The organism is Gordonia rubripertincta (assembly GCF_038024875.1).
Taxonomy (GTDB): Bacteria; Actinomycetota; Actinomycetes; order Mycobacteriales; family Mycobacteriaceae; genus Gordonia; species Gordonia rubripertincta.
This window is the reverse complement of record NZ_CP136136.1, coordinates 748,487-979,172: the sequence shown is the minus strand read 5'-3', so window position 1 is coordinate 979,172 and position 230,686 is coordinate 748,487. Positions and strand designations below refer to the sequence as shown.

Annotated in this window: 190 protein-coding genes, 1 tRNA gene, 20 pseudogenes and 1 riboswitch (2 of these 212 cut by a window edge); of the genes and pseudogenes, 104 read left to right on the top strand and 107 right to left on the bottom strand. The window is 66.4% G+C overall.

Annotated elements, in window-relative coordinates; all coding sequences use genetic code 11:
- Positions 1 to 1,520 carry the 5' portion of a M13 family metallopeptidase gene (locus tag RVF83_RS04340; protein WP_039880151.1) on the bottom strand. Its footprint begins 472 nt before the window's first position, so only the first 1,520 of its 1,992 coding nucleotides appear in the window; its start codon is at positions 1,518 to 1,520; the stop codon falls past the left edge of the window.
- Between the two features lie 85 nt (positions 1,521 to 1,605).
- Between RVF83_RS04340 and RVF83_RS04335 the strand changes: the two genes are divergently transcribed.
- The 3 genes from RVF83_RS04335 to RVF83_RS04325 all read left to right on the top strand — a co-directional run bounded on the left by RVF83_RS04335 (position 1,606) and on the right by RVF83_RS04325 (position 4,659).
- Positions 1,606 to 3,066 carry a dihydrolipoyl dehydrogenase family protein gene (locus RVF83_RS04335; RefSeq protein WP_005196439.1) on the top strand — a complete coding sequence of 487 codons (1,461 nt, stop codon included), beginning with the start codon at positions 1,606 to 1,608 and terminating at the stop codon, positions 3,064 to 3,066.
- Positions 3,067 to 3,199: 133 nt separating this feature from the next.
- Entirely contained in the window at positions 3,200 to 3,943 is a 744-nt protein-coding gene (locus tag RVF83_RS04330) for a FadR/GntR family transcriptional regulator (RefSeq protein WP_005196441.1), read from the top strand.
- The gene (locus RVF83_RS04325) at positions 3,943 to 4,659 is read left to right on the top strand and encodes a sterol desaturase family protein (protein ID WP_005196442.1); all 717 of its coding nucleotides are present in this window, start codon (positions 3,943 to 3,945) and stop codon (positions 4,657 to 4,659) included. Before RVF83_RS04330 ends, RVF83_RS04325 begins: the two co-directional genes overlap by 1 nt.
- Positions 4,660 to 4,668: 9 nt before the next feature.
- On the opposite strand, the gene RVF83_RS04320 is transcribed toward RVF83_RS04325, so the two are convergent.
- Positions 4,669 to 5,421 carry a pirin family protein gene (locus RVF83_RS04320; protein ID WP_005196443.1) on the bottom strand — a complete coding sequence of 251 codons (753 nt, stop codon included), beginning with the start codon at positions 5,419 to 5,421 and terminating at the stop codon, positions 4,669 to 4,671.
- Positions 5,422 to 5,614: 193 nt separating this feature from the next.
- Between RVF83_RS04320 and RVF83_RS04315 the strand changes: the two genes are divergently transcribed.
- Positions 5,615 to 7,252: an NTF2-like N-terminal transpeptidase domain-containing protein gene (locus RVF83_RS04315; RefSeq protein WP_005196444.1), complete on the top strand. Its 1,638-nt coding sequence runs from the start codon at positions 5,615 to 5,617 to the stop codon at positions 7,250 to 7,252.
- Between the two features lie 31 nt (positions 7,253 to 7,283).
- On the opposite strand, the gene RVF83_RS04310 is transcribed toward RVF83_RS04315, so the two are convergent.
- Positions 7,284 to 7,733, bottom strand: coding sequence for a DUF3054 domain-containing protein (locus tag RVF83_RS04310; RefSeq protein ID WP_005196445.1), 450 nt, complete (start codon positions 7,731 to 7,733; stop codon positions 7,284 to 7,286).
- A gap of 6 nt (positions 7,734 to 7,739) precedes the next feature.
- The gene (locus RVF83_RS04305; RefSeq protein ID WP_039880152.1) at positions 7,740 to 8,897 is read right to left on the bottom strand and encodes a lysylphosphatidylglycerol synthase transmembrane domain-containing protein; all 1,158 of its coding nucleotides are present in this window, start codon (positions 8,895 to 8,897) and stop codon (positions 7,740 to 7,742) included.
- 76 nt (positions 8,898 to 8,973) lie between these two features.
- Here RVF83_RS04305 and RVF83_RS04300 point away from each other — a divergent pair, with 76 nt between their 5' ends.
- Genes RVF83_RS04300 through RVF83_RS04290 form a run of 3 tightly spaced genes read left to right on the top strand, consistent with a single transcriptional unit; the run spans position 8,974 to position 12,188 of the window.
- Complete coding sequence (locus RVF83_RS04300) at positions 8,974 to 10,254, top strand: AI-2E family transporter (protein WP_005196447.1); 1,281 nt, start codon at positions 8,974 to 8,976, stop codon at positions 10,252 to 10,254.
- Positions 10,251 to 11,480, top strand: a complete 1,230-nt coding sequence (macS, locus tag RVF83_RS04295) for a MacS family sensor histidine kinase (protein WP_005196448.1) — start codon at positions 10,251 to 10,253, stop codon at positions 11,478 to 11,480. Before RVF83_RS04300 ends, macS begins: the two co-directional genes overlap by 4 nt.
- 12 nt (positions 11,481 to 11,492) lie before the next feature.
- Entirely contained in the window at positions 11,493 to 12,188 is a 696-nt protein-coding gene (locus RVF83_RS04290; protein WP_005196449.1) for a response regulator, read from the top strand.
- 43 nt (positions 12,189 to 12,231) lie between these two features.
- On the opposite strand, the gene RVF83_RS04285 is transcribed toward RVF83_RS04290, so the two are convergent.
- The 4 genes from RVF83_RS04285 to trmB form a co-directional block, all read right to left on the bottom strand.
- Complete coding sequence (locus RVF83_RS04285; RefSeq protein ID WP_005196450.1) at positions 12,232 to 13,578, bottom strand: MFS transporter; 1,347 nt, start codon at positions 13,576 to 13,578, stop codon at positions 12,232 to 12,234.
- 185 nt (positions 13,579 to 13,763) lie between these two features.
- Positions 13,764 to 17,015 (bottom strand): MMPL family transporter, encoded by a 3,252-nt coding sequence (locus RVF83_RS04280; protein ID WP_005196451.1) that lies wholly within the window; start codon positions 17,013 to 17,015, stop codon positions 13,764 to 13,766.
- Positions 17,016 to 17,245: 230 nt separating this feature from the next.
- The gene (locus RVF83_RS04275) at positions 17,246 to 17,932 is read right to left on the bottom strand and encodes an NYN domain-containing protein (RefSeq protein ID WP_005196452.1); all 687 of its coding nucleotides are present in this window, start codon (positions 17,930 to 17,932) and stop codon (positions 17,246 to 17,248) included.
- Complete coding sequence (gene trmB, locus RVF83_RS04270; protein WP_005196453.1) at positions 17,929 to 18,717, bottom strand: tRNA (guanosine(46)-N7)-methyltransferase TrmB; 789 nt, start codon at positions 18,715 to 18,717, stop codon at positions 17,929 to 17,931. The genes RVF83_RS04275 and trmB overlap by 4 nt, the downstream gene beginning before the upstream one ends.
- A 191-nt stretch (positions 18,718 to 18,908) precedes the next feature.
- Between trmB and RVF83_RS04265 the strand changes: the two genes are divergently transcribed.
- The 8 genes from RVF83_RS04265 (at position 18,909) to RVF83_RS04230 (ending at position 29,169) form a co-directional block, all read left to right on the top strand.
- A complete protein-coding gene (locus RVF83_RS04265; RefSeq protein ID WP_244971726.1) occupies positions 18,909 to 19,784 on the top strand; it encodes a hypothetical protein in 876 nt (291 codons plus the stop codon).
- Positions 19,781 to 21,259 (top strand): hypothetical protein, encoded by a 1,479-nt coding sequence (locus RVF83_RS04260; protein ID WP_005196455.1) that lies wholly within the window; start codon positions 19,781 to 19,783, stop codon positions 21,257 to 21,259. Before RVF83_RS04265 ends, RVF83_RS04260 begins: the two co-directional genes overlap by 4 nt.
- Positions 21,256 to 21,702, top strand: a complete 447-nt coding sequence (locus tag RVF83_RS04255) for a DUF6802 family protein (protein ID WP_005196456.1) — start codon at positions 21,256 to 21,258, stop codon at positions 21,700 to 21,702. Before RVF83_RS04260 ends, RVF83_RS04255 begins: the two co-directional genes overlap by 4 nt.
- A gap of 184 nt (positions 21,703 to 21,886) precedes the next feature.
- Positions 21,887 to 23,713: a phosphoenolpyruvate carboxykinase (GTP) gene (locus RVF83_RS04250; protein ID WP_005196457.1), complete on the top strand. Its 1,827-nt coding sequence runs from the start codon at positions 21,887 to 21,889 to the stop codon at positions 23,711 to 23,713.
- A gap of 60 nt (positions 23,714 to 23,773) precedes the next feature.
- A complete protein-coding gene (locus RVF83_RS04245) occupies positions 23,774 to 24,781 on the top strand; it encodes an esterase-like activity of phytase family protein (protein ID WP_039880154.1) in 1,008 nt (335 codons plus the stop codon).
- A 123-nt stretch (positions 24,782 to 24,904) separates the two neighbouring features.
- Positions 24,905 to 25,732, top strand: a complete 828-nt coding sequence (locus RVF83_RS04240) for an ABC transporter ATP-binding protein (RefSeq protein ID WP_005196461.1) — start codon at positions 24,905 to 24,907, stop codon at positions 25,730 to 25,732.
- A 21-nt stretch (positions 25,733 to 25,753) separates the two neighbouring features.
- A complete protein-coding gene (locus RVF83_RS04235) occupies positions 25,754 to 28,300 on the top strand; it encodes an ABC transporter permease (RefSeq protein ID WP_005196463.1) in 2,547 nt (848 codons plus the stop codon).
- A 95-nt stretch (positions 28,301 to 28,395) separates the two neighbouring features.
- Positions 28,396 to 29,169, top strand: coding sequence for a hypothetical protein (locus RVF83_RS04230; RefSeq protein ID WP_005196465.1), 774 nt, complete (start codon positions 28,396 to 28,398; stop codon positions 29,167 to 29,169).
- Between the two features lie 17 nt (positions 29,170 to 29,186).
- Here RVF83_RS04230 and RVF83_RS04225 read toward each other — a convergent pair whose 3' ends face one another.
- The gene (locus RVF83_RS04225; protein ID WP_005196467.1) at positions 29,187 to 29,948 is read right to left on the bottom strand and encodes a class I SAM-dependent methyltransferase; all 762 of its coding nucleotides are present in this window, start codon (positions 29,946 to 29,948) and stop codon (positions 29,187 to 29,189) included.
- Positions 29,949 to 30,016: 68 nt separating this feature from the next.
- Here RVF83_RS04225 and RVF83_RS04220 point away from each other — a divergent pair, with 68 nt between their 5' ends.
- The gene (locus RVF83_RS04220) at positions 30,017 to 31,165 is read left to right on the top strand and encodes a glycosyltransferase family 4 protein (protein WP_005196469.1); all 1,149 of its coding nucleotides are present in this window, start codon (positions 30,017 to 30,019) and stop codon (positions 31,163 to 31,165) included.
- Here RVF83_RS04220 and RVF83_RS04215 read toward each other — a convergent pair.
- Complete coding sequence (locus tag RVF83_RS04215; RefSeq protein ID WP_005196471.1) at positions 31,131 to 32,846, bottom strand: hypothetical protein; 1,716 nt, start codon at positions 32,844 to 32,846, stop codon at positions 31,131 to 31,133. The two genes, RVF83_RS04220 and RVF83_RS04215, sit on opposite strands and share 35 nt — an antisense overlap.
- 15 nt (positions 32,847 to 32,861) lie before the next feature.
- Positions 32,862 to 33,797 (bottom strand): HpcH/HpaI aldolase/citrate lyase family protein, encoded by a 936-nt coding sequence (locus RVF83_RS04210; RefSeq protein ID WP_005196473.1) that lies wholly within the window; start codon positions 33,795 to 33,797, stop codon positions 32,862 to 32,864.
- A 111-nt stretch (positions 33,798 to 33,908) separates the two neighbouring features.
- Here RVF83_RS04210 and RVF83_RS04205 point away from each other — a divergent pair, with 111 nt between their 5' ends.
- Positions 33,909 to 35,099, top strand: coding sequence for a polysaccharide biosynthesis protein (locus RVF83_RS04205; protein WP_039880155.1), 1,191 nt, complete (start codon positions 33,909 to 33,911; stop codon positions 35,097 to 35,099).
- A gap of 57 nt (positions 35,100 to 35,156) precedes the next feature.
- Complete coding sequence (locus RVF83_RS04200) at positions 35,157 to 35,627, top strand: SRPBCC family protein (RefSeq protein ID WP_005196476.1); 471 nt, start codon at positions 35,157 to 35,159, stop codon at positions 35,625 to 35,627.
- Between the two features lie 3 nt (positions 35,628 to 35,630).
- Here RVF83_RS04200 and RVF83_RS04195 read toward each other — a convergent pair whose 3' ends face one another.
- Positions 35,631 to 36,833 (bottom strand): DUF3068 domain-containing protein, encoded by a 1,203-nt coding sequence (locus tag RVF83_RS04195; protein WP_174351877.1) that lies wholly within the window; start codon positions 36,831 to 36,833, stop codon positions 35,631 to 35,633.
- Positions 36,834 to 36,877: 44 nt separating this feature from the next.
- Between RVF83_RS04195 and RVF83_RS04190 the strand changes: the two genes are divergently transcribed.
- Positions 36,878 to 38,221, top strand: a complete 1,344-nt coding sequence (locus RVF83_RS04190; RefSeq protein WP_247602548.1) for an acyltransferase family protein — start codon at positions 36,878 to 36,880, stop codon at positions 38,219 to 38,221.
- Here the strand turns inward: RVF83_RS04190 and RVF83_RS04185 are convergent.
- The 5 genes from RVF83_RS04185 to RVF83_RS04165 all read right to left on the bottom strand — a co-directional run bounded on the left by RVF83_RS04185 (position 38,116) and on the right by RVF83_RS04165 (position 45,180).
- The gene (locus RVF83_RS04185) at positions 38,116 to 42,438 is read right to left on the bottom strand and encodes a DUF3367 domain-containing protein (RefSeq protein ID WP_005196482.1); all 4,323 of its coding nucleotides are present in this window, start codon (positions 42,436 to 42,438) and stop codon (positions 38,116 to 38,118) included. The two genes, RVF83_RS04190 and RVF83_RS04185, sit on opposite strands and share 106 nt — an antisense overlap.
- 111 nt (positions 42,439 to 42,549) lie before the next feature.
- Positions 42,550 to 42,750, bottom strand: a complete 201-nt coding sequence (locus RVF83_RS04180; protein WP_005196483.1) for a DUF2613 domain-containing protein — start codon at positions 42,748 to 42,750, stop codon at positions 42,550 to 42,552.
- Between the two features lie 81 nt (positions 42,751 to 42,831).
- Complete coding sequence (locus tag RVF83_RS04175) at positions 42,832 to 43,554, bottom strand: DJ-1/PfpI family protein (protein ID WP_005196485.1); 723 nt, start codon at positions 43,552 to 43,554, stop codon at positions 42,832 to 42,834.
- Positions 43,551 to 44,555, bottom strand: a complete 1,005-nt coding sequence (locus RVF83_RS04170; RefSeq protein WP_051989265.1) for a GlxA family transcriptional regulator — start codon at positions 44,553 to 44,555, stop codon at positions 43,551 to 43,553. Before RVF83_RS04170 ends, RVF83_RS04175 begins: the two co-directional genes overlap by 4 nt.
- 67 nt (positions 44,556 to 44,622) lie before the next feature.
- The gene (locus RVF83_RS04165; protein ID WP_005196490.1) at positions 44,623 to 45,180 is read right to left on the bottom strand and encodes a universal stress protein; all 558 of its coding nucleotides are present in this window, start codon (positions 45,178 to 45,180) and stop codon (positions 44,623 to 44,625) included.
- 29 nt (positions 45,181 to 45,209) lie between these two features.
- On the opposite strand from RVF83_RS04165, the gene RVF83_RS04160 reads away from it, so the two are divergent.
- Together RVF83_RS04160 and RVF83_RS04155 are read left to right on the top strand one after the other, a co-directional pair.
- A complete protein-coding gene (locus tag RVF83_RS04160) occupies positions 45,210 to 46,409 on the top strand; it encodes a glycoside hydrolase family 3 N-terminal domain-containing protein (protein WP_085950786.1) in 1,200 nt (399 codons plus the stop codon).
- 99 nt (positions 46,410 to 46,508) lie between these two features.
- Positions 46,509 to 47,111 (top strand): TetR/AcrR family transcriptional regulator, encoded by a 603-nt coding sequence (locus RVF83_RS04155; protein WP_039880169.1) that lies wholly within the window; start codon positions 46,509 to 46,511, stop codon positions 47,109 to 47,111.
- 100 nt (positions 47,112 to 47,211) lie between these two features.
- Here RVF83_RS04155 and RVF83_RS04150 read toward each other — a convergent pair whose 3' ends face one another.
- Complete coding sequence (locus RVF83_RS04150; RefSeq protein WP_005196495.1) at positions 47,212 to 48,099, bottom strand: MaoC/PaaZ C-terminal domain-containing protein; 888 nt, start codon at positions 48,097 to 48,099, stop codon at positions 47,212 to 47,214.
- A complete protein-coding gene (locus RVF83_RS04145) occupies positions 48,099 to 49,463 on the bottom strand; it encodes a 3-oxoacyl-ACP reductase (protein WP_005196497.1) in 1,365 nt (454 codons plus the stop codon). Before RVF83_RS04145 ends, RVF83_RS04150 begins: the two co-directional genes overlap by 1 nt.
- An 89-nt stretch (positions 49,464 to 49,552) precedes the next feature.
- Here RVF83_RS04145 and RVF83_RS04140 point away from each other — a divergent pair, with 89 nt between their 5' ends.
- The 3 genes from RVF83_RS04140 to RVF83_RS04130 all read left to right on the top strand — a co-directional run bounded on the left by RVF83_RS04140 (position 49,553) and on the right by RVF83_RS04130 (position 53,681).
- Positions 49,553 to 50,866 carry an acetyl-CoA C-acetyltransferase gene (locus RVF83_RS04140; protein ID WP_005196499.1) on the top strand — a complete coding sequence of 438 codons (1,314 nt, stop codon included), beginning with the start codon at positions 49,553 to 49,555 and terminating at the stop codon, positions 50,864 to 50,866.
- 268 nt (positions 50,867 to 51,134) lie between these two features.
- Positions 51,135 to 52,820, top strand: a complete 1,686-nt coding sequence (locus RVF83_RS04135; protein ID WP_005196500.1) for a VanW family protein — start codon at positions 51,135 to 51,137, stop codon at positions 52,818 to 52,820.
- 81 nt (positions 52,821 to 52,901) lie between these two features.
- Positions 52,902 to 53,681, top strand: a complete 780-nt coding sequence (locus RVF83_RS04130) for an SDR family NAD(P)-dependent oxidoreductase (protein ID WP_006868824.1) — start codon at positions 52,902 to 52,904, stop codon at positions 53,679 to 53,681.
- A 79-nt stretch (positions 53,682 to 53,760) separates the two neighbouring features.
- Here the strand turns inward: RVF83_RS04130 and RVF83_RS04125 are convergent, their stop codons facing one another.
- Complete coding sequence (locus RVF83_RS04125; protein WP_005196503.1) at positions 53,761 to 54,816, bottom strand: zinc-dependent alcohol dehydrogenase family protein; 1,056 nt, start codon at positions 54,814 to 54,816, stop codon at positions 53,761 to 53,763.
- A gap of 237 nt (positions 54,817 to 55,053) precedes the next feature.
- On the opposite strand from RVF83_RS04125, the gene RVF83_RS04120 reads away from it, so the two are divergent.
- Positions 55,054 to 55,764 carry an LppU/SCO3897 family protein gene (locus RVF83_RS04120; protein WP_157226826.1) on the top strand — a complete coding sequence of 237 codons (711 nt, stop codon included), beginning with the start codon at positions 55,054 to 55,056 and terminating at the stop codon, positions 55,762 to 55,764.
- 55 nt (positions 55,765 to 55,819) lie between these two features.
- Here the strand turns inward: RVF83_RS04120 and RVF83_RS04115 are convergent, their stop codons facing one another.
- From RVF83_RS04115 to RVF83_RS04105, 3 genes are all read right to left on the bottom strand, one after another.
- Positions 55,820 to 56,809 (bottom strand): DDE-type integrase/transposase/recombinase, encoded by a 990-nt coding sequence (locus tag RVF83_RS04115; protein ID WP_341262002.1) that lies wholly within the window; start codon positions 56,807 to 56,809, stop codon positions 55,820 to 55,822.
- Positions 56,810 to 56,841: 32 nt separating this feature from the next.
- On the bottom strand, positions 56,842 to 57,306 hold the full coding sequence (locus tag RVF83_RS04110) for a hypothetical protein (protein WP_005194716.1): 465 nt from the start codon (positions 57,304 to 57,306) through the stop codon (positions 56,842 to 56,844).
- Between the two features lie 117 nt (positions 57,307 to 57,423).
- Positions 57,424 to 59,259: an acyl-CoA dehydrogenase gene (locus RVF83_RS04105; RefSeq protein WP_005194721.1), complete on the bottom strand. Its 1,836-nt coding sequence runs from the start codon at positions 59,257 to 59,259 to the stop codon at positions 57,424 to 57,426.
- Between the two features lie 307 nt (positions 59,260 to 59,566).
- On the opposite strand from RVF83_RS04105, the gene RVF83_RS04100 reads away from it, so the two are divergent.
- Positions 59,567 to 60,073, top strand: coding sequence for a hypothetical protein (locus RVF83_RS04100; protein WP_005194723.1), 507 nt, complete (start codon positions 59,567 to 59,569; stop codon positions 60,071 to 60,073).
- Positions 60,074 to 60,077: 4 nt separating this feature from the next.
- Here the strand turns inward: RVF83_RS04100 and RVF83_RS04095 are convergent, their stop codons facing one another.
- Entirely contained in the window at positions 60,078 to 60,848 is a 771-nt protein-coding gene (locus tag RVF83_RS04095) for a deoxyribonuclease IV (RefSeq protein WP_005194725.1), read from the bottom strand.
- Between the two features lie 70 nt (positions 60,849 to 60,918).
- A complete protein-coding gene (locus RVF83_RS04090) occupies positions 60,919 to 61,134 on the bottom strand; it encodes a hypothetical protein (RefSeq protein WP_005194730.1) in 216 nt (71 codons plus the stop codon).
- A 248-nt stretch (positions 61,135 to 61,382) separates the two neighbouring features.
- Between RVF83_RS04090 and RVF83_RS04085 the strand changes: the two genes are divergently transcribed.
- The 3 genes from RVF83_RS04085 to RVF83_RS04075 all read left to right on the top strand — a co-directional run bounded on the left by RVF83_RS04085 (position 61,383) and on the right by RVF83_RS04075 (position 63,888).
- Positions 61,383 to 62,642, top strand: coding sequence for a phosphatase PAP2 family protein (locus tag RVF83_RS04085; RefSeq protein WP_005194733.1), 1,260 nt, complete (start codon positions 61,383 to 61,385; stop codon positions 62,640 to 62,642).
- 94 nt (positions 62,643 to 62,736) lie between these two features.
- Complete coding sequence (locus RVF83_RS04080) at positions 62,737 to 63,093, top strand: hypothetical protein (RefSeq protein WP_005194734.1); 357 nt, start codon at positions 62,737 to 62,739, stop codon at positions 63,091 to 63,093.
- Positions 63,094 to 63,165: 72 nt separating this feature from the next.
- Positions 63,166 to 63,888: a DUF305 domain-containing protein gene (locus RVF83_RS04075; protein ID WP_005194736.1), complete on the top strand. Its 723-nt coding sequence runs from the start codon at positions 63,166 to 63,168 to the stop codon at positions 63,886 to 63,888.
- Between the two features lie 63 nt (positions 63,889 to 63,951).
- Here the strand turns inward: RVF83_RS04075 and RVF83_RS04070 are convergent, their stop codons facing one another.
- Together RVF83_RS04070 and RVF83_RS04065 are read right to left on the bottom strand one after the other, a co-directional pair.
- A complete protein-coding gene (locus tag RVF83_RS04070) occupies positions 63,952 to 65,013 on the bottom strand; it encodes a DUF4185 domain-containing protein (RefSeq protein WP_005194738.1) in 1,062 nt (353 codons plus the stop codon).
- Between the two features lie 67 nt (positions 65,014 to 65,080).
- Entirely contained in the window at positions 65,081 to 65,947 is an 867-nt protein-coding gene (locus RVF83_RS04065; protein ID WP_005194740.1) for an acyl-CoA thioesterase domain-containing protein, read from the bottom strand.
- Between the two features lie 89 nt (positions 65,948 to 66,036).
- Between RVF83_RS04065 and RVF83_RS04060 the strand changes: the two genes are divergently transcribed.
- A complete protein-coding gene (locus RVF83_RS04060; RefSeq protein WP_005194741.1) occupies positions 66,037 to 66,618 on the top strand; it encodes an HdeD family acid-resistance protein in 582 nt (193 codons plus the stop codon).
- A gap of 156 nt (positions 66,619 to 66,774) precedes the next feature.
- Here RVF83_RS04060 and RVF83_RS04055 read toward each other — a convergent pair whose 3' ends face one another.
- Positions 66,775 to 70,647 (bottom strand): Pls/PosA family non-ribosomal peptide synthetase, encoded by a 3,873-nt coding sequence (locus RVF83_RS04055; RefSeq protein ID WP_039879898.1) that lies wholly within the window; start codon positions 70,645 to 70,647, stop codon positions 66,775 to 66,777.
- A 147-nt stretch (positions 70,648 to 70,794) separates the two neighbouring features.
- On the opposite strand from RVF83_RS04055, the gene RVF83_RS04050 reads away from it, so the two are divergent.
- From RVF83_RS04050 to RVF83_RS04040, 3 genes are all read left to right on the top strand, one after another.
- On the top strand, positions 70,795 to 71,769 hold the full coding sequence (locus RVF83_RS04050) for an alpha/beta hydrolase (protein ID WP_005194745.1): 975 nt from the start codon (positions 70,795 to 70,797) through the stop codon (positions 71,767 to 71,769).
- Positions 71,770 to 71,887: 118 nt separating this feature from the next.
- Positions 71,888 to 72,160 (top strand): DUF202 domain-containing protein, encoded by a 273-nt coding sequence (locus RVF83_RS04045; protein ID WP_341262001.1) that lies wholly within the window; start codon positions 71,888 to 71,890, stop codon positions 72,158 to 72,160.
- Between the two features lie 47 nt (positions 72,161 to 72,207).
- Positions 72,208 to 72,489 (top strand): hypothetical protein, encoded by a 282-nt coding sequence (locus RVF83_RS04040; RefSeq protein WP_005194748.1) that lies wholly within the window; start codon positions 72,208 to 72,210, stop codon positions 72,487 to 72,489.
- Positions 72,490 to 72,536: 47 nt separating this feature from the next.
- On the opposite strand, the gene RVF83_RS04035 is transcribed toward RVF83_RS04040, so the two are convergent.
- Entirely contained in the window at positions 72,537 to 74,456 is a 1,920-nt protein-coding gene (locus tag RVF83_RS04035) for an ABC transporter ATP-binding protein (protein ID WP_039879892.1), read from the bottom strand.
- Between the two features lie 182 nt (positions 74,457 to 74,638).
- Between RVF83_RS04035 and fgd the strand changes: the two genes are divergently transcribed.
- Positions 74,639 to 75,649 carry a glucose-6-phosphate dehydrogenase (coenzyme-F420) gene (gene fgd, locus RVF83_RS04030; RefSeq protein ID WP_005194751.1) on the top strand — a complete coding sequence of 337 codons (1,011 nt, stop codon included), beginning with the start codon at positions 74,639 to 74,641 and terminating at the stop codon, positions 75,647 to 75,649.
- 175 nt (positions 75,650 to 75,824) lie between these two features.
- Here fgd and RVF83_RS04025 read toward each other — a convergent pair whose 3' ends face one another.
- Positions 75,825 to 76,721 (bottom strand): LysR family transcriptional regulator, encoded by an 897-nt coding sequence (locus tag RVF83_RS04025; protein WP_005194752.1) that lies wholly within the window; start codon positions 76,719 to 76,721, stop codon positions 75,825 to 75,827.
- An 83-nt stretch (positions 76,722 to 76,804) separates the two neighbouring features.
- On the opposite strand from RVF83_RS04025, the gene RVF83_RS04020 reads away from it, so the two are divergent.
- From RVF83_RS04020 to RVF83_RS04000, 5 genes are all read left to right on the top strand, one after another.
- Positions 76,805 to 77,863, top strand: coding sequence for a DMT family transporter (locus RVF83_RS04020; RefSeq protein WP_039879893.1), 1,059 nt, complete (start codon positions 76,805 to 76,807; stop codon positions 77,861 to 77,863).
- Positions 77,864 to 77,947: 84 nt separating this feature from the next.
- Positions 77,948 to 78,505 carry a TetR/AcrR family transcriptional regulator gene (locus RVF83_RS04015; RefSeq protein ID WP_005194755.1) on the top strand — a complete coding sequence of 186 codons (558 nt, stop codon included), beginning with the start codon at positions 77,948 to 77,950 and terminating at the stop codon, positions 78,503 to 78,505.
- A 7-nt stretch (positions 78,506 to 78,512) separates the two neighbouring features.
- Complete coding sequence (locus RVF83_RS04010) at positions 78,513 to 80,123, top strand: FAD-binding oxidoreductase (RefSeq protein ID WP_005194756.1); 1,611 nt, start codon at positions 78,513 to 78,515, stop codon at positions 80,121 to 80,123.
- A 16-nt stretch (positions 80,124 to 80,139) separates the two neighbouring features.
- Positions 80,140 to 82,320 (top strand): phosphate acetyltransferase, encoded by a 2,181-nt coding sequence (gene pta / locus RVF83_RS04005; RefSeq protein ID WP_005194757.1) that lies wholly within the window; start codon positions 80,140 to 80,142, stop codon positions 82,318 to 82,320.
- The gene (locus RVF83_RS04000; RefSeq protein ID WP_005194758.1) at positions 82,317 to 83,540 is read left to right on the top strand and encodes an acetate kinase; all 1,224 of its coding nucleotides are present in this window, start codon (positions 82,317 to 82,319) and stop codon (positions 83,538 to 83,540) included. The genes pta and RVF83_RS04000 overlap by 4 nt, the downstream gene beginning before the upstream one ends.
- Here the strand turns inward: RVF83_RS04000 and RVF83_RS03995 are convergent.
- Genes RVF83_RS03995 through RVF83_RS03985 form a run of 3 tightly spaced genes read right to left on the bottom strand, consistent with a single transcriptional unit; the run spans position 83,537 to position 88,691 of the window.
- Positions 83,537 to 86,233 (bottom strand): serine/threonine-protein kinase, encoded by a 2,697-nt coding sequence (locus RVF83_RS03995; RefSeq protein ID WP_005194759.1) that lies wholly within the window; start codon positions 86,231 to 86,233, stop codon positions 83,537 to 83,539. The two genes, RVF83_RS04000 and RVF83_RS03995, sit on opposite strands and share 4 nt — an antisense overlap.
- Positions 86,233 to 87,249, bottom strand: coding sequence for a glutamate ABC transporter substrate-binding protein (locus tag RVF83_RS03990; protein WP_005194761.1), 1,017 nt, complete (start codon positions 87,247 to 87,249; stop codon positions 86,233 to 86,235). Before RVF83_RS03990 ends, RVF83_RS03995 begins: the two co-directional genes overlap by 1 nt.
- The gene (locus RVF83_RS03985; protein WP_005194763.1) at positions 87,246 to 88,691 is read right to left on the bottom strand and encodes a hypothetical protein; all 1,446 of its coding nucleotides are present in this window, start codon (positions 88,689 to 88,691) and stop codon (positions 87,246 to 87,248) included. Before RVF83_RS03985 ends, RVF83_RS03990 begins: the two co-directional genes overlap by 4 nt.
- A 274-nt stretch (positions 88,692 to 88,965) precedes the next feature.
- On the opposite strand from RVF83_RS03985, the gene RVF83_RS03980 reads away from it, so the two are divergent.
- On the top strand, positions 88,966 to 89,448 hold the full coding sequence (locus tag RVF83_RS03980) for an NUDIX hydrolase (protein ID WP_005194765.1): 483 nt from the start codon (positions 88,966 to 88,968) through the stop codon (positions 89,446 to 89,448).
- Here the strand turns inward: RVF83_RS03980 and RVF83_RS03975 are convergent.
- Together RVF83_RS03975 and thiE are read right to left on the bottom strand one after the other, a co-directional pair.
- Entirely contained in the window at positions 89,445 to 89,813 is a 369-nt protein-coding gene (locus RVF83_RS03975; RefSeq protein WP_005194766.1) for a hypothetical protein, read from the bottom strand. The two genes, RVF83_RS03980 and RVF83_RS03975, sit on opposite strands and share 4 nt — an antisense overlap.
- Positions 89,814 to 90,182: 369 nt before the next feature.
- Positions 90,183 to 90,854: a thiamine phosphate synthase gene (gene thiE, locus RVF83_RS03970; RefSeq protein ID WP_051989239.1), complete on the bottom strand. Its 672-nt coding sequence runs from the start codon at positions 90,852 to 90,854 to the stop codon at positions 90,183 to 90,185.
- A gap of 47 nt (positions 90,855 to 90,901) precedes the next feature.
- A riboswitch (TPP riboswitch) is annotated at positions 90,902 to 91,011 on the top strand.
- On the opposite strand from thiE, the gene thiO reads away from it, so the two are divergent.
- The 5 genes from thiO (at position 91,005) to RVF83_RS03945 (ending at position 94,883) form a co-directional block, all read left to right on the top strand.
- On the top strand, positions 91,005 to 92,069 hold the full coding sequence (gene thiO, locus RVF83_RS03965; protein ID WP_005194770.1) for a glycine oxidase ThiO: 1,065 nt from the start codon (positions 91,005 to 91,007) through the stop codon (positions 92,067 to 92,069). Its footprint overlaps the riboswitch before it by 7 nt.
- A complete protein-coding gene (thiS, locus tag RVF83_RS03960; RefSeq protein ID WP_005194772.1) occupies positions 92,066 to 92,266 on the top strand; it encodes a sulfur carrier protein ThiS in 201 nt (66 codons plus the stop codon). Before thiO ends, thiS begins: the two co-directional genes overlap by 4 nt.
- The gene (locus RVF83_RS03955; protein WP_005194774.1) at positions 92,259 to 93,080 is read left to right on the top strand and encodes a thiazole synthase; all 822 of its coding nucleotides are present in this window, start codon (positions 92,259 to 92,261) and stop codon (positions 93,078 to 93,080) included. The genes thiS and RVF83_RS03955 overlap by 8 nt, the downstream gene beginning before the upstream one ends.
- A 61-nt stretch (positions 93,081 to 93,141) precedes the next feature.
- On the top strand, positions 93,142 to 94,128 hold the full coding sequence (locus RVF83_RS03950) for an ABC transporter ATP-binding protein (protein ID WP_005194776.1): 987 nt from the start codon (positions 93,142 to 93,144) through the stop codon (positions 94,126 to 94,128).
- Positions 94,125 to 94,883 carry an ABC transporter permease gene (locus tag RVF83_RS03945; protein ID WP_005194778.1) on the top strand — a complete coding sequence of 253 codons (759 nt, stop codon included), beginning with the start codon at positions 94,125 to 94,127 and terminating at the stop codon, positions 94,881 to 94,883. Before RVF83_RS03950 ends, RVF83_RS03945 begins: the two co-directional genes overlap by 4 nt.
- Positions 94,884 to 94,960: 77 nt before the next feature.
- On the opposite strand, the gene RVF83_RS03940 is transcribed toward RVF83_RS03945, so the two are convergent.
- The 4 genes from RVF83_RS03940 to RVF83_RS03925 form a co-directional block, all read right to left on the bottom strand.
- Positions 94,961 to 95,629, bottom strand: coding sequence for a phosphoribosyltransferase (locus RVF83_RS03940; protein ID WP_005194779.1), 669 nt, complete (start codon positions 95,627 to 95,629; stop codon positions 94,961 to 94,963).
- A 9-nt stretch (positions 95,630 to 95,638) separates the two neighbouring features.
- Positions 95,639 to 96,100, bottom strand: coding sequence for a nuclear transport factor 2 family protein (locus tag RVF83_RS03935; RefSeq protein WP_005194781.1), 462 nt, complete (start codon positions 96,098 to 96,100; stop codon positions 95,639 to 95,641).
- The gene (locus RVF83_RS03930) at positions 96,097 to 96,963 is read right to left on the bottom strand and encodes an SCO6745 family protein (RefSeq protein WP_005194782.1); all 867 of its coding nucleotides are present in this window, start codon (positions 96,961 to 96,963) and stop codon (positions 96,097 to 96,099) included. Before RVF83_RS03930 ends, RVF83_RS03935 begins: the two co-directional genes overlap by 4 nt.
- Positions 96,964 to 97,026: 63 nt before the next feature.
- Complete coding sequence (locus RVF83_RS03925; RefSeq protein WP_005194784.1) at positions 97,027 to 98,187, bottom strand: DMT family transporter; 1,161 nt, start codon at positions 98,185 to 98,187, stop codon at positions 97,027 to 97,029.
- A gap of 229 nt (positions 98,188 to 98,416) precedes the next feature.
- Here RVF83_RS03925 and RVF83_RS03920 point away from each other — a divergent pair, with 229 nt between their 5' ends.
- From RVF83_RS03920 to RVF83_RS03905, 4 genes are all read left to right on the top strand, one after another.
- Positions 98,417 to 99,601 carry an ATP-grasp domain-containing protein gene (locus RVF83_RS03920; RefSeq protein ID WP_039879896.1) on the top strand — a complete coding sequence of 395 codons (1,185 nt, stop codon included), beginning with the start codon at positions 98,417 to 98,419 and terminating at the stop codon, positions 99,599 to 99,601.
- A 154-nt stretch (positions 99,602 to 99,755) separates the two neighbouring features.
- Complete coding sequence (locus RVF83_RS03915; RefSeq protein ID WP_005194786.1) at positions 99,756 to 99,944, top strand: hypothetical protein; 189 nt, start codon at positions 99,756 to 99,758, stop codon at positions 99,942 to 99,944.
- Between the two features lie 108 nt (positions 99,945 to 100,052).
- On the top strand, positions 100,053 to 101,633 hold the full coding sequence (locus RVF83_RS03910) for an MFS transporter (RefSeq protein ID WP_005194787.1): 1,581 nt from the start codon (positions 100,053 to 100,055) through the stop codon (positions 101,631 to 101,633).
- Between the two features lie 64 nt (positions 101,634 to 101,697).
- Entirely contained in the window at positions 101,698 to 102,960 is a 1,263-nt protein-coding gene (locus RVF83_RS03905) for an oxygenase MpaB family protein (RefSeq protein WP_005194788.1), read from the top strand.
- On the opposite strand, the pseudogene RVF83_RS03900 reads toward RVF83_RS03905, so the two are convergent.
- The 5 genes and pseudogenes from RVF83_RS03900 to RVF83_RS03880 all read right to left on the bottom strand — a co-directional run.
- Positions 102,912 to 103,560: pseudogene (locus RVF83_RS03900) on the bottom strand (pyridine nucleotide-disulfide oxidoreductase). The gene RVF83_RS03905 and the pseudogene RVF83_RS03900 overlap by 49 nt on opposite strands.
- 187 nt (positions 103,561 to 103,747) lie before the next feature.
- Positions 103,748 to 104,458 carry a TetR/AcrR family transcriptional regulator gene (locus RVF83_RS03895; protein ID WP_005194790.1) on the bottom strand — a complete coding sequence of 237 codons (711 nt, stop codon included), beginning with the start codon at positions 104,456 to 104,458 and terminating at the stop codon, positions 103,748 to 103,750.
- 43 nt (positions 104,459 to 104,501) lie between these two features.
- On the bottom strand, positions 104,502 to 105,248 hold the full coding sequence (locus RVF83_RS03890) for an ABC transporter ATP-binding protein (protein ID WP_005194791.1): 747 nt from the start codon (positions 105,246 to 105,248) through the stop codon (positions 104,502 to 104,504).
- Positions 105,245 to 106,114: an ABC transporter ATP-binding protein gene (locus RVF83_RS03885; RefSeq protein WP_005194793.1), complete on the bottom strand. Its 870-nt coding sequence runs from the start codon at positions 106,112 to 106,114 to the stop codon at positions 105,245 to 105,247. Before RVF83_RS03885 ends, RVF83_RS03890 begins: the two co-directional genes overlap by 4 nt.
- Positions 106,107 to 106,397, bottom strand: a pseudogene (locus RVF83_RS03880) (ABC transporter permease); the annotation flags it as partial. The gene RVF83_RS03885 and the pseudogene RVF83_RS03880, both read right to left, overlap by 8 nt.
- Before the next feature lie 43 nt (positions 106,398 to 106,440).
- Here RVF83_RS03880 and RVF83_RS03875 point away from each other — a divergent pair.
- The gene (locus tag RVF83_RS03875) at positions 106,441 to 107,532 is read left to right on the top strand and encodes an IS630 family transposase (RefSeq protein ID WP_341262000.1); all 1,092 of its coding nucleotides are present in this window, start codon (positions 106,441 to 106,443) and stop codon (positions 107,530 to 107,532) included.
- Here the strand turns inward: RVF83_RS03875 and RVF83_RS03870 are convergent.
- The 9 genes and pseudogenes from RVF83_RS03870 to RVF83_RS03830 all read right to left on the bottom strand — a co-directional run.
- A pseudogene (locus RVF83_RS03870) lies at positions 107,529 to 109,252 on the bottom strand (ABC transporter permease); the annotation flags it as partial. The gene RVF83_RS03875 and the pseudogene RVF83_RS03870 overlap by 4 nt on opposite strands.
- Before the next feature lie 112 nt (positions 109,253 to 109,364).
- Positions 109,365 to 110,633 (bottom strand): annotated as a pseudogene (locus tag RVF83_RS03865) (ABC transporter substrate-binding protein).
- 343 nt (positions 110,634 to 110,976) lie between these two features.
- Positions 110,977 to 112,221 carry a phosphatase PAP2 family protein gene (locus RVF83_RS03860; RefSeq protein WP_005194083.1) on the bottom strand — a complete coding sequence of 415 codons (1,245 nt, stop codon included), beginning with the start codon at positions 112,219 to 112,221 and terminating at the stop codon, positions 110,977 to 110,979.
- Positions 112,222 to 112,289: 68 nt separating this feature from the next.
- Positions 112,290 to 113,573 carry a hypothetical protein gene (locus tag RVF83_RS03855; RefSeq protein WP_005194085.1) on the bottom strand — a complete coding sequence of 428 codons (1,284 nt, stop codon included), beginning with the start codon at positions 113,571 to 113,573 and terminating at the stop codon, positions 112,290 to 112,292.
- Positions 113,574 to 113,794: 221 nt separating this feature from the next.
- Positions 113,795 to 115,489, bottom strand: coding sequence for a transposase (locus RVF83_RS03850; RefSeq protein WP_005194066.1), 1,695 nt, complete (start codon positions 115,487 to 115,489; stop codon positions 113,795 to 113,797).
- 153 nt (positions 115,490 to 115,642) lie between these two features.
- Positions 115,643 to 116,275 (bottom strand): TetR family transcriptional regulator, encoded by a 633-nt coding sequence (locus RVF83_RS03845; RefSeq protein ID WP_005195550.1) that lies wholly within the window; start codon positions 116,273 to 116,275, stop codon positions 115,643 to 115,645.
- Positions 116,276 to 116,277: 2 nt separating this feature from the next.
- On the bottom strand, positions 116,278 to 118,494 hold the full coding sequence (locus RVF83_RS03840) for an MMPL family transporter (RefSeq protein WP_005195544.1): 2,217 nt from the start codon (positions 118,492 to 118,494) through the stop codon (positions 116,278 to 116,280).
- Between the two features lie 290 nt (positions 118,495 to 118,784).
- Positions 118,785 to 120,677: a hypothetical protein gene (locus tag RVF83_RS03835; protein WP_039880031.1), complete on the bottom strand. Its 1,893-nt coding sequence runs from the start codon at positions 120,675 to 120,677 to the stop codon at positions 118,785 to 118,787.
- Positions 120,678 to 120,896: 219 nt separating this feature from the next.
- Positions 120,897 to 121,283 carry a DUF5997 family protein gene (locus RVF83_RS03830; protein ID WP_005195540.1) on the bottom strand — a complete coding sequence of 129 codons (387 nt, stop codon included), beginning with the start codon at positions 121,281 to 121,283 and terminating at the stop codon, positions 120,897 to 120,899.
- A gap of 41 nt (positions 121,284 to 121,324) precedes the next feature.
- On the opposite strand from RVF83_RS03830, the gene RVF83_RS03825 reads away from it, so the two are divergent.
- Complete coding sequence (locus RVF83_RS03825) at positions 121,325 to 122,107, top strand: LysR family substrate-binding domain-containing protein (RefSeq protein ID WP_005195538.1); 783 nt, start codon at positions 121,325 to 121,327, stop codon at positions 122,105 to 122,107.
- A gap of 15 nt (positions 122,108 to 122,122) precedes the next feature.
- Here the strand turns inward: RVF83_RS03825 and RVF83_RS03820 are convergent, their stop codons facing one another.
- The 4 genes from RVF83_RS03820 to RVF83_RS03805 all read right to left on the bottom strand — a co-directional run bounded on the left by RVF83_RS03820 (position 122,123) and on the right by RVF83_RS03805 (position 125,311).
- Complete coding sequence (locus RVF83_RS03820) at positions 122,123 to 122,785, bottom strand: NADPH-dependent F420 reductase (RefSeq protein ID WP_005195535.1); 663 nt, start codon at positions 122,783 to 122,785, stop codon at positions 122,123 to 122,125.
- A 185-nt stretch (positions 122,786 to 122,970) separates the two neighbouring features.
- Positions 122,971 to 124,437, bottom strand: coding sequence for a sodium:solute symporter family protein (locus RVF83_RS03815; protein WP_005195534.1), 1,467 nt, complete (start codon positions 124,435 to 124,437; stop codon positions 122,971 to 122,973).
- Positions 124,434 to 124,565 carry a hypothetical protein gene (locus RVF83_RS03810; RefSeq protein ID WP_255220633.1) on the bottom strand — a complete coding sequence of 44 codons (132 nt, stop codon included), beginning with the start codon at positions 124,563 to 124,565 and terminating at the stop codon, positions 124,434 to 124,436. The genes RVF83_RS03815 and RVF83_RS03810 overlap by 4 nt, the downstream gene beginning before the upstream one ends.
- A gap of 672 nt (positions 124,566 to 125,237) precedes the next feature.
- Positions 125,238 to 125,311, bottom strand: a tRNA-Gly gene (locus RVF83_RS03805).
- A 158-nt stretch (positions 125,312 to 125,469) separates the two neighbouring features.
- Here RVF83_RS03805 and RVF83_RS03800 point away from each other — a divergent pair.
- The 4 genes from RVF83_RS03800 to RVF83_RS03785 all read left to right on the top strand — a co-directional run bounded on the left by RVF83_RS03800 (position 125,470) and on the right by RVF83_RS03785 (position 130,963).
- Entirely contained in the window at positions 125,470 to 126,969 is a 1,500-nt protein-coding gene (locus RVF83_RS03800; RefSeq protein WP_005195528.1) for an HNH endonuclease, read from the top strand.
- Positions 126,970 to 126,989: 20 nt separating this feature from the next.
- Positions 126,990 to 127,562 carry a dCTP deaminase gene (gene dcd / locus RVF83_RS03795; RefSeq protein WP_005195526.1) on the top strand — a complete coding sequence of 191 codons (573 nt, stop codon included), beginning with the start codon at positions 126,990 to 126,992 and terminating at the stop codon, positions 127,560 to 127,562.
- A 75-nt stretch (positions 127,563 to 127,637) separates the two neighbouring features.
- On the top strand, positions 127,638 to 129,074 hold the full coding sequence (locus RVF83_RS03790) for a UDP-glucose dehydrogenase family protein (RefSeq protein ID WP_005195525.1): 1,437 nt from the start codon (positions 127,638 to 127,640) through the stop codon (positions 129,072 to 129,074).
- Positions 129,075 to 129,154: 80 nt separating this feature from the next.
- A complete protein-coding gene (locus RVF83_RS03785; protein ID WP_341261999.1) occupies positions 129,155 to 130,963 on the top strand; it encodes a hypothetical protein in 1,809 nt (602 codons plus the stop codon).
- Here RVF83_RS03785 and RVF83_RS03780 read toward each other — a convergent pair.
- Positions 130,926 to 131,516 (bottom strand): TetR/AcrR family transcriptional regulator, encoded by a 591-nt coding sequence (locus tag RVF83_RS03780; protein ID WP_005195514.1) that lies wholly within the window; start codon positions 131,514 to 131,516, stop codon positions 130,926 to 130,928. The genes RVF83_RS03785 and RVF83_RS03780 overlap by 38 nt on opposite strands.
- A gap of 106 nt (positions 131,517 to 131,622) precedes the next feature.
- Between RVF83_RS03780 and RVF83_RS03775 the strand changes: the two genes are divergently transcribed.
- Positions 131,623 to 133,245 carry a DHA2 family efflux MFS transporter permease subunit gene (locus RVF83_RS03775; RefSeq protein ID WP_005195513.1) on the top strand — a complete coding sequence of 541 codons (1,623 nt, stop codon included), beginning with the start codon at positions 131,623 to 131,625 and terminating at the stop codon, positions 133,243 to 133,245.
- Here the strand turns inward: RVF83_RS03775 and RVF83_RS03770 are convergent.
- From RVF83_RS03770 to RVF83_RS03745, 6 genes and pseudogenes are all read right to left on the bottom strand, one after another.
- Positions 133,207 to 134,334, bottom strand: a complete 1,128-nt coding sequence (locus tag RVF83_RS03770) for a PDR/VanB family oxidoreductase (RefSeq protein WP_005195511.1) — start codon at positions 134,332 to 134,334, stop codon at positions 133,207 to 133,209. The two genes, RVF83_RS03775 and RVF83_RS03770, sit on opposite strands and share 39 nt — an antisense overlap.
- Positions 134,335 to 134,343: 9 nt before the next feature.
- Positions 134,344 to 135,255, bottom strand: a complete 912-nt coding sequence (locus RVF83_RS03765) for a metal-dependent hydrolase (RefSeq protein ID WP_005195509.1) — start codon at positions 135,253 to 135,255, stop codon at positions 134,344 to 134,346.
- Positions 135,252 to 137,034 (bottom strand): annotated as a pseudogene (locus RVF83_RS03760) (SDR family oxidoreductase). The gene RVF83_RS03765 and the pseudogene RVF83_RS03760 overlap by 4 nt, the downstream one beginning before the upstream one ends.
- Positions 137,035 to 137,221: 187 nt before the next feature.
- Positions 137,222 to 138,475 carry a pyridoxal phosphate-dependent aminotransferase gene (locus RVF83_RS03755; protein WP_039880029.1) on the bottom strand — a complete coding sequence of 418 codons (1,254 nt, stop codon included), beginning with the start codon at positions 138,473 to 138,475 and terminating at the stop codon, positions 137,222 to 137,224.
- A gap of 119 nt (positions 138,476 to 138,594) precedes the next feature.
- Positions 138,595 to 142,170, bottom strand: coding sequence for a (Fe-S)-binding protein (locus RVF83_RS03750; RefSeq protein WP_005195505.1), 3,576 nt, complete (start codon positions 142,168 to 142,170; stop codon positions 138,595 to 138,597).
- Positions 142,171 to 142,410: 240 nt separating this feature from the next.
- Positions 142,411 to 143,784 (bottom strand): WS/DGAT/MGAT family O-acyltransferase, encoded by a 1,374-nt coding sequence (locus tag RVF83_RS03745; RefSeq protein ID WP_005195504.1) that lies wholly within the window; start codon positions 143,782 to 143,784, stop codon positions 142,411 to 142,413.
- A 182-nt stretch (positions 143,785 to 143,966) separates the two neighbouring features.
- On the opposite strand from RVF83_RS03745, the gene RVF83_RS03740 reads away from it, so the two are divergent.
- From RVF83_RS03740 to RVF83_RS03725, 4 genes are all read left to right on the top strand, one after another.
- The gene (locus RVF83_RS03740) at positions 143,967 to 144,536 is read left to right on the top strand and encodes a SanA/YdcF family protein (RefSeq protein WP_005195503.1); all 570 of its coding nucleotides are present in this window, start codon (positions 143,967 to 143,969) and stop codon (positions 144,534 to 144,536) included.
- Between the two features lie 131 nt (positions 144,537 to 144,667).
- Positions 144,668 to 145,693 carry an extracellular solute-binding protein gene (locus tag RVF83_RS03735; RefSeq protein ID WP_005195502.1) on the top strand — a complete coding sequence of 342 codons (1,026 nt, stop codon included), beginning with the start codon at positions 144,668 to 144,670 and terminating at the stop codon, positions 145,691 to 145,693.
- Between the two features lie 61 nt (positions 145,694 to 145,754).
- The gene (locus tag RVF83_RS03730; protein WP_051989252.1) at positions 145,755 to 147,248 is read left to right on the top strand and encodes an ABC transporter permease; all 1,494 of its coding nucleotides are present in this window, start codon (positions 145,755 to 145,757) and stop codon (positions 147,246 to 147,248) included.
- Positions 147,245 to 148,333, top strand: a complete 1,089-nt coding sequence (locus RVF83_RS03725) for an ABC transporter ATP-binding protein (protein WP_005195500.1) — start codon at positions 147,245 to 147,247, stop codon at positions 148,331 to 148,333. Before RVF83_RS03730 ends, RVF83_RS03725 begins: the two co-directional genes overlap by 4 nt.
- 21 nt (positions 148,334 to 148,354) lie before the next feature.
- On the opposite strand, the gene RVF83_RS03720 is transcribed toward RVF83_RS03725, so the two are convergent.
- The gene (locus RVF83_RS03720; RefSeq protein WP_005195499.1) at positions 148,355 to 150,559 is read right to left on the bottom strand and encodes an acyltransferase family protein; all 2,205 of its coding nucleotides are present in this window, start codon (positions 150,557 to 150,559) and stop codon (positions 148,355 to 148,357) included.
- Between the two features lie 156 nt (positions 150,560 to 150,715).
- Between RVF83_RS03720 and RVF83_RS03715 the strand changes: the two genes are divergently transcribed.
- The 3 genes from RVF83_RS03715 (at position 150,716) to RVF83_RS03705 (ending at position 153,835) form a co-directional block, all read left to right on the top strand.
- Positions 150,716 to 151,267, top strand: coding sequence for a dihydrofolate reductase family protein (locus RVF83_RS03715; protein ID WP_005195497.1), 552 nt, complete (start codon positions 150,716 to 150,718; stop codon positions 151,265 to 151,267).
- 122 nt (positions 151,268 to 151,389) lie between these two features.
- Complete coding sequence (locus tag RVF83_RS03710) at positions 151,390 to 152,748, top strand: styrene monooxygenase/indole monooxygenase family protein (protein WP_005195495.1); 1,359 nt, start codon at positions 151,390 to 151,392, stop codon at positions 152,746 to 152,748.
- Positions 152,749 to 152,902: 154 nt separating this feature from the next.
- Positions 152,903 to 153,835: an oxidoreductase gene (locus RVF83_RS03705; RefSeq protein ID WP_039880033.1), complete on the top strand. Its 933-nt coding sequence runs from the start codon at positions 152,903 to 152,905 to the stop codon at positions 153,833 to 153,835.
- A gap of 81 nt (positions 153,836 to 153,916) precedes the next feature.
- Here RVF83_RS03705 and RVF83_RS03700 read toward each other — a convergent pair whose 3' ends face one another.
- Together RVF83_RS03700 and RVF83_RS03695 are read right to left on the bottom strand one after the other, a co-directional pair.
- A complete protein-coding gene (locus RVF83_RS03700) occupies positions 153,917 to 155,002 on the bottom strand; it encodes a dihydrodipicolinate reductase (protein ID WP_005195492.1) in 1,086 nt (361 codons plus the stop codon).
- A gap of 37 nt (positions 155,003 to 155,039) precedes the next feature.
- A complete protein-coding gene (locus RVF83_RS03695; protein ID WP_005195485.1) occupies positions 155,040 to 156,119 on the bottom strand; it encodes a Rieske 2Fe-2S domain-containing protein in 1,080 nt (359 codons plus the stop codon).
- 210 nt (positions 156,120 to 156,329) lie between these two features.
- Here RVF83_RS03695 and RVF83_RS03690 point away from each other — a divergent pair, with 210 nt between their 5' ends.
- The 4 genes from RVF83_RS03690 to RVF83_RS03675 are packed head-to-tail and all read left to right on the top strand — an operon-like array spanning position 156,330 to position 158,721.
- Positions 156,330 to 157,373, top strand: a complete 1,044-nt coding sequence (locus RVF83_RS03690; protein ID WP_005195483.1) for an alpha/beta fold hydrolase — start codon at positions 156,330 to 156,332, stop codon at positions 157,371 to 157,373.
- A gap of 33 nt (positions 157,374 to 157,406) precedes the next feature.
- Positions 157,407 to 157,553 carry a hypothetical protein gene (locus tag RVF83_RS03685; protein ID WP_005195481.1) on the top strand — a complete coding sequence of 49 codons (147 nt, stop codon included), beginning with the start codon at positions 157,407 to 157,409 and terminating at the stop codon, positions 157,551 to 157,553.
- Positions 157,554 to 157,574: 21 nt separating this feature from the next.
- Positions 157,575 to 158,054, top strand: coding sequence for an LLM class flavin-dependent oxidoreductase (locus RVF83_RS03680; protein WP_005195479.1), 480 nt, complete (start codon positions 157,575 to 157,577; stop codon positions 158,052 to 158,054).
- A 25-nt stretch (positions 158,055 to 158,079) separates the two neighbouring features.
- Positions 158,080 to 158,721 (top strand): TetR/AcrR family transcriptional regulator, encoded by a 642-nt coding sequence (locus tag RVF83_RS03675; RefSeq protein ID WP_005195477.1) that lies wholly within the window; start codon positions 158,080 to 158,082, stop codon positions 158,719 to 158,721.
- Here the strand turns inward: RVF83_RS03675 and RVF83_RS03670 are convergent.
- Positions 158,718 to 159,056 (bottom strand): hypothetical protein, encoded by a 339-nt coding sequence (locus RVF83_RS03670; protein WP_005195475.1) that lies wholly within the window; start codon positions 159,054 to 159,056, stop codon positions 158,718 to 158,720. The two genes, RVF83_RS03675 and RVF83_RS03670, sit on opposite strands and share 4 nt — an antisense overlap.
- Positions 159,057 to 159,216: 160 nt before the next feature.
- On the opposite strand from RVF83_RS03670, the gene RVF83_RS03665 reads away from it, so the two are divergent.
- The 4 genes from RVF83_RS03665 to RVF83_RS03650 all read left to right on the top strand — a co-directional run bounded on the left by RVF83_RS03665 (position 159,217) and on the right by RVF83_RS03650 (position 163,044).
- Entirely contained in the window at positions 159,217 to 159,990 is a 774-nt protein-coding gene (locus RVF83_RS03665; protein ID WP_005195472.1) for a hydroxyethylthiazole kinase, read from the top strand.
- Between the two features lie 59 nt (positions 159,991 to 160,049).
- On the top strand, positions 160,050 to 161,426 hold the full coding sequence (locus RVF83_RS03660) for an LLM class flavin-dependent oxidoreductase (protein WP_005195471.1): 1,377 nt from the start codon (positions 160,050 to 160,052) through the stop codon (positions 161,424 to 161,426).
- Positions 161,423 to 162,304, top strand: coding sequence for a sulfurtransferase (locus tag RVF83_RS03655; protein ID WP_005195469.1), 882 nt, complete (start codon positions 161,423 to 161,425; stop codon positions 162,302 to 162,304). The genes RVF83_RS03660 and RVF83_RS03655 overlap by 4 nt, the downstream gene beginning before the upstream one ends.
- Positions 162,305 to 162,384: 80 nt before the next feature.
- Complete coding sequence (locus RVF83_RS03650) at positions 162,385 to 163,044, top strand: GntR family transcriptional regulator (RefSeq protein ID WP_005195461.1); 660 nt, start codon at positions 162,385 to 162,387, stop codon at positions 163,042 to 163,044.
- Between the two features lie 28 nt (positions 163,045 to 163,072).
- Here the strand turns inward: RVF83_RS03650 and RVF83_RS03645 are convergent, their stop codons facing one another.
- Complete coding sequence (locus tag RVF83_RS03645; protein ID WP_051989251.1) at positions 163,073 to 163,828, bottom strand: cutinase family protein; 756 nt, start codon at positions 163,826 to 163,828, stop codon at positions 163,073 to 163,075.
- A 121-nt stretch (positions 163,829 to 163,949) separates the two neighbouring features.
- On the opposite strand from RVF83_RS03645, the gene RVF83_RS03640 reads away from it, so the two are divergent.
- From RVF83_RS03640 to RVF83_RS03620, 5 genes and pseudogenes are all read left to right on the top strand, one after another.
- Positions 163,950 to 164,336, top strand: a complete 387-nt coding sequence (locus RVF83_RS03640) for an SRPBCC family protein (protein ID WP_005195457.1) — start codon at positions 163,950 to 163,952, stop codon at positions 164,334 to 164,336.
- Between the two features lie 144 nt (positions 164,337 to 164,480).
- Positions 164,481 to 165,559: pseudogene (locus tag RVF83_RS03635) on the top strand (hypothetical protein); the annotation flags it as partial.
- Positions 165,544 to 166,053 carry a TetR/AcrR family transcriptional regulator gene (locus tag RVF83_RS03630; protein WP_005195451.1) on the top strand — a complete coding sequence of 170 codons (510 nt, stop codon included), beginning with the start codon at positions 165,544 to 165,546 and terminating at the stop codon, positions 166,051 to 166,053. The pseudogene RVF83_RS03635 and the gene RVF83_RS03630, both read left to right, overlap by 16 nt.
- Before the next feature lie 140 nt (positions 166,054 to 166,193).
- The gene (locus RVF83_RS03625) at positions 166,194 to 166,712 is read left to right on the top strand and encodes an alpha/beta hydrolase (protein WP_039880026.1); all 519 of its coding nucleotides are present in this window, start codon (positions 166,194 to 166,196) and stop codon (positions 166,710 to 166,712) included.
- 74 nt (positions 166,713 to 166,786) lie between these two features.
- Positions 166,787 to 168,272: pseudogene (locus tag RVF83_RS03620) on the top strand (DHA2 family efflux MFS transporter permease subunit).
- Positions 168,273 to 168,312: 40 nt separating this feature from the next.
- Here the strand turns inward: RVF83_RS03620 and RVF83_RS03615 are convergent.
- Positions 168,313 to 168,732, bottom strand: a complete 420-nt coding sequence (locus tag RVF83_RS03615) for a DoxX family protein (RefSeq protein ID WP_005195445.1) — start codon at positions 168,730 to 168,732, stop codon at positions 168,313 to 168,315.
- Between the two features lie 284 nt (positions 168,733 to 169,016).
- On the opposite strand from RVF83_RS03615, the gene RVF83_RS03610 reads away from it, so the two are divergent.
- From RVF83_RS03610 to RVF83_RS23695, 3 genes and pseudogenes are all read left to right on the top strand, one after another.
- A complete protein-coding gene (locus RVF83_RS03610) occupies positions 169,017 to 169,163 on the top strand; it encodes a hypothetical protein (RefSeq protein WP_162904513.1) in 147 nt (48 codons plus the stop codon).
- A gap of 70 nt (positions 169,164 to 169,233) precedes the next feature.
- Positions 169,234 to 169,836 (top strand): hypothetical protein, encoded by a 603-nt coding sequence (locus RVF83_RS03605; RefSeq protein ID WP_005195444.1) that lies wholly within the window; start codon positions 169,234 to 169,236, stop codon positions 169,834 to 169,836.
- A gap of 404 nt (positions 169,837 to 170,240) precedes the next feature.
- A pseudogene (locus RVF83_RS23695) lies at positions 170,241 to 172,002 on the top strand (IS481 family transposase).
- Positions 172,003 to 172,023: 21 nt separating this feature from the next.
- Here the strand turns inward: RVF83_RS23695 and RVF83_RS03590 are convergent.
- The 3 genes from RVF83_RS03590 to RVF83_RS03580 form a co-directional block, all read right to left on the bottom strand.
- On the bottom strand, positions 172,024 to 172,350 hold the full coding sequence (locus RVF83_RS03590) for a hypothetical protein (RefSeq protein ID WP_005195047.1): 327 nt from the start codon (positions 172,348 to 172,350) through the stop codon (positions 172,024 to 172,026).
- 330 nt (positions 172,351 to 172,680) lie between these two features.
- The gene (locus RVF83_RS03585) at positions 172,681 to 173,451 is read right to left on the bottom strand and encodes a TIGR02391 family protein (protein WP_244278410.1); all 771 of its coding nucleotides are present in this window, start codon (positions 173,449 to 173,451) and stop codon (positions 172,681 to 172,683) included.
- A gap of 179 nt (positions 173,452 to 173,630) precedes the next feature.
- Positions 173,631 to 173,906, bottom strand: coding sequence for a hypothetical protein (locus RVF83_RS03580; RefSeq protein WP_174351908.1), 276 nt, complete (start codon positions 173,904 to 173,906; stop codon positions 173,631 to 173,633).
- 129 nt (positions 173,907 to 174,035) lie between these two features.
- Between RVF83_RS03580 and RVF83_RS03575 the strand changes: the two genes are divergently transcribed.
- Both RVF83_RS03575 and RVF83_RS03570 read left to right on the top strand, forming a co-directional pair.
- On the top strand, positions 174,036 to 174,326 hold the full coding sequence (locus RVF83_RS03575) for a transposase (RefSeq protein ID WP_005195137.1): 291 nt from the start codon (positions 174,036 to 174,038) through the stop codon (positions 174,324 to 174,326).
- The gene (locus tag RVF83_RS03570; RefSeq protein ID WP_074853410.1) at positions 174,323 to 175,261 is read left to right on the top strand and encodes an IS3 family transposase; all 939 of its coding nucleotides are present in this window, start codon (positions 174,323 to 174,325) and stop codon (positions 175,259 to 175,261) included. Before RVF83_RS03575 ends, RVF83_RS03570 begins: the two co-directional genes overlap by 4 nt.
- On the opposite strand, the gene RVF83_RS03565 is transcribed toward RVF83_RS03570, so the two are convergent.
- The 4 genes from RVF83_RS03565 to RVF83_RS03550 all read right to left on the bottom strand — a co-directional run bounded on the left by RVF83_RS03565 (position 175,222) and on the right by RVF83_RS03550 (position 178,936).
- Positions 175,222 to 175,632, bottom strand: a complete 411-nt coding sequence (locus tag RVF83_RS03565) for a hypothetical protein (RefSeq protein WP_341261998.1) — start codon at positions 175,630 to 175,632, stop codon at positions 175,222 to 175,224. The two genes, RVF83_RS03570 and RVF83_RS03565, sit on opposite strands and share 40 nt — an antisense overlap.
- A 10-nt stretch (positions 175,633 to 175,642) precedes the next feature.
- Complete coding sequence (locus RVF83_RS03560; protein ID WP_157226879.1) at positions 175,643 to 176,809, bottom strand: IS481 family transposase; 1,167 nt, start codon at positions 176,807 to 176,809, stop codon at positions 175,643 to 175,645.
- 512 nt (positions 176,810 to 177,321) lie between these two features.
- Entirely contained in the window at positions 177,322 to 177,705 is a 384-nt protein-coding gene (locus tag RVF83_RS03555) for a hypothetical protein (RefSeq protein ID WP_223372675.1), read from the bottom strand.
- Between the two features lie 214 nt (positions 177,706 to 177,919).
- Positions 177,920 to 178,936, bottom strand: coding sequence for a helix-turn-helix domain-containing protein (locus RVF83_RS03550; RefSeq protein WP_005195135.1), 1,017 nt, complete (start codon positions 178,934 to 178,936; stop codon positions 177,920 to 177,922).
- 100 nt (positions 178,937 to 179,036) lie between these two features.
- On the opposite strand from RVF83_RS03550, the gene RVF83_RS03545 reads away from it, so the two are divergent.
- From RVF83_RS03545 to RVF83_RS03530, 4 genes are read left to right on the top strand one after another with little or no spacing between them, the layout of a single operon-like run.
- Positions 179,037 to 179,357, top strand: coding sequence for a 2Fe-2S iron-sulfur cluster-binding protein (locus RVF83_RS03545; protein WP_005195134.1), 321 nt, complete (start codon positions 179,037 to 179,039; stop codon positions 179,355 to 179,357).
- A 25-nt stretch (positions 179,358 to 179,382) separates the two neighbouring features.
- Positions 179,383 to 180,774, top strand: a complete 1,392-nt coding sequence (locus tag RVF83_RS03540) for a cytochrome P450 (RefSeq protein ID WP_005195133.1) — start codon at positions 179,383 to 179,385, stop codon at positions 180,772 to 180,774.
- Positions 180,771 to 181,970 carry an NAD(P)/FAD-dependent oxidoreductase gene (locus RVF83_RS03535; protein WP_005195132.1) on the top strand — a complete coding sequence of 400 codons (1,200 nt, stop codon included), beginning with the start codon at positions 180,771 to 180,773 and terminating at the stop codon, positions 181,968 to 181,970. Before RVF83_RS03540 ends, RVF83_RS03535 begins: the two co-directional genes overlap by 4 nt.
- Positions 181,967 to 182,641 (top strand): transglutaminase-like domain-containing protein, encoded by a 675-nt coding sequence (locus RVF83_RS03530; protein WP_005195131.1) that lies wholly within the window; start codon positions 181,967 to 181,969, stop codon positions 182,639 to 182,641. Before RVF83_RS03535 ends, RVF83_RS03530 begins: the two co-directional genes overlap by 4 nt.
- A gap of 222 nt (positions 182,642 to 182,863) precedes the next feature.
- Here the strand turns inward: RVF83_RS03530 and RVF83_RS03525 are convergent.
- Both RVF83_RS03525 and RVF83_RS03520 read right to left on the bottom strand, forming a co-directional pair.
- A pseudogene (locus RVF83_RS03525) lies at positions 182,864 to 183,846 on the bottom strand (IS3 family transposase); the annotation flags it as partial.
- A 58-nt stretch (positions 183,847 to 183,904) separates the two neighbouring features.
- A protein-coding gene (locus RVF83_RS03520; protein ID WP_099047927.1) for an IS3 family transposase occupies positions 183,905 to 185,049 on the bottom strand; the annotation gives its coding sequence in 2 pieces (ribosomal slippage) (positions 183,905 to 184,782 and positions 184,782 to 185,049; 1,146 coding nt in all).
- An 86-nt stretch (positions 185,050 to 185,135) separates the two neighbouring features.
- Between RVF83_RS03520 and RVF83_RS03515 the strand changes: the two are divergent.
- Positions 185,136 to 185,807, top strand: a pseudogene (locus tag RVF83_RS03515) (IS256 family transposase); the annotation flags it as partial.
- Between the two features lie 131 nt (positions 185,808 to 185,938).
- Here RVF83_RS03515 and RVF83_RS03510 read toward each other — a convergent pair.
- The 14 genes and pseudogenes from RVF83_RS03510 to RVF83_RS03445 form a co-directional block, all read right to left on the bottom strand.
- Positions 185,939 to 186,100, bottom strand: coding sequence for a hypothetical protein (locus RVF83_RS03510; RefSeq protein ID WP_005195129.1), 162 nt, complete (start codon positions 186,098 to 186,100; stop codon positions 185,939 to 185,941).
- 238 nt (positions 186,101 to 186,338) lie between these two features.
- On the bottom strand, positions 186,339 to 187,979 hold the full coding sequence (locus RVF83_RS03505; RefSeq protein WP_005195128.1) for a long-chain fatty acid--CoA ligase: 1,641 nt from the start codon (positions 187,977 to 187,979) through the stop codon (positions 186,339 to 186,341).
- Positions 187,980 to 188,008: 29 nt separating this feature from the next.
- On the bottom strand, positions 188,009 to 188,698 hold the full coding sequence (locus RVF83_RS03500) for a hypothetical protein (protein ID WP_005195127.1): 690 nt from the start codon (positions 188,696 to 188,698) through the stop codon (positions 188,009 to 188,011).
- A gap of 46 nt (positions 188,699 to 188,744) precedes the next feature.
- A complete protein-coding gene (locus RVF83_RS03495; RefSeq protein WP_005195126.1) occupies positions 188,745 to 189,701 on the bottom strand; it encodes an MlaD family protein in 957 nt (318 codons plus the stop codon).
- Entirely contained in the window at positions 189,698 to 190,285 is a 588-nt protein-coding gene (locus RVF83_RS03490; protein ID WP_341261997.1) for a hypothetical protein, read from the bottom strand. Before RVF83_RS03490 ends, RVF83_RS03495 begins: the two co-directional genes overlap by 4 nt.
- Positions 190,278 to 190,742 (bottom strand): MCE family protein, encoded by a 465-nt coding sequence (locus RVF83_RS03485; RefSeq protein ID WP_341261996.1) that lies wholly within the window; start codon positions 190,740 to 190,742, stop codon positions 190,278 to 190,280. The genes RVF83_RS03490 and RVF83_RS03485 overlap by 8 nt, the downstream gene beginning before the upstream one ends.
- Complete coding sequence (locus tag RVF83_RS03480; protein ID WP_005195124.1) at positions 190,739 to 191,800, bottom strand: MlaD family protein; 1,062 nt, start codon at positions 191,798 to 191,800, stop codon at positions 190,739 to 190,741. Before RVF83_RS03480 ends, RVF83_RS03485 begins: the two co-directional genes overlap by 4 nt.
- Positions 191,794 to 192,789, bottom strand: a complete 996-nt coding sequence (locus RVF83_RS03475; protein ID WP_005195123.1) for an MlaD family protein — start codon at positions 192,787 to 192,789, stop codon at positions 191,794 to 191,796. Before RVF83_RS03475 ends, RVF83_RS03480 begins: the two co-directional genes overlap by 7 nt.
- Entirely contained in the window at positions 192,786 to 193,799 is a 1,014-nt protein-coding gene (locus RVF83_RS03470; protein ID WP_005195122.1) for an MlaD family protein, read from the bottom strand. Before RVF83_RS03470 ends, RVF83_RS03475 begins: the two co-directional genes overlap by 4 nt.
- A complete protein-coding gene (locus RVF83_RS03465; protein WP_005195121.1) occupies positions 193,796 to 194,833 on the bottom strand; it encodes an MlaD family protein in 1,038 nt (345 codons plus the stop codon). Before RVF83_RS03465 ends, RVF83_RS03470 begins: the two co-directional genes overlap by 4 nt.
- 9 nt (positions 194,834 to 194,842) lie before the next feature.
- Positions 194,843 to 195,370: pseudogene (locus RVF83_RS03460) on the bottom strand (ABC transporter permease); the annotation flags it as partial.
- Positions 195,371 to 195,430: 60 nt separating this feature from the next.
- A protein-coding gene (locus tag RVF83_RS03455; protein ID WP_119033501.1) for an IS3 family transposase occupies positions 195,431 to 196,575 on the bottom strand; the annotation gives its coding sequence in 2 pieces (ribosomal slippage) (positions 195,431 to 196,308 and positions 196,308 to 196,575; 1,146 coding nt in all).
- Between the two features lie 37 nt (positions 196,576 to 196,612).
- Complete coding sequence (locus RVF83_RS03450; protein ID WP_423133006.1) at positions 196,613 to 196,996, bottom strand: hypothetical protein; 384 nt, start codon at positions 196,994 to 196,996, stop codon at positions 196,613 to 196,615.
- A 10-nt stretch (positions 196,997 to 197,006) separates the two neighbouring features.
- Positions 197,007 to 197,741: an MlaE family ABC transporter permease gene (locus tag RVF83_RS03445; RefSeq protein WP_005194985.1), complete on the bottom strand. Its 735-nt coding sequence runs from the start codon at positions 197,739 to 197,741 to the stop codon at positions 197,007 to 197,009.
- 256 nt (positions 197,742 to 197,997) lie between these two features.
- Between RVF83_RS03445 and RVF83_RS03440 the strand changes: the two genes are divergently transcribed.
- The 6 genes and pseudogenes from RVF83_RS03440 (at position 197,998) to RVF83_RS03415 (ending at position 202,334) form a co-directional block, all read left to right on the top strand.
- On the top strand, positions 197,998 to 198,474 hold the full coding sequence (locus tag RVF83_RS03440; RefSeq protein WP_005194983.1) for a PaaI family thioesterase: 477 nt from the start codon (positions 197,998 to 198,000) through the stop codon (positions 198,472 to 198,474).
- A 172-nt stretch (positions 198,475 to 198,646) separates the two neighbouring features.
- Positions 198,647 to 199,241: pseudogene (locus tag RVF83_RS03435) on the top strand (IS256 family transposase); the annotation flags it as partial.
- A gap of 82 nt (positions 199,242 to 199,323) precedes the next feature.
- Positions 199,324 to 200,620, top strand: a pseudogene (istA, locus tag RVF83_RS03430) (IS21 family transposase).
- Positions 200,621 to 200,626: 6 nt separating this feature from the next.
- Positions 200,627 to 201,085 (top strand): ATP-binding protein, encoded by a 459-nt coding sequence (locus tag RVF83_RS03425; protein ID WP_391489276.1) that lies wholly within the window; start codon positions 200,627 to 200,629, stop codon positions 201,083 to 201,085.
- A gap of 23 nt (positions 201,086 to 201,108) precedes the next feature.
- On the top strand, positions 201,109 to 201,399 hold the full coding sequence (locus tag RVF83_RS03420; protein ID WP_005195137.1) for a transposase: 291 nt from the start codon (positions 201,109 to 201,111) through the stop codon (positions 201,397 to 201,399).
- Positions 201,396 to 202,334: an IS3 family transposase gene (locus RVF83_RS03415; RefSeq protein WP_020169777.1), complete on the top strand. Its 939-nt coding sequence runs from the start codon at positions 201,396 to 201,398 to the stop codon at positions 202,332 to 202,334. The genes RVF83_RS03420 and RVF83_RS03415 overlap by 4 nt, the downstream gene beginning before the upstream one ends.
- Before the next feature lie 33 nt (positions 202,335 to 202,367).
- On the opposite strand, the pseudogene RVF83_RS03410 reads toward RVF83_RS03415, so the two are convergent.
- The 3 genes and pseudogenes from RVF83_RS03410 to RVF83_RS03400 all read right to left on the bottom strand — a co-directional run.
- Positions 202,368 to 203,333 (bottom strand): annotated as a pseudogene (locus tag RVF83_RS03410) (IS256 family transposase); the annotation flags it as partial.
- Positions 203,334 to 203,415: 82 nt separating this feature from the next.
- A complete protein-coding gene (locus RVF83_RS03405; RefSeq protein WP_020169777.1) occupies positions 203,416 to 204,354 on the bottom strand; it encodes an IS3 family transposase in 939 nt (312 codons plus the stop codon).
- Positions 204,351 to 204,641: a transposase gene (locus tag RVF83_RS03400; RefSeq protein ID WP_005195137.1), complete on the bottom strand. Its 291-nt coding sequence runs from the start codon at positions 204,639 to 204,641 to the stop codon at positions 204,351 to 204,353. Before RVF83_RS03400 ends, RVF83_RS03405 begins: the two co-directional genes overlap by 4 nt.
- Before the next feature lie 309 nt (positions 204,642 to 204,950).
- Here RVF83_RS03400 and RVF83_RS03395 point away from each other — a divergent pair.
- Together RVF83_RS03395 and RVF83_RS03390 are read left to right on the top strand one after the other, a co-directional pair.
- A pseudogene (locus RVF83_RS03395) lies at positions 204,951 to 206,210 on the top strand (IS3 family transposase).
- A gap of 121 nt (positions 206,211 to 206,331) precedes the next feature.
- Entirely contained in the window at positions 206,332 to 207,705 is a 1,374-nt protein-coding gene (locus RVF83_RS03390; RefSeq protein ID WP_423133005.1) for an IS30 family transposase, read from the top strand.
- 293 nt (positions 207,706 to 207,998) lie between these two features.
- On the opposite strand, the gene RVF83_RS03385 is transcribed toward RVF83_RS03390, so the two are convergent.
- From RVF83_RS03385 to RVF83_RS03370, 4 genes and pseudogenes are all read right to left on the bottom strand, one after another.
- A complete protein-coding gene (locus RVF83_RS03385) occupies positions 207,999 to 208,349 on the bottom strand; it encodes an integrase core domain-containing protein (protein ID WP_005194698.1) in 351 nt (116 codons plus the stop codon).
- A 105-nt stretch (positions 208,350 to 208,454) separates the two neighbouring features.
- Positions 208,455 to 209,581, bottom strand: a pseudogene (locus RVF83_RS03380) (IS3 family transposase).
- Positions 209,582 to 209,694: 113 nt separating this feature from the next.
- A pseudogene (locus RVF83_RS03375) lies at positions 209,695 to 212,719 on the bottom strand (RND family transporter).
- Positions 212,720 to 212,810: 91 nt separating this feature from the next.
- The gene (locus RVF83_RS03370) at positions 212,811 to 213,419 is read right to left on the bottom strand and encodes a TetR/AcrR family transcriptional regulator (RefSeq protein ID WP_005194691.1); all 609 of its coding nucleotides are present in this window, start codon (positions 213,417 to 213,419) and stop codon (positions 212,811 to 212,813) included.
- A 108-nt stretch (positions 213,420 to 213,527) separates the two neighbouring features.
- Between RVF83_RS03370 and RVF83_RS03365 the strand changes: the two genes are divergently transcribed.
- The 3 genes and pseudogenes from RVF83_RS03365 to RVF83_RS03355 all read left to right on the top strand — a co-directional run bounded on the left by RVF83_RS03365 (position 213,528) and on the right by RVF83_RS03355 (position 215,600).
- Positions 213,528 to 214,004 carry a PaaI family thioesterase gene (locus RVF83_RS03365; RefSeq protein ID WP_005194688.1) on the top strand — a complete coding sequence of 159 codons (477 nt, stop codon included), beginning with the start codon at positions 213,528 to 213,530 and terminating at the stop codon, positions 214,002 to 214,004.
- 208 nt (positions 214,005 to 214,212) lie between these two features.
- Positions 214,213 to 214,374 (top strand): annotated as a pseudogene (locus tag RVF83_RS03360) (transposase); the annotation flags it as partial.
- Positions 214,375 to 214,455: 81 nt separating this feature from the next.
- A protein-coding gene (locus RVF83_RS03355; RefSeq protein ID WP_099047926.1) for an IS3 family transposase occupies positions 214,456 to 215,600 on the top strand; the annotation gives its coding sequence in 2 pieces (ribosomal slippage) (positions 214,456 to 214,723 and positions 214,723 to 215,600; 1,146 coding nt in all).
- Between the two features lie 65 nt (positions 215,601 to 215,665).
- On the opposite strand, the pseudogene RVF83_RS03350 reads toward RVF83_RS03355, so the two are convergent.
- Positions 215,666 to 215,959 (bottom strand): annotated as a pseudogene (locus RVF83_RS03350) (transposase); the annotation flags it as partial.
- Here RVF83_RS03350 and RVF83_RS03345 point away from each other — a divergent pair.
- Positions 215,952 to 216,122 (top strand): annotated as a pseudogene (locus RVF83_RS03345) (integrase core domain-containing protein); the annotation flags it as partial. The pseudogenes RVF83_RS03350 and RVF83_RS03345 sit on opposite strands and share 8 nt — an antisense overlap.
- A 192-nt stretch (positions 216,123 to 216,314) precedes the next feature.
- Here the strand turns inward: RVF83_RS03345 and RVF83_RS03340 are convergent.
- Together RVF83_RS03340 and RVF83_RS03335 are read right to left on the bottom strand one after the other, a co-directional pair.
- On the bottom strand, positions 216,315 to 219,404 hold the full coding sequence (locus RVF83_RS03340) for an RND family transporter (protein WP_039879980.1): 3,090 nt from the start codon (positions 219,402 to 219,404) through the stop codon (positions 216,315 to 216,317).
- A 79-nt stretch (positions 219,405 to 219,483) separates the two neighbouring features.
- Positions 219,484 to 219,822 carry a DUF4873 domain-containing protein gene (locus RVF83_RS03335; protein ID WP_005195185.1) on the bottom strand — a complete coding sequence of 113 codons (339 nt, stop codon included), beginning with the start codon at positions 219,820 to 219,822 and terminating at the stop codon, positions 219,484 to 219,486.
- Between the two features lie 133 nt (positions 219,823 to 219,955).
- Here RVF83_RS03335 and RVF83_RS03330 point away from each other — a divergent pair, with 133 nt between their 5' ends.
- The 6 genes from RVF83_RS03330 to RVF83_RS03305 all read left to right on the top strand — a co-directional run bounded on the left by RVF83_RS03330 (position 219,956) and on the right by RVF83_RS03305 (position 226,326).
- Complete coding sequence (locus RVF83_RS03330; RefSeq protein ID WP_005195186.1) at positions 219,956 to 220,924, top strand: AurF N-oxygenase family protein; 969 nt, start codon at positions 219,956 to 219,958, stop codon at positions 220,922 to 220,924.
- A gap of 161 nt (positions 220,925 to 221,085) precedes the next feature.
- The gene (locus RVF83_RS03325) at positions 221,086 to 222,606 is read left to right on the top strand and encodes a flavin-containing monooxygenase (protein WP_005195187.1); all 1,521 of its coding nucleotides are present in this window, start codon (positions 221,086 to 221,088) and stop codon (positions 222,604 to 222,606) included.
- Between the two features lie 47 nt (positions 222,607 to 222,653).
- Positions 222,654 to 223,523: an SDR family NAD(P)-dependent oxidoreductase gene (locus RVF83_RS03320; RefSeq protein ID WP_006369629.1), complete on the top strand. Its 870-nt coding sequence runs from the start codon at positions 222,654 to 222,656 to the stop codon at positions 223,521 to 223,523.
- Complete coding sequence (locus RVF83_RS03315; RefSeq protein WP_005195189.1) at positions 223,520 to 224,590, top strand: ferredoxin--NADP reductase; 1,071 nt, start codon at positions 223,520 to 223,522, stop codon at positions 224,588 to 224,590. Before RVF83_RS03320 ends, RVF83_RS03315 begins: the two co-directional genes overlap by 4 nt.
- A complete protein-coding gene (locus RVF83_RS03310) occupies positions 224,580 to 225,485 on the top strand; it encodes an alpha/beta fold hydrolase (RefSeq protein ID WP_005195191.1) in 906 nt (301 codons plus the stop codon). Before RVF83_RS03315 ends, RVF83_RS03310 begins: the two co-directional genes overlap by 11 nt.
- A gap of 91 nt (positions 225,486 to 225,576) precedes the next feature.
- Positions 225,577 to 226,326 (top strand): TetR/AcrR family transcriptional regulator, encoded by a 750-nt coding sequence (locus RVF83_RS03305; RefSeq protein ID WP_026919816.1) that lies wholly within the window; start codon positions 225,577 to 225,579, stop codon positions 226,324 to 226,326.
- 349 nt (positions 226,327 to 226,675) lie between these two features.
- Here RVF83_RS03305 and RVF83_RS03300 read toward each other — a convergent pair whose 3' ends face one another.
- The 4 genes from RVF83_RS03300 to RVF83_RS03285 form a co-directional block, all read right to left on the bottom strand.
- Complete coding sequence (locus tag RVF83_RS03300) at positions 226,676 to 227,698, bottom strand: BtrH N-terminal domain-containing protein (protein WP_020169751.1); 1,023 nt, start codon at positions 227,696 to 227,698, stop codon at positions 226,676 to 226,678.
- 150 nt (positions 227,699 to 227,848) lie between these two features.
- Positions 227,849 to 228,523 (bottom strand): transglutaminase-like domain-containing protein, encoded by a 675-nt coding sequence (locus RVF83_RS03295; protein ID WP_005195131.1) that lies wholly within the window; start codon positions 228,521 to 228,523, stop codon positions 227,849 to 227,851.
- Positions 228,520 to 229,719, bottom strand: coding sequence for an NAD(P)/FAD-dependent oxidoreductase (locus tag RVF83_RS03290; protein WP_005195132.1), 1,200 nt, complete (start codon positions 229,717 to 229,719; stop codon positions 228,520 to 228,522). Before RVF83_RS03290 ends, RVF83_RS03295 begins: the two co-directional genes overlap by 4 nt.
- Positions 229,716 to 230,686, bottom strand: partial view of a cytochrome P450 gene (locus tag RVF83_RS03285; protein WP_005195133.1) — the 3' portion only. 421 nt of this gene lie beyond the right edge of the window; only the last 971 of its 1,392 coding nucleotides appear in the window; its start codon lies beyond the right edge, outside the window; it ends in the stop codon at positions 229,716 to 229,718. Before RVF83_RS03285 ends, RVF83_RS03290 begins: the two co-directional genes overlap by 4 nt.

Genomic DNA, 230,686 nt, shown 5'->3' with positions numbered 1-230,686 from the left:
CCCTGATCGTCGAAGCCGTGCCCGATCTCGTGGCCGATCACGGCGCCGATGCCGCCGTAGTTGACCGCGTCGTCGGCCTCGGGGTCGAAGAACGGCGGCTGCAGGATGGCGGCCGGGAAGACGATCTCGTTCATGCCCGGGTTGTAGTAGGCGTTGACTGTCTGCGGCGTCATGAACCACTCGTCGTGATCGACCGGTCCGCCGATCTTGGCGAACTCGCGGTCCTGCTCGAACGACGATGCGCGCGCGACGTTCCCGATGAGATCACCGCGGTCGACGCTCAGCGCGCTGTAGTCGCGCCATTTCGCCGGGTAGCCGATCTTGGGGGTGAACTTCTCGAGTTTCGCGAGGGCCTTCTCCCGGGTGTCCGGGGTCATCCACGGGAGTTCGGAGATGTTGCGGCGGTAGGCCTTCACCAGGTTGGCGATAAGCTCGTCCATACGCGCCTTCGCCTCCGGCGGGAAGTGCTTGGCGACATAGAGCTTGCCGACCGCGAAGCCCATCGCGCCCTCGACGAACCCGACGCCGCGCTTCCATCGGTCACGGATGGTCTCCGCGCCCGTCAGCGTGCGGCCGTAGAAGTCGAAGCTCTCGTCGACGAAGTCCGACGACAGGTACGACGCCGCGGAGCGGAGCAGTCGCCACGTCAGCCAGGTCTTCCACTCGTCGAGCGGACGAGAGGCGATGAGAGCCGACGCGCCGGACACGAAGGACGGCTGCGCGACGACGACCTCGGCGAAGGTCGGGTCACCGGTGGTGCCCAGACCGCCCAGCCACTCGCTGATCGGAAAACCGTCAGCGGTGGAGGAGAATTCGTCCAGCGTCATCAGGTTGTAGGTGAGTTCGGCGTCGCGGCGCTTGACGACGTCCCAGTGCGCGGCCGCGATCGCGGTCTCGAGATCGAGGATGGTGCCGGCGCGGGCAGCTGCGTCGTCGAAGCCGGCGAGGGCGAACATCCGCTCCACGTGCGCCACATAAGCGGTGCGGGTCTCCGCGTGTTTGTCCTCGCGGTAGTACGACTCGTCGGGCAGGCCGAGACCGGACTGGGTGACGTGCACCAGGTAGCGGTCGGACTTCTTGGCGTCGGTGTCGACGTAGAAGCCGAACAGTCCACCGGCGCCGTGTCGCTGGAGCCGGCCGATACGCCGGGCGAGTGCGTCCACGGAATCGATGGCGGCGATCTTCTCGAGCTCGCCGGTGATCGGGCCGATTCCGAGCGCCTCGATGTGGTCGGTGTCCATGAACGAGGCGTAGAGGTCGCCGATCTTCTGTGCGTCGGAACCGCTCGCCGGGCTCGACTCCGCACACTCGGTGATGATGTCGCGGACGTTCTCCTCGGAGTTGTCGCGCAGCACGTGGAATGCTCCGTCGACCGAACGGTCGTCGGGAATGACGTGCGACTCCAACCACTTGCCGTTGACGTGGGCGAACAGATCGTCCTGGATGCGGACGGAATCGTCGACCCACTCGAGGTCGAGTCCGGACTTGAGATCGGTATTCGAAGCAGTCACGCGCTCCATCCTGTCACCGGATCGCCGATCCGTCAGCAGCGTTCGGTACCGGCGAAATCACGCGGGGGCCCGGTCGGGTCCCTACGGTGGATCCATGGTGGGAGAAACCAGCTACGACGTCGTCGTGATCGGCGGCGGGCCGGTGGGCGAGAATGCCGCCGACTACGCGATACGAGGAAGCGATCGCACCGCGGCGATCGTCGAACACGAACTGATGGGCGGGGAGTGCTCCTACTGGGCCTGCATGCCGTCCAAGGCGCTGCTCGGGCCCGGGAACGCGCTCGGCGAGGCGCGGTCGCTGGCCGGGTCCAGGGAACGGGCGTCGGCGTCGAACCCGGATGCCGACGGCGTGCTCGGCTGGCGGGACACCGTCACCGGACGACTCACCGACGGGGCCGCCACCCACGACGACACCGGTCAGGTGAAGTGGGCCGAGAGTGCCGGGATCGAGGTGATCCGCGGCCACGGCCGGATCGTCGGCGAGAAACAGGTCCGGGTCGGTGACCGGCTCCTGACAGCCCGCGAGGCGGTGGTCGTCGCCACCGGGAGCACCGCATCCGTTCCGCCGATCCCGGGACTGCGCGAGGCGCTGCCGTGGACATCGCGCGACGCGACCAACATCCTCGACATCCCGGAACGGGTGGTGGTGCTCGGCGGCGGGGTCGTGGCCTGCGAGGCCGCGACGTGGCTGCTCGACCTGGGTGTGCGCGGTCTCGTGATGGCGATCCGCGGGGACCGGCTGCTGCCGAAGATGGAACCCTTCGCCGGCGAACGGGTTGCCGACGCGCTGCGGGAACGCGGCGCCGACATCCGCTTCGGGACGACGATCGACTCCGTCGAGAGGCCCGACGCCGCGGACACCGGATACGGGCGACTCCACGGCGGCCCGGCGATCGTCCGGCTCACCGGCGACGGAGCCGACGAGCTCACCGTCGACGAGACCCTGGTCGCGGCCGGAAGGGCGCCCGCGACAACCGATGTGGGACTCGATGCCCTGGGGGTGGAGGCGAAGGGCCCGCTGAGGGTCGACGATCACCTCACCGTGCCGGGGCATCCGTGGCTGTACTCGGTTGGAGATGCCAACGGCCGCAACGCATTGACGCACATGGGCAAGTATCAGGCGCGGGTGGCCGGCGACGTCATCGCCGCACGGGCCGAGGGTCGGGAACTCGACGGCCCGCGGTACGTCGCGAGTTCCGACCATGCTGCGGTGCCACAGGTGGTGTTCACCCGACCGGAGATCTCGTCGGTAGGGCTCACCCGCGAACAGGCGACCGCTGCCGGCATCGACGTGCGCGTCGCCGAGGGCGAGATCGCAGTGGCCGGGTCGTACCTGCTCGGGCCGGACTACTCCGGGTACGCATCGCTGGTCGTCGACGCGGAGAGGGAGATTCTCGTCGGTGCGACCTTCGTCGGGTCGCAGACCGGCGAACTCGTGCACTCGGCGACGGTCGCGATCGTCGGCGAGGTGCCGCTGTCGCGGCTGTGGCACGCGGTCCCGTCGTACCCGACCGTCAGTGAGGTGTGGCTGCGGCTGCTCGATCAGCTTCGCTGACCTGGGCAGAATCGCGACTACGCCGAAAAGGTTCCCTACGTAGAGGTGGCGCCGCCGATCCGAACCAGCGTTGTTGGCGACGGCCTGGTCTGACCACTTGACCACCTGACCCCATGTGGCTACGGTCACAGACATGCCCTTCCAGCCGGTGACCCAGCAGAGTGCGCCCGAGATCGTCTTCGACCAGATCGTCGAAGGCGTGCTGGCCGGCGATCTGGCCGCCGGCGAGGCGCTCCCCAGCGAGCGGGAGCTCGCGCGAATGCTGGGGGTGTCCCGGCCGACCGTGCGCGAGGCGCTCAAGCGGGTCGAGGCGTCGGGACTCGTCACCATCCGGCAGGGCGACGGCGCGCGGGTCCAGGACATCGCCCGGACGGGAGGCCTCGATCTCCTGCCGCGTCTCCTCATCCGCAGCGGTGCGCTCGTGCCGCGCGTCGCGCGGTCGATCATCGAGGCGCGTGCCGCCGTCGGCCCGGAGGTCGCCCGCCTCGCGGCGCGGCGTGCCACCGACAGCGATCTCGTCGCGATCCGAGCGGTCCTCGACCGTCTCGCCGTCGAGCCCGAGCCCGTCGGCCAGCAGGTCGTCGCCCTCGAGTTCTGGAGCGTCGTCGTCGACGCGGCCGACTCGATCGCCTTCCGGCTCATGTACAACTCGCTGCGCGCCGCCTACGAGCCCGCGGTCCCGGCCCTCGCCGGGGTCCTCGAACCCGAGGTCGGGAACATCGATGGCTATCGCGCGGTGGTCGACACCATCGCCGCGCGTGATCCCGGACGAGCCGCGGCGGCTGCTCGAGCTCTGCTCGAACCTGCGACGACGGCGCTGCTCGCACTCTGCGAGGTACTCGAGAACGCAGAAACCACACAGGGGGAGGGGCACTGATGTCCGCCGACGAGATCGACATCACGGCGCGCCGGCAGGTGGCGGCCGAAGAACGGCGTATGAGGTCGAGGCATTCGATGTCGCTGCGCGACGCGTTCGCCGAGTTCCTCCGGCATCCGTCGCCGTGGATCATGGCGGGCTTCCTCGCCACCGCGCTGGTGGCGCGTGTGTGGCTGGGCGGTTGGGGTCTCGCCGACGTGCTCGTCCCCGTCGTCATGGTCGCGAGCTTCCCGCTGGTGGAGTGGCTGGTCCACGTCTTCGTCCTCCATTGGCGCCCGAAGCGACTGGGACCGGTCACCATCGACCCGCTCGTCTCGCGCAAGCACCGGGAGCATCATCGCGACCCCCGCGACATCCCGCTCATCTTCATCCCGTGGCAGGTGCTGATCGTCGTGATCGTCGCCGCCCTCGCCGTCGGACTGCTGCTCTTCACCAGCGTCGAACGGGGACTCACGTTCCTCGTCGTGCTCCCGGCGATCGGACTGGTCTACGAGTGGACGCACTACCTCATCCACTCCGACTACCGGCCGCGACATGCGTTCTACCGCCGGCTCTGGCGCAACCACCGCTTTCACCACTACCGCAACGAGCACTACTGGTTCACGGTCACCACGGCGGGGACCGCCGACAGGTTGCTGCGGACCTACCCCGACCCCGACAGCGTCGAGAAGTCGCCGACCGCGAAGGATCTGCACGCCTTGTCGCGGACGGAGTAGCGGTTCCCGTCAGGCACCCCCGAGCCCAGCCGCCATCGACCAGACCAGGACCTCGGCACCGGCGGCGGAGCTGACCGACATCAGTTCGGCGTCGACGGCGCGCACGGCGTCACCGGCACGCAAGGTTGCGGGCTCCCCGTCGACGGTGGCCTCAGCCTGGCCCCCGACGACGAACAGGAGTGTGAAGCGCGCAGTCGGGATCTCGGCCTTCCCGCCGGGGCTCAGCCGCACGGCGTAGAGGGTGGCGCCGGCGTTGGCGATCGAGATCGCGGCCCCACGGTCGGGGTCCCCGGAGGCGACCGGGACCAGCTCACCGGCCGCCAGCCGGTCGGCGACGTCGGCCTGGTCGTAGGACGGTTCGAGTCCGTGGCGGTCGGGCATCAGCCACATCTGGACGTAGTGCACCGGCTCGGTCCCCGAACCCGCCAGGTCCGGCCACGTGTCGTTGCGCTCGGAGTGTTCGACGCCGGTCCCGGCGCTCATCCGTTGCACGAGACCCGGGTAGAGCACGCCCGAGTGCCCGGCCGAATCCCGGTGCACGAGCGTCCCGGACACCACCCAGGTGACGATCTCGCTCTCCTGGTGATGATGGAGGTCGAAGCCCTCGCCGGGTGCCACCACCTCGTCGTTGAACGCGAGGAGGGCGCCGAAGTGGGTGTTGTCGGGATCGTAGTGGTCGCCGAAGGAGAACCCGTGCCGCGAGGTGAGCCAGTCGGTCGTCGTGACCATGCGATCGTCGCCGGGGATCACCGTGAAAGCCATGAGTTCATCATCGCAGTCCGCCCGACCCTCACCCCTGGCCGGAGTTCGCCCGCGGGTTTCGTGAACGAAACCACACCCGGGCGACGGCTGTGGCGCAGAGATTGCGGGACGAGACGCGTTCGTGACCGGCTTGATTCCCGAATGGAAGCTGAGAGCGTCGATTTCGGGTGTTACAAGAGTGAAAATTGTCGCTATGAAGATCTGGGTCAAGCGTGCAACGTCCGCCGCTTGTGCCGCGGTCACCTGCGCCGTCGTCGTGAGCTCCTGTTCGCTCACCGGAACGTCGAACTCGGGTGCCGTCGCCGCCATCGACGCTTTCGCCACTGCACTGAGCCGCCAGGACGCCGGCGGTGCCGCGCAGTTCACGACTGCGCCTGGTCAAGCCGGTGACAGTCTGACCACGACGCTGAAAGAGATGTCGGCACAACGGATCGACGTCGACATCGAGAAACCCGTCGAATACAGCGATGGCACCGCGACCTTCGCCCTGACCACCAAGTGGAACTGGGACAAGGGGCGCGTCTACGAGGCGAACAGCGAAGGAACCGCGCGGAAGCTGTCGTCGGGCTGGAAGGTCACCTGGGATCCGGCGATCTTGCATCCTGGCCTCGGCGCCGGCGGACACCTGCGCGAGGTCCGCACCGACGCGACGCCCGCGCCGTCGGTACGCAGCCGGTCGGGCAAGGTCTTCATGTACCTCCAACCGGTCAACGAAATCGTCATCGACCCTGCACAGACCCGCGATCTGGCCGCCACGACGCGTGCGCTGGCCGGGGTCATCGCGCCGATCGCCCCGCTGATCACCCCCACGGTCATCGGCGAGAAGTTGGCCGAGACACCGGGCAAGCCGGTGATCGCCGTGACACTGCGCGACCCGGACATGCAGGTTCTCGCCGGCGACCCCGCCCGTGTGCCCGGGGTGAGCGTGAACCGCACCGACCGGCTCGTCATGGCCGACCGCCGCCTGTCGTCGCCCCTCGAGGACGGCCTGACCAACTACTGGCAGGCAATCCGGGACGCCACTGCCGGCTGGCAGGTCGAGATGGTCAACCCCGGCCTCCGGCCCCGTCGCCTCGCCGGTGAGCAGGGGCCGCCCGGACCGGACGTCCTGTCGACCGTCGATCAGGGTGTGCAGCTGACCCTGGGCGACGCCGCGGTCGAGGTCGGGCAGCCCGCCACGATCCTCACACTCGACGCCCAGAGCGGCGCGATCCTCGGTATGGCGCAGAACAGCTACGCCGCCGAACGCAACATCGAGATCGATCGGGCGTACCCGGTCGGCTCGACGCTGAACCCGGTCTTCGACGAGATCGGCCGTATCTCCGGCGCGCAACCCGAGCAGGCGGAGACGCTCCTCGACCGCCTGGGCCTCGGTGTGCAGTTCACGGTTCCCGGTGCCAGCGTCCCGACGCCGGGACAGCCCGGTATCGCGACCATCGGCTTCCGCCCTGGGCAGACCAACATGTCGATGACCAACATGGGTGCGCTCGGTGTCGCGCTGGCACGGGCCGCTGCGGGTCAACCGTCGTCGGTGCCGCCGTTCGTCCTCAAGAACGTGCCCACCAAGGTCACCGGCGGTGAACTCGGAGGCCTCGACCCTGCGTTGGTCGGTCCGCTGCTGCGGGCCATGACCACGACCGCGGCCACCGGCGATGCCAGCGACCTGACCCGGGCCCCCGGCCTGAAGGCGCTGGTCGGAACCAACGGTCCCGAGGGGCCGGGCTGGTTCGTCGGCATCCAGGGTGGACAGGTCGTCGTGATCTACACCGAGGGTCCGAAGTCGGGCACCGCAGCGCTCCAGGTGGCGCAGAAATACTTCACCATCAAGTAGACGCGAAAGACGGCGTAGGCAGCCGCCGAGATCAGCGGGTGACGGCGCGGCGGCCCAGGTAGGCGAAGACCGCGCGCCATCCCAGCAGGAACAGGGCCAGCGTCACGGTCGCGACGATGACGAAGCTGACGGCCACACCCTGGCTGAGGATGAAGCGCAGGATCATCGCGACGGTCACGGTGCAGAACCAGATGACGATCCCGACCGGCACGACGCGGTCGGGCCGGAAATCGTGGCCGAAGAAGTCGCTGGACCGCACGTGCGCGTACACGTAGGTGATCGACCAGCCTGCCGCGCAGCCGACCAGGAACGGCCACAGGGTGTGCAGGAAGGCGGCCGGGGCGTACCCCTCTTCGTGGCTGGCCCGGCCGATCACCACGAAGATCGTGATGGCCACCGCGTCGAACAGGGCGGCCATCGGCCCGGTCGCGGTTCCCCGCACCGGTGAGGTCCCCTCCTCCGTGGGGTTCGGGATCGACATGGTGGATTACCGTACCGGGTCTGGCGGCGGATCACTGTCCGACCCTCGATCGGGTTCCGTGCCGGACGCCTCCTCGCGCTCTGCTGCGTCGACGTCGCGTTCCACCTCGTCGATGAAGGTGTCGTCGCGCCTGATCCGGTTGCGGAACATGAGGGCGATCACGACCCAGCCGACCGCCGCGACGAACACGTAGCTGATGATGCGGTAGATCAGAACGGCGGTGATCGCGTCCGCGGCGGGCATCCCGGCACTGGTCAGGGCCGGGACCAGCACGGCGTCGACGACCCCGATGCCGCCCGGGAGCAGCGGGATCGCCGTACCGACCGCCTTGCCGGCCGCGTAGGCGACCATCAGTCCCGCGATGCTCGGGTGTGCATCGACGGCCCAGCAGGCGAACATCAGGCAGGCGACGTCGGCGACCCAGTTGAAGAGGCTCCACCCGAAGGCGATCGACGTATCCCGTTTGGTGAGCTGGACCGCCCGGAGCTGTTCGAGCAGTTCGAAGAGCTTCTCGGTGCCGTGCTCGTCGGGCTTGTTGCGGAGCTGATTGATCCACCCCAGTACCCGGATGCCGGTGCTCTTCAGCGACTCGGGGTGACTGGCGAGGTACTGCAGGACCACGGCGACGGCGAGCAGCCCGGCCACCGAGAAGACGACCGAGAACGGGCTGGTCTTGGCGCCGGCGAGCATTGCGCCACCGAAGCCGAGAACCGCGAGTCCGACGCCCGCGAGGAGGCCCGACATCACGACCTGCCAGGACGCGACGACCGGGGTCGCTCCCCACTTACGGGTCTCGCGGTAGGTGAACGCCGGCGCCAGCACCTGGCCGCCCGGCATCGTCTGGCTCAGCGAGTTGGCGGCGAGGATGACCGACAGCGACTTCCACTGCGTCACCCGGACACCGGCCGAACGCAACAGCGCACGCTGGACCTGCGCAAAGCTGTCCATCGAGAGCATCGCGGCCACGACACAGGCGAACACCCAGTGCCATTTGATGTCGCCGATGCGTAGCCATGCCTTCTTCAACTCGGGCCAGATCAGCACGATCTCGACTCCGAGGATCACCAGGACGACGGCAAGGAGGACCCAACGCACCCACCAGAAGCGGGGACGGGTGGCGAGGCGGGCGGTCATATCCCGCGGCGAGCCAACATCCTCCGACATAGGTGACACACTAGGCCAGGGGGCGCTCCTGCATGTCCACCACCGTCCGGTGTTCCAACTGTCTACTGTTGCTCTCGTGAGCGAAGCCGAACCGGCCGGTCGGCCGAACGTTGCCCCCGACCTCGCGTCCCTCGACCGGGCCAGGGTCCACCCGCAGGTGCGGGCCGCCGCTGAATGGGCGTGGCGACTGCTCCTGCTCCTCGTCGCCGCCTACGTGGCCGCGAAGCTGTTCGTGGAGTTCGAGGAGGTGCTGGTCCCGGTCGCGCTGGCGATCCTGGTCGCGGCGATGCTCGTGCCCGCGGTCGACGCCCTCGACCGTCGCGGGGTGCCGAGGTCGCTGGCAGTGCTGCTCAATATCCTCCTGGCGCTGGGCTTCATCGCCGGGGTGATGACGTTCGTGGTGCGCGAGTTCATGCGGGGTGTGCCGCAGCTGGTCGAAGAGGTCAACGACACGGTCGAGCGGACCAAGCAGTGGCTGATCGAGGGGCCGCTCGATCTCGATCCGGAGCAGGTGCGGAACGCGGGCTCGGACGTCGTGAACTTTCTGCAGCACAACCAGGATCGCGTCACCAGCGGCGCACTAGCGACCGCCACCACCGCGAGCGAGATCATCACCGGTGCACTGCTGACCCTCTTCCTCCTCATCTTCTTTCTCTATGGCGGGGCGGAGATCTGGCGGTTCTCGACCGGCCTCGTGCCGGCCGGGAGCCGTGATCGGGTGTGGCGAGCGGGGATCGCCGGTTTCGGGACGCTCGTCGGGTACGTGCGGGCGACGATCGCGGTGGCCTTCGTCGACGCCTGCGGTATCGGTGTGGGCCTGGCCATCCTGCAGGTGCCGCTCGCGCTTCCGCTGGCCTCGCTGGTGTTCCTCGGTGCCTTCATCCCGATCGTCGGTGCGCTGCTGACCGGTTCGCTCGCGGTGCTGGTCGCCCTGATCACCCAGGGTTGGATCGCGGCGGTGGTCGCACTCGCGATCGTGGTCGGCGTGATGCAGCTCGAAAGTCATGTGCTGCAGCCGTTCCTGCTCGGCCGATCGGTGCGGTTGCACCCGGTCGCAGTGGTCCTCGGTATCGCCGCGGGCCTGGTCTCGGCCGGGATCATCGGCGGCCTGCTGGCCGTGCCGCTGATCGCCTTCCTCAACACCGCGATACGTCATCTCAAGGGCACGGCCGACGCCGACCACGACACCGCGGTCCACCCCGGCGGCTATGTCGCCGAAGCCAGTGAACCCCTGTGGGACACCGCCGATCCCGACGCGACCGCGGAGGCCGTGGCCGAGGGCGGGGCGATGCCGCACGACACGACCCCACCGAAGCGGGACCCCGAGCCAGGCCCGCAGGACCCCGGGACGGCATGAGCGCGCAGCCGTCGGCGCGGTGGGTCGCGCAGATGCGGGACACCGAGGCGGGGCGACTGGCCCGCGCCGTCGACGTCGATCCGGTCGGCCCGCTGTGGCGGGGGGCGCAGATCTTCCGGCTGCTGTCGTATCTCTACGCGCTCGGCTTCCAACTGGCGATCAACGACGACCTGGAACACCGGGCCGTTGCATGGGCCCTCTTCGGTCTGCTGACCGTCTGGACGGCGGTCAGCGGAGTCGGGTACTTCGTCGGGTTCGCCCGCAATCGCTACTGGGTGACCGCCGAAGTGGCGTTGGTCTGCGGACTGATGCTGTCCACCTCCTATGTGGCCGACGCGGAGTGGGCGTGGAACAACCAGACCTGGCCGACGACGCTGTGGGCCACCAACGCGGTCATCTCGGTCGCGATCCTGGCGGGACCGGTCGCCGGGATCGTCACCGGACTCGTCGTCGGCGGGACGAGCACGTTCGTCAAGGGCGAGCTGAACCTGAACTTCGGGCGCAATGCCACGATCATCGTGATCGTCGCGACCGGCATGGCAGTGGGCCTCGCGGCGGCGAATGCCCGGCGCTCCCACGAGAAGCTCTCGGCCGCAGCACGAATCGCGGCGGCCGCGGAGGAACGCGAACGCCTGTCGCGCGAGGTGCACGACGGGGTGTTGCAGGTGCTCGCACTCATCGCCCGGCGCGGACGTGAGATCGGCGGTCCCACCGCGGAACTGGCCTCGCTGGCCGCCGAACAGGAACGCGCGCTGCGCCGCATGATCTCCGACGCCGGTGACGCGGGCTCCGAGTCCGTGCTCGACGGCGCCGGAGGAACCGTCGAACTCGACCTTGCGGCTGCCTTACGCGTCTTCGCCGACGACCGGACCTCGGTGAGCGCACCCGCCGACCCCGTTCCGGTACCCGCCCACATCGGGCAGGAGATCCGCGCCGCGGTGGTCAACGCCCTGGACAACACCCGCCATCACGCGGGACCCGGTGCGCGCGCCTACGTCCTGGTGGAGGATCTGGGGGACGACGTGGTGGTGAGCGTACGCGACGACGGCATCGGAATCGGTGAGGGTCGGCTGGCGCAGGCGGTGTCGCAGGGACGCCTCGGCGTCGCCAAATCCATTGTCGGACGGATCGAATCACTGGGCGGTAGGGCCGTCCTGGACACCGAGCCCGGTGGCGGGACCGAGTGGGAGTTCACCGTTCCGCGGCGACAGAGCCGGCGGGACTGATGGGAGAAGCGGATGGGCACGGTCGGATCGGAGGGTGAACGCGTGGTGGACGGTGACGCCGGAGGGTTGCGGATCATGGTCGTCGACGATCACCCGATCTGGCGTGACGCGGTCGCCCGCGACCTCGCCGACGAGGGATTCGACGTCGTCGCCACCGCCGACGGGGTGGCCAGCGCGGGGCGACGTGCCGCCGCGGTGACGCCGGACGTCGTGCTGATGGACATGCAGCTCCCCGACGGCTCGGGCGCCGACGCGACCGTCGCGGTGCTCGAGGTCTCGCCGCGGACCCGCATCCTCGTGCTGTCGGCCTCCGGCGAGCGTGACGACGTCCTCAAGGCCGTGAAGGCCGGGGCGAGTGGATATCTCGTGAAGTCGTCGTCGCGGGAGGAGCTGGTGTCCGCGGTTCGCGCCACCGCCGATGGACAGGCGGTCTTCACGCCCGGTCTCGCGGGGCTCGTCCTCGGCGAGTACCGCCGAATGTCGCAACAACCGGATGCCTCGCCGGCGACGCCGGCCCTGACCGAGCGGGAGACCGAGGTGCTGCGGCTCGTGGCGAAAGGGCTGAGCGCCAAGCAGATCGCCCGGCGGTTGTCCCTCAGTCACCGTACGGTCGAGAACCACGTCCAGGCCACGCTCCGGAAGCTGCAGTTGGGCAACCGGGTGGAACTGACCCGCTACGTCATCGAACACGGCCTGGAAGAGGACTGAGTCCTCCTCCAGGCCGTGTGGATGAAAAGCTCGATGCCCGAGACTATTCGGTGGCGGCGAGCGCGGCCGGCGCAACCGGTGTCGAGGTCTCCGGCTTCGGTTCGACGACCATCAGCGTCGCTGCCGCACCGGCCAGCGCGATGCCGGCGAACAGGTAGAACGCCGTGCCCGAGGAGATCCCGGCGCCGATCAGCAGACCGCCGATGACCGGACCGACGATCCCGCCCAGCCGACCGAATCCGGCACACCAGGCGACGCCCGCGCCGCGCGCCTCGGTGGGGTAGAAGTTCGACACGAAACCGTAGATCAGCACCTGGGTTCCGATGGTGCCCGTGCCGGCGACCGCGACCGCGGCGAGCAGGATCGGCAGCGGCAGACCGAAGGTCAGGCACACGAGGGCGAAGGTCGCCAGACAGAACGACGTCGCGACCACCTGCTGCGGGCCGCGGCGATCGGCGAGCCGGGCGGCGATGAGGCCGCCGACGATCGCGCCGCCGTTGAGGACCAGCAGGAACGCCAGCGACCCCTTCGCGTCGAATCCGTTGCCCTTCATGATCTGCGGAAGCCAGGTGTTCAGGCCGTAGGTCAACAGCAGGCCGACGAAACTCATCATGCCCAGAAGCAGTGTGGGGACGGCGAACCGGCGGGTGGCGAGGGCGGCGAAGCCGAGTTTCACGGGTACGGATCCCGGTGCGACGTCGAGGTGGCGTGCGCGCAGGTCCACCGGGATACCGGTCCGCGTGCTGATCTCACGGGCCTCTTCGTACCGTCCGCGTGCCGCGAGCCACTGCGGGGACTCGGGCATCTTCAGCGCGGCGAGCGGGAGCAGCGTGACGAGAGGCAGTGCGCCGATCCAGAACAGGCCGCGCCACCCGAGGTGGTCGGCGAGCAGCATCGCCAGCACCGAGGCGAGGACACCGCCCGCCGGGACCCCGCTGTAGACGATGGCGTTGAACAGGTTTCGCTTGGAGGTCGGCGCGAACTCTGCGACCATCGCGCCCGCGGTCGCGACGAGGCCGCCGATGCCGATGCCGGTGAGGCAGCGCAGGATTCCGAACGACACGAGGTCGGTCGCGAGCGCGGTGGCCGCCATGCCGACCGAGAACCAGACGATGTTGAACAACATCATCCGGCGACGGCCGACCCGGTCGCCGAACGCCCCGGCGACCAGGGCGCCGATCATCACGCCGATGAGGGCGTAGGAACCGAGGGCCCCGGCGGTCGCCGGGGTCAGCTCGCCCAGTTGTCCCGGGTCGTCGAGCAGCGTGGGCAGGACAGTGCCGTAGACGACGAGGTCGTAACCATCGAAGACGATCGCGACGGCGGCGAGGGTGACGATCCAGAGCACGCTGCGGCGATGCTCCGGAGACGTCCAGGTGGAAGAGTTCATGCGGGCTGTACCTCCAGCGTTTGTGGGCTGGAAGCCATCCTGCGCGGAGTGTGTGCGCAATCACATCAGGGTAATGCCCAGTCCTGGCCAGTCCGCGATTGATCCGGCCCGACGCGGAATTCATAACGAGAAACGGCCGGCGGGGCGAACCCCGACCGGCCGTCGACGTGCACCTGTCGGCGCGACTACTTCTCGGAACGACTGCGCTTCAGCAGCTCCTGCACACTGATCTGGGCGTCGTCACCGGTCTCGTCCGAGCGGGCGTGCCGGTCGGACCGTGGGCGGCGACGGCCCGAGTCGGCGTCTGCGGATGGCGGGCCGGCGGGGCCGGTTCCCGGACGGGGAGTGGCCGCCGGGGTGGCGTCCGGACTCAGTCCACGCTCCATCGGAGACGGTCCGGAGGTCCGGCGACCACGGGTCGTCGGCGTCGAGTTCTCCGGCGATACGGACGCAGCCAGCGGTCGGCGCCCGGCGTCGTCAAGGCTCGGGCGTCGTCCCAGCGGGGACCGCGAACCCGCGTCACGCGCAGGTGCTTCGGTCGGCTGGGGCTCACGGACCGGCGCCGCAGCCGGGGGAGTGGTTCCCGTCGGGCGGTCTGCGCGCGGAGCCGGGTCGCCGAGGCGGATACCGCCCTCGCCGAGGCTCCACCCACCGGTGTCCGGGCGATCGCTCTTGGGGAGAGTCGACCGTCGGTACGGCGACGCCGGGCGACGCTCAGGACGGGATGCCTCGGCCGGCGCGCCGGACGGCTGGGCGGCGGGCGGTGCCGACGCACCGACACGGCCGGGGACCGCGCGACCGGGGGCGGGTACCGGGGGGACCGGACCCGGACCGCCGTTACGGACCGGCGGACCAGGCTGGCGCGTCTTCGCCAGCGGTGCGTTGGTCATCGGTGCATTCGGCTGCGGTGCACCGGGCTGGGGCGCATTGCCCTGGGGTGCGCCGGATGCGGGACGGGGAGGAACGGGCCGGCGACCATCCGGTCCCGGGGCCCCGCGGCGCGCGGGTGCGGCTCCGGCGGGCGCGGTGCGCGGCCGGGCCGCGGCCATGACCGAGGTCGGGGCCTCCGCGACCAGCGTGCCCGCACTCATCTTGCGTGCCGCGCGGGAGTCGCGCTGCTCGTCGGGCTCGTCCTCGAGGACGGCCTCGCCGAGACCGATCTTGCGCTGTACGGTCTGCATCCAGCGAGGCGCCCACCAGCAGTCGTCGCCGAGCAGCTTCATCACCGACGGCACGAGCAGCATGCGGATCACGGTGGCGTCGAGGATGAGCGCCGCGATCATGCCGTACGCGATGTACTTCATCATCACGATGTCGGACAGGCTGAACGCGCCCGTCACCACGACCAGGATGGCCGCCGCCGCGGTGATGATCCCGCCGGTGTGGGCGATGCCGCTCCGGATGGACTCGGTGGTGCTGGCGCCCCGTTGTCTGGCCTCTACCATTCTGGAGAGCAGGAACACCTCGTAGTCGGTCGAGAGACCGAAGATGATCGCGATGATCAGGACCAGGATCGCCGCGAACAGCGGACCCGGGGTGAAGTTCGCGAGACCCGCACCGTGGCCGTCGACGAAGATCCAGGTCAGGATGCCCAGCGTCGCGCCGAGACCGAGAGCGGTCATCAACGCCGCCTTGATCGGCAGGACCAGCGACCCGAACTGCAGGAACATCAGCAGGCCGGTGATGAGGACCAGCATGATCGCCATCAGGGGCAGCCGGTTCATCAGCGCGTCGATCGAATCCTGGGTGAGCGCAGGGGTGCCCGTCACGTACATGGTGAGGCCCTGGGTGTCGATCGCCCGGAGCTGGTCGATCGCCTTGGCCGCCTGGGTGCGGTCGACCAGGCCGGCCGAGACCTGGTAGACGCCCACGTTGGGGTACCGCTCGGCGTCGTAGGAACCGAAGCCGGCCTTGTCGGGGTCACTGAACTTGTTGGTGAAACCCGGGACCTGGTCGGCCTGGCGGGCGATGGCCTCGAGTTTGTTCTGATCTTCCTGGTTCGTCTCGTCGTAGACGATGACGAGCTTGACCGCCTCGGTGCGCTCACTGGGGAAGTACTCGTCGAACTTCTCCTGCGCCACACGTGCGGAGTTGTCCGGCGGCAGGAACTTCTCGCTGATGCCGCCGAACTGGATGCTGCCGAACGGGACCGTCAGGGCGAGCAGGAGGAGCACGGTCGGGATCGCCGTCTTCAGCGGGTTCTTCATCACCCACGTCGCGAGGCGGCCCCAGAAGCCGTTCTCGACTTCCTGGCTGGTCTTCATCCGGCCGGAGAAGCGGTTCTCCAGCGCGACGGCGCGCTCCTCGGTCGAGAAGCGGCGGACCAGCGGGATCGCGGTGTACTTGAGGATCGAGCCGATCGACAGCATGTTGACCCGTGGCCCGAGGATGCCCAGGATCGCCGGCAGCACGGTGATGGACAGGATCGCGGCGAGGGAGACCGAGGCGATGGCGCCGTAGGCCACCGACTTGAGGAATCCCTGCGGCATGATCAGCAGGCAGGCCAGCGCGGCGACGATGATGGTCGCCGAGAACACCACGGTCTGGCCCGCGGTCATCACGGTTCTTCGGACCGCGGCCTTCGTGGAATAGCCCTCGCCGAGTTCCTCTCGGAAGCGCGAGACGATGAACAGGCCGTAGTCGATCGCGATGCCGAGACCGATCAGCGTGACCACCGACTGCGCGAAGATGTTGAGCTCGGTGGTCAGCGCGAGGATCTTCATGATGCCCAGCGATCCCGCGATCGTCAGGCCGCCGATCAGGACCGGCAGACACGCCGCGACGACGCCCCCGAAGACGAAGAACAGCATGAGCGCGACGACCGGCAGCGCGATCACCTCGGCGCGCTTGATGTCCTTGTCCATGCCGTCGGCCATCGACCCGGAGACCGGCTGCAGGCCGGCGAGTTCGAAGGTGGCGCCGGGTATGTCGAAGCGTTCGGCGATGTCGTCGAAGAACGGTTCGATGGTGTTGTAGTTGGCCAGCACCGTGGTGTCGTCGTTGCCGGCGACACCGATGCTGATGAAGGCCTGACGTTTGTCCGGGGTGAACAGTCGCTCCTGGACTGCACTCTGTGCGGGCTGGACGAGGAACGGGTCGTAGAGCCCCGGGTCGGCGCGCCCGACGATGTCGGGGTGCGTGGCGATCAGGTCTTCGACGAAGGTCTCCACCTTCTTCCCGAACGCCGGGTCGTCGACCAGTGTGCCCTCCGGTGGTGTGACCAGCAGGATGACATCAGACGTGTGATCGCGGCCCAGGGCCTTGTCGGCGTAGCGGGCACCGAGATCGGATTCCGACGTGGGGTCGAACCAACCGCTCTGACTCAGATGCTTGCTGAGGTCGAGACCGTATAGTCCGAGTCCCGCCATCAGGGCGATCATCACCGCGATGACGAGGAAGCGCATTCGATACACGAATGTGCCGATTACTCGGAACACGCTGATGTCCTTTCTCGTGCGACGTGTCGGGCGCCGGCCGCGATCGGGGGTGTCGGGCCGTCGGTGCGCTCGGACGGGGCGCCGTGCCGGGGGGTGAACGGTGCCGGTCGCGATTCTGTCAGTTCTCCGTGAGATCTTGACAGTGTTGCCTGAGTGATCCCTGAGGTATCGGGGTCGGTGACGCCCTCAGTGAGCACCTCGGCGTCCTGCGACGAGGCACCGCGCGCCGGTCAGCGCAATAGCGCGCTGAGCGGCCGGAACGGTGTGAGCCAAGCGCCTTCGTCCGGGAGGGAATCCAGCCCGATGCGGGGCAATGGCTCCCGGAACACGCCCGGGATGTCCTCGAGGTCGATGAACTCCAGTTCCTCGGTGGTGAGGGCCCAACTGGCGTGTTCACGGAATCCGATGACGGTGACGGGCACCCCGTCGCCGGCCACTTCGAGGAGCGGCTCGCGGAATGCCTGACCGTCGGCGGACGCCACGATCACGCCGGCTAGTCCAACAGTGTGCCTGCGAAGTTCGATGTGGTCGAGCATGTCGGAGTCCACGTCGCTGTCCTCGGACAGCTTCGGCTTGGCGAAAACCGCAAAACCGACGTTGCGCAGGGCATCCACCCAGGGACGCACAACATCGGCGCTACCTGGCGCGATGTTGGTGAAGACGGTCGCCTCGGGCTCGACGCCGCCGACGTTCTCCGTGAGAGCTGACACATCTGCCGTGCGCTGCAGCAGCCAGCGGCCCAACGCGTCGAATCGGGGGCGATGCGCGGCGGTCGGACGGCCGCCGAGCAGGGCGCCGAGGCCCATGTCCATGTTGGGCGCATCCCAGACCAGCAGCATCCGGCGAGTACCGGTCTGGCCCGAGATGGTGTCCGCGAAGCCGGCGGTCGTTCCGGCCGGGGTGGTCTGGTCGGTCATGCCGGGCTCCCGTCAGGGGTGTCGCCGGACGCGGAAGCCGGCGGGATGGGCCGCGTGTACACGAATTCGCTGACGTACCGGCCTTCTCGTTCCGCCCGGCCCTCGAACTTCGTCGTCGGCCGTTCCAGCAGGATCGGGGATTCGCGGGTGAGCTGCACGACGTGGGGGCGGTCGGCGTCCTGGGTGGCGAGCTTCTCGGCGATCCACTCGGCGTAACCCGCGTGGTCGGTGGCGATGTGGAGCACGCCGCCGGGGACGAGACGGTCGGCGATCAGCTCCAGTGTGCCCGTCTGGACGAACCGGCGCTTGTGGTGACGCGACTTGGGCCAGGGGTCCGGGAAGAAGAGTCGGACGCCGGTGAGGCTCGACGACGGGATCAGTTCCCGCAGGACGATCGACGCGTCACCGCGGATCAGGCGCACGTTGGTCAGCCCGTTCCGGTCGACGAGACCGAGCAGCTGCGCCAGGCCCGGCTTGTAGACCTCGACCGCCACCACGTCGACGTCGGGCTCGGCCTCGGCCATCGCCGCGGTCGAGATGCCGGTGCCGCTGCCGATCTCGAGGACCTTCGGGTTGTCCCGGCCGAACATGGCGTTCAGATCGAGTTGAGGCTCGGGAATGCGCTCCGGACCGATCTCCAGGTCGCGACCGAGGACGGGCCAGAGGGTCTCCCAGTTGCGTTGCTGTCCGGTCGTCAAGGTCCCCCGGCGGAATCGGAAGCTCGTCACGCGGGGGTACAACCGTGACCTGTCGGCGCTGTTGTTCACCCGTCCATCGTTGCGCATGGTGGCCTTTCCGCGAAGTCGCGGGTGATCGTGTCCGTCAAGGGGGCGCGGATTCGTGGGGACAGAACGGGTCGTCGGCGGGGATGTGGAGGCCCGGAAGCCCATCGGGGCGAATCCGGATTAGTCTCGGGCCAGCCGCGGAACACGCGGGGTGTCGGGTGGGGAAGGGCTGTTGAGACGTGGGGGCGAACGTGCGGACACCGACAAACCCGCCACCCGGGTGGTGGCCGTCCCGGGATTCCGTCTCGTCGGCCGCTGACCAGGGGGGACTCGCCGACCTCGTCGAAGCGTCGTCGCCGCTGGTCCCAGTGCTCGCCGCGGCCGGACAGCGCTTTCTGCGTCCTCTACATGTGCAGGTGGTCGGCCGGCCGGGCGTCGGGCGCGACACGATGGCGCGCGCTCTGCGCGAGCGGCTCGCGCTGACCGTGACCGGTCCGGGTGAGGATTCCCGCGCTGCCGCCGACGCGGACCTCTGGCTGCACGTGCTGACCGGGCCGCCGCGCCGCGCCGACCGCGAACTGCTGAGCTCGCTGCCCGCCGACCGGGTCATCGTCGTTCTCGGCAAGGCCGACACCCATCCGGACTGGGAGGCCGCGGTCGATGTCGCCAAGCGGTCTTCGACGCAGCTCGGCCTTCCGGTGCACGCCGTCTCCCAGTTGCTCGCCTGTGCCGATCTCGACGCCGCGGAGTTCTCCGCCCTCACCCGGCTGGCCGCCGATCGACCGGAGATGCCGTCGATGGCCGGCCGGTTCCTCGTCGGTGCGCCGGGGTCGGAGGAGCGACTCCTGCGGCAGGGCCTGCTGCGCCGGATCGACGCGTACGGCATCAGTACTGCGCTGCGACTGATCGCGGAGGGATCGCCGGAGGCGGCCGACGCGGACGCTCTCAACCGCGCCCTGCACACCCGCAGCGGGGTTCCGCAGCTCGGCTCGGCGTTCGGTGACCGCGTGGGCCGGGTCCGATTCTGGCGCGAGGTCGAGATCCACGCCGAGCTGGAACGTGCCGCGGCCAGAGGCTGCGATCGGGAGAATGCCGAACGTCTGCTCGCGACCCGAGGTGCCCGATGAGTGTGCGGGTACTCGACGCAGCGCGAGAACTGACCGGATTCGACGCCGCGACCGTCGGGACCGGTTCCGGTGTCCTGGTCGTCGGGACCGAGGGGGTCGGCGTGCGCACCCTCGTCGACGCCGTGCGGGAACTGGCCCCCGATCTCGAAACCCACACCCGGAACATCGAGGCCGAAACCCTGCCCGGGGTCGCTCTGGTCGTCCTCGACCCCTCGTCGTCGGTGGGTGACGAGGAACTCCACCTCGTCGAGCGGGTGCGCGCGACGGTCGGGACCGTCGCGCTGGTCTGCACCAAGATCGACGCCTTCTGGGAATGGCCCCGGATCGTTCGCGCCCATCGCAAGACCCTTGATCCGTTCGCGACGATGCCGCTGTTCGGGGTGTCGGCGGCCGCTGCGCTCGGCGGCGCCGTCGAGGAGTCCGGGGTCGACGCACTGGTCGACTGGATGCGCGAGGCGCTGGAGGCCCCCGCCGCGATGCGCCTCGAGCGTGCCCGTCTCGCTGCGGGCACCGGGGCCGTCGAACATCTGCTGGACGAAGCAGACACCGGAACCGACACATCCGGAGCGCTGGACGAGTTGATGAGCGCGCGGCGACGGCTGCTGGCGTCGCGAGACCGCGGCCGGGCGGATCGACTCGCAGCCGTGCGCGCCGGCCTGACCCGAGCCCGCGCGCAGTCCTCGGCCGAACTCCGGTCGCGTGTCCGTGAACTCGCGGCTCTGGCAGCGGACAACGCGCCGGACAACATTGCCGAGCATGAGTCGTGGCTCCTCAGTCGCTGGGGTGACCTCGCCGACGGCATCCGTCGGGACGCCGACGAGCGCATCGACGAGGTCGCGGCCACCGTGTTGGTCGGCCTCGACCCCGAGCCGTCCCCACCCGAGCCGTGGACGGAGACCCCGCTGCCCGCCGACGGCCCGGGTGATCGGCGGCGGCGCCGGGGCGCCGAAGATGCGCTGCTCGTCGTCATCGGCGCCTCGACCGGGCTGGGCGTCGGGCGACTCGTCGTCGCGCCGATGGCGTCGGTGCAGACCCTGCAGTGGATCAGCATGCCGCTGACCCTGCTGCTGGGGATCGGCGTCGCGGTCTGGGTGATCCGGGTCCGGCGGGGCGCGCTGGAGCGCGCCGATCGCACCGCCCGCAGCACCGAACGTCTCGCGGTCGCCCGCTCCGCACTCGACCATCAGCTCGGTTTGCGGTTCGCCGCGTCCGAGACCCGGATCGCGGGGCAGATCGCCCGAGCCCACGAACGCCGCGCACGTCGCACCGGCGAACAGGTCGCCCAGATCGACGGCGAGATCCGACGCCTGCGCAGCGGCGCGGTGAACCAGGACGAGCGTGTTCGGCGAGACCGCGCGCAAGTCGTGCACCGCGAGCTCCGCGCCCGTTCCGAGCAGTTGTGGGCGGATGGCGACGGCAAGAACGCCCCGAGTGCCAACGATCAGGTCGGCTCCGGCGAGGACGGGACAGGGTGAACGAGATGGATTCGATCTTCGACGGCGAGCACGCAGGGGGCGATCCGTTCGACGCGGGCCGGCCCGACGCGGGGGCCCTGCCGGGCGGGTCGTTCGAGACCGCGGATCTCCCCGACGCCGGCGCCGGATACGACCCGCACGTCGACTCGGTCGCCGCGGTGCACGCCGAATCGGCTTCCGACGATTTGGACGACCACCTGTGGATGCACGAGGACGGCCGTATCTGGGATCTCGGTCCGGCGGAGGTCGACACCGACAACGACGGGGTGAACGACTCGCTCACCCGGAACGGTCCGGACGGGTTCACCGTGTACACCGACAGCGACCGGGACGGCCAGGTCGACAAGATCACCGAGATCGGCGCCGACGGCGGCTTCAGCTCGGCCGTGCTCGACCCGGAGACCGGCGAGTGGATTCCCGGCGGCTCGGGGCGTATCGGCTGAGCAGGCCGAGGATCGGTCAACGGCCGTCTTCCAGGGACTTTGGTCCCTGATCGCCTCGGTGTGGGATAAGCCGCAGTCGCCCACCCCCACACCTAGCGTCCGCTCGGTGCACGTATCCTGGACACCTAGACGACTGACCGGTGACCATTCCAGCAGGTCACACGCTCGCCAGGAGGCCCCAACGATGACCGCAGCCACCATCCCCGGACTGGACCCGAGCAGCGCGCCGACCAACCACCAGGGTCTGTTGGCCTGGGTTACCGAGATCGCGGAACTGACGCAGCCCGATCGGGTCGTGTGGTCCGACGGCAGCGACGAGGAGTGGGAACGCCTCACCGACGACCTGGTGAAGGCCGGCACCCTCGTGAAGCTCAATGAGGAGAAGAAGCCGAACTCTTTCCTCGCCAGCTCCGATCCCGCCGACGTCGCGCGTGTCGAGTCGCGGACCTACATCTGCTCGGAGTCCGAAGAGGACGCCGGCCCGACGAACAACTGGGTCGAGCCCGCCGAGATGCGTGCCACCATGACCGAGCTGTACCGCGGCTCGATGCGCGGCCGCACGATGTTCGTCATCCCGTTCTGCATGGGTCCGCTCGACTCCGACGACCCGAAGCTGGGTGTCGAGATCACCGACTCCGAGTACGTCGTCCTGTCGATGAAGATCATGACCCGCGTCGGCCCGCGCGTCCTCGAGATCCTCGGTGAGGACGGCTTCTTCGTGAAGGCGCTGCACTCGGTGGGTGCGCCGCTCGAGCCGGGTCAGGCCGACGTGCCGTGGCCGTGCAACACCGAGAAGTACATCACCCATTTCCCCGAGACCCGCGAGATCTGGTCCTTCGGTTCGGGTTACGGCGGAAACGCCCTGCTCGGCAAAAAGTGCTATGCCCTCCGTATCGCCTCGGTCATCGCCCGCGACGAGGGCTGGATGGCCGAGCACATGCTGATCCTCAAGCTCACCAGCCCGGCGAACAAGGTCTACTACGTCGCCGCGGCGTTCCCGAGTGCCTGTGGCAAGACGAATCTCGCGATGCTGCAGCCCACCATCCCCGGCTGGAAGGCCGAGACCGTCGGCGACGACATCGCCTGGATGCGCTTCGGCGAGGACGGCCGTCTCTACGCGATCAACCCGGAGTTCGGTTTCTTCGGTGTCGCGCCCGGCACCAGCTACGACTCGAACCCGAACGCGATGAAGACCATCGAGGCCGGAAACACCCTGTACACCAACGTCGCTCGTACCGACGACGGTGACATCTGGTGGGAGGGCATCGACGGCGAGGCCCCCGCTCACCTGACCGACTGGCTCGGCAACGACTGGACTCCCGAGTCCGGAAGCAATGCGGCGCACCCGAACTCGCGTTACTGCACCCCGATCTCGCAGTGCCCGTCGCTGGCCGACGAGTGGGATGACCCGCAGGGTGTGCCGATCTCGGCGATCCTGTTCGGTGGCCGTCGCAAGACCACCGTCCCGCTGGTGACCGAGGCCCGCGACTGGCAGACCGGCGTCTTCATGGGCGCCACCGTCGGCTCGGAGCAGACCGCTGCGGCCGAGGGCAAGGTCGGCACCGTGCGTCGCGACCCGATGGCAATGCTGCCGTTCATGGGCTACCACGTCGGTGACTACCTGCAGCACTGGGTGAACATCGGCAAGAACGCCGACGAGTCCAAGCTGCCGAAGGTGTTCTACGTCAACTGGTTCCGTCGTGGCGACGACAAGCGCTTCCTGTGGCCCGGATTCGGCGAGAACAGCCGCGTGCTGAAGTGGATCATCGGCCGCATCGAGGGTGAGGCCGAGGGTGTCGAGACGCCGATCGGTATCGTTGCCAAGCCGGAGGACATCGACGTGTCCGGCCTCGACGTGCCCGCTGAGGACGTCGCCGAGGCACTGGCGTTCAAGGCCGACGAGTGGCGCGAGGAGATCCCGTCGATCGAGGAGCTCTTCGATTTCATCGGCCCGAAACTGCCGACCTCGCTGCGCGACGAGCTGGAAGGCCTCAAGCAGCGTCTGGCCTGATCCGACCGGTCTGGTAGTTCGGGCTGAGGCTGATGTGACGGTTGAGGTATCGTGCCCCTCATGAAGCTACGTTTGTGGGGGGCCACGATAGCCGGTGCCTGTGTACTCGGGTTGTCCTCTCCACTCGCAGTTCAACCAGCCACGGCCGCACCGGCTTCCGGTGCCGGCGTCAGCGCGTATTACACCGATACGACGACGCTCGGCGACTTCGTCCCGACGTTCAACCGGATCACCGGCCTGGACCGGACCGGCAACGGTCAGTACGCGCTGATCGCCGAGGACGTGCTCCCCGCACGGTTCTTCACCGCTCGGATCGGATACTCCTCGGAGACCGCATCATTCGTGGGTCGTCCGGCACTCGACGGCGGCGGTACCGTTCTCGGACCGTGGTTCGTGCCGCTGCTGCCCGGCGGCGCGCAGTTCGAGGGCATTCGGAAGACCAACGGCGGTTACACCGTCGTCAGCGGTGGCAACAACCAGTTCATCCGCCAGATCGGCCCGCTGGGCCAGTTCACCCGCGACCTCCCGCTGCCGGCCGCCTGGCGTCCGTCGTCCAAGTCGGGCGTCGCCGGCCAGCGTGGGCTCACCGGCCTCGCGGTCGGTCCCCAGGGCCAGGTCTCGGTGCTGACCGCGGGCGGACTCAAGCAAGACGGCCGCATCTCGGCGCGTCTGCTCAACTTCGGCAAACCCAACCGCGAGTTCGTCTATCGCACCGACGCCAACAAGGTCGCGGCCGACGTGCTGGCCATCAACTCCACCGACTTCCTCGTCCTCGAGCGTGGTGCGGGCAAGCTGACCAACATCTTCTGGACCACCGTCCGCGGCGCGACGTCGGTGGCCGGCGTGAAGAAGCTCTCCGGCAAGGAGAAGGCGATGCCGAAGCGTCGCATCTTCTCCACGACCGGCACGCCGCACCTCGTCACCGGCGACATGTCGGGTCTCGCCTGGGGCAACTGGCATCCCGACACCCCGTTCGCCAAGGCGCGCAGTCGCACGCTGCTCGTCGTCTCTCAGAACGCCGGGTCGCCCACCCGCGTCCACTCGTTCGAGGTCCAGCTGCCCAAGTAGCGTCCTCCGCGAACTCGGGGCCACCCGGGGAGCGGATGGGCAGGTGTGACAATTCCCGCCTCAGGGTGGTGTCAGGGGGTTACCTGATAGCCATTCGGCGGCGGATTTGGCACCGTTGAGGGCATGACGACGACTGATGCGGCCGCCCGCGATGCCGGAGCGCCGAAACACGGAGTGGCTGCGGGTGCGGAGAACCTGTCCAAGCGGTACGGCACGGGCGACACCGCCGTCGAGGCATTGAAGAGCGTTTCGATCCAGTTCCGCGAGGGCGAGTTCACCGCCATCATGGGTCCGTCGGGGTCGGGCAAGTCGACGCTGATGCACTGCCTCGCCGGCCTGGACGTCGCGAGCGACGGCCGCGTCCACATCGGCGACACCGATCTCACCGAATTGTCCGACAAGGCGATGACGATGCTCCGCCGCGACCGCATCGGGTTCGTCTTCCAGGCGTTCAACCTGGTGCCGACGCTCACCGCGAAGGAGAACATCACCCTTCCGGTCGACATCGCCGGCCGTACCGTCGACACCGAGTGGTTCGACGCCGTCACCGAACGCCTCGGCATCACCGATCGCCTGGGGCACCTGCCGAGCGAGCTCTCCGGCGGTCAGCAGCAGCGAGTGGCGTGTGCCCGCGCTCTGATCGGCAAGCCGGCCATCATCTTCGGCGACGAGCCCACCGGCAACCTCGACTCGCGGTCCTCGGGTGAGGTCCTGTCGATCCTGCGTGCCGCCACCGACGAGTTCGGCCAGACCGTCGTGATCGTGACCCACGATCCGCGCGCGGCGTCGTACGCCGACCGTGTGGTGTTCCTGGCCGACGGCCAGATCGTGCAGGAACTCGCCCGCCCGAGTGCCGACGACGTCTTCGAGGTGATGAAGAACCTCGATGGGGTCCACCACACCGACGCCTCGTCCCAGTCGGCTCCCGCCGAGACCTCCAAAGCCCTCTGAGCCGTGGCGTCTTCATCGGTGATGCGCCGGGTTTCGCTGCGAAACCTGCGGGCGCACAAGCTACGTCTGTTCCTCACCCTCTTCTCGATCGTCCTCGGCACGTCCTTCGTCGTCGGTTCGATCGTGTTCACCAATTCCGTCTCGAAGGCCTTCACCGACATCTTCGACAATGCCGCGCAGGGCGTGGCGGTCGAGGTGACGCCCGCTGATCGGCAGTCGCCGGGCGTTCCGCTCTGGGTGGTCGACCAGCTGCGTGAGCAGCGCACCGCACTCGGCATCGACAAGCTCGTCGTCAACAACAGCGGGTTGGTCACCGTCGCCGACTCCGACGGCAAGGCCATCCAGACGGGTGGCGCGCCGAGCGTCGGCACCACCTACATCCCGGAGAACGAGGCGCTCGATCCCGACGAGTCCCGGGTTCTGCCAGGTGGTCGCGGGCCGGCCAACGCCGGTGAGATCGCCCTGAACTCCTCGGCGGCCGAGGAGGCCGGGCTGACGGTCGGGTCGAAGACCAAGGTCGTCATCGGCCAGGGCAATTCCACCCCGCTCGACGTCACCGTTGTCGGACTGATCGACCTGCCCGCCTCGACCGGCGGGTACGTCAACGCACAGTTCGACGCGGCGACCGCGTCGAACCTCTTCACCGACGGGCGCCACGTCGGGCTCGTCGACATGTCGGCCGTTGACGGGATGTCCCCGAAGCAATTGCAGGAGCGGGTGCGCACTTTCCTCGGCGCCGACGCCGATCTGTACGAGGTGCGGACCGGCGATCAGGTTCGGGAGGACCAGAAGGAACAGGTCAACGAGTTCCTGCAGATCTTCCAGTACATCCTGCTCGCGTTCGCGGCGATCGGTCTGGTCGTCGGCACGTTCATCATCTACAACACCTTCTCGATGATCGTCGCGCAGCGTAACCGCGAGTTCGCGCTGCTGCGGGCGGTCGGGGCGAGCCAGCGACAGGTATCCCGATCGGTGCTGTTCGAGGCGTTCGTCGTCGGTGTGCTCGGCGGTGCGTTGGGTCTGGGCATCGGTATCGGCCTCGCTGCCGTGCTCAAGGCCGTCATCAGTGCGACGTCGGGACTGCCCGAGGGCGAGCTGACGATCGGGGTGGGTGCGGTGCTCGCGGGCATCCTGGTCGGCGTCGTCGTCACGATGATCAGTGCCTGGGTGCCCGCCGCCCGTGCTGCACGGGTGCCGCCGGTCGAGGCGATGCGCGCGTCGGCGGCCGAGGGATCGGCATCCCTGCGCAATCGCACCATCATCGGCGTGGTCATCGGCCTGGCCTCGATCGTCGCGATCGTGATCGGCGCGACGGACGAGGGCTCCGGGCCGGCACTGACGGTCGGTGCGGGCGCGGCCGGTGCGGTGCTGGCCGCGGTGCTGGTGGGTCCGGCGGCTTCACGTCCGTTCGTGGGGGTGCTCGGCCGCGCGATCGGTGCGCCGTTCGGCACGATCGGACGCCTCGCGCGCACGAATGCTGTTCGTAATCCCCGACGTTCGGCTGCGACGGCATTCGCACTGACGCTCGGACTGATGCTGGTGGCGATCATCGGCACGCTCGGCCAGTCGTTCAAGGGCACGGTCGACGATGCCGTCGACTCCGGTATCACCGCCGACTACATCCTCTCGGGCACCAACCAGGGGCCGCTGCCGCCCACCGTGGGTCCCTCGGTGGAGAAGGTGCCGGGCGTCGGTGAGGTGGTCTCGTTCGGTGTCGTCCAGGCGAAGGTCGACGACCAGCCGGTGCAGGGATTCTCCGCGCTCGGTGGACCGCTGAACGACGTCACGGTGATGGACATGGAGGACGGCGCGTCGTCGGCGCTGCCGGCCGACGGGATGCTGATCAGTCACCGCACCGCCATGACGAAGGGTTGGGAGCGTGGTCAGGTCCTGAATTTCACCTCACCCACCGGTGAGCAGGTCCAGGTCCCGATCGCCGGCATCTATGCCGACAACGAGGCCCTCCAGCCGTGGGTCGTCGGCCCGGCGGTCTACGAGCGCCTGGTCCCGCCCCCGGCGCGTTTCGACGTCACGGTCTTCGTGAAGGCCGAGGCCGGCGCCGACCTGGAGACCCTGCGGACCGGGCTCGAGGACGCGACCGCCGGGTTCCTGACCGTCCAGGTCAAGGACCGCGACCAGTTCAAGGGTCAGATCTCCGCGCAGATCGACCAGATGCTGGCCACGCTCTACGCGATGCTCGGCCTGGCGCTGCTGATCGCGGTGCTCGGCATCATCAACACCTTGGCGTTGTCGGTGGTGGAGCGTAAGCGCGAGATCGGTATGTTGCGTGCGATCGGCATGGTCCGGGGTCAGGTGCGTCGGTCGATCTACCTGGAATCCGTGCTGATCTCGATCTTCGGCGCCGTGGTCGGCGTGATCCTCGGAACGCTGATCGGTGTGGCCCTGGTGCGCACGCTCGCGGCGTGGGGGCTGGGCGCGCCGGTGATTCCGTGGTCGCTGATCGTGATCACGCTGGTCGCCTCGGCGGTGGTCGGCGTGCTCGCGGCGCTGTGGCCGGCGGTCCGTGCCGCCCGGACGGGGCCTCTCGAGGCGATCGCCGACCTCTGATGTCCCGCTCCTGATCTGTGCCGGCGCGGCCCGGGTTGTGCCCGGGCCGCGTGGTCACAGACCGATATCAGGAACCGGATGACAGAATCGTCCGCATGACGCGACCACCCCAGGGCGATCCGAACGATCCGCGGAACGATCCGCCGGAGACCCGACAGTTCGATCCCGACTTCGACCCTTCGGCGCCGCCGTCGCAGGCCTACACCCAGCCGCATGCCGGTGAGCCGTATCCCGGCCCGTACACCGAGCCCCAATACGGCGAACCCCACTACGGTCAGCCCCAGTACGCGGACCCCCAATACACGGGTGGCTCGCCGTACGCGGCGTCGCCATACGGCGCACCCCAGGGTGATGAGCCCCCGCGCGGCGGATCGTCGAAAGGACGCACCATCGGTCTCGCGCTGGTGGCGCTGGCCGCTCTGGTGATCCTCGGATTGGTCGTCGCGCTGGTCTCGAGGTCCGGCGGCGACGACGGCTCCTCCGCGGCGGCGGCCTCGTCGTCGACGACGGCCACCAGCGAGGAGACGACGACCAGTTCGTCCCCGACCACCACCACGACCACGACGGAGGAGACGACGTCGACACCGACCAAGAAGCCGGGTCCGGCGACGGTGGTCTACCAGCTCACCGGCAACGGCGACGTCGTGGCGCTGAGCTTCAGCAAGGGCGGGGGTTCACCGACCGTCATCGCGGCCACCGGGTCGCCCTGGTCGCAGCGGGTGAACGTGAAGGGCGACAAGGCGACCCTGTCGGCCATCGTCGTGCGCGGTCCGGTCACCTGCAGCATCCTCGTCGACGGGCAGCAGCTCGCAACCGCGACGAGCCAGGGCGGCACGCTGAACTGCACCGCGGACCTGTCGGCGGAGTAGCACCCGGGAGTCAGGGACTACCTCTTGCGCAGCACCAGCACGAGGTTGGTGCCCAGCACCTCGCGTAAGCCGGGGACGCGCATGACCCACCACATCCAACGCGGGATGTAGCGGGGGAAGGCGGCCAGGAGCTCGGCCCGATCGGTCGCCGATCCCGCCCAGCGCAGGCCGTCGGTGGCGTGGACGGCGAACAGCGAGGTCCCGAAGAGGTTCTTGGGCGGATGGCCGTGGCGACGGGTGTAGAGACGCGCCGCGCGGTGCCCCCCTAGGTAGTGGGTCAGACCCATCTCGTGGCCGCCGAAGGGACCCCACCACAGCGTGTAGCTGATGATGACGACGCCGCCCGGACGGGTCACGCGCAGCATGTCGTCCGCCATCTCCCACGGGGTCGACGTGTGCTCGACGACGTTCGACGACAACGTCACGTCGATGCAGTCGTCGGCGAAGGGCAGATTCTGGCCCGACCCGCGGACCGACCCGCGATGCTCGAGACCACCGGCATGCATCTCCGTCGGGTCCGGCTCGACCGACATGTAGTGCGCGCCCCGGGCGCGGAAGGCGTCGGCGAAGTAGCCGGGACCACCGCCGACGTCGAGGATGACGCCGCCGTCGAGGTCGGGGACGAACGCCTGCACCATGTCGGCGGTGTCGGTCGCCAGGGCGCCGTAGAAGCGGGCAGGATCGGACTGCTCGTACCGGAAGTCGTTCAGCAGCCCGGCCGCGCGCCGCAGGGTGGCCAGCCGGGCCATACGGTCGCGGCCGGAAGTCGTGGTCGTCATCGTCGGGAAACTCTAATCGACCGGAGTCGTGGCAGTTGACCAGCTACTCGGCGGTAGGCTGTCGTGCGATGCGCGTACCTTCCGACGTCCTGCTGCTGTGCTGGCGGGATACCCGCCACCCTCAGGGCGGTGGCAGTGAGACTTATCTGGAACGCGTCGGCGCCGAACTGGCCCGACGCGGCGCCCGCGTCACCTTCCTGACCTCGGCGTATCCGGGCGCCGCCGAGGAGGAGTACCGCGACGGCATGCGGTTCGTGCGCGCCGGCGGGCGGATCAGCGTCTACCCGCGCATGCTGGCGACGATCCTGGCCGGTCGCCTCGGCTTCGGACCGCTCCGGGACTGTCGGCCGGAGGTCGTCGTCGACACCCAGAACGGGGTGCCGTTCTTCGCGACCGCCGTCGCCTCGGCGCCGACCGTGGTGCTGGTCCACCATTGCCACCGCGAACAATGGCCGGTCGCCGGCCGGTTGCTCGGGCACGTCGGCTGGTTCATCGAGTCACGACTCTCGCCGAGGGTCCATCGCCGGAACCGCTATGTCACGGTGTCCACGCCGTCGAAGACCGAGCTCGTCGCGCTCGGCGTCGACGCGGATCGGATCTCCGTCGTGCGCAACGGCATCGACCCCGTCCCCACCGGTGCAGTGCTCGCCGTGCGGCCGTCTGACGACGCCGGCGAGCCGGTGCGTCTGTGTGTCCTGTCGCGCCTGGTGCCGCACAAGCAGGTCGAGGACGCGCTGACGGTCCTGGCTCAGCTGCGACGTTCCGGAATCGACGTCGAGCTCGATGTCATCGGTGGCGGCTGGTGGTCCGACGAACTGCGCTCGGCGGCCACCGAACTCGAAGTCGCCGACGCGGTCACCTTCCACGGCCACGTCGGTGAGGAACGGAAGCACGAGCTGCTCTCGCAGGCCAGGGTCCACCTCATGCCCTCGCGCAAAGAGGGGTGGGGTCTGGCGGTCGTCGAAGCCGCGCAGCACGGGGTCCCGACCATCGGCTACCGCAGCTCGGTCGGTCTCACCGACTCCATCGACGACGGCAACACCGGTCTGCTCGTCGACGGGGTCGACGAACTGGTCAGCGCCACACGGAAACTCATCGACAACCCGGACGAGGCCCAGCGACTCGGGGACGACGCGCGGGTACGCGCGGGGCGCTACTCCTGGGCGGCCACCTGCGACGGGTTCATCGAGACGTTCGACGTCGTTCTCGCGCGCTGACGACGAGCGCACCCGCGACGCCGGCGACCAGCATCGCCGCCCAGAGAAGGTGTGCGGCGATCGCCAGCGCCCGATCGGTGGCTTCCGCACCATGATGGGCCGGATCGTCTACCCGGTACAGCCGCAGATCGTCCCCGTCGTGGACGAGGCGCGCGTCCGCCGCGAGCCGAGCGGGCGGGGAATCGTTCTCGACGAGAACCCAACCCACACCGAGCGTCGCGAGATCATCGGGGGCGCCGCCGGCTTCGAGCGCCGACGCCACGGCCGCAGCGTGCTCGCTCGGCGGATCGACGACCTCGCCGTCAACGGTCAGTGCGCCCGACTCGATCACCGGGGCCCGCAGCATCCGCGCCGCGGGATCCAGCGAGACGCCGTCTGCGAACCGGTAGTGCCGCACGGTGTCCGCGGGCCACAGGGCCACCGATCCCTGATCGCCGGGCACGATCTCCGCCACCGCGGCCCAGTCGTCGGGGTAGGCCACCGGCCGCACCGAACCACCGGCGCCCCAGGCGAGATCGGGCAGCGGGGCGACGACGAGTAACACGACCCCGACGAACGCGAAGCCCGACGGCACCCGCCGGCAGGCCGCCGCGACCGCACCGGCCACGGCCAGCGCGACCCCGGGGACGAGCAGCGCGGAGAACTTCTGGGTGTCGCGGAGGAGCCCGGCACCGGGGACGTGTTCGACCGCGAACTCCAGCAACCACTCTCCCGGACCGAAGCTGCCGCCGATCAGCAGAACCGCGACGGCGACAGACAGCGCGGCGATTCCTCGCACCAGCGGATCGAGGGTCGTCCGACGACGGAAGAGGTGGACGGCGCCCACCGCGACCACGAGCAGCAGGCACAGCGTCGCGATCGCCGCCCACCAGATGGAGCGACTGGGGGGCACCGCATCAGCGTTCCAGATGCCGCCCAGCGAAAGAACCGTGCCCACCGGTCCCAGGCCCGGCTCCGACCGGAGGCCGAACGCATCGACGCCGGCGGCGGCGGAAGTCGTGGTGGCGTCGCTGATCACGGCCGTCACGACCCACGGCAGCGTGCTGAGGACCCACAGTCCGGCGGCGATGAGGGCGGGGCGCAGGCCGACCGGACGGCAGCCGAGCCCCACGATCAGCACGACCCCGGCGAGTACCGATCCCGTCGGTGTCAACCCTGCAGCGGCCAGCAAACCACCCAGCCGGAGGAACCGCGCCGCGTCGTGGTGATCCCGAAGTTCCGATGCGGCAACGAGAATCCAGCCCAGCGTGGCGTACCCGACCAGCAGACTCCAATGCCCCTGCAGGAGGCGTTCGGCGACATAGGGATTCCAGATCGCCGCGAGAGCGGCGGCCGCCGCGCCCACGCGCCCGGCGCCGGGGACGAGCCGGAATGCCAGTCGGCCGAAGCCGGCGCCGGCGAACACCAAGGCGGCCAGCAGGATCACGGTGACCACCGCGCCACCGTCGACCACTGTCGACGCCATCGCGACGAACCAGTCCTGCGGCACCGCGCGCGGCGGTAGGTCACCGATGCCCAACGTGGTGTCGGTGACATGGGTACGCGGCGTCGACACCGCGTCCCGGTACAGCAGGTAACCGGGTCCGACGCCGATCGATCCGGGGAGCAGCGGCGCCAGGACGGCCACGGCCGCAACGGCACTCACCAGGTAGAGCGTCGGGAGCAACCGTCCGGAGAACACCGCGGCCCGGGTGGCTCAGAAGTGGTGGGTGTCCGACGGCGCGGGTGCGTGCACCGGGTCGTCGTCGAACTCCGACTCGGTGATGCCGTAGGCGCGCGCGAGGTCCAGGATCTTGGTGGCGCGTGCGATGCGGGGGAGGTCCGAACCGTTGCGGATCTCCCCGCCGTCGCGCTCGAACTCCGCGAAGAACTCCCGCGCCCAGGTGATCTCGTCCTGGGACGGCGACAGGCCCTCGTTGACCGGGGCGCACTGCGCGGGCGTCAGGCAGATCTTGCCGGTCATGCCGAACTCCGCACTCACCGCCGTGGCTTCGCTCAGTTTGAGGGCGCTCGAACCGACGGTCGGGCCGTCGATGGCACTGGGAAGGTGAGCGGCCTTGGCGGCGATGGTGAATCGCGACCGGGCGTAGGCGAGGGTCTGCGGGCTGTCGCCGAAGCCGGTGTCCCGGCGGAAGTCACCTATACCGAAGGCGAGGCGGAAGGTGCCCTTGGCGGAGGCGATCTCGCTGATCCGCTCGAGTCCGCGGGCGGTCTCGACGAGAGCGACGATCGGGAGGCCCGGTAGGCGCTTGGCGGTCTCGGTGACGTGGTCGACGGACTCGACCATCGCCAGCATCACGCCGCCGATCGCGGTCTGGGCGAGCGCCTCGAGATCATCGGCCCACCACGGGGTACCGAAGCCGTTGATGCGGACCCATTCACCGGCGCCGGGACCGGAACCGTCCTTGGGGCCGATCCAGCGCACGACGTTGTTCCGCGCCTCGACCTTGTCCTTGGGAGCCACGGCGTCTTCGATGTCGAGCACGACGATGTCGGCGCGCGAGCGAGCCGCCGGCTCGAACTTCGCGTAGTGGGCGCCGTTGACCAGGAGCCAGCTTCGGGCCAGCACCGGATCGATACGCGAACCGACATCGGTCGATTCGGTGTCGTAGGTCGTGTTGTCGTCGTACATCGATATCTCTCGTTCGTAAACTCTGCAGCCTACCCATCGTTGCCTATGGCCGATGACCGGTGCAAAGCACCCTGTGCGCGCGAGCCGGTACCAACTCGGCACACTTGTGCCATGCAGCAGACCCGTCCGACCCGGCGACAAGGGGCCTCGTCGGGAACCGTCGGCGCCGTCGGGTCGGTCGCCGTCGGATCGATGGTCGCCAACATCTGCATGTACGTGGTGCATCTCGCGGCGAGCGCGCGGTACTTGGACGTCAGCGAGTACGGCGAGTTCGCGGTCCTGCTGTCGGCGATGCTCGTGCTGGGTGTGCCCGCACTGGCGCTGCAGAACGTCGTCGCCCGCGAGGTCGTCCTGGGGCGCGACGAGCGGCGCCTCCGCCGGGTGGGCATCCAGACGACGCTGTACGTGGTGGTCCTGGTCGCCGTCGCGACGCCGCTGGTCGCGCTGCTGATGCGCACGGGCGTGGCGACGACGCTGGCCGCCCTCGGCGCGGCACCGTTACTGGCCCTGGTCGCCGCAGGTCAGGGCATCCTGCAGGGGCGCGGCGAGTTCCGGACGCTGTCGTGGGTGCTGGCCGCGGTCGGGATCCTGCGCTCGGTGCCGATCGTCGGCGCCTTCGTGCTGGGCGCCGGTCCTGCGGGTGGGTTGCGGGCCGGGACCATCGGCGCCGCGGTGTCGGCGGTCGTGGTCTGGGCGGTCGTCGGGAAGGTCGGGGAGCGGGTGTCGGACGCGGGCACGGTCGGGGTTCTCAGCGTCGTCCGCGCGTCGCAGGTGCAGCTGGTGCTGATCGTGGCGTCGTCGGTGGATCTCCTGCTGTCGCCCCGGGTTCTCGACGCCGAGTCGGTCGGGGTGTACGCGCTCGGCGCGATCGCCACCAAGGTCGCGTTCTGGCTGCCCCAGGCCATCGGCGTCGTCTTCTACCCACGCCTCGCCGACCCCGCCAGGTCTCGGGTCTCGCTGCGGCAGGCGGTGGCGGTGGTCGCCGGCGTCGGCGTGGTCCTGACCCTGGGCGCCGGGCTCGCGGGCCCATTGGTGCCGATCGTCTTCGGCGACGGTTACGACGAACTCGTCCCGCTCCTGTGGCTCTTCGCCTACATCGGCGCGGCCCTGTCCGTGCTCCAGGTGGTGCTGCTGTCGGCCATCGCCCGCGATCGCACCCGGGTGTCCTTCGTGACCTGGATCGTCGTGGGGCTCGAGGTGGTGGTCATCCTCACCGTCGCCGGTTCGGTGGTCGGGGTGGCGGCCACCGCGGCCGTCGCGGTGACGATCGCGGCCGTCGTCACGTGGGCGCTCACCCGCTGATCGGCGAGTCTCAGCAGGGACGTTGCCGAGCTCCGGATGTTTCGGCAGGGTGGACAGATGAGCGACAACGGAGTCACCAAGGTCACTGTCCAACGAGTCATCGAGGCGCCCGTCGACGCGGTGTTCGACGTCCTCTCCAATCCCGAGAGGCATCAGGCCCTCGACGGTTCGGGGTTCATCCGCGGCGTCGACCACGCCGACCGCATCCAGAACGTCGGCGAAGTGTTCACGATGAACATGGAGGGCGACCACATGGGCGGCGAGTACAAGACCGACAACCACGTCACCGGGTACGCCAAGGACAAGCTGCTGGCGTGGAAGACGACTCCCGCCGGCACCGAGCCTCCCGGGTGGGAGTGGTTGTGGGAGCTGGAATCCCAGGGCCCCGGCGAGACGCTGGTCCGCCACACCTACGACTGGTCGAAGGTCACCGACAAGAAGCTCCTCGAGAAGGTCAAGTTCCCGCTCGTGACCGAGTCCCAGCTCGAGGACACCCTCGGCCGTCTCGCGGCCGAGGCTGCTTCCTGAGTTCTATCCGTCGGTTCCGGCGGTGATATCGCCGCCGGAACGCCGGAACCTCGCGGGCAGCCACGCCGGGTTGATCAGGAGTGCTCCGACAACCAGCGCGGCGGCGCCGAGGACACCGGTCGCGATCGGCACGATGCGGCCCCAGATCGTGATCGGCGTCGCGAGATCCGAAGCCAGGCGCGACATCTGGGACTGCGTGGTGTCGTCGTAGGCGAAGGTCGCCCGCAGGTGCGGCAGCCGGAAGTCCGCGGGCACACCGGGAGTGCCGTCGGGGAAGGCGTAGAACTCGTCGACGGTGATCTTCGCGTCGACGATCGTGCCGGTCCGCGGTTCGACGGCAAGGTCCCATGAACTGCGGTGTCGCAGCGTGGCAGTCAGGTCGCGTCGTGGTCCGTCGATGCCGAACCACGACGCCGGTCGGGTGATGACGACGTCGGTCCCGACCGGCCTGCCGAACGCGGCGCGGGCGAGGTCGGTCTCGGGCACCTCGGCGCGGAACCGGGCGACGTCCTTGCCGACGACCTCGGTGTCGCCGTCGTATCTCAGCGGCACGGTCGTCCGGGTGACGACGTCGAAGAACTCGTGATCGGTCAGGCTGGCGTCGAAGGGCAGCAGGTAGGTGAAACCGCGGCGGTCGGGGACCAGTACCGGCGCCTCGTTGCTGTCGTACTGGATCTCCGACGCCCCGCGCGCCGAGAGCTGGGGTTCGGCGGTCTCCCGGTCGAGCGTCACCCGGTCCTTCACCGCGTTGATCGTCACATCGTTGCAGGCGTCCGGCGAGTCGGCGTCGGCGTCACTGCCCGGTCGCGCGTCCTCCGGTTCGACTGCTCGGTCGTCGATGCGCAGCTTCTCGGCTTGGACCGAGGTGCCGGCCTGCAGCGTCACGCGGTGTTCGTCGGACGGCTGCACCGCGACGACCCGCTGCTGGCGGACCAGGTCGGCGTCGAGGGTTCGTGCCGCAGGCGTCGCGAGCGAGCAGCGGTCGAGGATCGTCGCGTCCTGCGCGGTGGCGACCGTGGTGAAGTCGGTGCTGAGCGGGATCTCGCGGAAGTTGCCGACGAGCAGCGTCGGCAGGGCGATGGTCACCGCGATCAGGAAGCTGCCGATGAAGATGAGCGTCGGTCCGGCGAGGTCCGCGGTCGACCAGCGGTGAGGCGCGGATTGTTCCACCGCGGGTGGGGGCACCGGGGACGGCTCCGAAGACATGGTGGCGAGGGTAGTGGATGCCACCGGGCTACCCTGTCACCAGCATGACCAGCACCGACTCCGCCCGCGACTCTGTCGCCGCATCGAACGCCGATTCTGTCGCCGCATCGAACGCCGACTCTGTCGCCGTATCGAACGCCGACCCGGTCGCAGCTTCGAGCACCGATTCCGGCTCCGGGGCGTCGAATCCCGACGCCGCCGGTCCGGCGGTCACCTCGCGACGCTTCTATCCGCAGCTCGAGGGCATGCGTGCCCTGGCCGCGATCGGCGTTCTGATCACTCACGTGGCGTTCCAGACGCGGGCCGTCGAGATCGCGGTGCTCGGCCCGGTGCTCGGCCGCCTCGACCTCGCCGTCGCGCTGTTCTTCGGCCTCTCCGGGTTCCTGCTGTGGCGGCCATGGGTCGACGCCGCGCATCGAGGTGCCGGCCATCCGTCGATCCCGCGGTATCTCAAGCACCGAGTCGTGCGGATCTGGCCGGCGTACGTGGTGGTGGTCGTGCTGGTGCTGCTCCTCCTGCCGGAGGCGCAGGGGGCCGACTTCGACGTCTGGCTCGCCAACCTCACCCTGACCCAGGTCTTCGTGCCCCTGACCCTGACCGCGGGGCTCACCCAGATGTGGAGCCTGTCGGTCGAGATCGCCTTCTATGCGTTGCTCCCGCTGATCGGTCTCGCCCTGGTGCGGTTGCGGGGCCGATGGGCAGGTGCACGCATCCCGGTGCTCCTGGTGCTCGGCGCGGTCAGCCTCGGCTGGGCCTGGGTCGGCACCTCGCTGCCCGTTGCCGATGGTGTGGAGACCAAGAACTGGGTGTTCGGTCACCTGCCGTGGTTCGTCGCCGGCCTGATCCTCGCGGAGGTCGCGGGCGTGCTCGACACCGCAGGTGCACCACGCGCGCGGTGGATGAACCTGGCGATACGGCTCAGCGCGAACCGGTGGCTGATGCTCGGGGTCCTCGTCGTCGCCTACGGGCTGGCGTGCACCCGCCTCGCCGGCCCGACCGGACTCGGCGACGTCAGCAACATCGAGTTCGTCACCAAAATGGTCCTCGGTGCGCTGTGCGGTTATGCGCTTCTCGCGCCGCTCGTCTGCAACCCGGGGCCGTTCCGTTTTCTCACCTCACGCGTGATGCTCGCGCTGGGACGCTGGTCCTACGGCATCTTCATCTGGCACGTCGCGGTCCTCGCGGTCGTCTTCCCGCTGTTCGGCATCGTGCCGTTCAACGGGAGCACCCTCCTGGTCCTGGTCATCACGCTGGGACTCTCGGTCGGGATCGCTGCGGCGTCCTATGCGTTCATCGAGGAGCCGGCGCGGAACTGGTTGCGCAATCGCGACACACGACGCCGCAACCGGGCGGCTGCCGATTCGTCCCCGGCCCCCGTTGCTCCCTGAGGCGTTGCTCCCTGAGGTGCGAGCGAAGCGAGCCTCGAAGGGTCGGATTCCCCGGCCGACCAGAACACCAGCCAACCGGTCATCAGCACGGCGACCAGCGCGGGCAACTGAACCCACCAGTCCCAGCCGTGGTAGCCGCCGGAGGAGTGCCACGGGCCGGCGGTGAGGCCGACGGTGGCGAGCATCATCATCGCGAAAGTCGTTGTCACCCCGGCCTTCGGTGGGATCGCCGCGGCGACCACACCGACCGCGATCCCGACGGCCAGACCCCACCATCCCGACAGCAGCCACGAGGCGCCGACAATCCCCAGACCGGCGGCCGTGAGCGTGAACCGTCCGGCGGACACGGTTCGCCGTTCGGCGACGGTCTCCCGTCGCGACGACGGCCACCAGGCCGCGACGAGCAGCAGGGCCATCAGCACGAGTCCGATGACGAGCGACCAGCGGTACAGCGAATCGAACCGGTAGGTGAGCTCGACCGTCCCCGCCGCCCCGGCTGGCACGAGCCAACCCTGCTGCCAACCGTTCACGACCACCGGCGACAGCTCCCGGCCGTCGACCCGCGCGATCCAGCCCGGGTTGGTCGACTCGGGGACCACGAGCAGGCGCTCGGGACCGGAATCGAGCTGCACCGCACGACTCGCCGCGGTCCATTCGGAAACGTCCGGTGTGGTTGTCGCAGCCCCGTCCACGGGTGCCCCGACCGTCAGCGACACCGCGTCGACGGTGAACGCCTGACCGGGGTTGACGGACACCTCCTGCTGTCCGGCGGGCAACCGTAGCTCGCCCGGCGCGCAGGCCCGGGCCACCAGGGGTTCCCCGGATCGCAGGGCGGCTGTGGTGGTCCGCGCGGAGATGCCGACCACCTGGCCGGCGGCGGTGATGCCGAGGCCATCGCTGCAACGGATCTCGACGACCCGGTCACCGTCGACCGCTGCGCGCGGCGCCGGGAAGACCTCGACCTCGGCGATGCCCGGGGGTGCGGGCGTGGCGAATCCGAGGCTGTTGACGTCGATCAGGTCGCGCTGTGCGCGGATGGTGATCTCGATGCGGTCGGTGACCGCCGGGTCGAGTCGCAGGACGCCGTCCTTGCCGACCTCACGGATCTGTTCGCCGGTGCCGAGATCGACGGCGACCTCGGTCGGGGTGGCCGGGTAGTCTTCCGGCGCAAGCAGTTTCAGCGATTCGACGCGTTGTTCGGCAGGCAGTCGGACGACCAGCATCGGGGTGGCGTCGTCGGCCGACTCCTCGTCGTCTTCGTGATCCTCGGACTTCTCCTTGTCGGGGATCTGCGGGGCGGTCCATGCGGTGCCGGGGTCACCGTCGACGGCGGCGGCCGGGCCCCCGCGGGGATCGGTGACCGGTCGCGGTCCGGTGGCCGTCACGCCGCCCGGTGTGGCGAGCAGTCGGTCGAGTGCGTCGCCGGGACGTGGCCGGAGAACGACCGACGGGGTGACCGTGGTGTCCTCGGGAACCGACAGGGCGCGGCTGAACACCGAGGACGACTCCGGTGACAGGCCGAGTCCCGGTGCGCAGCGGGTCTTCTCGCGGGCGGGATCGGCGACGCACCAGGCCCGCCCGTTGAGCTCGGAGTACAACAGCCATTGGTCGACCGTGGTGCCCGCCTCGAGTTCGGGCAGGACGACGCGATACCTGATCTGCAGAGGCGTCGAGGTTCGCAGGTTCGACACCCCCACCTCGCCCAGGGCGAACTGGTTTCCGGCCGTGCCGTCCTCGGTGCGCAGCGCGCGGATCTGGATCCAGCGGGTCGGGCCGCTCGGGGCGGTCACCGTCGTCGGCTTGCCAGGTTCGAGCCCCGACGCCACGGTGCTGCCGGCCTCGGTGGTGATCAGGACGCTGGTCACATCCGAGCCGAGGGCCTTCGCGGTGGTCAGCGACAATGCGAGATCCGTCTGGGGAGTGTCGAACCCGATCCGCATCCACCGGCCGACGGCCCCTTCGAGCCCGCCGCTGACCCAGGCGGTCTGCGGGTTGCCGTCGAAGGCCGCCGCGGGGGAGTTCGCGGGGGACGTCTGTCCCGGTTGCACCGCGTCCGAGGCCGAGCCCGACGTCGTCACCTCGACCTCGCCACTCTGGTTGTCCAGCAACCATTCCCCGCGAACGAGTGGCTGATCGTCGACCGGGTAGTCGGCGGCCGCGTTCTGCGTGCGCCGCGGATCGTCGGCCGACCGGATGGCGGAGCTGTGGTCGTCGACCCGGCCGAAGTCGGTTTCGCGGTCGCTCGGGGTGTCGGTGACGATGAGTGGGCCGTCGGCGATCCCGGCGCGTCGGGCATCGGCGTCGAGCAGGACCGGGCCGAGCGGTGGAAGACCCTGTCGGGCACGCACTTCGGCGAGTGCCGCGATGGCCTCCGGACCGCCGGCCACGCGTGGCATGCCCTGCTCGTCGACGAGGAGGGGGCCGGTGCCGTCGAATCCGTCGGCCTCGACCGCGTAGATCTGGACGGCGGGCATGGTGGGTCGCAAACCGTTGTCGCGCTTCACACCCCGGACGCTCGGCGCGCCGACCTGGGGACCGAACTGCGTCACTCGCGTCAATCCGGGGGAGGTGTCGAGTGCCTGCTGTGCGAGGAGTGGTCGCGCCGACCGTGAGGTGTCGGGATTGAGATCGGCGCGCAGCACCACGAAGCCCACGCCCTGCTGGGCGAGGGTCTCGGCCAGGCCGGGTGATCCACGGCCGGCGGCGATCTCACGTTGCACGGAGTCGAGCGCGCGGATCGCTCCGGGCGGGGTCAGCGGGATGGCGTCGCGGACGGCCCACGGCGCGTCGGCGAGCGGTTGCAGGGGCTCGTCACGCGTGAGACCCCACAGCTGGTCGGCGAACGGCGCACCGGGGACGACGAGGGTGCGCGCGGGTGGCGAGCCGTCGGGGCTGGTGCTGTGTTCGGACAACCAGTCCGCGGTTTGCTTCCAGTGGTTGGGGATTGCGGTGTAGGTACCGGCGGGAGCGAGCTGCCCGGTCCAGATGAGCGACCCCGCACCGATGACCGCCACCAGCAGCACGATGGCCGCGGCCACCGGCCGGGATCGCTGGGGGTGTGCGAAGGCGGAGAGCGTCTCCCGGATCGAGACGGTGCCGGGCAACGGAACCCGTGCCAGCAGATGCGCGACGCCGAGCACCAGCGGGATGCGGATGAAGGGCTCGAACTTGTGGATGTTGCGCAGCGGCGCACCGGAACCGTCGAGGAACACCCGGATCTGCTCGGCGACCGGCGACCCGAGACCCCCGGCGAAGCCGACACACATGATCACCAGGCCGATACCCAGGATCGTCACGAGGCGACCGCGGAACGGCATGTGCCGCATGCACAGGCCGGCGAGTCCCGCCGCGGCGATCGTTCCGGTGGCCAGCACCGCGGCCGGCTGGGTGACGAGGACTGCGCCGGCGACGCGTTCGGTGGAGACGAACGGCGTCCACGAACTCGCGCCGCGCAGGACCTCGGTCAGCGACGCCCACTGCGTGGTGACGCGGGCGGACTCGATGTAGTCCAGAAACGGCGGGCTGACCCGGGACAGGATGAGCAGCGGGACGATCCACCACGCGCACGCCAGGACCAACCCCAGCGTGGTCCAGGCGCCGAAGCACCACCAGCGGCGGTCTCGTGGCCTGTGCAGAAGCCACCACACGGCCGCGACGCCGAGGGCGGCGGCCGTCGCCACCGCGTTCACCGCGCCCATCAGGGCGACGGCGGCCGCGGATCGGGCGGCCTCTCGCCAGAGCGGACGGCCCTCGGTGGTGGGGGAATCGAGAGCGCGGATGACCGGCAGCAGGACCCACGGCGCCAGCATCATCGGCAGCGTCTCCGAGGAGATCGAGCCGAGGGTGGTGAGGACGCGCGGACTCAGGACGAAGACGACGCCCGCGATGATCCGTGACGCCGGCGAGCCCAGCCGCAGCGCCTCCGCGACACGCACGATGCCGACGAAGCCGACGGTGAGGAGTAATGCCCACCACAACCGCTGGACGATCCACGGCGGGACCGAGAGCAGATCGCCGAGGGCGAAGAAGGCGCCGTGTGGGAAGAAGTATCCGTAGGCCTGGTTCTGGACCTGCCCCATCGGGGCATTCGGGGTCCACAGGTGTGCCGCCCGCGCGAGGAACCCGAGCGGGTTCGCCGTCAGGTCGAGCTTGGTGTCGGCGGCGATCCGGCCCGGGGACTGCAGCAGGCAGACGATGAGCGCGATCGCGGCAGCCACACCGACCCCACGTGCCGACAGGACACCTGTCGGAGCGGTGGTCGATGTACTACTCAGTTGCTGCTGCCGTCAGAAAGGCCCCGACGCCGTGCACGGCGTCGAGGGCGGGCGTCAGTTGGTCTCGCCCGCGCCGCCGCGCGATCCGTAGTCGACCGAACCCTGGACGAATCCGCTGTTCGGATTGATGTTGTTCAGGTCCGTCGACGGGCTGTTCTCCGAGGCGAGGAACCCGCCGAGGAACACCGCGCCGAGTCCCACCAGGATGCCGGCCACTCCGGCGACGGCGCCGGCCACAAGGCGGTTGTTGGTCATGGCGAAGAAACTACCATCGCGCGGCGTCTCACCCCGGTGTCACCCGGGCATGTCCGGTGGTTCCGTCACAGCGTTTCGTCGTCAGCGGAGCGAGCGGGCCTTCGCCAGCGCTCGATCCCACAGGAGTTGGGTGCTCAGCTTCAGCACCTCCGGCTTGTCGACGTCACGGCTGAGCAGCAGCGTCGACGCCGTGATCGTGCCGGTCGACGCCTTCGACCGGTGACCGGAGTCCAGATGCGGTTGCGGGTCGTACTCGATGGCGAGCTGGATCGCCTCGGCCTTCTTCGTCCCGGCGATCTCGTCGGCGAGCCATAGCGCGAGGTCTATGCCGGCGGAGACGCCGGCCGCGGTCACGATGCGTTCGTCGGGGCCGGCGCGCACGATGCGCTCGTCCGACACCGCGGTCACGCCATAGAGGGACAACGCGGTCAGCGACGACCAGTGGGTGGTCGCGCGGAGACCGTCCAGCAGTCCGGCGGCGGCCAGGACCACCGAGCCGGTGCAGACCGACGTCGTCCATTGCGCGCCCGGGCTGACAGCACGAAGCCAATCCAGGAGCTTGTCGTCCTTCGCCGCGCCGAAACACCCCGCGCCGCCGGGGATGAGGATCAGATCGGGTGATGGCGTCTCGTCGAACGAATGCGTCGCGCCGATGAGGAGAACACCGGAATCGGCGGCGACCGGTCCGGCCTCGTGCGTGACGAACCGGACCTCCGCGTCGGGAAGCAGGCGGAGCACCTCATAGGGGCCGATGAGGTCGAGGGCGGTGAACCGCGGGTAGAGGACGATCGCGATCTGCGTCATGGGTATGCCTGTCTGTTCGGTGATGATGCTGCGGTGTCAGCGAAAGGTCTTGCGATAGTGATCGGGGAAACACCGAGACGTCGGACGAACGTGCGACGCATCGACTCCGAGGAGCCGAACCCGCACCGCGCGGCGATCACCGGCATGGTGTCGGAGGATTCGGTCAATGCACGACGAGCCGCCTCGGTGCGGACCCGCTCGATGTAGTCGCTCGGCGGTTCGCCGGTCTCCTCGGTGAAGACGCGGGAGAAATGGCGAGGACTCATCGCGGCTTCCTGCGCGAGGTCGGGAAGGCGGTGGGGCAGTCCGGGTTCGGCCTCGATGCGTTGCTGCGCCTCGCGGATCACGTCGCGTCGCGCCCGCGGCATCCAGACCGGTGGTGCGAACTGGCTCTGCCCGCCGGGGCGTCGCATGTAGAGGACCAGCCAGCGGGCGACCAGCTGGGCGAGCTCGGTGCCGTGATCTTCTTCGACGACGGCGAGGGCGAGGTCGATGCCCGCGGTGACGCCGGCGGACGTCCAGACGTGATCGGAGCTGCGGACGAACAGTGCCTCGGCGTCGACCTGCACCGTCGGGTATCGCTCGGCGAGGTGCTCGGCCATGGCCCAGTGCGTCGCCGCGCGCCGGCCGTCGAGGAGACCGGCCTCGGCGGCGAGGAAGGCGCCGTTGCAGACGCTGATGACGCGCCGCGCCCGGGTGGCCGCCACCCGGATCCACTCGATGAGGTCGGCGTCGTCGACGGCCCGATGGACGCCTGTGCCGCCGGGCAGCAGCAGGGTGTCGACGGGTTCGGCGGGATCTGGCAGTGGGTGGGCGCCGAATTGCAGTCCGACGCCCGTGTCGATCGGCTGCCCGTGCTGCGACACCAACCGCAGGTCGTACGTGACGGGCGACCCCTGATCACGGAGGGCGATCGACGCCGTGGTGAAGACATCGGCCGGTCCTGTCACGTCGAGCGACTGCACCCAGGGAAACCCTAGGACCAGCACGGTTCGTGTCATGAGCCCATCGTGGCCGACTCGGCTCATGTCGGCCAGGACATGCATCCCACACTTGAGGACATCGGGACTACAGCGTCAGCTCTGGTTCCCGCTCGCACTTGGCCGGGACGATGAACACCGGTCGATGGCAGTGTTTGAGGACGCGTTCGGCGACGCTGGACCGCAGCAATGCCTTGAGGCCCGACGCCCCGCGCGTCCCGGTGACGAGCAGATCGACGTCGAGGGCCTCGGCCGCGGCGACGAGCGCGCCCCACACGGTCGACTCGACCTCGACGAGCGTGCCCCTCGACGACAGTCCGCATTCGCGGGCCAGGGCCAAACCGCGTTCGTTGATCTTCGTGGCCTCGTCCTCGAGTGCGCGGTCGACCCCGGCGTCGAGCTGGGTGTCGACGAACGGCTGCATGCCGCCGGCGAGGGTGGACATCCGGGCGGGGGTCATGCCGCCGGGCTGCCAGGCGGTCACGACGACTGCCGATTCGGCGCGCAGGAAGTGTCCGGCATAACGGATCGCCCGATCGGCGTTCGGTGAGCCGTCGTAGGCGATCATCAACGTCTGTCTGGCGCGGTTGTCACCGCGACCGCTGGGGGCGGTCGCGGACCCGGCCGAGATGGACCCCACGTCCATTTGCTCAGGTTACATGCCAGACTCGAGCCATGGGCCCAACTCGACGACCTCGCTGGATTCGGAACGCGCTGACGACTGCGACGGTCGCGGCATTGGGTCTCGGTCTCGTGGCCTGTGATTCGTCGTCGCCCGAGGCCGCACCGCCCACGCCGTCCGCGTACAGCTCGCCCTCGGCGTCCCCGTCATCGGTCGCCGCGACGACGACCGCCGTCGCAAATCCCTGTGGCGCAGAACAACTCGCGAAGCTCACGCTGCGGCAGAAGCTGGCCCAGCTGATCGTCGTGGGTGTCACCGGTGCCGACGACGCGCAGCAGATCGTCGAGGACGAGGAGATCGGCGGGATCTTCGTCGGGAGCTGGACCGACAAGGCGATCCTGACGAGCGGTGCGGCATCACGGATCTCGCAGAACTCGTCGATCCCGCTGATGGTCACGGTCGATCACGAGGGTGGGCGGGTGTCGCGGTTGTCGGCACTCGGCATCGACAACGCGTCTCCTCGAGAACTGGCGCAGACGAAGACGCCCGAGCAGGTGAAGGAGATCGCCGCCGGCGTCGGTCGTCAGATGAAGAAGCTCGGCATCACCGTCGACTTCGCGCCTGTCGCCGACGTCAGCGACGAATCCGACAACGAGGTCATCGGCGATCGCTCGTTCAGCAACGACCCGGCCGTCGTCACCGAGTACGCGGCCGCCTACGCCGCGGGTCTCGCCGAAGCCGGAATCACGCCGGTGTACAAGCACTTTCCCGGGCACGGCCACGGCTCCGGCGACTCGCACCTCGGTGTCGTGACCGTGCCGTCGCTCGCCGAGCTGCAGAACAGCGACCTGGTGCCTTTCCGCAATCTGCTGCGCGACCCGGGTACCGCGGGCGTCATGGTCGGCCATCTCATCGTGCCCGGGCTGACCGAGGGCCTGCCGTCGTCCATCAGCCGGCCGGCCATCCAGATGCTGCGGACCGGTGAGGGTTACAACGGTCCGCGGTACGACGGGGTGATCTACTCCGACGACCTGTCGGGCATGGCGGCGATCAGCCAGCGCTACCCGATCGAGCAGGCCGTCGAGAAGTTCATCCTCGCCGGCGGCGACGTCGCGCTGTGGCTGTCCACCGACCGCGTCTCGTCGGTCCTGGACAACCTCGAGACCGCAGTGAAGCGCGGCCGCCTGGCACCCGCTCGCCTCGACGCGAAGGTGACCCGCATCCTCCGGTCCAAGGGCGTCATCACCTGCTGAGTAGTCTGTCCGGAGCAACCCGAGCGCTCGTTGAACTTACCGATTGGTAAGTTTGTTGGGTATCGTCGTTCGGACACGACATCGAGGATGGAGGCGGCCATGTCGGGCGGAACCAAGCGCCTGCCGCGTGCAGTGCGTGAGCAGCAGATGCTCGACGCCGCCGTGAAGGTGTTCGCGCAGAACGGTTTCCGCGAGACCTCGATGGATGCCATCGCGTCCGAGGCGCAGATCTCCAAGCCGATGCTGTACCTGTACTACGGCTCCAAGGAGGAGCTGTTCAGCGCCTGCATCGCCCGTGAGTCCGGACTGTTCATCGACGCGATGAGCGTCGGCTTCGACCCGTCACTCACTCAGCGCGAGCAGGCCGTCACCGTCATCCGCGAGTTCCTCCGCTTCGTGCACGAGAACCGGGAGTCCTGGCGTGTGCTGTACCGCGTGGCGATCGGCACCGCGAGCTTCGCCGGCATCGTCTCCGACAGCCGTCAGCGCGTCACCGAGATGGTCGCCGCACTCATCAAGGCCGGTACCACCGTCGAGACCGCCGGTGACATCGACTTCGAACTCACCGCCGTCGCCATCGTCGGCGCCTGCGAGGCGGTTGCCGACCGCATCACCGAGGGCGACGTCGACCTCGAGAAGGCCACCAACATGCTCGTCGGCATCGCCTGGCGCGGCCTGAAGGGTGTCGGTACCGACATCTGAGCGCAGCCCCCGCGAGGCCGCGCTTCTTCCCGCTCGATCGTTTCCTTCCCGCTTATTGAGCGCAATAAGCGGGAAGGAAACGGTTAAGCGGGAGCGAAAATCAGCCCTTCCGTGTGGTCGCGGTGAGGTGCGGGAATCCCTTGCGACGGTCGCGGATCGCTATGTCGAAGTTGCCCTCACCGTCGATGCGGCGGGTGTAGAGGTTCACCTTGGCGGGCAGCAGGATCGGCTTGCCGAACTTGACGTCGTAGGTGACCGCGCCGGGCAGCTGGGCCTCGACGTTCGCGATCGCCGCTGCGGCACTCCACATCCCGTGGGCGATCGCCTTGGGGAACCCGAAGGCCTTGGCCGTCAGGTTCGCCATGTGGATCGGGTTGCGGTCGCCCGACGCCGCGGCGTACTCGCGGATGCGCCCCAAGTCCACGGCCAGAACCGAATCCGGCGGCGGCGGGGTCTTCGACTTCGGCTCGGGACCGCGCGGCTCGTCGGACAGGGTGGTCCGCTGCTGCTTGAGGAAGGTCGCCGTCTGCCTGGTCACCAGTTCGGTGCCGACGCTGATCTCGCTGATGACGTCGACGAGGATGCCCTTGCGATGCTCACGCAGGTTCTCGGCATGGGTCTCGATGGACAGCGGTTCGCCGACCTCGATCGGTCGCTTCCGCTCGATCGTGTTCGTCATGTGGACCGAACCGATTGCGCCGAACGGGAACTCGTCCGACGTCAGCAGCTTCATGACCACCGGGAACTGCAGCACGAACGGGTACGTCACCGGCAGGGTGGCGCCGAAGCGCTGACCGGTCGCGTGGCAATACGCCTGCAGCGCAGCGGGATCGACGCGGACGTCGTCGAGTCGGTAGTGGGTGTCGGGGAGGGGGGCGTCGGCCGGGACGCGGGCGGGCTTGCCGATACCCGGCAGCATCCCGGTGACTGCCTTGCCGTAGAGCTCGCCGGTGCCGGGGGCGCCGGGGAGGGTGATCGTCTTACCCATCACGCACCCAGGAATCCCTGGCCGCAGACACGGACCACGTTGCCGGTGATGGCGGAGCTCGCCGGGTTGGCGAAGTAGGCGACGGTCTCGGCGACGTCGACGGTCTGGCCGCCCTGCTGCAGCGAGCTCATCAGGCGACCAGCCTCGCGGGTGGCCAGCGGGATCGCCGCGGTCATCTTGGTCTCGATGAAGCCGGGGGCGACGGCGTTGATGGTGATGCCCTTCTCGCCCAGGATCGGCGCGTAGGCGTCGACCAGGCCGATGACACCGGCCTTCGATGCGCCGTAGTTGGTCTGGCCGCGGTTACCGGCGATGCCGGCGATCGACGAGACGTCGATGACCGCGCCGCCCTCACGGAGTGCACCCTTCTCCAGCAGCTTCTCGACGAGGGTCTGCGGAGCGATGAGGTTCACCGCGATGACGGCGTCCCAGCGGGCGTCGTCCATGTTGGCGAGCAGCTTGTCGCGGGTGATGCCGGCGTTGTTGACGATGATGTCGATGCCGCCGTGGCGCTCGAGGGCGTGCTCGGCGAGCTTGTCGCCGGCGTCCGGAGCGGTCACATCCAGCGGGAACGCGGTGCCGCCGACCTTGTTGGCCGTCTCCGACAGCGCGTCCCCGGCCTGCGGGACGTCGGCGGCGATGACGTGGGCGCCGTCGCGCGCGAGGACCTCGGCGATGGTCGCGCCGATGCCGCGGGCGGCGCCGGTGACCACGGCGACCTTGCCCTCCAGCGGACGATCCCAGTCCTTCGGGGCGGTCGCGTCGGCCGAACCGACGCGGATGACCTGTGCGTCGACGAAAGCGGACTTGGCCGACAGCACGAAGCGTACGGTCGATTCCAGGCCGCTCAGGCCGGTCTTGGCGTCCGGCGAGACGTACACGAGTTGGACGGTGGAGCCCTTGAGCAGCTCCTTGCCGAGCGAGCGGGTGAAGCCCTCGAGGGCCCGCTGCGCGACACGCTCGGACGGGTCGGTCACCAGCTCCGGCGTGGTGCCGATGACCAGGAAGCGCGCGCACGGCGCGGTCGAGCGCATGGCCGGCTGGAAGAACTCGAACAACTGACGCAGCTCGGCCGGGGAGGTGATGCCGGTGGCGTCGAAGACCAGGCCGCCGTACTTGTCGGCGCTACGGCCGGTCAGGGCGTTCTGGATGAGGTCGTAATCGTCGCCCGAGAGCATCTCCCGGAGCGGTTCGACGAGGCGCCCCGAGCCTCCGAGCAGCACCGGACCCGGCAGCGGCGGCTCCGACGGCTTGTACCGCCGCAGGGGCGGCGGGACGGGGAGGCCGGCCTGCTTGGCGATGAAAGCGCCCGGGCCGGAATGGACGAAGCTCGAGTACAGGCCAGTTGTTCCGTTGGCGGCCATGTTGGATCTCCTCTGACTGTCGTTCGACAACGAACTTACTGTTGAGTAAGAATACGCTATAGATACCGCACACGACCCTGGAGATCGACGTGGCAGACAACAGCACCACCCCGAAGAAGCCCGAGACCCGCACCGAGCGCCCGGTGGCGATCCTCGGCGGCAACCGCATTCCGTTTGCCCGCCAGGACAAGGCATATGCCAAGGTCAGCAACCAGGAGATGTTCACCGCCGCCCTCGACGGCCTGGTGAGCCGCTTCAACCTGCAGGGCGAGCAGCTCGGCATGGTCGCCGGTGGCGCCGTGCTCAAGCACGCCCGTGACTTCAATCTCATCCGCGAATCGGTGCTGGGCTCGGCTCTGTCGCCCTACACCCCCGCCTTCGACATCCAGCAGGCGTGCGGCACCGGTCTGCAGGCCATCACGACCGTCGCCGACGGCATCGCCCGCGGCCGCTACGACGCCGCGATCGGTGGCGGTGTCGACACCACCTCCGACGCCCCGATCGCCGTGGGCGAGGGCCTGCGTCGACAGCTGCTCGAGGTCAACCGTGCCCGCTCGACCAAGGACCAGATCCTCGGCGCCGCGAAACTGCTGACCAAGCTCGGGATCGAGATTCCGCAGAACGGTGAGCCGCGCACCGGGATGTCGATGGGCGAGCACGCCGCCATCACCGCCAAGGAATTCGGCATCAAGCGCGCCGACCAGGACGAGCTCGCCGCACGCAGCCACCAGAACATGGCCGCCGCCTACGACGACGGTTTCTTCGACGACCTGATCACCCCGTTCATGGGCCTGACCCGCGACCAGAATCTGCGCGGCGACTCGACCGCGGAGAAGCTCGCGAAGCTCAAGCCCGTCTTCGGTGTCTCCCTCGGCGACGCGACCATGACCGCCGGCAACTCGACCCCGCTCACCGACGGTGCATCGACCGTGCTGCTCGGCAGTGACGAGTGGGCCGCCGAGCGCGGTCTGCCGGTGCTGGCGTACTTCGTCGACAGCGAGACCGCGGCCGTCGACTACGTGAACGGGCCCGACGGCCTGCTCATGGCCCCGACCTACGCCGTGCCGCGCCTGCTGGCCCGTAACGGTCTCACCCTGCAGGACTTCGACTTCTACGAGATCCACGAGGCGTTCGCGTCGGTCGTGCTCGCGACGCTGCAGGCGTGGGAGTCCGAGGAGTACTGCAAGGAGCGTCTGGGCCTCGACTCGGCGCTCGGACCCATCGACCGGTCCAAGCTCAACGTCAACGGTTCGTCGCTCGCCGCCGGTCACCCGTTCGCCGCGACCGGAGGCCGCATCGTCGCGCAGGCGGCGAAGCAGATCAAGGAGAACGGCGGCGGTCGTGCGCTGATCTCGATCTGCGCCGCCGGCGGCCAGGGCGTCACCGCCATCATCGAGGGCTGACCCCTTCGATAAGGAGACGGATCGGGCGACGAATCGCTCGATCCGTCTCTTTGTCGACCTCGAAATGGGGTCCTTCGTCACATGTTCGGACCAAACGTGGCCCCAGACGTGTCAACGGCCGAAAAGTAGCGTAAACATGAAGACAGCTCCGGCAGAGCTGTCAGACCCCCGACCCGACAGCTCAGCCGGAGCACCTACATTTCTGGGGTATGAGTTCTGCGGCCACCACCCCGACTGGCCCAGGTAGTCAGCCGTGATGGATGGAGTTGTGACCACGAGCGCCCGGCGAGCACGCCACGCGGTACGCGCTGCGGTCGTCGTCGTCGTCATCCTGACGCTCGCCCTCTCCATCGACTTCGTGGTGACCCGCGATCACTCTGCCCGTGGAGCCGTCATCGGCGGGATTCCGGCGAGCAACCGCGACGCCGTCGAGCTCGACCCGGTCATCGAAGAACTGACGACGCGTTCCACGCAGCCGGTCGTCCTGCGAACTCCCGAAGGATCGGCTGAAGTTGCCCCTGCCGAGCTGGGGCTCACCTTCGACGCGGACGCGACCCGTGCACGTCTCCGCGAACAGCCGCGGAACCCGGTGACCCGCTTCCTTTCCCTGTTCGGCCGTGACCTCGACGTCGAGCCCGTCGTGACAATCGATCCCGCCACCATGAACACGGCCCTCGACGCCCATCGCCGCTCGCTGGAGAAGGCCGCGGTCGAAGGTGGCGTGCACTACGACGGCGCCACCCCGGTCGGCGACGAGCCGGCACCGGGTGAGCGCGTCGCCCGCCAGGCCGCCGCGGCCGTGCTCGTCGACCATTGGCTCGACGGCACACCCGTCGACCTGCCGATGGAACCCTTCTCGCCGACCGTCACCTCCGAGGTCGTCGCCGCCACCGTGGCCGGCCCCGCCGACCGCGCGACGTCGGCGCCGGTGAAACTGGTCGACCGCCGCAAGCGCACGGTGGAGGTCCCGGCAGGCGATATCGCGGCAATGTTGACCTTCGGACCGGACGGGCGGGGCGGACTCACGCCGCGCGTCGATGTGACGACGGCGCGTAAATCGCTGGCCTCCGAGCTCGATCCCTCCCAACTCCCCGCTGTCAGTGCACGATTCAGCCTCGCGAGCGGCCGCCCGATCGTCGTGCCGGCAGTCACCGGCGCAAAGATCAACTGGGGCAAGACACTTCAGGCGCTCGCGACGACCGCGACCGCAGACGGCGGCAACCGCACCGCCGATGTGGTCTACGACGACGTCGACCCCAAGCTCACCACCGACGCCGCCCGCAAACTCGGTGTGAACGAACTGATCAGCGAGTACACCACCGACGGTTTCTCGAGCGCCTCCGGGGAGAACATCCGCCTCGTCGCGGCCGAGGTCGACGGTGCGCTGGTCCTGCCGGGCAAGGTCTTCTCGCTCAACGGGCACACCGGTCCGCGAGGTGCGGCCGAGGGATACGTCGACTCGACGATCATCAACAACGGCCGCGCTGCGACGGCCGTGGGCGGCGGCATCTCCCAGTTCGCGACGACCCTCTACAACGCCGCCTACTTCGCGGGACTCGAGGACGTCGACCACACCGAGCACGCGTACTACATCTCGCGCTATCCGGAGGCCCGGGAGGCCACCGTCTTCGAGGGCGCCATCGACCTCAAGTTCCGCAACAACACCCGACACGGTGTGCTCATCGAGACGAGCTGGTCACCGTCTGCGGTGACCGTGAGGTTTTGGGGCACCAAGGCTTTCGAGGTCGAGTCGATCACCGGCGAGCGGACCGACCCCACCGAGCCGGAGCGGATCAAGCTCCCTAAGGGCGACGATTGCATCGCGAGCAGCGGCAGCAAGGGCTTCACGACGTCGAACACGCGGATCGTCCGCGACGCCCGCACCGGACAAGAGGTCAACCGGTACACCCGGACCGTGCGCTACGCGCCGGAGCCGATCGTCAAGTGCATCTGAGCCCGGCTCGTACCGTGAGGTGAATGGAACAGTGCCCCGCATGTGTTCCACATCTCACGAACGTTCGATATATTCCGAGACGTGGATATCAACGGAGCTAGTGCAATCGTCACAGGTGGAGCGTCGGGCATCGGCGCCGCGTCGGCCCGCCAGCTGGCGGCCAAGGGTGCGAAGGTCGTCGTCGCCGACCTGAACGCCGACAAGGGGGAGGAGCTCGCCAAGGAGATCGGCGGTGTCTTCGTCAGTGTGGACGTCACCTCGACCGAACAGATCGAAGCCGCCATCAACGCGGCCACCGAACTCGGCCCGCTGCGTGCCCTGGTCAACTCGGCCGGCATCGGCTGGGCGCAGCGCACCATCGGCCGCGACGGCGAATTCGGTTCGGCGCACAACCTGGACGCCTACAAGAAGGTCATCGCGATCAACCTGATCGGCACCTTCGACTTCATCCGTCTCGCCGCCACCGCGATGAGCCGCAACGAGCCGCTCGACGCCCACGGCGAGCGCGGCGCGATCGTCAACATGGCCAGCGTCGCAGCTTTCGACGGCCAGATCGGCCAGGCGTCGTACTCCTCGTCCAAGGGCGGCGTCGTCGGCATGACCCTGCCGGTCGCCCGCGACCTGGCCGCGGTCGGCATCCGCGTCAACACCATCGCCCCCGGCCTGATCGACACCCCGATCTACGGCGAGGGCGAGGCCGCCGAGGCGTTCAAGGCGAAGCTGGGCGAGTCGGTCCTGTTCCCGCACCGTCTGGGCGCTCCCGACGAGCTGGCCTCGATGGTCGTCGAGCTGGTCACCAACAGCTACATGAACGCCGAGGTGATCCGCGTCGACGGCGGCATCCGGATGCCTCCGAAGTAGTCACCAGCACACATCACCACTCGCCGAACCCACTGCCCCTGCGGGGTGGTGGGTTCGGTCGTGTGCGGCGTCTGCGTGCTCAGGCCTGCAGGACCACCTTGAGCGCCTTGGTCTCCGCGGCCCGGCCGAAGACGTCGTAGGCCTCGATGATGTCGTCGAGGGCGAAACGGTGGCTGATGAACAGGTCGGGGTCGATCCGACGCTGCGCGACCAGCTTGAGCAGGACGCCGAGCGTGTCCGTGTTCACCAGGCCCATCGAGACGTTGATGTTGGAGATCCACAGATCCTGGAGGGCGAACTCCACCGGGGCGCCGTGCACGCCGACGTTGGCGACATGACCTGCGGGCCGGACGACGTCCAGACACATCTGGAAGGTCTGCGGGATGCCCACCGCCTCGATCGCGACGTCGACGCCGAGGCCGTCGGTCATCGCGAGGACCTGGTCCTTCCAGTCGGCATCCGACGACACGACGCCATCGGTCGCGCCGAAGGCCTTGGCCTGTTCGATGCGGTTGGGGTCGATGTCGATCGCGATCACGCGGCTCGGCCCGTACAGTCCCGACGTCGCGATCGTCGCGAGACCCACCGGTCCGGCCCCGACGACGGCCACCACGTCACCGGGTTTGACGTTGCCGTAACGGATACCGATCTCATGCCCGGTCGGCAGGATGTCGCTGAGCACCACGCCCTGCTCCGGCGTGACCCCCGACGGCAGTTTGTAGACCGAGGTCTCGGCGTAGGGCACGCGCACGAACTCGGCCTGGGTGCCGTCGATGAGGTGACCGAAGATCCAGCCGATACCCGACGCGCCCTCGTCGCCGAGGCAGTGCGAGTGCACCCCGTGCTTACAGAAGTCGCACTTGCCGCAGGCCGAGATGCACGACAGGATCACCTGGTCGCCGACCGCGAGAGTCGTTACCGCAGAGCCTATCTCGGTGATCGTTCCGACTCCCTCGTGGCCGAGGATGCGGCCTTTCTCGACCGCGGGGACGTCACCTTTGAGGATGTGCAGGTCGGTGCCGCAGATGGTGGTGGCGTCGATCTTCACGATGACGTCGGTGGGTTGGAGGATCGTCGGATCGGGGACGTCGTCCCAGCTCTTCTCGCCCGGTCCGTGGAAGACGAGTGCCTTCATGACTCTCCTTCGAGTTGTCCCCGGCCCTTCTGGTCCACTTTCCGAGGCTAGGGACGTCGGCGATGACACGCCCGGCCCATCTCGTATTGAGACGCGACCGCAATCGCAAAGCCTCCCCTTTCGGCAAACCCAGCCCCTCGCGACGGGGCGATTCTGCCCAATAGGGGAGGGTTTGTGGGCGTCTGTCAGTTGCCGAGGGTCGGGACGGGTGTGCCGGGTTAGGCTCGCCGGGTGACCATGCCGCCGACAGGACCCGGGTATCCCGGCTACGGGTACCAGGGCCAACCGGGGCCGTATCCGCCGAACCCGGGCCACCCGCCTCAGGGCGCACCCCCGCCGTATCCGCTGCCACCGCAGGGAGGCCGGTATCCGCAGGGACCTTTGGGACCGCCGCCGCCGAAGAAGAGTCACACGGGGCTCTGGATCACGCTCGGCGTCCTCGCGTTTGTCGTCGTGGGTGCGGTGATCGCCGGCGGGGTGGCACTGGTCGGGAACTCCGACGGCTCGATCGTCCACAACGCCGACGACGTCGAGAGCGGGCAGTGTCTCGAGGTGACATCGGGGTCGGACTCGCTGAAGGCCGAGAAGATCTCATGTGACACCACGGACTTCCATTACGTCGTCGCCAGCAAGTCGTTCACCCGATTCGGTTGCGGGCTCAGCTATTCGACGTTCTGGTTCGCCGGCAACGAGAAGGAGGTCTTGTGTCTCGCCCAGGTCTTCCAGGCCGGGAAGTGCTACCACTTGCCCGAATCGTCGGGCGCGGATACGACGTCCCTTGCCCAGGCCCGCGAGATCGACTGTGGTCAGCCGATTCCGGCCGGCGAGGCGACCAACTTCAAGGTCGAGACCAAGGAGTCCCGGGATCCGGATTGCCCGCCGGGACAGGGTAAGTACTACGTGGCCGAACCGAAGCCGACGGGATACTGCGTCTCGCTGCTCGAGTGACCGCTCCGCAAACCCACCACAAATGCGTAAACCCACCGCCTCGCAACGGAATTTCTCAACCTGTCTGAGACAGGGGTTGTTTGGTTGTTCTTCTGTGGTTGATCCCGACGATGGCCGGGATGTCCGGGGCCCGGGGAGGGCGCCGGAAGCGTTGCGGGTGGGCCAGGTATCGGCGGTCGAGCAGTGTTTGGCGGTGCTGCCGCTGGTGAGCGGCGGTGCCGTCAAACACCGATGCCGGGGTGTGCCAGGCCAACCCGCTGTGGCGATGCTTCTCGGCGTAGTCGGCGAGGTATCGCGCTGTCCAGGTACGAGCGTGCTCGATGTCGTCGAACCGGTCGGGGCAGGACAGGTCGTACTTGATGGTTTTGAACAACGATTCGGAGAACGGATTGTCATCACTGACCCGGGGCCGGGAGAACGAGGCTTCGGTGTCGGCGGGTAGCTCGTCGAGCAGATCGCGCGACCGCATGATCGCTCCGTTGTCGGCGTGGAGCACCTGCGGGGCGCCGTGGCGGACGAACGCGGCAGCGAACATGTCCACCGCCATCCTGGTGTCCTCGACGTGCTCGACGCGCCAGGCCACTGGGTAGCGGGAGAACACATCGATCACCAGATACAGCTTGTAGCGCTGCCGTGATGGTCCTTTGAGTTCGGTGACATCCCACGACCACAACTGCCCAGCAGCGGTGGCCACCACCTTCGGCACCTTGCGTGAACACTGGCCACCTCTGTGTCGTCCGCGACGGCGATCACCGGTCATCCGTTCGGCTTTGGCAATCCGATAGAACGTGCTCTGCGAACACGGCACCCGACCGGCATCGAAAGCCCGCCAATAGGTTTGGCACACCGATAGATCGGCGTACTGCTCGTCTTCGAGCACCGCGCATACCTGGGCACGCTCATCGGCGGTCAAGGCCCCCGGCTGCCAACGCTCACGTTGCCCGATCGGATCAGCCACCGGTGTGTAGTGCTGATAGCGGCGGGAGAGGCGATAGAACGTTGCTCGCGGTAGTCCCGCCCACGCACATGCCGCTGCGATCGTCATGCCTGCAACTGCCAGCGCGATGACCGTCTCGACTAGGACAGTCCTTTGCGCTGCAACCACTGCTGATACTGTTCGGCGCTCATCAACGCCGGCGGGATCTGTTCCTCCTCGTCGGTCGAGCTCGCGGTGATCCCGTCCATGAGCTCGATAGCTTTTCCCATGATCTCTTGAATGGCTTCGGCCTGTTCAACCTTTTTACGTAGCCGTTGATTCTCCGCGCGTAACCGCGCTAACTCGGCTCGTTCCTGAGCATCCACCCGTGATCCTTTCGACTTCTGGGCCGCCGACACCATCGACGCCTCAAAGTCTCCCCGACCACGAGCCTGCAGCCAGCCCCGCACCGTCGCCCGGCACAGACCATGCTCCCGGAGCAGCCGCGCACGGCCACCGCGTTCGACCGTCGCCGCGTCCCACAACTGCAGGAACTCGACCTTGAAACCCAACGGATAGGACCGCTGCCCTCGCGGAGTTCGGCCTACCTCGACACTGATCGTCATCACTCATTCCGTCCCCCGCACACCCCGCCAGGTGTCTCACGAACAGCCTGACAGGATGCGGCAAGGCGGTGGGTTTACGTATCAAGGGTGGATCTGCGCGCTGGTGGCGCTTCCGGATCAGAAGGCTGCTTCGTCGAGCTCCATGATCTCGTTGTCGACGTTCTCGACGGTGACGCGGACGGCGGTGAGCAGCGGCAACATGTTCTTGGCGAAGAAACCGGCCACGGCGACCTTGCCCTCGTAGAAGGCCTTGTCGCTGTCCGATGCGCCGTTGTCGAGTGCCTTGAGGGCGATCTCGGCCTGACGCAGCAGCAGCCAGCCGATCATCAGGTCGCCGACGGCCATCAGGAAGCGGACCGAACCGAGGCCGACCTTGTACAGCTCGGCCGAGTTCTCCTGGGCGGCCATGAGGCTGCCGGTCAGGGAGGCGGCCATCGCCTGGACGTCCTCGAGAGCGGTCTTCAGCAGAGCGCGCTCGGTCTTGAGGCGACCGTTGCCGGCCTCGGAGTCGATGAAGCTCTGGATCTGGCCGGCGACGTGTGCCAGGGCCTGGCCCTTGTCGCGGATGATCTTGCGGAAGAAGAAGTCCTGCGCCTGGATGGCAGTGGTGCCCTCGTACAGCGAATCGATCTTCGAGTCACGGATGTACTGCTCGATCGGGTAGTCCTGCAGGAAGCCGGAGCCGCCGAGGGTCTGCAGGGACTCGTGACCGAGAGTGCCGTAGGCACGCTCGGAACCGACACCCTTGACGATGGGAAGCAGCAGGTCGTTGACGCGGTGCGCCATCTCGGCGTCGGCGCCGGAGACGATCTGCGCGGCGGCGGCGTCCTGGTGCGAGGCGGTGTAGAGGTAGACCGCACGCAGACCCTCGGCGTAGGCCTTCTGGGTCATCAGTGAACGACGCACGTCCGGGTGGTGGGTGATCGACACGCGGGGTGCGGCCTTGTCGGTCATCTGGGTCATGTCGGCGCCCTGGATCCGCTCCTTGGCGTACTCGAGGGCGTTCAGGTAGCCGGTCGACAGGGTCGAGATGGCCTTGGTGCCGACCATCATTCGGGCGTGTTCGATGACCTCGAACATCTGCGCGATGCCCTTGTGGACCTCGCCGACGAGCCAACCCTTGGCGGGGACGCCGTGCTGGCCGAAGGTGACCTCACAGGTGGCCGACGCCTTGATGCCCATCTTGTGCTCGACGTTGGTCACGAAGACGCCGTTGCGCTCGCCGAGTTCGCCGGTCTCGAAGTCGAAATGGAACTTCGGCACGAAGAACAGCGACAGACCCTTGGTGCCCGGGCCGGCGCCCTCGGGGCGGGCGAGCACGAGGTGGAAGATGTTCTCGGTCATGTCCTGGTCGGCGGAGGTGATGAAGCGCTTCACACCGTCGATGTGCCAGGAGCCGTCCTCCTGCCGGACGGCCTTGGTGCGGCCGGCGCCCACGTCGGAACCGGCGTCGGGCTCGGTGAGCACCATGGTGGCGCCCCAGCCGCGCTCGGCGCAGATGGCGGCCCACTTCTTCTGCTCGTCGGTGCCGTTGTTGAAGAAGATGTTGGAGAAGCCGGCGCCGGCGGCGTACATGAAGACCGGCGGGTTGGCGCCGAGGATCATCTCGCCGATCGCCCAGTACAGCGAACGCGGGGCGGGCAGGCCGCCGAGTTCCTCGGCGATGCCGATCTTGTCCCAGCCGCCTTCGACGAGGGCGTTGTAGGACTTCTTGAAGCTCTCCGGGATGGTGACGCTGTGGGTCTCGGGGTCGAAGACCGGCGGGTTGCGGTCGGCGTCGACGAAGGATTCGGCGATGGGGCCCTCGGCGAGTGCCTTGACCTCGCGGAGCATGTCGACGGCGGTCTCGTGGTCCAGGTCGCCGAAGTCGCCCGACTCCAGCACCTTGTCGAGCTCGAACAGCTCGAACAGGTTGAACTGCAGGTCGCGCATGTTGCTCTTGTAATGGCCCATGGTGATTCCTTCTCTGGTGTGGCCGTATGCGTGATGACGGTGTTGTTGCCAGGTCCCGGTCCGACCCCATTCGGTTGAAGTGGGTACCGGCCGGGCGTGGTGGAGACTGTTCGAGCTAAGTTACTCGCCGGTAACCGCCAATATAGACCCAAATCGCCAGGGGATCAATCGTCGTCGATGTGATCTGCGCCGATGACGGTGACGAAGCGTGGCGCACGACAAATCCGGAAACAGCTGCAGGTGGCGGGCTCATGCGGTCCAATCGGGCATGCGCACACGACGCGGAACGAGAGCTCCGATCATCCTCATGGTGGCGGCGGTCGTCGCCGGTCTGGCGCCGCTGGTCGGCACGGCGCCGGCGAGCGCCGCGGATCCCGCCTGGAACGGGGGGTACACGCTCAAACGGTTCGCGGCGTCGAAGACGGGCACCAGCCTCGCCGCGCGGCAGTCGGAACCGGACTTCTCCGATGACTACACGTTCACCAGCTCATGCGATGGCGGGACGTGCGTGGCCACTGTGATCGACGGTCCGAAACCCGCCAATCCGACGCTGCCGCAACCGCCGCGCTACACGTGGGAAGCGGGTTCGTGGGTACACCGATACGACTGGGAATGGGACTGCTGGCAGGGTGAGGGAGTACCCAAGGTGTGGCGGCCGGCGACGTCGGTCGCGACCTACACCCCACAGGGCGACGGCACGCTGAAAGGCGTGTGGCGCACCACGATCGACGGCGGGCCGTGCGACGGGACCGTCGACATGAACGTGGCGGCCTACCCCGTCACGCCGCCGGCGCCGGGCTGGAATCTGTCGTGACGGGTCAGAGCGCCGAGCGCAGGTATTCGAGGTCGGCGGGAATGCCCTCGGCGGGCGTCTCGAGGATCACCGGTGCGTCGGCGGCCTTGGCCACGGCGGCGAGTACCTCGGGGTCGATCTGACCCGACGCCAGATTGGCGTGGCGGTCGCGGCCGGAGTCGAACTCGTCGCGGGAATTGTTGAGGTGCACCAGATCGATGCGTCCGGTGATCTCCTTGACGCGCTCGACCAGTCCGACGAGATCCTCGCCGCCTGCCCAGGCATGGCAGGTGTCGAGGCAGAATCCGGCCTGCTCGAAGTCGCCGACCGCTTCCCATAGCCGGTCGATGGACTCGAGGGTGCGTGCCATCGCGTGATCGCCGCCCGCGGTGTTCTCGATCAGGATCGGGACCCCGAAGCCGCCCTTGTCGACCTGGCGGTCGAAGAGCTTGCGCCAGTTGGCGAATCCCTCGGCGGACTCCTCACCGTCCCGCAGATGTCCGCCGTGTACGACCAGGCCGAAGGCCCCGAGCTCGGCGGCGGCGGCGGCCTGCTGTTCGACGGCCTTGCGTGACGGCATGCGCAGCCGGTTGTTCAGGCTCGCGACGTTGATCTGATAGCTGGAGTGCACCACGACGTCGATGTCGGATTCGCGGATCGCGGCCGCGTGCGGATTCGGTTGCGGCTTCTTCCAGCTCTGCGGATCGGTGACGAACATCTGGAAGACGTCGATGCCGAGTTCGGCGGCGGTGACCAACGGGTCGGTGTCTTCGCGAAGGTGTGCTCCGATGCGCATGCGTCAACGATAGAGGCCGGCTCCGGGTGACGCCGCGGTGCCCGGGATCGGCTCGTTCGACGCGCCGGGGTCACTCGCCCGGCGCCGGCTCCGTCTCGATCGTGATCGGCACCCCGGCCGCGATCAGCAGACGGCAGGGGGCCGCACTGTCGTGGTACAGGTTCAGCCACTCATGGCCGCGGGTCCCGTCGGAGTACACCGCATCGAGGGTGCGATTCAGCCGAGCCTCCGCCTCCTTGGTGATGATGTAGCGCTGGTCGCCGTAGCGCAGGTAGCGATTGGGCACCGAGACCTCCTCTGGGATGGAGCATTGCAGGTCTCCAGTGTGATCCACGACACGCCCAAGAGGCGTGAATCCGTCGAAACGGGTCGTCGGCGCGGGTGATCGCCGTGGTCGCGACGACTGGCGCACACGTGCTGCGCAGCGGTGGCTCACCAACCGGACATGGCCACTACACTGACGGCAGGTTACGAGCGTGGGTGCCCTGAGGGGTGTGACGGGCGGGATTGTGTCGGGTGAGTGTTGACGAGTCGGTGGGCTTCCCGCGGCCGGGTAAGTCCTCGGAGCGCAGTGAGGGCCAGAAGCCCGATGACACGACCTCGGCGGATGGAAGCCTGTCGACGTCCGGCCGGTCAGGATCGGACGTCGACCCGCCGGAGATGGCGCCGGTCTTCGACGACCTGGCCGCCGCTGCCGAGATGGAGGCCCATCCGGAGAACCGCCGCGACCTGACCATGGTCCGCCGGATCGCGGTCACGGCCTGGTTCCTGGTGATGGCAGTGCACATCTACCTCGAGGGCCTGGCGTGGGACCGCACGCGGCTCATCATCCTGCTGTGCCTCGGCTTGGCGGCGGCGAGCATCGGGCGCCGCAGGTTCATAACGATCATCCTCGACTGGGCGCCGTTCGCGCTGATCCTGATCCTCTACGACTGGACGCGCAACATCGCCCAGATCGTCGGCATGCCGACCCACTGGCACCTGGCGATCGACTTCGACAAATGGCTCATGGGTGGTGACGTCACCCCGACCGCGTGGCTACAGGAACAGCTCAAACAGGCGAGTCCTCCGTGGTGGGAAGTCATCGTCAGCGTCGTCTACATGTCGTACTTCATCGTCCCGTACGCGGTGGCGGCATGGCTGTGGCTGAAGGACCGCCACGCCTGGCGCCGGTACGCGGCCTGCTTCGTGGCGACCACGTTCCTCGCGCTCATCGGTTACACCCTCGTTCCCGGCGCACCCCCGTGGGCGGCGGCACGGTGCACCGCGGTCGAGGTGCAGGACTACCCCCGCGACCCGATCTGTATGTACTCGCAGGACGCCAACGAACCGGGAGGTCTCCTCGGACCCCTGGACAATGCGTATCCCGATGCGGAACCGTACGTCGAGCGGATCTCCGCGCGCGGCTGGAACTTCCTGAACATCAGCATGGCCTCGCAGCTCGTCACGCTCGGACAGGGCAAGTCCAATCTCGTCGCAGCCATCCCGTCGCTGCATGCCGGCCTCACGATGTTGCTGGCGCTCTTCATGTGGCCACGGGTCAAGGCGCTCGGAAAAACACTGTTCATGGGGTATGCGTTCGCGATGGCCTTCGCCCTCGTCTACACCGCCGAGCACTACATCTTCGACATCCTGCTCGGCTGGGGTCTCGCCGCGGCGGTGATCGCGGCCTACCGGATCATCGACCGGAAGTACCTGATCCCGCGGCAGAAACGGCTGGCCGCGGAGGCTGCGGAGGTCGACTCCGAGAGCGAGGATCCGGACGCGGAGAAGGTCTCGACGCCCGCGTCGTGACCTCGCTAGCCTGGGAGAGGTGAGCCGGCCCGCGCCCCGGACCGCTTCTTGGTTCCGGGGGTTGATACTTCCTCTCGCGCTCGCGGTGATGCTCATGCACACCGTGATCGCGGGTCCGGGCGTGGCGCCCGCTCATCCCGACGCCGACGCCGACCCCGGCCATGCCGGGCATCACGCCGTGGGAGATGCGCAGATGGTGCCCGCCGCGGTGATGGGCGAACCCCCGTCCATGTCGGGCGACGACTGCGGCGACCACGACCACGCGTGTGTGTTCACCCGCGCCGCCGGCATCGATATCCCACCCGTGGTGCTCGTACTGCTGGTCTGGGCATTCCTGTCGCTGTCGGTGGCAGGGTTGTACCGTCCCGCTCGCCGGGGCATCGTCGTCCTGGGGCGTCCGCCCCCGTGGGCGATTCGTGATCACCTGCAATTGCAGGTGATCCGCTGCTGAGGAGACGTCTGCGGATCCGCCGGGTCCGCCATGTCGTCGTATCCGAGAACCCTCAGCAGCAAGGAAAATCCAATGTATGTACAGCACAATGCAATTGCCCGACGCCGCGTCGCGGTCGGAACCGCCGTCGGTGCCGCGCTCGCCCTGGCCCTCGCCGGGTGTTCATCCGACGAGTCGCCTTCCGGCAGCACCACAGCCGACCGCCCGGCGACGTCGTCAGCGGCGGATGCGTCTGCGCCGGGCCAATCGCCCGCCGCGAAACACAACGACGCGGATGTCGAGTTCACCACCGAGATGATCCCTCACCACCGGCAGGCGGTGATGATGGCAGACCTCGTCGAGGGGCGGACGCAGAACCGCCAACTGATCGCCCTCGCCGACACCATCGAGGACGCGCAGGAAGACGAGATCGACCAGATGGCAGTGCGTTTGAGGTCGTGGGGTGTGCCGGTGGCCGGACACATGGACGACGACGGAGGCACGGATCACGGCAACCCTGACCATGGGGGCGACGACATGGGCCACGGGGACATGGGGCACGGGAACATGGGTCACGGGGACATGTCGGGAATGATGTCCCCCGAGCAGATGGCGGCGCTGCGTCAGGCGAGCGGCGGCGAGTTCGACCGACTGTGGCTCGAGGGCATGATCCGGCACCACGAAGGTGCCATCGCGATGGCCGACGAGGTGCTGGCCAAGGGTGCCGACCCGGCGACCAGAGCCCTTGCCACACAGGTCAAGACGACGCAGCAGGCCGAGATCGACCAGATGCGGGCGATGCTGGGCCAGAACTGACGACGTGAAAGCGAGGTGGGGCGGTTCGGTGGAGATCCCCGAACCGCCCCACCTCGTCAGGCGTCATCGCTTGAGCGGCAACCTCATCAGGTAGACCTGATAGCCGATAGAGATCGAGTACGTGAAGTACAGGGTGCTGCCCTTCGACCACGGGTGGATGTACGGCGCGTAACCGGTGTAGGGGTCGGCGGACGGTGCCACGAGCTCGCCGGGAGTCCATGGGCCCCAAGGGTTGTCGGCGGTACGGAGGGTCACGCCGATGTCCTGGCTGGCGAGCGAGATGTACTTTCCGAGGTAGTCGTTCCAGGCGACCGACATCTCGCCGGTCGGTGCGCCCATCACCGGGGTGGCCGCGCCGGGGTTGTTGCGGAGCCAACGGCCGTAGGAGAAGTAGTCCCACTTGCCGAGGTTCTCGATGTCCTTCTCGTCGACGCGGGCGAGATAGACGCTGCCCCAGCGGCCGTCGGGGGTGCCGTAGTAGTAGACGGTCTTGCCGACCTTGAGGAAGGCGCCCATCTGGAACTTCTTGTTGCCGCCACCGTTCGGGCGGAAGGCGTTGAGGGCGCGCCAGTTCTCCCCGTTGTCGCCGGAGACGACCAGACCCGACCAGTTGGTGGTCCAGATCCCCGGCGAATCCCACCGTTTGACCGACATGACGGTCATGTACTGCTTGCCGTTGGCGGAGACACCCGCGGTGGGGATGATGGTGACCTCTTTACGCACGTTCGGCTTCAGCAAGCGCTTGGCGTGGCCGGGACGACCGGCGTGCGAGGTGAACGTCATGCCATCGGCCAGGTTGCGGTCGGTGCTGCGCAGCAGAACGTTGGACCGCCAGTAGTACAGCTGGCCGTAGAGCAGTGACCAGCCGTTGAACGACTGGGTATCGCCGAAGGCGGTGAGGATCTCACCTCGGCCGTTGTCCCACATGACGCCCAGATCGGTGCCCACGATGTTGTAGCGGCCGATCGTGTCGTTCATCGCGAACGGGCCCGTGAGGCGGTTGACGACGCTCGCCGGGCCCGCGACGTTCCCGGCCTGCGCCGGCGAGGCCAGCGTCGACGTCAGGGCAAACGCGAGGGTCGAGACGACGAGACTCAGGAGAAGCCGATGAAGGCGTCGTGTCATGGGCGTGACCTTATCAAGACCTGTGAGCCCTGTGGGAAGTATTTCACCTGGGTAAGTACAGGTCTCCTCAGGCTTCGCGATACCGCTCGGAGGTGTCCACAGTGGTGAAGTCGATCTGGGCGGCGGCGTTGTTCACCGCCGTGACGAGCGCCGTCCCGAACATGCCGTCGGCGTCGTAGAGACCGGCGTTGCTCACCGAGACGCCGTCGTCCTCGAGATGGACGTCCGCCTCGACGCCGATCCGTTCGCCGTGGGGCAGACGACTCAGCGCGACGGTGAGGTCGCAGTTGATGAAACCGATCCCGGCACTGCCCCAGTTCGAGACGAGGCTCGCCGACTCCGCGCTGACGACGGCGCGCTGGAACGGCGTCGGGTCCTCGCCCGGCACGATGGGGGCCGCACGGGTCCAGATCCGCTTGCGCTGCGCGTTCTGGTGACGGGACATGTCGCGCTGCCACTCGCCGAGGCCGCCGTCCGGGGCATCGGAGGCGAATCGGGGTGCGAGGTCGTCGCCGGTGGTCGCCGGCGGGTGAAAGGTGACCGCCTCGGCCGGCCGGCGCCACCGTTCACCCGGAGGGTTGGTGGAGGTGCGCAGGAACACCGTCGTCCCGCGCGCCACCACCACCTCGTCGGCACCCTCTGGATGCTGCACGATCTCGACGTCGACGACCCGGATGCGGCCGCCGGAGCGGACGAGTCGCGTCCGGGTGGAGGTGAGAACGTCGCGGGCGGCCTTGAACAGATCGATCGTGCACCGGGCGGGCAGGAACTCTTCTGTGCCGAATTCCGCTTCGACCGCCCGGGCGGCGAGCGCGCACACAGCCGGACCGTTGAGGGTTCCGGGCGCCCAGAGACTCGCTGCGAAGGTCGTCGGACGGTACCGGATCTCGCCGGACGGGTCGTCGGCCCTCTCGAAGAACGCTATGGAGTTCATTCGATACTTACTACCCGTACGAGTATCAGTTTGTGCCAGAGGCCCTCAAGGACAGCGTGTCACGGCCCGCCGGACGATAACCTTCGATCATGACTTTCGCGACGGCGTACACGAAGCATTTCCCTGATGAACTGATCGGCGCCGTCCGGACGGCCCTGATCATCACCTCGATCGTCGGCATCGTGCTCGGCATCGTTGCCATCCTCTGGCCCGGCCCGACCATCGTCGTGGTCGCGATCCTGTTCGCGATCTCGCTGATCATCGCCGGCATCTTCCGCATCTACCAGGCCTTCGCGGCGTCGTTCCTGAGTACGGGAACCCGTGTGCTGCTCGGCATCGTGGGTGCGATCGTGCTGATCGCCGGTGTCATCGCGGTCTTCAGCCCCGGTGACGCGCTGTGGCTGCTCGCCGTGTTCATCGGCATCGGCTGGATCTTCCAGGGCGTCGCCGACCTCTACGCCGCGGTCACCAAGTCCGGCCACAGCCCGACCTGGTTCCTGATCCTGTCCGGCATCATCTCGGTGATCGCCGGCATCGTGATGATCATCCTGCCGGTCTTCTCGCTCCAGGTTCTGACCTGGGTCGGCGGCATCATGCTGGTCGCACTGTCGATCGCCACGCTGCTGACGCTGCCGAAGAAGGTCGAGGCCCCGGCCGAACCCGCGATCTGACCACCCGGCCGGCCGAAGGACGCTCCTTCTGCCGGCTGAGGTATGGGGAGCGATAGCGACGAGCCACGAAGCCCTGGTGACATGGCGTCACCAGGGCTTCGTGGCTCGCTTCGCTCGCACCTCGGGGAGCGGGGGACCGTTCCCTGGTGGATCGAACTACTTCGCCGTCGGCCAGGGGGCGATGGGATTGCCCTGCCAGCGGGTGTGGGCGGGCACCACGTCGCCGCGCATGACCAGCGATGCCGGCCCGACCGTCGCCGATTCGCCCAGTCCTGACGCCGGGAGTGCGACGCAGTGCGGGCCCAGCGTCGCGCCGTCGTCGAGGGTGACGCGGTCGATGGCCATTACGCGGTCGTGGAACAGATGGGTCTGGACGACGCAGCCGCGCTGGACGGTCGCACCGTCGCCGAGGCTGACCAGATCGGCCTCGGGTAGCCAGTAGGTCTCACACCAGACGCCTCGTCCGATCCGGGCACCGAGCAGACGCAGCCACAGGTTGAGGATCGGTGTCCCGGTGGCGGCGTTGGCGAACCAGGGCGCGGCCACGGTCTCGACGAAGGCGTCGGACAGTTCGTTGCGCCAGACGAAGGAGCTCCACAGCGGGTGCTCGCTGACGGTGATGCGGCCGACGACAAGCCATTTCGCGACTGCTGCGGTGCCGCAGGCGACGGCGCCGATCCCGAGCAGCAGCAGTCCGCTGACCAGCGCTGCGACGCCGTAGTGCACGTGGACGGCCACGTACTGCAGTGCGATCAGCATGCCGACGCCGAGCCCGAAGGACACCATCACCGGGACGAGGCGCAGGGTCTCGATGACCGAGCGCGCGACCTTCAGCTTCGTCGACGGATCGAACGTGCGCGAGGTGTCGGTCTCGGCGGCGGTGCGGCGCAGGCGAACCGGGGGACTGCCCAGCCAACTCGACCCCGACTTCGCTCGGTTCGGGGTTGCCGACAGCACGGCGACCAGGCCGTTCTTGGGCACCTTGCGGCCCGGTCCGGTCATCCCCGAGTTGCCGAGGAACGAGCGCTTGCCGATCTTCGCTTCGTCGATGTGGAGCCAGCCGCCGCCGAGTTCGTACGACGCGACCATCGTGTCGTCGGCCAGGAAGGCGCCGTCGCCGATGGTGGTGAACCGCGGCAGCACCAGTGCCGTCGAGATCTCGGTGCCCTTGCCGACCTTGGCGCCCAGCACGCGGAACCAGATCGGCGTGAGCAGGCTTGCGTAGAGCGGGAACAGGTAGGTGCGGGCGGCATCGAGGAGACGTTCGGTCAGCCAGACCTGCCAGCCGACCCGTGACCGAACCGGGTGGTAGCCGGTGCTCAGCCCCAGCGACGCCAGGCGCACCAGCCCCGCGGTGATCGCCGCGAAGACGACGAGGCTGGTGAGGGTCGCCGCCGGTAGGAGGATCACGGCGCGGATCGCGACGTCGCGCAACCGATCTGCCGAGAGGGCCCACAGACCGATGACGGCGAGGCCCGCGGCCAGTGAGATGAGCGGGATCGCGGCCAGCACCAGCGACGACAGTCCGTAGATCGGTACCCACGCCCGCGCGCGTGGCGGCCGGTGGTCGGGCCACGGATGCGCGGCCCTGCCGACCTTGATCGCGGGTGAGCCGGCCCAGTGCTGACGCGCCTTCACCCGGCCGAACACGGCCGAACCGGGTGCGACGACGGCATCGCGTCCGACGACCGCTCCCGGCATCAGCGTCGACCGCGCACCGATGGACGCCCCGCGCTTGATCGCGATTTCCCCGATGTGGACGACGTCGCCGTCGATCCACCAGCCGGCGAGGTCGACCTCCGGCTCCACCGACGCGCCCTCACCGACCGTCAGCAGACCGGTGACCGGCGGGATCGTGTGCAGGTCGACGTCCCGACCGATCCGGGCCCCGAGCGCCCGGGCGAGGTAGATCATCCACGGCGCCCCGGACAGGTTCGCCGCACCGCTCGCGTCGAGGAGCCGTTCGGCCACCCACAGACGCACGTGCACGCTGCCGCCGCGCGGGTACTCACCCGGCGTGACGTCCGAGAGGAGCAGGCGGGAACCCAACGCGGCGATGCACATCCGGCCGGGCGGGGTGATGAAGACGAGGAAGGCGACGAGCAGGACCCACCAGTTCACCTCGACCAGCCACGGGACGGACCGATCCAACCGGTCGGCCACGAGAACGCCCAGGTTGTTCAGCACACCGAGCCACGTTGCCCACTGCAGACCGGTCAGGGTCGTCAGCGGAACGGTCAGCGCGAGCTGGGCGAGACCCGTCGCACGTGGCGTGGGCGCGACATCGCGTTCGACGATGCTGGTCGCCGGGCGGCGCGCGTCGAGCATCTCCGCCATCGACCCCAGACGCGGATGGTCGTAGAGGTCGGCGACCGAGATGTCGGGGTGGCGTCCGCGGATCGCCGTCACCAGCTGTGCGGCCGCGAGAGAACCGCCGCCCTCCGCGAAGAAGTCCACGTCGGGATGGGTGATCCGGATGCCCAGGACATCGGTCCACAGCTGGGCCAGCCACAACTCGGTCTCGCCGAGTTCGACGTCGTCATCCACTGGTCTGCTGCTGCCCGGCAGAGGCCAGGGCAGCGCATCACGATCAACCTTTCCCGAAGTGCGCGTGGGCAGCTCGTCGACGAGAGCGAGGGTCGGGACCATCGCGGCGGGCAGGTGGCGGGTGAGTTCGGCGTGCGCTGCCGAGACGTCGAAGTCGGGGTCGGCGGAGACGAGATAGCCGACGAGCAGGCTGTTGCCCGCCGCGGATCTGCGCACCGCGGCAGCAGCTCCGCTCACGCCGGGCAGATTCTGCAGGGCGTTGTCGATCTCACCGAGTTCGATGCGCCGTCCGCCGACCTTCACCTGGTCGTCCGCGCGACCCATGAATATCAGTCCCGCGGGATCAAGCCGAACGAGATCGCCACTGCGGTAAGCGCGTTCCCACCCCAGCGTCGGCATCGGTGCGTACTTCTCGGCGTCCTTGGCCGGGTCGAGGTAGCGGGCCAGCCCGACGCCGCCGATGACGAGCTCGCCGACCTCGCCCTCGGCGACGGGGTTGCCGTCCGCGTCGACGACCGCGAGATCCCAACCGCGCAAAGGTAATCCGATGCGTACCGGACCGGGTCCGCCGAGCGGGGCGGCGCAGGCCACGACCGTGGCCTCGGTGGGACCGTAGGTGTTCCACACCTCGCGGCCGGGCACGGCGAGGCGGTCGGCGAGCTCGGGCGGGCACGCCTCGCCACCGAAGATCAACAGCCGTACCGCTTCCAGGGCCTCCGGCGGCCACAGCGAGGCCAGCGTCGGAACGGTCGAGACGACGGTGATGTCGCGGGCCACCAGCCACGGACCCAGATCCATACCGCTGCGCACCAGCGATCGGGGCGCCGGGACGAGGCAGGCGCCGTTGCGCCAGGCGAGCCACATCTCCTCGCAGGAGGCGTCGAAGGCCACCGACAGCCCCGCCAGGACACGGTCACCGGGGCCGATCGGCTCGTCGGGGAGGAACATGTGTGCCTCGGCGTCGACGAAGGCGGCCGCGTTCCGGTGGGTGACCGCCACTCCCTTCGGCGTCCCGGTGGAGCCGGAGGTGAAGATGATCCACGCGTCGTCGCCGGGGGTCGGACGTGCCGGTGCCGCGGCGGCGCCGGTGTCGGGTTTCATCCGCCGAGGGCCGTCGGCGTCGACGATGGCATCCACCCCGGCCTCGCCGAAGACGAGTTCGGCGCGTTCGTCCGGGTCGTCGGCGTCGACGGGGACGTAGGCGGCTCCCGCGTAGAGGGTGGCCAGGATGGCGACGTAGAGGTCCCGTGAACCGGAGGGCATCCGGATCCCGACGCGACTGCCGTGGCCGACGCCGAACTCGGCAAAACGCGCGACGGTGCGCCGGATCAGTGCCAATAGCTGACCATAGGTGAGGGCGACATCGCCGTCGTCGATCGCGGGGGAATCGGGGTGCGCCCGGGCCGTCGCGGTGAGGATGTCGCAGAGGGTCCGCGGATCGCCTGCCTGAGCGGACAGCAGGAACTGCGAAGGGATCTGCACCGTCACAGCCACCGTCTCGTCACGAGTCCGAGAATATAGCGGACCCGGGTGGACGGCAGACTGCGGCTCGATGAATGTTTTGCTCCGCAATTAACGGATATACGGGAGGGCCGAGGGTGTAGCTTCGGCTCAGACCAGGAGGAAGTCATGCCCATCGTTCATCACCGGCGGCCGAGTCTCCTGTCCTATCCCATCTGGTTCGGCTCGCGTGTGTTCCTGAAGCCGCTGCTCACGCTGTGGCCGATCAACAAGGCGGGCATGGCCGGATTGTTTCTCATCGACCGCGTCGTCGCCGTGGGACCCAAGCCCCGCGGCGTGGTGCGCGAGCAGCTCACCCTCGCCGGGCGTTCCACGGAACTGGTCATGCCGGCCGGGCCGTCGCGTCGCGACAGCGACACGGCCATGCTGTACCTCCACGGTGGTGCTTTCGTCGTCTGCGGTCTCGGTACCCACCGGTCGATCGCCGCGCGGCTGGCCCGGGCCTGCGAGATCCCGGTGTTCTCGCTCGAGTACCGGCAGCTGCCGCAGGCCGGTGTGGGCGCGTCGGTGGCCGACGCCGTCGATGCCTATGCCGAACTCATCAACGAACGCCATTACCGGCGGATCATCGTGGCCGGTGACTCGGCGGGCGGGTTCCTGGCGGCCAAGGTCGTCGAGGCAGCCGTCGAACGCGGACTGCCCGCCCCGGCCGCACTCATCGGTTTCTCCCCGCTGCTCGACGTCGACCTGGGCACCAACCCGGACCGGTCCAGCCGCTCCGACGCCTACATTCCGAAGTCGAAGATGGCGAAGCTGGCACCGCAGTTCGATCGCGGTCCCGTGCCGCTGACCGGGGTGCGCCGCATCGCCGACCTCGACCCGGTCGAGTTCCCGCCGACGGTCATGGTCACCGCCGAGGGGGAGATGCTCGAACCGGACGTCATCGGTCTGATCGAGATCCTCGACGAGGCCGGGGTCGAGGCACTCGCCCACAGTTACGCTTGGCAGGTACACGCGTTCCCGGTGCTCGCCTCGCATCACGCGGAGACGATCCACGCCATCGAGGCCACCGCGGCCTTCGCGAAAGATGCGATCCGAGAGGGCAAGAGCACTGACGACCGAGAGGACCAACGGGCCGGCTGACGGAGCAGGCGCCGGCCCCGGCGAGGGTACGACGCCACGCGCCTCACCGCCCGCAACCCCGCCTGGCGCGATCGACGCGCGCTTCACCCTCGCCGCCGAGCGCACGCTCCTCGCGTGGGTGCGCACCGCCCTCGGGTTCATGGCCGCCGGGATGGCGATCGTCTATCTGGCCCCCGACATCGACAACCCGGTCCTCGAATTGGTCCTGGGGCTCGTCCTCGTCGCCCTGGGCTGCTCCCTCGCACTGATCGGTGCGTGGCGCTGGCGTCGCACGCTGCGCGTGCTCCAGCGCGGCGGACAGATGCCGGGCCCGGCCCAGATCCTGTTCGTCGTCACTGCGATAGTGGTGGTGGCCATCCTGATCGCGGTCGTCGTCGTAGTCCAGGCGTGATCGAATCCAGAACTGATCGCCAGCAACCGTTCTATCCAGGAGTTCCCGTGAGTACCGGCCCCGACTTCTCCCGCGGCGCACAGACGCTGTCGACGACGATGACCAGCATCGGAGCGGCCATCCTCATCGTCTGCGTCGGCTGGCTGACCGTCGGCTGGTGGCAGGACGGCCGCTGGTTCTGGGTGGCCGTCGGCATCGCCGTCATCGTGGTCAACATCGTGCTGATCGCCACGCAGATCCGCCGCCGCCTGAGCGAGCGGGTGAACGATCCGAAGAAACCCCGCCGTCCGCTGATCGACACCTTCGACGACCTCGAAGACGAGCAGTGACCCGTGCTGCCTGAGGTGCGAGGAGCGCAGCGACGAGCCTCGAAGGCCTAGGCACTCAGCGTGCCGTCGTCGTCCTCGTCGCCGCCGTCGGCGAACTGGGTGCGGTAGAGCTCGGCGTAGCGTCCGTTGCGCGCGAGGAGCGTCGGATGCTCGCCACGTTCGACGACGCGTCCCGCCTCGAGCACCACGATCTGGTCGGCGGCGCGGATCGTCGAGAGCCGGTGCGCGATGACGATCGAGGTGCGGCCTTCGAGGGCCTCGCCCAACGCTTCCTGAACCGCCGCCTCCGAGGTCGAATCCAGGTGGGCGGTCGCCTCGTCGAGGATCACCACCGACGGCTGTGCGAGCAGCAGGCGCGCGATCGTCATCCGTTGCCGCTCACCGCCGGAGAGCCGGTAGCCGCGTTCGCCGACGATGGTGTCGAGTCCGTCGGGCAACGACTTCACCAGATCCTCGAGGCGGGCGCGACGCAACGCGTCCCAGATCTCCTCGTCAGAGGTGTCGGGCCGTGCCAGAACGAGATTGGCGCGGATGGTGTCGTGGAAGAGGTGACCGTCCTGCGTGACCAGGCCGACCGTGCGATGCACCGAGGCGATCTGCAGGTCGCGGATGTCGACGCCGGCGAGCCGGACCGAGCCCTCGTCGACGTCGTAGAGCCGGGTGGCGAGACCGGCGATGGTCGATTTGCCGGCACCCGAACTGCCGACCAAGGCCACCATGCTGCCCGCGGGGACATCGAGATCCACGTGGTGCAGGACCGTCTGTCCGGCCCGGTTGTCCAGCTGCGCAACCTCTTCCAGAGACGCCAGCGAGACCTTGTCGGCCGACGGGTAGGCGAAGGAGACGTCCTCGAAGCGGACCGACACCGGCACCGGCCGGCCGCTCTCGGTGCCGGGTACCGGGCGGGCATCCGGGGCGTCGACGATCAGCGGGGTCAGGTCGAGGACCTCGAAGACGCGCTCGAAACTGACCAGCGCGCTCATGATCTCGACGCGGGCGTTCGCCAGGGCGGTGAGCGGTGCGTACATCCGGGTCAGCAACAGGGCGAGGGACACGACCGCTCCCGCCGACAGATGTTCGTGCACCGCAAGCCATCCGCCGAGGCCGTAGACCAGTGCGAGCGCGAGTGCTGACACGAGGGTCAGCGCGGTGAAGAAGTAGGCCTGCAGCATCGCGCGCCGGACGCCGATGTCGCGCACGCGATCTGCGCGGTCGGCGAACTCGCGGGATTCCAGGTCGGGCCGTCCGAACAGCTTCACCAGGGTGGCGCCGGGTGCGGAGAACCGCTCGGTCATCTGCGTCGACATGCGGGCGTTGTGCTCGGCCGCCTCCCGCGACAGGGCGGCCATCCGGCCTCCCATCCGACGCGCCGGGATCACGAACACCGGGAGCAGCACCAGGGCGAGAAGGGTGATCTGCCAACTGATGTAGATCATCACACCCAATGTCAGGGTCAGCGTCACGAAGTTCGAGACCACGCCGGACAGGGTGTCGCTGAAGGCGCGCTGCGCGCCGATCACGTCGTTGTTGAGCCGGCTGACCAGCGCGCCGGTCCGGGTCCGGGTGAAGAAGGCGACCGGCATGCGCTGGACATGGTCGAAGACCGCCCGCCGAAGATCGAGGATGAGACCCTCGCCGATGTTCGACGACAACCAGCGGACACCGATCCCGGCCGCGGCCTCGGCCACCGCGATCAGTGCGATCGCCACCGCCAGCCCGACGATCATCGATTCGGCCCCGTTGTCGGTGATGAGGTTGACGACGCGTCCGGCGAGGAGCGGGGTCACCACGGTCAGGACCGCGGTGAACACCGACAGCACCAAGAAGAGGGCGATCCGCCGCCGGTGGGGGCTCGCGAACCCGCCGATCCGGCGCAGCGTTGCGCGCCGATCCCCGCGCAACCGCTTACCGCCCGGCGAGGTCGACGACTTGTACATCATGTCCCAGGCGACCGACTCCATGCTCATGTCGCCCAGGGTAGAACTTAAAGTTGACTTGAGGTCCAATCGAGGGGCTGCGGCGCCGAATCGGGCGGGAAGGGCCGCACCTCCATCGATGCTCTAGGTTGGTAACTGTGGTCACAGCGGCGATCACGATCAGCGGATCGACCGGGAAAGGTCGGCACGGCCGACGGTTAGGGGCGAGGCTCATGGCAGAACTCAAGCTCGGTTTCAAGGCGTCGGCGGAGCAGTTCGATCCGCGCGAGCTGGTGGAGATCGCAGTCGCGGCCGAAGAGCACGGGCTGGACTCCGTCGCGGTGAGCGACCACTTCCAGCCGTGGCGCCACAACGGCGGCCACGCTCCCTTCTCGCTCGCGTGGATGGCTGCCGTCGGCGAGCGCACCAAGCGGGTCCAGATCGGCACGTCGGTCATGACCCCGACCTTCCGTTACAACCCGGCCGTCATCGCCCAGGCGTTCGCGTCGATGGGCTGCATGTACCCGGGCCGTATCATGCTCGGCGTCGGCACCGGCGAGGCCCTGAACGAGTACGCCACCGGATTCCAGGGCGAGTGGCCCGAGTTCAAGGAGCGCTTCGCCCGCCTGCGCGAGTCGATCAAGCTCATGCGCGAACTGTGGACCGGCGAAGAGGTCAACTTCGAGGGCGAGTACTACCACACGCAGGGCGCGTACATGTATGACGTTCCGGAGCAACCGATCCCGGTGTACGTCGCCGCCGGCGGGCCGGTCGTCGCACGCTATGCGGGCCGCTCCGGCGACGGCTTCATCTGCACCTCGGGCAAGGGCTCCGAGCTTTACACCGAGAAGCTGCTGCCCGCGGTGAAGGAAGGTGCGGAGAAGGCCGAACGTGATTTCGACGCCATCGACAAGATGATCGAGATCAAGATCTCCTACGATCCGGATCCGGAACTGGCGCTGGAGAACACGCGCTTCTGGGCGCCGCTGTCGCTGACTCCCGAGCAGAAGCACAGCGTCAACAGCTCCACCGAGATGGAACGCCTCGCCGACGAGCTGCCCATCGAGCAGGTCGCCAAGCGTTGGATCGTGGCCTCCGATCCCGACGAGGCCGTCGAAAAGGTCAAGTTCTACACCGACGCCGGACTCAACCACCTCGTCTTCCACGCCCCGGGCCACGATCAGCGCCGGTTCCTGGAGAACTTCCAGCGCGACCTGGAACCGCGCCTGCGCAAGCTCGGCTAGTTCCCCAGCCCTCGGCGGGGGCGTCGTCGTGTTCGCGCTGGGGTGTTTCCTTGGCGCGGGCAGGATTACCTCCCGCGGGCGCCGGCCAATAAGCGCGAGGGAATCAGGCCCGCGGCAGGGTGAACGTCACGCGGGAACGGCTGAGCGCGTTTTCCGCCGGCTGAGCTCGTCGAAGTCAAACGGGCTGCAGCACAACGGTGTCGAGGAGTTCGAGCACACGCCGGACCGGCGGGAGATCGTGTGCGCTCTGGCGCACGCGCACCCGGATCGCGCGGGTCGGTGTGGGGTCGACGATGGGGATCGCCACCACACCCGCGGGTAGGTCCGTCAGGGCGAGCTGCGGTACCACGGTGAGCCCGACGCCGGCCGCGACGAAGCGGATCGCGGTCGGGTGATCCTGGGTCTCGATGCTGAAGTCGGGCACGAAGCCGACGGACGTGCAGGCACTGATGAGCGCCTGGCGGCACGGGCCGCGGGCGACGTCGTTGTCGACCCAGGGCACCTGGGACAACTCCCGGAGGGTCACCGACTCATATCCCGACCATGCCGAATCCTCGGGTACCACAGCGTGATACGGGTCCGACGTGAGCGGACGGCTGATGAATCCGGGCCCGTCGGGGACTGGTCGCTCGGTGTCCTCGACGTAGATCTCCACATCCGGCGAGGTGGTGGATGCCGAGACGAGCTCGATGAGTCGCAGATCGAGGCGCAGGCCGGGGAACTCACGCGAGATCGTGGCCACGATCGGTGGGATCCAGGCGGCGCCCGCCGACGCGAAGTAGTTCATCCGCAACTGCCCGAGGCGCCCGTCGCGCAGTTCCGAGATCAGCCCGTCCACCCGGGACAGTTCCTCGAACACCCCCTCGGATTCGGCGGCGAGGATGGTGCCGGCCTCGGTGGGCACGATGCCGCGGCCGTCACGTTCCACCAGGGTCAGGCCGGTCTCGCGCTGAAGTGTGGCGATGTGCTGGCTCACCGCCGACGGTGTGTAACCCAGGGCGCTGGCTGCCCCGCCGATGGAGCGTTCGCCGATGACCGAGCGAAGAACACGAAGTCGGTGGATGTCGACCATGCCATCGACGATACAGCGAGACTTAACAAACCGATAGAAAATTTCACTTGTCCTGAAGTGCTTCATGCCGGACGCTGATTGACATGACCTCGCGCCTCTCGTCCCCCGCAGTTCTCGGCGTCTCGCTCCCGGCGTTGGCTGCCCTCATCACCGTCGTGTTGTGGGCGTCGGCGTTCGTGGGCATCCGGGCGCTGGGCGACTCCTTCTCGCCAGGGGCGATGGCGTTCTTGCGGCTGCTCGCGGCAGTCCTACCGCTGACGGTCATCATGCTCGCGGTGAAATTGCGGAGACGCAGCACCGCCGACGACGACCGTACGGCCACCGGTCGGTTTCCACGTGGACGCGCGTTGATGCTGGTCATCGCCTACGGCGTCGCCTGGTTCGCCGGCTACACCATCCTGCTGAACTGGGCCGAACAGCACCTCGACGCCGGGACCGCGGCGCTGCTGGTGAACCTGGCCCCGATCCTCGTCGCGGTCGCTGCCGGCCTGTTCTTCGGTGAAGGGTTCCCGCGACATCTGGTGATCGGCATGACGATCGCATTCGCCGGCGTCGTGCTGATCGCCACGGGCGGATCCGCCACCGCCGACGCACATGCCGACTGGCTCGGAGTGCTCCTGGGGATCGCCGCCGCGGTGCTCTACGCCGCGGGCGTCCTCATCCAGAAGTCCGCGCTCCGCACGGTCGACGCGCTGACCGCGACCTGGCTCGGTGCGCTCGCCGGTCTCGTCGCGACGCTCCCGTTCGCGCCGGCAGCGGTCTCCGAACTCGCCCACGCCGACGCCTCCGCGATCGCCGCGGTGATCTATCTCGGCGTCGGTCCCACCGCGATCGCGTTCTCGACGTGGGCGTATGCCCTCGCGCGGACCGATGCCGGCGCCATGGCCGCGACGACCCTCGTGGTCCCGGCAATAGTCATCCTGATGTCCTGGGCACTTCTCGACGAACTGCCCACCGGCGTCGGGATCGTCGGCGGCGTGCTGTGTATCGGCGGGGTGGCGATCGCCCGTCAGTTGCTGCCGCGAACCCGCCGGGCCGGACGTGTCGATGCCACTGGATCTCGCCCGGCGAACGACGAGGCGTCGAGTATGAACCTCGGGGCAGAATCCTGCGTCGAGGACAGAAGCCCGAGTTCCACATAGCGCTACCGATGCAAAGTGGCGACTCTTCTTCGACAACAGCGACCAGGACGGCCACACCCCATCCCGATTCGATAAGTTTTTCGCATGGATCGTGACCGCATGGTGGACGTCGGAGTGGGACTCGTCTCCCGCTTCGGCGCCAAGACGTTGAGTCTGACGTCCGTGGCGCGTCACGCAGGTGTCGCCCGGGCCACCGCTTACCGCATGTTCGGCGGGCGGAACGCGCTGGTCGCGGCGATCGTCGACCGCGAGGTCTCGTTGCTGCGCGTGAAGCTGCGGGAGTGGTCGGCCTCCGCACCCGACGCCGCGGGCAAGGTCCGCGCGCAGGTCGTGAACGTGCTGCCCTACATCCGTGAGCACGAGGCGCTCCAGTACGTGCTGCGCAAGGAGCCCGAGGAGATCGTGCGGGCGCTTGTCGCGACGAGCGATTCCTCCGGTCCCACGCTCATCCACCAGATCGTCGACCAGACGCTGCCCGATCTCGATCCGACGATCCGGGACCAGCTCGTCCCGGACCCGCGTGGGGCCGCGGAGTTCCTGGTGCGGACGATCTACTCGTTGATGCTCATCCCGGACAGTTCGCTCACCGACGAGCAGATCGCCGATCTCGTCGTGCGGGCGGTCGTCAAGAACGAGGAGTGATCGCACGATGACCGGGAAACAGGAGTCCACCGCGGACGAGACCGCGATCCCGGTCGTCGAGATGCGCCGGCCCCGCTGGGGCGACCCGGCCCGCGTCACCGAGTTGCCCGCCGCCGCGGCCGCGCTTGCGGGCGACGCCACCGAGGATCGGGGAGTCCGTCCTGAGGCGGTCGCCCCGCCCGCAGCGACCGTGCCGTCGGCGGTGCGCGCCGACCTGGAAGCCGTGGTGGGCGCCGAGCACGTCGTCGGCTCCGACGACACCCGCATCCAGCACACCCGGGGCTACTCGACGCCCGACCTGCTCCGGCTGCGCACCGGTGACGCCTCCGATGCCCCGGACCTGGTGATCTATCCCGGCGATCACGACGACGTCGTACGAATCCTGCAGATCTGCGCCGAGGCGAAGGTCGCGGTCGTGCCGTTCACCGGCGGTACCTCGGTCGTGGGCGGTCTCGCCCCCGAGCGAGTCGGGTTCGCCGGTGTCGTCAGCCTCGACCTCCGTCGCCTCGACCGTCTCGTCGGGATCGACGAGATCTCCCGCATCGCCACCCTCCAGGCCGGCCTTCGCGGCAGCGCCGCCGAAGCGCTTCTCCGCGAGCAGGGTTGGACGCTCGGCCACTTCCCGCAGTCCTACGAGGGTGCCGGGATCGGTGGCTACGCGGCGACCCGGTCGGCGGGCCAGTCGTCGGCGGGTTACGGACGGTTCGACGAGATGGTCGAGGGACTCGTGCTCGCCACCCCGCGCGGCACCGTCGAGGTCGGGACGGCACCCCGGTCCGCGGCCGGACCCGACCTCCGCCAGCTGATCCTCGGCTCCGAGGGCGCCTTCGGCGTCATCACCAGCGTCCGCCTGCGTGTTCATCCCACACCGAAGGCACGACTCTTCGAGGGTTGGCGGTTCGCCTCCTTCGCCGACGGTGCGACCGCGCTCCGTCGCCTCGCTCAGGATGGCCCCCTACCCACCGTGATCCGTCTGTCCGATGAGATCGAGACCGCGATCAATCTCGCCGATCCCGCACAGCTCGGCGGGGAGTCGACAGGATGTCTCGTCGTCACCGGCTACGAGGGGGAGGAGCGTGAGGTGCTCCGACGTCGCGACGCCGCGTCGGAGATGCTCGTCGGCGCCGGTGGCACGGCACTCGGGGCCGGCCCCGGAGAGTCTTGGCGCACAGGACGTTTCGCTGGACCCTACCTACGCGACCCGCTACTCGACGCCGGTCTGCTGGTCGAGACCCTGGAGACCGTCACCTATTGGTCGAAGCTGCACGAGCTGCGGGCCTCGGTCACCGCCGCGATCACTGACACGCTTACCGCATCGGGCACACCGCCGCTGGTGATGTGCCACATCAGCCACGTCTACTCCTCCGGTGCCTCGCTGTACTTCACCGTGGTCGCACCGTTCGGCGCCGACCCGATCGCGGAGTGGGCAGCGGCGAAAACCGCGGCGAACAACGCGATCCGGGCCGCCGGAGCGAGTATCACCCATCATCACGCCATCGGCCGTGACCATCGCGATGCCTACCATGACGAGATCGGGCCGCTGGCTCTCGAAGCACTGCGTGCGGTGAAGGCGACCGTCGATCCCGACGGCGTCTGCAATCCCGGCATCCTGCTCTGAATGCCGAGGCGCCACTATGCTGGGGCGCATGGCCACCGACGCTGCCGTTACCGACCCCGCCGCTGGAGATCGAAACACCGGGGATGGAGGTGCTGACGAGTCGACGACCAGCATCTACCTCGCGTCGGCAGAGGGGGAGACCGGGAAGTCGGTCGTGGCGCTGGGCCTGTTGGCGCTGCTCGCGGCGACCGGCGGCCGGGTCGGCGTCTTCCGTCCGATCATCCGCGCCAACGGTGACAAGCGGGACCCGCTGCTCGACCTCCTGATCGACTACGACTCGGTGGACGTGCCCTACGAGGACTGCCTGGGCGTGACCTACGAGCAGGTCCACGAGGATCCCGATTCCGCCATCGGTGAGATCGTCGCCCGATTCCATGCGCTGGCAACGCACTGCGACCGCGTCGTGATCGTCGGTTCGGACTACACCGACGTCGGAACCCCGTCGGAGCTGAGCTTCAACGCACGCATCGCCGCCAATCTGTCGGCCCCGATGGTGATCGCGCTGAAGGCCAACGACCGGTCTCCCGACGAGATCGCCGATCTCGCCGCGGGGCTGGTGTCCGAGGTCGGCGCCGCCCACGCCACCCCGATCGCGATCGTGGCGAACCGCTGCGATCCGGACCGACTCGACGAGATCCGGACGACGCTGCGCCGCATCGGGGTGCCGAGTCTGTGTCTCCCCGAGGAGCCGATCCTGTTCGCTCCCACCATGGCCGAACTGAAGGAGGCGCTCGGCGCCACCATGTACAGCGGCGACGAGGAGCTCCTCGACCACGAGGCGTTGCGGGTGATGGTGGGCGGCATGACCGTCGAACACATTCTGGAACGTCTCACCGACGGCACAGTCGTGATCACCCCCGCCGACCGCTCCGACGTCCTCCTGGCACTCGTGAATGCCAATACCGCGCACGGCTTCCCGCGACTGTCGGGCATCATCCTCAATGGCGGGCTCAAACCGCACCCGATGATCGAGGCCCTCGTGAGCGGGCTCAAGCCGACGCTGCCGATCATCAGCTGTCCGCACGGCACCTACGACACCGCGCGGACCGCGGCCCACACCCGTGGCCGACTCAACGCCGGATCGGCTCGCAAGATCGAGGCGGCGCTGTCGCTGATGGAGACCTACGTCGATCCCGAGGTAGTCATGCGCAACCTCAATGTCGACGTCCCGTCGGTCGTCACTCCGCAGATGTTCGAGTACCGCCTCATCTCCCGGGCACGGGCGCAGCGCAAGCACATCGTGCTCCCCGAGGGCGGCGACGATCGCATCCTGCGGGCGGCGAGCAGACTCCTCCGCCGCGGCGTCGCCGACCTGACATTGCTCGGCGACCCGGATGCCGTGCAGGCGAGGGCGATCGAACTCGGCCTGGACCTCGCAGAGGCCACCGTCATCGACCCGGCCACTTCGGAGTATCTGGACGAGTTCGCCCGGATCTACACCGATCTGCGCAAACACAAGGGCATGGATCTCGAACGCGCACAGGAGAAGATGCTCGACGTCTCCTACTTCGGCACCATGATGGTGCACACCGGGCGCGCCGACGGGATGGTGTCGGGTGCGGCCCACACGACCGCCCACACCATCCGGCCGGCCTTCGAGATCATCAAGACCAAGCCGGGGGTCTCCACGGTGTCGAGTGTGTTCTTCATGTGCCTGGCCGACACGGTTCTCGCCTACGGTGACTGCGCGATCGTGCCCGACCCCACGGACGAACAACTCGCTGACATCGCCATCTCGTCCGCCGAGACGTCGGCGGCCTTCGGCATCGACCCGCGCGTCGCGATGCTGTCGTACTCCACCGGGACATCCGGCTCGGGTGCCGATGTCGAGAAGGTCAAGACGGCAACCGAACTCGTCCGGAAGCGCGCTCCCGAGTTGCTCGTGGAGGGGCCGATCCAGTACGACGCGGCGGTCGAACCGTCGGTCGCGGCGACCAAGATGCCCGACTCCCCGGTCGCCGGCCGGGCCACCGTGCTGATCTTCCCCGATCTCAACACCGGCAACAACACCTACAAGGCGGTGCAGCGCAGCGCCGGTGCCGTCGCGATCGGACCGGTCCTGCAGGGTCTCAACAAGCCGATCAACGACCTGAGCCGTGGTGCACTGGTGTCCGACATCGTCAACACGGTGGCCATCACCGCGATCCAGGCGCAGCACGTCGACGCCGACACGGCCACCGCCGGAGACGCGCGGTGAGCGCCGACACCGCCGGGGCGGTCCTCGTCTTCAACGCCGGCTCCTCGTCGCTGAAATATCAACTGGTACAGCCCGACACCGGGGTGGTCATCGCGGACGGGATCGCCGAACGCATCGGCGACGCCGGGTCGTCGATGACGCACGAACAGAACGGGGAGACGGTCACCGAGTCGGTACCGCTGCCCGATCATCTGACGGCGGTCCGGCGGGCCGAACAGTTCTTCGCCGACAACGGCACCGACCTCGTACACGCCGGGCTCGCGGCGGTCGGGCACCGTGTGGTGCACGGGGGTCGGTCGTTCTACGAGCCGACCCTCGTCGACGACTGGGTGATCTCGGAGATCAAGCGGATCTCCACCCTTGCGCCGCTGCACAATCCGGCGAACCTCGTCGGCATCGAGGCGGCCCGGACGCTGCTCCCCGACGTGCCGTCGGTCGCGGTGTTCGACACGGCCTTCTTCCACGGGCTGCCGGCGGCCGCCGCAACCTACGCGATCGACCGCGAGGTGGCCGCCGAACACGCCATCCGGCGGTACGGATTCCACGGCACCAGCCACGAGTACGTGTCGGGTCGCGCGGCCGAGTTCCTCGGGAAAGACGTGACCGAGCTCGATCAGATCGTGCTGCATCTCGGCAACGGCGCGTCGGCCTCGGCCATCTCGGGCGGACAACCCGTCGACACCAGCATGGGCATGACCCCGCTGGAGGGGCTGGTGATGGGAACCCGCAGCGGCGACATCGACCCCGGCCTGGTGCTACATCTCAACCGGGTGGCCCACCTGTCCGTCGACGAGATCGACACGCTGCTCAACCAGCGGTCGGGACTCCGAGGCCTGTGCGGCGAGAACGACTTCCGTTCCATCACCGAACTGGTCGACGCCGGCGACGAGGACGCCCGCCGCGCCTACGACGTCTACATCCACCGGTTGCGGCATTACCTCGGTGCGTACACCTTCGGACTCGACAGACTCGACGCGATCACCTTCACCGCGGGCGTCGGCGAGAACTCGGTGCGGGTCCGGGCGGACGCGCTGGCGGGGCTGGAGCGATTCGGGATCGTCCTCGACCCGGAGCGCAACGCAGCAGCGGACCGGTCGGCGCGTCGGATCTCCGCCGACGCCAGCGCCGTCGACGTACTGGTGGTCCCGACGAACGAGGAACTCGCCATCGCCCGGCAGTCGGCTGCGCTCGTCGCGGAGAAGGTCGGCGGGCAACCCTAGAACAACGTGTTCGGCCGCACGTAGTTCGCGAGATCGACCAGCATGAACCGGTGTTCGCGGTTGTTGCGCGTCTGACGGGCCAGCTGGCGCAGGGATCTCTCGGTGCCGGTGCGGATTCCGTACTCGGTGAAGGGGAACCCGAGCAGGGTCGAGGGTTCCTTGTCCGAGTCCTCCTCCTGCGGGTTGTCATGAATCCAACCGAGCGCGGTGCCGAGCACGATCAGCAGCATCCGCGACTTCCGGGGTTCGGTGTCGGGGATCTGCTCGAGTCGTCGTGCGGCCTCGACGATCTGGTTGCGGGTGACCTGCGAGGTGGGCCGGCCGTGCACGAGGGCGATGATCGCCGTCGCCCGGGCGGTGTTGAAATGCCTACTGGTGGCAGGCACTTCGTCGAGGGGACGGATCGCGGCGTCGTAGTCGCCGGCCGCCACGGCGAGGCGGGCCAGTCCGAAGGCGGCGGTCACGATGCTGTGATCGGTGAGCCACAGATCGTGGTAGTGGTGTTGCGCGACGTCGTACAGTCGGGCGATCTTGTCGGCCGACTTCCCCGACCCGTTCTCGTCGGCCAGCCATCGCCCGATCAGTTCGGCGGTACCGGCGACCGCGAGTTTCGGAGCGACCTCGCCGGGCATCGCGCCCAGCACCTCGTCGAAGCGTTCGTAGGCCAGTTCGGGTTCGTCGTTCATCAGCGCGCAGATGCCCATGTACCACTCCACCCGCCACGAATCACCATGGTGCTCACGGACATCGCGGAGGAGTGCGAGAGCGGTGTCGACGTCGTCGAGCTGCAGGTGGGCGCGCGCCTCGGCCAGGTCGATCTCCAGCGACGGATGGGCGTTCTTCACCGGTCGGCCGCCGAACAGCGACGCGAACCCCTCGGCGCGTGCGGTGTTGATCGAGTCGAGGGTCTGCCGCGGGTCCGAGAGGGCCGCCGATGTCAGCAGGCTCGCGGCCGGGTCCAGTGGATTCACCAGGGGCAGCGGGAGTGCGGTGGCGATGTCGACCGGATCGTAGAACGCGGCCTGATCGGGGTCGAAGAAGCCGTCGACCGGGGCGAGCATCAGGTCGGTGCCGAACGTCGAGCGCTGCGGGGTGAAGACGGTGGACAGCGAGGGCCGGGGGACGCCGGTGTGGACGGCGACCGTCTCGCGCAGCACGTTGAGCACCTGGGTGCTCATCTCCTCCGCGGAGGCGAACCGGTCGGCCGGGTCGGGGGCCGTGGCACGTTGCAGCAGAAGGTAGAACGACGGGTTGTCGCGGAAGACGCCGGTTTCGTCGGGGGCGGGGAGACCGTCGACGTAGCGTCCGTTGCGCATCTCCATCGGCACGGTCAGCACCGCGAGGGTGCGTCCGACGCTGTAGATGTCGGTGGCGACCTGTGGACCGGTCCTGACGATCTCCGGGGCCTGGAAACCCGGTGTGCCGTAGAGGTGTCCGTAACCGTTGATCGGTGAGACCGCGCCGAGGTCGATCAGCTTGACCTCGTCGCTGCCGACCATGATGTTCTCGGGTTTGACGTCGTTGTAGACCAGGCCCACCGAGTGGAGATAGCCGACGGCCAGCAGCACCTCGAGGATGTAGGCGAGACCCTGTTCGACGGACAGCAGAGATTTCTCCGGGTCACCCGAGGTGATCTGTTTGAGCGTCTGACCGCCGATGTACTCCATGACGATGTAGCCGAAGCGCTCACCGTCGTCGCTGATGTGCTCGACGAAGTTGTAGATCTTGACGATGCCGGGATGGTTCACCGACGCCAGGAACTGCCGCTCGGCCACCGCGACGCGTTGGGCCTCCGAATCCGAGGAGTTCAGAAGACCTTTGAGAACGACGGGGCGGTCGCTGACGTTGCGGTCGATGGCCAGGTAGATCCATCCGAGTCCGCCGTGGGCGATGGCACCGGCGATCTCGTACTGGTCCGCGACCAGCGTCCCCTGGGCCAGGCCCGGGACGAACGAGTACCGCGCACCGCAGTTCGCGCAGTCGCCGGTGGGCGGGCCCTCGCCTTCGCCCTCGAGTCGCCCGACGGGTTTGCCGCAGCGCCAGCAGAATCGCTTGCTCTCGGCGATCACCGGATCGTCGATGACCGCGTCCTCGGGTTCGATGTCGGTGATCTTCGGCATCTCGACCAGACCGCTGCCTAGGCGACGCTCGTGGACGGGCGGGCGGCGCCGTGGAACGAGCCGTCGGCCGAGCGGGCCGGAATCGGGTTCCGGTGTCGCGCGGGTACGGACGACCCGGTCGGTCCGGCCGTCGAAGCGGTCCGGCGGCGCGATACCGACGGTGAATGCGGGTGCGGCCGCCTGTGTTCCGACATCGGGGTCGTCGGCCGCCGCGCGGGGTCTGGTGGTGTCGTCGGCGGCGGTGGCGGCCGTCGTGTCGTCGGCTCCGGCCATCAGGGCGTCGAGATTTGCCTTCTGCGTGCCGACCTCGGCGACCTGGTCGGTGGTGCCGTCGTCGGGGGAACGGACATCGGTCGTGTGGTCGTCGGTCGAGCTCTGGGCCGGGTTCTTCGAGCCGGCGGTCCCGGCGTCGGTGGTGTGCCGGTCGGTGTCGGTCTCGTCGTCGCCCATCAGATCGGCGAGCGAGACGCGCTGGGTACCGACCTCCTCCGGGGTGTCGGAGGCGGGTGCGTCCTGACCCTCGGGGCCGTGAGGGTCTGCCTGAGATGGTTCGCCGGCGTAGTCCATGGGCATCAGTCCCGGTAGTACGGCTGCGGTGCGCCGAATCCAGTGTCGAGGATGGTGAGCCAGCGATCGCGGATCTGCTGCCAGCGGCCGCTCGCGCGGATGCGCTCGAGGACCCCGTTGACGAAGCGGATCATGTCGTCCTCGCCCTTCGGGATGCCTACGCCGTAGAACTCCTCACCGAGGCTCGGGCCGACGACCCGGACCCACGGGTCCTGTGCGGCGAGCCCGGCGAGGATGGCGTCGTCGCTGGTGACCGCGTCGACCTGGCCCTGCTGCATGAGCACGAGGCAGTCGGCCCAGGTGGTGGTGCTGACGATGCGCACCCGCGGCTGGATGGATTGCATCCGACCGATCGAGGTGGTGCCGCGTGCGGCGCAGACCCGCTTGTCGGCGAGCTGCGAGGGTCCGACGATGTTCGAGTTGCGGAACGACAGGATGCGTTGCGACGCCACGTAATACGGGGCCGAGAAGGAGATGTCGCGGAGTCGGTCGCAGGTGATGCTCATCGTCTTGATGACGACGTCGACGGTCTTGTCGCGCAACGCGTCGATGCGTTGCGCGGAGCTGAGCACCTGGAACTCGACGCGGTTCGGGTCGCCGAAGATCGCTGCCGCGATCTCACGGGCGATGTCGACGTCGAAACCCTGGATGTCGCCGGAGATGGGGTCGCGGAAGCTGAACAGGTTGGAACCGATGTCGAGTCCGACGATGAGCCGGCCGCGTTCGAAGATGCCGGCCATCGTCGAGTTCGGCGGCATGCGTCCGGGAGCGGGCATCTGGGCGGGTGGGCGCAGAGTGAGGGTCGCGTTGCACGCCTCCGAACTCGGCGGCGGTTCGACCGGCACGTCGGTCTGGACGCCGGGCAACACCAGTGGCCCGGCGGTCGCGGTCGGAGGCGGTGCCTCCGGGGCGGGAAACCGGACACAGCCCGTGGCGACCAGGGCCACGAGTAGGAGGACCGCGACGATCATCGGCCGTCGCGAGCGGGCGGGGCCGGGAAGGTGGAGTCGGGAGAGGGTCATCGGTACTCCCGTATTCGGGGTGTGAGCCCGCCGACGATTGCGATGGCGGCGACGACGGAGAGCAGGAGAATCCCGGTGCCGGTGAAGCCGAGCACGCGCTGGGCGGTGTTGATGTCGTCGCGGAACGACGTCCGCGCGGTGGTGATCGCGTCGACCAGGGCGGAGTCGACCGATGTGTACGCGCGGGCCGAGCTGTTGAGCCCGTCGCCGACCGTGAGCTGGCGGGCACGGTCGAAGTCACCGGTCTGGATGTACCGGCGGACGGCGTCGTCGGTGCGTTTCCACTCGGCCAGCGCCGTACTCACCGCATCGAGCTGCTGATCCGACACCGATCCGGTCTCGTCGGAGCTTCGGGCATCGTCGACGATGCCGGCGATCCTGGCGGTCGTCGCCGCGAAGGTACGTTCCAGTCCACCCTGATCGCCGCGACGGATGAGCGACAGGGTCTCGGCCGATCTCGCCTGCTGGGTCAGGATGCGCGCGGCGGTCAGCTCGCGCAGCGGGTCGGCGCCGTCGGTGCGGGCGTTGCTGGTCGCCGCGACCGACATCAGTCCCGCCGCCAGCAGCCAAACCGTCCCCAGGGTCAGTGCGAAGATCGCGGCGACCATCCCGAGGTTGAAGCGACGCCGCGTCTTGCGCGCGAGATACCGGGAGGTCAGCACCATGGCGGTGAGCAGCAGCAAGAGCGGGATGTAGACCGTCCACGGCGGCCGGGTCAGCGAATGCTGCGGGTCGGCGATCGCCATCGACCGCCGTTCGTAGAGACGTTGGGCGGCCGGCAGGATCTTGTCCTGCATGAGCGACGACGCCTGACCCAGGAACGCCGAACCGACCGGATTGCCCAGCCGGTTGTTGGTGCGGGCAGTCTCGATGAGACCGCTGTAGACCGGGATCGAGGTCGACAGGGTGTCGAGGTCCGCCGACAGCGCCCGCTCGGTCGCGTCCTCGGTCATCCCCGGTCCGGGTTCGCTCGAGGTTCCGGTCGCGAGGATCAACGACGACGCGGCGGTCGCGAGGGCGTCGGAGTAGCGTTCCCGCAACTCCGGCGTCTCCAAGCCGCCCGAGATGAACGCGGCGTTCGCAGATGCGTCGGCGATGGAGAGTGAGCTGTACAGAACCTGGGCGGCCTCGGCGAGCGGCTCGGTCCGGTCGATCAGACGCTGCAGTGTCTGGGTGCGGTCCTCGAGCACGGTCGAGGCATACAGGCCGGTGGTCACGCAGCCGAGGAAGAGTATGACGCAGATGATGATCAGCTTGCCCGGAGTGGTGACCGAGTAATGACGCAGCGTCTGGAACGGCGACTGCGCGCGCTCGCGTGCGGTGGCGACGAGCTCTCGACGATCGGCGAGGACCTGGCGGATCGGCGGCGACGATTGGGCGGGGCGGATCGTGCGACCGCCACGGGTGAGTGCCGTCCGCACGGAGGACGCATCGCCGGTCACCTAGCTGATCCCCTTCTCGAACGCTGGATCGTCTCCGGTGTGGCCGCTCGGTCGCCGGTCCCCGTGCCGGCTCCCGCGACCTGAAAGAAGAAATGACTCATCAGGGTCATCGCTCACCGGGTCGTGCGTGTTTCAGCCTATGCCATCGAGGAGGGTTCCTCCGTGCATCACGGTCGCCACGCCGAGGGTTCCTGATCGCCCTGGCAGGTCGCGCGAGTCTCACTTACGGTGGAGGAAATCCGGCGTTCGGCTCGCCGGGCTGCAAGGAGGCGTGGTGCGCGGAGACGGCGACGGCTGGGTGATCGATCCCGACGGTTCACGGTACTGGGGTGTTCACGGCGCGGCGGGTCTGCTGCTCCGGGCTCCGCTGGTCGACGGCGCGACAGGCGTTCTGCTCCAGCATCGCGCCGCGTGGTCCCATCAGGGCGGGACCTGGGCCCTGCCCGGAGGTGCGCGGGATTCCCATGAGGGCGCCATCGACACCGCGATGCGGGAAGCCGAGGAGGAAGCCGGCATCGACAGCACCGAGCTACGGGTCGTCGCCGCCGTCGTCACCCACGAGTCACCGGGCGGCTGGACCTACACGACGGTCATCGCCGAGACCGACGCGCCGGTGCGCACGGTCGCCAACTTCGAGTCGACGGAACTGCGCTGGGTCGAAGAGCAGCACGTCGATCAGCTCCCGCTGCATCCGGCGTTCGGCCGCGCCTGGCCCACGCTGCGCGAGCGCATCGCCGCACTCGACCCGCAGGGCTAGGAGCCGAGCAGCCGGTTGGCGCCGGAGATCAGCGCGGCGATGTTCGCCTCGTCCCCGGTGCCGCCCTCGCCGAGGGCCCACACCTGCCGGCCGTCGTTCTCGCACAGCAGAAACGTGGCGATCGCCCCGTCGACCTCGCGCTGGTGCAGCCGCAGGATCTGAACGGGTGCGCCGAGGTCGTACAGGATCGACGTCATCGCGCCGAGTGGTCCGGCGGCGACCGCGCTGCACGACATGATGCGATCGCCGATCGCGATGGTCGCGCGGCATTCGACGAGGTCCTGCCGTGCCGGTGCGACCGACCACGATCCGAGGCGGATGGCACCTCCGCAGGCGTACTTTTCGGTGAAGTGTTGCCAGCTCATCCCGATGGCCTCCTCGCGCATACCTGCCGGCAGCGGACGGCCGAAGTGCTCGGTGACGGAATCTCCCGACGGCGCGGTCGCGTGCCCGTGTCGTGAGAAGGGTGGGTGGGGCAGATGAAGAAGATGCATCTCGAAACCCGAATTCGGTCGAAGAACGGATGACCGACTGGAGCGCGCAACCGACCCGCAGCGGGGGGTCGGTCAGAATCAGACCCCGCTGCGGCGGGTTACGAGCACGCGGTTGATGCACATCATGATCCGTCCAGGCTAGACCGCGGTGTCCGGATCAGGCAAACAGATTCCGGCCTGCGATCCGCTCCCGACAACCGCCCCCGGAGAACCGCCTCCGGCGCCTCTCGGCAGGCGGCGCTACAGCCGGCCGAGAAGGTCCGCAGCCGCGGCCGCGGGATCGGCAGCGGCGGTGATCGCCCGCACCACGACGATCCGGCGGGCACCCGCGGCGGTCACCTCCGGCACCCGTGGGGCGTCGATGCCGCCGATGGCGAACCACGGCTTGTCGGGGGAGGCCTCGGCGGTCGTCGTCACCAGGTCGAGGCCGGCGGCACTACGACCCGGCTTGGTGGGGGTGGTCCAGCACGGACCGACGCAGAAGTAGTCGACGTCGGGGTCGGCGGCGGCAGCGGTGGCCTGCTCGGGATCGTGGGTCGACGCCCCGATGATCGTGTCGGGTCCGACGATCCCACGCGCCACGTGCGGCGGGAGGTCGCCCTGTCCGACGTGGAGGACGTCGGCGCCCGAGAGCGCGGCGATGTCCGCGCGATCGTTGACCGCGAGCAGTGCGCTGTGGGCGTCGACGACGCCCCGCAGTGCGGCGAGGATCTCGAGTTCTTCACGCGCCTCGAGCGTGCCGAACTTCTTCTCGCCCGCCGACCCCTTGTCTCGTAGTTGCACGATGCCGACGCCGCCGGCGAGGGCCGCGTCGACGAACTCGAGCAGGTCGCCGCGCTCGCGACGTGCGTCGGTGCACAGGTAGAGCCGGGCGGAATCCAGGCGGCGGCGCGGTTCGGAAGCAGTCGTCACGGCGACCAGGCTAGCCCCGCGGCGGGCGGCCGGGCGTAGGGTGGACCGCGAGAACACACGGGAGCCCGGGCAGGCGGGCTGAGAGTGCGGACCCCTCCGCAGACCGTCGAACCTGATCCGGGTCATTCCGGCGAAGGAAGGTGATCTGGCTTGAGTGATACCCCAGCACGATTCGATCGTGCGCTCACCGTCGTCGGCGGTGGCGTCATTGGTCTGACCTGTGCGCTCGCTGCGGCCGATGCCGGTTGGCAGGTGCTCGTCGTCGACGCCGGTCACGACGAGCGTGCCTCGTGGGTTGCCGGCGGCATGCTCGGCTCGCTGGGCGAGGGCCATCCGGGGGAGGAGGCCGCACTCGCGCTGTCGGTCGAATCGGTGCGGCGCTGGCCGACTCTGGTGAAACGGCTCGACGACACCGCGATCGTGACGGCCACCGACTCCCTGTTCGTCGCCGGTTCGGCGGCCGACGCCGAGTATCTGCGCCACCTCGCAGATTTCGTCTGGGCCACCCAGCCGCGGACCGATGCCACCCTCAGCACGGTGACGGGTCGTGAGATCCGTTCGCTGGAGCCATCGCTGAGTTCGCGACTCGTCGGCGGGTACCGGGCGGTCGGGGAGTGGTCCATCGACAACCGGCGGCTGCTGGCGACCCTGCGCAGCGCCGGGGCCGCGGCCGGGGTGCGGTTCACGGATGCGCGAGTGGAAAGCCTTGCCGTCGCGCGTGAACTCGCCGGCCCCCGCGACCAGATCCTCCTCGCCGCCGGGCTCGGCACCGCGGCATTGCTCCCCGACGTACCGCTCCACGCGGCGAAGGGGGAGATCCTCCGACTGCGCCGGACCCGGTGGTCGGTCCCGACGCCCGGACACGTGGTCCGTGCCCGACTCCACGGCCGGGCTGTGTACCTGGTTCCGCGAGAGGACGGGATCGTAATCGGCGCAACACAATACGAGGCCGGGGACTTCGGAGACCGCAACCCGCAGGCGGGTGGCGTGGCCGATCTGCTCAACGACGCGATCGAGGTCATGCCCGGGCTGCGCACCTACGAACTGACCGAGGTGGGCGTCGGACTGCGTCCGTGCACCGCCGACGGCCTGCCGATCGTGGAGCGTATCGACGACCGGACGGTGGTCGCGACCGGCCACGGCCGCAACGGCATCGTCCTCGCACCGGGCACGGCGGACAAGGTGCTCGGGATTCTGGAAGGAGCGTCAGCGTGACCATCACCGTGAACGGAGAGGACCTCGATGTCGGCGACGACGAGTCGGTGAAGGATGTCGTGACCCGGCTCGGCCTGCCGGACCGCGGGATCGCGGTCGCCGTCGACGGCACGGTCGTACCGCGCGGACGCTGGTCGGCACACACGATGACCTCGGGAGCGGTCGTGGAGATCGTCACGGCGGTGCAAGGTGGCTGAGTCCGGCGTCATCGACGGCGCACACGTTGCCGAGGCCGACCCGCTCCGGATCGCCGGCCGCGAGTTCTCCTCCCGCCTCATCACCGGAACCGGTGGCGCGACGAATCTCGCGTCCCTCGAGCGTGCGCTCATCGCCTCGGGCACCGAACTCACGACCGTGGCCGTGCGTCGCGTCGACGCCGCGTCGGGCACGGGTGTCTTCGACCTGCTGCGCCGCCTCGACATCGCGGTCCTCCCCAACACCGCCGGATGCCACACCACCGCCGAGGCGGTGCTCACCGCACAGCTGGCCCGCGAGGCGTTCGAGACGAACTGGGTCAAGCTCGAGGTGGTGGCCGACGAACGCACTCTGATGCCGGATGCCGTCGAACTCGTCGACGCCGCCGCCGCATTGGTGGCCGACGGATTCGTGGTGCTCGCCTACACCAACGACGACCCGGTCCTCGCCGCGCGACTCGCCGACCTCGGTGTCGCCGCGGTGATGCCGCTCGGCTCGCCGATCGGGACCGGACTCGGAATCCTCAACCCGCACAACATCGAGATGATCGTCGACCACTGCTCCACGGCCTTCGACGATCCGCTCCCGGTGATCCTCGACGCGGGTATCGGTACCGCCAGCGACGCGGCGCGCGCTCTGGAACTCGGTTGCGACGGAGTGCTTCTCGCGACCGCGGTCACGCGCGCGGAGAATCCCGAGCGAATGGCGTCGGCGATGCGGTACGCGGTGATCGCCGGACGACTCGCCGCGCGGGCGGGTCGAATCCCCAAGCGGTTCTGGGCGCAGGCGTCGTCGCCGACGCCGGATCGCGCCTGAGTCGACATACCGTCTCAACGACAAGCCCGGCGGGCCACCGAACGACGGCTATGGTCGAGTCGTGTTGCGGGTAACGAATCTGACGAAGGATTTCGGGAGTCAGCGCGCCGTCGACGACCTCACCTTCGAGGTGGGGCCGGGGCGGGTCACCGGCTTCCTGGGGCCCAACGGTGCCGGCAAATCGACGACGATGCGCATGATGCTCGGACTCGACCGCCCGACGTCGGGGACCGCGACGATCAACGGCGTGCCCTACCGCGATCTCGACCATCCGTTGCGCCAGGTCGGCGCACTGCTCGACGCACACTGGGTGCATCCCAATCGGAGTGCGCGTTCGCATCTGCGTTGGCTCGCGGCGAGCAACCGGATTCCCAGGTCTCGGGTGGACGAGGTACTCGAGATCGTCGGGCTGGAATCGGTGGCCCGGAAGCACGCCGGCGGGTTCTCGCTGGGTATGTCGCAGCGGCTGGGGCTCGCGGGTGCGCTGCTCGGCGATCCGCACACCCTGTTGTTCGACGAGCCGGTCAACGGCCTGGATCCCGAGGGGATCGTGTGGATTCGGGGTTTCATGCGGCAGTTGGCCGCCGAGGGCCGCACCGTACTCGTCTCCAGTCATCTGCTGACCGAGATGTCCCTCACCGCAGACCATCTCGTGGTCATCGGCCGGGGACGTCTGATCGCGGACTGCTCGGTCGGCGAGTTCACCGGCCGGGCCCGGCAGTCGGTGCGGGTCCGCGGACCCGAACTCGAGAAACTGCACTCCGCACTGGAAGCGGCCGGCCTCGCACCGGCGCCCGGTGCACCCGATGCCGCGGGACGGCCGGTGATGCGGGTACCCGACACGACGACCGACCGCGTCGGGGACATCGCCGCCGCGGCCGGCGTGACGCTGCACGAGCTTGCCGCCGAATCGGCCTCGCTGGAAGAGGTGTTCATGTCGATGACCGCACACGTCGTCGACTATCACGGGGGCGACGGCTTCCGGTCCGTCGAACCCGAACCGGGAGTTCAGGGCGGTCAGGGCACCGCGGGAGGGAGTCGACGATGATCGGCCAGGCTCTCGCGGCGGTCGACGCCGAACGGATCAAGCTGTCCAGCACCCGGGCCCCGTACTGGTGCCTCGCGATGGTCGTCGTGTTCGGTCTCGGTGTCGCGGTACTCCTCGGCTGGCTGTTGTCCGGCGGGTACGCCGACACTGCGTCGGTCGACACCCGGACGATCGACTACCTGGTCGGGGTCAACCAGTTCGGGGTCGCGGTCTTCGCGATCATGGCCGTTCTCGGCGTCACCACCGAGTATCGGTTCGGCACCATCCGGCCGACTTTCGCCGCGGTTCCCCGGCGGCCGCTCGTGATCCTCGCGAAGACCGTCGTGTTCGGCGGGCTCACCTTCGTGGCGGCCGCGATCGTGGGCCTGCTCGGGGTCGTCTTGGGGCAGGCGCTCACCGGTAACGGCATCGCGCTCGGTGGCCCGAACACGGTACGGCAACTGTGGGGTACTCCGGTTTTCGCGATGCTGTGCGCCCTGATCGGGTTGTCGGTGGGTGCTCTCGTTCGACATTCCGCCGGAGCGGTGGCGATCGTGCTGGGATGGATGTTCGCGTTCGAACGCATCCTCTCGGTGCTCCCGCGTATCGGGGAGAACATCACGCCGTTCCTGCCGTTCCTCAACGGGTGGAACTTCTTGTCCGGCGGTGACAGCACTTTTCACTGGAACGCGTACGGCTCGTTGGCGTACTTCGCGGTGTTCACCGTAATCCTCTTGGCCATCGCCATTTTCGTCACCAGTGCCCGGGATGCGTAGTCAGCGGGTCTCAGCGTGACCCCCGGTCCCGCACGGGGCGTCGGGAAGAGGAGATCGCGCATCGGCGAAGGTGTTGCTCAAGGACGGTGATCGCGATCCAGACACGCGATCACCTCGTCGTCCTCTACCTGACTGAAATCGTCGTAGGAGAGTCCGACGGCCTCGAAGGGTTCGGGCGTCGTCAGCACGACGACCTCGTCGACGCCGCGATCGATGAGCCGGCCCACCGAATCCGATGGTGCCGTGGGCACGGCCACGATCAACCGTGCCGCACCAGCCGCATCCATCGCGTCGACGGCCACCGCCATCGTCGAGCCGGTGGCGAGGCCGTCGTCGACCAGCACCACGACGCGGTCCTCGACCTCGACCGGCGGACGTCCGCCGCGGTAGAGCTCCTCACGATCGTGCAGGATGCGACGTTCCCGGTCGGCGACGGCGTCGAACTCGGCGCGCGAGACACCCAATCGGCGGGGTATGTCGTCGTTGACCACGAGATGACCGGCGGTGAGTGCGCCCATCGCGAACTCCTCGTGTCCCGGTGCACCGATCTTGCGCACGACGAGGGCGTCGAGATCGCCGTTCGTCGCATCGGCCACCCCTCGTGCCACGGGCACGCCGCCGCGGGCAAGTCCGATGACCACCGGTCTCGCCGAACGCGTATCGTCCCGGGCCTGCAGGACCTCGGCCACCCGCGTGCCGAGGGCACGTCCCGCCGCGACCCGATCGGGGAAGACGCGGCCGGACATGTCAGGTCCTCAGATGCGTACCGCGGGACCGACCGCGAGCTTGAAGCTCGGCAGGTCGGCGAGCCCGATGGTGGCCTCGTAGGTGCGGTCGTAGCCGGTGGAACTGATGCGCCAGCCGTCCTCGGTCCGGCGATAGGTGTCCTCGTAGAAGGCGGCCCCGATCAGCATGAACGAGAACTCGGTGACGATCACTCGGTCCTGCAGATACCAACGGCCGCTGGCGGTGTCACCGGAGACCTCGATCTCGGGGTGGTTCACGCGGTGCTCGGTGATGACCGCGGGGCCGACGTTGGCCTCCATATATCCGACGAGCTCGTCGCGGTTGCCGAAAGACAGGCTCGCGCCGTAGTTTCCGGTCACATCCTCGGTGAGTGTCGACGCGAATGCCGTCCAGTCCTTGGTGTCGAGTGCTCTCAGGTAGCGGTACTTGAGGTTCTCGATCTCGCGCACGTCATCGCTGTGATCGCTCACTTGTGCCTCGTTCCGGGCAGGACGCCGGCATCGAGCACGGCCTTGACGATCGGACGGGTTCGTCCGAGCAACTCGGAGCTGCCCGCCCACAACGACTCACCCGCGGCGTCGGTGGTGGCCTCGATGTCGTCGTAGACCGCGGCGCCCTGCGCCGTGAGTCGATGGCCGTCGTCGGACCGTTCGGCCAGGCCCGCCTCCACCAGCCGGTCGATGCTGTCCTCCCAGTCCTGTTCGGCGTAGCCGCGGGTGAGGAGCACGACGCGCTTGCCCATCACCCGGCGCCTCACCGACGGATCGGGCAGCTGCGCCTCGTGGAAGACCGCGGCGTCGAAGCCGTTGAGGCCGTGGAGGACGAGGGCGGCGATGTGGTTGTCGCCCCGCCACTCCCGCAGTACGGCGATCGCCTGCCACAACCTCAGACGCGGTGTGTCCGGGATCGGCGCCGACGCCCACGCCGCGGCGAGGGGGCGGCCGCCGAGCGGTAGGTTCGCGGCGAGGCGGGCGTACTCGGCGGCGAGTTCGTCGAGAAGGGCGTCATCAGCGGAGTCGCCGAGGATCTGCCGCAAGGAATCGTCGAGCATCGCGTGGCGGCGTTCGTGGACACGGTCGAGGCCGACGTCGACCGCAGCCTGCCACGACTTGGCGACCAGGTCGGGGTTGAAGTTGTAGAACGCGGCGGAGACGACCGGGGCGGCGCAGGGGCCGAGGGGAGCTCCGCGTGCGCCCACATAGAAGGCGTGGCCGTCGAGACCGGTGTCCTCTTGTGCGGAGCGGAGTCCCGGGTTGAAGTACGCGAGTATGTGGAAGGGTTCGAGGGTTTCGTAGGCGAGGCGGGAGAGCGACTCCGTCGCTGTGGGCGTCATCACCCCACCTTCTCCACCGGCGGTACGGGTGTCAACCACCTTAGCGGAGATGGACGCTCGCGGTCAGTTGCGCCGCGAGTCGCGGCTACCGACGGATCGATCGTCCGGAGCGGAGCCGTCCGGACGCGGCCCGGCGTCGTCGGTGCGCGCGCCGGGATCATCCGGGTCGCTGCGGAACTCCGCCTCGAAGACCTCCGCCTCGAACGAATCCGCCTCGAACGAATCCGGGTCGAACTCGTCGGGGGCGTAGTTCTCGGCACCGACCTCTTCGGACTCGGAGCCCTCCGGTTCCTCGCGTCCGCGACGCCAGCCGCCTTTCATCGGCGGTGCCTCGCCGAGATGGTCGGGGTCGACCGAGCCGTACCAGGCCACCAACACGGCGCCGATGACGGCACCGACGAACCCGAGGATCGCGAGCCAGCCGAGTCCGGGCTTGGCCGAGTCCTCGAGGAACACGACGCCGACCAGGCTGGGCCCGGCGGTCTCACCGACCACCAGCACGGCAGTCACGCCGTTGACGGCGCCGAGCTGGAGGGCGACGGTCTGGATGTAGAAACCGACCGCGCCGGCCGCGGCGATGGTCCACGCCGCCGGGTCGGTCAGGAGGGCGACCGGATCGAAGGGATCGACGCCGTCGAGGATGCGGACCGCGATGGCGATGATGCCGAACAACAGGCCTGCGGCGGCACCACCGACGATGGCGCCGGCGGCCGAACCGAGGTTGTAGACGGCGACGAGCGCGAAGGCGCACAACGCGAGGGTCGCCAGGAAGAGGCCCCAGTGGAAACCGACCTCTTCGCCGCCGCCGGTGTGATGCGACGACGAGACACCGAGCAGGCACAGCGACATCACGACGAGCCAGATGGCGACCCATTCGCGGGTGTGCAGGGCGATGTTGAGGATGATCGTGCCGAGGAGCGCGGTGACGACGAGGTTCGCCGACACGATGGTCTGCGACAGGAAGAGCGGGAGGAACCGCGCGGCGAGCGCTCCGCCGGCGAAACCGAAGACGACCATCGTGGTGCCGAGAATGAAGGCGGGATCGACGAAGGTCGACATCGTCGAGGAGATGGTGGGTGCACCGGTCTCGGTCGTGATGCCCTTGCCCTCTTCGGCGGCGGCCGCGGCCACACGACGCGCGCCGAGCGCACGGAGAACTGTCGACATGCCGTATGCGACAGCAGCCAGGCATGCGGCGATGACGCCGACCACGAACAGTTGCATGCCTCCTCCAACTCGGTCCGGCCCCCCAGGTCTCGGGGTCGTCCGGTCCGTCGCCCGATCCGTCTGCCTGCCACCACAGGCTCAACCGGCACAGAGTGCGGTCCTGCGGAAACTAACAGGACGAACCGACAGATCGGTACCGAATATTCCCGCAGGGTCCGATTCCATTGAACAGGCGTGGAGCCGATGCCGCGCGCCAGGGTCCCGACCACCCCCTAGACTCTCTCGGGTGGACAGCGCTGGACGAGCTCATGTTTTGATCACCTTCGGTAGGTCGTTCCTCTCGCTGGAACTCGCACGACTCATGGCCGCGGGTGGTCATCGCGTGACGACCGTCGACTCGATACCCGTCGCCATCAGCAGATTCTCCAACGCGGTGGGCGAATTCCACCGTGTCCCACCGCCGAAGTTCGAGCCGCTCGAGTACTGCCGTGCCCTCGCGCGGATCGTCGAGGAGAACGACGTGGACATGGTGATCCCGGTGCACGAGGAAACCGACATCATCGCGATGCTGGCCGAACTGTTCCCGCCGACGTGCCGGCTCTTCCTCTCCGATTTCGACATCGAGAACCGGCTGCACCACAAATACGAATTCCAGGAACTGCTCGTCGAACTCGGAATCCCCACGCGCAAGTTCGCGCGGGTCGCCGGGCCCGAGGATGCGGGTTCGCTCGACTTCGGCAAGCCCTTCGCGCTCAAGCGGTGTTATTCGCGCGGTTCGCAGAAGGTGCACAAGGTGCAGCCGGGGGACCCGCTCACGTGGCTCGAGCACGACGAGCAGAACCCGTGGGTCGCGCAGGAATGGGTGTCGGGCGACAAGTACTGCACCTACTCGGTGTGCCACGAGGGCCGGATCTATGCGCACGCCACCTATCCGGTCGACTACGCCATCGACGGCAGCTCATGCCTGAACTTCCGGTCCGTCGACCATCCGCGGATCCAGGCGTGGGTCGCCGACATCGTCGAGCGCGTCAACTTCACCGGGCAGATCGGCTTCGACTTCATCGAGGACGGACCGGACGACGATCTGTTCTGCATCGAGTGCAATCCGCGTGCGACGAGTGGCATCATGATGTTCTCCCCGGAGGACGGCGTCGACCGAGCCTTCCTCGGTACCTCCGACCCCGACTCCGAGATCATCACGCCCGCACCGGGTGTCGACAAGATGATCGGTCTCGGCATGATGCTCTACGGCTGGCGTGCGGCCTCTCGCAACGGCCGGACGCTCCGGCAGTTCGCTCGCGACTTCCGCGGCGCGTCGGACGTGATCACCCGGTCCGGCGACCAGAAGCCTGCGGTCCTGCTCCCGCTCGCCTACGCGGGCATCCTCCGCAGCTGTGTGAAGTACCGGGTCGGGCTCGCCGAGGGTTTCATGCACGACCACGAGTGGGACGGTCTGCGGATCAGCCTCTGAGTTCGTTGCTCGGCACCGTTCTCACCCGGTGTCCCCCAGATGTGCGACAGGATCCCCTGCCCCGCCGGCGTAGACTCGACACCTAGCACCACCTGCGGCGATGGGTCACGTGAGCGGGTTCGGTGTGGGGGAAACGTGCTCGAGGGGGCTCGCTATGTACACATCCAAGATCACTCGTCGTCTGACAGTCGGGATCACCACGGTGGCCGCGGCATGCGCACTCGGACTTGCCGGTGCGCCCACCGCCGCCGCGGCGCCGGTCGAGGCGCAACCCGTCGTGGGATCCGTGGCGCTCTGCTTCGGGGTCCCGCTGGGCTCGTTGTCGTTCAGCATCTGCATCTGACGGCACGACGATCGTCCCGGGGTCGCTTGCCCCCGGGGCGTGACAATTCCGTGCCGCTGACGCGCGGAAGTCCTGCTCGGGCACTGAATCCGCACGTACGATTCACCGATGACGTCGACGACGCCCGAGGTGGAAACGGGTACCGCACCGCCACGCGCGCGTGCGATCCTCGTCGCCCTGATTCTCGTTGCAGGCGTGGCGAACATCAACCTCGCGGTGGCCAACGTCGCCCTGCCCGACATCGGCAAGGACCTCGACGCCAGTTCGACGCAGCTCAATCTCATCGCTGTCGGGTACTCGCTGGGGCTCGCCGCGTCGGTGTTGTACTTCGGTGCGCTCGGAGATCGCCACGGCCGCAAGCGAATGCTCGTGTTCGGCATGGCGCTGTCGATCCCGGCGTCGCTGGTGGCCGGTTTTGCGCCGAACGTCGAGGTCTTGTTCAGTGCCCGACTCGTCGGCGGTATCGCGGCCGGTCTGGCCTTCCCGACGACCCTCGCGGTGATCACCGCACTCTGGTCGGGGGCCAAGCGCACCCGGGCGATCGCCGCCTGGTCGGCGTTCGGTGGAGCGATCTCCGCTCTCGGCCCGGTGATGTCGGGTGGGCTCCTGGAGGTGTTCGACTGGCATTCGGTGTTCTTGGTGACCCTGCCGCTGGCAGTGCTCGCGCTGGCGGCGGCATGGTGGCTGGTGCCCACCGACACCGGTGACGAGGCCGCGGTCGTCGACAACCTCGGCGGCATCGTCTCGATCGTCATGGTCGGTTCGCTCGTCCTCGCGATCAACTTCGCGCCCAACGGCGATCAGCGACTGCAGGTCTACATCCTCGCCACCATCGCTGTCGTCGCCGGCGCCGGATTCGTGTGGCGGCAACTCCGCGTCCGTGTTCCGCTCTTCGACCTCCGCATCGCGTCCCGTCGGACCTTCTGGGTCGCGGCGCTCGGCGGACTCATCGTCTTCGGCACGCTCATGGGCGCGATGTTCATCGGCCAGCAGTACATGCAAAACGTGCTCGGCTATTCGACCCTCGCCGCGGGCGCGACGATCCTGCCCGCCGCCGGCGCGATGGTCGTCGTCGCACCGCGGTCGGCCAAACTCGTGCAGAGCATGGGGTCTCGGTCCACCCTGCTGTCCGGTTACGCCTTCATCGTTCTCGGGCTGGTGTTCGCGATGCTCACCTGGGATGAGCACGCCCACTTCTGGCACGTCGGGCTCGTCTATGTCCTCGTCGGCATCGGCGTGGGCCTGGCCGGCACCCCGGCGTCGCAGTCACTCACCGGATCGGTGCCGGTCCAGCGCGCGGGCATGGCATCGAGCATGTCGGACCTGCAACGCGACCTCGGGGGAGCCATCCTGCAGTCGACGCTCGGTGCCATCCTCACGGCCGGGTACGCCAACCAGCTGCGGGAGACGATCGCGAACTCCCCGCAGGCGAATCAGGTCACCGAACAGACCGAGGCGGCGCTGACCAAGTCCTTCTCCAGCGCCGAGGTACTCGCCGAGCGCTATCCGCAGTACGCCGATCAGATCATGGGCGCCGCCCGGGACGCCTTCGTGCACGGGGACAACCGTGCCTACGGTGCCGCCGCGGCGATCGTGCTGGTGGGTGCCGCCATCGTGTTCGTCTACTACCCGGATCACGACGGCGAGCGCGCGGCCATGGCCGAGTACGCGAAGCAGCGCAGGCTCTGAGGTCGCTCTCGCCCCGCGCGGGAAAACGAATGGAAAGTGAGCACGCACGTGTTCTCATTGTGTCATGGGGCGGATACCGACTGATCTGGTCAACGCCGACCTGGCCGTACAGCGATACGGTGAGGCCGGACGAGTCTGGCTCGCCCAGATGTGGCTCGCCGATCCCCTCGCCGACGCAGTGGCGGCCGACTCGCATCCGGGCGGGTCGACGACCACCGTGCTCCGGAGAGCGCTCGCCCACGGGATCGGATCGCTTGACGAGTCCACCGAGTCGATGCGGGACCTGTTCGCTCTTCTCGACGACGAGCCGGACTGGGTCGACCACGATCGGATGGCCCGGGCCGCGGACGCGCTCATCGTCAACACCGCGCCGCTCGGCATCGTGCTGGGCGCGGCCTCGCTGGTGCGCGGCGCGGGCAACACGATCGCCGCCAAACCGCTTGCGATCACCGGACGCTATGTGTCACACCCGGCGATGCGGTCGGTGGAGGTGGGGGAGTGGCTGAGTCAGGTCATCACCCCGGGCGGGATGCGCCGCGACGGAAACGGTTTCGCCTACACCGTGCGCGTCCGCATGATCCACGCGCACGTACGGCAGATGCTGTGGGAGCGCGGGGACTGGGACGAAAATGCTTGGGGCGTACCGATTCCGCAGCCGTACATGGCGTTCACGATCGCCGAGTTCGGCCACATCGCGATCGACGCGATGCACACCCTCGGGGTCCGGTTCACCGACCGTGAGCTCGAGGACATCTACCACCTCTGGCGTTACGTCGGCCATGTCGTCGGGATGAGCCCCGAACTCGATCCGGCGTGCGAGGCCGATCATGTCCGCATCGAAGAGCTGTACCGCCTGACGTCACCGGGACCCGGGCCCGACGATCACGACTTCGTGGTCGCTCTCACCGAGGACTATCTCGTCCCGGAGCTCGCCAATGCACTGCCCGGACCGCGTGTCCTGCGAGACCGCTTGGCCACCAACCTCATGTACGGGTTGCAGCGGGTGTTCATCGGCGATCACGACGCCGATGCCCTGGGTATACCGGACGGGAGGATCAAGCACGTCCTCGGTCGGGTCGGCCCGGCTCTCGCGCTGGCCGGCTCGGCGCAGCGTCTGGGCGGTCCACGGCGCGCTCGTGCTCGGATCGAGAAGGCCTACCGCGTGCGCGATGCCGAGATGGCCCGGATGCGCGACGACTACGGGGTCACCCATGGTCTGGTCGATGCGGCCGCGAACTCCGCATCGTCGGGCCAGCCGCCGGTCGACGGTCCGACTGCTCAGCCGCCGAATGCGCCTGCAGCGGTGACGTCCTCGGTCAGGCAGTAGCCGATCGAGGCGGGCTGCGTGAAGGTCCACTTCGTCTGGTCGTCCGGGCAGCTGATCGATCCGTCACCCCGGCTGACCGTCTTGGCGATGACCGTGCTCTCCACCGGGGAGGCGCTGCATTCGACCTCGCGGTAGTCTGCGAGCTTTCCGCCGTTGAGTGGGATCTGGTAGCAGGTGTCGGTCGCGAAGTTCGGTGTCATGCAGAGCTTCTGGTCGCCGCCGGAGAAGGTGAGGGTCGACGTGAAGTCGGCGGTGCATTCCGAGTCGGACCCCACCTTGTCGGCCGCGAAGAAGGTGAGGCCCTCGGTGCCCTCGCAGTCCTCCTTGGTGGCCTTGACCTTTCCCTCGCCGGCCTCCTCGCCGATCTGCAGGCACTCGCCGACGTCGATGTCGGAGGCCTCCTCGACGGTCTGGGGTGCCGATGCTGAAGCTGCAGGCCGCGAGGGCGCTGAAGCCTAGACAGGCGACGATGACGGTGGCGCGTCGGCCGATCTGCCACAGCGGTCGGCGGGGGCCGGGAACGGGGCCGATCTGCGCGTGGTTCATCTGCGCGGTCTCGGGGTGATCGGTGCCGGGCTGGGTGTTCTGCGGGCGGGACATGCGGTTTCCTCTCCTGGGCGGTCGACGTCCGGGGTGCCGGAGGCGGTTCGACCGCGGGGGTTTCTGTGACAGGAGAAAGAATCGCCCGGTCCGCTTGTGGGGAACTTGGGGTCGACTTGTCCGGGTCTTGGACCGTCTCGGGTCGCCTTGGACGGAGCTACACCGGGCAGAGGTCTCCGGCAGGGTGTCAGCGTTCTTCGAGCGACGCGTCGAGTGCCTGGAGCTGTTCCGGCCGGACGTCGCGGAGCACGGCCATGGTGGCGGTGATGGCGAGGTCGCAGGCCTCGTCGATGCCGGCGCCGTCGACGATGAGCGCACGATGCGCGACGTCGAGGCTCATGCCGAGCAGCAGCGACGCGAGGGTGTCCGCGCTGGCGGCGATCCCGGCGCCGCTGTCGGCGTAGTTCTTGCGCAGCCGTGCGGCGATCCTCGGTTCGAGAGCGGCGTACAGGCGCCGATTGCCGTGGCCCTCGCTGTGTCCCATGAGGACCCGCAGGCCCGCAGGATGGTTCCGGGCGTAGTCGAAGAGGCACTGTACCGAGTACCGCGCCCGCGCCCCGTAGGGCATGTCCTCGCTCTCGTCATAGACGCGGAACATGAACGAGGTGAACGTGTCGAGTTCGCGGTTGATCACGCGGGCGACGAGATCATCGCGGGACCCGAAGTGTGCGTAGAGCGTCACCCGGGTGGTGCCACCGCGTTCGGCGATCGCGGTCATCGTCGCGCGGTCGGCACCCACCTCGGCGATCACCTCGCAGGCGGCATCGAGCAGTTGCTCGTCGGTCGGGCGATTCCTGGTGCTGCGGGCCGGGCGTTCGTGCCCGGCCCGTCCCTCGGGGGACCGCTCGGTCCCCGGTGCAGATCGATCGTCGGTGTGCGGATCGTCGGCGGTGGCCACATCGTCCCCGGGTTCGTCGTGGTCGCGTTCGTCGTGACCGGTCTCAGGAGGCCTGCTCGGAGATGGTGCGGCCGAAGTACGCGGCCTCCACCAGGTCTCGTCGGCTGCGCAGATCGGCGGCGCTCGCCGACAGGGCCACCCGGCCGTGATGGAGGATGATCGCCGAGTCCGCGATCCCGAGGGCGAGGTCGATGTCTTGCTCGACGAGGACCACCGCCATCCGGTGCTCGTCGGCGAACGAGCGTAGTCGCGGGAGCAGATCCTGCACGGCGACCGGAGACAGTCCGAGACTCATCTCGTCGATGAGCAGAACGCGCGGGCGCGCGAGGAGTGCCTTGGCCAGGGCGAGCATCTGCTGCTCGCCGCCGGACAGGTTGCCGCACTGCCGCGAGCGCATGGTCTTCAGTTTCGGGAAGTACCCGAAGACCGTGTCGAGTTCGGTTCCGTTCTTGTGCTTGGCAAGTCGCAGGTTGTCCGAGACCGACAGCTTGTGGAAGAGGCCGCGGGTGTCGGGGACCAGGGTCACGCCGCGGCGGGCGTTGCGTTCGATGTGATGGTCGATCGGCTCCCCGAGCGCGGTGACGGTGCCCGATATCAGCGGTAGGGCGCCGACGGTGGCGAGCAGCGTGGTCGTCTTGCCTGCTCCGTTGGGGCCGAGCAGCGCCAGGATCTCTCCGGCGCGCACCGAGGCACTCAGGCCGCGTACGGCGGGCACCCCGCCGTAGCCGACGGTGATGTCGTCGAGTTCGAGGACAGGGGACGCCGAGGAGGCGTCGATCGTCGTGCTCATCGGTTCTCCTCAGGTGTGGTCGGTCCGGTTCCGGTTGCGAGATCCGGTGATTCGCCGGATGACTCGGTTGTGTCGCGCTCGGCGACCGCATCCGGGTCCACCTCCGGGCTGCCCAGGTACGCGGAGATCACCGCCGGGTCGTCCTGGATGGCGGCGGGTGTGCCGCTGGCGATGACCTTCCCGAAGTCGAGCACGTAAAGGCGGTCGCAGACGTCGAGGACCAGCGACATGTCGTGGTCGATGAGAAGTATGCCGATGCCGGTGGCGGCGATGCGCCGCAGTTCGGCACCGAAGTCGCGGCTCTCATGGGTGTCGAGGCCGGCCGCGGGCTCGTCGAGCAGGACGAGTCGGGTCCCGCCGACCAGGGCCCGGGCCACCCCCACCAGCTTCTGTTGTCCCAGGGTGAGTTCGCCGGGAAGCTGATCGGCGGCGTCGCGCAGACCGACGAGATCGAGTGCGTGGTCGATGGTCTCGGCGGGCGGCCGCGAGCCGTTGATCACGTCCGACAACATCGCGCGCAGGCCGACGGGCTGGACGGCGACGGCTAGGTTCTGGGAGACGCTGAGGTCGGTGAACAGCTCGCCGGCCTGCCAGGTGCGTGCCATTCCCGCCCGCCGCCGACGGTGCGGCGAGGCCTTCTCGAGGCGCTCACCGGCCAGCGAGACGGTGCCGGTGGCCTTGGTGAAGCCGGTGACGGCGTCGACGAAAGTGGTCTTGCCCGCACCGTTGGGGCCGATCAGGCCGACGATCTCTTCGGCGCCGACCGTGATGTCGACGTCGGAGTTGGCGCTGACACCGCCGTAGCGGACGGAGAGCCCACCGGTGTGGAGCAGGGTGGTCCGTTCCGGGACCGTCGCCTCAGACACGTGTACCTGCCTCTGCACTCTGCGCCGCAGTACCGGGCGCCTCGGGTTTCGGCTCCGGTTCTCGGCGGTGCCGAAGGGCCCGGATGCGGTCACCGAGTTCCGACGGCGCGCCGGCCACGCCGACGGGGTTCATCACCGCCATCAACAGGAGGCTTCCCGCGGCGATGAGTTCGTAGTACTCGCCGAAACTCAGTGTCTGGGTGAGGAACACATAACCGACCCCGAGCGGTCCGATGATGCCTGCGATGACGGCGCCGGCAAACGAGGTGATGCCGCCGACATAGTGTCCTGAGTCATTAATTTCCGTTCGGTTGTTAGGCTAGGGAATGGCAACCCGGGGTCCGCGAGCAGTGGATATTGTTCTGACTGATGACGAGCGCCGTGAGCTCGAAGGGTGGGCGCGTCGGCGAACGACGGCCTCGGGTTTGGCGATGCGCTCACGAATCGTTCTCGCCGCCGCTGATGGCGGTTCGAATACTGAAGTGGCACAACGACTCGGCCTCAACCGAGGTACCGTGCGGCGCTGGCGAGGCCGGTTCGTCGAGCACCGCTGCGAGGGGTTGCTCGACGAACCCCGGCCTGGGCGACCTCGCACCGTCGACGACGAGCAGATCAAAAACTTGATCACCGCGACTCTCGAGACCACTCCGACGAATGCGACACACTGGTCGACGCGGGCGATGGCCGAGCATCTCGACATGTCACAGTCAACCGTGTCGCGTGTATGGAGAGCGTTCGGATTGGCTCCACACAAACAGGATTCGTGGAAGCTGTCGAAAGATCCCATGTTCACCGAGAAGGTCCGCGACGTCGTCGGGCTCTACATGAACCCACCCGAACGTGCCCTGGTGCTCTGCGTTGACGAGAAGACCCAGATCCAAGCGCTCGATCGCACCCAGCCGATCTTTCCCATGCTCCCGGGCACCCCGCAACGGGCCAGCCACGACTACGTGCGCAACGGCACCTCCAGCCTGTACGCGGCGTTGGACATCGCGTCGGGCAAAGTCATCGGTTCGCTTCACTCACGGCATCGCGCAACGGAATTCATCGGATTCCTCCGCAAGATCGACGCCGAGGTACCCGACGAGCTCGACGTCCACCTGGTCATGGACAATGCCTCCACCCACAAGACACCCGCGGTCAAGCGATGGCTGACCGCGCACCCGCGGTTTGTTGTCCACTTCACTCCCACCAGCTCATCCTGGATGAACCTCGTCGAACGCTGGTTCGCCGAACTGACCACCAAGAAACTCCAACGCTCCACCCATCGCACCGTACGAGCACTCAATGCCGACATCAGAGCGTGGATCGAGACCTGGAACGACAACCCCCGCCCCTACGTGTGGGTCAAGACCGCTGACCAGATCCTCGACTCCATCGCCCACTACTGCACACGAATTAATGACTCAGGACAATAGGTCATCGCCAGCAGGGTCAGGCCGATCATGACGGTGAACGAGCCGGCCGAGAGCTGGCCGCGGCTGTAGCCGATGAGGCACCCCCGATGCCGGCGAGGAAGGCCGAGAGGGCGAAACCGAGGAGTTTGGTTGCGGCGACGTTGATCCCGACCGATGCGGCGGCGCGCTCGTTGGAACGGACCGCGAGGAAGGCGCGGCCGGTCGAGCCGCCCATGAACCGCAGGACCACGAGGGTGGCGATCGCGACGACGACGAGGACCATCAGTGCGAACCGCAGGGTGACGAGGTTGGTGCCGTCGCGCACACCGAGATCTATGCCGAAGAGCGTCGGGTCGGCGATCATGTTGCCCTCGTATGCGGTGATGGCCGGATTGTTGAACACGAAGCTCTGGATCGCCAGTGCCGCAGCCAGGGTCACCACGGCGAGCTGTGCGCCGCGGATACGGAGCGCCGGGACGCCGACCAGCACTCCGAGCCCCGTCGCGATCAGCGCGGCGAACAGCATGCTGAACGGGAACGGCACATTCCAGTTGGTGGTCAGTTTTGACAGCGCGAAACCGGCAGCACCGGCAAAAGCCATGGACGCCAGCGAGATCTGGCCGAGGTAACCGGTCAGCAGGACCAGCGAGAGCGCGATGAGCGAGAGGATCACCGAGGTGACCACGCCGAAGCGCCAGGTGCCGGAGGTGAGCAGGATGGCGATCACAACGGCCGCGATGATCGCCACCGTGGGGACGACCCGGATGCGGGGTATGCGCACAGCCGGCATGCGAACCTCGCCGAGCGATCCGCGCGACGGGATACGTCCGCCGAGAAGGAAGAGCGCGACCACCACGATGAGGAAGGGCACGGCGTCGCCGAACCCGGCCTGCGCCCACTCCGGCCACCAGGTCCTGGTGGCGAGCCACGAGATGACCGACTGGAAGGCGCCGAGCACAAGTCCCGCCGCGCGGGCGATCCCGAAGGAGGTGAGCCGGCCGACGAGGGCGACCGCCAGCGCCGGGATGACGAAGAAGGTGTAGCTGGTGACGGTCAGGCCGATGGTGAACGAGGCCAGCACGACGATGAGACCGGTGGCTGCGCCGGTGATGGCCCACACGATGGCGGCGAGGCGGTCGGGGGAGTAGCCGGACAGACGGGCGGCCAGTTCGTCCTCGGAGCCGGCGCGCGTCGCGACACCGAGTGTGGTGAGACGGAAGTAGGCCCACAGCAACAGGGACACCGCGATGGCGACACCGGCGAGGACCAGGTCGGAGACGTTGACGACGGCACCGGCGATGTCCACGGTGTCCTCGGGCAGGATCGACTGCGCAAAGAGGTTTTCCGTGTCGAAGCGCAGCTGGACGAGAGCCTGCAGGAACAGCATGAGGCCGACGGATGCGACAACCTGTGCCAGCACGGGGGCGTGTCGTAGGGGGCGGAAGACGAGGACGTGGGCGAGCAGCGCCCAGATCACCGCACTGACGACGCCGAGGACCAGTGCGAGTTCCATCGACGTGGGGTTGTCCTCGCTGCCGAGACTCAGCGTGCCGATGGGCAGGACGAGGCTGCCGTCGGTGCGCAACGCGGCGACGAGATAGACCGAGTAGAGACCGATCGCGCCCTGGGGGAAGTTGATGATGCCGGTGGCGGCGTAGATGCCGACCAAGGACGAGGCGAGGACCGAGTAGATGGCACCCGCGGCTAGCCCGAGGAAGGCGAACTGGAGGAACTGGCCCATGTGGCAACTCATTTGTTCGGCGCGTGCGCAGGACACGCGGACGGATTGCGCGGACGGGTGGGTGGTGGGACGGGCCCCGGAGTGGGGCCCGTCCCTACCGTGTCGTGCTCGCTTACGCGGCGCCCGGGATGAGGGCGAGCGCGGCCGGGAGCGGGGTGATGAATCCGCCGATCGCGGGTTCTGTCTTCTTGTCGGCGACGACGTTGAACAGCAGCATCTCGGTGGTGCAGTTCGGGCTCGTCGGCTTACCGCAGTTGAGCTTCGGTCCGATGAAGGACTGGTAGTCCTTGACCGCCTTCAGAGCGCCGAGGATGCTCGGTCCGGTGTAGTCGCTGAGCTCGGCGTTGCCGACGGTCGTCGCGAAGTCGGCGAGGATGGAGAAGGTGCCGTAGGCGTAGAAACCGGCGGTGCCGCTCTGGTCGTCGATGAACTTCTGTGCGGTCTCCAGGTTGCCTTTGACCTCAGCCGGGGTGGAGTCGAGTGCGGGCGGCTGCCAGAACGGCGAGTAGGTCTGGGCGCCGACGGCCTGCTGGCCGAGGGTGTCGATGAAGTCGGTGCAGGCGGCCATGAAGATGGTGCCCTCGAACTTCACCGAGCGCAGCGACTGGGCGAGCTTGGTGCAGACATTGTCGTTGGGTGCGGTCATGAGGCCGGCCGCCGACGGATTGCCCTCGGCGAGCTGGCTGGCCAGTTGGGTGAAGTTGGGTCCGGCCGGTGGGTAGTAGACCGACTTGACCTCGATGCCGAGCTGCGCGCCGAGCGGCTTCATGAGGCCGTCGAAGACCTGATGTGCCTGCGGCAGGTCGGCGTTCGCGAGTGTGAGCGAGGTCTTGCCGTCGGCCTTCAGCTGCTGCATGAAGCCGACGAGGAACGCGGCGGGCGGCGGGCCGAAGTACACGCGATTGTCCGCCGATGCGCCGGTGATGGTGCTGAACGGGATCTGGCCGACCAGTGGGATCTTCGCCGCGGTCAGGATCGGTACGGCGGCAGCGGATTCGGCGTTGAACCCGTCGATCGCGGCGACCACGCCGGCTTCGACGAACTGATTGGCACACGACACCGTCGACTCGGGTGCGGTCTGATCGATGCCGCAGTCGACGATCTCGATGGGGCGGCCGTTGATGCCGCCGATCTGGTTGTTGATGTAGTCCAGGGCGGCCTGCTTGCCGGTGGTGACACCGGGCTGGGTCGCCGGTCCCTTGGAGGGGTTGAACAATCCGACCTTGATGGCTTCGCCGGAGGCCTTGGTGCCGCTGGAATCCGCGGCGGAGCCGTCCGATCCGCCGTCGTCGCTGCTCTATGACACGACGGAGAAGATGCATGCCGCGGCCACGGCGACCGCCGCCAGCCGTCCGGCTCCTCGAGAGTTCGACAAACGCATGTTCCGACTGCCTTTCGGCGATGGTCTCCGGGCACGACGAAGCAGCCCGGGAAGTGGGCATGACGACATCGCCCCGGCGGGGCTTGAAGGTGAGTGAGTTCGTTGACCCAGTCGTCGGACTGGATGTGAGCTTCGGCGCCGTCCGCCCAGTTCACGGGCGGTGAGTCCACCTCGGGTGTGACGTGGACCACCCGAAAACTGGCGACATTCTTACGCGGGTGTCAAGCTGTTCGGGCAAACTGGACACACTCTGATCCAGATCGGCACCACGAGATGGCGCCTGCGATGAGTTCGCAACGCGCAGTGGGACAAACGATTCAGTGAGGGGAAGTGGGAAGCGTCGTCAGTGAACGGTGACGTCGCCGTTTCCGTCCACGGTCACCTGGGCGGTGTAAGCCCGCACGAGGTCGAGTCGCTGCCAGGAGGCGCGGCCCGGGCGCTGGTCGTCGAGCGGGTAACCGGCGGGATGCGCGGTCGCGACCAGGATTTGGCGGCGCTGCGCATCGGTCAGCGACGGGAACGCGGGGGAGATCATGTCGACGGCCTGCTGCGGGACCACCATTCGATGGGTGGGTGATGCGATCCGGCTGAAGCCGTACGTGAGGCGACCGGTGTAGATGCGCTGCGCCTCGTCGTCGGCCAGATACGGGGTGTCCTGCTCGATGCAGATGGACAACGGGGCGCCGCAACGCCATTCGAGCTCACGCCGGATCTCGGCGGCGGAGGCGCGGAGCAGGCGGTTGAATTCCGGGTCGTTCCAGCGGTCGGCGGCCGCGGCCTGACCGACCATGGCGCCGCCGATCACGTCGAGCGGGTAGTGCACGCCGAGCACGACGCGGTGGTAACCGCCTTCGGAAGCCCGCGTGAGGAACTGCGGGGCGAATTCGGGAAGCATCAGGGCGAGAAGGGTTCCGCGCCAGAAGAACATGCCCGCGTGTCCGGACGGGAAGGACGGGTTCATTCCGAGCGCGTCGTATTCGTTCTCACCGGCGCGTGTGTACTTCCGGATTCGTTTGGGGGCGACGACGAACGGGCGGTCGTTGTCGAAGACGTGCTTCTCGACGAGCGTCGCGTTGGCGATGCCGCCGCCGCGTGCAAGGTAGTCGCTGAAGATCGCCTTGGTCTTGGGTAGTCGGCCGGCGGCCAGTGCGTCCCGGAAGTGGCGGCCTAGTTTCTGCCCGAACGCGTCGGACATCGTGACGAGCGGATCGTCGTGGGCGTCGGTGAGTGCGCGCCGCTGCAGGGCGGGGTCGGCCGCCGCGGCCTGGTTGATCGCCACGACCTCGGCGAGGTTCTGCGCCATGATCTCGGGGTGGCCCCGGCGCAGCGCGCTGAACGTCTCGATGGGCTGCAGGTAGATGCCGCCGGGAAACGAGGAGACATCCGACGGATAGAGCCGGGCGAGGTCGCCGATCGGGAACGGCGTCGGCGTGGGCTTCGCGGGTGCGGCCTGTGTGGGTGCGACCAAAGCGGCGGTCGCGACGACGGCGGCTGCCATGGCGACGACAGACGCCGACAACCGCGAGAGGGCCCGCCGCGGGCGACGTGCGGAAGTCGTACGGGGTCGGGCGTCGCTGTCCGAGATCACCCCACGATCCTAGATGTTCTTCGCCGGACGAACGGCTGGGACGTCGGCGGCAGTTCAGCAGACCAGTTTCAGCAGACCGGGTTACCCGGGAACGCCGGCACGCCGAGACGGCAACCTGCGGAGGTCACTGCGCGTAACCGGGCTTCGGGATTCCGCCGCTGGAGAGCGGGGAGCAGGCCGTTGGTGACAACCGCGGACTTCGCAGCCGGAGTGGTGGCCGACGGGTCCAGGGTGCCGCGGAGACGGGCGAAGTTCACCAGCTCGTCGTAGACGAGCGACAGGGTCGCGGCGGTGGTGCGGTCCTGCGGCTTCAGCTCGTCGAAATGCACGCCGGTCTCGAACTCGTGGCGCACCGCGTGGGGGCCCTGGTCGCAACCCGGCACGAGGAGGTCGATGTCGAACGCGCGTTGTCGCGGCGTCGGCGGCGTGATGCGGCCCTCGTCGGTGCAGACGTGGTGGGAGATCCGGTCGCCGAGTGCGTGGATGTAGATGCCGGTGCGCGCGTTGGCGGACTGCTTTCCCACATAGGAGTCGAAGCGGTCCGAGGTCACGCTGCCGGAGATGACCTGACGGCCGGTCATGTTCTGGAACGGCAGGTCGATCGGATCGACGAGGCTGTACTGGCCGTTGATCGGGACGGGCTGCTTGCCGCCGTAACAGGTTGCGCCGGTGGCGTAGTCGCCGGCGGCGGTGCGATTGGTGAAACCGCCGGTGCACAGGGGCGCGGCGCTGCCGGGACCGTCCATCGCCCACTTGCGGACGTGGGTCAGCATGACCTCGTGGCGTGGGTCGTTCACGTTGGGGCGCAAGCCGTTCGGCTGCGGTGCGCGCGGACCGCGCATCGTCGGCAAGAAGTGGAACAGGAAACCGCCGGTGGCGAAGTGGGTGCGGACGAGTCCGCCGATGTCCTTGGTGGTGAGTGTCTTCGCGTTCGGAACCGGATTCCCGCGCATGTCACGGGGAACGAAGGTGCCCAGGTCGGTCGCCTCGCTGTAGGCGGCGATCCAGTAGGCGTCCTGGACGGAGAACCCGACCTTGCGCGCCATGATGTAGGTCGAATCGGTGTGGACCAGGCTGCGTCCGCCGAGTGGCTGACGAAGTGTGTATGCGTAGCGGAGGAATGCGCGTGCGCCGCAGAGCGGATCGTTCGGATTGTTCGGCGGGCAGATGACCGGCAGCGGGCCGCAGCTGTGCGGCGGAGCACCCGGCGTGTAACAGATGTCCTCGGCGAAACCCCGGGCCGTCGGCGGTGAGGCCGCGATCAACGACGTCGTCGCAAGGGCGAACGTCAGCGCGGAGACCGCGAGAGCGCGTGGCCAACGCCGGATCTGGAGGTGTCGGGTGAGTCGCATGCTGATCCCTCCTGCAAGGATCAGCTCATCGTAGGGCGGGTAATGTCCGTGCAGTATGGCTTTCGGAAACTGCATCGGAAGCCGTCACGAAAATGCGCCCCTGAGAAGCGCCCCTGGGATACGCCCGCCACAGCCGGACCGGCGACATGGTCGGGCTGTTGCGTAATCGGTGTGGGGGTCGGGTTCGGGTCGGGTTGGCCGGTGGCTGGCCGGGCGGTGTGTCAGGTGAGGGCGGGGGCCAGGGCGGGGTTTCCGATGGCTTTGAACAGGTTGTGGACGAGGGCGTGGAAGCTGAATTCCGCTGCGGCTCTATCGAGTCCGCGGCTGGTGAAGCGGCGGAATCCGAGGTTGTGTTTGGCGTGGCCGAACGGGGTTTCAGCGATGTGGGCGCGTTGACGGTAAAGCGCATGCCCTTCTGGTGTGGCCAACCGGTGGGCCATCGCTTCGATCGGCGAGGCGTCTGGTGGCGGTGGTCCGTGGGTCGGAGTGTGTTGCGCGGCTTCTGAAACTGCCCGGCTTTTGCCGGTCGCGATGAGCCGGTCGGGTCCGGGGGTGGTGAGGTTGTGTTCGGAGAGGTATCCGGCATCGGCCAAGACCACCCCGATGCCGGTCGTCGCCGGCGGGTGGGGTCGATGGGTGTCGATGAGTGTTGCGGCAGTGACGGCTTTGTCGAGCATCGTGGTGAAGGTGGGGGCATCGGCGGGACTGTTGCCCACACCGGTGGCGATGATCAGCCCGTCGTCGCTGGTCACAGCCTGACAGTTGAACCCTTGGAGCCAACCACCGCCACGCAACGGCATCATCCGCGATTGCGGGTCGGTGATGTTGCGCCGTGGCGCCCGTCGCGCCCGTGACGTCGTTGCCGCAGTCGCGGTGGCAGGCGGGGTGGGAGTTGAGTCAGGCGCGGATTTGGCGTGGCGCTGCTGTTGACGGTCCAGGGCCCGCTGGAGTGCTCGTTGGGCGCGCAGCACGTAGTAGTTCGTCTCGACCGGTCCGGGTTCACGGCCCCGCTGCCCGGGCCGATAGCGGTCGATCTTGTCCTGGTGAACGGCGATCGCTCGCGCCAACGACTCGGTCAACACCTCGACCTCGATCTCGACCGGCAACGATCCCTTACCCGTGGCGGGCCCGCCAGAGGCCCGTCGTTCCCGCGCCCGCTGTACCGTCTCCTCGCGGGCCTTCTGGGCCTTCTCACCAGCCTGTTCACGGTCATTCTTGCGCTGGGCGGCCGCCGACTCGGCGTCGTTGAGTTGCTCATTGTGGGCAGCCAGGTCAGCCAACGCTTCAGTGATCCGGGCGTGACGCGACCCTGGATCGTGAAGCTCGCGGGGAAGCTGATCGCCGCGGTCATCACCATGGGCATCATCCTCGGCGACATCGGCCGCTTCGTGTTCGGCCGCGGCACGAGCAGCCTCGGCGGCCAACGCTGCGCGCAATCCTTGCTCGGTCCGATTGGCGCTCAGTGACGCATTGGAGGCGATCTTGACGCCGTCAAGGGCAACGACTCCCAACTGGCCCATCCCGACCCGCGAGCACAGCATCAACACTTGAACGAACAAGTTCTCGATCGCGGGTGCGCAGTCGGCGCGAAACCGCGAGATCGTCACGTGATCAGGGACGTCACCAGCGCAAATGATGCGGTAGGCGACGTCGCGGTGACATAACCGTTCCAGCTGCCGCGAGGACCGTTGACCTTGTGCCCAACCCCAGATCAACAGGGTCAACAACATATCTGGGTGATAGGCGGCGCGACCGGCTCCGCCGGTCTTGCGCACCGCCTGCACCGCCGAGGTATCCAACGAGGCGACCGTATCGATGACCAGCCACACCGGATCATCAGCCGCCAGCCATTCCCGCATACTCGGCGGCATCAGAAACTGTTGATCACGCTGCACCGGACGATAACCCTTGGCCACCAACACATCATCGCCGGAACCCGCCGCCAACCACCCACGACAGGCCGGACCGGACCCAGCCAATTACGCAACAGCGCGTGGTGTCGTCGGAGCCGTTCAGGAGGGTTCTTACCGGGGGTGTATTCCAGGGGCGCATTTCAGCGGCACGGGGGATCAGTCGAGCGGAAGGCCCTGCTCCAGAAGGTCGATGGCGCGCAGGGTCGTCTCGATCGGCGGTTCGAGGTGGTTGTCCTCGGCCTCGGTCGCGAGCCGGAAGGTCACCCCGGCCACGGCGTCGAGAAACACGCAGAGGGCGAAGTCGTCGGCGTCGCGGCCGAGGTAGTCGGCGATGAGTTGCCGCATCCCGGTCATCATCCGTTCGGACTCGGCCTGAAAGGTGTTCTGCAGCAGGGGCTCCGACCGGATCAGCTGCATCCGGAGTGGATTGCCGACCCACGGGTCGTCGGCGGTGAGGCGGTGGAGTTCGGTGAACAGCCGCCGGATGAGGTCGAAGTGGCCGAGTCCGGGTGGCATCGATGCGACGATGGCGCGGGCCTCGGACTCGAAGTGTTCTCCGCCGACCACCACCTGCTCCTTGGTGGGGAAGTAGCGGAAGAAGGTCGTGTGGGAGACGCCGGCCGCCTCGGCGATCTGCTCGACGGTCGTCTTCGCGTAGCCCTGTTCGGCGATGAGGTGCAGGGCTGCCTCGCGAATGGCATTGCGGGTGCGCATCTTCTGCTGTTCGCGCAACCCGGGCCGACGCCCCGGGCGGTCGCCCGGGGCGTAGGTGGGTGGTGCTGTGGACACGGTCAGCTCGCCGGTACCGGCGTCTTCTCGTCGTCGGGGTCCGGGAGTCCGCGGTGGCGGACTGCTTCGCCCTCGATGTCGAAGTTGATGACGAACTTGTCGAGCCAACGCGGCAGGGTCCAGGCGCGGTCACCGAGAAGGGCGATGACGGCCGGGACGACCAGCATGCGGATCACGAAGGCGTCGAACAGGACTGCACCGGCGAGGGCGAAGCCCATCATCTTGGCCGTCGTCTCCGGCGACAGCATGAATGCGGCGAAGACGCTGATCATGATGATCGCGGCGGAGGTCACCACACGAGCGCCGTGACGGTAACCCGCGACGATGGCCTCCTTGGCGGTCATGCCGTGGATGTACTCCTCGCGCATTCGGGTCACCAGGAACACCTGGTAGTCCATCGCCAGGCCGAAGACCACTCCGATCAGGAAGATCGGCAGGAACGAGATGATCGGCTGGGTGTTCGTGATGATGCCGAACCAGCCCTCTTGGAAGATCGCGACGGTGATACCGAAGGTCGCGAGTACCGAGAAGATGAAGCCGACCGTGCCGATCAGCGGCACCCACAGGGAGCGGAAGACGCCGATCATGATCAGGAACGCGAGTCCGACGACGACGATCAGGTAGGGGATCAGCGCGTCGTCGAGCTTCTTCGAGAGGTCCGACATGATCGCGGTCTGTCCACCGACATGAAGTTCGGCACCTTCCCTGTCGACAATCGGCGCGTACGCGCGGATGTTCTCCATCAGCGTGTGCGTGGCCTCGGACGAGGGTGCGCTCTTCGGTGTCACGGTGATGAGCGCGGTGTTGCCGTTCTGTCCGCCCTCGTTGCCGATCCAGGTGAGGGAGCCGGGGTTGACGACGTCCTTCAGGCCGGCGATGTGCTTGACGGCCTCGTTGGCGACGGGTGCGATCGGAGCGTCGTCGTCGTGTAGGACGACGAGCAGCGGGCCGTTGATGCCCTCACCGAATCCCTTGCCCAGCAACGCCTGTGCCGGCGCCTCATCCTCGGTCGACAGCGACAGACCCAGCTCCATCTTGGTGGCCGGGATGGCCGCCGCGGCGAGAGCGAGGAGGCCGATGACGATGAACGGGATCGGTGCCTTGACGACGGTGCGGCCCAGGCGGACGCCCAGGGTGTCGCCGTCCTCGGTCTGCTCGGCGTGCTTGATCCACGGGATCTTCGGACGGAAGGCGAAGCGGCCGAACGCGCCGAGGAGGGCGGGGATGAGCGTGAGAGCGGCAGAGACGGCGATGAAGACGGCGACGGCGGCGCCGGCACCCATCTGGGTGATGATCGGGATGCCGATGACCACGAGGGCGACGACCGCGATGATGACCGTGAGGCCGGCGAACACGACCGCGGATCCGGCCGTACCGACCGCGCGGCCCGCGGCATCGGCCGCATCACCACCCCGGTTCAATTCGGCCCGGAACCGGGACACGATGAACAGCGCGTAGTCGATGGACACCGCGATACCGAGCATCGTGACGATGGCGGTCGCCGACTGGTTGATCGACAGCAGCTCTGCCGACAGCGTGAGCAGCATGATGGTGATCGCGACGCCGACGATGGCGGTGACCAGCGGGATGAACGCGGCGATCAGGGCGCCGAAGGCGACGATCATGACCACGAAGGCGATCGCGAAGCCGATCAGCTCGGCGGCGCCGCCCTGCTCCATCACCTGCATCAGGGCGCCGGTGGCCTCGACCTGTAGACCGTTGCCGCGGTTCTCGTCGAGGATCTTGACGAGCTGTTCCTTGTTCTCGGTCGTCAGGTCCATGACCGTGATGTTCTGCCGGACCTGGATGAGGCCGACGCGACCGTTGTCACCGAGGACCGACGGGGCGATCGCCGGGTCGACGGCAGCGACCACGACCGGGTTCACCACCGTTTCGGGCGCGATGACATCGGGCAGGGTGCGCAGATCCTCGGCCAGCTTGTTGATCTGGTCGGTGTGGTTCTGCAGGCCGTCGTTCGCGGCCACCACGATGCTCGTGGAGGCCCGCTCCTGCTCCTTCATGACCTGCGGGAAGTATTCCTTGACCTGCTCGGTCGCGGTGCCGGAGTCGGTTCCGGGGAGGCTGAAGTCCTGGGCGAACTTCGGCTGGAGGACGCCGACGAGCGAGACGACCGCGATCATTGCGGCCAGCCAGGCCGCGATCACGGCCCATTTGTGCCGGAAGGAGAAACTCCCCAGCCTGAACAGAAGCGACGCCATGGCGTGTGAACCCTTTCGGTTTTCGAGCGCAGGGCCGGCGCCGGCGCCGACCGTTGGAGCGACATGCGACGGTCGCGCCACATGTGTTAGTGACTAACACTAGTTACTGAGTACCACTTTTGCACTGGTCCCCGATTCCGGCGCGATGACAAGCGTGACCTGCACGCTTCCGTTAGTCACGCGAACGAGGGTGAATTCTGTGACAAAGTTCCACAAATCGGACACAGAGCAGCGTTGCCGGTCTGTCCGACGGCCCGGCGCGAGGTGCTTGTTCGGCGATGAGGGCCTGGTCAGCGCACCGGTACCGGGGCCGCGGCACCGACCAGGGCGACGATGTGGAGTCCACCCGGATTGGTCTGGAGCGGGACCTCTTTCCAGTTGTTCGTCGTCCAGACGTTACCCGCGGGGTCGACGATGATGCCGGTGCTCCGCGCCAACCCGTCGAAGAAGTAGCCGGTCACGTCCGGGGAGATGGCGTCGCCGGTGCGCTTGCCGGGCGGGCAGGTGGCGGCGTTCGCACCGCAGAACTTCGAGACGCGCTTGCCGGCGAAGTTGCCGACCCAGACGTTGCCGTCGCCGTCGGTGGTGATGCCCCACGGGATGGTGATGCCGCCCCCGCGTAGCGGTCCGACGAGGGTCATGCCCGTCGGGCCGAGAGCGGACACGGAACCGAACGATCCCGTGCCGGTGGGGCGGTCGGGGCACGGCAGGGTGATGACCCCGGAGTTCGCGATCCACACGTTGCCGCGGGCGTCGGTGGCCAGGCCCAGCGGATTGTCGACGTGGGGTCCGGTGATCGGGGAGCGCAGGGGTCGGCCGGAGCGGTCCAGCATCGCGATCGAACTGCTCTGCAGGCCACTGACGAAGAGGGCCCGGCCGTTGTCGACGAGGTGGAAGGGTTGCTTCACGCCGACCTTGATGTTGCGCGCGCGGCTCGGGTCCCCGTCGGGGAAGACGGTCAGCGAGTCGGTGGCGCAGTTGGTGGTCCACACCGATCCGGCGCGGTCGGTGGTCATGCCCTGCGGCCAGCTGATCGACCCCTGCGTGAACCCGGCAGCCGGAGAGAGGACTTCGCCCTGCGCACTGAACTTCGACAACGAGTTGTGCGGCGGCTGGCGGTCGGCGGGGCACCCCGGTTCCGGCGCGGCGAAGCCGTAGTTGCTCACCCAGATGTCGCCGGAGTGGTCCCGGGTGATGCCGTATCCGGCGCCGCTGAGACCGCCACCGGTGATCGGGCGTCCGCCGACGAGCTTGCCATTCGGTCCGAACCGGAAGAGATACTTGCTGCCGCACACCGGAGTTCGCGGATCGGCGTTGTACTCGTAATTCGCGTTCACCCAGATGTCACCGCCCTCGCCGATGACGAAGTTACCGGGGCCGGCGAGTAGTCCACCGCCGCCGTCGAATCGGAGGGCCAGGGTCCACGCGGCGGGCGGAAGCGGAAGCGCCCCGGCGCGAGCGGGTCTCCGCAGTGCGACGCCGAACAGCCCGGCCGGGTTGTGCTCCGGGCTCTTCGCCATGTTCGCCATCGCCTCGATCATGTTCGACGGCCGGCCGCTCAGCGGTGTCGTCGTCACGGATCGCAGGGCGGCACACCCCTCGGCTGACGAGGTGCAGGCGGAGAGCGCATTGGACAGCGAGAGGAACGCAGCCTGGGTCGACGTCTGTGCGCCGTTCGGTGCGGAGGCGAGGGTGGAACCGATCCGGCCACTGGTCGGGTCGGCGAGGTTGCCGGCCATCGACGCCGCGTTGCGCACACCCGGTGCCCGCCCGCTGATACGAGTGCCGTCGACGAACCGTGCCATCGCGTAACCCGTTGCGACGGTAGTCAGCTCGTTCACGGTCAGGCGGGCGGGCAGGGTCGGGGAGATCGTGGCGAGGGTGGTGAAGGAGTTCGGTTGTCCCACGGGGGTGGCTGTCACGTGGAAAGCCTCGTTCGCGCCGGGCTGCGCGGTGGGGCGGAGCGTGAAGCGACCGGACCTATCCGACCGTGCGACACCCGCACTGCGCGCCGGCGACGAGTCCGTGCCGGTGATCCACGCGCGCACATCCCATGCCCGCGATGGACCGTCGGCGACCACCGCGCCGGAGACCGACGGGGTCGGGGCCGCGGATGTGGGACCGGCTCCGGAGAAACACAGAGGTCCGACGAGGCCGATTGCCGCAGCGACTGCAATCGCCATCCGACGGGGGTGGTTTCGACGCTGCACCTGTGATCTCCTCACGCGGAATCGCCCTGGGGTGGGCTCGCTGGAGGATAACGAAGACAGGCGGCAGAAGTTCGCGAAACGGTCACACCCGGGGGTTCGCCGCGACGTCGGTCACTTCCGGCCGCCTGCAGGCATTGCGGGTCGGGAAGGGTGTGTGACGGCGGCTGGCGACCTCGGGGCCGCCCCGACCGGTCAGGCCTCGGGGTTCTCGGCTTCCTCACGGTCCCGGCGACGGTCCTCGTGGAGGGACTTCACGCGTCGTTCCTCGCGACGGACCTCGACCTGCGTCGCGCGCTCGGCGGCGAGCCACTCGGGCATCTCGGCGAGCAGGTCGTTGATTTGTGCGGTGGTCAGCGCCTCGGTGATCCCGTTGCGGACCAGGGCCGAGTTGGAGACACCGAGCTTGGCCGCGACCAGGTTCTTCGGGTGCGGACCCTCGGCGCGGAGGGTCTTCAGCCACTCCGGCGGGTCGGCCTGCAGGGCGGCGAGATCGGCGCGCGTGATGGAACCCTCGCGGAACTCCGCGGGGGTCGCCGGCAGGTACACGTCCAGCTTCTTGGCGGCGGTGGCCGGTTTCATCGACTGCGAACTCATTACCCCAGGGTATCGGGCGGTAGCCTTTGGTCGTGACCACACCCGACCGGGCAGGCGAATCCGGGGCTTCGACGTTCCGACTGGCGTACGTCCCCGGCGTGACCCCCGGCAAGTGGGTCCGTATCTGGGAGGAACGGCAGCCCGACGTCCCGCTGGAACTCGTCGCCCTCGAAGTCGCCGAGTGCGCGGGCGAAATCGCCCGGGGGAACGTGCAGATGGCGATCACGCGTCTGCCCGGCGCCCTGCGACGCGGCGAGGCCGGTCCGCACCACACGATCGAACTGTACGACGAGACCACCGTCGTCGTGGTTCCCAAAGATCATGTGCTCACCGCGGGTGACGAGCTGACCCTCGCCGACCTCGCCGACGAGCAGTTCCTGTGGCCGCTCGACGAGCCGACGGCGGGCTTCGATGACCCTGCCGTCCGCCCCGGTACCGCCGTCGAGCACCGCCCGGAAACCACCGGCGCCGCAATCGAACTCGTCGCCGCCGGCATCGGTGTCCTTCTGGTGCCCCAGTCGCTGGCGCGGCTGCACCACCGCAAGGATCTCGTCTACCGTCCGCTCACCGACGCGCCGACCAGCACCGTCGGCCTGCTGTGGCCGGCCCCCACCGCCGAGCTCGCCGACGAGTTCATCGGGATCGTGCGTGGCCGCAAGGCGACGTCGTCGAGGGGGCAGTCCGAACCCGTGCCGAAACGCTCGGCCAAGGAGAAGGCCGCCGCGAAGCGTGCTGCGCGAGAAGCCGCGGGCAAGGTCCCGGGGAAGAGTGCCCGGAAGAAGCCCGGGGTGCGGCCGAAGCGTCGATGACGTCAGCCGGACGGCTCAGGCGGCGCGCCACTCCGGGGTGCGTTCCGGGGAGGCTTCCTTGAGTGCCGCGATCGTGTCGTCGACGCCGAAGTCCTTGCCGTAGACGGGTGTTCCGGGTTGCTGACGCCACGACTCGGCGAGCGGTCCGGCGTCGACCGGGTCGAATCCGAGCTCGTCGACGATCGCGAACACGATCGTCTTGCCGTCCGGGTCGTCACCGGCGATCGGAAGTGCGATCCGGCCTTCGGCGCCGTCCGGGAGCCCCTTCTTCAGCAGGTGCTTCCAGTAGATCCCGTTGAACACCTTGTATACGGGCACACCGAGATGCTCGGACACCCACACGCTCTCCGGGGTGCCGTTCTCGATGGCCTCGATCTTCCCGTCGCGCTGCTGTGGGTAGTAGTTGTTGGTCTCGATGACCGGGGCACCCGGTTTGCGGGCGTCGAGGATACCCGGGGCCAGGTCGGGCGTGTTCTTCTGCGGGATGGACACGATGACGAGGTCGGCCTCCTTGGCTGCGTCCTTCGCCCACACCGCCGTGGCGCCGGTTTCTGTTGCCAGCTCCGAAAGCGTCTCGGGCGACCTCGAATTCGATACGTGGACCTCATGTCCCAGTTCGGTGAGTCGCCGAGTCAGCGTTCCGCCGATGAATCCTGCGCCGATGATCCCGATCTTCATGCTGTACCTCTTCCGACGATGCCGTTGACCCTTCGCGCAACGGTGGTCGAGGCGAAGGCATTCCCGGTGGGAGGGTTTCGGTGATCCGTCGAACAGAAGTCGACTGGTGACGACTCGGTGGTCGCATGACACGACCGGGCCGCCTGCTTGCAGTGTCTGCGAGCAGACGGCCCGCCGCGAGTCGATCACACGGTGGGAACCGCGACCGGTTGTTCCGTTTCGTCGGATTCGGTTGCCGTCAACTCCGACCGGCGACTGTCCCACAACGATCCGGCGACCATCGCGATGATCGCGCACAGCAGCGTGGGGACGATGCCGTGGAGTTCGACGACCCCCTGCTTGCGCAGGACCTCGAACACGATGAGCACGATCACTCCGACAACCATCGAGGCCACAGCTCCGGTCTTCGATGCCCCCGACCAGAGCAGACCGATGAACAGCGGCACGAACAGGCCGGCTGCGAGGAGTGAGACCGCGTAGGACGCGAACGTGAGGATCAACGGCAGCGGACTGAACGACATATTCGTGGCCGTCGCGACCGCCAGCGCGCCGATCGCACCGGTCGAGATCCGGGCGAGCTTCAACGCTGTCGCGTCGTCGTCGATCTTCCTCAGTGTGCACAGGATGTCACGACCGAAGTACACACCCATGACGTGCAGGAGCGAGTCGGTCGTCGACATCACCGCGGAGATCAGACCTGTCAGTGCCAGTGCCGCGATGATCGTGCCGCCGTGCGTGAGCAGGAATGACGGCAGTGCCGAATCGCCCGTCATGGTGGGGTCGATGATCGCGATACCGATGCCGATGACCAGGATCGGGGCGTTCACCAGCCAGAACGAGATCGCCGAGCCCCAGCCGAGCACGAGGCGGGTGGTCCGCACGTCCGGGCAGGACAGGATGCGCTGAAGGTAGTTGGGCATGCAGGCGACGCCGAGTCCCCACGAGAGGCCCCAACCGAACGCGAGCATTGCGCTCGGAACCGGTCCGCCGAGGAACTGCGACAGGCCGGGCCCGTCGCTCCAGCTCAATCCGTCGCTGCCGACCTTGGTGACGACCAGGACGAGCGTGAGCAGGACTGCCGCCACGAGCACCACGAGTTGGTAGGCGTCGGTCCGGGCGACGGCTTGCATACCGCCGGTGAGGGTGTAGAGCACGAAGATGGTGCCGACCACCAGGATCACGGCCCACACCTTGAACCCGATCGTCGTGGAGAGCAGGATGCCTACCGCGAAGAGCTGTGCGATGAGGTAGACGAAGTAGGCGATGACGATGGTGCCGGCCGAGGTGACGCGAACTGTCTTGTCGCCGTAACGTTTTCCCGGAAGCTCCGGGACACTCTCCGACGTACGACCGGCGCGGTGGACTCGACTGGACAGAAGTACGAGGAACAACAGTCCGCAGCCGAGGCCGACAAATGTGTACGGGACCAGCGCGAGTCCCATGCCATTCGCGGAGCCGACCAGACCGATCACGGTCAGGGCGGACACGTAAGTGGCCGTGAAGGTCATCGTGCCGAGTACCGGCCCCATGTTCCGGACGGCGACACTGTAGTCCGACGATGTGCTGATCTTCTTGTTGCTCCGCAGTCCGACAACGAGAATCAGAACGAAGTAGACCGCGATCAGAATGCTGAAGACGGTTTGCAGACTCACTGGTCGGCGCCTTTCGACTTGACTCGGTCGCGCCAGTTGAGGATGAGCGCTGCGGCGAGGGGCGCCCCGCCGCCGAGCACCATCACGGCGATCGAAGCGGCGACTGCAGGAACGGACACTGAATCCATCCGATGGCCTTCTTCCTAGATACTGGGATGATTGTGTACACCGGGGGCTGGGTGTACGAAATCCTCCTGAGCTCGACGTTGAGCTTCGGGGTCGCTAAGACCCTAGATGAGGACTCAATTGCGAAGTCGTGAGCGCACTCTCGCATGTAAAGACGGTGTGACACGCAACACTCTCACGCGGACTACGGTAGCGCGTTGTATACATCTCCGCAATGGCTAGAGGGTGTGGGTTGCAGGTGTTGTTGCCGTGTGCGGTCGTAGGAGACTGCGCGCGGCCGCAAGGTCCTGCGCGGCGATCTCGCGCGACACCGGGAATCGCGGGGCGACCGCGTCGGCCACCGGCAGGGATGAAGACGCAGCGAGAAGTGTTGCTGTGGAACGTGGTTCGTCCAACCGTAGGGCGAGCCCGGCCGGGGCGGGTAGTGCATAGCTTGGGTTCCGGCCCAGCCCGGACATCGAGCGACCGGGTGATGAATTCGGCGAGCAGCGCTCAGCCGTTCTCGCCGTGTCGCCTCGAAGTGCTGGGACCGTGGCGCGCCGATTCGGCTCGTGGCGAGAGTGAGTCGTTTCCGATTCTTCGCGTGATCTGGAGCGCTCGGCCGAGAACACGGTCGGCTTTGTCGAGATCGCCGCGGGCCGGTGCAAGCTGACCGCACGCGATTACGCCGGGGGTGGAGCCGATGACGGGAATCGAACCCGCGTATTCAGCTTGGGAAGCTGATGTTCTGCCATTGAACTACATCGGCGTGCGAGCGCTGGGCTCGCGACCGAAAGCCTAGCAAACCGGGGTCCGGGTCTCCGCGAGCGGCGCGAAAATTCTTCGCTAATCGGGTTGCGCACCCGCGAGGACGCACGTAGACTCGAACATAGTTTCGAGTAAAGCCATGATGACGGGGGTTTGATCATGGCTTTCGGCGAGCCATCTGCACCACAACCACTTCTTCTCGACCAGTACGAGCGTCTACACGCGCTGCTGGATGAGATCAGCGCGACGGCGTCCACCGAGTGCTCCGACACGGACCTGCTCAAGGTCGCGATGGAGCACGAACGCGCCGAGCGTCGTATGCTCACCTCGTTCGCCGCCCACATCATCGACATCGACGAACGCTCCGCATACCGGAAAGCCGGCTGCCAGACCGTCACCAACTTTGTCACCAGCGTGCTCAACCGCAGCGGGGAGGCCAATCGGCTGCTGAACCGCGTGTGGGCGATCGGCAAGTTCCCCGACATGCAGGGCGAGGCGCTAGATCCCAGGTTCACGGAAACTGCCAAAGGTGTTGCCGACGGCGAGATCTCAGGACGAAACGTCGACGTCATCGTCGAGGTGATGAAAAAGATCCCAGCCGCAGTGGACTCGGCCGACCGTGAAGCCGCCGAGGCGACGCTTGCCCATTACGCCCGCGAGTACGACCCGGCCTCGCTACGCGAACTCGGCGCACGCATCCTCGCCCACCTCGACCCTGACGGGACATTGACAGACGACCGCGACCGCGCCCGGATGCGCGGTATGCGACTCGGTCCGCAGGACGCCCAGCTGATGTCCACGCTGACGGCCACCCTCGATCCCAAGACCCGAGCCATGCTCGACGTCGTGCTGGCCGTGTGGGCAGCGCCGGGCATGAACAACCCAGACGACCCCGCGTCACCCGTCGGAGATCCCGGCCGTGCTGATCCCGATGCCCTCGCGGCTGCGGTCGAACGCGACGACCGGTCGGCCGCGAAACGCAACCACGACGCTTTCAGTGCGCTGCTGCGCTGTGTCCTCGACGGAGGCGCGCTCGGCGGTTCTCATCATGGACTGCCGCCACACGTCATCGTGACGATCACCGAATCGGCGCTACGCGAGCAGGCCGGGGCTCCCGCGCGCACCGCGACGGGCGCGCTGCTTCCGATCAAGGACGCCGTCGAACTCGCCGCAGAGTCGCAGCAGCACCTCGAGGTGTTCCGCGACCACACCAGCGAGGTCCTCTACCTCGGACGAGCCAAGCGCCTGGCATCCCGGGCCCAGCGGATCGCCGCGGTGGGTCGCGATGGTGGCTGCACGTGTCCACGTTGCACGCGATCGTCCTTCGACTCCGAACTCCACCACGTGCTCGAATGGACGGCCGACGACGGTCCCACCGATATCGACAACATGACCACCGCGTGCGGACCCCACAACCGTGCAGTCGGCCGCGGCGAGGACCAGTGGACCACGACGATCGTCACCGATGGGCCCGACTCAGGACGTGCTGTCTGGCACCCGCCGACATCGCACCCCGACCAGACTCCGCGGGTCAACCGGGCTCATCGCACCGATGAGGTGTTCGCTCTGATGCGAGCCGACGCCCGACGGCGCCGGTTGGACGGTCGCGGGGAGACCGAAACCTCCGGGACGACGGACACCGGCGCAGACCCACCCTGACCGTTCGATAACCTCGACACGTGCTGCTCTCCGACCGCGACATCCGCTCCGAGATCGCTGACGGGCGCCTCGCCATCGATCCATTCGATCCTGCGCTCGTCCAGCCCTCCAGCGTCGACGTCCGGCTCGACAGTCTGTTCCGCGTGTTCAACAACACCCGGTACACCCACATCGACCCGGCCCAACGCCAAGACGAACTCACCACCCTCGTCCAACCGACCGAGGGCGAACCGTTCGTGCTGCACCCGGGTGAGTTCGTGCTGGGCTCCACCCTCGAGGTGTGCACCCTTCCCCACGACCTCGCAGGGCGCCTCGAAGGCAAGTCGTCGCTCGGTCGACTCGGCCTCCTGACCCACTCGACCGCCGGCTTCATCGACCCCGGCTTCTCCGGGCACATCACCCTGGAACTCTCCAACGTGGCCAACCTGCCGATCACGCTGTGGCCGGGCATGAAGATCGGTCAGCTGTGCCTCATCCGCCTCAGCAGCCCGGCCGAGCACCCCTACGGCAGCGAAAAAGTCGGCTCGAAGTATCAGGGACAACGCGGCCCCACCCCGTCCAAGGCGTACCTGAACTTCATCAAGAACGACTGACGTTCACCCACCCGATCACCACCCGCCACGCGACGGTTGGTTGGCGGCAGGCCCACCTGGGTAATCGTTGCAACCATGAAGCTCACGGTGATCGGTTGCGGCTATCTCGGCGCGACGCACGCGGCCTGCATGGCCGAACTCGGGCACGACGTCGTCGGTATCGACATCGACCCCCAGAAGGTCGATCGCCTGCAAGCCGGTGACGTCCCGTTCTTCGAACCCGGGCTCTCCGACATCCTCCGCCGCAACCTCGACGCCGGCCGGCTGCGTTTCACCACCGACCATTCGGTCGCCGCCGACCACGCCTCGGTCCACTTCATCGGCGTCGGCACCCCGCAGGAGGTGCGCGGTCACCGTGCCGACCTGTCCCACGTCCACGCGGCCGTCGATGCGCTTGTGCCCACGCTGCGAGGTACACACGTTCTGATCGGCAAGTCCACCGTCCCCGTCGGCACGTGCGAGGAACTCTCGCAACGAATCTCGCGCCTGTCGGCGCCGGGAGCCGAGATCGAGTTGTCGTGGAGTCCGGAGTTCCTGCGCGAGGGCTTCGCCGTCGAGGACACCCTCTCACCCGACCGGATGGTCCTCGGCGTCGGACGGCTCGTCGACGACCCGCAGGTCCCGCAGGTGGAATCCGTGGCCGGTCAGGTGGTCCGGGACATCTACCGCGAAGTCCTCGAAACCGGAATTCCGTTCATCGAGACCGACTGGGCCACTGCCGAACTCGTGAAGGTCTCAGCCAATGCTTTTCTCGCGACCAAGATCTCGTTCATCAACGCGATGAGCGAACTGTGCGAGATCGCCGGCGCCGACGTCGGGACGCTCGCTGATGCGATGGGGCACGACGCCCGGATCGGGCGACGATTCCTCAACGCAGGCTTGGGCTTCGGTGGAGGTTGCCTACCCAAGGACATCCGGGCGTTGACCGCCCGCGCCGACGAGATGGGCGCGCCCCGTGCGGTCGGGTTCCTGCGCGAGGTCGACGCCATCAACATGCGCCGACGCAGCGCCGCCGCGGAACTCGTGGCCGAAGCACTCGGGGGAGAGGTGCTGGGCCGCAACGTCGCCGTTCTCGGAACGGCCTTCAAGCCGGAGAGCGACGACGTCCGGGACTCTCCTGCGCTCGCCGTCGCCGGCCGCCTCGCGCTCGACGGTGCGTCGGTCACCGTCTTCGACCCGCAGGCCATGGACAATTCGCGCCGGGTGCAACCGATGCTGAGCTATGCCGCCTCGGCACGCGCGGCCTGCGATCGAGCGGATGTCGTCGTCGTCACGACCGAATGGGCCGAGTTCGTGCACATGTCGCCGGACGAACTCGCACCGGTGGTGCGGCACAAGCGCATCGTCGACGCCCGACGCTGCCTGGACTCCCGGGCCTGGCGGTCGGCGGGGTGGGACTACCGCGCGCTCGGCGGTCCCGTGCCCGCGCGAAAAACTGAGACAACCAGTTCGTTCACGCAGGTGAACGGCTCGTCGTCGAAAGCGGTTCCCCCCGTACACGTGTTAGGTTGAACCCCGCGATTGATCAGGGGGGCACCTTCTCGCCGTGGGGGCGTGCTGGGCGAGGTGCACATTAGTGCAGGAATGAACTGATGACCGACACGGTGTTCGATTCGGCTGTGGGACCGGCCTCTGCCGCAACAGAGGTCCCGGTGAACGCCGCCGTGCTCGACGATGTGCGGTCCAAACTTCGTCTGCGCGGTCTGGACGACGACCCTCAAGTGGTTCTCCTGGGGCTTGACGGAAACGGACGCGTGTCGGTCGGACGATTCGACACCTCCCGTGGCACGGTCGCCGACTCGTATTCCGACCCCGCGCTGTCGCTCGGAGCGCTCGACCGTGCCATCGCCGATCACCTGGCCCGGATCGGACGGGTCGAGTCACCGACGACGCCCGAGTGGCAGGACGAACTCTTCGAGCTCATCTCGCGCGGACGCGAACGGCTGCAGGATTCCGATGGCACGTTCTTGATGGGACGCCGGCATATCCGGTTGTTCCGGATGGCGCGGCGAGATGTCGAGGAGGCGGGTGGTGCGCTCATCGCGCGCGGTGAAGAGTTGGCTCGTGCAGCGGTGGCCGGCGCGCAGGCCCACGCGGTCGTCATCACGGACGGTCTGGGCGTGTGGCCCGGCCTCCGCGACGGGATCGCGAAAGCCGTTCCGGTACCGATCGTCGACGCCGCTCCCGGTCCGTTGACCGCCGCAGCACCAACCGGGCCCCTCGATGGGTCCCGGGGCGAGTCAGAGCCTGAGCCGACAGAGGCCGCCGCGAGAGACGTGAGCGCCAGCGACAGCTTGACGACGCCCGGCGAAGAACCCGCAGCCGATGTGCCGGCCGAAGCCGACACGGCGACGCCCGGCGACTTCGACCCCGACGCCGGCGACCCCGACGCCGGCGACCCCGACGCCGGCGACCGAGACAGGACTCCGGCGCCCCTGGCCTCGGAGGTGACCTGGACCGCGACCAATCACGAGGCCGACGGGGCCGACAGCGAGGCCGAGTCCGCCTCCGAGCGCGAGGTCGAAGCCGCCGCCGAACCCGCACCGGTCGTCGACGACTCGCCGGAGCCGGTCGCAGACGAATCACCGGAGGTCGTCGCCGATGCCGAGCCCGAGCCCTCCGAAAAGGTCACCGACCGGCTCGCTCCGCCGGCGTCCGGCGCCGGGCCCATCCCGCCCGACGAGGCCCCCACCGGCAAACTCCCGTTGCCGTTTGGTCGGCCGGACGGAAGCCCGGGTCGCTCAGGCGATTTCCCTGTCGTCGGTGTCGAGGAGATGCCCCAGGCGCGGATCGTGGAACCGGTGGACCCTGCTCCCGCAACGGCATTCGGCGCACTGGCGGCATATCCAGGGCCCTCACCGGTCCAAGAGCCCGCGCCGGTTCACGAGTACATTCCGGCCCCGATGACACCGCCACACGGAAACATCCCAGTTCCGGAGCAGCATTCGTTGGCGATTCGGACGGGTTCAGCACCGGTCGGTCCTCGGCACAACCTCCCGGCAAAGCGGATCTGGGCGGGAGTGGCACTCGTCTGCGCGCTCGCCGTCATCGGAGTCGCGGTCGCGTTGGCCGCGGGGAGCAACGGTTCCTCGCCGGCACCGGTTGCCGGCCCGACCACGCCGGCCACCACGGCCCCGACCACCCCAGGAGTACGCCGACCCGGCGATCTTCGCGGAGGCGCGTCAACCGGCTCAGCGCTATACCCCACCGCCACCGCCCGTGGCGACGAACGAACCGGCACCCTCACCACGACCCCGCTCCCGCGCACCGCGACCGCAGCGCGGTGTGACGATCCCGAATCCGATTCCCGGACTGCCGCCGATCGTCCTGCCGTAGCCGGTCGGGGATCGGTCGGACAGGGGGTCACTCGGCGGGCTGTGCCCGCAGACCGCGCGCGATGAAGTCGAGGACGTTCTCGTAGTTCGTGTCGGCATCGACGTTCGGCGGCAGCGCGCCCATGAGCTCCAGGCTGATCGCCCCGTGTACCGCCGACCAGGTCTGCATCGCGAGCGTCGTCGGGTCGCCCGTCGCGATCACACCCGCGACCTGGCCGTAGCGGATGACGTCGACCAGTACCTCGAAGGCGTGAGCCGCAACCTCGAGCTCGGGCGTGCACCGGGCGGAGAACATCAGTCCGTAGACGACCGGACTCGACGTGGCGAAGCGACGATACCCGCGCCCCGAGCTCCGCAGGCGCGTGGACGAATCGTCGTCGGTGGCGGCCACCGCGCGGCCCAGTTCGGCGTAACCGTCGGTGACCAGCGCATCCAGCAGCCCGTCGCGGCCGTCGAAATGGTTGTAGACGCCCATCGGCGCGACCTTCGCCTCCGCTGCCACCGCCCGCACCGTCAGCCCCGCCTCGCCGTCCCGTTCGAGGATCGTGCGGCCGGCGCGGATGAGGGAGGACCGGACTTCGGCGGCAGAGGTTCGGCTGCGCGGCTTCGCGGGAGACATATTGACAATCTACTAGCACGGTGTTCTTCTGGAGTGGAACGTTGTTCTATAACAGTGGTACGGCGTTCCATATTCAAACTCTCGCTCACGGAACAGGAGAATGCCGATGCGTACTGGACGTATGGGCTCACGCTGGTGGGCGCTCGGCGCCCTCAGCTTTGCCGAACTGCTGGTCATGATCGACAACACGATCGTCAACGTCGCCCTGCCGACGCTGGCCCGCGACCTCGACGCCGGGATCTCCGGCCTGCAATGGATCGTGGACGCGTACACCCTCGTCTTCGCCGGCCTCCTCCTGACCGGCGGCTATCTGGGCGACCGGTTCGGCCACCGGCGGATGCTCCTCACCGGGGTCATCGGCTTCATGGCGGTGTCGATCCTCGCTGCGTCGGCGCAAAACCTCGGACAGCTCATCGCTTCCCGCGGCGGCCTCGGGCTCTTTGCGGCGCTTGTGTTCCCGGCGACGCTGGCGATCATCACGACGATCTTCGTCGACGCCAAGGAGCGGGCGATGGCCGTCGGCATCTGGGCAGCAGTCTCGGGTGTCGCCGTCGCCATAGGTCCTGTGATGGGTGGCTGGCTGCTCGAACACTTCTCGTGGACGTCGGTGTTCTGGGTCAACGTCCCGTTCGGGCTGGCCGCGCTCGCCGTGATCCTCGCGGTCGTGCCCGGTACCCGACCATCGGCGGTGCCCCGATTCGACGCCGTCGGAGTGGGTCTCTCGGTCGCTGGTCTGGGGTTGCTCACGTACACCCTGATCGAAGCACCGCACGCCGGTTGGGGTGAGATCCGCACGGTCCTCGGAATCGTTGCTGCTCTGGCGATTCTGACCGTGTTCGTGGTGACCCAGCTCCGTATCGCCCATCCCATCCTCGACGTGCGGCTGTTCGCCAACCGGCACTTCGCCACCGCGGCCGGGATGATCAGCGTGGCGTTCTTCGCGCTCTTCGGGTTCATCTTCCTGATCACCCAGTTCTTCCAGGCGGTCAAGGGCTACGGACCGCTCGCCGCCGGCGTGCGGACCCTCCCGTTCGCCATCGTGATGGCGGTGCTGTCACCGGTGGCGATGGTTCTCTCGCACCGGTTCGGGGCGCGCTACGTCGCGGTGACGGGTGCCTTCCTGATGTCCGGCGGGTTCGCCCTCGTCGAATTGTCCTCGCGGACATCGGGATATTGGGAACTGATCATCTGGGCGATGTCGCTGATGGCCGCCGGCCTGGCGTTCATCTCGGGCCCGTGCACACAGCTCATCATGGATGCGCTCCGTCCGGAGCAGGCGGGTGCGGGCAGCGCGGTCAACGACACCACCCGCGAGATCGGCGGCACCCTCGGCGTCGCGGTGCTCGGTTCGATCCTGACCTCGGCCTATGTCGCCGGAATCGGGGATCGGCTGTCGGGCAGCGGATTACCGCGGGAGGTGGTCGCCACCGCGGAGCAATCGGTGATGGCCGGGGTCGAGGTCGCCGGCCGGGTGCCCGCCGCGATGAGCGACACGGTCCGTGCCGCGGTCCAGGAGGTGTTCATGGACGGCCTGCACAACGCGGTGTGGGCGGCGGTGGCCATCACCGCGGCAGCCGGTGTGGCAGCGGTGTTCCTGCTGCGCGGCACGGTTGCGGGGCGGCAGGCTCCCCCTTCGCAGGCTCCGGATACTCCCCAGGGAGCAGTGGTTGCGCGTCCGCAGAGAGATGCCTCAGAGGTCGAGCGTGAGATTCCCGCCGGCACTGCGTGAGACGCAGGTCAGCATCGTCCCGGCCTCGCGCTCGGGTTCGGTCAGGATGTTGTCGCGGTGATCGATGTCGCCGGACAACGTCCTGACCTTGCAGGTGCCACAGAACCCTTGCTGACACGAGTACGGCACCGACGGCATCACCCGCCGGATCGCCGCGAGCGCCGACTCGTCGGCGGCCACCGGTATCCGCGCGCCCGTGGACGCCAGCGTCACCGTGAACGGTGAGCCGTTCTCCACCGGTGGCGGACTGAAGCGCTCGTAGTGCAGTTCGATGTCGGCGCGGTCGCAGAGATGACGGCGGAGGTTCTCCAGCATCGGGACCGGCCCGCAGCAGTACACGGCGAGATCGGCGTCGGAATCGGGGACCGGTCCGACCAGTTCCGACATCGTCGGGAGTCCGTGCTGGTCGTCGGTCCGGATGGTGATGCGGTCGCCGAACTTCGCGACCTCGTCGAGGAACGGGATCGAGTCCGCGGAGCGCCCGGTGTAGATCATCGACCAGTCCAACCCGAAGCGTTCCGCCACCGCGAGCATCGGCAGGATCGGGGTGATGCCGATCCCGGCGGCGATGAACCGAAGCCGACGGGCGGGGGAGCCGTGACCGGGAACGGCGAGCGGAAAGGCGTTGCGCGGACCCTTGATCGACACCACCTCCCCGATCGTCAGGGCGTCGTGGACCTCGATCGAACCCCCACCGCCGTCGGGGATACGACGCACCGCGATGCGGTAGTGCTCTCGATCGGTGGGGTCGCCGCACAGCGAGTACTCCCGCATCCGCCCGGACGGCAGCAAGACGTCGACATGGGCGCCGGCGTGCCACGACGGCAACATGCCCCCCTCGGCAGCGGCCAGCGTCAGGGCGATCACGTTCTCGTCATGTGCGACCACTTCGCGGTTCACGATGCGCACCTGCGTGATCCCAGGGTTGACCGGTGCCGGCCTCAACGGGGACAACGGGCGCCACGCCGGCCACCACGCCCGCATGAACGCGGTGCCGACCGTGAGGATCGGATCACGGTGCCACCGCCCGTAGAGATGCGGGGGCGGTTGCGTCAGACTCGTCGAATGTGGATGTGCGCGTTGGTTCATCGGAGTCCCTCACGCGGCGCTGCGCGCGGCCGGCGACGAAGCGAGGTAGGCGACGGCCTGGGCGGTGCTGCCGATCTGTTCCGGACGGAACCCGGGACGGAAGTAGCTGAACGTGGAGAAGACGATGCTCCGCAGCGGCGGCAGGACGTTGGCCCGGACCCCACGATGGAACTGCCACTTCTTCTGGATGTAGTTGTAGGACACCGAGGTGTCCTGCTTCATGATGAACCGGTAGCCACGCTGCACCAGGAACAGCAGGATCGGGAGGACGGCGAGCATCGCGCGCCCACGGCGCAGGTAGCTGTCCCCGAAGTACGCCGCGACATCGTGCGCGACCGCGCGGTGTTCCACTTCCTCGGCGCCGTGCCACATGAACAGGTCGGCCATCGTCGGGTGTGCACCGGCCTCGACCCAGTTGTTGTTCAACGCGAAATCGCCGAGCACCGCGGTGTAGTGCTCGAGTGCCGCGATCAACCACAACCGTTCGACGAGATGCTTGCGTCGGGCTTCGGTGGAACCGCTCGTCGCCGGACCGAGAACCCGACGGAAAATCCACTCCATCTGCAGCTGGTACGGGCGGGGATCGATGCCGTGGTGATCGAGGAACTCCCACAGCACGTGGTCGTGGGCCTCGGCGTGCATGGCCTCCTGGCCGATGAAACCCCGCATGCGGGAGGCGAGCTCCTCGTCGGCGACGAGCGGCAGCGCCTCGTTGTAGGTCTGCACGAACCAGCGCTCGCCTTCCGGCAGAAGGAGATTCAGGACACTGATGAAGTTCGACGCCACGGGGTGACCGGGAATCCAGTGCAGGGGCACGTCGTCCCAGTCGAACGCCACGTTACGGGCGTGTAGCTCGACGGGTCCGGGATCGGCCTGATCGGTCTGGGACAGCTCTGTACGCTGACGATCGACGGTGCTCATCCGGTGACCTTCTGTCGGGCGCCGATGCGCGACAACCACGGCGCGAAACGGTAGATGCGATAACCGACCTTCGCCTCGGGTGTCACCGGGACGACAGCCTTGTTGTGCTCGACGGCCGAGACGATCTCGGTCGCCACGCGATCCGGGGTGAAAGCCGCGGCGCTGGTAGAAGCGGTCCAGTCGATCCCGTTGCGTCTGTTCGGAATCCGGGTCGAGGCCGGCGATCGGCGTCGACGACACGATGTTGGTGTCGACGATACCCGGGCAGATGGCGCTCACGCCGATGCGGTGTTCGGCGAGCTCGGCCCGCAGCGACTCGGAGAACAGCAGGACACCGGCCTTGGACGCCGAGTACAAGCCGAGGCTGCGCGACGGCGTGAACGCCGCGGCCGACGAGACATTGACGATGTGCCCGCCCACCCCGCGTTCCACCATCTGCCGGCCGAACTCTCGGCTCCCGGTGATGACGGCGCGCAGGTTGACGTCGAGAAGCCGGTCGACCTGCTCGTCGGTTGCGGCGAGAGCTCCACCTGCCAAGCCGATCCCGGCGTTGTTGATCACGACGTCGGGCACTCCGTGCTGCTCCCGGACCGTCGCGGCGAAGGTCACGAATGCGTCGGTGTCGGAGACATCGAGCAGGTAGGCGTGTGCCAGCGCTCCGGCGACCTTGCACGCCTGCTCGGTGTCGGCGGCGGTGTCGAGGTTCCGGTCGGCGAGGACGAGTTCGGAGCCACGCTCGGCGAGGAGCAAAGCGGTCTCTCGCCCGATACCGCTACCCGCACCGGTGATCACGACCAGTTTTCCGGCGAGGGGTTTCGGTTCGGCGAACACCCTCGACCGTTCGACGGTCGGCGGTGTGTCGCTGCCGGTCTGTGCGGCTAGGAAGTCCAGGACCGTCTCGGTCAGATAGTGCGGGTGGGTGTACGGCAGCCAGTGGCCGGTGGGGGTGTCGCGGCGCCACAGCTTCGCCGCGTAGGCCGGGGTGTTCTCGTAGATCGCCGGGCGCAGCGCGATGTCGCGTTCGTTGACCACCTGCAGGACCGGCACCGTCGTCGGGCGCGGCTCCGGACGGATCAGCTTCTGGCGGATGTTGGCTCGGTACAACGCGAGCCCGGTGATCATGTCGCGGCGCAGGGTTCCGGCGACGACAACGTTCTGCGGTGGCGTGCCCTCGACGGTGTGCAGGAACTGTTTCCATGCCCGTGGATTCCCGAGCGCGGTCAGCAGGGCGTTCGGGAGCACCGGAAGCTGGAACAGTCCCGTGTAGGCCGACGAGAGCGATTGCGTCGCAATGGTTCGCACGCGGTGGGGCGTCGGACGGGTCAGCCCTTCACGGAGCAACTGGCCGAGGTGATCGAGGTTCGGACCGGAGACCGAGACGAAGGACGCGATGCGGGTGTGCGCACGCGGCCGGCTCACCGCCTCCCATGCCTGGACCGAACCCCAGTCGTGGCCGACGACGTGGACGGGAGCATCGGGGCTCACCGCTTCGGCGACGGCGAAGAGATCGTCGGCGAGCTCGGCCAGCCGGTACGCCTTGACCTCGCGCGGACGTTCGCTCTCGCCGAAGCCGCGGCAGTCGTACGCCACCACGTGGTACTTCTCGGCCAGTCTGGGCGCGATATGCGTCCAGAGGTGGTGGGTGTCGGGCCAGCCATGGACCAACAGGACCGTCGGATTCCCCGGTTCGCCCAGTTCGAAGGTTGCCAGCGTGACGCCGTCGCCGGACACCTTCCCCCGCCGCCACTCGGGCCGCACCTGCACTGCCTGTTCGGACATCCGTGTCACCTCGCTGTAGACCGTAGACCCCGATTGGAGTTACACGTTACCAACGGTTACACAAATGTCTAGACCCCTGCGCGAACCCGTCTCACTGGGGGTTCCTGGTGCATGGGCCGGCACGCGAACAGGCCCGGATCTCTGTCGAGACCCGGGCCTGTTCGCTTGTTCGCGTCGGAACGGCCGCCTACTGGCGGTACGAGGACAGGAAGTTGCCGATCCGTTCGACGGCCTCCTTGAGGTCCCGCGACCACGGCAGCGTGACGATGCGGAAGTGGTTGGTGTCGTCGAGGTTGAATCCGCTGCCCTGCACGACGAGGATCTTCTCCTGCAGCAGGAGGTCCTGGACGAAGAGCTCGTCGTTGTGGATCTCGTGCACCTCGGGATCGAGACGCGGGAAGGCGTAGAGGGCGCCCTTGGGCTTCACGCAGCTGACGCCGGGGATCTCGTTGAGCTTCTCCCAGGTGACGTTGCGCTGCTCGTAGAGTCGCCCGCCGGGGGAGACGAGTGCGTCGATGGACTGATAGCCGCCGAGCGCCACCTGAATGGCATGTTGCCCAGGCACATTCGCGCACAGACGGGTGGAGGCGAGGATGCCCATGCCCTCGATGAATCCCTTGGCGTGGTCCTTCGGTCCGGTCATCACGACCCAGCCGGCGCGGTACCCGCACACCCGGTACGCCTTCGACAGGCCGTTGAAGGTCAGGCACAGCAAATCGGGGGCCAGCGACGCGACGTTCACGTGCTCGGCCTCGTCGTAGATGATCTTGTCGTAGATCTCGTCGGCCAGGATCAGCAGCGAGTGCTGACGAGCCAGTTCGACGAGCTGCTGCAGGACCTCGCGTGAGTAGACCGCACCCGTCGGGTTGTTGGGGTTGATGATGACGATCGCCTTGGTGCGATCGGTGATCTTCGACGCGATGTCGGCGATGTCGGGATTCCAGCCGTTCGCCTCGTCGCACCGGTAGTGGACGGGGGTGCCGCCGGAGAGCGAGGTCATCGCCGTCCAGAGCGGGTAGTCCGGTGCCGGGATCAGTACTTCGTCGCCGTCGTTCAGCAGCGCCTGCATCGTCATCGTGATGAGCTCGGAGACGCCGTTGCCCAGGATGACGTCGTCGACGTCGAAGTACGGGAAGTCGGGGATCAGCTCGTATCGCGTCACCACCGAACGCCGAGCGGACAGCACACCGGCGGACTCGGAGTATCCCTGCGAGTACGGGAGCGCGTGGATCATGTCGCGCATGATCACGTCGGGTGCCTCGAACCCGAACAGGGCCGGGTTGCCGATGTTCAGCTTGAGGATGCGATGGCCCTCCGCCTCGAGCCGCTGCGCGTGCGCGTGTACGGGTCCGCGGATCTCGTAACACACGTTCTGCAGCTTGAGCGACTGCTCGAGCGGCTTGAGGTTCTGGTTCAGATGCGACACATGGGGCCTACTCACGGGTTCAATTGTCGCAGCCGGACGCAAACGGGTTTCCGCCAGTGCTGAGCGACCGTGGTCTGGCCCACGAAAAACGGGCTCCGACCGCGGTGGTCGGAGCCCGTTTCGGTATTGCGGAACTACTTGTGGCCGGGCCGCTTCTTGCCGGCCGCGATGCCGAAGCCCTTGGACTTCGACGCCCCGGTCTCGGCGATGGTCCGGGTGTCGCCCGAGCCGTTGCCCGACGGGGTCGGGACCTCGGTCCCGTTCGTCTCGGCCGGTGCCTCAGCTGCCGGTGCTTCAGCTGCCTGGGCCTCCTCGACCTCGGGTGCCCCGGGCTCGGGGGCTGCTTCAGGAGAGGGGGCGGCCTCGGTTGCCGGCGCTGCAGCAGGTGCCGCAGCCTTCGGCGCGGCCTTGCTCGCGCCACCGGGGCGCTTCTTTCCCGCGGCCATGCCGAAGCCCTTGGCCTTGGCCGGCTTCTCTTCGGTCAGCGCCGCAGCCGAACCACCCTGAGGTGCCTCGGTTGCAGGCTCGGCCTCGGCGGCTGGGGCCTCGGTGACGGGTGCCTCGGTTGCGGGTGCTTCTGCGGTGGGAGCCGCTGCCGGAGCCTCCGCGGCCGGCTTGGGAGCGGCCTTGCCGATCCCGCCCGGACGCTTCTTGCCCGCAGCCATGCCGAAGCCCTTGGCCTTGCCCGGCTTTTCTTCCGTCGCCGCTGTGGCTGTGGCTGTGGCGGACTCGGTGTCGACGGTCGGGGCGGCATCGGGTGCCGACTCGGCCTCGTCGACCTTGTTCTCGGCGGGAGCGGTCACACCGGCGTCGGCTGCTGCCGCGTTCGGGGTGGACGCCTTCTGGCCGGGACGCTTGCCCGCGGCCATGCCGAAGCCCTTGGCCGTGGCAGGCTTCGCCTCCGCGGTCTTCTCTGCTGCCGGTGCCTCGGCCTTCACGGCCTCCGACGACTCGGCCTCCGCGGGAGCAGGAGCTGCCGACGCGGCAGGCTTGCTCGCCGCGGCGCCTGGCTTCTTGCCGCCCTTCATGCCGAAGCCCTTCGAGGCGGGCTTCTTCTCGGCGGGCGCCTCGGCAGGAGCCTCGGCGGGTGCCGACGCGGTGGCCGGTGCTGCAGCCGCAGCGCCCGGCTTCTTGCCGCCCTTCATGCCGAAGCCCTTGGAAGCGGGCTTCTTCTCGGCGGGTGCCTCGGCGGGTGCGGCAGCCGGTGCCTCGGTCTTGGCTGCGGCGCCGGGCTTCTTGCCACCCTTCATGCCCAGGCCGACCTTCGGCTTCGGAGCAGCCTCGGTGGTTGCGGTCGCGGCAGCTGCGGCCGGGACCTTCTCGGGCTCGGGTTCGGCCTCCGGCTCGGGAGCACTCGGACGCGGGCCGAGGTAGCGGCCACCGAGCTTGACCTCGGTCTTGCCGCGCTTGACCGAGTCGAGCAGCAGCTGCGCGACGTCGACGACCTCGACCTTGCCCTCGGACTCGGTACCGCTGGTCCGGGCGGTGACACCGTCGGTGAGCATCACGCGGCAGAACGGGCAGCCCGTCGCCACCTTCTTGACCTCGCCGGTGGTGTCGCCGTGTCCATTGGGCCCGCTCGCTGCGCTCCCGGCGCCCAGGGTGTCGAGCGCCTCGTCGACCCGGTCGAGGTTGATGCGCTTGCCGATCTGCTCTTCCATCCACATTCGGGCACCACCGGCACCACAGCACATGGACCGTTCGCCGTGACGCGGCATCTCGGTGAGAGTCGATCCGGCCGCACCCATCAGCTCACGCGGGGCGTCGTAGACCTTGTTGTGACGGCCCAGGTAGCACGGGTCGTGGTAGGTGACGCCCTCGCCGAGCGGGGCGACCGGCACGAGGCGCTTCTCGCGAACCAGACGGTTCAGCAGCTGCGTGTGGTGGACGACCTCGTACTTGGCGCCCAGCTGCGGGTACTCGTTGCCCAGTGCGTTGAAGCAGTGCGCACAGGTGACGACGACCTTCTTGCGCTGCTCGGGTGCGGTCGAGAAGACCTCGCCCAGCATCTCGATGTTCTGCTGCGCGAGCATCTGGAAGAGGAACTCGTTGCCTGCGCGTCGTGCCGAGTCACCGGTACAGGTCTCGCCCTCGCCGAGGACCATGAAGTTGACGGCGGCCATGTCGAGCAGCTCGGCGACGGCTTTGGTGGTCTTCTTGGCGCGGTCCTCGTAGGCGCCGGCGCAGCCGACCCAGAACAGGTACTCGAAGCCCTCGAACGACTCGACGTCCTTGCCGAAGACCGGGATCTCGATGTCCATCTCGTCGATCCAGGCGGTACGCGCGGAGGCGTTCTGGCCCCACGGGTTGCCCTTGTTCTCGAGGTTCTTGAACATGCCGGCCAGCTCGGTCGGGAAGTCCGACTCGATCAGGACCTGGTAGCGGCGCATGTCGAGGATGTGGTCGACGTGCTCGATGTCGACCGGGCACTGCTCGACGCAGGCACCACAGGTCGTGCAGCTCCACAGGGTCTCGGTGTCGATGACCGCACCCAGCGCCTCGGGATCGAACGCACCCTCCGCCGACTCGATGCCCTCGCCGCCGCCGATCTTGCCCTTCGACTCGCCGACCAGCTTGCGGGAGGCCTCCGCTCGAGCGGCCTCGGGGATCGCGTTGAGCTTGGCCTCGTCGACGTTGCCGTCGGCGTCGACCAGGCCGACCTCGTCTCCGCCCATGTCCTTGCGGCCGCCGGCCAGCAGGTACGGGGCCTTGGCGTTGCCGTGGTCGCGCAGCGACATGATGAGCAGCTTCGGCGACAGCGGCTTACCCGTGTTCCACGCCGGACACTGCGACTGGCAGCGGCCGCATTCGGTACAGGTGGTGAAGTCGAGCCAACCCTTCCAGGAGAAGTCCTCGATTTTGCCCGCACCGAAGGCGTCGACGTCCGGGTCGGCGGTCTCCATGTCGAGGACCTTGCCCTGGCTCATCATCGGCTTCGCGGCACCGAGGGCGACCCCGCCGTCCTGCTCGCGCTTGAAGTAGATGTTGAAGAAGGCCGAGAAGCGGTGCCACGCAACGCCCCAGTCGGTGTTCAGGCCGACGACGGCCAGCCACACCATGCCGCTCATCAGCTTGATGACCGCGAAAATCGACACCAGGGTCGGCGACGCGGGCAGGATCTTCGCCACGTTCATGGTGAAGAAGTCCGAGTAGGCGTTGGCGTGACCGTAGGTCGCGATCTTCGACGCCTTCACCAGGATCATGCCCAGACCCTCGAGCAGGACGACGGCCTCGACGAAGTAGGCCGCACCGAAGCGGGAGCCGGAGAACCGGGAGATGCGCTCGGGGACGCGCGGATGGTTGAGCTGGCGGATCACGATCAGGGTGATGATGCCGACCACGGTGCCGATGCCCAGCAGCTCGTCCCAGAGGTGCCACGCGAAGGTGTCACCGAAGACGGGCCAGTGGAAAGTCGGGTCGATCGACTGGCCGTAGGCCTCGAACCACAGCAGGGCGCCGCCCATGAAGCCGATCATGACCAGCCAGTGGGCCCAGCCCACCGTCCGGAACTTGACCATTCGGGTGTGGGCGATGAATTCCTTGATCATCGTCCCCAGGCGCGGAATCACCGGCCAGAATCGGGAACCGTCGACCTTCTGGCCGAGTTTGATGGTGCGGAACATCCGCACCACTCCGCCGAGGAACAGGTACCAACAGAAGAGGCTGATCACCGCTGCTGTGGTGCCGATGGCAATCGTCGTGGCTGTCACGGGCGCGTACCGGCCTTTCGTCTAGGTCGTCCCGCCACCGGAGGAAGCGCACAAAGTGCGCAGGGCTGCCCCCACGGAGCGGTGTACTACAGGTAACCGTAATTCTTCGCGCCGGTGGCGCGCTGCCAAGGTTGGCCTAATTCTTGCTGGTCTAAACTCACACCGAATGATACTCGCCAGTAACTTACTGTCGAGTCAGGGTGGGGAGGATCCCAATTCGCCTCGCGGGCTGCTCCGGGGTCAGCGGACGTGGGCCACTTTCTCGAGCTCCTCGAGGGCGGTGTCCAGGTGTGTCAGCAGTCGTTGCAGGCTCGGGACCTGCGCGCGAGCGCCGATCAGCCCGAAGTTGATGTGTTCGGCCGTGCTGGTCACGGTGATGTTCAACGCCAGGCCCTCCATCGCGATGGAGACCGGATAGAGGCCGTCGAGTCGAGCACCATTCCAGTACAGGTGCACCGACGGTCCCGGCACGTTGCTGATGATGATGTTGAACTGTGGCGGCACGTACTGGACGAAGCCGGGGATGGTCGCGAAGGCGAGCGGCGCGAAATTGGCCGCGCCGAGCGCGAGTGCCTGCAAGGGTTTCAGGCCGCGGACGACGTTCTTGGCCTGCCGGGCCGACGCGACGACCGAGTTCAGCCGGCGTTCGGGGTCGGGCTGGTCGGTGGCCAGGTCGACCATGATCGCGGTGACGGCGTTTCCGTCTTTCTCCTCCTCGGTGTGCATCGACACCGGCACCGCGGCGACCAGCGGGGAGTCGGGCAGAGCGTCCTGATCGACGAGGTATGACCGAAGTGCGCCCGAACACATCCCCACGACGACGTCGTTGAGTGTGATGTCCAGGGCGTCGGCGACCGCGCGCAGCCGTGCGATCTCCCACTGCTGGGCGGCGAAGCGGCGTGCGCTGCCGATCGCGACGTCGAGGATGGTCCGCGGAGCGCGGGGAATCGGCGGCACAAAGTCCGGTTCGCGCAGCCCGGCGACGGCGACCTTGGCGGCGGCGGGACCGATCCCGGCCACCTGGAGGCCGGTGTCGACGATCCCGGATACGCGCGACCGCAACGTCGGGGCCGGTCGGGGTCGTTTCTTCCCGATGAGGGCCGGGTCCCACGGCGCCGTCCCGTTCCGGTCGTCGGGGTCTGGGGACAGTATCCGCTGCAGGAGACGAAGTGCTGACACCCCGTCGACGATCGAGTGGTGGATCTTGCTGTAGATCGCGACCCGGCCGTCCTCGAGGCCCTCGATGATGTGGATCTCCCACATGGGCCGGTACCGGTCGAGCAGGGTCCCGTGGTTCAGCGAGACGTAGCGCAGCAGTTCGCGGATGCGGCCCGGGCGGGGGAGGACTGCTCGTCGGACGTGGTAGTCGAAGTCGATCTCGTCGTCATAGGTCCAGGCGACGTTGCCGAGGATCGTGACCGGCGACGCGGGCCGCTTGCGGAACAGCGGGTGGAACTCGCTGCCGGACGAGAAGGTCTCGAGGACTTCCTCCGCGAGGTCGGCCGACGATTGCCCCTCGCGCGGCACGAACAGTTGAAGCCCGCCGACGTGCATCGGCTGCTCACGTGTCTCGGCGAGGAGGAACATCGACGAGGTCACCGGCATGTACTGCATGCACACTCTCTTCCACGGTTGTCGGATGCGCGGGTGTCGGATACGCGTCGGGGCTGAGCGCAGCAGATGGGTTCAGTATCGGTCCGGCGTCACCGGAGCGGCGTCGAATGGTGATCTTGGGTGAGATGTGTTCGTACATCTAGGTTGTACAGGTGAGGTCAGCAGCACGTCTCGTCGCGCCGGTGGCGCTGGCGGTGCTGGTGGTCGTCGAACTGTGGGTCACCGTTGCGGCTACCTGGATGTACGTCGTGGCCGGTGACCGGATCCTCGACGCCGAGCAGGTGCCGGACGGGTCGACGCTACTGGTGCTCGGTTCACTGGTGGAGGACGGCGTTCCCGGCGACTACGTCCGCGGCCGGTTGGACGTCGCGGCCGAGCTGTACCGGGATGGGCGAGTCGTACGAATCATCAATTCCGGCAACGGTTCTCCCGCAGCGGGTGACGAACCGGCGGTGATGCGGAGCCATCTCGAAGCCGCGGGGGTCCCGGCGCAGGTCATGGTCGACGACCCGCTGGGACTCGACACCGCGGCCAGCTGTCGCCGGGCGCGGGAGGTGTTCGGCGTCGACCGACTGGTCGTCGTGACCCAGGGCTTCCATCTCCGGCGCGCCATCGCGCTGTGCCGTGGCGAGGGGGTCGACGCCCGCGGCGTCGAAGCCGAATGCGACTGTCCGTCATGGACATTGGTGCGCAACCACATTCGCGAGACGGTGTTCGCGGGTCCGAAGGCGGTGCTGAGCCGCGTCGGCTGAGGTCGCTGGGTGTGTGCGCCGCGTGCGGAACCGTCGAGTCCTGTTCTACGCGGGGTCCTAGTTCGGTTAGGCTTGCCAAGTCCAGAGGGCGGTCGCTTCGACGGGGAGCGGCCGGAGGAAAGTGAGAGCGCATGAGGACCACCGGCCTGATCCGACGAGCGATTGCGGCGGCCGGGGCCGCGCTCATCGCCACGAGCGTCCTCGCGGCCTGCTCGGGGGGAGACTCGGCGGGAGACGACGAGACCCTCGTTCTGTACTCGGGCCGCTCGGAATCGCTGGTCGGACCCCTCGTCGAGCGCATCAACGGAACCATTCCGGTGACGGCGGCCTACGATAAGAAGGCTGCGCAGATCCTCGAGGAGGGCGAACGCTCACCCGCGGACCTCTTCTTCGCCCAGGACGCTGGTGAGTTGGGCGCACTGGCCGACGCCTCGCTGCTCGAACCGCTACCAGCGGATATCGCCGAGAGTGTCCCCGAGGCCTACCGCTCGGAAACCGGTGCCTGGGTGTCGACATCGGCGCGCTCGCGAGTCCTGATCTACGACCCGCGACAGCTGCCCCAGAACGAACTGCCCACCGGTATCGACGGCCTGCTCGCACCCGAGTTCCGTGGCAAGGTCGGATACGCGCCCACCAATGCGTCTTTCAAGTCCTTCGTGACCGCGCTGAGGTTGACCCGGGGCGAGGACGGGGCCCGTGAATGGCTCACCGCGTTCCTGGCGAACGATCCCCAGGCGTTCGAAGGAAACGGGCAGATCGTGGAGTCGGTCAACAACGGGCAGCTCGCCGCAGGTCTGACCAACCACTACTACTGGGTCCAGGAAGTACAGGAGAAGGGCATCGAGAACGTCCCCGGCCGGTTGCACTTCTTCTCGGACGGAGATCCGGGTGCGCTGGTCAACGTGGGTGCCATCGGTGTCCTGAAGACCGCCGGGGACAAGGAAGCGGCCTTCGATTTCGTCCGGCAGTTCCTCACACCCGAAACCCAGACCTACTTCGCCACTGAGGTCGGGGAGTATCCGGTGATCGGCAACGAACCGCTCCCGGTCGACGGGCTGCCGACGCTGAACCAGCTGTCGCCGCCGAAGATCACGCTCGACCAACTCGCCGATGTGGCCGGTACCGACAAACTGCTCAACGAGGTCGGCGCTGTCTGATCGTCTGAAACGCGCGGTGTTTCGTCGTCCCGGCCGGACCATCCGGTCGGGACGACTGCTGTTGGGATCCGTCAGCGTCATCATCGCCCTGTTGCTCGTCACTCCGGTCGTGTACCTGGTCGTCCGGGTGATGGAGATCGGGGCGGACGACGCCCTCGCCTACCTCTTCCGGCCGAGAACAGGCCAATTGCTCTGGCGGACAGCGCAACTCGCCGTCCTGGTGACGTCCGCCTCGATCGTGATCGGTGTGGGCGCGGCGTGGTGCGTGACCCGCGGCGTCCGTCGTGGACGCGCGGTCGTGGTCGCCCTGCTCACCGCACCACTCGCGATTCCGTCGTATGTCTCCGGCTTCGTATGGACCCGGTTGTTCCCCGGATTCGAAGGTCTGTGGGCCGCGGTGCTCGTGCTGACCCTGGCCTGTTACCCGCTGGTCATGCTGCCGGCGATGGCAGCTCTCGCGGGGACCGGGGGGAGAGAGGAAGACGCCGCCCGCACTCTGGGATGCAGCGCGCCGACCGCGTTCCTGCGGGTGACCCTGCCGAGAATTCGTACTGCGGTCCTCGCCGGCGGACTGCTTGTCGCGCTGTACTCGATCAGCGACTTCGGCGGCCCCGCGATCGTGAGGTTCGAGCCGTTCACGGTCGGTATCTACAACGCCTACAACGGGACTCTGGACCGATCGGTCGCCGCGTTGTACGGGCTCGTGCTCGCCTCGATCGCCGTCGTCCTCGCGCTGGCCGAACGACGCGTACGTCGTGATGTCGATTCCGGTGCCACCCCGCCCCGGAGTCGCGACGCCCGTGACCGGCCCGTCGCCTGGACCCTCGTGACGCTGACCGTTTCGGTCGGCGTCTGCGTCCCGATCGTCGGCCTGCTGACCGAGATCCGTGAATCCCGCAGACTCGGCTTCGACGACTTCGGTGAGCTGCTCGCGTGGGTCGCCCCGTACACCCGCACCACGCTGGAACTGTCGGCACAGGCGGCCGTCGTGATCGCGATCCTGGCACTTCCGCTGGCGTTCTTCATATCCCGTCCGCGTACTCGCACCGGGGACTCCGTGGAGCTCGTGTCCTACCTCGGTTACACACTGCCGGGTGTGACGGTCGCGCTGTCGATGGTGTTCCTGGGGACGAGGGTCCTGCCGTCCTACTACCTCACCGCGGGAATGTTGATCGCAACGTACGTGGTCTTGTTCCTGCCGGTGTGCCTCGGTCCCGTCCGGTCCGGTGTCGACGCCATCCCGCTGCACGTGGCCGATGTGTCGCGAACCCTGGGCGCCGGACCACTGGCCACTGCCGTCCGCGTGCAGTTGCCGCTGCTGATGCCGGCCGTGCTGGCCGGGTCCGCGCTGGCGTTCCTGTCGGTGGCCAAGGAACTTCCGGCCACCCTCATGCTGGCACCGATCGGCACCCGGACGCTGGCCACCGACATGTGGAGTCTCAGCAACGACCTGAACCACGGGCGGGCGGCTGTCCTCGGCCTTGTCCTGATCATCGTCGCGTCGATACCGACCGCGGCTCTGTCCACGCTGTTCGGAAAGGGCGTTGACCGATGAATGACGCTGTGCGGGTCGACAACATCTCGGTCGTCCTCGGTGATGCGACCATCCTCGACGGGGTCTCCCTGCGGGTGCCTGCCGGGTCGATCACCGCGGTCATCGGGCCCTCCGGGTGCGGGAAGACGACGCTGCTGCGCACGATCGCGGGCCTGGAACCGCTTCGGTCCGGACGAATCGAGATCGGCGGCATCGAGGTCGCGTCGGTACGCGGTGGCGGGAGTCGTGACGTCGACATCCCCACCGAGCGCCGGAGTTTCGGTCTGGTCCCGCAGGAGGGCGCCCTGTTCGGCAATCTGAGTGTCGCCGGGAACGTGGGGTTCGGTCTGGGCCCGTGGTGGCGTCGGATCCCCGGACGGGCGGCGCGCACCACCGAGTTGCTGGAAGTCGTGGGGCTCAGCGAGTTTCGCGGTCGCCACCCCAGCGCATTGTCCGGCGGTCAGCGGCAACGGGTGGCGCTGGCCCGGGCGTTGGCCCCCCGGCCCGCGGTGATCGGCCTCGACGAGCCGTTCTCCGCACTCGACGCCCAGTTGCGGACCCGCCTGCGCGACCATGTGCGTGACACGATCCTGGCCGAGGGCTCGAGTGGTCTACTCGTGACGCACGACCGTGAGGAGGCCATGGCGATGGCCGACGAGATCGTCGTGTTGATGGCCGGACAGGTGCGTCAGGTCGGGTCGCCCGAAGAGGTGTACCTGGCGCCGGCGGACGCCGAGGTCGCGCGGATGTTCGGCGAGGTCTCGGAGCTTCCCGGCGACGCGGACGGGGATGTCGTCCGGTGTTCGGCCGGACTGTTGCGATTGCGGAGGCCGGCTCGGGGTCCGGGGACGGTCATGCTCCGTCCCGGCGACCTCGACGTCGCGACGTCTCCGGACGGGTCGGAGCTCGGTCGTGCGACAGTTCTCTCGGTCAGACCGTGCGGGGAGCACATCGAGGTCAGGGTGTCGCTGACGGCTGCCGATCCGGCCCGACACGACGACGGCGTCGAACTGTTCGTGCGCGCGGAACCGGAGTGGGCCGGTTCACCGGGGGATCAGATCGCGTTCCGGCAGCGCCGTCCGGCGCACTTCTGCCCGGCCTGCTGACACCGACCCTCGTCCCGGGTCTCACCACCAGCCGGTGGCCTTCTGCAGGTCCGCCTCGATCGCCGGGATGAGGCTGCGCACGAACGTGGCAGACAGGTGGTGGTAGTCGTGCCACATCAGGATGTTCCCGACCACTGCCGGGCAGTACGTGTCGTCGCACATGGCGTCGGTGTAGTCCAGGAAGGTCATGTTCGGGAACTCGTCGGCGAGCGCGGCGGCAGGGTCGGTGGGCGCCATGGCCTGTGCACGCGAGACACCGCACACCTCGGGCTTGCGGCCGCTGGCCAGGCACTCCGGCGGCTTGAGCTTGCCGGTCGACCACGGGTTGTCGCGGATGCCGATCACCTTCTGCCCGCGGTCGCGGAACTGGGCGAAGATCTGCTTGTAGTCCTGGGGGACGTTGTCACCCTTCTCGCCTCCCTCGGGCGGGCGGGTCGAGGTGGTGAACACGTAGTCGGGCTTGTCCACGGCCAGGCGTTCCATCACGCGATTCGACCAGTCGTTGCACTGGTAGTACTTCTGCCCGAACCAGGTGAAGACGTGCTCGGTGGTCAGCGCACAGCCCACCTTGAGGTAGGTCGTGACACGGAAGTTGTGCCGTTTGCCGATGTCGTTCAGCGCGGTGATCCACTGCTCGGCGTGAGAGCCGCCGACCAGGGCGATGGTGCGGGTGGCCTTCACGTCGCCGTAGTACCCGACCTTGATCGACGGGTCCTTCCAGCCGCTGATGATCGAGTCGTAGGAGGTGATCGGCCAATCCATGTCGACGACGTCGGGGCTCGGCTGGGCGGTCACCTTCGGGACGGGCGCACCGTCGAGGAAGGCTCGTGCGCCGGGGTACAGGCGAGGGTCGAGGTTCTCGGTGTCGAGGGTCGCGTTGGCGGCGTCACGCTGCCAGGTCACCGCGGCGCTACCGGCGGCCACGCTGACGATCAGCAGGACTGCGAGAAGGGTGGCTCGGTAGCCGGGGGAGTTCTGGAATCCCGGCTTGCTCGGTTTCGGCGGCGTGGCCGGTGTCTCCGACGCCGCGGTCTTCTTGCGTCGTAGCGACCCGGACCGCAGCGGGGCCTCGACGTACTTGGTGGTGAGCCATGCGATCAGTACGGACACGCCGAGGATGCCGGTGCCCTCGAGCCAGGACACCTCGTCCTGGTAGCGCCACGCCATGTAGAAGATCAGCAGCGGCCAGTGCCACAGGTACAGCGCGTAGGCGATGGAACCGAGCCACACCAGCTGCGGATGCGAGAGACCACGACTCACCTGGGCCTGCCCGGCAGCGGGGCGGGCGGTGGCGGCCGAGCCCGCCCAGATCAGGATGAGCGTCGCGCCGACGGGCACGAGCGCCCACGCCGCGGGGTACTCCTGGACACCGGCGATCCACCAGCCGCACGTGATGATCAGGCCGAGTGCGACGACGCTGAGCAGGTTCCGCATCCGGGCGGACATTGCCAGCTTCGGCATCCACACCGCGAGCAGACCGCCGGCGAGTGGCTCCCACAGACGCGCGACGGTGTCGTAGTAGGTGAACGGCTGGTTGATGCCGTGGCGGTAGTTGGCCCACGCGAAGGACACCAGCGCGACGCCCAGCAGCGCGAACCCGACGATGCCGCGCACGACCTGAGGTCGGCGGAACAACTCGAACTTGAGTGCCAACGCGCGCAGCACACCACCGAGTGCGAGCGCGGACAGTAGCGTGATCAGGAAGAACTGACCCTGCATCGACATCGACCACAGGTGCTGCATCGGGCTGTTCGCGGAATCCGCGGCCGCGTAGTCCTGCGACTCGAACGCGAGATGCCAGTTCTGGTAGTACAGTGCGCTGGCCTGCAGTTCGGCGCCGAGCGGGCCCCACCGCGTGGTCGGCATGACCAGCGCGATCATCGCCGCTACGAACGCCAGCACCAGCAGCAGCGCCGGCAGGAGGCGGCGGACCAGGCGCCAGAGCCGCGGCCACGGGTTGATCGCCTGGCCCCACGAGGCCGACGCCGGCTGGGTCGCGAGCACGTGCTTGAGCAGTGACGCCACGAAGAAGTAGCCGGACAGCGTCAGGAAGACGTCGACGCCGCCGGACACCCGCCCGAACCAGACGTGGAATACGGCGACCAACGCGATCGCGATGCCGCGCAGGCCGTCGAGGTCGAGCCGATAACCCGAGGTGTTACCGGTCGCGGCGTCCTCGTTGGGCGTCGCGACGACCGGGGTCACTTCGGGAACGGGCGTGCGCACAGACGGCGATGGTACTTGTCCGCGGTGGTGCGACGCCGCCCCCGCGGCGGGTGTCGGCGGACCCACAGGATGTTCGAAGGTTCCCATTACCGGGTCTACCTCGGAAGACGGCCGTAACCTCGGACAATCCCCTCGGAACGGACTGTGAGGAGTTGCATGCTGATCTACACGATGGGTGCCTCGGTGGACGGTTTCATCCACGATCGGGACGGCGACTTCCAATGGCCGGGACACAGCGACGAACTCTTCGCGTTCCACACCGATCGCGTCGGGAGCCTCGGCGGCACCATCCTCGGGCGCCGGCTGTACGAGACGATGCGGGTCTGGGAGACCGACCCGGCCATGCGCGACACCGAAGCCGGCGCCGTCTTCGCCGACATCTGGGCGGCCCTGCCGAAGGTCGTCTTCAGTCGCACCCTCCACGCAGTGGAGGGCAACGCCAGACTCGCCCGGGTCTCTGTGGCCGACGAGATCGCGGAAGTCCGCGCCGCAACGGACCGGGACATCGAGATCGGTGGAGCGGACCTGGCGTCGCAGGCCTTCGAACTCGGCCTGGTCGACGAGTTGCGGATCTTCCGGTATCCGGTCGTGGTCGGCGGCGGGGCGCCGATGCTGCCGCCGGTCACCGATCGGGTCGACCTCGATCTGGTGGAAACCCGGCTGTTCGGGGTCGTCACATACGAGCGCTACCGGGTATCCGGAGGGTAACCGCGCACGGCGACCAGCCATTTGTTCGGGCTGCGTCTAAACCTTCAGCCACGACGATCCCCCCGGCACCCTGTCTCCCAGTCATCACATGCACCACACGCATCCGATCTCAGGAGACACCCATGACCACACGACGATCCGTCGCGATCATCGGCGCCGGACTCGCCGGCACCACCGCCGGTCTCGGCTTCCTCGACGCCGGTTTCGACGTCACGATCTTCAGCGACCGCGACCGTGACTCGCTGCGCAACAAGGTGCCGCCGACGGGCGTCGGCGTGCTCTTCGGCAAGTCCCAGGAGTGGGATGCCGAGATCATCGAGGACCTGTACGAGGTCGGCAAGACCACCGGCATGAGCGTCCGCCTGTACGGCGGCGCCGGCGAGGATCGCGCCCCCGTTCTCGAATACGACCCCGACTACGGCTACGTCGCCGCGGCTGTCGACCTCCGGCTGCGCGCCGACGACCGGTTGGGCCGTTTCCTGGACCGCGGCGGACGGTTCGAGGTCACCACCGTCGATCTCGACAACCTCGACGAGATCGCCGGCGGGAATGACCTCACCCTCGTCGCGACCGGCAAGGGCGGACTGTCGACCCTGTTCCCGGTCGACGAGTCGCGGACGAAGTACCGCGAGCCGCAGCGTCGACTGCTGCAGGTCACGCTCAAGGGCGTCGACCACGGACCGGAGGTGTTCTCCTACCGCTCTCAGGCGGGCGGCGGCCACTCGCTGTACAACCTCGACAGCGAGAACGGCGAGCTGTTCGTCGGCCCGTTCCTGCACAAGGACGAGGGTGCGACCTGGTCGTTCATCGTCTTCGCCAAGCCGTCGGGTGCCTGGGCGCCGCGCATCGACGACGTCCACGACGCGGTGACCGCGCGTCGAACCATCGCCGGCATCTTCGCGGAGTTCTTCCCGGAGGACGCGCCGGTCATCGACCGGCTCGAGGTCATCGAATCCGACCCGGTGTCGTGGCTGAAGGGTGCGGTCACCCCGACCGTGCGCCAGGCTGTCGCCACCACCAGGGGCGGTCATCCGGTGGCCGCGATCGGCGACACCGCGATCGCCGTCGACCCGGTCGCCGGACAGGGTGCCCAGAACACGCTCATCCAGATCGCCGAGCTGGTCAAGGCCGCCCGCGCCCACGACGGCGAGTTCACCTCGGACTGGCTGGCCGAGGAGTTCGAGAAGCATTGGGAGCGCCGCGGTCACGCGGCCACCGAGGTCACCCGCCTGTTCCTCGGCGATCCCGATTTCGCGACCCATCTGGAGTTGTCGTTTCCGGCTGCCGCCGTCGATCCGAACGTCGCGCAGGCCCTGCTCGGTCTGCTGTCCGACCCGAATCCGCTCCTCGGTCTGCGGACCCGTGAGGATGTCGAGAACTTCATCACTGCAGTGGCGGGAGAACCATTCGACCAGGTCCTCGCCAGGTTCGCGCCGGCCGGACAGTTCAGCGGCGCCGCCCCGGCGCCCGTGACCGTCTGACCGTTCGACGCACGCACCCCGGTCGCCGCGCCTCGACTGTGTTCCTCCGGAACGCGATCGGGGTGCGGTCGCGTGTGACACCCGAACAGGAACTGTCACATGAGATGTGATACGAACAACAGCGTCCGTGGTGCCGGAGTCAGAGGGGGAGCACGTGAAGACGGGTTGGACATTGGCCGACGCGCCTCCACAGACCGGGCGGGTTGCCGTGGTCACCGGGGCCAACGGGGGAATCGGACGTGAAACCGCTCGTGGACTCGCCACTCTCGGCGCCAGAGTGGTCCTGGCGTGCCGCAACGCCGAGACCGCTGCCGCCGCACGCGACGACATCGTCGCCGAGGTACCCGGTGCGGAAGTGGAGATCCTCGACCTCGATCTCGCCAGTCTCGATTCCGTCCGCGCTGCCGCCGAGGAGATCCGGCGGCGTCATCCGCGGATCGACGTCCTGGTGAACAACGCCGGTGTCATGCGCGCTCAGCGCGAGCTGACGCCCGACGGTTTCGAGATGGACTTCGGCACCAACTTCCTCGGCCATTACGCGCTCACCGGGTTACTGATGGACCGGTTGCTCGCCGCCGACGCCGCGCGGATCGTCACCGTCGGCAGCCACGCCCACCGGGCGGGCAACATCGATTTCTCCGACCTGCCAATGGACCGGACGTTCACGAGTGCCGGGGCCTATTCACGAGCCAAGCTGGCCCAGATGCTGTTCTCCCTGGAGCTCGATCGTCGGCTGAGAGCGGCTGATGCCATGGCGATCTCGCTCGCCGCTCACCCCGGTGGCACCAGGACGGGTGTGATGCGTGAACAGAACAGATTCCTGCAGTGGGGCTATCACGCGCCGTCGCTGAGGTGGCTGACCGATCGATTCATCATGGATCCGCCCGAGGGCGCGCTGCCCATCCTGCGTGCGGCCACCGATCCGAAGGCGTCGGGCGGCCAATACTACGGACCTGCAGGTGCTTTCGGCCTGACCGGTCCGCCGATGCTCGTCGAGCCGTCGCCGAAGGCCAAGGACCGCGCGGTCGCCGCACGGCTGTGGGACGTCGGCGCCGAACTAACCGGCATCAGTATCGACCTCGGCTGAAGGGGATTCCCGAAAGGGTTCTCGAGGGAGGGAATTCTCGAGGAGCGGGTTCGCCGAGGTCGATACCGACACCGCACCGGCTCAGATCTTGAAGCGGCCGGCGAAGCTCCGTAGCGGGAGGTCGGCACTGGTCACGATTCCGGGCGGGGCCGCGACCACCGACCGGATGGAGTTGAGTGCGGGCAGGCCGGTGACGGTCATGCCGATCGACGCGAAGTTCTCCGGGTTGGACAGGTCGAATCCCTTGCGCGGGAAGATCATGTGCTTGGAGTAGATGTTCGGGTCGCCGGTCACCTGGGTGATGTAGCAGGCCTGGATGTTCCACGACGGGTCGGTGTGCGGCGTCATCTGCCATTCCAGATGCGATTCGACGCGCGGCACACCGTCGACCATGCCCTGGTACTTGATGTAGCTGCCGCCCAACGATCCTGCGGGCAGCTGATACCAGCCGAGGTCGACGTCCTTGGTGCAGGCGCCGAGCTCGTACGAGAACGTCACCTCGTCGAGTTCGAGATCGAAGGCGCCGGCCATGAGGTACACAGAGTCGGCGAAGACGGCGGTGTACTTGTAGAGCGAGTCCGGGATCGACGGGTCGTCGACCGGTAGGCCGTAACCGACGGCCTTCCAGGTGTCGACCGAGTGATGACAGGAGACGTCCACCGACTCGGTCACCGTGACGTTCTCGATCTCGGCGACGTCGGCGGTGTGCACGATGCCGAGGATCTGTGCCAGGCCGGGATTCATGCCCGTGCCGTAGAAGGTGGCGCCGCCCTTGGCGCAAGCCTCGGCGATGACCTCGCTGACCTTGCGTCCGGAGTGGTGCGGATGGTTGGTGTCCCGGTGGAAACCCGTGATCCAGTCGGCGGTGGTCACGATGTCGATCCCGGCTTCGAGGACCTGGACGTAGAGGTCCTCGTCGGGGAAGACGCCGTGGAAGGTGAGCACGTCGGGCCGCGCGGCGATGATCTCCTCGACGGTGCCGGTCGCGATCACGCCGATCGGGCCGATGCCGACGATCTCGCCGGCATCCCGGCCCACCTTGTCCGGCGAATAGCAGTGCAGTCCGATCAGTTCCAGGTCCGGATGATTGCGGATGCGGTCGATCATCTCGGTGCCCAGGTTGCCGGTGGCGACCTGGAAGACCCGGATCTTGTCGGGTGCCGTCATCGTGAGGTCCTTTCAGGGGTGGGCCAGAAGAGTGGGGTCAGGACTGCGCTGCCGCGCCGGTGTCGACGTGTGCTGCCGCGCGGAGTGATTCGAGCTCGGACCGGCGGATACGGACGTACTCGTCGGCCGAGGCGCCGCCGTCGGGGTAGAACTGCCGGGCCCATTGCCGCAGTGCGGTGAATCCCGCGTACTCCTTGCGGGACAGGGCAGGTGGGTCGGAGTAGCGCTGATGTGACCAGATGTCGATGTCGGCGGCGAACTGTTCGATGACCAAGTCGGCCATGGTCTTTCCGTATCGGGTGATCTCGCCGGTTTCCTCGCCGGGCTTGCGCCCGATCCACACCGTGAACCGCACGTCCGAGGTGTGTTCGTCGACCGGGGTGACCGCGGGCATGGTGCGGTTGTCGACCATGCCCCAGCTCTTGGTGACCGAGCAGCCCAGTCCGGCGTTGATCGATTCGACTCCGCTGGTTGCACTTTCGAGCGTCGCCCCTTCGTCGAAGGCGATGGTGAAGTCGACGTAGGACACCGGGCCGGAGAAGTCGTGCCGGGTGAAGTCCGGCATGAACGGTGTCTTGTGCACGAACTTGAAATGGGCGAAGTCGACGCCGTTCTCCATGATGTACTGCGGGTGGATCTCGAGGCCCGGCCGGAACAACGTCGCGCCGGGAACCGGCGGATAGTAGTCGTCCGCGGTGGCGTCGTCATCGAAGTCGGCGAAGATGTCCGGGACGTCGAAATGCGGTGCGCGCCCATCGACGTCGTGCCAGATCCAGACGGCCTCGTTGCGTTCGACGACGGGATAGCTGCGGATGCGCCGGCCCTTGTTGGGATGGTTCTCGTAGGGGATGCAGACGTTGCGTCCCTCCTGGTTCCACTCCCAGCCGTGGAAGGGGCAGACCAGGTTCTCGCCCTCCACGTGGCCGCCGTGGCCGAGGTGGGCGCCGAGATGCTCACAGTAGGCATCGAATACGGAGATGCGGCCCGACCGGGATCGCCAGGCGACCATCTCGCGACCGAAGTACTTCATCGTGTGCACGGTCCCGACGGCGATCTCGGTCGACCATGCGACCTGGAACCATCCGGTGGGTGTCATCGACAGCGGCGTCTGCGCCATGCGGTCACGGTAGGACGCGCCGAGCCGGAATACAAGAGGGTTCTGTGAAAAGATGTGAAACAGGCGTCTTGCTGGAGGTTTGAGGTTCGTCCGCGTCGGTTACTCGTGGTTGCAACAATTCCGACGAAAGTGTTGGAACATCAGATGCCGGTTTGTATCATGGGGCCGGCGCTGTGACATGGCTTACAGCAATGACGCCGGGAGGCCGAGATGAACGCAAGTAGTGCCCTGCGCACTGCACGACTGGCTGACGCGCAGTCCATGCTGACGGGGCTGGTACGACCGGCAGAGGCCCGACGCCGACTCCGCACCCGGCAGTACGCGGACGCGCTGTTCAACTCACGCGAGCCCGAGCGTGCCACCTGGGCACTCGCCGGCGACGGCGCCCGGCTCCGCGTTCACCACTACGGATCGCCGGATGCGCCGGTCCTGGTGCTGGTCCACGGATGGTCTTGCTGTATTGAGTACTGGAACCCGCAGATCAACGCCCTCGCCGAGCGTTACCACGTCATCGCCTACGACCAGCGGGGCCACGGTGAGAGCACCTGGGGCAAGCGCCGTTTCGACGCCGACGTCCTGGCCGATGACCTTCATACGGTGGTCGATCAGGCGGTGCCGCGTGACTCGAAGGCCGTGTTCGTCGGCCACAGCATGGGCGGTATCACCGTGCAGGCGTGGGCGCACCGTCATCCCGACCAGGTCGACGAGCGTGCGGCCGCACTCGTGCTCGCGAACACCACCTGGGGTGGGATCGCCGCGGAGACCCGGGTCCTGCCGTTCCTCAACAGCATGTTCAAGGCGCCGATCTGGCTCGGTCAGGCCGCCCTGTCGGTTCCGTTCCCGTTCCCCGGTGGCCGATTCGCACGGAGTCTTGTCCGGACTCGAATCCTCAACGGCCGATCGGCGACGGCGGACCACGCCGAGTTCGTTCTCTCGATGAGCCGTTCGTGCAATCCGGTCGCGCGGGCGAAGGCCGCGGTCGCGCTCGTCGAGCTGGCCCTGGGTCCGGTGGGAGCCGAGGCCATCACCGTGCCGACCACGGTCATCGGTGGACGTCATGACCTGTTGCTCCCGCATGCGATGACCCAGCGCATCGCCCACACTCTCTCGATCCGCGGCTACCTCGACCAGCTCGTTGTGCTCGACACCGGTCATGCCTCCAACATCGAGGCCGCCGAGGACTTCACCGCCGAGATCCATCGCGTCATGTACTCGGTCTCGATGCCGACCGAACTGGAAGGTGCCGCCAGCTGAGCGGCGCCCGGCCCGGGCGGTGAGGAGTCAGCAATGACCGACTACGGACAACCGTTGCGTTTCGGGTTCTTCCCGAGTCCGCGGGCCGACCGGGTCGGCCACCTCCTGCGGCTCGTGGACGTCGCAGAGGCGTCCGGACTCGGCCTCGTCAGCGTGCAGGACCATCCCTACCAGCGCTGATTCCTCGATACCTGCACCCTGTTGTCCGTCATCGGCGCCCGCACGACGTCGATCCGGCTGTCGCCCGGCGTCGCCAACCTGCCGCTGCGCCCACCGGTGATGCTGGCCAAGGCGGCGTCGACCCTCGACATCCTGACCGGTGGCCGCGTCGAACTCGGTCTGGGGGCGGGAGCGTTCTGGGACGGCGTGGTCGCTGCGGGCGGGCCACGTCGCTCGCCGGGAGGGGCGGTCGACGCCCTCACCGAGGCCGTCGCCGTGATGAGGGCGTTCTGGGCTGGCGGCACTGTCGATCTCGACGGTGAGTTCTATCCCGTCCACGGTCTCCACGCCGGACCCGCTCCGGCGCATGACATCCCGATCTGGCTCGGAGCACTGGGTCCGCGGATGCTGCGGCTGACCGGAGGCGTGGCCGACGCGTGGGTACCCAGCCTGCAGTTCGTCCCGCCGGATCGGGCTGCGCCGGCGGTCCGTGAACTCGTGGCCGCAGAACGCCAGGCGTGAACCCCAGCGGCTACCATCGGCGACCATGACCCCCGCCGACGCCCGCACCGTGTCCGGTACGCCGGCGCCCGGTGCGCGGCGCGCGAATCGTCGCGGACAGGCCACCCGGGACGCAATGCTCGACGCGGCGATCAGTTCGTTGGCCTCGGGTGATCCGGCGTCGGTGTCAGGCAACCGGATCGCCAAGGACATCGGCGCGACCTGGGGTGCGATCAAGTATCAGTTCGACGACATCGACGGTCTCTGGGCGGCGGTTCTGCACCGGACCGCCGAACAGCGCGGCGACCTGCCGGTCAGCGTGAAACCCGAAGCACCACTGGGCGAACGGGTCGAGGCCATCATCGAACTCATGTATGCGGGACTGAACGCGCCGGAGTCCCGCGCCATCGAGACCCTGCGGGCAGCGCTGCCCCGCGATCCCGACGAACTCCGGCGACTCTTCCCCAAGACGGCCGCCGAGTTCGCCTCCTGGGGACCGTCGTGGACCGAGTCCTGCCAGCGCGCCTTCGCCGACCTCGACGTCGACCCGGAACGCGTCCGCGAGGTCGCGGCATTCCTGCCCGGCGCGATGCGGGGTCTGGTGTCGGAGAAGCAACTCGGCAGTTTCCAGGATCAGGAACTGGCACGACGCGGACTCGCGCGGGCGATCGTGGCCCTTCTCGGCTAGCCCCGCCACGCATCCGTCGAGCGCGACACGACGGTCTCGACCGTGAGGATCACGACGCACACCATCGCCAGCGTGCCCGGGCCGAAGACCAGGAGGTTGTCGATCCGCTCCCAGGCGGCGGGACTCCACAGGGCCACCCACGTCAGGACCAGCGCGACGGCGGTCGCGAGTTCGCCGACCACGTTGACCGTGATGAAGATGCGGGCGGACAACTTGTGGCGTTTCGCGACTCGGCGGGAGAAGTGGAAGTCGGCGCCGAATGCCAGGAGAAGGACGGCGAACACAGACAACAGCACGCCGAGGTCGTCGGGAGTGAGGTCACGCATGGCGCTCATCGTCGCTCACCTCCGGTGACGGTAGGGGCGAAGGGGCGACCCCTGTTTTCAAATCGGCGTGATTTTAAAGTCGGCCAGGCTGGCGGGGTCCGCATACAGCTGTATACAACTAAATGCAGTTGTCCGTGACGTGCTGCAACCTGAAGGAGTCTTCGTGGGGATGGAAACGACGACCATCGAGTCGGCGGAGGTGAAGACCGCCATCGTGAGCCTCCGGGAGAAGGCGCCCTTCATCTATGGCCTGACCAACTACGTTGCGGCCAATCTGAGCGCGAACGTGCTGCTCGCGCTCGGCGCCGGGCCCGCCATCGGGTCGGCACCCGGGTGGACTGGCGCGTTTCCCGCCGGAGCCGGCGCCGTGTGGATCAACGGCGCGGCGCTGATGTCGTCGGTGACGCCCGAGGCGCTCGACGAGGCGGCCGCGACAGCACACCAGGCCGGTACCCCGTGGGTGCTCGATCCCGTTGCCATCGGTGCGGGCGCGACCGAGTACGACGCGATCCTCGGCGCGTTGCTGAAGCACAAGCCGTCGATCATCCGCGGCAACGCCAGTGAGATCGCCGCCCTGGCGGGTGGCGCCGGAGGCAGTGGCGTCGATTCGACCCTCGACTCCTCGGAGGTCATCGACATCGTGAAGGATCTCGCCACCCGCCTCGACGCGGTGGTCGCGGTGTCCGGTGAGGTCGACTACCTCTGTGACCCGTCGGGCCGGGCGACCTCCGTCACGGGCGGTGACTCGCGGATGCCGCAGGTCACCGGCACCGGTTGCAGCCTCGGTGCACTCAGCGCGGCGTACTGCGCCGTCGTCGATCCGTTCACCGCCGCACGCGCCGCACACGCCGCATTCGCCGCGGCGGGGGAGCGGGCAGGTGCTCGCACCATCGGCACCGGATCGTTCGCCGTGGCCTTCCTCGACGAACTATCCACTCGCTGACGAGGCAGAAGCGCCCCGCTCATCGTCAACCGCAGATCAGTCGCAAAGGAGCGAATGACATGTCCCGCAAGCAGATCCACCTGGCCGCATTCATGAATGCCGGCCCGCAGGGGACGGTAGGTTGGCGGCATCCCGACGCCGGGGACGGCTTCCTCACCGCCGAGCATTATCTGCACATCGCCCGGGTCCTCGAAGACGCCAAGTTCGACATGGCGTTCGTGCCCGACGCGCTCGCCGTCCCGCGCAGTCTCGGCGACTCCTTCGAGCCGGCGGTCAAATTCGGTACCGGTACACCGCGTCTGGACCCGATGACGGTCATCACCCTGATGAGCTCGGTGACCACCAGACTCGGTGTCGCCGCGACGATGTCGACCGGCTACCAGGAGCCGTACAACCTCGCGCGGTCCATGGGTACGCTCGATCACCTCAGTGGCGGACGCGCCGGGTGGAACGTCGTCACCAGCTTCCAGGATGCGGAGGCGCAGAACTTCAACCAGGACAAGCTGCCCGACCGGGAGGAGCGGTATGCGCGTGCCGAGGAGTTCCTCGAGGTGACCACCCGCCTGTGGGATTCCTGGTCCGACGACGCACTGATCCACGACAAGGAGTCCGGCCGCTTCGCCCGCCCCGAGGAGGTCGAGGCGATCGACCACAAGGGTCGCTTCTTTCAGGTGCAGGGGCCGCTCGGAGTGCCCCGTCCGCCGCAGGGCTACCCGGTCATCGTGCAGGCCGGGGCGTCACCGACGGGGCGCGACTTCGCTTCCCGCTGGGCCGATGTCGTGTTCTGCAGCCACGAGTCGCTCGAGAGTGCCGTCGACTTCTACCAGGACATGAAGCGGCGCGCGGCCGCCCACGGCCGGGATCCCGAGCAGCTCAAAATCCTGCCCGCCGCGACGACGGTCGTCGGCACCGACTACCGCGACGCGATGGCCAAACACGAGGCGTTCTTCGAGCTCGTCGACCCCATGGCGGGTCTGTCCCGTCTGGCGTATCACGTCAACGTCGACCTCACGAAGTACGACCTCGACGGACCGCTGCCGTCGCTCGAAGTCGTCGGAGTGGAGGGGCACTACCGTGAGGTCGTCGAGTTCGCCGAACGGGAGAAGCTGTCCATCCGCGAGATCGGCCGCTGGTACGGCGCTCGCACCGAGGGCAACATGATCGGCTCGGCCACCGACATCGCCGACGCGATGGAAGAGTGGCTCGACGCCGGTGCCGCCGACGGCTTCATGATCCAGGCGACCCACGTCCCGGCGGCCTTCGAGGATTTCGCCACCCAGGTGGTGCCGGAACTGCAGCGGCGCGGCCTGTTCCGCACCGAATACGAGGGCGACACCCTGCGTGAGAATCTCGGGCTCGCCCGACCCGAACGCGGCGAATGGCGTAACCGGGCCAAGAGCGTGGCCGACGCCGCGGACGGCGGGACCGTCGCGTGACCGTCGCCGGCACCGCACTCGTCTCGGCCGAATGGCTTCGTCGCCATGCGGATTCGACGATCATCCTCGACGCCAGCGTCGAGCGTTCGGTGGATGACAACGGACAGACGGTGTTCGCCCCGGGTGATGCCGTGTTCCGGGCTGCGCACATCCCCGGGGCCCGTTTCGCCGATCTCTTCGCGACCTTCTCCGATCCCGACGCGCCGGTGGCGTTCACCCGGCCGACCATCGATCAGATGGCGGCCGCCGCATCACTTCTGGGTATCACGCCGTCGGACGACATCGTGGTCTACGACCAGCTGAGCGGCGCGTATGCGGCGCGCGTGTGGCTGGTCCTGAGGTCGTTCGGATTCGAGCACGCCAAGGTCCTCGACGGCGGGTTCGCCCGCTGGACGCAGCTGGATCACCCGGTGGCGGCCGGTGACGCGCCCGCCCCTGCCGCCGGCGGCCCGGACGTCGTCGCGCTGCGCGACCTCACGGGTCCGGCATTCGCCGACCTGATCGAGGTCCATGACGTGGCCGTTTCGCAAGCGTCGTCGACGACGATCGTCTGTGCGTTGCGCGAACCCGACTACACCGGCGAATCCGGGGGTGAGCGGCCCGGCCACATCCCGGGAAGCCTGAGCGTCCCGTTTCCCGACCTGCTGAACGACGACGGCACCTTCTCGACCGCGAGGACCCGGAAGGCGTTGCAGTCGGCGGGAATCGGCGTCGATGCCGAGGTGATCGTCTATTGCGGCGGCGGCATCAACGCGGCCGGTGCGGCCCTGGCGTTCGCCGAGGCCGGCTACCCGCTGCCGCGCGTCTACGACGGTTCGCTGAGCGAGTGGCGCGCGCATCCCGAATTGCCGCTGGTGACCGGGCCGCTGCCGCGATGACGTCTGCCGATGGTGCCGTCTGAAAGGATCGAGGGGCTCGTGATGTCCGACCCGCATGACCCGATGGAAGGTGAGCGCCGATGAAGAGTGCCCGCGACGCGGTCTACGAAGCGCTGCACGAGCGTCTGACGCACGGCCACTACCCGGCAGACGCCACACTGATCCCACAGACGTTGAGCGAGGAGTTCGGCGTGTCGCGGACCCCGGTGCGAGAAGCGTTGGGGCTGCTCGAGCGCAAGGGGCTTCTGGTCGCGGCATCGCGGGGATTCAGCCTGCGCATCCGCGGTGACGAGGAGATGCTCGAGATCTTCGAGGTGCGGGCCATTCTCGAGTCCAGTGCGGCTGCCGCAGCGGCGCAACGGCATACGCCGGTGGATGTCGCACGCCTCAAAGAGGCATTGGCGCTGAGTTCGGGTCACACCGATCCCGCCGACATCCGTCACGCACTGAACGTCTTTCACGATTGTGTGCTGCAGGCCGCACACAACCAGACCATCTACGACATGGAGCGCGACCTACGCGACCAGATCAAGGTCAGCGCGCCGTGGTTCACCCCGACCGGCCGCGAGAGCTTCGAGAGTGCGGTGAGGGAGCACGAGCAGATCCTGTCGGCGATCATCGACGGCTCGCCCGAGAAAGCGCGGCTGCTCATGCTCGAACATCTCAATCACGATCGGGACGTGCGGATCTCGCAGCTGGTCTCCCGGACCATGGGCGCGGCGGACACCTCGGCTCGCTGAGCCGCTGACACCCGGCTCGCTGAGCGTCTCACACCCGCGGGGCGACGAACCTCGCGGCGTCGAGCGTCATGCCGTTGACCGAGTAGAGCGTGTGCAGGGCGTTGGGGCCACCGACCGGGGCGCCGTCGCAGATGGTGTCACCGGCGACGCAGTAGCGAACGGTCTTGCCGCGGTACGGAGTGGAGACCCGGACCGGCGGTGCGCCGATGTCGTCGATGAAGCGGTCCGACGGAGCTCCGAAGAAGACGATCGCCGCGACGTTGCGTGACAGCGACGCGGGCAGCGGCGGCGGCACGTAGCGGTCGTAGGCGGCGTACCGCGCGGGAAGGTCGAGACCGGCGTGGACCGCGTAGCCGGCCACGACGGCGCCCTGGGAGTATCCGCCGAGGACGACCTTGGTGCGCGGGCAGTTGGCCGCCAGGTACTTCACGCGGTTCTGCGTGGTGCGGACCCCGTCGGCGACGGTCCGGGCGAACTTCAGGCGGTTGCTGAACTGGTCACTCGCCGGGTACGGGACGCCGTAGGCGGCCACCGACTTGCCCGGCAGCTGGCTCCGAACGGCCTCGACGAACGACAGACCGGTCAGCCCCAGCGGTGGCGCGGGCTCGATGGTCCCGCGTGCGAACACGACCTCGACGTCGGAGCATCCCGGCTTGGCGTCGGCCGGGCTTCCGGCGATCAACGCCCCCGTCATCGCGGCCATCAGGGACACGGCGACGATGCTCAACCGCGTGATCACGCCAGTTCGCCGCCGGGTCGTTGGTGAGTTCGCGTCGTCGTTCATTCTGATCCCGTCGGTGGTGGATGTGCTCATCGTCGCGGGAGTCCCCATGTCGTGGCTCCCAGTCGTGACCATCCCACGTTCCCCGGGCACCACGTCACCAAACCCGGAATACTGATTCGGCATGCGGAGTCGTCATGTGAGCACGGTGATCGGCGCGGCAGCCGACGATGTCTACCGATTCGTGTCGGAACCGGACAATCTCCCCAAATGGGCCGCCGGACTGGCGAGTTCGGAGATCGTGCGACGCGGTGACGACCTCCTGGCCGAGTCGCCGATGGGCACCGTGACCGTACGGTTCGTTCCGCGGAACACTTTCGGGGTCGTCGACCACGACGTGATCCTCCCGAACGGCGACACCGTGCACAATCCGCTGCGCGTGCTGCCCCATCCCGAGGGTGCGGAGGTGGTGTTCACCCTGCGGCAGTTGGCCATGTCCGACGACGAGTTCGACCGGGACGCCCGCATGGTCGAAGAAGACCTGGCGCGGCTCAAGGCGCTCTTGGGGTAGCCGCCTGGCCGACCGGACCCGTTTCGGCGGATTCGAACTGATTTACCGATGTCGAATTGCCGTCTGACTACATCAACGATTAGATTCCCCTCAGTTATACGAATGTGATTCGGCCGTGATGTCGGGGGCCTGAACGGGAGCGTCGTGAACAAGGTCGTACGGGGGTCGGTCTGCGCAGCGGTGGCAGTGGTCGTCGCGCTCGGTTCGCTGGTCGGTGGGGGTGCGGCATCCGCCGACTCCCTCTCGCGGTACCTGAACCTGCCGCTGGTCAATCGTGACGCGTCGCAGGGGCCGGGCGGTGTGCACCCGGCGTTGCCGACCGATCCCAGCACGCTGAAGAGGCTGGTCGAGCAGGCCCGCGATCGCGGGCTCGACCCGTCGTCGTATGAGGCGTTGCTGTTCCAGTACTGGCTCGTGGAGACGACGACGCGCGCCGGCATCGACCTCGCGTCGTGGAATCCGCGCGACGGCGTCGGCGCCAATCACCAGAACCTGCTGAAGTCCTACCGCTACTACGAGGATCTGCAGCTCGCGCATCGCGAACTGCAGTGGGCCGGCATGGGTGGTCTGGTCGGCGGCGACTTCGGCGGTGGCCTCCTGGATTACAAGGACGCCACCGAGATCTTCGAGTTCAGTCGGCTGCAGCCCGTCGCACACGCGATCGTGGCCCGCGCCAACGAACTCGCGGGAACGCAAGCGGTGAACAGCCTGCCCGGCGGACTGCGCGCGCTGGCTCGTGTGGGCGCCGAGATCACCGCCGACGATCTGCGCCAGGTCCAGGGCCAGATCCTGGTGATGCAGAAGAACATCTTCTCCGACCTGATGCCGATGCACCGGGCGTACGTCGTCGGCGGACTGCCCGCACTGCGGGAGATGAACGACGCGGGCATCTTCGACGACGAGATCATGCGCGCCTGGGAGGGCATCGCCTCCAAGGAACCCGCCAGAGTCGCGGCAATGCCCGACTGCTGCAGCGTGAGCAGGGCGAGGTCATCGCCCGTCAGTGGGACGCGACCCGCAACTACAAAGGCGACGTCGGTGAGGCGATGACCTACGGCAGCACCGTGGCCGCTGCGCCGTCGGTCGCCGGCGTGATCCCGCCGAGGTCGTTCCGCCCGATGACGGTCGAGGGCCGCGCTCCCGATGGTCGTCGGGCGACGGTGACTCTGCCGCTGCCGGAATGGAACTGGTCGGTGTATGAGGATCGGTGGATCTACATCACCGGGTTCGCGACATCGCCGCGCGGGCCGGCGTGGGCGTCGGCACCGTGTACCGGCACTTCCCGACGCGCGCCGACCTGGTGACCGCGGTCTACCGGCATCAGGTCGACGAGTGCGTGGCGCTCGCCGAGACCTTGAACGCCGACGACGTGCCGCCGACGGATGCGCTGTGCCGGTGGACCTCGGCGTTCACCGACTTCCTGGTCACCAAACACGGACTCAGTGACGCTCTGAGCTCGGACGATCCGAGCCTGAACAACCTGCACGCGTTGATCTTCGACAGTTTGGTCCCGGCATTTGCCTCGTTGGTCGAGCGGGCGCAGGACACGGGAGCGGTCAGCAAGGACGTCAGCGCGGTGACGTTCCTGCGTGCCATCGGCAACCTGTGCATCGTCGGACCCGGCTATACCGAAGCGGACGCAAAGGCGATGGTGGGCCTGCTGCTCGGGGGTTCGGGTGCCTCGCCCGGCGAATCGCTGACAAACTCGTCCCCCTGAGCGCCCTCCGAGGGCGTATTGCCCTCCGAAGCCCCTCAGATGGACGAAATCTTCCGATCGCGATGAGAAAGCCCCTCGGGCAGGGTCTTTCTCTGTATCGGTACGGACCAACCAAGGGATCGGCAATGGAGGCATCGGCAATGACCCGTCTGCTGTTCGTCCACGGCGCAGGTGGATTCACCGACGACCGTCCGATCGCCGACGGTCTCGGCGACGCACTCGGCGTGCCGGTCGACATGCCGGAGTTCTCCGGCGACGACATGTCCCTGCAGGCGTGGGCCGATCCGTTGCGCGCACGGCTGTCTGCGATGGCACCCGACGATCTGCTCGTCGCCCACTCGTTCGGCGCATCGATCCTGCTGCACGTGCTGGCCGAGGCCGGCTACGCAGGGCCGCGGCGCGCCGTCCTCCTCGCGATGCCGAACTGGGGGCCGAACGGGTGGGCGATCGAGCAGTACGACTTTGTCGGACCAGAACCGGGCGATGTTGCGTTCTCCCTGCACCACTGCGTCGACGACGAAGAGGTCCCGATCGGGCACCTGGACCTGAACGCCGCGGTACTCCCGGGTGCGCACCTGCATCGTCACGAGACCGGTGGTCATCAGTTCTTCGGGCAGGTCGGCATCGTCGCCGCCGACGTGCGACACGCCTGCCCGTGACGGCGGTGGTTGCGCGTAGCCGATCCGACCGTGACCCTGGGTAGACAGCGACCCGAGGTCTCGGGAAGGCACACATGATCGCGAACCGTTCGGCGGATGAACCGGTCGGCATTCGTGCTGCGTCGACCGCTGGCCGGTGGCTGATCGTCGCCGCGGTCCTCGGTTCGGGCGTCGCATTCCTCGACGGCACAGTTGTGAACGTCGCGCTGCCGTCCATCGCGCGTGACCTCGGCACCGGTCTGCGTGGGCAGCAGTGGGTGCTCGACGGCTACCTGTTGACGTTGAGCTCACTCCTGCTGCTGGGCGGCGTCGCCGGTGACCGGTACGGGCGACGGCTCATCTTCACCGGCGGGCTGGCGATGTTCACAGTGGCGACGATCGGTTGCGGTGTGGCGCCGACCATCGAATGGCTTGTGGTCGCGCGGCTCGTCCAGGGCGTCGCGGCGGCGGCCGTCGTGCCCGGCAGCCTGGCATTGATCAACGCGGAGATCGCGCCGGAGGATCGCGGTGCGGCGGTTGGGCTGTGGGCCGGGATGTCCGGCGCGACCAGCGCGCTGGGGCCGTTCGTCGGTGGGTGGCTCGTCGACGCGGCGTCGTGGCGCTGGGCCTTCTTCCTGAGCGTGCCGCTGGCGTTGGCCGCGCTGGTCATCTCGATTCGGCATGTGCCCGAGTCCCGCGATCAGTCCGCACCGCCGCGCCTCGATGTCGCGGGGTCCGTGACGATGACGCTCGGTCTCGCGGGCGTCATCTTCGCGTTGATCGAGGGGCCGTCGAGCGGCTGGTCCGCGGGGACGACCGCCGCCGGTCTCGTCGGCGTGGGAGCGCTCGTCGCCTTCGTGGTCATCGAGACGCGGGTGCGTTCGCCGTTGTTGCCGCTCAGGCTCTTTCGAGCGTCGCAGTTCACCGGAGCCAACCTGACGACGCTCCTCGTGTACGCGGCCTTGGGGTGGCGCACTGTTCCTGCTGGCCCTGCAGCTGCAGCAGAGTCTCGGCTATTCGGCGTTCGAGGCCGGGGCGGCGATGTTCCCGAGCACGTTCATCATGCTGTTCGGCTCCCCGCTGGTGGGGAAGCTCGCGCAGACCACCGGGCCGCGACTGCCGATGACCGTCGGTCCGCTGATCGCCGCGGGCGGCTTCGCGCTGATGTCGCGCGTGCAGCCGGGCACGGACTACCTGGCGCACGTGCTGCCCGGCGTCCTGCTGTTCGGGCTCGGGATGACGGTCACCGTCGCACCGCTGACCGCGGCCGCGCTCGGTGCGGTCGACGACGCGCTGGCCGGGACCGCGTCGGGCGTGAACAACGCGGTGGCCCGCGTCGCCGGCCTCCTGGCCGTCGCGGTGCTGCCCGCGGTGGCCGGTATCCACGCCGGCCCCGGAGAGCCTCTCGGCGACGGCTTCCGGACGGCGATGTACATCTGCGCGGCCTTCTGCGCCGTCGGCGGGCTCGTCGCGGCCCTGACCATCAGCTCCGGCGCGGGCTTCCGGCCGCAGGTCCGGGCCGGGATGGACACCGCATGTCAGGACGCCTGCACCCGCCGCGAACAACCGGCGAATCCATAGCTCGAAGCCGCGGTCACCGCGGTTTCGAGCTATGAGACGGCTAGTCGGAACGCTTCCCGGTCCCCGCTGCGATCGCCCACAGCACCAGCACCGGCTGGAAGAACAGACGCGTGAGGCGCTTCTGGTCGGTGTCGAGGCCGAAGGCGTCGATGTGGTCGACGTACTGGTGGATGTTGCCGGGGAACACCGCGACGAAGAACGCCGCGACGATCCACGAGATGATCTTGCGATGGCGCGGAAGGGCGATGAGTGCCGCCCCCAGCGCGATCTCCACCCCGCCCGAGGCGAGCACCACGAAGTCCTTGCTGAACGGCACCCAGTCGGGGACCTGCGCCTGGAACTCCTCCCGCTGCGCGGTCAGATGGCCGATCCCGGCGATCGCCAGGACGGCTCCGAGCGCGATCCGGGCGATCGCGCGGCCCAGCGGCTGGCGGGCGGTGGTGGGGGACAGGATCGACAATGCAGGCTCCTCCAATGGTCGCGTCTGTTGCGTTCCCGGTGGTTCGTGACCGTTCCGGTCTCGGACTGGCAGGGAGGGTGATTCGTCTGATTCTCCCTTCGGCGGCGACCTATGAGAATTAGTCGCGGTACCTAGTAAATGTGTGATACATATGTGACCCCGGACACCGTCGTCCGGGGTAGTTGTCCGCACGGAGGTCAGCCCATGTCCCTCGACCCGATGTCGGTGTTCCGACACCAGTCCTCAGGCCACCCATTCGCCACGATGCGGCTCGGGGAACGGTCATGACGCTGAAGTCGGTGTGGGACGCGCTGAAGGCTTCCGCAGGAGTGGTCATCACTGCGGCGGCGTTCGCCATCGGCCTAGCGGTTCTGGTGGTGGCACAGGTCGTCGTCTTCGCGGCCCGCCTCGCAGTCGATCTTCCCGGCTGAACAACACCCGCAGGTTGATCGATCAGGAATCGAGAAGCGTGAACACTTCGACGCGCCATAGCGTCGAAGCATGACGAACATCAACGCACTCACCCTCGAAGTTCCCGACATCAGCGCCGCGGAGGTCTTCTACGACAAGGCTTTCGGGCTCGACGATCGACTGCGGTTCCGGACCGCGGAAGCACCGAGCCAAGGCTTTCGCGGTTTCGTGATCTCGCTCGTGGTCGCCGATCCGACGGTCGCCGACTCCTTCCTCGATCCCGCGATCGACGCCGGCGCCACCGTGCTCAAGCCCGCGAAAAAGTCCTTCTGGGGCTACGGCGGCGTAGTCCAGGCGCCCGACGGCACGATCTGGAAGGTCGCCAGCTCGTCGAAGAAGTCGACCGGAGCGCCGACTCGCGAGTTCGACGACCTGGTCCTACTCCTCGGCGTCGACGACGTCGCGGCCACCAAGCAGTTCTACGTCGACCGTGGATTCACGGTGGGGAAGAGCTACGGCCGCAAATACGTCGAGTTCGAGAGCGGACCGGACTCGGTGAAGCTCGCACTCTACGGTCGGAAAGCCGCGGCGAAGGACGCCGGCGTCGATGCCGCGGGTTCCGGGTCGCATCGGCTGTCGATCTCCGCCGACACCGGGCAATTCGTCGATCCAGATGGGTTCGACTGGGAATGACTCTCTGTTTGTAGGATCTCATCCTCTTTGTCAGTCGCGAACTGGGGTTTCTCATGATCATGTCACCTGTGGGTTCTCACTAACTTGTCAGAATCCTCAGGCCAGCACTGCTCCCCGGCCGGCGCGTCATAGTTCGAGGTTGCAGTGCTGAAGCGGCGGGTTGCTAGGAGACCGCTACGCGACGTGAACTGCGGCTTGTGAATGGTCGAACCGTCCGACCGGCTGAACAAGGGCGATCGAACGCCGGCCGGTGTCGTGGCGATGTTCCCGGATGTGACGTGTAAGGGCTCGGGACATGCTTGACGTCGTGTCGCCGGGACATCGTTGACGTCTCACGCTTGTCGGTGGTCGCAGTCAGAGTGTGGGGGGTGTCCTTCTCTGCTGAGACTGAATCCGATGCTGAGATCGCTGCACGGGTGCGTGTGGAGGTCAGGTTCCGTGCGGTCACCGAAGTCGCCGACGGTGCTCCGGTCATCGAGGTCGCTAACCGTTACGGTGTCTCTCGCCAAACGGTCACGGCGTGGCGCAAGCGCTATGCCGCATCAGGTCTGGGCGGTTTATCGGATCGATCTCGCCGACCGCGTACTAGCCCGAACCAGATCTCTCCACAAGTGGAGGCGACGATCTGCGAAATGCGACGCACCCACCGGCGGTGGGGTGCCCGGCGCATCGTCTACGAACTCGGACGCCTCGACCCTTATGCGCCCGCGCCCGCGCGGGCCACGGTGCACCGCGTGCTGGTACGCAACGGATTGGTCAATCCTCAAGAGCAGCTACATAAACGGGTCTACAAGCGATGGGAGCGGGAAGCTCCGATGCATCTGTGGCAACTCGACCTGGTTGGAGGTGTGTTCCTGGCTGGCGGCCGGGAATGCAAACTGTTGACCGGCATCGACGACCATTCCCGCTTCGTCACCGTCGCCGCGGTTCTCGAGCAGCCCAGTGGCAGTGCCGTGTGTGAAGCGTTCGTCGGGGCGATGAATCGATGGGGCGTGCCGTTCGAGGTGCTCACCGACAACGGCAACCAGTTCACCGGCAGACACACGCGGCCGTTGCCGGTTGAGGTGCTCTTCGAGCGGACGTGTCGCGAGTACGGCATCACCGCGCGGTTGACCAAACGCCGGTCACCGACCACGACCGGCAAAATCGAACGATTCCATCGCACATTGCGCCGGGAGCTTCTCGACGAGACTGGCGCCTTCGACACCATCGAGACCGCGCAAACGGCTATCGACGAATGGGTCCACGCCTACAACACCTGCAGACCGCATCAGTCGCTGAACATGGCCACCCCTGCCAGCGTGTTCCGCAGTCGCAGCACCGATCCCGACACCATGCCCAGCAAGCCTGTTGGTGCCGAGATCCGACCGGAAGCCGAAGTCGTTCGGCCAGCTCCAACCGTGGCCGATCAGTCGAGTTCCGCCATTGAGTTCGACACTGTCGTGCCGCCGTCCGGTGTAGTGACTATTGCCGGTGTGCAACAGGTGTGGGTCGGAAAGAAACTATGCGCAGCGCAGTGTCGTGATGTGGGCTGACCTGTCGAGCGTGTACATCATCTGCGACGACATCGTGATCAAGACGGTCCGGTCGAAGCTGACCACCGCAGACCTGCAACGACTCCGCGCCCGCGGCACCCGCCCGGGCCGGCCCAGACCGGCGCAAGCCGCGTTCGACACCTCCACCGCCACCCATCGGCCGCGAGCTATCGAGATCGACCGGACCGCGAACCGCGACGGCATCGTCATTGTTCGTGGACATGAACTCGCCCTCGGCGTCGTGACGGCCGGCAGCCGGGTCACCCTGCGGATCGACGGCGAGTTGATCCACGCGACCAACGGCACCCACCTGATCAAGACGCTACCCAATCCTCTTGACCTAGAGAATATTCGCCGCTTGACCGGAGTTCGGGAAGCCAGCACCCCGCTGCCGCCTGCGCCACCGTCAGGGCCGCAGAGCGTGCAGCGCCGGGTTCCCAAGAGCGGTCAGATCATGGTGGCCAGCCAACGCCTCCGAGTCAGTCCGACCTACGCCGGCACCATCGTCACCATCATCGTCGACGATCACCACCTACGAGTGCTCGACGGCGCCAGAGAACTGTCACTGCACGCACGAACCACCACCAAGACCATTCGCAACTTCAACGCCCACCGGCCCCACCGCCGGTAAGCATCTCCCGAGAACACGACGTCACGCATCTCCTGAGACCGCACACGTCAGCTCATTCAAGCTCACGATGGCCGCGGTCGATCGAGTCTCCTCGTACTCTGCATACGCTCGCTCGATCTTCGAACGTGCTAAACAGAAATCCATGGCCGCAGACGCCATCGCTCCTGCGAGCTGCTCCACAGCAGGCGCTCCGTTGGCATCATGTGCGAGAAAGTGCGTCCGCACGATAGTCGATGTTTCCGGAACTGTGACGGCGTCCTCGAACGCCGGCAGGAAGCTGATCAGCGAGCTGCTCGTGCCCCGAGCTAGCTCGAGGAACTGTTCGACGACCGCCGATTCGTCAATCATCACTCACCCTTGATCGCGCAGCACGTCCTCCCGCGACCGGGGAGGCACGTAGGCAGGATATCGGCGCGATAGGACATTCTGGCGGCGCCACTCGCTGGGCGCGCTGATCTGCCGCCCTCCCGGAGGTCGGCAGCCGCATGAGCAGATTGGTGACGTTCGCAGCGAGGGGGTGGGCACCCAGAAAGCCGGTCGTGATGAAACGGATGAGAGGACTCGTCATAGCGGATCTAGAGCGGGCCGTTGGTTCTGGTGTGGTCCGGACCTGAGACCGTGAGCAGCGACCCGAGCAATCGTTCCTCGGCGCGGATAGCCGCAAGCCAAGCTTTCGGCTCAGTGGGGTGCGGTCAATCTCCTCATTGAGTCGAGCCGACGATGTACGTAGGAGGAGAGCGAGAACGCGTCGTAGAAATCGTTCAGAACCTCATCATTGAAGATTCGGCTGGAGTGCGCGCGCGGGTTTCGGAAGTGCCCGTGGATCCCAACGAGCAGGCTTTTAAAGCCGCGGTGCTCGCTGATGTCGGAGTCTGATTCATGGGCGTTGATGGACCAGGCGGGATGCTCGCGATTGGTTCCGAGGACGCCGTCGTAAAGAGCTGCGCCATCACCCGCCAACCCCGTGATGCCGCGGACTCTTGCTGGGATGCTCTTCGACGCTTCCGACATTGCATGAAACAGAGAACGCCCGATGAGTTCCTCGTCGCAGTAGCGGAATAACTCGCTGTGACACCCTCGGCGCCTCAGCTCAGTTTGAAGTCGTCCGGCCAGGGCGGCACCCTCGGAGATGCTGGATGCCTTCGCTCCGGATGCGAGCTTGCCCGCTTCGTTAACTGCGTAGCCGTAGTACACGAGGAACTGGTTGAGCTGGTCGCGCAGCTCGTCGAAACGAGCTGGCTGAGCGGCATACCGGCTAGGATTCATGGCCTTTGCGATGAATCCGCCCATGACGTTGCCGGCTTGCTGTCGAACCTGGACGTTGTAGAGAGTGACGTACAGGCTGTCGCGCTTGTTGCCGCCCGGCTTACGCTGCCTGACTCCCACCATCTGGAGCAAGGAGTCGATCTCGGAACCGGTGAGTCCCGGATGATCTGTCTGCGAAAGCACGTCGCACACGCCCTTGACGAAGGGTGAAGGGAGCAATCTTCGGGGGCGTTTGTTTGGGCATAGTGGTCGACATCGAGTGGCTCTGCTCTTAGAGGCGACTGACCAAGGTCTGGCGCCTTGCGATTAGGTGTTATGACGTTCTTATCATTTCGGACGTGGGTCGGACTCGGAGACTTGGCCTACTCGTCCTCCATCACAGGCTCGGGTTGCTGACCGTGCCGTCGACGCCACAAGTCGCCCATGTCGTCGGCGAACTGGAGATCGACCCGTACGTCGGCTGCTCCGGGAGCGCTGTACATCACCTCAGCTGACTGATCACGCGCGATCACGTCAGGGTATTTGTCGACCATCTGCTTCTGCGCGTGCTGAAAAAGCGAGGAGAGGCCAGGCGCACTCATAAGGTGATCCGAGAACATCCCACCGTAGGAACCGAGGTTCACCGGAACACCGAACATCCCCGGCGGGTATATCGAGTTGGCGCGAGAGCCGATGGCATCAAGCGTTCCGCTCATCCCACCCGCCAAACCCTCACGGAAGAGTGAGGTTCCCCCCGAACCGTAGAGGCATCGATAATGAGGAGCACGATGCCAGAGAAGCGGAAGAAGTACGACCGGGAGTTTCGTGATGGGGCGGTCCGGATCGTCGAGGAGACAGGTAAGCCGATCGCCCAGGTCGCTCGAGACCTGGGGGTCAACGAGGGCACCTTGGGTAACTGGGTCAACCGGGCGCGCGCCGAGCGGGAGGGCCGCGGCGAGCTGACCGTTGATGACGCTGCTGAGCTCAAACGGTTGCGTGACGAGGTCGCCGAGCTGCGCATGGAGCGTGATGTCCTCAAGCGATCAGTGGTCCTGTGGGTGAAGGAGGCGACGAAGTGAGCGTGGCACGCTTTATCGCCGACCAGAGGACCAACTATCGGGTGCCACACGCGGTGTCCTGCCGGCTGCTCGGGGTCAGCGAGGCGTGGTTCTACAAATGGCATAAGCGGACCCAATCGCCGGGTGCGGCAACGGGTTTGCACACCACCCGCGACTATCGCCGGGACACCATCGACCGGGCCGTGGCGGTGGCGTTCGACAAGGCCCGCGGCCTGCACGGGTCACCGCGCCTGCATGCGGATCTGCGTGCTGACGGGTGGACGGTGACCGAGAAGACTGTCGCTGATTCGATGTGTCGTCAGGGCCTGGTCGCGCGGCGGATCCGCCGGCGCAACGGGCTGACCCGCCAGGACAAGACCGCCCCGAAGTTCCCCGATTTGTTGGGTCGCGATTTCACCGCACAGTGCCCCGACCAACGCTGGGTCGGCGACATCACCGAGATCCCGACCGCGGCGGGCAAGCTGTATCTGGCCACGGTCATCGACCTCTACAGTCGCCGCCTGCTCGGTGCGGCCACCAGTCGCCACCCGGATGCAGCGTTGGCGTGTGCGGCGATCGAGATGGCGGTCGCCACGCGGGGCGGTAAGCAGGCGATATGGCGTGATGACGATGCGCAGAAGCTGATTTTCCACACCGATCGTGGGTCGACGTACACCGCGAAACGGTTCACCAGGCTGTGCCAGAAGATGGGTATCCGGCAGTCGATGGGCCGGGTCGGATCGTGTTTCGACAACGCCGCAGCGGAGGCATTCTTCTCTTCTTTGGAGTGGGAAGTGTTGTCACGCAACGAGTTCCATACTATCATGGAGGCGCAGGCGGTCGTGTTGGAGTGGTGCTACGGCTTCTACAATCACCAGCGTCGCCACAGCGCGATCGGGATGATGAGTCCGGTCGACTACGAGAACACCGCAGTCACCGAGCCCGAAGCCGCATAGAGGAGTCCTCCACGATTCCGGGGGAACCACATATTCTCTAGGTCAAGAGGATTGGGTAGCGTCTTGATCAGGTGGGTGCCGTTGGTCGCGTGGATCAACTCGCCGTCGATCCGCAGGGTGACCCGGCTGCCGGCCGTCACGACGCCGAGGGCGAGTTCATGTCCACGAACAATGACGATGCCGTCGCGGTTCGCGGTCCGGTCGATCTCGATAGCTCGCGGCCGATGGGTGGCGGTGGAGGTGTCGAACGCGGCTTGCGCCGGTCTGGGCCGGCCCGGGCGGGTGCCGCGGGCGCGGAGTCGTTGCAGGTCTGCGGTGGTCAGCTTCGACCGGACCGTCTTGATCACGATGTCGTCGCAGATGATGTACACGCTCGACAGGTCAGCCCACATCACGACACTGCGCTGCGCATAGTTTCTTTCCGACCCACACCTGTTGCACACCGGCAATAGTCACTACACCGGACGGCGGCACGACAGTGTCGAACTCAATGGCGGAACTCGACTGATCGGCCACGGTTGGAGCTGGCCGAACGACTTCGGCTTCCGGTCGGATCTCGGCACCAACAGGCTTGCTGGGCATGGTGTCGGGATCGGTGCTGCGACTGCGGAACACGCTGGCAGGGGTGGCCATGTTCAGCGACTGATGCGGTCTGCAGGTGTTGTAGGCGTGGACCCATTCGTCGATAGCCGTTTGCGCGGTCTCGATGGTGTCGAAGGCGCCAGTCTCGTCGAGAAGCTCCCGGCGCAATGTGCGATGGAATCGTTCGATTTTGCCGGTCGTGGTCGGTGACCGGCGTTTGGTCAACCGCGCGGTGATGCCGTACTCGCGACACGTCCGCTCGAAGAGCACCTCAACCGGCAACGGCCGCGTGTGTCTGCCGGTGAACTGGTTGCCGTTGTCGGTGAGCACCTCGAACGGCACGCCCCATCGATTCATCGCCCCGACGAACGCTTCACACACGGCACTGCCACTGGGCTGCTCGAGAACCGCGGCGACGGTGACGAAGCGGGAATGGTCGTCGATGCCGGTCAACAGTTTGCATTCCCGGCCGCCAGCCAGGAACACACCTCCAACCAGGTCGAGTTGCCACAGATGCATCGGAGCTTCCCGCTCCCATCGCTTGTAGACCCGTTTATGTAGCTGCTCTTGAGGATTGACCAATCCGTTGCGTACCAGCACGCGGTGCACCGTGGCCCGCGCGGGCGCGGGCGCATAAGGGTCGAGGCGTCCGAGTTCGTAGACGATGCGCCGGGCACCCCACCGCCGGTGGGTGCGTCGCATTTCGCAGATCGTCGCCTCCACTTGTGGAGAGATCTGGTTCGGGCTAGTACGCGGTCGGCGAGATCGATCCGATAAACCGCCCAGACCTGATGCGGCATAGCGCTTGCGCCACGCCGTGACCGTTTGGCGAGAGACACCGTAACGGTTAGCGACCTCGATGACCGGAGCACCGTCGGCGACTTCGGTGACCGCACGGAACCTGACCTCCACACGCACCCGTGCAGCGATCTCAGCATCGGATTCAGTCTCAGCAGAGAAGGACACCCCCCACACTCTGACTGCGACCACCGACAAGCGTGAGACGTCAACGATGTCCCGGCGACACGACGTCAAGCATGTCCCGAGCCCTTACACGTCAGCATCGCCAGATTCGCGAGGATGACGAGCTGGATTACGTCTGGCTGTCAAGCGACGTCACCCCTGAGTGCGGCATGTCTCATGGAATGGGGCACTCCGGTGAAGGGGTGTTGGCCACTGCCGGAGAAGAAGCCGTAGCTGTTGGCTGAGCAAATCTGGTGCAGGACCAGATCGAGCGGACGGGGATTCAGTGGCCCCGCGGCCGCACGGGAGGCGCCATGGGCGCAGTTCTCATCGGAGGGATAGCAACATGGAGTGGCCGCGACGGCGAGCAAGCAGCGATCGGCTCCCTCTCTGCCTGACTTCGAACCATCGGCCGTCCGCGACATCGGCGGACGTTCGGCGCCGACAACTCGTCCTACTCTGACACGTTTCCTTACCAGCTAAAGCGGCTGTGGCAGAGTCGGTCATGCTCGGTGTCAAATGTATTCGTCACGGGTGCGCGTCTTGGCTGAGGGGTAAAGATGGCGCCCGAGTCGTCCTCCCGCGCCGGCCGGCATCATCCTCGGCCCCATGTCGTATTCGGCAAGCGGGAAATTGCGGCTAGTTAACATTAACATGGCGTGATCGTCGTCACTCGATGCGGCGAATGGCCTCGTTACGTGACGTAGCAGGCCGCCCAGATTGTCGGTCGGTCGGGCAGTTGGTGTGCGAAAACCGTCGTCGGTGATCATGATCTCGCGGTCGAGGGTGACGACCGAAACATTCTCGTGGCGGTATCGCATGTGTGCGTCTATCAAACGTCGTTGCTGCGGTGTTGCAATGTCCCGAAGGCCCGACTGGATTCGTTCGGTGAATGCCATAACGGTGGCTAGAACGAACCGGCTGGTGTCCTCGGCGAGGCGGCAGACGTTGAGGTGTGGCTGAGAATTGCCGCGTAGGCGATGCTGGCTGACTTGTAACGACCGTGCGCTTCGGACGGGGCGGGCCCGGGTTACCGTATCGAAACGTTATGAACCAGTCGCGAAATTCGTTGTGGTGTAATCAGCTGACGCCCCGATTGGGCTGGTCGAGCATTCATGCGGCTGGCGGGCGTGCACGTCGAAGTCGAAACTGCGACGGGGAGCAGCCGACCCACCGAGCAAACGCATGAGAAAAGCTTGCGACGTCGCAGTACCCCAGTTCGGTAGCAATCTGGCCGATTCCGACGCCGGGATCGAGAAGTCGGAGGATGGCGTGCTCCTGCATGAATTGCTGTCGTAGGCGGCGCAGGGTGGTGCCCTCGGCGTGTAGGTGCCGTTTGAGTGTGCTTACCGATACCGACAGCTCTGCTGCGATCCGACTAGCGTTGACTCGAGCAGGGTCTGCATCAAACTGGGCTCGGACGCGCTGCGTGTACGAGTTGTGACGCCGCTGATCGCAGAGCCGTCGCAGTTCGGCGGTACCGATCCGGTAGGCGACGGGATCGGAAAAGCGGCACACCTCATGAAGCGCCTCGGCTGGTATGCGAACAAATGACGCTGGCGCATCGAAGACGACTCGATGCCCTATCTCTCCCACGTTCAGCGGCTCGGTCGGCGCCGGGCAGGTCAGGTGTAACTCTGCTGAGGACACATCTCCTGTGAGTATTTTCACCAGACGCAGAACGGTCAGGCCCCCATAAGTGACGGCAAAGCAGTCGGTACCCGCGCTGTCGGTGCGCCCTGCGAGACCGATGGTAAGACCACTGGCGCCATGATGAAAGTCCGCACTTAGCGCCGTCGAGATCAACGGCAGAAAACGAAGCAACTCGACGATGTCAACGACCGACCCGGCACTGACCAGCGGCAGGCTCAGTGGACCGAAGGAGGTCAGCTGAGCGTGCTCAGCGAATGCGAGGCCCAGCCGAAACCCGTCGTGCGGCCCCATCGTCGGATACACGTCATGAAACCATTGCATCGGCACCTGCGCTTCTTGCGTGATCAACGTTCTGAGGTCGGTGCCCTCCTGGGCCATTATCCGACCGAATGCGCTCGTCGCCTCCGTGCCCAGCGCACCGCTGTCGAGAAGCTGTGCAAACGCCAACGGGGGCACACCGGATTCACCGAGGGTCACGTGAGCCAGATTAACAACAGATTGCGACGTTCACACATGGATCGGTCGGGATCCGCACATTCACACTCAAGGGGAACCTCATACGTGCAAGGAGGTGGCCATGGCCACGATCACATACATCACCCACGATGGAGACGACTACGAAGCCGATCTCGTGGAGGGGAAGTCGCTCATGCAGACCGCCGTCGACGAAGCCGTCCCCGGCATCGACGGTGATTGTGGTGGCGAAGCGGCCTGCGGTACGTGTCACGTCATTGTCGACCCGGCGTGGATCAAGACCGTCGGGCGCAGCGGCGAGGGCGAGGAAGAGATGCTGAGCATGCATCCGGAACGGGAAGGAACCTCGCGGCTGTCCTGCCAGATGATCGCGACTGAGGAGTGGGACGGCCTGACTGTTCGCCTCCCGGAATTCCAACTCTGACCCGCAACGACGAAGGAATGCAATCATGAGCATCGCAGCCACCGTCGCCGAGAAGGCGCAATCAATGATCCCGATCGACCTTCAGATCCGGGGGGCGCATGTCTATGACAAGACCCGCCGAATCGTCACAAGGACCGACGGCCAGAAGATCTTCACCGAGACCCCGATCCCGCCGGTGGACGAGGTCGATCTCGCCGAAATCGACCTGAGTAACCCGTTCCTGTATCGCCAGGGTATGTGGCGCTCGTACTTCGAGCGTGTCCGCAACGAGGCGCCGGTGCACTTCCGTTCGGAGAGCCCCTTCGGTCCGTTCTGGTCGGTCACGCGACACGCCGACATCATCGCGGTCGACAAGAATCACGAGGCGTTCTCCGCCGAACCGTTCATCATCATCGGCAGGCCCCCGCGTTTCATGGACATCGCGATGTTCATCGCGATGGATCCGCCCCGGCACGACAAGCAGCGCGCCGCAGTGCAGGGCGTGGTGGCTCCGAAGAACCTTCGTGAGATGGAGGGGCTCATCCGCGCGCGCGTCCGCGAAGTCCTCGACGGCCTCCCACTCAACGAGCCGTTTGACTGGGTCCAGACTGTGTCGATCGAACTCACTGCACGCATGCTCGCGACGCTACTTGACTTCCCTTACGACAAGCGGCACAAGCTGGTCGAATGGTCCGACCTCGCGACCTCGATGGAGCAGGCCAACGGCGGCCCCTCGGACAACGACAGGGTCTTCCGTGAGATGGTCGCGATGGCGCAAGGCCTGAGTTCGCTGTGGCGGGACAAGGCGGCACGTACCGTGGCCGGCGAAGAGCCTGGCTTCGACCTCATCACCATGCTGCAAAGCAACGAGGACACCAAGAACCTCCTCGACGATCGCCCCATGGAGTTCCTCGGTAACCTCGTGCTGCTGATCGTCGGCGGCAATGACACGACCCGCAACTCCATGAGCGGCGGAGTGCTGGCCCTCAACGAATACCCCGAGCAGTTCGAGAAGCTCAAGGCCAACCCCGACCTCATCCCCAACGCGGTGTCGGAGATCATCCGCTGGCAGACCCCTCTTGCTTACATGCGCAGGGTCGCCAAGAAGGACGTCATGCTCGGCGGCCAGTTCATCCGCAAGGGTGACAAGGTGGTGATGTGGTACGCCTCGGGCAACCGAGACGAGCGCGTCTTCGAGCGTCCAGACGAGCTCATCATCGACCGGGCCAACGCCCGCAACCACATCGCGTTCGGTTTCGGTGTACACCGCTGCATGGGCAACCGGCTCGCCGAGCTCCAGCTACGCATCCTGTGGGAGGAGCTCCTCCCTCGCTTCGACAACATCGAGGTGGTGGGTGAGCCGGAGTACGTGCAATCGAACTTTGTCCGTGGGATCAGCAAGATGATGGTTCGCCTGACCCCCAAGGGGGAAATGTGACGGCTGATCAGGTCGTCATCCTCGGCGCGAGCCACGCCGGCGTCCAACTCGCGGGCGCTCTCCGAAAGGAGAAATGGGCCGGGGATGTCTTGCTGATCGGCGACGAGGGCAGGCTCCCCTACCAGCGTCCACCGCTGTCCAAGGCATACCTGGCAGGTGCATCACAGCTTGATGACTGCGCGATCCGCGGACGTCAGTTCTACGACAAGCAGCGGATCGAGCTCGTGGACGGAACGGCGACGGCGATCAACCGTTCCGCGCACACCGTCACCCTCAACAGTGGAGACGTGGTGTCTTACGCCACGCTGGCACTGTGCACCGGCGCGCGCGCCCGCGCGCTGACCGTTCCGGGCGCCGAGTTGACGGGCGTCCACTACTTGCGCACCGCCACCGACGTCGAGGCCATCCGTGCCGCGGTGGTGCCAGGTTGCCGGGCCGTCATCGTCGGCGGCGGCTATATCGGCCTGGAGACGGCCGCCTCACTTCGAGCTCAGGGTGTGGACGTCACTGTTCTCGAGGCTGCGGAACGCGTGCTCGAGCGGGTGACCGCGCCGGTGGTCTCGAGGTTTTTCGACCGTACCCACCGGACCGAGGGTGTCGATGTTCGCACCAGCGCGTTGGTCGAGGGTTTTCGCGGGGAGGGGCGAGTCGAAGAGGTGGTGCTCGCCGACGGTGAGACCCTGGCCGCGGACCTCGTCATCGTCGGTGTCGGCATCATTCCCAACACGGATCTCGCGGTCGCCGCGGGCCTCGAGGTTGACGACGGAGTCATCGTCGACGACCATGCACGCACCAGCGACCCCGACATCGTCGCCGCCGGCGACTGCGTCAACCAACGGATCGCACGGTACGACAGGCGCGTCCGCCTCGAATGTGTGGCGGCCGCCACCGAGCAGGCCAAGGTCGCGGCAGCGACCATCTGCGGCAACGAAGCCGGTCTCACCGCGCTGCCTTGGTTCTGGTCCGATCAATACGATCTGAAGCTGCAGATCGCCGGGCTCAACACCGGGTACGACGAGGTACTGGTCAGCGGTGACCCTGACCACGACCGTGACTTCACCTGTTACTACTTCAACGACGGCGAGCTGATCGCCGCGGACTGCGTCAACAGACCCAAGGATTTCATGAACGCGAAGCGTACGATCGCACAGCGTTCGTCGCTCGACAGGTCCGAACTGATCGGAGCCACACCATGACCACATCACCCGCGGCAGCGGAAAGGCCGGCGGCGGCGCTCACAGCATCGACCTTCCTCGACATCCATCACGCGACCGTGCAGGCCTTCACCCAAGACGCGGTCGGCGACGCGGACACCGATCGCGAGAAGGCGCGGCGCCTCTTCGCCGCAGTCCGAGACCAGATCCGTTACGACCCCTACACCGTCTCTGACAAGCCCGATCATTACCGGGCCAGCCATGTCATCGAGTCCGGACGTGGGTACTGCGTACCCAAAGCGGTCGTACTGACAGCCGCGTTCCGCGCGGCAAACATACCGGCCCGGCTCGGCTTCGCTGATGTACGCAATCATCTGCAGACCGACGCGCTGCGCGAACTCATGGGAACCGACGTCTTCGTATATCACGGATACAGCCACGTCTACATCGAGGGGCGCTGGTTGAAAGCTACACCCGCGTTCAACATTGAATTGTGCACTCGATTCGGGGTCCCACCTATCGACTTCACCGGCGATCGCGACGCGTTGTTTCACGCGCACGCGGCGGACGGCTCCGCGCACATGGAGTACGTGCACGAACGCGGCGTCTACAACGACTTGCCCCTCGAGGAAATCCTGGCGGGCCTGCGGCATGCCTACGGCCCTCTGATCTTCTCGGGACGGCCAGCTCCGTCCGACGCATTCCGCGCATAGTGTGCGCTCCGGCGGGCTACCGCCGCAGGTTACTGCCCGCTCGAACACCCGTGCCACCACCTGTCGGCCAGATCCCGTCGCACAGTGTCCACCACCACTAGGGAGACCATGACAATGTCCGAGTCATTGCTCGACACCTATCCACACCGAATGGGCGGCCATTGCGGCTCCAGCGCGATGCGCGACTTGATGGTGAGGGGGACCCGTTTGGTGGTCCAGTCGCTATGCGGCTTGGGATTGGTGGGTCGTGGTCCACTGTAGAGCGAATTCAGCGGGGCTGAGTTCGCCGTGGGCGCTGTGGGGCCTGGCGGTGTTGTAGTCGGTCCTCCAATCCTCGGTGATCACTTGGGCTTCGAGCAGAGAATCGAAGCGCCACGAGTTGAGCAGTTCATCGCGTAGTCGACCGTTGAACGATTCGATCCAGCCGTTCTGCCATGGCGAACCGGGGTCGATGAACAAGGCTCCGGTGCCGGTGAATCGGCACCAGTCGCGTACGGCGTGGGCGACGAATTCGGGGCCGTTGTCGAACCGCACGTAGACCGGCGCCCCGCGGGTCAAAGCCAGCGTGTCAAGGACTGCGACCACTTGGTCGGCGTCGATTGACCTGCCGATCTCGATGGCCAGGCACTCTCGGGTGTACTCATCAATGATGTTGAGTAGCTTGATCGTACGACCATCAGCGAGGGTGTCGAATTGGAAGTCCATCGCCCAGATCACGTTCGGCCGGATAGGACACATCGCCCCTACGGTGACACCGACGCCGGTCAACCGCTTCTTTTTGCGGCGCTGGGGCACTCGAAGTCCTTCCTCACACCATAGTCGACGAATACGTTTGTCGTTGACCGCCCATCCGGATTTGCGTGCCATCTTCGCTGCTCGCCGCCACCCCCACCGGGGCCGGTCGGTGGAGAACCTGCGTAGCCAGGCCCTCAGCCTGGTGTCCTCGTCGTCCGCTGGTTGTGTCCTCAGGCGCATCGTCGAGCGGTGGATACCGACCACCGCACACGCCCGACGCTGAGACACCCCGAACCGTTCTTGCAGCACCGTCACGGCGCGGCGTTTACGGTTCGGGGTCAAAAGTTTCCCGACGACAGGTCCTTGAGCATGTCAATGTCGAGGGCCTGGTTGGCCACGAGCTTCTTGAGTCGGGCGTTCTCCGCCTCGAGTTCTTTGAGCCGCTTGGCGTCATCAGCTTTCATGCCGCTGGCAGGTCCCCGATAACCGGTCCAGTCGGTCCTAGAGCCAGTTCTTTCTTGCGGTCGGTCAGTCGATCTCGCAGCCCACGGGGTGGTGCTGGTGGGTGCATCGGGCAGCGTACTCGGCCGGGGTCTTGTAGCCCAGCGCTGAGTGGCGGTGTCGGTGGTTGTGGTCGTCTTTGAAGTCTTCGATGACCACGCGGGCCTCCAACAGGGTGGGCCAGCAGTTGCGGTTCAAACACTCGTCGCGCAACCGGTTGTTGAACGACTCGATGAACCCGTTGTTCCACGGCGTGCCAGGCGGAATGTAGGAGATCCCCACCGACCCTGCACAGAACGTCTGGAGGGCCTCAGAGATGAACTCAGGGCCGTTGTCCATGCGCAGCACCTTCGGTGGGCCACCCCAGATCGCGAAGGTCTTCTTCAACTCCTCGATCAACCGGTCGGCGGCGATCGAGCGATCCACAATGTTGAGCAGCGACATCCGGGTGTGTTCATCGACCATGGACGCGATCTTGATCTTGTGTCCGTCGACAGTGGAGTCGAACTGAAAGTCCAATGCCCACACCACTTTCGGTGCGTCCGCGGTGACAATCGGCACCGACGACTGGCCGGCCCGTTTACGCCGCGGCGCCCGGCGCACCTGCAATCCTTCTTCCTTCCACAGCCGGTGGACCTTCTTCTTGTTCACGGTGTCGCCTTCGTCGAAACGTAGCCAGGCCCACGCCCGACGGAACCCGTGGCGTGGGTTCTGACGGGCGTAGGTTCGTAGCTGCTGGCGCAGGCCAGCATCCGGGTCAGCCGGGGTGTGCGCTTGCGGCAGTTGACGATACGCTGAACGAGCAAGCCCAACAACCTTGCACGCCTTGCGTTCTGACATGTTCATCACGTCTTTGAGCATGTCGATGGCGGCGCGTTTGGCGGTTGGGCTCAGAATTTTCCCTTGGCGATCTCCCGTAGCGCGTCCTTCTCCAACTCGGCATCGGCGAGCAGCCGCTTGAGCCGGCCGTTCTGCTCACGCAGCTCCTTGAGCTCCTTGGCCGCGTCACCGTCCATGCCGCCGTACTGGCGGCGCCAGTTGTACAACGTCGCTGCCGACACCTCGAGGTCGGCGGCGATCTCCTCGCCGGTCTTGCCCTGCGCCGCCAACTCGTCAGCCCGGCGCAACTTGCGCACAATGTCCTCTGCCGAGTGGCGCTTGCGTCCTGCCATGATCCTCATCGTCCCTTCTCTGCCCTCAACAGGGCAATCAGGACTCTAAAACAGACCGGACCGGTTCACGGGGGACACGCCACGAAGAAGGCGCCAAGTTCTGGGCCGGGGTGTGTGCGAATCTGGCCAACCGCGGCGTCAAGGACGTGCTGATCGTGTGCTGTGACGGGCTCACCGGATTCCCCGAGGCAATCGAGGTGACCTGGCCGCTGGCCACCGTGCAAACCTGTCTGGTGCATCTGATCCGCAACTCGATGCGGTTCGTGAACCACAAAGACCGCAAAGACGTGGCCCGGGCGATCAAACCGATCTACACCGCCCCCGACGCCGAGACCGCCCGCCGCGAGTGGGAAGCCTTCCGCGACTCGGAACTAGGCGCCAAATATCCGAGTGCGGCAATGGCTTTCGACCGAGCCTGGGATCGGTTCATCCCCTTCCTGGCATTCCCGCCCGAGCTGCGCAAAGTCATCTACACCACCAACTCGATCGAGTCATTGAACTACCAGCTCCGCAAGGTCATCAAGAACCGCGGACATTTCCCCAACGACATCGCGGTCCGCAAACTCTTGTGGCTGGCCATCTGCGACATCGAAGACAAACGAGCCGCTCAACGCCTCAAAGAACGCGGGACCAGGCGGTCACAGCCCCGTAAGGCCCTCGGACGACTGGTCGAGGGACAGGTCGTCACCAACTGGAAACAGGCCCCCGGACAACTCGCACTGGCCTACCCCGACCGGATCGAACCCCACCTCAGCTAGACCCCACAGACCACAAGAAAATCAGGAGCCACGTTCTTACACAGACATCTTGACAAGCTCTCGAGCCCCCGCGCACCAAGAGACCGCCCCGCGGCAGAAGCCACGGGGCGGTGTGTTCTTCTGTGAAGCGCTCAAGCGGTAGCTTCGTCTGATCCGGACTCGATCGATCCGGTGACCAGTTCGCCGACGATGTCGGTAATGATTGCGCCCACGATAGCCTCGGCCATGATGGTGGCCCCTTCGATGTTGTGTGCTGATGACTGCGAATGTGGAGCGCTGGCTGCGATGTCCACCTCGCAAACTCTACGACGCTCGATAAAACGGCGCCCAACGAACGATGAGTGAGAGATGAATGGCCGCGCAATTCCCAGTGACGGTTCTGTCTTTCCCACCGGGGCCATCGGGCAGACGGATCGCTCCAATAAATACGTGCCCACCGAACGCTGAGGACGTTCGGTGGGCACATCTGTGCCTTACCTCGGCGGTGTCCTATCTCGGCCAGTGCGGACGCGAAGCCGACCCCGTGCGGCGCTAGTTCGATACAACCGGCAGCTCGCCCTGCTCATGCTTCGCGCGCAACACCTTCTTGTCGAACTTGCCCACGCTCGTCCGTGGTATCTGCTCCATGAACGTCCAGTTGTTCGGGATCCACCAGTGCGGGATCTCCTCCGGGCAATTTCTTAGGCACCACTCGTGGAGCGTGTCAGCCGACACTTCGCGACCCGGTGCCGGAACCACAACAGCGAGAGCTGTCTCCTGCCATCGGGGGTCGGGCATCGCGACAACCGCGGCCTCGGCGACATCCGGGTGCGACATGATCCAGTTCTCGAGCTCCACTGACGAGATCCATTCGCCCCCGGACTTGATGACGTCCTTGGACCGGTCGGTCAGCGTCAGATACCCGTCCGGACTGATGTGTCCCACGTCGCCGGTCCGCAACCAGCCATCCCGAAACCTCTCGGTGTCCTCGAGTCGGTAGTAGCTGCCTGTGACCCACGGACCCCGCACTTCGAGTTCACCGACGGACTTGTCGTCACGGGGAACAGGCAGGCCGCCCTCGTCGATGAGGCGCATCTCCACCCCGCAAATTGCCCGTCCCTGTCGCTTGCGGTAAGATATTTCCTTTGCGGGGCTGATCCCGGCGGGAGGCCGACCTACCGCTGCAAGCGGGGACGTCTCAGTCATACCCCACGCCTGAATAATCTGTACGCCGAAGCGGTCCGCAAACCCCTCGATCAACGACTGCGGGACGGGAGCTCCACCACAGGCGACAAGGTCGATCGATGACAAGTCGACACCCGGATTCGCGATACCGTACTGAAGAAGATCGTTCCAGATTGTCGGTACTGCTCCTGCCTTCGTGGGGCGATGTTGTTGGATCATGTCAGCGAGCGGCGCTGCTTGAAGGTATCGATCAGGCATCAGCAAGTCCGCGCCGGCCATCAGCGACGCGTAGGGCAGACCCCAGGCGCTGGCATGAAACATCGGCACGACGGGAAGTACACGATCGGCTTCTGCGATCGCCAGAGCGTTACCGGTACACGCTGCCATGGAGTGCAGAAACACCGAGCGATGACTGTAGACGACCCCCTTGGGATCGCCTGTAGTGCCGCTCGTATAACACATACCCGCAGCCGACCGCTCGTCGGGATCGACCCAAGAGAACACTGGGGATTCCGCTGCGAGCGCGTCATGATATCGCATCACGGTCACGCCGTGCCCGTCGAGCGGGGAGGTGTCGCCGTCGCCGGTAACGAACACAACCCGAACCGTCGCCAAGCCCGGTAGGACCGCCGCCAACAACGGAACCAGCGACCCGTCCACGATAATGACCTTGTCTTCGGCGTGGTTCGCGATGAACTGCAGCTGAGCCGGTGACAACCGGATGTTCAGCGTATGCAGCACCGCGCCCATCGCGGGTACCGCAGCGTACGCTTCGAGGTGCTCCTGGTTGTTCCACAGCATCGTTGCCACGCGGTCGTCGCCGACCACGCCGACCCGACGCAGAGCATTCGCCAGACGTGCGCATCGCTCTTCAAGATCGCCGTAGGTCGCATACCGGGCAGAGCCGTTCACGGAATAGGTAATCACCTGCCTAACAGTGTGATTGGTTGCGACGTGGCGCAGTATCGATGACACTGTCATCGGCACCTCCTGCATGGTGCTTTTCATCTAACTCTCCTTTCGCGGCGGACGCTGGATCATTCGGCAGGTCCGTAATCCTGGATCTGCCAGCCGTTATCGGTCTTCAGCACGACGACTTTCAACAGTGTGGGGAGTTCGCTCGGCTGAGGGTTCTGAACATTCTGGGTCTTCTGGGTGGCGAAGACCAGCACCGTGTATTCCCCCCGGTTCTCGCTGGCGCTGCCGGTGACGCTGGTCGCCAGTACGCGTCCCGCCGCTTGGACCTTGGCCTGTTTCATGATTTGGGTCAGGGTGGGTTCGACATCGTCGTATCGCTTGACCAACGCATCGCTGGCATTCTCTTTCACTTCGGTAAAGAATGCGTCGGTGTTTTGGTAGCTGTACGTGAGCGACTTTGTGGTGTAGTCCGATGCTGCCTGCGCTGCCTGCGCTCGTTGTGTGGCGGCGTCCTCCAGGGACGTCTTTGCTTGCCGCATGTCAATGTAGAGGTAAGCAAAGAGCCCGGCCAGCACCGCGAGTACTACCACGAGAGCACCGACGGCCACCACCTGGAGGCGTGCTGATCCCCAGCGCTGCTCGGCCTCGGACGTCGGGGGGCTTGCCTCGTCCGAGGCGGAAACGTCCTGTGACGTCGCAGGTTCTGTGGCACTAGTGGCGTCGCCGCGGTCTGCCTTATCGGAAGCCGTAGTCAGCTCATTTTCGGTGCCGCTGTCCTCGGATTCTGATCCGTTGTCGTGTGCGGTCATTTGCTGCCTTCTGTAAATGCTGGGGTAGGGGGGGCGACATCGGGCGTCAGCGGGGTGATGGTGTGACGGCGATCGGGATTTGCGCCTGTCCCCGATGGGACGCGGGGAATGTTCGCGCCAGGAGATCACCGATCGATCCGAAGTCGACGTATGTGTCTGCGACTTTCGCCGTCGCCGGTTTGACCGCGCGGGTGATGGCGACAATGTCGGGCTGAAGTATCTGGATGTAACCGCTGAGCTTTTCCACTAGCTTCAGGATTGGTGGCCATTTGTCGTAGGACGTAGAGGTGAAAACGATGAACGCACGTTGGATTCTCGCCAAACCGTCGACGGCATCCGGGGTCCGGACCGACGCGGTACTGAGCACACCGCCCACGTTCGACATGAGGCCCAGGAGGAACTCGGCATTGTCCGCGGTGGTACGGACCGCACCGTCGTCACCGACGAAGTCCACGAGGCGGTGCATCATGTCTCCGATCGTGTCGAGGTCCTTTTGCCGGCCGTCGACTGCAGCCGAGATCGTTTCGTTGATGGTCTGAATCGATGCTGGATCGAGCGCGTCGGCCACTGCCGACATTTTCGGGAGCACCTGGGGAACGGATTGGGACACGTGGATGGCGCTGGCGGGCACTAGGTCCCCACTACGCAAGTACTCACTGGTGGTGGTATCCGGTGGGATGAAGTTGATGTATTGCTCTCCCGCGACCGAGAGGTTCTGGATCGTCATGACACTGCCGCGAGGGATCTTGTAGCCGGAGTCGATGGACATGTCGACGGCGAGCTGATTATCTGTGACGCGAATAGATGTCACCTTGCCCGCCGGCACCCCCTCTAGCATCACCGGCGATGTGTCGAGCAGGCCGCCCGAGCTCTTGAGTATGGCCGAGATCGTGTAGTCGGAGCGGAACGGGTTTATTCGTGCCACGTCGATGGTCAGGTATGTTGCTCCGACGAGGAAGACGACGACAAGGGCAACCAGGGATACGACGGTGCTGCGGATCATGGCATCATTCCGATCGCTCGCAATACGTTAATGAACGACCCGGCATCACGTCGGGCTAGATCTTGGCCGTCGATAGACACGTCGGAAACGTTGATATCTGGCGAGCTGACGAATGGGATGAGCTTCTCGCGTATTACACGCGTCGCCTTGTCGGAAACATCCTTGGAGTAGATGTCCGAGTACGCGATGGACGCGATTACCGGCGCGATCGCTCCTACCGTTTCCTTGATGCGGGAATACTCAGGGTCGACGATACGGCCGGCAGATACTGCGAAGTCGCGCAGGTTGGCGATAAGTAGCGCGACGTCAATTAGCGAATAGCCCAGACCATAGAAGTTCACTCCCCCCTTGGTCAACATTCGGTCAGTACCTGACGGGTCGGCCAGGATCACTTTCAGTGTGCGATCGGCCGACTGCAGGACTACGTCGAGTTTGTCGGTGTTGGCGGACACCTCAGACACGGTGCGCAACGTCGTGCGGTAAAGCGTATCGAATTGGGCGGGGTCACTCGGAAAGGTCGAGTTCAGTGTCGATATCGCGGTATGGATTTTATCGAGTTCACCCCCGCCCAGTACATTAGCCATCCCCCGCATCACGTCCTCGACGTTGGCAGCCGGTTCGGTGCGTGAGAGAGGTATTACCGATCCCGCGTGCAGCAAGGCTTGGGGTGGACTGCTGTGCGGGGGGAAGGATGGCCACATAAATCTCGCCCAGGAGAGTGTCTTGGCGGAGTTCCGCGCGCGAATCTTCCTGCAGTTGGGCGTCTTTATCAATTCGGGCGGCAACCAGCGCGTGGCCTCCGTCGTACGTGACGCTGGTGACGGCACCGACGTCAATCCCTCGAGAGAGGACTTTGGCACGGGCAGGCAAGTTCAGAGCACTCGTGAACTCGATCTCGATGTCGTAGCCGTCTCGGGCGGATGATCCGCCGATGGTCGGCGGGTTGTCGGCGTTGATGCTGCAGGCGGCGAGGGCGATGGTCGCTGCGAACAGCGTCACGATCGCGGCCGTGACACGGCGAAGGTAGCCGTAGGTCATCATTGAGATTGCCCTCCGATCAAGTTAGCGATCGTCGCCACTTCGTTACCCGTCCTGCAGACGCCGTTGACGGGGGGAGAGGCACACGCCGTTCTTAGGGTCTGCAGTGGGACAGACACGGCGAATGCCCGCAGGATCGACTTCGCATCCGGATGCTTGACGATGAGGTCAGCCGTTCGAGCGGCGACGGTCGCCAGGATGTTCTCTTGCTTGCCTACTTGCGCGAGGAGTGGAACCGCAGCATCACCAATTGCGAAGATCGGTGGACCGAAGTCGGACGCCAATCGCGACAGGATGGGGACGAAGGTACCTGCGTACTCTGTTGCGGCGCCGAATGTTTGACCGAAAGCAACAATCACCTCGATTGCGCCGACGAAGTTGTCGAACAGCTGGGTCACCTCAGCACTGTTCTCGGTGGCAACACCGGTTAAGGTCGCGAGGTTGGCTACAATTCTGCGTATCTGACCATCACGCCGGGTCGGATCGTTGATCAGCGTGGCCGAGTCCTTGAGAATGCCAGAGATATCGCCCTGGGTTCCCTCCATGTTCTTGGAGACGAGCGTGAGCGCCTGGAGAATCGCATCGGTGTCACGTCCGCCGTCCTTGACGAGTTCATCGGAAAGAGTGCTGATCGCGTCGAGCGTTTGACTAATCCCCAGTGGAGTCCTGGTTTTGTTCAGTGGTATGCACTTGGCCGACTCGTAATGCTCTCCGCCGCGATAGGGATGGGTGAACTCGATTTGTCTTTCGGTGACAATCGAGGTGGACACCAGGGTGGCCCCCACATCCGCGGGAAGCGGCACGGTCTTGTCGATCCGCATGTCGACACGCACGCCCCTCTGGCCCTCCTCGTGAATGCCTACGACCCTGCCCACCTTCTTGCCGAGCATCGCGACGGAGTTGCCTTCGTACAGACCTGATGCGTCGGAAAACTCCGCACATAGTGGCCGCGTGTCGTCGTCGGCTGTCGCATAGTTGATTCCTACGGCCGCGATCACTACTGCGAGTGTGACGATGGTGGCGATCGGGATCAGATGCTGACGCATCCGCTCTGTCAGCATTTTTGATCACCACTCGGGATGCAGATGCGGACAGTCGGTTCAGGACTCGCTGGACCGACCTCTGGAGCGTCGAGAAGAATGCTCAGTCGTCTGGTGATCTGATCGACCTGGGTCAGCGCGTTTGCGTAGGCGGGCATCTGGGCCGACACCTTGTTCAGAAGGGTCTTGAACTGTTGTACCGATGGTTCTATTCCGTCGCGGTACGCGACAAGCGGTCGGGTCAGTAGCTTGAAAAGACGGCGCAGATAATCGAATCCGTTCTGGACGTTGGCGATGTCTGGTCCAAGGGTGCGGGCAAGGAAGCTGAGCTGGCGGAGGAAGTCCACGAGTACCTGCTTGCGGTTTGCGAGGGCGGCGACGTACTCATCGGACAACGTCATCGTCTTGTCGAGTTGTGCGTACTGACGTTGCAGTAGGTCCATCAGGCTGCTCGCGTTTTGCAGGGCATCAGGGATATTGGTGTTTCCGTCGGAGAAAGCATTCTGTAGCAGCGCCGCTGTGCGCCGTAGATCAACACCACGCACGTCACGGAACACCGGTGTGGTTGTCTCAAGCGTGCTGGAAATGTCGTAGGTGCTGCTTGTCTGCTCCAGTGGGATTGCACCGTCGAGGGCCGACGGGCCTGAACCTGGGTCGAGGTCCAATACACGTCCACCAATAGGGGTGATGAGACGGACGTTCGCCGTCGCGTCCGACCGAACGGCAATCGAGTCATCCAGCCGGAATCGCACGGTGATGAACGTTCCGGTCAGGTCGACTGACGCGACCTTGCCTTTCCTGATCCCGGCGATACGTACCTGGTCGCCGGCTTCCAATCCGCCGGTATTGACTAACTTGGCACTGTAGATAGTTTGTCCGGGCGGTGAGATGTACACAGCACCCGCCACGACGAGGCCGGCCACCGTGACCATCGTAACGACTCCCGCCAGGATGAGGTCGCGCCGACGCTGCGGGCGGTGATGCGGACGCTTATCGAAGAAGCGGGTCACTGGCACACCACCAGTCGTTGACCCATCAGGGCGATCTGCGCTGTTCTCGGTAGGTCGAGCACTCCTCGGGCGCACCCTGCCGCCGAGGACGAAGGTGTCGCTTTGGATGTAGTTTCCAGGGCGTCCAGGAGTGGCTTCAGGAGAACGGCACCGTTCAGTAAGCTTTCTGTATCCCCTGGCTCCCGCACCAATCTCTGATAAATGGCCGCGAAGCTGGTGTCGTAGGTCGACTCGATCTGCTCACCGGAGAGCACAGTCTTCGCCATCGAACGGTTGACCTCCCGCAGCGAGGCCCTCAGGCGATCGCTCACGCGGCTGAACGCATCGACGATTGACCCCAATTTGTCTATCAACTCGACCAGTTCGGCGGAGCGCCCCATCAACTGATCAGACACCTGTCCCAGGCTCGTCACAATGTTGGTGATGATCTCTGAACGCTGGTTCCCGTACTCGGTGATGTTCGCGACTTGCTTCATGACTGGTGCGATACCTCGACCGTCCCCCTGGGCGACCCGTAGCAGGTTCGACTGAAGCTCATTGATCTCGGCCGTATTCAATGTATCGAATACTGGTTTGAAACTGTTGAATAGTGTCGATACGTCGAACGACGGGACGGTCTTGTTGAGTGCCACCTGTGTGATCGACTCCTGGTCGGCGCCTTGTCCGGCATTGATGAGCTCCACATACCGCTGCCCCAGCAGGTTTTGGTAACGGACGGCGGCAGTCGTCGCGGGGGTAATCGAGACGCCGTCGTCCAGTTGGAAACGGACGATCGCTGTTGATCCCTTCAGGTCGACAGCCGTTACATATCCCACCTTCACTCCAGCGAGTCGTACCCCGTCGCGGGGCTTGAGTCCGGAAGCGTCGGCAAAAACCGCGGAACGCTGCGAACTGGAGGATCCTTCGTTGGTCGGCTGCAGAATCGCGATGATGACATACGTAAGGACGCCGATGACAGCGGTGAACGCGGTGATCTTAATGATTGTGGGTGTCAGAGACCTCAGAGTCATCCCGTGGGCCCCCCCATTCTCAATGCGCTTTGTAGAGCAGGTGAGGTCTGGACCACCAGTGCTAGCTGGAGCTGGACTCGGTCGCCGAATTTCGGCAAGGCTTTGTCGATGCCATCGAGGATCTGCGGGATCGTGTACACCGTGCGAACGAGCCCCGAGGCGGATCTGGCGACGGGCCGCGCTAGATCAAGGCCGACGTCTAACAGCGAACTCAGGGCCGGGTAATTCTTGTCGAGCAGTCCGCCGAGTGCACCGAACAGAACCTTTCCCGTGTCGCCGAGATTGCTTTTCGTGCGATCGATGTTCTGTTGAGTGGCGAAAAAGTCAGCGATATCGACGTTCTTCAAGACGCCAGGGACGAACGGCGTCATGAAGTCGGCGACTCCGGTGGACAGATTGGCTGCAATTTCTAGGTCCTCCCCGACCGGCCGTTTCTGGACATCCCGCGTGAGCTTCGCGATCTGGAATACGAGTTTTCCGCTATCAGACATTGCCTGCGAATCCTCGACGATGAACCTCACCACCGCTTCGAACGAGGGCTGGTCCAGTGCCTCGACCAGCGTGGAGATCTTGCGAACAAGTGTTGACACCGAGGTCTGTTCAGACTGCAACCTGCTTACGTAGACACTCCCGCCGGAACCGATGGGCGGTCCGTGTCCAGGATCTACGATTTCCAGTGCCGTCGGTCCCAGTGCGTTTGCCGAAGTGTAATTCACCGTCATGCCCTGCCGGAGATCTAGGTCGTTGCCGGAACCGGTGAAGTTGATTTTGACCGTCGCGCCACGGTCTCGAACCGAGATGCTCGAGACCTCGCCCACGGTGAACCCAAGGTACTTCACTTCCGATCCCCCCTTCAATCCGTCGCCTATCGCGTCGGTGTTGATGGTCAACGACGTGTGATCGCTGAAGTCACCGTTAGCGTCACTTATCAGTAAGTAGGCAGCTATCGCGCCGAGGATTAAGAGGGCGACCCCCCGAAGGACCAGGTTCCCGTGCGATGGTTCGCGCCCGGACGGATCATGAAAGACAGCCACTGAACCCCCCTACCCAGAAATCCGTACGCCGGAATCGAATCCCCACATCAGAAGTGTCAGAATCATGTCCTCCACGACGATGACGATGAGGCTCGTGCGGATCGCTCGGCCGGACGCCCGGCCTACCCCCTCAGCTCCGCCTGTGGCGAAGTAGCCCTGATAGCTATGGATAATCACTACGGAAACGACAAATACAAGAACTTTGATGAGCGAGAAGATAAGGTCCTGAGGTTTGAGGAACTGGTCGAAATAGAAATCATAAGTGCCGCCGGATTGGCCGTGTACCTGTGTGACGACGAGCTTAGCGGCCGCGAATCCGAGAATAAGCGCGATGATGTACAAAGGAATCACGGTCGTGATCGACGCCACTACGCGAGTGCTGACGACGAAGGGAATGGGACGTACCGCCATAGCCTCGAGAGCGTCGATCTCCTCGGAAATGCGCATCGAGCCTATCTCAGCTGTCAACCGGCAGCCGGCTTGTGCTGCGAACCCGATCGCAGCGATCATTGGCGCAAGCTCTCGGGTGTTAGCGTAGTGGCAGGTCCCCGATAACCGGTCCAGTCGGTCCTAGAGCCAGTTCTTACTTGCGGTCGGTCAGTCGATCTCGCAGCCCACGGGGTGGTGCTGGTGGGTGCATCGGGCAGCGTACTCGGCCGGGGTCTTGTAGCCCAGCGCTGAGTGGCGGTGTCGGTGGTTGTGGTCGTCTTTGAAGTCTTCGATGACCACGCGGGCCTCCAACAGGGTGGGCCAGCAGTTGCGGTTCAAACACTCGTCGCGCAACCGGTTGTTGAACGACTCGATGAACCCGTTGTTCCACGGTGTGCCGGGCGGAATGTAGGAAATCCCCACCGACCCTGCACAGAACGTCTGGAGGGCCTCAGAGATGAACTCAGGGCCGTTGTCCATGCGCAGCACCTTCGGTGGGCCACCCCAGATCGCGAAGGTCTTCTTCAACTCCTCGATCAACCGGTCGGCGGCGATCGAGCGATCCACAATGTTGAGCAGCGACATCCGGGTGTGTTCATCGACCATCGATGCGATCTTGACCTTCTTGCCATCCACGGTCGAGTCGAACTGAAAGTCCAATGCCCACACCACTTTCGGTGCGTCCGCGGTGGCAATCGGCACCGACGACTGGCCGGCCCGTTTACGCCGCGGCGCCCGGCGCACCTGCAATCCTTCTTCCTTCCACAGCCGGTGGACCTTCTTCTTGTTCACGGTGTCGCCTTCGTCGAAACGCAGCCAGGCCCACGCCCGACGGAACCCGTGGCGAGAATTCTGACGGGCGTAGGTTCGTAGCTGCTGGCGCAGGCCAGCATCCGGGTCAGCCGGGGTGTGCGCTTGCGGCAGTTGACGATACGCTGAACGAGCAAGCCCAACTACCCTGCACGCCTTGCGTTCTGACATGTTCATCACGTCTTTGAGCATGTCGATGGCGGCGCGTTTGGCGGTTGGGCTCAGAATTTTCCCTTGGCGATCTCCCGTAGCGCGTCCTTCTCCAACTCGGCATCGGCGAGCAGGCGCTTGAGCCGGCCGTTCTGCTCACGCAGCTCCTTGAGCTCCTTGGCCGCGTCACCGTCCATGCCGCCGTACTGGCGGCGCCAGTTGTACAAGGTGGCTGCCGACACCTCGAGGTCGGCGGCGATCTCCTCGCCGGTCTTGCCCTGCGCCGCCAACTCGTCAGCCCGGCGCAACTTGCGCACAATGTCCTCTGCCGAGTGGCGCTTGCGTCCTGCCATGATCCTCATCGTCCCTTCTCTGCCCTCAACAGGGCAATCAGGACTCTAAAACCAACCGGACCGGTTTACGGGGGACACGCCAGTAGGAAGAGATGAATCCAGTCAGTGAACCCATCCCTACGAGGTCCAGCGAGGCGTAACCCTGGATACCGATTGAGGCGCCGACGGCGATGCCGAGGATGGCGAGGACGATGGCCGTTCCACCACCGACCAAGACTGCACCTCTACCCCAGGCGAATTCTTGTATGTAGAGCAGGGTTTGGCGCCGGTATGTGGTGATGACATGGCGGATGCCGAGGACCGCGGCGATCACAAAGGTCGCGACGTGCCCCAAGCGTTCAGGTACTTGTGCAACGGGCGCGATCACGGCACCGACCGGCCGGGTGGCGGCGGAGAACCTCCGGGAGGGAACGGTGGTCACGAGGCGTTTCTCATCCAATGGTTTGGGGGACGAACATGGTTGTTAGTTGCGTGATAAAGACATTGATCACGAAGCACGCGACGACACCCAGCACTACGGTGGCATTGACCGAGGTTGCGACGCCTTTAGGGCCGCCCTTCGTCGACAGCCCGCGGTGACAAGCAATCGTCACCACGACAAGTCCGAACACAAGCGATTTGCATAGAGCGACAACGATGTCGGTTACCGATGCGAACGACGCGAACGATGCAACATAGCTGCCGGGTGTGATGCCTTGGACATCGACGCTGATGGCGTAGCCCGCCAGCAGCCCGGTGAAGACGATCAGCATGCAGAGCATCGGCGCAGTGATCAACACAGATACGAACCGAGGTGCTACGACGCGCCTGGTGGGGTTGAGTCCGAGTGTCTCCATGGCGGCAATTTCTTCGCGAATCGTTCGAGCGCCCAAATCAGAGGCAATCGCTGATCCGGCCGCGCCCCCGAGTAGAAGGGCGGTAACGATGGGCGCTCCCTGTTGAATGATCCCGAGGCCCCCAGCGGCGCCAGCAATTGACGTGGCCCCAACTTGCTGAGTGAGGCTTCCCACTTGTACCGACACGATGACACCGAATGGCACAGCTACCAGAATCGCGGGCAGAGTCGTCACGACAATAACGAACCAAGTCTGCGATACGGCTTCGCGAAACGGAAACCGTCCCGTAGCAATGTCTACCGCTACCCACCGCAGGGCCTGGCCAGCCAAGCCGAGGGTGCTACCGAAAGTGGCGGCGCCGTCCAGGAAACGGTTGGCGCCGGTCCGAGTGGTGATGGACCTCTCCTTCCCTCGTACACGGGGTATGCGCCGCTTAATGCTGGTGCGCGTTATGGACGGTACCAGGTACTGGCAGTATTACCTATAGTGTTTACAGAAAGACCGTGTCGGGACCTGCTCCCACACCTCATCGACCCCCGCACCCTGTTTGAGTAGGTGGCGGCTTAGTAAGGACAACGATCAGAAGATGACCTCAGAAGCAAGACTGCCGGCGCACTCGTCCCAGTGCATGGGCTGCGGAAGCGAAAACCCCCACGGACTTCAACTTGAGGTCTACCGGAGTGGCGAGCGGGTGTACGCCGATCACACCTTCGACGAGAGGCACCTTGGCGCGCCCGGGTTGGCGCACGGCGGAGCGATCTCGGCCGCTTGCGACGACATCATGGGTTTCACCCTGTGGATCGCGCGGACCCCCGCGGTGACCCGCACCCTGACCGTCGAATACCGTCAGCCGGTCCCTCTGCACACTCCCATTCGCCTCTCTGCTTGGATTGACCACGAGTCGGATCGCCTACTGCACATCGCGGCCGTTGGATCGTTCGATGATCGAACGTATTTCACCTCTAGCGGTGTCTTCGTCAAGGTCGACGTCGCTCATTTTCGACGGTATGCCGACCTATCAACAATCGATGACTTCTTCGCCAACTTCACGCGTACAGACTGACGCCGCAGGGGGGACTGTCGCTGATTCGGTGTAAGTGGTTTGATCGCCCCCGGCGTGGGGCAGGAGGAATCACGACGATGACCGACACAGTCGAGGGCGTGGATGCCCTGGTGGCAGGGCCAGTTGAGACTGGTCAAGAACACGATGTCACCACCGCGGATGAGGTGCGTGAGTGAGTAGCCGGCCGATCTACGCCGCGATCGGGGTTGATCTCGATGGGCACAAAGACATCCTCGGCATGTGGGCTGGCGACGGCGGCAGCGAGTCGGCCACGTTCCGGCGGGCGGTGCTCACCGACCTCAAGAACCGGGGTGCCAGGGGCATCTTCTCCCTTGTCTGTGACGGCTTGAAAGGGTCGCCCGACAGTGTGTCCGCCGCGTTTCCGTTGGCCACGGTACAGACGTGCATCATCCATTTGATCCGGAACACCTTCAAGTACGCCTCCCGCAAGTATAGGGACAAGATCAGCGCCGATCTCAGACCGATCTACACCGCGCTGACCGCCGCTGAGGCCCGGCTGCGATGGGAGGAATTCGCTGAGAAGTGGGGCACGCCGTACCCGGCGATCGTGACCCTGTGGGAGAGTGCGTGGGAGGAGTTCATCCCGTTCCTTGACAACGACGTCGAAATTCGACGAGTGTTGTGCTCCACCAACGCTATCGAAAGTCTCAACGCCCCGCTAGCGGCGTGCGGTGCGCGCTCGAGGGCACTTCCCGAACGAGCAGTCCGCACTCAAAACGCTCTACCTGGTGACGCGGTCGTTGGATCGATCCCGAAGGGTATGTTGACGGCGCCTGAAAACTGACCCCCTGACGACGGGTGAATTTTGACCCCCGTCTTGTTAGGAGGGTGATTTCAGTGGAGCAGTGGGCGGAGATCCGCCGTTTGCATCGCAGTGAGGGTGTGCCGATCAAGGAGATCGCGCCGGTTGGGGGTGGCCCGTAACACGGTGCGGGCGGCGTTGGCCTCAGACACCGCGCCGAAGTACTCGCGACCGGCGAAGGGCTCGGTGGTCGATGCGTTCGAACCGCAGATCCGGGCGTTGTTGCGGGAGTATCCGACGATGCCGGCGACGGTGATCGCGGAGCGGATCGGGTGGACGAGATCGTTGACTGTCCTCAAAGACCGGGTCCGGGTGATTCGCCCGGAGTTTCGTGGGGTAGATCCGGCCGATCGGGTGATCTATGAGCCCGGCGGCTGTTCGCAGTGGGATCTGTGGTTCCCGGACTACCGAATCCCAGTGGGCCACAATCAATTCGCCATGTTACCGGTATTGGTGATGACATTGGCGTTCTCCCGATACCGGTCGGCGGTGATGATCCCGTCGCGCCAGGGCGGAGACATCCTGACGGGGATGTGGCTGCTGCTGTCGCAACTGGGCGCGGTGACCCGCAAGCTGGTGTGGGACCGCGAAGCCGCGATCGGCCCCAAGGGCACACCCACCGCGCTGGCCGCAGGATTCGTGGGCACCTTGGGCACTCGGCTGGAGCTGGCGCCACCGCGAGACCCCGAGTACAAGGGCATGGTCGAACGCAACAACCGATTCTTCGAGACCTCGTTCCTGCCGGGCCGCCAGTTCGCCTCACCGGACGATTTCACCGCCCAGTTCGATCGGTGGCTGGCCGATCATGCCAACACCCGAGTGGTGCGCGCGATCGGTGATCGACGCCCGTGTGATGCGCTCGCCGAGGACCTCGAGCAGATGGCCGGGCTTCCCCCGACCGCACCTCATATCGGGTTGAGTAGCCGGGTGCGACTCGGTCGCGACTACTACGTACGTGTGGCCGGCAATGACTATTCGGTGCACCCGTCGGTGATCGGTCGCTTCGTCGACATCACCGCCGACCTGCAGCAGGTGCGCATCCAGTGCGGCGAGGTCACCGTCGCCGACCACGCTCGCAGCTGGGCCAACCACGTCACCATCGCCGACCCTCAGCACGTGCGGGCAGCCAAAGAACTGCGCCGCGACTACCGCCGCCAAGACCTCGCCAACCGGGCCCGAAACGCCGCCCGCATCCGCGCCCACCCCGACGGCCACGAGGTACCGATCCGGGCGCTACCAGACTACGACGACCTGTTCGGGGTGCACTTTGCTACCCCGTCAGGTGCTCAACCACCCACCCCGTCCACTATCACTGAAAGGTGAAATACCATGTCCGACAATCACACAGGTAAGCAGATCGAGTTCGCGGCGCGGGCGTTGAAGATGCCAGCGATCCGCCGCTGCTGGGCCGAGTTGGCCGAGCGGGCCCGCACCGACAACTGGACCCACGAGGAGTACCTCGCAGCGATCCTTGACCGCCAGGTCAGTGAACGCGAAGCCAACGGCACCGTGCTGCGGATCAGTGGCGCTCGCTTCCCCGCGGTCAAGACACTCGAGGACTTCAACTTCGACCGCCTTCCAGGATTGCGTCGCGATGTTATCGCCCATCTGGCCACCAGCACCCGGATCGCTAAGAGCGACAACGTGATCCTTCTCGGACCACCTGGAGTGGGTAAGACCCACCTCGCGATCGCGCTCGGGATCAAAGCCGCGCACAACGCCTACCCTGTGCTCTTCGACACCACCACCGGATGGGTCACCCGCCTTGAGGTTCCCCCCGAACCGTAGAGGCATCGATAATGAGGAGCACGATGCCAGAGAAGCGGAAGAAGTACGACCGGGAGTTTCGTGATGGGGCGGTCCGGATCGTCGAGGAGACAGGTAAGCCGATCGCCCAGGTCGCTCGAGACCTGGGGGTCAACGAGGGCACCTTGGGTAACTGGGTCAACCGGGCGCGCGCCGAGCGGGAGGGCCGCGGCGAGCTGACCGTTGATGACGCTGCTGAGCTCAAACGGTTGCGTGACGAGGTCGCCGAGCTGCGCATGGAGCGTGATGTCCTCAAGCGATCAGTGGTCCTGTGGGTGAAGGAGGCGACGAAGTGAGCGTGGCACGCTTTATCGCCGACCAGAGGACCAACTATCGGGTGCCACACGCGGTGTCCTGCCGGCTGCTCGGGGTCAGCGAGGCGTGGTTCTACAAATGGCATAAGCGGACCCAATCGCCGGGTGCGGCAACGGGTTTGCACACCACCCGCGACTATCGCCGGGACACCATCGACCGGGCCGTGGCGGTGGCGTTCGACAAGGCCCGCGGCCTGCACGGGTCACCGCGCCTGCATGCGGATCTGCGTGCTGACGGGTGGACGGTGACCGAGAAGACTGTCGCTGATTCGATGTGTCGTCAGGGCCTGGTCGCGCGGCGGATCCGCCGGCGCAACGGGCTGACCCGTCAGGACAAGACCGCCCCGAAGTTCCCCGATTTGTTGGGTCGCGATTTCACCGCACAGTGCCCCGATCAGCGGTGGGTCGGCGACATCACCGAGATCCCGACCGCGGCGGGCAAGCTGTATCTGGCCACGGTCATCGACCTCTACAGTCGCCGCCTGCTGGGGGCGGCCACCAGTCGTCACCCGGATGCAGCGTTGGCGTGTGCGGCGATCGAGATGGCGGTCGCCACGCGGGGCGGTATGCAGGCGATATGGCGTGATGACGATGCGCAGAAGCTGATTTTCCACACCGATCGTGGGTCGACGTACACCGCGAAACGGTTCACCAGGCTGTGCCAGAAGATGGGTATCCGGCAGTCGATGGGCCGGGTCGGATCGTGTTTCGACAACGCCGCAGCGGAGGCATTCTTCTCTTCTTTGGAGTGGGAAGTGTTGTCACGCAACGAGTTCCATACTATCATGGAGGCGCAGGCGGTCGTGTTGGAGTGGTGCTACGGCTTCTACAATCACCAGCGTCGCCACAGCGCGATCGGGATGATGAGTCCGGTCGACTACGAGAACACCGCAGTCACCGAGCCCGAAGCCGCATAGAGGAGTCCTCCACGATTCCGGGGGAACCACAGTCTCGGCGTCGGGGGCGGTGTAGATCGGTTTAATCGCCCGAGCGACGTCTTTGCGGTCTTTGTAGTTCACGAACCGCATCGAGTTGCGGATCAGATGCACCACACAGGTTTGCACGGTGGCCAGCGGCCAGGTCGCCTCGATCGCTTCGGGGAATCCGGTGAGCCCGTCACAGCACACGATCAGCACGTCCTTGACGCCGCGGTTGGCCAGATTCGCACACACCCCGGCCCAGAACTTGGCGCCTTCTTCGGCCTGTATCCAGATTCCCAGCACATGCTTGACGCCGGCCATATCGACGCCAATAGCAATGTGGGCGTGCTTGTTTCGGACATGGGCGCCGTCTTTGACCTTCACCACCAGGGCGTCAAGGTAGATGACGGGATACAACGGCTCCAGCGGCCGGTTCTGCCATTCATCGACCGCGTCGAGGACCTCGTCGCAGATCTTCGAGATCGTCTCGTGCGAGAGATCGGTGCCGATCGTGGAGGCCAAATGGTGTTGGATGTCGCGCAACGTCATGCCGCCGGCGTAGAGCGAGATGATGATGTCGTCGAGGCCGCCGAGGCGGCGCGAGCCCTTCGGGACCAGCCGCGGGGTGAACGTGCCGTCACGGTCACGAGGAATGTTCGGCTCGACCGGCCCGGCCTGCGAGGCCACCGTTTTCGGGCTCGACCCGTTACGGGCGTTGGGCAACTCCCGCCCGGCCGGATCGCCCTTGGCATAGCCGAGGTGATCGGTCAGCTCGGCCTTCAGACCGCGTTCGAGGGCCAGTTTGATCAGACCTGGGATCAACCCGCCTTCGCCGGTGATCTGGACCTGGCCGGTATCGATCTGGGCGAGCAGCTCATCGACCATGCCCGAGGCCTGTAATGCCTCGGCGACTTCCGCGGTCGAGCGCGGCTCGGCCAGTTCAGGCAACTGCTCGTCGTCGTGGCCCTGCTGCTTGTCGTCTAACGCCATGCTCATAGATCTTCCTCTCACTGATGAGCACTGGACTTACACAGACCATCTGACACCTGTGGTTCCCCCGGAATCGTGGAGGACTCCTCTATGCGGCTTCGGGCTCGGTGACTGCGGTGTTCTCGTAGTCGACCGGACTCATCATCCCGATCGCGCTGTGGCGACGCTGGTGATTGTAGAAGCCGTAGCACCACTCCAACACGACCGCCTGCGCCTCCATGATAGTATGGAACTCGTTGCGTGACAACACTTCCCACTCCAAAGAAGAGAAGAATGCCTCCGCTGCGGCGTTGTCGAAACACGATCCGACCCGGCCCATCGACTGCCGGATACCCATCTTCTGGCACAGCCTGGTGAACCGTTTCGCGGTGTACGTCGACCCACGATCGGTGTGGAAAATCAGCTTCTGCGCATCGTCATCACGCCATATCGCCTGCATACCGCCCCGCGTGGCGACCGCCATCTCGATCGCCGCACACGCCAACGCTGCATCCGGGTGACGACTGGTGGCCGCCCCCAGCAGGCGGCGACTGTAGAGGTCGATGACCGTGGCCAGATACAGCTTGCCCGCCGCGGTCGGGATCTCGGTGATGTCGCCGACCCACCGCTGATCGGGGCACTGTGCGGTGAAATCGCGACCCAACAAATCGGGGAACTTCGGGGCGGTCTTGTCCTGACGGGTCAGCCCGTTGCGCCGGCGGATCCGCCGCGCGACCAGGCCCTGACGACACATCGAATCAGCGACAGTCTTCTCGGTCACCGTCCACCCGTCAGCACGCAGATCCGCATGCAGGCGCGGTGACCCGTGCAGGCCGCGGGCCTTGTCGAACGCCACCGCCACGGCCCGGTCGATGGTGTCCCGGCGATAGTCGCGGGTGGTGTGCAAACCCGTTGCCGCACCCGGCGATTGGGTCCGCTTATGCCATTTGTAGAACCACGCCTCGCTGACCCCGAGCAGCCGGCAGGACACCGCGTGTGGCACCCGATAGTTGGTCCTCTGGTCGGCGATAAAGCGTGCCACGCTCACTTCGTCGCCTCCTTCACCCACAGGACCACTGATCGCTTGAGGACATCACGCTCCATGCGCAGCTCGGCGACCTCGTCACGCAACCGTTTGAGCTCAGCAGCGTCATCAACGGTCAGCTCGCCGCGGCCCTCCCGCTCGGCGCGCGCCCGGTTGACCCAGTTACCCAAGGTGCCCTCGTTGACCCCCAGGTCTCGAGCGACCTGGGCGATCGGCTTACCTGTCTCCTCGACGATCCGGACCGCCCCATCACGAAACTCCCGGTCGTACTTCTTCCGCTTCTCTGGCATCGTGCTCCTCATTATCGATGCCTCTACGGTTCGGGGGGAACCTCAACCCCCCACCAGTGGGGACTTTCTCATGGCCACGGACACCCCCGCATGCGCGGCGATCGTGCGCAGCCCCGGCGACGGTAACCCCACCGCCAGACCCAGCCACAACCGCAGGACTTCTCTGATCTCTTCCACAGCAACCTCCCGATAGCCCATGCCGCCGCCCCTTCCATGACTGCTCGTCACGGCCGAGTCAACGGGACCTGACCCCGGACCTTGGACACGTTGAATCCCGCAGTTCGCGGGGAGAAGCGAGATGATCAAGGTATGGCTCGGAGACACTATTCAGAGCAGTTTCGTCAGGACGCGGTGGACTTGTACGAGTCGACCCCCGGGGCCACGGTGCGCGGTATCGCCGCCGATCTTGGGGTCGAGCGCGGCACGTTGCGTCACTGGCTTGAGCGCTACGGCACCGGCCGCAAGACCGCTGCCGATGGCAGCGGGGCGGTCAGCCCGCTCAAGGCCCGCAACGGCGATGGGCCCACTGTGGTGGGGCCAGAAAGCGCTGAGGCCAAGATCGCACGGTTGGAGAGGGAGAACGCGGCACTGCGTAGCGAGAAGCTCAAGCTGAGCACCGAACGGGAGATTTTGCGTCAGGCGGCCAAGTATTTCGCCGGGGAGACGAACTGGTGAGCCGCTTCCAGTTCGTCGCCGACCACCTCGACACCTACCCGGTCAAGTGGCTATGCGATCTCCTCGAGATCGCGTGTTCGTCGTTTTACGCCTGGCGCAAGGCGGCCCCGCGCCGGGCGGCTCGTGCGGAAGCTGATCATGTTTTGGCGCAACGTATTCGTGAGGTTCACGATGGTGACAGCACCTGTGGTGCACCGCGGATTACCGCGGAACTCAACGATGGGGTGGCGCTGGAGAACCGGGTCAATCACAAACGGGTGGCGCGGGTGATGCGCGCCCACGGCATTGTCGGTTATCGGCGGCGCCGTCGTGTGGTCACCACGATCCCTGAACCTGCCGATCGCATAGTCCCTGACCTGGTGGAACGCGATCTCACCGCGCCCGCCACGAACCGGGTGTATGTCGGCGATATCACGTATCTGCCGATCGCCGATGGCTCCAACCTGTACCTGGCTACGGTGATCGACTGCTACTCCCGACGGTTGACGGGGTGGGCGGTGGCCGATCATATGCGCACCGATCTCGTTGCCGATGCCTTGCAAGCGGCACAACAGACGCGAGGGTCGTTGTCGGGAGCGGTCTTTCACTCCGATCACGGCTCGGTCTACACCAGCAAGGCCTACGCCAACCTGTGCGCTGAACTCGGCGTGACCCAGTCCATGGGAGCGGTGGGCACCAGCGCCGACAATGCGATGGCCGAGTCGTTCAACGCCACGCTCAAACGCGAGGTCCTTCAAGATGAGCAGTCCTGGCCCGATGAGTTCACCTGCCGGCGTGAAGTCTTTGGGGTGGCTCGTGCGTTACAACAACCGCCGAAGACACTCGTGGTGCGGGCACCAATCACCACTCACCTACGAAAACCGTTACGCTGCTACACTTCTACACGCAGCATAAATCCCACCCTGTGTCCAAGGTCCGGGGTCAAGGCCCAACGGACAAAACAAGAGACCACCAGCGCAACCTTGGGTTCTAGTGATCCCCGCAACACCCTGGCTATCAGGGAGTTGCGGGGATCATGGTTTCTGCGGAGTTGAAGGAGCTGTTTTTCGAGGCGTTGGACCGTGAATACGGCAACGTGACAGCAGCGGCGCGCAGTGTGGGAGTCAACCGTGCCACGGCATATGGGTGGGTTCGTCGAGCCGGCTTACGTGGTCGCGGCAAACGGGGCACTTCCGGGCATCCGGGACGCGCTCGCTATGACGCGCTGCGCGCTGCCGGTGTCGGCCGCCGTGAGGCTGCCAAGCAAGTCGGAGTGCACATCCGCACCGCCCGGGACTGGGATAGCGGGATCCGCAAGATCGGCAACGCGCGCCTCCACCCCGATGGCCGTCGGATCGACTACAAGACCGGTGTGACCACTGTTGACACGCGACCGTCACTGGCCCGGATCGAAGCCCCACTGCATCCTCGGTTTCTCACCTTGTCCGAGCGGGAACAGATCACCGACATGCGTCGCGCCGGCGACTCGCTGCGGGAGATCGGGCGCCAGCTGGGTCGGCCGGCATCGACGATCAAACGAGAAATCGACGCCTACTCCGTTTCTGGGGTGTATCGCCCTCATCGAGCCCAAAGAGACTGGGCAAGTTCGCGTTTACGACCAAAAGACTCCAAGCTGGCGGTCGGTGGACCGTTGCGGGATTACGTTTCGAACAAACTCGCCGAGCAATGGTCTCCCGAACAGATCAGTCACACTTTGATCATCGAATTCCCCGATGACGAGGCGATGCGAGTGAGTACCGAAACGATCTATCAGGCGATCTACGTCCAAGCCCGGGGCGGGTTGCGCCGCGAACTCGCCGACGCGTTACGCACCGGCCGCACCCACCGCAAACCTCACCGGTCCCCAGATCGACGCACCACCCGGTTCGTCGACGAGATGGTGATGATTTCCGATCGACCGGCCGAGGTCGAGGATCGGGCTGTGCCCGGTCACTGGGAGGGTGACCTCATCGTCGGCAGCCGGTCGGAATCAGCCATCGTGACGTTGGTCGAACGCTCGACTCGCTATGTGCTCCTCGGTCATCTACCCGGCGAGCACACGGCCGAAGCAGTCCGTGACGTACTGATCCCGCTGATCGGTTCTCTGCCCGAGCACCTGCGGGGATCGTTGACCTGGGACCAGGGCTGCGAGATGGCCGCCCACAAGCAGTTCAGCATCGCTACCAATGTGCCCGTCTACTTCTGCGACCCGCATTCACCCTGGCAGCGAGGCTCGAATGAGAACACCAATGGGCTACTGCGCCAATACTTTCCGAAGGGCACCGACCTGTCGGTGCACACTGCCGCAGACCTCGAACTCGTCGCCCAACGACTCAACAGTCGACCACGCAAAACGCTCGACTGGAGAACCCCAGCCGAGCGTCTGCGTGATTTACTTGTACCCGTCTAACCAACCGGTGTTGCGAGGACCCCTAGAATCCGCCAACGCGCCGGTGGTCCCATAACTGGCAATCCAGGTGGTCCCATCCCGATGGCAAAAATCAGCTCACAGCGGTCCCTTCACCGTGGCAAATGACACTCGCGGTACCTGACGCTTCGGCGAGAGTGTTGTCGGAGGAGTCGCGCACAGTGCTGACCGAGGGGTCGACTTTAAACTCGATCAGCCGGTCGGCATAGGCCAGCGATATGTATTGGGGGTTCATTTGGTCGACGCAAGACCATGAAGTACCCCAGGTTTAGTTCCTATGTGGTTGCGAGGGCCGGGGCGGCCGACTCGCAGATAGCTGAGGCGCCGTTGAGGGCGGCCTCGAACTCTGTGGGTGGTTGATAGTCGAGCGCTTCGTGTAGACGCTGTTGGTTGTACCACCAGACCCATTCGCAGGTGGCAAGCCCCACCTGCTCGACGGTGCGCCAAGGCCGACGCTGCCTGATCAGCTCGGTCCGTATGGTAGCCGCAACATGCCAACCGACGATCACGCGGGTGCAGGCATCGGTGACAAATTCGGTGTAGGCGAAGCCCTGCCAGGTTCGCACGCAGGTGATGTCGACGACCCATAGCTGGGACGACCCGTAGCTGGTTGGGTCGATCGGCACGAAACTGTCGCTGAACTCGGTCGGTAGGTCTGGCCGTGGTCGGGTCGGGACGGGTGGTGAAAGCCTTCGCTGCCCGCTGCACTCCGCGGACCCCGGCCAGTCGCATCAGCCGCCGGGTCTGATTCTCGGCCGATGTGGTGGCCGGCGCCGGCGGTGGTAGGTCCGTTCGATCCAGGTGACGATTGCGATCCGTAGCTGTTCACGGGTGTCCCAGCGTTGACGGTCGAGCACGTTGCGTTGCAGGAGCGCGAAGAAGATCTCCATAGCTGCGTTGTCCCCTCACGCCCCGACCTTGCCCATCGACCCCGTTGGACCGTGAGTATTCAAGGCGTGTAGGAATTTCCGCGACCGGAGCTGTGACCCTCGATCCGAGTGAACGATGCAGCCGGCCACCTCACCACGACGGGCCAGCGCGCTGTGCAACGCTGCCACGGCCAGTCGGGACTTTCATCCGGGAATCGATGCTGTAGCCGACGATCCGCCCGGAGTGCACGTCCTTGATTGCACACAGATAGAGCTTGCCCTCACGGGTGTGGTGTTCGGTGATACCAGTGAGCCACAACCGATGTGGCTCCTCGGCGGTGAAGTCGCGCTGGACCAGATCATCGTGGACTGGTGGTCCCGGTCGTCGGCCGTTACGACCTCGCTTCTTGCCGAACACCGACCACCAGGCGTTGTCGCGGCAGATCCGCCACGCGGTCCGCTCGGTCATCGACTCACCCACGGTGGCGGCTTCCCCGGCGAGGAATCGGTAGCCGAATTCCGGGTCCTCGCGGTGGGCATCGAACAGGGCATTCGCCCGATACGCCGCGGCCAGCTTGGCATTGGTGACCGGGCTGGCCAGCCACCGGTAGTAGGGCTGGCGCGAGAGCTGAAGTACCCGACACGACACGCGACGGCAATCCCGTCGGCGGCGAGCTCTTTCACGAGCGGGTACAGCCTTTTCCCGGCAGGTTCGCCTGCGATAGATACGCCGCCGCTCGACGCAGCACCTCGTTCTCCTGCTCAAGCAGGCGGATCCGCTTACGGGCCTCGCGCAGTTCAGCGGACTCGGTCGAGGTCACGCCAGGGCTGCGGCCCCCATCAATATTCGCGCGTCGCATCCACTTGTGCAGCGTCATCGGGTGCACACCGAAGTCGTTGGCGACCTGCTCGATCGTGACGCCTTCTCCACGATCACGAGCCACCCGGATCGCATCGTCTCGGAGCTCCTGGGGGTACGGCTTGGGCACAGCTACATCCTTCCCGACCGCCCGAAGGCAAGCCAGATCAGATGTCACCTATCCGTGCAGCAGTCCCTAGCGACAGTCCCGCGCGGATACTGGGGAACTAAACCAGGAGTACGTTAAACGGTTTCGTTGTTCGGCCACCAGCTGGTTTTGCCTAGTAGTGTCGCGATGGCCGGCACGACGATGGTGCGCACTATAAAGGTGTCGAGCAGTAGTCCGATACCGATGATCAGTCCAACTTGGGTCATGATGGAGATCGAGCCAGCCATGAGGCCGAACATGCTGGCAGCGAAGATGAGGCCGGCCGAGGTGATGACCGATCCGGTGTTGGTGACGGTTCGTAGAACGCCGATTCGTATGTTGTTCTGGGATTCCTCGCGTAGGCGAGAGATGAGCAGCATGTTGTAGTCTGCGCCGACGGCGACGAGGACTATGAAAGCCAATAGCGGTACAGGCCAGGCGATCTCGGTTTTGAGGATGTGTTGGAAGATTAGGACGCCGATGCCCAGTGCCGCGGTGTAGTTGAGGACGACGGTTCCTAGGAGATACAGCGGTGCGATGAGTGCTCGGAGGAGAAGGATTAGGATCAGGCCGACGATGATGAGGGTTGCCAGTGCCAGGAGTTGAAAGTCGTCGGCGAGTAGGCGTTGCAGGTCGGCGTTGATGGCGGGGAATCCGGCGATTGCGATGTGGGAGTCCTCCAGGGTGGTGTTCGGTCTGGCGGCGTTTGCAACATCGGTGATGGTGTTGGTCAGTTGTATGGCTTCGGTGCTGTAGGGGTCGAAGCTGGTTTGTATTGCGTAGCGCACGGTATGGCCGTCGGGCGAGACGAATTGGCGAGCGACATCGACAAAGCGGCGGTCTGCGTTGGCTTGAGGTGGCAGGTAGAAGCCGGTCGCGGAGTCTGTTCCGGCGGTTTCGCGGGCGGAGGTTTGGAGTTGCGTGGCTAGGGTGGCCATCCCGGCTAGTTGCTGAAGGTTGCTGTCGATCAGCGCGGACACGCCGTCGGCGAGTTGTCGTGATCCTGCGGCGAGCTGACTCACGCCAGTTTGGAGTTGAGTGATCTTAGCGGGCAGGTCTTGGTTGTTGATGGTGCTCAGGGTGGAGTTGAGGGAGTTGACGGTTGCGGTGAGTTGGTCGGTGACCGTCGTGAGGGGTGTGTCTAGTTGTGCGAGTTGTGTTGACAGGGTGGTGATCTGGTCGAGCAGTCCACTCCCTAGTGTGGCGTTGAGGTCGCGAATCTGTGCGCGCAGGGTTGCGCACTGGGGGACTTGGGCGCACCAGGGCGCTGAGTCGAGGAGGGGTAGGATTGAGGTCACTGTTGTCAGCGCCGCGGATGTTTGGCGGGTCAGGGCGGCAAGTTGTGGGGCGTTCTGTGAGGCGCGGTCGAGTGCGGGCGCGGACGCGGCGAGCTGGCGCAGGAGTGGTTGGTACTGCTGGATTTGTTGACCGGCGGTGCTTGCTTGGGGTGAGGATACCGGCGAGTGGCGTCAGGTTGAGGCGTAGCTGGGTGTCGAGTTGGGCCAGCCCGTCGGCGAGCTGGTTGGCACCGGAGCGCAACTGCTCGAGGTCGCCTTTTCGTTGCTGGCCGTCTGCGACGGCGCCTGCCACCTGGTCCCCGATCTGACCGTTCTGCCACGACAGCTCGGCCTGTTCGAGTTTGTCGCCGGTGGGGCGGGTGACGCCGATGACGCGAGTCACCCCGGGAATTTGGGATACCCGCGAAGCCATCTGCTCGAGGTCGGCAAGTCCGCTGGCGGTGCGTAGGTCGATCGGCGCATCCACCACAAGAAACTCAGCAACCGTCACATCTGTGGGGAAATGGCGGTCAAGCAGCGCATATCCCTGGTTGCTGTCGGTCGTCGCGGGTTGGCCCTGGCGGTCGTCATAGGTGATGTGGATACCCATCGCGATCGTGCTCAGCACGATCAGCCCCACCATCGTTATAGCGAGAAGGGGGACTGGGCGGCGGACGACAAGCACCGCCACGCGATTCCAGTACTTGCGCGTGAGGTCTCGTCGGGGGTTGCCCCAACCGAAGCGGGCTGCCCACTGCAGCACCGGCGGCAGCAAGGTGACAGTGGCGAGGAACCCGATGAGGATCGCGATCGCGCAGGCCGGACCCAAGGTGGAAAAGACGCTCAGTTCGCCGAACGCCATAGCCAGGAATGCCAGTGCCACCGTCGCCGCCGAGGCCAAGATGACCCGTCCGATCGTCGCTGTAGCGTCCACAAGAGCATCCGCGGTAGGCGCGCCTTGGCGCAACCGCTCGTGATAGCGGCTGATGAAAAAGACTGAGTAGTCCACCCCGGCCCCGAGCAGAATGACCGTCATGAATGCGACGGTGAACTGAGACACCGGCATTCCGAGCTCACCTAGTGCGGACAAGACGCCGCGGCCCACCCCAAGGCTGACACCAATCACCAGCAACGGCACCAGTGCTGTGAACAGCGATCGGTACACCACCAGCAAGATCAGGGCGATCAGCGCGACTGTGGCCAAAGTGATCACGACCAGGTCGCTCTCGGCACTCACGATCTGATCACTGAAGGTGGCTGCGGGTCCGGTGACATGAACCGCGGTACCAGTATCTTCAAACACCCGGCGTGCGGTTTCGCGGACGGTTTCCACCGCATGAGTCGCCGCCGGACCGCCCAGGGTCCCCGAGACCCCGACGGGCAGATACCAGGCCTTGCCATCCTCACTCAACGCCTGGCGGGCAGTGATCGGATCCGACAGCAAGTCACGAACCGATTGCACATCGTCAAAATTTTCACGGAGCTGTAGGACCAACGCGTCGTATCGCTCTCGCGTGACCTCTGTAAGCCCATTCGGGTTCTCCATGGTCACGAAGACAGTGGTCTTAGCGCCCTTTTCCCCGAATGCGCCACCCATTTGATCAAGAGCTTGAAAGGACGGAACCCCTGCAGGGATCGGATCTACCGATTGCTGCCGCACCACCGTCTCCAACTGAGGAAACAGCACCGCCAACACCACCCCGACAGCTATCCACACCCCGATGACCAGGGACTTGTGCGTCAAAGTGAACCGCGCGATTCGTCCCAACGTGGAGCTGTACTCGCTGCGCTCGACCAACGGCCGCCTTGCCAAGCGCTTGTCATCGGGACGATGGACCACCATACGCAGTACCTCACCAACTCATCTGGCCCACAGTGGAACCATCGGTAGCGCTACGCTACAAGTTGTAGCGTAAAAGTGGAAGGCGGTGAGGCTATGTAGGCGGGCGCCGCCTGTGCGCCGCAAGAAAGTCATCGACGAGGCGCTCGAGATCAGCGACATCCATCGCGCGAATCCCGGTGAGCTTGGCGAAGACCAGAGGGCCTGCCAGCTGAGTGATCGCCATGGTCAAGTCCGGATCGTCGAGTTCAGCGGCGGCCGCGCTACTTGTCAACACTCGATCAAAGGGTTCTCGGTACTGGTTGACTACGCGCATCCGCAACGGCCCCAATGCGTTTGGTTCTTCGCCAGGTTGCTTGGGAACCATTGCCAACCAAGCCAGTGTGGTCAACTGCAACGGAGCCTGTTCGATGAGAGCAGCCTGGCGTTGCATCAATGTGACCAGGTCATCGCGAATCGATTGCGAGGTTTCAGGGTTGTCCACCTGAGGCAACAACCGCTCGAAGGCTGCTGCCACCAGGTCCGTGGTGCTCTCAAAATGTCGATACAGCGTGGTGCGGGCTACGCGAGATAGCCGGGTTACAGCCTCCACGGTGACCGCTTCGACCCCACCGCTGCTGAGCAGGGTCGCGGCAGCATCCAACAACCGCGCCCGCGAGCGAACCCGCCTCGGGTCCACATCATCGATATCGGCGATCTCCACCCTTGCCCACTTCCCGCTCCAGACCAACAGCACAAACGATACCGTCGGTAACAGAACGAAACTGCGAGTGCTCGAACACCGAACGAGGACCGCAGAGAGGACCACCCAATGGGCTTCGATCAGCGGCTACCAGCGCACTCGCCATCATGTATGGGATGTGGCAGCGACAACCCCAGCGGACTCCAGCTCGAGGTATACAGGCATGACGACCACGTCTACGCTGATCTAACCTTCGACGAACGCCAATCAGGAGCACCCGGCCTAGCCCATGGCGGTGCCATCTCAGCAGCCTGCGACGACATCATGGGATTCACCCTGTGGATCGCCCGCACACCTGCAGTCACTCGAACACTCACCGTCGAGTACCGACACCCAGTGCCACTGCACACACCCGTGCACCTCGTCGCCACGGTCGTCGATAACACCGCTCGGGCACTCTCCATCAAAGCGGTCGGCACAGTAGGCAAGAAAGCGTATTTCACCGCGAACGCCGTGTTCGTGAAAGTTGACTTAAGTCACTTTCAGAACCACGGAGACCCGGACGCCGCCACAGACCTGATTACTCGATTCCTTCAAGCCGACTAGAATACCGTAACCGCGCCTGCATCTGGTGTTACCCGATACAGCAAGGCTGCATCAACCCTGAGGGCGAGACGTATCTAACCCATTCGCAGCGCCTTACCGCCCTCCCCGTGAACCGAGCGCTTAGCTTGTGAGGTGAGCCCTCCTGGGTGGTCCAGTCGTTGTGGGACTCTGTTGCTCGATTGTTCGAGCAGGAAGAATCAACGACGTCATGACATCGAACAAGCGCCGCCGGCACACGCCGGAGCAGATCATCCGCAAGCTCGCCGAGGGCAATATGCTCCTCGCCGCTGGTCAGGAACTCGACGAGGTGTGCCGGCACCTCGAAGTCGCGGAGTCCACGTGGCATCGCTGGCTGGCCCAGTACGGCGGTGGCGTGTCCCCCGTGAACCGGTCCGGTCTGTTTTAGAGTCCTGATTGCCCTGTTGAGGGCAGAGAAGGGACGATGAGGATCATGGCAGGACGCAAGCGCCACTCGGCAGAGGACATTGTGCGCAAGTTGCGCCGGGCTGACGAGTTGGCGGCGCAGGGCAAGACCGGCGAGGAGATCGCCGCCGACCTCGAGGTGTCGGCAGCGACGTTGTACAACTGGCGCCGCCAGTACGGCGGCATGGACGGTGACGCGGCCAAGGAGCTCAAGGAGCTGCGCGAGCAGAACGGCCGGCTCAAGCGGCTGCTCGCCGATGCCGAGTTGGAGAAGGACGCGCTACGGGAGATCGCCAAGGGAAAATTCTGAGCCCAACCGCCAAACGCGCCGCCATCGACATGCTCAAAGACGTGATGAACATGTCAGAACGCAAGGCGTGCAAGGTTGTTGGGCTTGCTCGTTCAGCGTATCGTCAACTGCCGCAAGCGCACACCCCGGCTGACCCGGATGCTGGCCTGCGCCAGCAGCTACGAACCTACGCCCGTCAGAACCCACGCCACGGGTTCCGTCGGGCGTGGGCCTGGCTACGTTTCGACGAAGGCGACACCGTGAACAAGAAGAAGGTCCACCGGCTGTGGAAGGAAGAAGGATTGCAGGTGCGCCGGGCGCCGCGGCGTAAACGGGCCGGCCAGGCGTCGATGCCGATTGTCACCGCGGACGCACCGAAAGTGGTGTGGGCATTGGACTTTCAGTTCGACTCCACTGTCGACGGACACAAGATCAAGATCGCGTCCATGGTCGATGAACACACCCGGATGTCGCTGCTCAACATTGTGGATCGCTCGATCGCCGCCGACCGGTTGATCGAGGAGTTGAAGAAGACCTTCGCGATCTGGGGTGGCCCACCGAAGGTGCTGCGCATGGACAACGGCCCTGAGTTCATCTCTGAGGCCCTCCAGACGTTCTGTGCAGGGTCGGTGGGGATCTCCTACATTCCGCCTGGCACGCCGTGGAACAACGGGTTCATCGAGTCGTTCAACAACCGGTTGCGCGACGAGTGTTTGAACCGCAACTGCTGGCCCACCCTGTTGGAGGCCCGCGTGGTCATCGAAGACTTCAAAGACGACCACAACCACCGACACCGCCACTCAGCGCTGGGCTACAAGACCCCGGCCGAGTACGCTGCCCGATGCACCCACCAGCACCACCCCGTGGGCTGCGAGATCGACTGACCGACCGCAAGTAAGAACTCGCTCTAGGACCGACTGGACCGGTTATCGGGGACCTGCCATTCGGCCTGTATCCAGATTCCCAGCACATGCTTGACGCCGGCCATGTCGACGCCAATAGCGATGTGGGCGTGCTTGTTTCGAGCATGAGAACTGTCTTTGACGTTCACCACCAGCGCGTCGAGGTAGATGACGGGACACAACGGCTCCAGCGGCCGGTTCTGCCATTCGTCGACCGCGTCGAGGACCTCGTCGCAGATCTTGGAGATCGTCTCGTGCGAGAGATCGGTGCCGATCGTGGCGGCCAAATGGTGTTGGATATCGCGCAACGTCATGCCGCCGGCGTACAGCGGGACCACGATCTTCCACTCCAGCCCGTACAAGACCGTCTCCGACGTCGAGTTCGCGGCCGCTGGTTGGGTCGACTGGTACAACAACAGCAGGCTGCACTCGAGTATCGGCCAGATCCCCCCGACCGAGTTCGAAACGCTCCACTACTCTGGCCTCGGCCCGAGGACCAGCCCACAATGGAGGCGGCACAAAACCTCGGGTCGTTCAGTCCCTGTGCGTGAGGCTCCGGCCCGCAACCCCCAACACATCGCCGTGGAGTCACCCATACCGTCTAGCGTTGTACGGACGCAATTCGTCTATCACGAGCGACCGTGCCGCGTCATGCCCTATGCCGATCCTTACCTGTTGACGGGATGGTCGGGAAGTTCAGGGACCGACGCTTGTCAGATCCCCATGGGTCCGTCCGCGTGTCTTTTGCGATGGTCCCGGGGCGCGCCGGAAGCGGTCGATGTCACCCGGCCACCAGCTTGCAGTGCCCAGCAGCACCGCTAGTGCCGGGACTACTAAGGTCCGCACCAGGAACGTGTCGAGCAGCAAACCGACACCGATGATGAACCCGATTTGCACCATCACATCGATGGAGCCGACCATCAGCCCGAACATGCTGGCTGCGAAGATCAACCCGGCCGAGGTGATCACCGAACCGGTGTAGGCGACGGTACGCATTACTCCGACCCGCACGCTCGCTCTCGTCTCCTCTCTCAGGCGTGAGACCAGCAGCATGTTGTAGTCAGCGCCCACCGCCACCAAGACGATGAACGACACCAGTGGAGCTGGCCAGGCGATCCCGGCACCGAGGATGTGTTGAAGTACGAGCACACCGATACCAAGAGCCGCCATATAGTTCAAGACGACGGTTGCAAGGAGATAGACCGGTGCAACGACGGCCCGCAACAACAGCATCAGGATCAGACCCACGATGAGAAGTGTGGCTATGCCAAGCAGTTTGAAATCGTACGACAACAACCGCTGGACGTCGGCATTGATCGCAGGAAAGCCCGCGACCGAAGCACGTCCGCCCTCCAGAGTGGTGTTCGGCATCGCGTTCTCGGCGACGCTAGACAGCTCGTTCGCCAGCGTCATTGCATCGGCAGAGTATGGGTCGTAGGAGGTCTGTACCGCATAGCGCACGGTTTTCCCGTCGGGCGAGATGAACTGTCGAGCGGCCTGACTGAACTGCTGGTCCTTGAACGCATCCGCGGGGAGATAGAAGCCGGTTGCCGAATCAGAATCGCCGATCTCGCGGGCGGGAGCCCGAAGCTGTGCGGCGACCTGTGCTAGTCCACCGAGTAGCTGAACGTTGCTGTCCACCAAAGCCCCGACTCCGTTCGACAACTGACGTGCGCCGTCGGCGAGTGCGCCGACGCCGGACTCGAGTTGCGAGACCCTGTTCCCGAGGTCCTGTCCACCGATGGTCTGTAGTGCAGAATTCAGCGTTTGAAGAGAACGCTGCAGCTGTGCCATGTCGGTAGAGCCTGGCGCACTCACGCGGCCGAGTTGCGCGGCAAAGTTAGCCACCCTCGCGAGCGACTGATCATCCGCGAGTGCCCGGATGTCGGCCGTTTGCGCGCGCAGTGCCGAGCACTGCGCGATCTGCTGACACCACGGAGCTTCCAATGCGGACAACGCTGGCGCGACCGCGTCTGCCGCAGACTGGGCCCGACGTGCGAGTTGAGACAGCTCAGGCGCTCGCTGGGAGAACTGTCGAAGCGTTGGGGCGGCGCTCGCGAGTTGGTTCACCAACGGCCGGTACTCATCGAGTTGTGGGCCACATGACGACACCTCGTCTAGCAACCCCGACAGCGGAGCGAGATTGGATGAGATCTGGTCTTCTAGCAGTGCCAGGCCTCCGGCGAGCTGCTCTGATCCGGTCTTCAGGACGGCCAGATCACCCTTGCGGGCCTGTACATCTCCGGTCTCCTCGGTGATCTTGGTACCGATCTGATCGTTCTGCCAAGACAATTGCGCCTGCTGCAGCTTCTCACCGGTTGGCCGCGTCACGCCAATGACCCTGGTCACGCCGGGAATCTGCGCGACGCGGGATGCCAACTGGTCGAGGTCGGCAAGGCCTTGAGCCGTGCGCATGTCGTTCTCGGACTCCACCACCAAGAATTCCGAGATAATGATGTCTTTCGGAAAGTGGCGGTTGAGCAGCGCGTAGCCTTCGTTGCTCCCTGTGTCAGTTGGCTGCCCCTCTCGATCGTCGTAGGTGATCTGGATTGTTGCGGCGACCAGGGCGAGGCCAATCAACGCGACTACACTGATCGCGAGCAGAGGGACCGGCCGCCGGATAACCATGACTCCGACTCTTCTCCAGTAATCCCGCGTCAGGTCACGGCGGGGAAGGCCGGCCCCTCTCTTGGCAGCGAAGGAGAGCACGGGGGGCAACAATGTCACCGTCGCCAAGAATGCGAATGCTATGGCGATTGCGCAGGCCGGCCCCAAAGTGTTGAACACACTGAGCTTGGCGAAGGCCATAGCCAGGAAGGCTAGGGCCACAGTGCCCGCCGATGCGAGAACCACGCGGCCGATAGTTGCATTCGCGTGGGCAATAGCGGCATCAGGAGAGTTGCCTGCTCGAATACCCTCATGATAGCGGCTGATGAGGAACACCGAATAGTCAACTCCGGCACCGAAGATGATGACGGTCATGAACATCGAGGTGAACTGGGATACCGGCATGCCCAGCTCGCCTAGTCCAGATAGAACTCCGCGACCCACGGCCAAACTCATGCCCACGACAAGCAGCGGCATCAGCGCGGTGAACACCGAACGGTAGACGACGAGGAGGATCACGGCGATCAGCAGCACGGTGGCGACAGTGATCAGGACCAGATCCGACTCGCCCACGGCGAGTTGGTCGCTAAAGGTCGCGGGTGGGCCTGTCACACGGACTCTCGTCTCAGTGTCGCGAAAGATTCTCTCCGCGGTGTCGCGTACCGCTGCGACCGCCTCCGCGGTATCGGGTCCCCCGAGTGTGCCGGTCACTCCCACGGGCAGATACCAGGCTTGCTTGTCTTTGCTGAGAGCCTGACTCGCAGTGAGGGGATCGCTCAGCAGGTCTCGGACGGCGATGACGTGCTTGTCGTCCGCCCGCAGGGTGTCGACAAGCACGTGGTATCGATCGCGGGTGTTGTCGGACAGGCCTGCACTGTTCTCCATCACAACGAATACGGTGGTCTTGGCGCCGCGCTCGTCGAAAGAGGCGCCCATACGGTCCAAGGTCTGAAAAGACGGGACTCCGGCCGGGATCGGATCCACAGATTGTTCCCGTACCACTGACTCCAGTTGAGGAAAGAGAAGGCCTAAGCCGATAGCGGCACCGAGCCAAACCAGCGTCACAATCCCTTTGCGGCGGAGGGTAAACCATGCAACCCGCTCAAGGGTCGGACTGTATTCGCCGAGTTTCTCGCCCCCTCTCGACGAGCGGGTTCGAATGGGAGACGAACTCACCATGTGCAATATCCTCTCGACCTGAAGTGGGCGACCCAATCGTTCGGATCCGTCTGGCGAACGTCCGTGCGGTGGATGATTGTCACTTGTGGTGGTGCTCGGCCATGTCTTCGACCTCCTCGAGAGTGGTGGGCAGGTGGTATGGGGGGGTGCTCTTACCTGAGATGCGGTATCGGCCCCAGAAGTCGGGATCCCCGACGACACACTCCGCCCGCCCCTCAGCGGTCGTAAATACAGCGATCGCGCGGGCGCCTTTCAGGAGCCCGTCGAGCTCATCATTCTTCTGAATCCGGCCATACCAGGTGTATAAGCCGTTCAGCGGCTGGAAATAACCTCTTATTTTCGCTTCGACATGGATCTCCGTCCCACGGCACACCAGGGTTCCTTCGCCGGAGTAGTCGAGGTCATGGTCGTCAGACATGCAGCCCTACCTTCTTCGCATTGAGCGTTGACAAATAACGCGGTTCGTGGATACTAGCAGTACCAGATACTGCGAGTAATGGGTACTGGGCGCCAGGCCCCGACTCCCAGCCTTGAACGACCGAGGAGAAGACATGACCGTGCAGGATGCCCATATCAAGCCCGACTTTTCACAGGAGGGCATGGCCCGGGTGAACGGGCGCAAGCCCGTCGACATGGAACGATCTGCAGGTCGTCTGTTGCGGTCTTCCGCGGAGAAGTTCTACGACGCGGAGATCGACATCGACTGGGAGTCGCCCTGGGAGGAAGGCAAGTACTTTCTGCCAGAGCACCGGGTGTCGCTATACGGCACCAAACTATGGAACAAGATGACCGAGGAGCAGCGTCGCGAGCTGGGACGCCACGAGATCGTAAGCATCCTCAGTTTCGGCATCTACGCAGAGAACCTCTTGAGTTCGGCGCTCCTGCGCATGTCGGCAAAGGGGGCCCTAACCGATCAGAAGTCCCTATACGCGCTAACAGAAATCGGCGATGAGTCCCGCCATTCCACTATGTTCGCGCGCCTCATTAACAAAACAGGCGTGCCCCCTTACAAGCTCCCTAAGGGCTTCTTGAGCTTCGCAAAGATCCTGCATTTCGTCCCGCTCGGACCGTCGGTGTCCGGAGCCACGCTGCTGATCGAGGAAATCCTGGACCGCGCCCAGCGCGAGGCGATGAACGACCCCAGTATGCAGCCTCAGCTTCGCCAGCTCATGAAGATCCATGTCCTCGAGGAAGCCCGTCACATTACCTTTGCGCGACTGGAGATGATCGAAGGCATGCAGCGTCGACGTAAGGCGACGCGCGCTTGGCACCGAGGGGTGCTTGCCGTCATCGCGAACCTGGCGTACCCGCTGCTCATTAATCCGAAAGTGTACCCCGCAGTGGGAATTAGCCGCTGGCGTGGCGTATGGGCACAACAAACCAGCCCAAACTATCGGACCAACCTGCAGTTCATGTCGGAGCCCATGATTCGGTTCTTCCATGAGGCGGGAATGCTGGAAGGCAAGTTCACAATGGCCATGTGGCGCGCGACGCGGAGCCTTCCCGACGATCTCCGCTGATCTCCGTTCACGCGGCCGAGCCGTCACGGTCGACATCAGTTAGACCTGTGCGGAGCATTCTCGATGGCTTCGCGATCACTTCCGCCTCAACAGATCACCCGCTGCCACTGTGCGCAGGTGATGTGTTGTGCCAACGAACCCACGAGGGAGAAAGCATAAACATGGCATCTTCAACTACCCGGCGCGCCTCGCGCGCCGCCGCCAAAACCGACTCAACCGACGACCCGATTTCGACCAAGATTCTGATCATCGGAAGCGGGTTCTCTGGTCTCGGGATGGCCGCACAGCTAAGACGTCGCGGGTACAGCGACTTTCTAATCCTGGAGAAGGCAAGCTCCGTCGGTGGAACCTGGCGCGACAATACCTATCCGGGCTGTGCATGTGACGTCCCGTCGCTGATGTACTCGTACTCATTCGAAAGTCGAGGTAGCTGGTCGAAGGTGTGGTCGTCACAACCAGAAATTGAGCGGTATCTACAAGACGTCGCGGACAAGCGCGGCGTGACACAAAAGATTCATTTCGGTCAGAAGTTGGTTTCCGGATACTGGAGCGAGTCAGAGTCGCGGTGGCACCTGCGTACTGAGTCCGGACGTGAGTACATTGCTCAGTTCGTAGTTTCAGGAGTCGGTGCGCTGCATATCCCCAATTTTCCCGAAATTTCGGGGATTGAGGACTTTAAAGGCGAAGCGTTTCACTCCGCACAGTGGGATCATTCGGTGGATCTGGAGGGCAAGCGTGTCGCCGTGATCGGCACTGGTGCCAGCGCTATCCAGTTTGTGCCGTTCGTACAGAAGGAGGCCATGTCCCTCAAGGTCTTCCAGCGAACCCCTGCCTGGGTCCTACCCCGCAAGAATTTCACCGTTCCGCCGGCCCTGCGGACTCTTCTGAGCAGACTCCCGATTGCACGTCGTATCGCCAGGTGGTCGGTGTACTGGGGTGCGGAGAGCCTAGCCTTCGGCCTCAACGGTCACTCCAACCTTATGCGGCCAATCGAACGGGTCGCTCGGTGGAACATTGAACGCTCCATCTCTGATCCGGCACTACGCAAGAAACTGACCCCGTCATATCGCATCGGCTGTAAGCGAATTCTGGGGTCAAACGACTATTACCCTGCACTTGCGGCGCCCAACACCACCGTCATCAGCGATCGGATTGAGAGGGTCACCGCTGATTCCATCATCACCTCAGACGGCGTCGAGCACCTCATCGACGTAATTATTTATGCGACCGGTTTTCACGTGACTGATGGTTTCGATCAGCTCGCCCTGAAAGGTGCCACTGGCGAGGATCTCCCGTCCCACTGGCATCAGACGGGGATTAACACGCACCTGGGCATCACGACCAAGGGTTTTCCCAACCTGTTTTTCCTCCTCGGACCCAACACGGGCCTCGGCCACAACTCAGTGGTGTTCATGATCGAGCAACAGATCAAATACATCATGAAGGCCATCGACACAGTAGAAAGCCGAGGCGCTGAGAAGGTTGACGTACGCCCGTCCGTGCAAGAACAGTTCAACACCGACATCCAGCGGAAGCTGGCCAAGGGAGTGTGGACCAACGGCGGCTGCACGAGTTGGTATCTCGACTCGCAGGGCGTCAACCGGACCGTGTGGCCGGGCTTCACATGGCAGTACTGGCGCGCCACAAAAGATTTCGACCCCGCCGAGTACGACATCGCCTGAGCCCGAACGCACGGAGAGACACGATTCGTAGAAATGGTGAGACGACAGTGAGCAATTCTGACCGGCATGATTACACAGGCAAGGTGGCAGTGATCACCGGTGCCGCGTCAGGGATCGGTCGGTCTCTGGCACTCCAGTTGGCGGAGCGAGGTGCCGCACTGGCACTGTCCGACATTGATGAGATGCACTTGAAGGAGACTGCAGAACTTTGCCGCACCACGTATGCGGCGACGGTAACCGCCGCCGTACTAGACGTTGCGGACCGCAGTGCGTTTCAGGACTATGCCGACGGAGTGCGGTCAGAGTCGGGCCACGTCGACATGGTGTTCAATAACGCCGGCGTGGCCTTGGGCGTCGACGTGGTCGACATGACCTGGGAAGACTTCGACTGGCTCATGGGCATCAACTTTGGCGGAGTCGTTAACGGGTCGAAGGCGTTTCTGCCTCACCTGATCGCGTCCGGGGACGGACATCTCATTAACACGTCGAGCGTCTTCGGCTTGATCGGAATCCCCAGCCAGAGCGCATACAATGCCGCGAAATTCGGCGTCAGAGGCTTCACCGAGGCGCTCCGACAGGAGATGAAAATCAGTCGATACCCGGTCACAGTGACATGTGTGCACCCGGGGGGTGTAAAAACCAACATCGTCAACAATGCCCGAGGCGTTTCCGCCATGGGGGCAGACACCGCGACTGTCGCCTCGCTGTTCGACAGGATCGCACGAAGCACCCCGGATAAAGCAGCGGCGACAATCCTCAAAGGTATGGACAAGAAGAAGGCACGAGTGTTGATCGGTGCGGACGCCCGCGGTTTCGACTTCGTGGCACGGGTGATCGGTCCCCGCTACCAGGACATCGCGGCGCCACTGACACGGGCGGGTTACGCGGTCGCACGTAGACAGGGGATCCTCAAGTGACCGTCGAACCCGATGCACGTCCGGCTGCCGCAGCCCGCTCACGCACCTTGCGCGTCTCAGAAGTGACCCAGGAAACGAAAGACTCCGTCACCATTTCGTTCGAGATCCCCGATGCCATGGTCGAGGAGTTCAAGCATGTCCCAGGGCAATTCATCACCGTGAAGATCCCATCTGATCGGACCGGTCATGTCGCACGATGCTACTCGTTGAGCAGCTCGCCTCACGTCGAGGACTTCCGTCTCGAGATCGGGATCAAGCGGACGGAGAACGGTTACGCATCGAACTGGCTGTGCGACAACGCGATGACGGGAATGGAGTTGACCGTCCTCCCGCCGTCGGGGCACTTCACGGCTAAGAATCTCGACGTCGATTTTCTATTCTTTGCAGGAGGAAGTGGGATCACTCCGGTCTTGTCGCTGATTAAGTCGGCGCTTGTGTGCGGCGGGGGCGAAGTCACACTGTTCTACGCGAATCGCGATGCCGAGTCGATCATGTACGAGGGCCAACTGGCGCAGATCGCCTCCGAGTTCCCCGAGCGTTTCACGGTCTTCCACTGGTTGGAGTCGGCTATGGGGATTCCGGCACCTGAGGATGTCGAATCCGCCATACGTGAGCACCGCGGTGCACAGATCTACACCTGTGGTCCGGCGCCGTTCATGGATCTGGTTCAGAAGTCGGCGGAGGCCTGCGGTGTTGAGCACGCCTCGGTACATCGAGAAGTCTTTCAGTCACTGACCGGAGATCCATTCGAGACAGCCACGATGCGTCAGCTCAGTGACGACGATGGTGTGGCGACCGCCACGGTCTATCTGAATGGGCAGTCCATCACGACTGAGTGGCCGCGCAACACTCCGTTGCTCGACGTGCTATTGGCCCAAGGTCACAATGCCCCGTACTCCTGCCGAGAAGGGGCCTGCAGCGCGTGCGTATGCAAGCTGGTTGAGGGTGATGTAGAAATGGCACAAAACCACATCCTCGTTGAAGATGACATTGCCGACGGTGAACGGCTTGCGTGTCAGGCACTTCCGCTGACGGATGCAGTCACGGTGAGCTTTGATGACCTCTGAGATAGCGAGCGAGTCGCGAGGATCGCGGCACCTCGAGGTCCTCTCCTCCGACGGAACCAGGTTGTTCGCCCAGGAATTCGGCTCGGGCCGGGATGCTCCACTTCTAGTCTTTAGTCACGGCTGGGCCTGTCAGGGGCGTTTCTGGCGGCCACAGATCGAACACTTCGCGGCGACGCATAGGGTAGTGGTCTACGACCAACGCGGACACGGGTGGAGCGACCGGGGCCGGGTACCGTTCTCGGCGAGACTTCTGGCCGATGACTTGGAGTCCGTAGTTCGGGCGGTAGCCACTCCCACCGACAAGGCTGTCGTGGTCGGACACAGCATGGGAGGTATGTCCATCATGAGCTGGGCAGCTGAGTACCCAGCCTCGGTGTCGGAGCTGGCCCGCGGAGTAGTACTGGCAAGCACCGGGCCATCACAGTTGGTGGATCGGTCAACGTTACTCAAAGTTCCCCGCCAGCTACGACCGAGACTTGAACGGGCCTTCGCGGCTAGTCTTGCGGTCGCGGGACCCGAGATGCAGGACACGCGTTTGTCTCGCCGCCTGATTCGTTACGGAACCCTGGGCCCGGGCGCGACTGTCGAGGTAATCGATGAGTGCGCCGACATCGTGTTGCGATGCCCACCACAGGTGCGGGGGATGTGGGGTGCGGTTTTGGCGACAATCGACGTCAGCAGGGGTGTTGACTCGCTGACAGTGCCGGCGGCGGTCATCGTGGGCGATGCCGACAGACTGACCCCGGCGGCCCATTCGGTGGATCTCGCAGCGCGACTGGGTCGGCAGGGCGTTCTATTTGAATTCACTCTTCTCGACAAGGTCGGTCACATGTCCAACCTAGAGGCCGTTGAAGACTTCAATTCAGCTGTGGCCAGGTTAGACAGATCCGCTTGAAGCTCGTTTCGACCCATGTCTCTGCCGACTGCATGCGTGCGCCACGTGCTTATTGGGGCGACGGTCAACCATCCTGGTAGCGTGGTGGGTCATGTCTGTAGTCCGTCGAATCTCCGCAGCCCCGGTGAAAGTGCAACGTCGTGTGCGCGATGCACGAAGCACGCGTTGGGACGACCACCGCGCTATCGTGAAGGCTGAACTCGTCGACGCGGCAATACGCGCGATCGAGAAGTTTGGCGACGCTGTGAGCATGGACGACTTCGCGGAAGAGGCAGGGGCGTCGAAGCCGAAGCTTTATCGCCATTTCGGTGACCGAGCTGGGCTCTATTCCGCTGTGGCAGCACGTTTGGGTTCGATGATGTGGGAGTCCGCACAGTCAACTCTGCTCTCCGGACAGCAGGACTCCGTCGACGAGCTCTTCCGGTCAGCGATCTCCGCATACGTGTCATTGGTCGACGAGCATCCGGCGGTCGTCCGCTTCCTCATGACGAACCACATGTTTCAGTATTCTGAGTCCGGCGAGGGAGGGGCCGCGGATCAGCTGAGATCGGCAATGGATATTATTTCCGACGAGTTCGCCCGTAGCCTCCAATCGGTCGGTGCCGACGAGTCCCTCGTCGCCGTCGTAGTGGCCTCCATCTTGGGGGCGGGCCTATCAGCTACCCAATGGTGGATCGATCACGGTCGGCTCAATGGAATGAGCAAGGACCTGTTCTCCGCGCACCTTTATCAGACGTCGTGGGGGATCATTGACGGCGCTGCGGCCACAGTGGGCGTTCGCTTCCGCAGAGACAGACCCTTCGGCGACCCCGCGTTCGCCACTCGCCTCGGACTAGACTGATCCCGCTCGCGAGAGACGGTGCCGCCCCAGTCTCCGCCCTCAGTATTTGATCACAACTGTGTTCCTTATCGCGAGGAGCACTTGTCCAAGTGTCGGATGGGCGGGTCGAACGACTCGTCGTCTACCACCTGATCTAGTGTCATCACGTCGCCCCCGGTGATGAAGCCGGCGAGCCAGTCAGGCCCCAGGTCTGGCGCGACCAGTAGGACCGAATCAACTCGTAGGAACTGATGCCCACGATCTCGTGGTTCACCCCGTCGGACTCCGGTAGCGACCCACCTCAGTCGATCCAGATGCGAAAGGGCCGGGCTAGGGCCAGCCACTCACCGATGCGGTGCTGGCAGTTCTTCTAAACGGCGGACCTTAGGGATCTGGCGGCGGAGTCCAGTGAGGTGGCAAGGCTCGACTCAGTGTCAGTTAGAACCGCCGCGGCCTCGATGACGTGGTCGAGCCGGGTAGCAGCGGTCGAGCCCTTGTGTACGGCCGCCTGAGCGACTGATGTCCATGCTGCAGCCGCTCGGTGAGCATCTCTGGCAAGGTCGCTGGTTGCAGCATCGCCGGTCAGTCGGGCGATCTCGTCGCAGCCACACGCGAGTAGTCGTCGGAACAGGCCACCACCCGTACCTGCCTTCTCGATGAATGCACCAAGACTGAATAGGTGGACTTCGAGCACGTCGGAGGGCAGCTCATGCCAGAGCACCACGTCAGAGGATAGTGCTAGGGCTGCGTCTATTCCGTGTGTCCCCGAGTGTTCGACAGGGCCGGCGATCGTGGATCCTGCGGGCGCGCGCATGCATGCCGCAGATTGCGCGAACGCCTCCGCAGCCACGACGGCGATTGACGGTAGCGCCTCGGGCCAGTCAATGCGGAAGAGCGTATGTCGGGTCGGCTCGGGGAAGGTCATCGAGCGTCGGGCTCGCGCCAGCGCGTCGAAGGGAACCTGTTGAATTTCGACGCGATCGTTGTCTGCGACGTAAGCGATTTCTGCGTCGCTGTCGTAGCCCACTATGACGATATCGTGGCGACTCATGCGCAACTGAACGCGCAGGTAGGGCAATTCAGCAATTTCGGCCCACACGAGCGCGGGCCGGCCGCGGTCGAGTTCGTCGCGGACGAGATCCCACCCTAGCTGGGGATCGTCGGTGGACCGGACCTCCACCGTAGCGCCGAGACGGCGGGGGAGGTCCATCTCGAAGTCAGGACCACGTCCTACCAGATACAACGGCGGCACGAGGGCGTCGGTGCGAACATACGTGAGCGAGAGTGCTCCGCCCAGAGCGAACACCAGACCCTCGTTCGGTGGCCCGTCGAAGCCTAGTCCCGACCACTCCATCAAGTCGCGCATCGCGCTGGAGCCGCAATGGCCGCCCATTCGGTGTGGATAGGTGTCGAGCAATGACTCGGACATTGTCATGGTCTCCCTAGTGGTGGTGGACACTGTGCGACGGGATCTGGCCGACAGGTGGTGGCACGGGTGTTCGAGCGGGCAGTAACCTGCGGCGGTAGCCCGCCGGAGCGCACACTATGCGCGGAATGCGTCGGACGGAGCTGGCCGTCCCGAGAAGATCAGAGGGCCGTAGGCATGCCGCAGGCCCGCCAGGATTTCCTCGAGGGGCAAGTCGTTGTAGACGCCGCGTTCGTGCACGTACTCCATGTGCGCGGAGCCGTCCGCCGCGTGCGCGTGAAACAACGCGTCGCGATCGCCGGTGAAGTCGATAGGTGGGACCCCGAATCGAGTGCACAATTCAATGTTGAACGCGGGTGTAGCTTTCAACCAGCGCCCCTCGATGTAGACGTGGCTGTATCCGTGATATACGAAGACGTCGGTTCCCATGAGTTCGCGCAGCGCGTCGGTCTGCAGATGATTGCGTACATCAGCGAAGCCGAGCCGGGCCGGTATGTTTGCCGCGCGGAACGCGGCTGTCAGTACGACCGCTTTGGGTACGCAGTACCCACGTCCGGACTCGATGACATGGCTGGCCCGGTAATGATCGGGCTTGTCAGAGACGGTGTAGGGGTCGTAACGGATCTGGTCTCGGACTGCGGCGAAGAGGCGCCGCGCCTTCTCGCGATCGGTGTCCGCGTCGCCGACCGCGTCTTGGGTGAAGGCCTGCACGGTCGCGTGATGGATGTCGAGGAAGGTCGATGCTGTGAGCGCCGCCGCCGGCCTTTCCGCTGCCGCGGGTGATGTGGTCATGGTGTGGCTCCGATCAGTTCGGACCTGTCGAGCGACGAACGCTGTGCGATCGTACGCTTCGCGTTCATGAAATCCTTGGGTCTGTTGACGCAGTCCGCGGCGATCAGCTCGCCGTCGTTGAAGTAGTAACAGGTGAAGTCACGGTCGTGGTCAGGGTCACCGCTGACCAGTACCTCGTCGTACCCGGTGTTGAGCCCGGCGATCTGCAGCTTCAGATCGTATTGATCGGACCAGAACCAAGGCAGCGCGGTGAGACCGGCTTCGTTGCCGCAGATGGTCGCTGCCGCGACCTTGGCCTGCTCGGTGGCGGCCGCCACACATTCGAGGCGGACGCGCCTGTCGTACCGTGCGATCCGTTGGTTGACGCAGTCGCCGGCGGCGACGATGTCGGGGTCGCTGGTGCGTGCATGGTCGTCGACGATGACTCCGTCGTCAACCTCGAGGCCCGCGGCGACCGCGAGATCCGTGTTGGGAATGATGCCGACACCGACGATGACGAGGTCCGCGGCCAGGGTCTCACCGTCGGCGAGCACCACCTCTTCGACTCGCCCCTCCCCGCGAAAACCCTCGACCAACGCGCTGGTGCGAACATCGACACCCTCGGTCCGGTGGGTACGGTCGAAAAACCTCGAGACCACCGGCGCGGTCACCCGCTCGAGCACGCGTTCCGCAGCCTCGAGAACAGTGACGTCCACACCCTGAGCTCGAAGTGAGGCGGCCGTCTCCAGGCCGATATAGCCGCCGCCGACGATGACGGCCCGGCAACCTGGCACCACCGCGGCACGGATGGCCTCGACGTCGGTGGCGGTGCGCAAGTAGTGGACGCCCGTCAACTCGGCGCCCGGAACGGTCAGCGCGCGGGCGCGCGCGCCGGTGCACAGTGCCAGCGTGGCGTAAGACACCACGTCTCCACTGTTGAGGGTGACGGTGTGCGCGGAACGGTTGATCGCCGTCGCCGTTCCGTCCACGAGCTCGATCCGCTGCTTGTCGTAGAACTGACGTCCGCGGATCGCGCAGTCATCAAGCTGTGATGCACCTGCCAGGTATGCCTTGGACAGCGGTGGACGCTGGTAGGGGAGCCTGCCCTCGTCGCCGATCAGCAAGACATCCCCGGCCCATTTCTCCTTTCGGAGAGCGCCCGCGAGTTGGACGCCGGCGTGGCTCGCGCCGAGGATGACGACCTGATCAGCCGTCACATTTCCCCCTTGGGGGTCAGGCGAACCATCATCTTGCTGATCCCACGGACAAAGTTCGATTGCACGTACTCCGGCTCACCCACCACCTCGATGTTGTCGAAGCGAGGGAGGAGCTCCTCCCACAGGATGCGTAGCTGGAGCTCGGCGAGCCGGTTGCCCATGCAGCGGTGTACACCGAAACCGAACGCGATGTGGTTGCGGGCGTTGGCCCGGTCGATGATGAGCTCGTCTGGACGCTCGAAGACGCGCTCGTCTCGGTTGCCCGAGGCGTACCACATCACCACCTTGTCACCCTTGCGGATGAACTGGCCGCCGAGCATGACGTCCTTCTTGGCGACCCTGCGCATGTAAGCAAGAGGGGTCTGCCAGCGGATGATCTCCGACACCGCGTTGGGGATGAGGTCGGGGTTGGCCTTGAGCTTCTCGAACTGCTCGGGGTATTCGTTGAGGGCCAGCACTCCGCCGCTCATGGAGTTGCGGGTCGTGTCATTGCCGCCGACGATCAGCAGCACGAGGTTACCGAGGAACTCCATGGGGCGATCGTCGAGGAGGTTCTTGGTGTCCTCGTTGCTTTGCAGCATGGTGATGAGGTCGAAGCCAGGCTCTTCGCCGGCCACGGTACGTGCCGCCTTGTCCCGCCACAGCGAACTCAGGCCTTGCGCCATCGCGACCATCTCACGGAAGACCCTGTCGTTGTCCGAGGGGCCGCCGTTGGCCTGCTCCATCGAGGTCGCGAGGTCGGACCATTCGACCAGCTTGTGCCGCTTGTCGTAAGGGAAGTCAAGTAGCGTCGCGAGCATGCGTGCAGTGAGTTCGATCGACACAGTCTGGACCCAGTCAAACGGCTCGTTGAGTGGGAGGCCGTCGAGGACTTCGCGGACGCGCGCGCGGATGAGCCCCTCCATCTCACGAAGGTTCTTCGGAGCCACCACGCCCTGCACTGCGGCGCGCTGCTTGTCGTGCCGGG

Coding starts and splice junctions, on each gene's coding strand:
- RVF83_RS04125 (WP_005196503.1), bottom strand. CDS start 54,816: ATGAAGGCACTCGTCTTCCACGGACCGGGCGAGAAGAGCTGGGACGAC.
- RVF83_RS03930 (WP_005194782.1), bottom strand. CDS start 96,963: ATGACGCCCACAGCGACGGAGTCGCTCTCCCGCCTCGCCTACGAAACC.
- RVF83_RS04210 (WP_005196473.1), bottom strand. CDS start 33,797: ATGTACGACGACAACACGACCTACGACACCGAATCGACCGATGTCGGT.
- RVF83_RS03675 (WP_005195477.1), top strand. CDS start 158,080: ATGACCCCCGCCGACGCCCGCACCGTGTCCGGTACGCCGGCGCCCGGT.
- RVF83_RS03765 (WP_005195509.1), bottom strand. CDS start 135,255: ATGAGCACCGTCGATCGTCAGCGTACAGAGCTGTCCCAGACCGATCAG.
- RVF83_RS04025 (WP_005194752.1), bottom strand. CDS start 76,721: ATGGTCGACATCCACCGACTTCGTGTTCTTCGCTCGGTCATCGGCGAA.
- RVF83_RS04205 (WP_039880155.1), top strand. CDS start 33,909: ATGCAGCAGACCCGTCCGACCCGGCGACAAGGGGCCTCGTCGGGAACC.
- RVF83_RS03945 (WP_005194778.1), top strand. CDS start 94,125: ATGATCGGCCAGGCTCTCGCGGCGGTCGACGCCGAACGGATCAAGCTG.
- RVF83_RS04175 (WP_005196485.1), bottom strand. CDS start 43,554: ATGACGCAGATCGCGATCGTCCTCTACCCGCGGTTCACCGCCCTCGAC.
- RVF83_RS04260 (WP_005196455.1), top strand. CDS start 19,781: ATGAGTGTGCGGGTACTCGACGCAGCGCGAGAACTGACCGGATTCGAC.
- RVF83_RS04060 (WP_005194741.1), top strand. CDS start 66,037: ATGACTTTCGCGACGGCGTACACGAAGCATTTCCCTGATGAACTGATC.
- RVF83_RS03495 (WP_005195126.1), bottom strand. CDS start 189,701: ATGATCCGCAGCACCGTCGTATCCCTGGTTGCCCTTGTCGTCGTCTTC.
- RVF83_RS03530 (WP_005195131.1), top strand. CDS start 181,967: ATGACCACATCACCCGCGGCAGCGGAAAGGCCGGCGGCGGCGCTCACA.
- RVF83_RS03735 (WP_005195502.1), top strand. CDS start 144,668: ATGAGGACCACCGGCCTGATCCGACGAGCGATTGCGGCGGCCGGGGCC.
- RVF83_RS03470 (WP_005195122.1), bottom strand. CDS start 193,799: ATGACTCTGAGGTCTCTGACACCCACAATCATTAAGATCACCGCGTTC.
- RVF83_RS03610 (WP_162904513.1), top strand. CDS start 169,017: ATGACGCTGAAGTCGGTGTGGGACGCGCTGAAGGCTTCCGCAGGAGTG.
- RVF83_RS04190 (WP_247602548.1), top strand. CDS start 36,878: ATGACCAGCACCGACTCCGCCCGCGACTCTGTCGCCGCATCGAACGCC.
- fgd (WP_005194751.1), top strand. CDS start 74,639: ATGGCAGAACTCAAGCTCGGTTTCAAGGCGTCGGCGGAGCAGTTCGAT.
- RVF83_RS03775 (WP_005195513.1), top strand. CDS start 131,623: ATGCGTACTGGACGTATGGGCTCACGCTGGTGGGCGCTCGGCGCCCTC.
- RVF83_RS03540 (WP_005195133.1), top strand. CDS start 179,383: ATGAGCATCGCAGCCACCGTCGCCGAGAAGGCGCAATCAATGATCCCG.
- RVF83_RS04160 (WP_085950786.1), top strand. CDS start 45,210: ATGGGCCCAACTCGACGACCTCGCTGGATTCGGAACGCGCTGACGACT.
- RVF83_RS03660 (WP_005195471.1), top strand. CDS start 160,050: ATGTCCCGCAAGCAGATCCACCTGGCCGCATTCATGAATGCCGGCCCG.
- RVF83_RS03810 (WP_255220633.1), bottom strand. CDS start 124,565: ATGGATTCAGTGTCCGTTCCTGCAGTCGCCGCTTCGATCGCCGTGATG.
- RVF83_RS03975 (WP_005194766.1), bottom strand. CDS start 89,813: ATGAGCTGGCAACACTTCACCGAAAAGTACGCCTGCGGAGGTGCCATC.
- RVF83_RS04195 (WP_174351877.1), bottom strand. CDS start 36,833: ATGTCTTCGGAGCCGTCCCCGGTGCCCCCACCCGCGGTGGAACAATCC.
- RVF83_RS03305 (WP_026919816.1), top strand. CDS start 225,577: ATGTCTGTAGTCCGTCGAATCTCCGCAGCCCCGGTGAAAGTGCAACGT.
- RVF83_RS03785 (WP_341261999.1), top strand. CDS start 129,155: ATGACCGACACGGTGTTCGATTCGGCTGTGGGACCGGCCTCTGCCGCA.
- RVF83_RS03745 (WP_005195504.1), bottom strand. CDS start 143,784: ATGCAGTACATGCCGGTGACCTCGTCGATGTTCCTCCTCGCCGAGACA.
- RVF83_RS03295 (WP_005195131.1), bottom strand. CDS start 228,523: ATGACCACATCACCCGCGGCAGCGGAAAGGCCGGCGGCGGCGCTCACA.
- RVF83_RS03925 (WP_005194784.1), bottom strand. CDS start 98,187: ATGCAACTGTTCGTGGTCGGCGTCATCGCCGCATGCCTGGCTGCTGTC.
- RVF83_RS03480 (WP_005195124.1), bottom strand. CDS start 191,800: ATGCTGACAGAGCGGATGCGTCAGCATCTGATCCCGATCGCCACCATC.
- RVF83_RS03300 (WP_020169751.1), bottom strand. CDS start 227,698: ATGGGCGGCCATTGCGGCTCCAGCGCGATGCGCGACTTGATGGAGTGG.
- RVF83_RS03685 (WP_005195481.1), top strand. CDS start 157,407: ATGACCGACTACGGACAACCGTTGCGTTTCGGGTTCTTCCCGAGTCCG.
- RVF83_RS04220 (WP_005196469.1), top strand. CDS start 30,017: ATGCGCGTACCTTCCGACGTCCTGCTGCTGTGCTGGCGGGATACCCGC.
- RVF83_RS04180 (WP_005196483.1), bottom strand. CDS start 42,750: ATGACCAACAACCGCCTTGTGGCCGGCGCCGTCGCCGGAGTGGCCGGC.
- RVF83_RS03505 (WP_005195128.1), bottom strand. CDS start 187,979: ATGAAAAGCACCATGCAGGAGGTGCCGATGACAGTGTCATCGATACTG.
- RVF83_RS04115 (WP_341262002.1), bottom strand. CDS start 56,809: ATGACGATCGCAGCGGCATGTGCGTGGGCGGGACTACCGCGAGCAACG.
- RVF83_RS04145 (WP_005196497.1), bottom strand. CDS start 49,463: ATGGCCGCCAACGGAACAACTGGCCTGTACTCGAGCTTCGTCCATTCC.
- RVF83_RS03790 (WP_005195525.1), top strand. CDS start 127,638: ATGAAGCTCACGGTGATCGGTTGCGGCTATCTCGGCGCGACGCACGCG.
- RVF83_RS03875 (WP_341262000.1), top strand. CDS start 106,441: ATGGCAACCCGGGGTCCGCGAGCAGTGGATATTGTTCTGACTGATGAC.
- RVF83_RS03770 (WP_005195511.1), bottom strand. CDS start 134,334: ATGAACCAACGCGCACATCCACATTCGACGAGTCTGACGCAACCGCCC.
- RVF83_RS04200 (WP_005196476.1), top strand. CDS start 35,157: ATGAGCGACAACGGAGTCACCAAGGTCACTGTCCAACGAGTCATCGAG.
- RVF83_RS04320 (WP_005196443.1), bottom strand. CDS start 5,421: ATGGCTTTCACGGTGATCCCCGGCGACGATCGCATGGTCACGACGACC.
- RVF83_RS04245 (WP_039880154.1), top strand. CDS start 23,774: ATGAAGCTACGTTTGTGGGGGGCCACGATAGCCGGTGCCTGTGTACTC.
- RVF83_RS03700 (WP_005195492.1), bottom strand. CDS start 155,002: ATGACGGCACCCGACAAGATCCGGGTCTTCCAGGTCGCCACCGGCAAC.
- RVF83_RS03725 (WP_005195500.1), top strand. CDS start 147,245: ATGAATGACGCTGTGCGGGTCGACAACATCTCGGTCGTCCTCGGTGAT.
- RVF83_RS04240 (WP_005196461.1), top strand. CDS start 24,905: ATGACGACGACTGATGCGGCCGCCCGCGATGCCGGAGCGCCGAAACAC.
- RVF83_RS03910 (WP_005194787.1), top strand. CDS start 100,053: ATGACGTCGACGACGCCCGAGGTGGAAACGGGTACCGCACCGCCACGC.
- RVF83_RS04305 (WP_039880152.1), bottom strand. CDS start 8,897: ATGTCGGAGGATGTTGGCTCGCCGCGGGATATGACCGCCCGCCTCGCC.
- RVF83_RS03420 (WP_005195137.1), top strand. CDS start 201,109: ATGCCAGAGAAGCGGAAGAAGTACGACCGGGAGTTTCGTGATGGGGCG.
- RVF83_RS03890 (WP_005194791.1), bottom strand. CDS start 105,248: ATGAGCACGACGATCGACGCCTCCTCGGCGTCCCCTGTCCTCGAACTC.
- RVF83_RS04290 (WP_005196449.1), top strand. CDS start 11,493: ATGGGCACGGTCGGATCGGAGGGTGAACGCGTGGTGGACGGTGACGCC.
- RVF83_RS03835 (WP_039880031.1), bottom strand. CDS start 120,677: ATGGCGATTGCAGTCGCTGCGGCAATCGGCCTCGTCGGACCTCTGTGT.
- RVF83_RS04225 (WP_005196467.1), bottom strand. CDS start 29,948: ATGACGACCACGACTTCCGGCCGCGACCGTATGGCCCGGCTGGCCACC.
- RVF83_RS03580 (WP_174351908.1), bottom strand. CDS start 173,906: ATGTTCGGTGTTCCGGTGAACCTCGGTTCCTACGGTGGGATGTTCTCG.
- RVF83_RS03440 (WP_005194983.1), top strand. CDS start 197,998: ATGACCTCAGAAGCAAGACTGCCGGCGCACTCGTCCCAGTGCATGGGC.
- RVF83_RS04070 (WP_005194738.1), bottom strand. CDS start 65,013: ATGACACGACGCCTTCATCGGCTTCTCCTGAGTCTCGTCGTCTCGACC.
- RVF83_RS03780 (WP_005195514.1), bottom strand. CDS start 131,516: ATGTCTCCCGCGAAGCCGCGCAGCCGAACCTCTGCCGCCGAAGTCCGG.
- RVF83_RS04105 (WP_005194721.1), bottom strand. CDS start 59,259: ATGGGCCATTACAAGAGCAACATGCGCGACCTGCAGTTCAACCTGTTC.
- RVF83_RS03905 (WP_005194788.1), top strand. CDS start 101,698: ATGGGGCGGATACCGACTGATCTGGTCAACGCCGACCTGGCCGTACAG.
- RVF83_RS03310 (WP_005195191.1), top strand. CDS start 224,580: ATGACCTCTGAGATAGCGAGCGAGTCGCGAGGATCGCGGCACCTCGAG.
- RVF83_RS03995 (WP_005194759.1), bottom strand. CDS start 86,233: ATGCCCATGGACTACGCCGGCGAACCATCTCAGGCAGACCCTCACGGC.
- RVF83_RS03800 (WP_005195528.1), top strand. CDS start 125,470: ATGGCTTTCGGCGAGCCATCTGCACCACAACCACTTCTTCTCGACCAG.
- RVF83_RS04120 (WP_157226826.1), top strand. CDS start 55,054: ATGCCGCCGACAGGACCCGGGTATCCCGGCTACGGGTACCAGGGCCAA.
- RVF83_RS03625 (WP_039880026.1), top strand. CDS start 166,194: ATGACCCGTCTGCTGTTCGTCCACGGCGCAGGTGGATTCACCGACGAC.
- RVF83_RS03390 (WP_423133005.1), top strand. CDS start 206,332: ATGGTTTCTGCGGAGTTGAAGGAGCTGTTTTTCGAGGCGTTGGACCGT.
- RVF83_RS04310 (WP_005196445.1), bottom strand. CDS start 7,733: ATGTCGATCCCGAACCCCACGGAGGAGGGGACCTCACCGGTGCGGGGA.
- RVF83_RS03715 (WP_005195497.1), top strand. CDS start 150,716: ATGCTGATCTACACGATGGGTGCCTCGGTGGACGGTTTCATCCACGAT.
- RVF83_RS04250 (WP_005196457.1), top strand. CDS start 21,887: ATGACCGCAGCCACCATCCCCGGACTGGACCCGAGCAGCGCGCCGACC.
- RVF83_RS03665 (WP_005195472.1), top strand. CDS start 159,217: ATGGAAACGACGACCATCGAGTCGGCGGAGGTGAAGACCGCCATCGTG.
- RVF83_RS03840 (WP_005195544.1), bottom strand. CDS start 118,494: ATGGCGTCGCTTCTGTTCAGGCTGGGGAGTTTCTCCTTCCGGCACAAA.
- RVF83_RS03710 (WP_005195495.1), top strand. CDS start 151,390: ATGACCACACGACGATCCGTCGCGATCATCGGCGCCGGACTCGCCGGC.
- RVF83_RS04075 (WP_005194736.1), top strand. CDS start 63,166: ATGTATGTACAGCACAATGCAATTGCCCGACGCCGCGTCGCGGTCGGA.
- RVF83_RS03490 (WP_341261997.1), bottom strand. CDS start 190,285: ATGGCTAATGTACTGGGCGGGGGTGAACTCGATAAAATCCATACCGCG.
- RVF83_RS03340 (WP_039879980.1), bottom strand. CDS start 219,404: ATGGTGAGTTCGTCTCCCATTCGAACCCGCTCGTCGAGAGGGGGCGAG.
- pta (WP_005194757.1), top strand. CDS start 80,140: ATGCTGGGGCGCATGGCCACCGACGCTGCCGTTACCGACCCCGCCGCT.
- RVF83_RS04285 (WP_005196450.1), bottom strand. CDS start 13,578: ATGAACTCTTCCACCTGGACGTCTCCGGAGCATCGCCGCAGCGTGCTC.
- RVF83_RS03365 (WP_005194688.1), top strand. CDS start 213,528: ATGGGCTTCGATCAGCGGCTACCAGCGCACTCGCCATCATGTATGGGA.
- RVF83_RS03425 (WP_391489276.1), top strand. CDS start 200,627: ATGTCCGACAATCACACAGGTAAGCAGATCGAGTTCGCGGCGCGGGCG.
- RVF83_RS04155 (WP_039880169.1), top strand. CDS start 46,509: ATGTCGGGCGGAACCAAGCGCCTGCCGCGTGCAGTGCGTGAGCAGCAG.
- RVF83_RS04170 (WP_051989265.1), bottom strand. CDS start 44,555: ATGACACGAACCGTGCTGGTCCTAGGGTTTCCCTGGGTGCAGTCGCTC.
- RVF83_RS03915 (WP_005194786.1), top strand. CDS start 99,756: ATGTACACATCCAAGATCACTCGTCGTCTGACAGTCGGGATCACCACG.
- RVF83_RS04050 (WP_005194745.1), top strand. CDS start 70,795: ATGCCCATCGTTCATCACCGGCGGCCGAGTCTCCTGTCCTATCCCATC.
- RVF83_RS04165 (WP_005196490.1), bottom strand. CDS start 45,180: ATGGACGTGGGGTCCATCTCGGCCGGGTCCGCGACCGCCCCCAGCGGT.
- RVF83_RS04150 (WP_005196495.1), bottom strand. CDS start 48,099: ATGGGTAAGACGATCACCCTCCCCGGCGCCCCCGGCACCGGCGAGCTC.
- RVF83_RS04315 (WP_005196444.1), top strand. CDS start 5,615: ATGAAGATCTGGGTCAAGCGTGCAACGTCCGCCGCTTGTGCCGCGGTC.
- RVF83_RS03640 (WP_005195457.1), top strand. CDS start 163,950: ATGCGGAGTCGTCATGTGAGCACGGTGATCGGCGCGGCAGCCGACGAT.
- RVF83_RS04010 (WP_005194756.1), top strand. CDS start 78,513: ATGACCGGGAAACAGGAGTCCACCGCGGACGAGACCGCGATCCCGGTC.
- RVF83_RS04335 (WP_005196439.1), top strand. CDS start 1,606: ATGGTGGGAGAAACCAGCTACGACGTCGTCGTGATCGGCGGCGGGCCG.
- RVF83_RS03855 (WP_005194085.1), bottom strand. CDS start 113,573: ATGCGACTCACCCGACACCTCCAGATCCGGCGTTGGCCACGCGCTCTC.
- trmB (WP_005196453.1), bottom strand. CDS start 18,717: ATGCGCAACGATGGACGGGTGAACAACAGCGCCGACAGGTCACGGTTG.
- RVF83_RS03400 (WP_005195137.1), bottom strand. CDS start 204,641: ATGCCAGAGAAGCGGAAGAAGTACGACCGGGAGTTTCGTGATGGGGCG.
- RVF83_RS04015 (WP_005194755.1), top strand. CDS start 77,948: ATGGATCGTGACCGCATGGTGGACGTCGGAGTGGGACTCGTCTCCCGC.
- RVF83_RS04230 (WP_005196465.1), top strand. CDS start 28,396: ATGACGCGACCACCCCAGGGCGATCCGAACGATCCGCGGAACGATCCG.
- RVF83_RS03330 (WP_005195186.1), top strand. CDS start 219,956: ATGACCGTGCAGGATGCCCATATCAAGCCCGACTTTTCACAGGAGGGC.
- RVF83_RS04020 (WP_039879893.1), top strand. CDS start 76,805: ATGACCTCGCGCCTCTCGTCCCCCGCAGTTCTCGGCGTCTCGCTCCCG.
- RVF83_RS04330 (WP_005196441.1), top strand. CDS start 3,200: ATGCCCTTCCAGCCGGTGACCCAGCAGAGTGCGCCCGAGATCGTCTTC.
- RVF83_RS03695 (WP_005195485.1), bottom strand. CDS start 156,119: ATGGCGCAGACGCCGCTGTCGATGACACCCACCGGATGGTTCCAGGTC.
- RVF83_RS03830 (WP_005195540.1), bottom strand. CDS start 121,283: ATGAAACCGGCCACCGCCGCCAAGAAGCTGGACGTGTACCTGCCGGCG.
- RVF83_RS04275 (WP_005196452.1), bottom strand. CDS start 17,932: ATGACCGACCAGACCACCCCGGCCGGAACGACCGCCGGCTTCGCGGAC.
- RVF83_RS04110 (WP_005194716.1), bottom strand. CDS start 57,306: ATGACGATCAGTGTCGAGGTAGGCCGAACTCCGCGAGGGCAGCGGTCC.
- RVF83_RS03575 (WP_005195137.1), top strand. CDS start 174,036: ATGCCAGAGAAGCGGAAGAAGTACGACCGGGAGTTTCGTGATGGGGCG.
- RVF83_RS03335 (WP_005195185.1), bottom strand. CDS start 219,822: ATGTCTGACGACCATGACCTCGACTACTCCGGCGAAGGAACCCTGGTG.
- RVF83_RS03650 (WP_005195461.1), top strand. CDS start 162,385: ATGAAGAGTGCCCGCGACGCGGTCTACGAAGCGCTGCACGAGCGTCTG.
- RVF83_RS03590 (WP_005195047.1), bottom strand. CDS start 172,350: ATGATTGACGAATCGGCGGTCGTCGAACAGTTCCTCGAGCTAGCTCGG.
- RVF83_RS04095 (WP_005194725.1), bottom strand. CDS start 60,848: ATGCGCATCGGAGCACACCTTCGCGAAGACACCGACCCGTTGGTCACC.
- RVF83_RS03605 (WP_005195444.1), top strand. CDS start 169,234: ATGACGAACATCAACGCACTCACCCTCGAAGTTCCCGACATCAGCGCC.
- RVF83_RS03500 (WP_005195127.1), bottom strand. CDS start 188,698: ATGACCGCACACGACAACGGATCAGAATCCGAGGACAGCGGCACCGAA.
- RVF83_RS03645 (WP_051989251.1), bottom strand. CDS start 163,828: ATGAACGACGACGCGAACTCACCAACGACCCGGCGGCGAACTGGCGTG.
- RVF83_RS04035 (WP_039879892.1), bottom strand. CDS start 74,456: ATGAGCATGGAGTCGGTCGCCTGGGACATGATGTACAAGTCGTCGACC.
- RVF83_RS03485 (WP_341261996.1), bottom strand. CDS start 190,742: ATGATGACCTACGGCTACCTTCGCCGTGTCACGGCCGCGATCGTGACG.
- RVF83_RS04065 (WP_005194740.1), bottom strand. CDS start 65,947: ATGAACTCCATAGCGTTCTTCGAGAGGGCCGACGACCCGTCCGGCGAG.
- macS (WP_005196448.1), top strand. CDS start 10,251: ATGAGCGCGCAGCCGTCGGCGCGGTGGGTCGCGCAGATGCGGGACACC.
- RVF83_RS04100 (WP_005194723.1), top strand. CDS start 59,567: ATGGTGGCGGCGGTCGTCGCCGGTCTGGCGCCGCTGGTCGGCACGGCG.
- RVF83_RS04235 (WP_005196463.1), top strand. CDS start 25,754: ATGCGCCGGGTTTCGCTGCGAAACCTGCGGGCGCACAAGCTACGTCTG.
- RVF83_RS04080 (WP_005194734.1), top strand. CDS start 62,737: ATGCACACCGTGATCGCGGGTCCGGGCGTGGCGCCCGCTCATCCCGAC.
- RVF83_RS04325 (WP_005196442.1), top strand. CDS start 3,943: ATGTCCGCCGACGAGATCGACATCACGGCGCGCCGGCAGGTGGCGGCC.
- RVF83_RS03990 (WP_005194761.1), bottom strand. CDS start 87,249: ATGACCCTCTCCCGACTCCACCTTCCCGGCCCCGCCCGCTCGCGACGG.
- RVF83_RS03820 (WP_005195535.1), bottom strand. CDS start 122,785: ATGAAGATCGGGATCATCGGCGCAGGATTCATCGGCGGAACGCTGACT.
- RVF83_RS03690 (WP_005195483.1), top strand. CDS start 156,330: ATGAACGCAAGTAGTGCCCTGCGCACTGCACGACTGGCTGACGCGCAG.
- RVF83_RS03555 (WP_223372675.1), bottom strand. CDS start 177,705: ATGGCATTCACCGAACGAATCCAGTCGGGCCTTCGGGACATTGCAACA.
- RVF83_RS03325 (WP_005195187.1), top strand. CDS start 221,086: ATGGCATCTTCAACTACCCGGCGCGCCTCGCGCGCCGCCGCCAAAACC.
- RVF83_RS03670 (WP_005195475.1), bottom strand. CDS start 159,056: ATGAGCGCCATGCGTGACCTCACTCCCGACGACCTCGGCGTGCTGTTG.
- RVF83_RS03545 (WP_005195134.1), top strand. CDS start 179,037: ATGGCCACGATCACATACATCACCCACGATGGAGACGACTACGAAGCC.
- RVF83_RS03940 (WP_005194779.1), bottom strand. CDS start 95,629: ATGTCCGGCCGCGTCTTCCCCGATCGGGTCGCGGCGGGACGTGCCCTC.